The sequence below is a fragment of the Nocardia sp. NPDC058633 genome (genome assembly GCF_042717045.1).
Taxonomy (GTDB): domain Bacteria; phylum Actinomycetota; class Actinomycetes; order Mycobacteriales; family Mycobacteriaceae; genus Nocardia.
The window spans coordinates 57,178-287,863 of sequence record NZ_JBHXRA010000005.1 but is presented as its reverse complement, the minus strand read 5'-3'; the positions used below and the strand labels follow the sequence as shown (position 1 = coordinate 287,863).

At 68.0% G+C, this 230,686-nt stretch carries 170 protein-coding genes, 1 tRNA gene and 1 pseudogene (2 of these 172 running past the window's edge); 68 read left to right on the top strand and 104 right to left on the bottom strand.

Going from position 1 to position 230,686, the window contains the following annotated elements; all coding sequences use genetic code 11:
• Together mycP and eccD are read right to left on the bottom strand one after the other, a co-directional pair.
• A protein-coding gene (gene mycP, locus ACFWUR_RS08680) for a type VII secretion-associated serine protease mycosin (protein ID WP_378904045.1) crosses the window boundary here: on the bottom strand, positions 1-134 show its start. The gene continues 1,279 nt to the left of window position 1, outside the view; 134 of the gene's 1,413 nt are visible here — the first part of the coding sequence; the start codon lies at positions 132-134; its stop codon lies beyond the left edge, outside the window.
• On the bottom strand, positions 131-1,591 hold the full coding sequence (eccD, locus tag ACFWUR_RS08675) for a type VII secretion integral membrane protein EccD (protein ID WP_378904042.1): 1,461 nt from the start codon (positions 1,589-1,591) through the stop codon (positions 131-133). Before eccD ends, mycP begins: the two co-directional genes overlap by 4 nt.
• Before the next feature lie 158 nt (positions 1,592-1,749).
• On the opposite strand from eccD, the gene eccA reads away from it, so the two are divergent.
• The gene (gene eccA / locus ACFWUR_RS08670; protein ID WP_378904040.1) at positions 1,750-3,591 is read left to right on the top strand and encodes a type VII secretion AAA-ATPase EccA; all 1,842 of its coding nucleotides are present in this window, start codon (positions 1,750-1,752) and stop codon (positions 3,589-3,591) included.
• 54 nt (positions 3,592-3,645) lie between these two features.
• Here eccA and eccB read toward each other — a convergent pair whose 3' ends face one another.
• On the bottom strand, positions 3,646-5,154 hold the full coding sequence (gene eccB / locus ACFWUR_RS08665; protein ID WP_378904037.1) for a type VII secretion protein EccB: 1,509 nt from the start codon (positions 5,152-5,154) through the stop codon (positions 3,646-3,648).
• A 106-nt stretch (positions 5,155-5,260) separates the two neighbouring features.
• On the opposite strand from eccB, the gene eccE reads away from it, so the two are divergent.
• Positions 5,261-7,012 carry a type VII secretion protein EccE gene (gene eccE, locus ACFWUR_RS08660; RefSeq protein WP_378904034.1) on the top strand — a complete coding sequence of 584 codons (1,752 nt, stop codon included), beginning with the start codon at positions 5,261-5,263 and terminating at the stop codon, positions 7,010-7,012.
• 156 nt (positions 7,013-7,168) lie between these two features.
• Here eccE and ACFWUR_RS08655 read toward each other — a convergent pair whose 3' ends face one another.
• The 15 genes from ACFWUR_RS08655 to ACFWUR_RS08585 all read right to left on the bottom strand — a co-directional run bounded on the left by ACFWUR_RS08655 (position 7,169) and on the right by ACFWUR_RS08585 (position 37,871).
• Positions 7,169-7,462, bottom strand: coding sequence for a type VII secretion protein EsxR (locus tag ACFWUR_RS08655; RefSeq protein WP_378904031.1), 294 nt, complete (start codon positions 7,460-7,462; stop codon positions 7,169-7,171).
• A 32-nt stretch (positions 7,463-7,494) separates the two neighbouring features.
• On the bottom strand, positions 7,495-7,824 hold the full coding sequence (locus ACFWUR_RS08650) for a WXG100 family type VII secretion target (RefSeq protein ID WP_378904028.1): 330 nt from the start codon (positions 7,822-7,824) through the stop codon (positions 7,495-7,497).
• Positions 7,825-7,866: 42 nt separating this feature from the next.
• On the bottom strand, positions 7,867-8,658 hold the full coding sequence (locus ACFWUR_RS08645; protein WP_378904025.1) for an ESX secretion-associated protein EspG: 792 nt from the start codon (positions 8,656-8,658) through the stop codon (positions 7,867-7,869).
• The gene (locus ACFWUR_RS08640) at positions 8,655-9,638 is read right to left on the bottom strand and encodes a PPE domain-containing protein (protein ID WP_378904022.1); all 984 of its coding nucleotides are present in this window, start codon (positions 9,636-9,638) and stop codon (positions 8,655-8,657) included. The genes ACFWUR_RS08645 and ACFWUR_RS08640 overlap by 4 nt, the downstream gene beginning before the upstream one ends.
• Positions 9,635-9,940, bottom strand: a complete 306-nt coding sequence (locus ACFWUR_RS08635) for a PE family protein (RefSeq protein WP_062984142.1) — start codon at positions 9,938-9,940, stop codon at positions 9,635-9,637. The genes ACFWUR_RS08640 and ACFWUR_RS08635 overlap by 4 nt, the downstream gene beginning before the upstream one ends.
• 27 nt (positions 9,941-9,967) lie before the next feature.
• On the bottom strand, positions 9,968-11,329 hold the full coding sequence (locus tag ACFWUR_RS08630) for a hypothetical protein (protein WP_378904019.1): 1,362 nt from the start codon (positions 11,327-11,329) through the stop codon (positions 9,968-9,970).
• Between the two features lie 2 nt (positions 11,330-11,331).
• On the bottom strand, positions 11,332-11,643 hold the full coding sequence (locus tag ACFWUR_RS08625; RefSeq protein WP_378904016.1) for a type VII secretion target: 312 nt from the start codon (positions 11,641-11,643) through the stop codon (positions 11,332-11,334).
• Between the two features lie 100 nt (positions 11,644-11,743).
• On the bottom strand, positions 11,744-12,040 hold the full coding sequence (locus ACFWUR_RS08620; protein ID WP_378904013.1) for a YbaB/EbfC family nucleoid-associated protein: 297 nt from the start codon (positions 12,038-12,040) through the stop codon (positions 11,744-11,746).
• A 24-nt stretch (positions 12,041-12,064) separates the two neighbouring features.
• Positions 12,065-12,397: a hypothetical protein gene (locus tag ACFWUR_RS08615; protein WP_378904010.1), complete on the bottom strand. Its 333-nt coding sequence runs from the start codon at positions 12,395-12,397 to the stop codon at positions 12,065-12,067.
• 29 nt (positions 12,398-12,426) lie between these two features.
• The gene (locus ACFWUR_RS08610) at positions 12,427-13,209 is read right to left on the bottom strand and encodes an ESX secretion-associated protein EspG (RefSeq protein ID WP_378904007.1); all 783 of its coding nucleotides are present in this window, start codon (positions 13,207-13,209) and stop codon (positions 12,427-12,429) included.
• A complete protein-coding gene (locus ACFWUR_RS08605; protein ID WP_378904004.1) occupies positions 13,206-14,999 on the bottom strand; it encodes a hypothetical protein in 1,794 nt (597 codons plus the stop codon). The genes ACFWUR_RS08610 and ACFWUR_RS08605 overlap by 4 nt, the downstream gene beginning before the upstream one ends.
• 167 nt (positions 15,000-15,166) lie before the next feature.
• Positions 15,167-15,643 (bottom strand): YbaB/EbfC family nucleoid-associated protein, encoded by a 477-nt coding sequence (locus ACFWUR_RS08600; protein ID WP_378904001.1) that lies wholly within the window; start codon positions 15,641-15,643, stop codon positions 15,167-15,169.
• A gap of 97 nt (positions 15,644-15,740) precedes the next feature.
• Entirely contained in the window at positions 15,741-16,940 is a 1,200-nt protein-coding gene (locus ACFWUR_RS08595) for a hypothetical protein (protein WP_378903998.1), read from the bottom strand.
• A 15-nt stretch (positions 16,941-16,955) separates the two neighbouring features.
• Complete coding sequence (locus tag ACFWUR_RS08590; protein WP_378903995.1) at positions 16,956-17,705, bottom strand: hypothetical protein; 750 nt, start codon at positions 17,703-17,705, stop codon at positions 16,956-16,958.
• Positions 17,706-17,726: 21 nt separating this feature from the next.
• A complete protein-coding gene (locus tag ACFWUR_RS08585) occupies positions 17,727-37,871 on the bottom strand; it encodes a hypothetical protein (protein ID WP_378903992.1) in 20,145 nt (6,714 codons plus the stop codon).
• Between the two features lie 386 nt (positions 37,872-38,257).
• Between ACFWUR_RS08585 and ACFWUR_RS08580 the strand changes: the two genes are divergently transcribed.
• From ACFWUR_RS08580 to ACFWUR_RS08565, 4 genes are read left to right on the top strand one after another with little or no spacing between them, the layout of a single operon-like run.
• A complete protein-coding gene (locus ACFWUR_RS08580) occupies positions 38,258-38,641 on the top strand; it encodes a hypothetical protein (protein ID WP_378903989.1) in 384 nt (127 codons plus the stop codon).
• A gap of 28 nt (positions 38,642-38,669) precedes the next feature.
• Positions 38,670-39,809 (top strand): hypothetical protein, encoded by a 1,140-nt coding sequence (locus ACFWUR_RS08575; RefSeq protein WP_378903986.1) that lies wholly within the window; start codon positions 38,670-38,672, stop codon positions 39,807-39,809.
• Positions 39,806-40,291: a DUF6301 family protein gene (locus ACFWUR_RS08570; protein ID WP_378903983.1), complete on the top strand. Its 486-nt coding sequence runs from the start codon at positions 39,806-39,808 to the stop codon at positions 40,289-40,291. The genes ACFWUR_RS08575 and ACFWUR_RS08570 overlap by 4 nt, the downstream gene beginning before the upstream one ends.
• Positions 40,288-40,731, top strand: coding sequence for a hypothetical protein (locus tag ACFWUR_RS08565; RefSeq protein WP_378903980.1), 444 nt, complete (start codon positions 40,288-40,290; stop codon positions 40,729-40,731). The genes ACFWUR_RS08570 and ACFWUR_RS08565 overlap by 4 nt, the downstream gene beginning before the upstream one ends.
• A gap of 42 nt (positions 40,732-40,773) precedes the next feature.
• Here the strand turns inward: ACFWUR_RS08565 and ACFWUR_RS08560 are convergent, their stop codons facing one another.
• The 3 genes from ACFWUR_RS08560 to ACFWUR_RS08550 all read right to left on the bottom strand — a co-directional run bounded on the left by ACFWUR_RS08560 (position 40,774) and on the right by ACFWUR_RS08550 (position 43,903).
• On the bottom strand, positions 40,774-41,091 hold the full coding sequence (locus tag ACFWUR_RS08560) for a hypothetical protein (RefSeq protein WP_378903977.1): 318 nt from the start codon (positions 41,089-41,091) through the stop codon (positions 40,774-40,776).
• A gap of 116 nt (positions 41,092-41,207) precedes the next feature.
• Positions 41,208-42,002 carry an ESX secretion-associated protein EspG gene (locus tag ACFWUR_RS08555; RefSeq protein ID WP_378903974.1) on the bottom strand — a complete coding sequence of 265 codons (795 nt, stop codon included), beginning with the start codon at positions 42,000-42,002 and terminating at the stop codon, positions 41,208-41,210.
• Positions 41,999-43,903, bottom strand: a complete 1,905-nt coding sequence (locus tag ACFWUR_RS08550; RefSeq protein ID WP_378903971.1) for a hypothetical protein — start codon at positions 43,901-43,903, stop codon at positions 41,999-42,001. Before ACFWUR_RS08550 ends, ACFWUR_RS08555 begins: the two co-directional genes overlap by 4 nt.
• A gap of 257 nt (positions 43,904-44,160) precedes the next feature.
• Here ACFWUR_RS08550 and ACFWUR_RS08545 point away from each other — a divergent pair, with 257 nt between their 5' ends.
• Together ACFWUR_RS08545 and dtd are read left to right on the top strand one after the other, a co-directional pair.
• Entirely contained in the window at positions 44,161-45,660 is a 1,500-nt protein-coding gene (locus ACFWUR_RS08545) for a hypothetical protein (RefSeq protein WP_378903968.1), read from the top strand.
• Positions 45,661-45,799: 139 nt separating this feature from the next.
• Positions 45,800-46,243, top strand: a complete 444-nt coding sequence (gene dtd, locus ACFWUR_RS08540) for a D-aminoacyl-tRNA deacylase (RefSeq protein WP_378903965.1) — start codon at positions 45,800-45,802, stop codon at positions 46,241-46,243.
• Positions 46,244-46,249: 6 nt separating this feature from the next.
• Here the strand turns inward: dtd and ACFWUR_RS08535 are convergent, their stop codons facing one another.
• The 12 genes from ACFWUR_RS08535 to ACFWUR_RS08480 form a co-directional block, all read right to left on the bottom strand.
• Positions 46,250-46,594: a type II toxin-antitoxin system PemK/MazF family toxin gene (locus ACFWUR_RS08535; RefSeq protein WP_378904191.1), complete on the bottom strand. Its 345-nt coding sequence runs from the start codon at positions 46,592-46,594 to the stop codon at positions 46,250-46,252.
• The gene (locus ACFWUR_RS08530) at positions 46,591-46,809 is read right to left on the bottom strand and encodes a ribbon-helix-helix protein, CopG family (RefSeq protein ID WP_378903962.1); all 219 of its coding nucleotides are present in this window, start codon (positions 46,807-46,809) and stop codon (positions 46,591-46,593) included. The genes ACFWUR_RS08535 and ACFWUR_RS08530 overlap by 4 nt, the downstream gene beginning before the upstream one ends.
• A 66-nt stretch (positions 46,810-46,875) precedes the next feature.
• Complete coding sequence (gene map / locus ACFWUR_RS08525; RefSeq protein ID WP_378903959.1) at positions 46,876-47,673, bottom strand: type I methionyl aminopeptidase; 798 nt, start codon at positions 47,671-47,673, stop codon at positions 46,876-46,878.
• A gap of 26 nt (positions 47,674-47,699) precedes the next feature.
• The gene (locus tag ACFWUR_RS08520) at positions 47,700-48,245 is read right to left on the bottom strand and encodes an adenylate kinase (RefSeq protein ID WP_378903956.1); all 546 of its coding nucleotides are present in this window, start codon (positions 48,243-48,245) and stop codon (positions 47,700-47,702) included.
• The gene (gene secY / locus ACFWUR_RS08515) at positions 48,242-49,564 is read right to left on the bottom strand and encodes a preprotein translocase subunit SecY (RefSeq protein WP_378903953.1); all 1,323 of its coding nucleotides are present in this window, start codon (positions 49,562-49,564) and stop codon (positions 48,242-48,244) included. The genes ACFWUR_RS08520 and secY overlap by 4 nt, the downstream gene beginning before the upstream one ends.
• Before the next feature lie 164 nt (positions 49,565-49,728).
• On the bottom strand, positions 49,729-50,172 hold the full coding sequence (gene rplO / locus ACFWUR_RS08510; RefSeq protein ID WP_056818375.1) for a 50S ribosomal protein L15: 444 nt from the start codon (positions 50,170-50,172) through the stop codon (positions 49,729-49,731).
• A gap of 2 nt (positions 50,173-50,174) precedes the next feature.
• Positions 50,175-50,354 (bottom strand): 50S ribosomal protein L30, encoded by a 180-nt coding sequence (gene rpmD, locus ACFWUR_RS08505; RefSeq protein WP_071931163.1) that lies wholly within the window; start codon positions 50,352-50,354, stop codon positions 50,175-50,177.
• Position 50,355: 1 nt separating this feature from the next.
• On the bottom strand, positions 50,356-51,015 hold the full coding sequence (gene rpsE, locus ACFWUR_RS08500) for a 30S ribosomal protein S5 (RefSeq protein ID WP_056818377.1): 660 nt from the start codon (positions 51,013-51,015) through the stop codon (positions 50,356-50,358).
• Positions 51,016-51,046: 31 nt separating this feature from the next.
• The gene (gene rplR / locus ACFWUR_RS08495) at positions 51,047-51,454 is read right to left on the bottom strand and encodes a 50S ribosomal protein L18 (protein WP_378903950.1); all 408 of its coding nucleotides are present in this window, start codon (positions 51,452-51,454) and stop codon (positions 51,047-51,049) included.
• Between the two features lie 2 nt (positions 51,455-51,456).
• On the bottom strand, positions 51,457-51,996 hold the full coding sequence (rplF, locus tag ACFWUR_RS08490) for a 50S ribosomal protein L6 (protein ID WP_378903947.1): 540 nt from the start codon (positions 51,994-51,996) through the stop codon (positions 51,457-51,459).
• Between the two features lie 15 nt (positions 51,997-52,011).
• Positions 52,012-52,410, bottom strand: a complete 399-nt coding sequence (gene rpsH / locus ACFWUR_RS08485; protein ID WP_194825885.1) for a 30S ribosomal protein S8 — start codon at positions 52,408-52,410, stop codon at positions 52,012-52,014.
• Positions 52,411-52,674: 264 nt separating this feature from the next.
• Positions 52,675-53,325: a YoaK family protein gene (locus ACFWUR_RS08480; protein WP_378903942.1), complete on the bottom strand. Its 651-nt coding sequence runs from the start codon at positions 53,323-53,325 to the stop codon at positions 52,675-52,677.
• 465 nt (positions 53,326-53,790) lie between these two features.
• On the opposite strand from ACFWUR_RS08480, the gene ACFWUR_RS08475 reads away from it, so the two are divergent.
• Positions 53,791-55,350 (top strand): alpha/beta fold hydrolase, encoded by a 1,560-nt coding sequence (locus ACFWUR_RS08475; RefSeq protein WP_378903939.1) that lies wholly within the window; start codon positions 53,791-53,793, stop codon positions 55,348-55,350.
• Between the two features lie 23 nt (positions 55,351-55,373).
• Here ACFWUR_RS08475 and ACFWUR_RS08470 read toward each other — a convergent pair whose 3' ends face one another.
• From ACFWUR_RS08470 to rplN, 6 genes are all read right to left on the bottom strand, one after another.
• The gene (locus ACFWUR_RS08470; protein ID WP_378903936.1) at positions 55,374-57,389 is read right to left on the bottom strand and encodes a cutinase family protein; all 2,016 of its coding nucleotides are present in this window, start codon (positions 57,387-57,389) and stop codon (positions 55,374-55,376) included.
• An 83-nt stretch (positions 57,390-57,472) separates the two neighbouring features.
• Complete coding sequence (locus tag ACFWUR_RS08465; protein WP_378903933.1) at positions 57,473-57,703, bottom strand: hypothetical protein; 231 nt, start codon at positions 57,701-57,703, stop codon at positions 57,473-57,475.
• A 225-nt stretch (positions 57,704-57,928) separates the two neighbouring features.
• Positions 57,929-58,114, bottom strand: a complete 186-nt coding sequence (locus tag ACFWUR_RS08460; protein ID WP_056818387.1) for a type Z 30S ribosomal protein S14 — start codon at positions 58,112-58,114, stop codon at positions 57,929-57,931.
• A gap of 4 nt (positions 58,115-58,118) precedes the next feature.
• The gene (gene rplE, locus ACFWUR_RS08455) at positions 58,119-58,682 is read right to left on the bottom strand and encodes a 50S ribosomal protein L5 (protein ID WP_056818389.1); all 564 of its coding nucleotides are present in this window, start codon (positions 58,680-58,682) and stop codon (positions 58,119-58,121) included.
• Position 58,683: 1 nt separating this feature from the next.
• Entirely contained in the window at positions 58,684-59,001 is a 318-nt protein-coding gene (gene rplX, locus ACFWUR_RS08450; protein WP_056818391.1) for a 50S ribosomal protein L24, read from the bottom strand.
• 2 nt (positions 59,002-59,003) lie between these two features.
• The gene (rplN, locus tag ACFWUR_RS08445; RefSeq protein ID WP_056818394.1) at positions 59,004-59,372 is read right to left on the bottom strand and encodes a 50S ribosomal protein L14; all 369 of its coding nucleotides are present in this window, start codon (positions 59,370-59,372) and stop codon (positions 59,004-59,006) included.
• Positions 59,373-59,639: 267 nt separating this feature from the next.
• Here rplN and ACFWUR_RS08440 point away from each other — a divergent pair, with 267 nt between their 5' ends.
• The 17 genes and pseudogenes from ACFWUR_RS08440 to ACFWUR_RS08360 all read left to right on the top strand — a co-directional run bounded on the left by ACFWUR_RS08440 (position 59,640) and on the right by ACFWUR_RS08360 (position 81,744).
• Positions 59,640-60,083, top strand: a complete 444-nt coding sequence (locus ACFWUR_RS08440; RefSeq protein WP_378903930.1) for a hypothetical protein — start codon at positions 59,640-59,642, stop codon at positions 60,081-60,083.
• Between the two features lie 110 nt (positions 60,084-60,193).
• Positions 60,194-62,230, top strand: a complete 2,037-nt coding sequence (locus ACFWUR_RS08435; RefSeq protein ID WP_378903927.1) for a M13 family metallopeptidase — start codon at positions 60,194-60,196, stop codon at positions 62,228-62,230.
• Positions 62,231-62,335: 105 nt separating this feature from the next.
• Positions 62,336-63,313, top strand: a complete 978-nt coding sequence (locus tag ACFWUR_RS08430) for an ABC transporter substrate-binding protein (protein WP_378903925.1) — start codon at positions 62,336-62,338, stop codon at positions 63,311-63,313.
• 37 nt (positions 63,314-63,350) lie between these two features.
• Positions 63,351-64,700: a SagB family peptide dehydrogenase gene (locus tag ACFWUR_RS08425; RefSeq protein WP_378903922.1), complete on the top strand. Its 1,350-nt coding sequence runs from the start codon at positions 63,351-63,353 to the stop codon at positions 64,698-64,700.
• A 332-nt stretch (positions 64,701-65,032) separates the two neighbouring features.
• On the top strand, positions 65,033-65,539 hold the full coding sequence (locus ACFWUR_RS08420) for a YbaB/EbfC family DNA-binding protein (RefSeq protein ID WP_378903919.1): 507 nt from the start codon (positions 65,033-65,035) through the stop codon (positions 65,537-65,539).
• The gene (locus tag ACFWUR_RS08415) at positions 65,536-65,856 is read left to right on the top strand and encodes a WXG100 family type VII secretion target (protein ID WP_378903917.1); all 321 of its coding nucleotides are present in this window, start codon (positions 65,536-65,538) and stop codon (positions 65,854-65,856) included. The genes ACFWUR_RS08420 and ACFWUR_RS08415 overlap by 4 nt, the downstream gene beginning before the upstream one ends.
• On the top strand, positions 65,857-72,693 hold the full coding sequence (locus ACFWUR_RS08410; RefSeq protein ID WP_378903914.1) for a toxin glutamine deamidase domain-containing protein: 6,837 nt from the start codon (positions 65,857-65,859) through the stop codon (positions 72,691-72,693). It begins immediately after the preceding gene.
• A gap of 14 nt (positions 72,694-72,707) precedes the next feature.
• Entirely contained in the window at positions 72,708-73,805 is a 1,098-nt protein-coding gene (locus tag ACFWUR_RS08405) for a hypothetical protein (protein ID WP_378903911.1), read from the top strand.
• 324 nt (positions 73,806-74,129) lie between these two features.
• Complete coding sequence (locus tag ACFWUR_RS08400; protein WP_378903908.1) at positions 74,130-74,657, top strand: hypothetical protein; 528 nt, start codon at positions 74,130-74,132, stop codon at positions 74,655-74,657.
• 207 nt (positions 74,658-74,864) lie between these two features.
• Positions 74,865-75,395 (top strand): hypothetical protein, encoded by a 531-nt coding sequence (locus ACFWUR_RS08395; RefSeq protein ID WP_378903905.1) that lies wholly within the window; start codon positions 74,865-74,867, stop codon positions 75,393-75,395.
• Positions 75,396-76,614: 1,219 nt separating this feature from the next.
• Positions 76,615-77,091, top strand: coding sequence for an SUKH-3 domain-containing protein (locus ACFWUR_RS08390; protein WP_378903902.1), 477 nt, complete (start codon positions 76,615-76,617; stop codon positions 77,089-77,091).
• A 70-nt stretch (positions 77,092-77,161) separates the two neighbouring features.
• Positions 77,162-77,470: pseudogene (locus ACFWUR_RS08385) on the top strand (transposase); the annotation flags it as partial.
• A gap of 20 nt (positions 77,471-77,490) precedes the next feature.
• The gene (locus ACFWUR_RS08380; RefSeq protein WP_378903899.1) at positions 77,491-77,865 is read left to right on the top strand and encodes a hypothetical protein; all 375 of its coding nucleotides are present in this window, start codon (positions 77,491-77,493) and stop codon (positions 77,863-77,865) included.
• A gap of 725 nt (positions 77,866-78,590) precedes the next feature.
• Entirely contained in the window at positions 78,591-79,139 is a 549-nt protein-coding gene (locus ACFWUR_RS08375) for a DUF3558 domain-containing protein (RefSeq protein WP_378904188.1), read from the top strand.
• A 51-nt stretch (positions 79,140-79,190) separates the two neighbouring features.
• The gene (locus ACFWUR_RS08370; protein ID WP_378903896.1) at positions 79,191-79,550 is read left to right on the top strand and encodes a hypothetical protein; all 360 of its coding nucleotides are present in this window, start codon (positions 79,191-79,193) and stop codon (positions 79,548-79,550) included.
• Positions 79,550-80,953, top strand: a complete 1,404-nt coding sequence (locus ACFWUR_RS08365) for a hypothetical protein (protein WP_378903893.1) — start codon at positions 79,550-79,552, stop codon at positions 80,951-80,953. Before ACFWUR_RS08370 ends, ACFWUR_RS08365 begins: the two co-directional genes overlap by 1 nt.
• A complete protein-coding gene (locus tag ACFWUR_RS08360; protein WP_378903890.1) occupies positions 80,950-81,744 on the top strand; it encodes an ESX secretion-associated protein EspG in 795 nt (264 codons plus the stop codon). The genes ACFWUR_RS08365 and ACFWUR_RS08360 overlap by 4 nt, the downstream gene beginning before the upstream one ends.
• 69 nt (positions 81,745-81,813) lie before the next feature.
• Here the strand turns inward: ACFWUR_RS08360 and ACFWUR_RS08355 are convergent, their stop codons facing one another.
• The 5 genes from ACFWUR_RS08355 to ACFWUR_RS08335 are packed head-to-tail and all read right to left on the bottom strand — an operon-like array spanning position 81,814 to position 97,154.
• The gene (locus ACFWUR_RS08355) at positions 81,814-86,514 is read right to left on the bottom strand and encodes an amino acid adenylation domain-containing protein (RefSeq protein ID WP_378903887.1); all 4,701 of its coding nucleotides are present in this window, start codon (positions 86,512-86,514) and stop codon (positions 81,814-81,816) included.
• A 46-nt stretch (positions 86,515-86,560) separates the two neighbouring features.
• The gene (locus ACFWUR_RS08350; RefSeq protein WP_378903884.1) at positions 86,561-91,762 is read right to left on the bottom strand and encodes an amino acid adenylation domain-containing protein; all 5,202 of its coding nucleotides are present in this window, start codon (positions 91,760-91,762) and stop codon (positions 86,561-86,563) included.
• A gap of 13 nt (positions 91,763-91,775) precedes the next feature.
• Positions 91,776-95,099 carry a nocobactin polyketide synthase NbtC gene (gene nbtC / locus ACFWUR_RS08345; protein WP_378903881.1) on the bottom strand — a complete coding sequence of 1,108 codons (3,324 nt, stop codon included), beginning with the start codon at positions 95,097-95,099 and terminating at the stop codon, positions 91,776-91,778.
• Positions 95,092-96,405 (bottom strand): polyketide synthase, encoded by a 1,314-nt coding sequence (locus ACFWUR_RS08340; RefSeq protein ID WP_378903878.1) that lies wholly within the window; start codon positions 96,403-96,405, stop codon positions 95,092-95,094. The genes nbtC and ACFWUR_RS08340 overlap by 8 nt, the downstream gene beginning before the upstream one ends.
• Positions 96,402-97,154, bottom strand: coding sequence for a thioesterase II family protein (locus tag ACFWUR_RS08335; protein WP_378903876.1), 753 nt, complete (start codon positions 97,152-97,154; stop codon positions 96,402-96,404). Before ACFWUR_RS08335 ends, ACFWUR_RS08340 begins: the two co-directional genes overlap by 4 nt.
• A 254-nt stretch (positions 97,155-97,408) precedes the next feature.
• Between ACFWUR_RS08335 and ACFWUR_RS08330 the strand changes: the two genes are divergently transcribed.
• A complete protein-coding gene (locus ACFWUR_RS08330; RefSeq protein ID WP_378903873.1) occupies positions 97,409-98,071 on the top strand; it encodes a GNAT family N-acetyltransferase in 663 nt (220 codons plus the stop codon).
• A gap of 69 nt (positions 98,072-98,140) precedes the next feature.
• Here the strand turns inward: ACFWUR_RS08330 and ACFWUR_RS08325 are convergent, their stop codons facing one another.
• On the bottom strand, positions 98,141-99,412 hold the full coding sequence (locus tag ACFWUR_RS08325; protein WP_378904185.1) for a SidA/IucD/PvdA family monooxygenase: 1,272 nt from the start codon (positions 99,410-99,412) through the stop codon (positions 98,141-98,143).
• A gap of 104 nt (positions 99,413-99,516) precedes the next feature.
• On the opposite strand from ACFWUR_RS08325, the gene ACFWUR_RS08320 reads away from it, so the two are divergent.
• Positions 99,517-100,224: a siderophore-interacting protein gene (locus tag ACFWUR_RS08320; RefSeq protein ID WP_378903870.1), complete on the top strand. Its 708-nt coding sequence runs from the start codon at positions 99,517-99,519 to the stop codon at positions 100,222-100,224.
• A 191-nt stretch (positions 100,225-100,415) separates the two neighbouring features.
• The gene (locus tag ACFWUR_RS08315; RefSeq protein ID WP_378903867.1) at positions 100,416-101,627 is read left to right on the top strand and encodes a pyridoxal phosphate-dependent aminotransferase; all 1,212 of its coding nucleotides are present in this window, start codon (positions 100,416-100,418) and stop codon (positions 101,625-101,627) included.
• Between the two features lie 83 nt (positions 101,628-101,710).
• On the opposite strand, the gene ACFWUR_RS08310 is transcribed toward ACFWUR_RS08315, so the two are convergent.
• Positions 101,711-103,447, bottom strand: coding sequence for an ABC transporter ATP-binding protein (locus tag ACFWUR_RS08310; RefSeq protein WP_378903864.1), 1,737 nt, complete (start codon positions 103,445-103,447; stop codon positions 101,711-101,713).
• Positions 103,444-105,276, bottom strand: a complete 1,833-nt coding sequence (locus tag ACFWUR_RS08305) for an ABC transporter ATP-binding protein (protein WP_378903861.1) — start codon at positions 105,274-105,276, stop codon at positions 103,444-103,446. Before ACFWUR_RS08305 ends, ACFWUR_RS08310 begins: the two co-directional genes overlap by 4 nt.
• 181 nt (positions 105,277-105,457) lie before the next feature.
• On the opposite strand from ACFWUR_RS08305, the gene ACFWUR_RS08300 reads away from it, so the two are divergent.
• The 6 genes from ACFWUR_RS08300 (at position 105,458) to ACFWUR_RS08275 (ending at position 111,302) form a co-directional block, all read left to right on the top strand.
• A complete protein-coding gene (locus ACFWUR_RS08300; RefSeq protein WP_056818457.1) occupies positions 105,458-105,649 on the top strand; it encodes a hypothetical protein in 192 nt (63 codons plus the stop codon).
• Positions 105,650-105,684: 35 nt separating this feature from the next.
• Complete coding sequence (locus tag ACFWUR_RS08295) at positions 105,685-106,260, top strand: putative glycolipid-binding domain-containing protein (RefSeq protein ID WP_378903857.1); 576 nt, start codon at positions 105,685-105,687, stop codon at positions 106,258-106,260.
• Positions 106,261-106,354: 94 nt separating this feature from the next.
• Positions 106,355-107,296 carry an RluA family pseudouridine synthase gene (locus ACFWUR_RS08290; protein ID WP_378903854.1) on the top strand — a complete coding sequence of 314 codons (942 nt, stop codon included), beginning with the start codon at positions 106,355-106,357 and terminating at the stop codon, positions 107,294-107,296.
• Positions 107,297-107,423: 127 nt separating this feature from the next.
• A complete protein-coding gene (locus ACFWUR_RS08285; protein ID WP_378903851.1) occupies positions 107,424-108,158 on the top strand; it encodes a CPBP family intramembrane glutamic endopeptidase in 735 nt (244 codons plus the stop codon).
• A 192-nt stretch (positions 108,159-108,350) separates the two neighbouring features.
• Entirely contained in the window at positions 108,351-109,187 is an 837-nt protein-coding gene (locus tag ACFWUR_RS08280; RefSeq protein ID WP_378903848.1) for an SDR family oxidoreductase, read from the top strand.
• Positions 109,188-109,322: 135 nt separating this feature from the next.
• A complete protein-coding gene (locus ACFWUR_RS08275) occupies positions 109,323-111,302 on the top strand; it encodes a hypothetical protein (protein ID WP_378903845.1) in 1,980 nt (659 codons plus the stop codon).
• Between the two features lie 4 nt (positions 111,303-111,306).
• Here the strand turns inward: ACFWUR_RS08275 and ACFWUR_RS08270 are convergent, their stop codons facing one another.
• The 13 genes from ACFWUR_RS08270 to rpsJ form a co-directional block, all read right to left on the bottom strand.
• On the bottom strand, positions 111,307-111,744 hold the full coding sequence (locus tag ACFWUR_RS08270; RefSeq protein ID WP_378903842.1) for a type II toxin-antitoxin system VapC family toxin: 438 nt from the start codon (positions 111,742-111,744) through the stop codon (positions 111,307-111,309).
• Complete coding sequence (locus ACFWUR_RS08265) at positions 111,741-111,965, bottom strand: ribbon-helix-helix protein, CopG family (RefSeq protein WP_378903839.1); 225 nt, start codon at positions 111,963-111,965, stop codon at positions 111,741-111,743. Before ACFWUR_RS08265 ends, ACFWUR_RS08270 begins: the two co-directional genes overlap by 4 nt.
• A gap of 119 nt (positions 111,966-112,084) precedes the next feature.
• Positions 112,085-112,354 carry a 30S ribosomal protein S17 gene (gene rpsQ, locus ACFWUR_RS08260; RefSeq protein ID WP_056818470.1) on the bottom strand — a complete coding sequence of 90 codons (270 nt, stop codon included), beginning with the start codon at positions 112,352-112,354 and terminating at the stop codon, positions 112,085-112,087.
• A complete protein-coding gene (rpmC, locus tag ACFWUR_RS08255; protein ID WP_056818473.1) occupies positions 112,351-112,590 on the bottom strand; it encodes a 50S ribosomal protein L29 in 240 nt (79 codons plus the stop codon). Before rpmC ends, rpsQ begins: the two co-directional genes overlap by 4 nt.
• Entirely contained in the window at positions 112,590-113,006 is a 417-nt protein-coding gene (rplP, locus tag ACFWUR_RS08250; RefSeq protein ID WP_056818475.1) for a 50S ribosomal protein L16, read from the bottom strand. Before rplP ends, rpmC begins: the two co-directional genes overlap by 1 nt.
• Positions 113,007-113,009: 3 nt before the next feature.
• Positions 113,010-113,804 carry a 30S ribosomal protein S3 gene (gene rpsC / locus ACFWUR_RS08245; protein WP_062982459.1) on the bottom strand — a complete coding sequence of 265 codons (795 nt, stop codon included), beginning with the start codon at positions 113,802-113,804 and terminating at the stop codon, positions 113,010-113,012.
• Positions 113,805-114,218, bottom strand: a complete 414-nt coding sequence (gene rplV / locus ACFWUR_RS08240; RefSeq protein ID WP_378903835.1) for a 50S ribosomal protein L22 — start codon at positions 114,216-114,218, stop codon at positions 113,805-113,807.
• Entirely contained in the window at positions 114,215-114,496 is a 282-nt protein-coding gene (gene rpsS / locus ACFWUR_RS08235) for a 30S ribosomal protein S19 (protein ID WP_056818481.1), read from the bottom strand. Before rpsS ends, rplV begins: the two co-directional genes overlap by 4 nt.
• A gap of 14 nt (positions 114,497-114,510) precedes the next feature.
• Positions 114,511-115,347, bottom strand: coding sequence for a 50S ribosomal protein L2 (gene rplB, locus ACFWUR_RS08230; protein ID WP_056818484.1), 837 nt, complete (start codon positions 115,345-115,347; stop codon positions 114,511-114,513).
• A 32-nt stretch (positions 115,348-115,379) separates the two neighbouring features.
• Complete coding sequence (gene rplW / locus ACFWUR_RS08225) at positions 115,380-115,685, bottom strand: 50S ribosomal protein L23 (protein WP_056818486.1); 306 nt, start codon at positions 115,683-115,685, stop codon at positions 115,380-115,382.
• Positions 115,682-116,356 carry a 50S ribosomal protein L4 gene (rplD, locus tag ACFWUR_RS08220; RefSeq protein ID WP_378903832.1) on the bottom strand — a complete coding sequence of 225 codons (675 nt, stop codon included), beginning with the start codon at positions 116,354-116,356 and terminating at the stop codon, positions 115,682-115,684. Before rplD ends, rplW begins: the two co-directional genes overlap by 4 nt.
• Positions 116,353-117,018, bottom strand: a complete 666-nt coding sequence (gene rplC, locus ACFWUR_RS08215) for a 50S ribosomal protein L3 (RefSeq protein ID WP_266296847.1) — start codon at positions 117,016-117,018, stop codon at positions 116,353-116,355. Before rplC ends, rplD begins: the two co-directional genes overlap by 4 nt.
• A 14-nt stretch (positions 117,019-117,032) precedes the next feature.
• Positions 117,033-117,338 carry a 30S ribosomal protein S10 gene (gene rpsJ, locus ACFWUR_RS08210; RefSeq protein WP_040804197.1) on the bottom strand — a complete coding sequence of 102 codons (306 nt, stop codon included), beginning with the start codon at positions 117,336-117,338 and terminating at the stop codon, positions 117,033-117,035.
• A gap of 557 nt (positions 117,339-117,895) precedes the next feature.
• Here rpsJ and ACFWUR_RS08205 point away from each other — a divergent pair.
• The 4 genes from ACFWUR_RS08205 (at position 117,896) to ACFWUR_RS08190 (ending at position 121,732) form a co-directional block, all read left to right on the top strand.
• A complete protein-coding gene (locus ACFWUR_RS08205) occupies positions 117,896-118,372 on the top strand; it encodes a hotdog fold domain-containing protein (RefSeq protein WP_378903828.1) in 477 nt (158 codons plus the stop codon).
• Between the two features lie 65 nt (positions 118,373-118,437).
• The gene (locus ACFWUR_RS08200) at positions 118,438-119,316 is read left to right on the top strand and encodes an ABC transporter ATP-binding protein (RefSeq protein ID WP_378903825.1); all 879 of its coding nucleotides are present in this window, start codon (positions 118,438-118,440) and stop codon (positions 119,314-119,316) included.
• Entirely contained in the window at positions 119,313-120,494 is a 1,182-nt protein-coding gene (locus ACFWUR_RS08195; protein WP_378903823.1) for an ABC transporter permease, read from the top strand. The genes ACFWUR_RS08200 and ACFWUR_RS08195 overlap by 4 nt, the downstream gene beginning before the upstream one ends.
• Before the next feature lie 71 nt (positions 120,495-120,565).
• Positions 120,566-121,732: a lycopene cyclase family protein gene (locus ACFWUR_RS08190; protein WP_378903821.1), complete on the top strand. Its 1,167-nt coding sequence runs from the start codon at positions 120,566-120,568 to the stop codon at positions 121,730-121,732.
• 69 nt (positions 121,733-121,801) lie between these two features.
• Here ACFWUR_RS08190 and ACFWUR_RS08185 read toward each other — a convergent pair whose 3' ends face one another.
• Genes ACFWUR_RS08185 through ACFWUR_RS08175 form a run of 3 tightly spaced genes read right to left on the bottom strand, consistent with a single transcriptional unit; the run spans position 121,802 to position 124,454 of the window.
• Complete coding sequence (locus tag ACFWUR_RS08185) at positions 121,802-122,647, bottom strand: ABC transporter permease (protein ID WP_378903818.1); 846 nt, start codon at positions 122,645-122,647, stop codon at positions 121,802-121,804.
• Complete coding sequence (locus ACFWUR_RS08180; protein WP_378903815.1) at positions 122,644-123,453, bottom strand: ABC transporter permease; 810 nt, start codon at positions 123,451-123,453, stop codon at positions 122,644-122,646. Before ACFWUR_RS08180 ends, ACFWUR_RS08185 begins: the two co-directional genes overlap by 4 nt.
• Complete coding sequence (locus ACFWUR_RS08175) at positions 123,453-124,454, bottom strand: ATP-binding cassette domain-containing protein (RefSeq protein WP_378903812.1); 1,002 nt, start codon at positions 124,452-124,454, stop codon at positions 123,453-123,455. Before ACFWUR_RS08175 ends, ACFWUR_RS08180 begins: the two co-directional genes overlap by 1 nt.
• 315 nt (positions 124,455-124,769) lie before the next feature.
• Here ACFWUR_RS08175 and ACFWUR_RS08170 point away from each other — a divergent pair, with 315 nt between their 5' ends.
• Complete coding sequence (locus ACFWUR_RS08170; RefSeq protein WP_378903809.1) at positions 124,770-126,281, top strand: aldehyde dehydrogenase family protein; 1,512 nt, start codon at positions 124,770-124,772, stop codon at positions 126,279-126,281.
• Here ACFWUR_RS08170 and ACFWUR_RS08165 read toward each other — a convergent pair.
• The 7 genes from ACFWUR_RS08165 to ACFWUR_RS08135 form a co-directional block, all read right to left on the bottom strand.
• Positions 126,266-127,525: a TetR/AcrR family transcriptional regulator gene (locus ACFWUR_RS08165; RefSeq protein WP_378903806.1), complete on the bottom strand. Its 1,260-nt coding sequence runs from the start codon at positions 127,523-127,525 to the stop codon at positions 126,266-126,268. The genes ACFWUR_RS08170 and ACFWUR_RS08165 overlap by 16 nt on opposite strands.
• 147 nt (positions 127,526-127,672) lie before the next feature.
• Entirely contained in the window at positions 127,673-128,695 is a 1,023-nt protein-coding gene (locus ACFWUR_RS08160; protein ID WP_378904182.1) for an alpha/beta hydrolase, read from the bottom strand.
• Between the two features lie 205 nt (positions 128,696-128,900).
• On the bottom strand, positions 128,901-145,823 hold the full coding sequence (locus ACFWUR_RS08155; protein ID WP_378903803.1) for an amino acid adenylation domain-containing protein: 16,923 nt from the start codon (positions 145,821-145,823) through the stop codon (positions 128,901-128,903).
• A 50-nt stretch (positions 145,824-145,873) separates the two neighbouring features.
• Positions 145,874-153,403: an amino acid adenylation domain-containing protein gene (locus tag ACFWUR_RS08150; RefSeq protein WP_378903800.1), complete on the bottom strand. Its 7,530-nt coding sequence runs from the start codon at positions 153,401-153,403 to the stop codon at positions 145,874-145,876.
• Positions 153,404-153,601: 198 nt separating this feature from the next.
• Complete coding sequence (locus tag ACFWUR_RS08145) at positions 153,602-159,496, bottom strand: amino acid adenylation domain-containing protein (protein ID WP_378903797.1); 5,895 nt, start codon at positions 159,494-159,496, stop codon at positions 153,602-153,604.
• A 75-nt stretch (positions 159,497-159,571) separates the two neighbouring features.
• Positions 159,572-166,855 (bottom strand): amino acid adenylation domain-containing protein, encoded by a 7,284-nt coding sequence (locus tag ACFWUR_RS08140; RefSeq protein WP_378903794.1) that lies wholly within the window; start codon positions 166,853-166,855, stop codon positions 159,572-159,574.
• A gap of 238 nt (positions 166,856-167,093) precedes the next feature.
• Complete coding sequence (locus ACFWUR_RS08135) at positions 167,094-167,960, bottom strand: M23 family metallopeptidase (protein WP_378903791.1); 867 nt, start codon at positions 167,958-167,960, stop codon at positions 167,094-167,096.
• Between the two features lie 266 nt (positions 167,961-168,226).
• Between ACFWUR_RS08135 and ACFWUR_RS08130 the strand changes: the two genes are divergently transcribed.
• On the top strand, positions 168,227-169,273 hold the full coding sequence (locus ACFWUR_RS08130) for an NAD(P)H-dependent flavin oxidoreductase (RefSeq protein WP_378903788.1): 1,047 nt from the start codon (positions 168,227-168,229) through the stop codon (positions 169,271-169,273).
• A gap of 72 nt (positions 169,274-169,345) precedes the next feature.
• Positions 169,346-169,738, top strand: coding sequence for an SCO5389 family protein (locus ACFWUR_RS08125; protein WP_062982488.1), 393 nt, complete (start codon positions 169,346-169,348; stop codon positions 169,736-169,738).
• 181 nt (positions 169,739-169,919) lie between these two features.
• On the opposite strand, the gene ACFWUR_RS08120 is transcribed toward ACFWUR_RS08125, so the two are convergent.
• From ACFWUR_RS08120 to ACFWUR_RS08110, 3 genes are all read right to left on the bottom strand, one after another.
• Positions 169,920-171,554, bottom strand: coding sequence for a long-chain fatty acid--CoA ligase (locus ACFWUR_RS08120; protein ID WP_378903785.1), 1,635 nt, complete (start codon positions 171,552-171,554; stop codon positions 169,920-169,922).
• Positions 171,555-171,671: 117 nt separating this feature from the next.
• On the bottom strand, positions 171,672-172,046 hold the full coding sequence (locus tag ACFWUR_RS08115; protein WP_378903782.1) for an ArsR/SmtB family transcription factor: 375 nt from the start codon (positions 172,044-172,046) through the stop codon (positions 171,672-171,674).
• Positions 172,047-172,085: 39 nt separating this feature from the next.
• On the bottom strand, positions 172,086-173,504 hold the full coding sequence (locus tag ACFWUR_RS08110; protein ID WP_378903779.1) for a lipase family protein: 1,419 nt from the start codon (positions 173,502-173,504) through the stop codon (positions 172,086-172,088).
• A gap of 160 nt (positions 173,505-173,664) precedes the next feature.
• Here ACFWUR_RS08110 and ACFWUR_RS08105 point away from each other — a divergent pair, with 160 nt between their 5' ends.
• A complete protein-coding gene (locus ACFWUR_RS08105; protein WP_378903777.1) occupies positions 173,665-174,294 on the top strand; it encodes a TetR/AcrR family transcriptional regulator in 630 nt (209 codons plus the stop codon).
• Positions 174,295-174,364: 70 nt separating this feature from the next.
• Here the strand turns inward: ACFWUR_RS08105 and ACFWUR_RS08100 are convergent, their stop codons facing one another.
• The gene (locus ACFWUR_RS08100; protein ID WP_378903774.1) at positions 174,365-174,964 is read right to left on the bottom strand and encodes a TetR/AcrR family transcriptional regulator; all 600 of its coding nucleotides are present in this window, start codon (positions 174,962-174,964) and stop codon (positions 174,365-174,367) included.
• Positions 174,965-175,036: 72 nt separating this feature from the next.
• Between ACFWUR_RS08100 and ACFWUR_RS08095 the strand changes: the two genes are divergently transcribed.
• From ACFWUR_RS08095 to ACFWUR_RS08075, 5 genes are all read left to right on the top strand, one after another.
• Complete coding sequence (locus ACFWUR_RS08095) at positions 175,037-176,176, top strand: acyl-CoA dehydrogenase family protein (RefSeq protein WP_378903771.1); 1,140 nt, start codon at positions 175,037-175,039, stop codon at positions 176,174-176,176.
• Between the two features lie 142 nt (positions 176,177-176,318).
• Positions 176,319-177,089 (top strand): DUF1542 domain-containing protein, encoded by a 771-nt coding sequence (locus ACFWUR_RS08090; RefSeq protein ID WP_378903768.1) that lies wholly within the window; start codon positions 176,319-176,321, stop codon positions 177,087-177,089.
• Between the two features lie 74 nt (positions 177,090-177,163).
• Positions 177,164-177,239, top strand: a tRNA-Arg gene (locus ACFWUR_RS08085).
• Between the two features lie 201 nt (positions 177,240-177,440).
• Entirely contained in the window at positions 177,441-178,556 is a 1,116-nt protein-coding gene (locus ACFWUR_RS08080) for an AI-2E family transporter (protein ID WP_378903765.1), read from the top strand.
• A complete protein-coding gene (locus ACFWUR_RS08075) occupies positions 178,553-180,400 on the top strand; it encodes a glycoside hydrolase family 15 protein (RefSeq protein ID WP_378903762.1) in 1,848 nt (615 codons plus the stop codon). Before ACFWUR_RS08080 ends, ACFWUR_RS08075 begins: the two co-directional genes overlap by 4 nt.
• Before the next feature lie 27 nt (positions 180,401-180,427).
• Here ACFWUR_RS08075 and ACFWUR_RS08070 read toward each other — a convergent pair whose 3' ends face one another.
• Positions 180,428-181,606, bottom strand: a complete 1,179-nt coding sequence (locus tag ACFWUR_RS08070; protein ID WP_378903758.1) for a serine hydrolase domain-containing protein — start codon at positions 181,604-181,606, stop codon at positions 180,428-180,430.
• A 139-nt stretch (positions 181,607-181,745) separates the two neighbouring features.
• On the opposite strand from ACFWUR_RS08070, the gene ACFWUR_RS08065 reads away from it, so the two are divergent.
• The gene (locus ACFWUR_RS08065) at positions 181,746-182,456 is read left to right on the top strand and encodes a helix-turn-helix domain-containing protein (protein ID WP_378903755.1); all 711 of its coding nucleotides are present in this window, start codon (positions 181,746-181,748) and stop codon (positions 182,454-182,456) included.
• Here the strand turns inward: ACFWUR_RS08065 and ACFWUR_RS08060 are convergent.
• The 6 genes from ACFWUR_RS08060 to ACFWUR_RS08035 form a co-directional block, all read right to left on the bottom strand.
• Entirely contained in the window at positions 182,438-183,013 is a 576-nt protein-coding gene (locus ACFWUR_RS08060; RefSeq protein WP_378903752.1) for a dihydrofolate reductase family protein, read from the bottom strand. The genes ACFWUR_RS08065 and ACFWUR_RS08060 overlap by 19 nt on opposite strands.
• 174 nt (positions 183,014-183,187) lie before the next feature.
• A complete protein-coding gene (locus ACFWUR_RS08055) occupies positions 183,188-183,922 on the bottom strand; it encodes an ATP-binding cassette domain-containing protein (RefSeq protein WP_378903750.1) in 735 nt (244 codons plus the stop codon).
• A 51-nt stretch (positions 183,923-183,973) separates the two neighbouring features.
• The gene (locus ACFWUR_RS08050) at positions 183,974-184,141 is read right to left on the bottom strand and encodes a DUF4236 domain-containing protein (RefSeq protein WP_378903746.1); all 168 of its coding nucleotides are present in this window, start codon (positions 184,139-184,141) and stop codon (positions 183,974-183,976) included.
• 39 nt (positions 184,142-184,180) lie between these two features.
• Positions 184,181-184,492 carry a hypothetical protein gene (locus tag ACFWUR_RS08045; protein ID WP_378903744.1) on the bottom strand — a complete coding sequence of 104 codons (312 nt, stop codon included), beginning with the start codon at positions 184,490-184,492 and terminating at the stop codon, positions 184,181-184,183.
• Between the two features lie 123 nt (positions 184,493-184,615).
• On the bottom strand, positions 184,616-185,440 hold the full coding sequence (locus tag ACFWUR_RS08040) for a helix-turn-helix transcriptional regulator (protein WP_378903741.1): 825 nt from the start codon (positions 185,438-185,440) through the stop codon (positions 184,616-184,618).
• 113 nt (positions 185,441-185,553) lie between these two features.
• A complete protein-coding gene (locus ACFWUR_RS08035; protein ID WP_378903738.1) occupies positions 185,554-186,657 on the bottom strand; it encodes an NAD(P)-dependent oxidoreductase in 1,104 nt (367 codons plus the stop codon).
• A gap of 31 nt (positions 186,658-186,688) precedes the next feature.
• Here ACFWUR_RS08035 and ACFWUR_RS08030 point away from each other — a divergent pair, with 31 nt between their 5' ends.
• Entirely contained in the window at positions 186,689-187,675 is a 987-nt protein-coding gene (locus ACFWUR_RS08030) for an adenylate/guanylate cyclase domain-containing protein (RefSeq protein ID WP_378903735.1), read from the top strand.
• An 82-nt stretch (positions 187,676-187,757) separates the two neighbouring features.
• On the top strand, positions 187,758-188,525 hold the full coding sequence (locus ACFWUR_RS08025; RefSeq protein WP_378903732.1) for a pseudouridine synthase family protein: 768 nt from the start codon (positions 187,758-187,760) through the stop codon (positions 188,523-188,525).
• Between the two features lie 7 nt (positions 188,526-188,532).
• Here ACFWUR_RS08025 and ACFWUR_RS08020 read toward each other — a convergent pair whose 3' ends face one another.
• A complete protein-coding gene (locus ACFWUR_RS08020; RefSeq protein WP_378903729.1) occupies positions 188,533-189,138 on the bottom strand; it encodes a TIGR03086 family metal-binding protein in 606 nt (201 codons plus the stop codon).
• A 73-nt stretch (positions 189,139-189,211) separates the two neighbouring features.
• On the opposite strand from ACFWUR_RS08020, the gene ACFWUR_RS08015 reads away from it, so the two are divergent.
• Positions 189,212-189,655: a MarR family winged helix-turn-helix transcriptional regulator gene (locus tag ACFWUR_RS08015; RefSeq protein ID WP_378903726.1), complete on the top strand. Its 444-nt coding sequence runs from the start codon at positions 189,212-189,214 to the stop codon at positions 189,653-189,655.
• 151 nt (positions 189,656-189,806) lie between these two features.
• Positions 189,807-190,589: a metallophosphoesterase gene (locus ACFWUR_RS08010; RefSeq protein WP_378903723.1), complete on the top strand. Its 783-nt coding sequence runs from the start codon at positions 189,807-189,809 to the stop codon at positions 190,587-190,589.
• A 24-nt stretch (positions 190,590-190,613) separates the two neighbouring features.
• On the opposite strand, the gene ACFWUR_RS08005 is transcribed toward ACFWUR_RS08010, so the two are convergent.
• Together ACFWUR_RS08005 and ACFWUR_RS08000 are read right to left on the bottom strand one after the other, a co-directional pair.
• Positions 190,614-191,099, bottom strand: a complete 486-nt coding sequence (locus ACFWUR_RS08005; protein ID WP_378903720.1) for a nuclear transport factor 2 family protein — start codon at positions 191,097-191,099, stop codon at positions 190,614-190,616.
• Positions 191,089-191,832, bottom strand: a complete 744-nt coding sequence (locus ACFWUR_RS08000; RefSeq protein ID WP_378903717.1) for a PIG-L deacetylase family protein — start codon at positions 191,830-191,832, stop codon at positions 191,089-191,091. Before ACFWUR_RS08000 ends, ACFWUR_RS08005 begins: the two co-directional genes overlap by 11 nt.
• A 105-nt stretch (positions 191,833-191,937) precedes the next feature.
• Between ACFWUR_RS08000 and ACFWUR_RS07995 the strand changes: the two genes are divergently transcribed.
• On the top strand, positions 191,938-193,116 hold the full coding sequence (locus tag ACFWUR_RS07995) for an acyl-CoA dehydrogenase family protein (RefSeq protein ID WP_378903714.1): 1,179 nt from the start codon (positions 191,938-191,940) through the stop codon (positions 193,114-193,116).
• Positions 193,117-193,138: 22 nt separating this feature from the next.
• On the opposite strand, the gene ACFWUR_RS07990 is transcribed toward ACFWUR_RS07995, so the two are convergent.
• Both ACFWUR_RS07990 and ACFWUR_RS07985 read right to left on the bottom strand, forming a co-directional pair.
• Entirely contained in the window at positions 193,139-195,931 is a 2,793-nt protein-coding gene (locus ACFWUR_RS07990) for an ATP-binding protein (RefSeq protein ID WP_378904179.1), read from the bottom strand.
• A 29-nt stretch (positions 195,932-195,960) separates the two neighbouring features.
• A complete protein-coding gene (locus ACFWUR_RS07985; protein WP_378903711.1) occupies positions 195,961-196,944 on the bottom strand; it encodes a LysR family transcriptional regulator in 984 nt (327 codons plus the stop codon).
• Positions 196,945-197,028: 84 nt separating this feature from the next.
• On the opposite strand from ACFWUR_RS07985, the gene ACFWUR_RS07980 reads away from it, so the two are divergent.
• The 5 genes from ACFWUR_RS07980 (at position 197,029) to ACFWUR_RS07960 (ending at position 202,518) form a co-directional block, all read left to right on the top strand.
• Positions 197,029-197,976 carry a DMT family transporter gene (locus ACFWUR_RS07980; protein ID WP_378903708.1) on the top strand — a complete coding sequence of 316 codons (948 nt, stop codon included), beginning with the start codon at positions 197,029-197,031 and terminating at the stop codon, positions 197,974-197,976.
• A 63-nt stretch (positions 197,977-198,039) separates the two neighbouring features.
• Positions 198,040-200,169 (top strand): ATP-binding cassette domain-containing protein, encoded by a 2,130-nt coding sequence (locus ACFWUR_RS07975; RefSeq protein ID WP_378903705.1) that lies wholly within the window; start codon positions 198,040-198,042, stop codon positions 200,167-200,169.
• On the top strand, positions 200,166-200,906 hold the full coding sequence (locus tag ACFWUR_RS07970; protein WP_378903702.1) for an energy-coupling factor transporter transmembrane component T family protein: 741 nt from the start codon (positions 200,166-200,168) through the stop codon (positions 200,904-200,906). Before ACFWUR_RS07975 ends, ACFWUR_RS07970 begins: the two co-directional genes overlap by 4 nt.
• Positions 200,907-201,120: 214 nt before the next feature.
• The gene (locus ACFWUR_RS07965) at positions 201,121-201,768 is read left to right on the top strand and encodes an ammonium transporter (protein WP_378903699.1); all 648 of its coding nucleotides are present in this window, start codon (positions 201,121-201,123) and stop codon (positions 201,766-201,768) included.
• 108 nt (positions 201,769-201,876) lie between these two features.
• A complete protein-coding gene (locus ACFWUR_RS07960) occupies positions 201,877-202,518 on the top strand; it encodes a cysteine hydrolase family protein (protein ID WP_378903696.1) in 642 nt (213 codons plus the stop codon).
• 65 nt (positions 202,519-202,583) lie between these two features.
• Here ACFWUR_RS07960 and ACFWUR_RS07955 read toward each other — a convergent pair whose 3' ends face one another.
• From ACFWUR_RS07955 to ACFWUR_RS07935, 5 genes are all read right to left on the bottom strand, one after another.
• Complete coding sequence (locus ACFWUR_RS07955) at positions 202,584-202,763, bottom strand: antitoxin (protein WP_378903693.1); 180 nt, start codon at positions 202,761-202,763, stop codon at positions 202,584-202,586.
• A gap of 74 nt (positions 202,764-202,837) precedes the next feature.
• Positions 202,838-205,096, bottom strand: coding sequence for an ATP-dependent DNA ligase (locus ACFWUR_RS07950; protein WP_378903690.1), 2,259 nt, complete (start codon positions 205,094-205,096; stop codon positions 202,838-202,840).
• 44 nt (positions 205,097-205,140) lie between these two features.
• Positions 205,141-205,386, bottom strand: coding sequence for an antitoxin (locus ACFWUR_RS07945; RefSeq protein ID WP_301904870.1), 246 nt, complete (start codon positions 205,384-205,386; stop codon positions 205,141-205,143).
• 27 nt (positions 205,387-205,413) lie between these two features.
• Positions 205,414-206,547, bottom strand: coding sequence for an MBL fold metallo-hydrolase (locus ACFWUR_RS07940; protein WP_378903687.1), 1,134 nt, complete (start codon positions 206,545-206,547; stop codon positions 205,414-205,416).
• On the bottom strand, positions 206,547-207,275 hold the full coding sequence (locus tag ACFWUR_RS07935) for an enoyl-CoA hydratase (RefSeq protein WP_378903684.1): 729 nt from the start codon (positions 207,273-207,275) through the stop codon (positions 206,547-206,549). The genes ACFWUR_RS07940 and ACFWUR_RS07935 overlap by 1 nt, the downstream gene beginning before the upstream one ends.
• 148 nt (positions 207,276-207,423) lie before the next feature.
• On the opposite strand from ACFWUR_RS07935, the gene ACFWUR_RS07930 reads away from it, so the two are divergent.
• Positions 207,424-208,539: an NAD(P)-binding domain-containing protein gene (locus ACFWUR_RS07930; protein ID WP_378903681.1), complete on the top strand. Its 1,116-nt coding sequence runs from the start codon at positions 207,424-207,426 to the stop codon at positions 208,537-208,539.
• Here the strand turns inward: ACFWUR_RS07930 and ACFWUR_RS07925 are convergent.
• A complete protein-coding gene (locus tag ACFWUR_RS07925; RefSeq protein WP_378903678.1) occupies positions 208,520-209,374 on the bottom strand; it encodes an aldo/keto reductase in 855 nt (284 codons plus the stop codon). The two genes, ACFWUR_RS07930 and ACFWUR_RS07925, sit on opposite strands and share 20 nt — an antisense overlap.
• 101 nt (positions 209,375-209,475) lie before the next feature.
• Complete coding sequence (locus ACFWUR_RS07920) at positions 209,476-210,987, bottom strand: carboxyl transferase domain-containing protein (protein WP_378904176.1); 1,512 nt, start codon at positions 210,985-210,987, stop codon at positions 209,476-209,478.
• 106 nt (positions 210,988-211,093) lie between these two features.
• Here ACFWUR_RS07920 and ACFWUR_RS07915 point away from each other — a divergent pair, with 106 nt between their 5' ends.
• Positions 211,094-211,372 carry a helix-turn-helix transcriptional regulator gene (locus ACFWUR_RS07915; RefSeq protein ID WP_378903675.1) on the top strand — a complete coding sequence of 93 codons (279 nt, stop codon included), beginning with the start codon at positions 211,094-211,096 and terminating at the stop codon, positions 211,370-211,372.
• Positions 211,369-211,902, top strand: a complete 534-nt coding sequence (locus ACFWUR_RS07910; RefSeq protein WP_378903672.1) for a hypothetical protein — start codon at positions 211,369-211,371, stop codon at positions 211,900-211,902. The genes ACFWUR_RS07915 and ACFWUR_RS07910 overlap by 4 nt, the downstream gene beginning before the upstream one ends.
• 61 nt (positions 211,903-211,963) lie before the next feature.
• Here ACFWUR_RS07910 and ACFWUR_RS07905 read toward each other — a convergent pair whose 3' ends face one another.
• From ACFWUR_RS07905 to ACFWUR_RS07890, 4 genes are read right to left on the bottom strand one after another with little or no spacing between them, the layout of a single operon-like run.
• Positions 211,964-212,566 carry an ATP/GTP-binding protein gene (locus ACFWUR_RS07905; RefSeq protein WP_174551063.1) on the bottom strand — a complete coding sequence of 201 codons (603 nt, stop codon included), beginning with the start codon at positions 212,564-212,566 and terminating at the stop codon, positions 211,964-211,966.
• Positions 212,547-212,921: a DUF742 domain-containing protein gene (locus tag ACFWUR_RS07900; protein ID WP_056818578.1), complete on the bottom strand. Its 375-nt coding sequence runs from the start codon at positions 212,919-212,921 to the stop codon at positions 212,547-212,549. Before ACFWUR_RS07900 ends, ACFWUR_RS07905 begins: the two co-directional genes overlap by 20 nt.
• Positions 212,922-212,928: 7 nt before the next feature.
• Complete coding sequence (locus ACFWUR_RS07895) at positions 212,929-213,342, bottom strand: roadblock/LC7 domain-containing protein (RefSeq protein WP_011207200.1); 414 nt, start codon at positions 213,340-213,342, stop codon at positions 212,929-212,931.
• Complete coding sequence (locus ACFWUR_RS07890; RefSeq protein WP_378903669.1) at positions 213,339-217,193, bottom strand: ATP-binding protein; 3,855 nt, start codon at positions 217,191-217,193, stop codon at positions 213,339-213,341. Before ACFWUR_RS07890 ends, ACFWUR_RS07895 begins: the two co-directional genes overlap by 4 nt.
• 319 nt (positions 217,194-217,512) lie before the next feature.
• Between ACFWUR_RS07890 and ACFWUR_RS07885 the strand changes: the two genes are divergently transcribed.
• The 3 genes from ACFWUR_RS07885 (at position 217,513) to ACFWUR_RS07875 (ending at position 221,679) form a co-directional block, all read left to right on the top strand.
• Positions 217,513-219,540 (top strand): AMP-binding protein, encoded by a 2,028-nt coding sequence (locus ACFWUR_RS07885; RefSeq protein ID WP_378903666.1) that lies wholly within the window; start codon positions 217,513-217,515, stop codon positions 219,538-219,540.
• A gap of 79 nt (positions 219,541-219,619) precedes the next feature.
• Positions 219,620-220,315, top strand: coding sequence for a response regulator transcription factor (locus ACFWUR_RS07880; protein ID WP_378903663.1), 696 nt, complete (start codon positions 219,620-219,622; stop codon positions 220,313-220,315).
• The gene (locus ACFWUR_RS07875; protein ID WP_378903660.1) at positions 220,312-221,679 is read left to right on the top strand and encodes a sensor histidine kinase; all 1,368 of its coding nucleotides are present in this window, start codon (positions 220,312-220,314) and stop codon (positions 221,677-221,679) included. Before ACFWUR_RS07880 ends, ACFWUR_RS07875 begins: the two co-directional genes overlap by 4 nt.
• Before the next feature lie 54 nt (positions 221,680-221,733).
• On the opposite strand, the gene ACFWUR_RS07870 is transcribed toward ACFWUR_RS07875, so the two are convergent.
• Entirely contained in the window at positions 221,734-221,880 is a 147-nt protein-coding gene (locus ACFWUR_RS07870; protein WP_378903657.1) for a hypothetical protein, read from the bottom strand.
• 96 nt (positions 221,881-221,976) lie between these two features.
• Positions 221,977-222,639 (bottom strand): hypothetical protein, encoded by a 663-nt coding sequence (locus tag ACFWUR_RS07865; RefSeq protein WP_378903654.1) that lies wholly within the window; start codon positions 222,637-222,639, stop codon positions 221,977-221,979.
• Positions 222,640-222,918: 279 nt separating this feature from the next.
• Here ACFWUR_RS07865 and ACFWUR_RS07860 point away from each other — a divergent pair, with 279 nt between their 5' ends.
• Positions 222,919-224,076, top strand: a complete 1,158-nt coding sequence (locus tag ACFWUR_RS07860; protein ID WP_378903651.1) for a YhgE/Pip domain-containing protein — start codon at positions 222,919-222,921, stop codon at positions 224,074-224,076.
• A gap of 49 nt (positions 224,077-224,125) precedes the next feature.
• Here ACFWUR_RS07860 and ACFWUR_RS07855 read toward each other — a convergent pair whose 3' ends face one another.
• The 5 genes from ACFWUR_RS07855 to pdxH form a co-directional block, all read right to left on the bottom strand.
• Positions 224,126-224,752, bottom strand: a complete 627-nt coding sequence (locus tag ACFWUR_RS07855; RefSeq protein ID WP_378903648.1) for a hypothetical protein — start codon at positions 224,750-224,752, stop codon at positions 224,126-224,128.
• A gap of 222 nt (positions 224,753-224,974) precedes the next feature.
• Entirely contained in the window at positions 224,975-225,334 is a 360-nt protein-coding gene (locus ACFWUR_RS07850) for an FKBP-type peptidyl-prolyl cis-trans isomerase (RefSeq protein ID WP_378903645.1), read from the bottom strand.
• A 45-nt stretch (positions 225,335-225,379) separates the two neighbouring features.
• Complete coding sequence (locus tag ACFWUR_RS07845) at positions 225,380-226,693, bottom strand: citrate synthase (protein WP_378903642.1); 1,314 nt, start codon at positions 226,691-226,693, stop codon at positions 225,380-225,382.
• 258 nt (positions 226,694-226,951) lie between these two features.
• The gene (locus tag ACFWUR_RS07840; RefSeq protein ID WP_378903638.1) at positions 226,952-228,235 is read right to left on the bottom strand and encodes an MFS transporter; all 1,284 of its coding nucleotides are present in this window, start codon (positions 228,233-228,235) and stop codon (positions 226,952-226,954) included.
• 68 nt (positions 228,236-228,303) lie between these two features.
• Positions 228,304-229,008, bottom strand: coding sequence for a pyridoxamine 5'-phosphate oxidase (gene pdxH / locus ACFWUR_RS07835; RefSeq protein WP_378903635.1), 705 nt, complete (start codon positions 229,006-229,008; stop codon positions 228,304-228,306).
• Between the two features lie 75 nt (positions 229,009-229,083).
• On the opposite strand from pdxH, the gene ACFWUR_RS07830 reads away from it, so the two are divergent.
• Positions 229,084-230,208, top strand: a complete 1,125-nt coding sequence (locus ACFWUR_RS07830; RefSeq protein WP_378903632.1) for a citrate synthase 2 — start codon at positions 229,084-229,086, stop codon at positions 230,206-230,208.
• Between the two features lie 296 nt (positions 230,209-230,504).
• A protein-coding gene (locus ACFWUR_RS07825; RefSeq protein ID WP_378903629.1) for a polysaccharide deacetylase family protein crosses the window boundary here: on the top strand, positions 230,505-230,686 show its start. Its footprint extends 550 nt past the window's final position; the window shows 182 of its 732 coding nt (coding positions 1-182); its start codon is at positions 230,505-230,507; its stop codon lies off the right edge, out of view.

Here is a 230,686-nt window from a genome sequence, read left to right as displayed (position 1 = left end):
GCGTCGAGCGCGCCGGGATCGATCCGAGGCGGGGCGATCGCGCTCGCGGGCATCGGGAAACCCGCGACTGTGCCGAGCACGGTCGCCGCACAGGTGAGCCGCAGCAGCGCGCGCCGCATGGCTGCGCCGGTCATATGTTGCGAGCGGTCGAGTACACATCCATCACCCACAGTGCGAGCGGGATCATCGTGATGATCAACAGGTACTCGAAGATCTCGATCATCCGCCTCGTCACCGGGGTCACTTCGACATGTGGTCCGATGACGCCGAACCCCACGACACCACCCGCGGTCACCAACAACAGTGCTACCGCGAGGAATTCGAGCGATTCGTGGCCGAGGCCGAGGCCGGTCAGCAGTGCGAGCAGGGTGAGTGCGCCCGCGGAGATCAGCGTGGCCGCCTGCACCAGATCCGCGTAGGAGCGCCCCCGCAGGCACAGCACGATCGCCGCGACCGTCGCGAGAGCGACACCGCCGGAATGGAACGAGCCGAACGGGTCGGCCGCGCCGAGGGCGCCGATCAGCGCGGCGAGCGCGCAGGCCACAACGAGACCGGTCTGGATCTGATTCGCTACCCGAGCACGTTCGCCGAGCCCGGCCGCCGAGGGCAGCGCGATCGCACCGACAGCACCGACACCCTCGATGGTCGGCCGCTGTTCATGATCGGCGGGGTCGATCGCCGCGCCCGCGGTGGGCACCGGCGGAATCGGCAGCCTGGCCGTCACCGCGGCGAGCCGTGGCACCGACGACAGCAGTATGACGGCCGCCACGAGCACTCCGGCGAACAGCTTGGCCAGGCCCGGATGCCAGATCAGGTGGATCGCACCGGCCACCGCGCCGAACACGCTGACCGTGATCGCGGCAGCGAACAATCCGGCCCCTATCCCGGTAACCCGATACCCGACCACCGCGGCGACCAGCAGCACCACGCTACCGAGCAACAGGCTGCCCGCACCGAGCTGTCCCGGCACCACCAGTGCGCCACCGCCGAACAACAGCAGCAGCGCGTCGAGCGAAAGCCAGTTCGCGGTAATCGAATCCGTGAATTTGCGCGCGGCGATCCCGGCCGCGGCCGACGCGGCGATCCCGGTACCGAGCAGCGCGAACGCGGGGGCGAGCGGATCGGTGTCGACGCGCGAGACGACCAGCAGCGCGAGCGCCGCCATGATCGAGACGGTCGCCAGCACCAACCCGGTCCAGCGGGCCGCGGAGCCGGACCAACCGCGGAATTCGCCTGCGGTGAGCCGGGATACGGCATCGATGACATCGTCGAACAGCGCGGGCGACTCCTTGCGGGTCACCGGGCTCAGTACCAGCAGCTCACCGTCGTAGACCTCGGCCTCGGTGAGCGTGCGGCTCGGCGCCAGGGGGTCCTGGCCGAGTCGCGCCAGCGTCCAGTGCTGGGCGCGGACGGGGGCGGAGTCCTCGTCGCCTTCGGGCAATCGTGGATCCCGCGAGCGGATCAGCGCCACCAGATCACCGATGAATCCGGCGATCGGAACCGTGGCGGGCAAACCGATGTCGAGCTGCGTATCACCCCCGATCACTGAAACTCGGCATAGTTCGGGCTCATTGCCTAACAACGTCGACACCAGTGATGAACTCTCAGTCGTAGCTGACTACTTCCGTTGCGACCACACGGCAGCGTTACCTAATCTAACGGACATGGCAAACCGGCGCGATCGAAGTCGTGGGCGCCGGATTGAACACCAGCTGTCCATCAGAGGAAGATTTCGGGGTCCGACACCACATGCCAGACATTCGCCAGGCTCAGCGCGCCTTCGACGCGGGCGTCCTCTCGCTCGGTCTGTCCATCGACGGTCAGGAGTCCGCGCGTGACGAGGAGTACGCGAAGCTGGCTTTCCAGCGCGCGACGGAATGGGATTCGTCGATGTGCGACGCGTGGCTCGGCCGCGCCGCCGCCGGCGAGGTGACCAAGGAGGTGCTGTTCAATCTGCATCGCACCAGCCTTGATTCGCTCGGTCGCGAGCAGCGCCGGATCGGCCTCGCGCCGCGGGCCATGGCCGGGCGCTTCCTGCCCGGCCTCTACATCGACTACCCGCTGTCCGGGCTCACCGAGATCTGGCTGGCCTGGGCATCGCAGCTGATCGCCGACACCGACTACGACCAGGCCGAGCAGGTGCTCGACGAGCTGGCAACGCTGCGCGCGGGCCGCGCCGACGACCCCGACAAGCAGATCGACGATCGGATCAGCTCCTATATCCGCGGCATCCTGCACTACAACACGCAGCGCTGGTCGGAGGTGATGACCGTGCTGGCCGGTTCGGAAAGCTGGAAGGACCCGTACCTGGCCACCGGCGCGAACGTGATGGTCGGCACCGCGTGCGCGCAGCTCGGGTTGTTCGGGGAGGCCATCCGACGGATGGAACAGGCCGAGGCGGGCCCGATTCCGTCGGCCAAGTTCACCGCCATGTACAACCGCGGCCTGTGCCTGCGGGAATCGGGCGACGAGGCCGAGGCTCAGAAACTGTTCGAGCAGGTCTACTCGCAGCTGCCCGATTTCACCGCCAATACGACGGCGATGCGCGACCGTACCTTCCGGATCGTGGTCACCAGCCGCGAGGTGATCGACGCGCGGACCGACAAGTGGGATCCCGCCTCGGCGCCGACGTTGGCCTCGATGAACGAAGCCGCCGCCGAGGACCGCGCCAAAACCGTGCTCGCCGAGGCACGCGCGCAACTCGACAAGCAGGTCGGTCTCGCCTCGGTGAAGAACCAGGTGGCCAAATTGCAGTCCTCGGCGCAGCTGGCCAAGATCCGGGCGGGCAAGGGCCTGTCGAGTCAGTCCCGTGGCCAGCACCTGGCCTTCACCGGCCCGCCCGGTACCGGTAAGACGACCATCGCGCGGGTGGTCGCCAAGATCTATTGCGGTGTCGGATTGTTGAAGACCGACAAGGTGGTCGAGGCCAAGCGGGTCGACTTCGTGAGCCAGAACCTCGGCGGCACGGCGATCAAGTCCGAGAAGCTGATCGACAGCGCGATGGACGGCGTGCTGTTCATCGATGAGGCCTACACCCTGATCCAGACCGGACTTTCGGGCGGTGACGCGTTCGGCCGCGAGGCGGTGGACACGCTGCTGGCGCGGATGGAGAACGACCGCGATCGGCTGGTGGTGATCATCGCCGGATACGACGGCGAGATCGATCGGCTGCTCGCCGCCAACGACGGCTTGGCCTCCCGCTTCGCCAAGCGTCTGCAGTTCCCGTCCTACACCGCCGCCGAGCTCGGGCAGATCGGCGAAATCGTGGCCAACAGCCGGGATTCACAACTGTCCCCCGAATCGCTGGCCACCCTGATCGAGACCTGCGAGTACCTCTACAACCTCGAGAGCACCGATCAGAGCGGGCAGCCGCGTCGCGGTGTCGATCTGGCCGGTAACGGCCGCTTCATCCGCAACGTGATCGAATCGGCGGAGGAGGAACGCGAGTTCCGGCTCGCCAATACCGACGGGCTCGACCTGGCCGAGGTCGACGACGACGTGCTGATGCGCATCGAGGAGCCGGACATGCGGACCGCGCTCGCCGGGATCGTGGCCACCCTCAATATCGGACGGATCCCGAACCTGAGCTGAACGCCGACGGGCGGGGGTCCGGCGCGAATGTGCGCCCGACCTCGCCCGTTTCGGCTATTTACTGGCCGAGGGCAGCGAATCGTAGCTGGTCAATGCATCTTTCGCGGACAGCGTCGGACCGGGCACGAGCTTGCCGATGATCGACCACGGTGCGAGCCTGGGCTTGTCACCGAGGCCGAGCACCGCGGCGGTCGCGGGGTCGGGGATGCCGTAGCGAATCCCGTTGTCGGCCACATAGAACAGCGATTCGCGCCGTAGGCTACCGGGCTCGGCCCCGGTGACCTGGACGTATTCGCCGGTGCTCGGCGCCAGGTACACCGCGTCCATCCGGTCGCCCGAGCCGTCGGCGGTCGAGAGGGTCACCGGCTTGGCCGAATCGGCCAGCGGCAGTTTCGTTCCGGCGAGCAACGTCACCGTGGCGCGCTCTGCGGGCCCGTCCACCGACTTGCCCTGCGCGGTGGCCTCGCCGGGATCCTTGGCCCAGTTCACGCAGGCCACGGGGGCGTCCTCGGCGGACAGCAGGCTCGGCTTGTGTTCGGGGAAGCCATCGATCGGCAGGGTGTGCAGGATCGGCATCCGGTCGAGCACATCCGGTGCCAGCTCGGCGATCTCGCGCATGCCCCGCGAATCGGCGTTGCGCAACAGGCCGGCGGTGAACTCCGAGACGCGCTGAACGCCGTCGGCCAACACCACGTACATCGTTTCCTTGTCCGCCGCCTCGACGCCGGTCACCGCGATGATGCCACCGATCGGCACGTTCGACAGCTTGCCGGGGCCCGGTTCACCCGCGCGTTCGATGGCAGGCACGGTCAGCGGCGGGGCCTGGGTGGTCGCGCCGAGCACCGCGCTACCGATCGGGCGAACCTGCTGACCGGTCAGGCCGAGGGTACGGGCGAGCACCGAGTTGTTCGGGTCGACCTCGGCCCTGGTTCCGCGGTACACGAGGAAGGTCTTGTCGTCGTGGCGCATCAGCATCGCCTCGTCCGCGCCGACAGCACCGATTCGGTCACCGGTCTCGGGCTTGCCGATGATGGTGGTGGTGAGGCCGCCGCCTGCCCCGGACGCACTGCCCGCGGCCGACAGCGGGGTGGTCTCGCACAATGTCCAAGTCGAGCTCGACCCCTGCTTGGAACCCGGCATCGCCGCCGGGGCGCCGGGAATGCCGAGCAGCGGTCCGCGCGGCAGCGACCCGAGCTTGTCGTCCTTCACCGATTTCGGCGCCTGCGCGTCGCCGGCGATGAGCCGGGCCGAAGCCAGATTGAGCACCGGATGCAGGGTCTTCTCGCCCTCCTCGGCCTCGACGACCACATACATGGCGCCGCTCTGCTTGCCGGTGACGATCAGTGCGTCACCGATCGCGCCCTGCGGTTTGAGAACGCCGAGGATGGCCGCGCCTGCCACGATGATCAGCCCGAGGACCGCGCCGACCATCATCGACCGGCTCTGCGACTTCATCGGATCGTGCAGCATGCGCACATCACGGCGGACCAGTGCGTGGTCGAGCCTGCGTAGCAGAAAGCGATAACCATTGACCTGGGCTTTGGTTGTCAGCTGTGCCGGCACAGGTACTCCATTGCTGAGTCGATCACCATCTCGTCGGACACGGTACCGTAAATCCGGAACTTGTCCTTCACCACGATTCGACGTATGCCAAGCAGGGACAACGATTTTGAACAACGATGTGAACGCCGGGGAAACCGGCAGCGCACAGGTCTACGACACCTTGCGTGATCCGGAATTCTGGTTGTTCCGGATGTATCCGTTGCGTGCGTGTGTGCCCACCGCGGTACTCGCGGCGACCGTGGCCTGGATCGTGCTGGCGACGACGGATTCGGTCTACGGTGCGATCGGTGGCGCCGCGGCCGTGCTCTTGATCGGCCTCGTGCCGATCCGGCGAAGGCCACCGGCGGTGCGGATCGGTGACTGGTCGGCCCGCCGCCTGCACGGCCGCGCCGACACCCTCGACCGGGCACCCGCGTTCGACGTACCGCTGCCCGAGGGCGGCGGCTGCGGGGTGCGCTGGGACGGCGACCTGCTGCTCACCATGCTGCGGATCGATCCGCCGCCGGACGCCCTCACCCTGCTGCGCCGTGGCTCGCTCAGTGCCGACCAGTTGCTGCCGCTCACCGAGGTGGCGCGCTGCCTCGAGCAGTTCGATGTCGCGTTGGTGAGCATCGACGTGATCTCCACCGGCGCGCGCACCGCCGGCACCGGCGCCGCCGCCCACCTCTACAACCGGATTCTCGGCCCGCTGCCCGCCATCGCGCACCGCACCTGCTGGCTCGTGCTGCGCCTCGACCCCTTGGCCAACGCGACAGCGGTGGACAAGCGCGGTGGTGGTGCCACCGGTGCGCTACGCACCATGATCATCGCCACCCGCCGGGTCGCGAATCGACTGGCCACCCGTGGCATCGACGCCGCGGTACTGACCGCCACGGAGATGAACAGCGCATTGCGCGAACTGTCCTACGGCTTCGATCCGCTGCGGCTGACCGAGTCGGCGCACGGGCTCGAGTCCGAGTTCGGCAGGCACCTGACCCACTACCAGCTCACCGCGCCGATGATCGGCACCAACGGGCTGGCCGAGATCTGGTCGCTGCCGACGCTGTCGACCACCGTCACGGTGCGCCTGCACCCCGGCGCGGGCCGGATCGACCGCGCGGGCGACAAGGCGGGGACCGTGGTGCTCAACGCCGTGGTCCGCTTCGACTCGGCGCAGCCCTTCGAGAAGGCCCCGATCGACGGTCTGCGCGAGCTCCCCGGCAGCCAACGCCGAATCCTGCTCGACACCTTGCCCATCGGTGCCGCCGAGGCGCTCGGTGGCCGCGACGGCTACCGCGGCACCCTTACCGCACTCACCGACATCGCCGTGCCGACGACCGGCTGCGGCCAGCTGATCGGCGCCGACGAACGCGGCCAGGGCATCGCGGTCCCGCTGATCGGCGCGGGCACGCGCCATGTCGACGTGATCGGCAACCTCGACCTCGCACAGCAGGTGGTTCTGCGAGCCACCGCACTCGGCGCCCATGCCGTCGTCCACACCTCGCGCCCGCAGGCATGGCAGTCGATGGTCGCCAACCTCGCTACCCCCCAACTTCTTTCGATCGCACCACGCGCCGCAGGCGCGACCCCACCGACACCGCCCGGACCGCCCCCCGTGCCCGCGGCTCCGTATCCGACCACGACCGTCCTGGTGTTCGACGGCATCACCCCCACGACCCACCTCGGCGGCGCGACCTTCGTCGAAATCCGGTCCGCCGAACGTGATCCGGACGCGCTGCCACCCGACGTCACCCTCATCCAGGACCCCTCCGCCCCGAACCGGATCACGGTCCGAACCAGCACCGGCAGCGCCACGGTGTCGATGGTGACCACCCCGGACGAAATGCACTACATCGGCGAATCCCTCGCGGCTCGCTGAATTTCACAGCGTCACACCGAGTTCAGGGAAACCCGCGCGGCGGGCGTAGCGGCCCGGCAGACCGAAGAACGGGGCGGGACAAAGTGCCGAAGGCACGAGTCCCGCCCCGTTTTTCGGGTGGCCCCTCAGGGGCCGCGCTCGAGCGCTCCGGCGCTCCTAGAAATCAGCGAAACCGTCGCCGACCTTGCCGTCGGCCTCGAGCGCGCGGTTGAGCGCGGCTTCGACCTGAGCGGCGAGCCTGTCGAGCTTGTCGAGGGTGTCGGCCAGCTCGGTGGTGACGTTCTTGTGCGCGGTGTCGAAGGTCGAGATCGCCTGATCACCCTGCAGGTTGTTCCGGAAATCCGAAGCGGCGCCTTCGAGTTCGTCGATCTCGCCCTTCATCTTCCCGCCGTAGGTCTGCAGGTCGCTGAACAGCTCGTTCATCGCCGCGGGATCGTAAAGAATGGTCATGAGCTCAGTTCCTGTTCGTTTCTGATTCGCGGTCAGAGATTGGTGTAGCCGCCGCCACCGCCGGTGGAACCACCACCGGACAGGCCTTGGCCGTCCATGTTCACCAGGGTGGACTTACCGGTGCTGACCGCTTCGGTGAGCCGGTCGAACTTCTTGTTCAGTGCGTCGGACTCGTCGTGCCAGGCCTGGGCGACCTTCACGAACTCGGCGGAGGCGTCACCCTTCCAACCGCGCAGGACGGCCTGGGCCGCGTCGTCGATCTGGCCGACCGACGTGCGGAGGTTGCCGATGCTGCTTTCGAGCTTGGAGACGACGCCGTCTACGCCGCCGGCTTCTACGCCTACTGGTCCCTGAGGGGGCATGTGCCGAACCTTTCCTACTTGGTGATTGAAACGAGAGATGGCTTAATCTGGCCGCCACCCCCCACCGGGAAGCCCCTCGAGGAGCGCACCGATTGCCTGCGTGAGGCGGTGATCGGTGCCCGGCGTCATGGTCGACCACACCTGCCCGTCGGGCGCCGTCATCGGCGCTACGACGATCCGGCCGCGCGCGGTGTCGTACACCGCGACCGCGCCAGGGGCTCGGGTGGTCAGCCCGTCGTGGTGGACTACGGCAACGATCTCGATGTAGCCATGGCAGGTGCCGAAGGCCGCGCCGAGGACGGTCGCCTGGTGCGCGTCGATACCGAGCGCATACATCGCGTCCACGTACTGAGAGGTTGTTTCGGCGGCGTCGAGGCGCGCCGCGAGCTCGTCGGCCGAGACGCTGACCGCGGCTACCTCGGCGGGCGCGCAGGTCGGCAGCGCGGCGAGCAGCAGGCGGGCGAGTTCACGGGCCGATCCGTCGGTGGTGTCGGTGACGATCTCGAAGGTCGCACCGGTGCGCACCGCGCTGGCGTGGCCGGAACCGCGGCGGGCCAGACAGATTCGCCGCGGGCCGTCGTCGCCGTAGCCGCGGGCGACGAGTTCGGCGTCGGGTTGGGCCAGGGTGTGCAGCGCGCCGGCCAGGTTGGGCTCGACATCGCCGTAGGTGTCGAAGATGCCGGTGGCGGTGAGTTCGGCGACCGCGGTGTCGCGGGCCGCGCGCCAGGCCTCGAAGGTGTCCTGCTGCGGGCCCACGGCGAGCACCAGTGGCAGGGTCTGCACACCGAGCCGCTCGGCGACCGCGAGCAACGCGTCGTTGGTGAGCGTGGTCATGGCCGTCCCTCCGCGGGGGCGGTGCCGCCGGTCTGCGCAGCGGCGCGTTCGGCGACGCCGAGCACCGCGGGCGCGGCCTGGATCTCGCCTTCGGCGACCAGTTGGTCGGACTCCTCGTAGGCGAGGCCCGCGCGGGGGAAGCGGGCGGCGGAGTCCTGGCCCCCGCCTTGCGCCATCGCACCGGGCACGAGCGGCGTGGACTGCCCGGCGGGGGTGGTGGTGACCGGCGCCGACTGCGTCGTGGCACCCACCGCGGTGGCGGACTGCACGAACGTCGGTGCGCGATACGCCGTTTGAACCGGCGCAGGCATCGACGGCAGTGCGCCGAAGCCGATCGCGCCGATCCCCGGCATCGTTGCGGAAGCCGCGCTGAGCGACGTCGCGCTCTGGCCCGACTTCTCGCCGGTCAGCGCGGCTTCCGGGACGATCGGCGGAGGCGGCGCGTGCAGCCACGGCGTCGCCAGCGGTTCGGTGGCCGCCTCATAGCTGCGCATCACCCGGGAGGCAACGGCTTTGGCCACATCGGCGTCGGCATCGGTCTGCGCCGCGATCGCCTTGATCGGCGCGCCGAGGGCGGTGCCGACCTGTTCGAGCGCCTGCTGCATCGCCGTGATGGCGGCGATGTCGGCGGTATTGGGCATGGCGATGGCCGCCACCTCGTAGGCGAGGACCTGGGCCTGCATCCTGGCCGCGTTGGCGGTCGCGGCCGCCGCGGTCTCGAGCAACCACTCGCGCAGCGCCGAGATCCGTTCCCACACAAGCTCACTGCTCCCGGACTTCCAGGAACCACGCAAGGTCTGCAGCACCTGCTCGTAGTCGAGCACGGCCGCGCCGAAAGCCGCGGCGAGCCGCGTCCACGCGGCGGCCGCGTCGGCCATCGGCATCGGGCCGGCACCGGTGGTGAGGTCGGTGGCGAGCTTGTCCGGCTCGCGCGCCTCCCACACCACTCCGGTGAAGCCGGGCTGCGGTGGTTCGATCATTGTCCGTTGAAGCCGCTGGTGTTGTCGGTTTCCATCTGGTCGAACTCGCTGACCTGCGCGCGCAGGGTGGCGGCCAACTTGTTCATTTCGTGCGCGCCCGCCTCGGCGCCGGTGAGGTAGTCGTCGGCGACGCCGTTGGCCGTGTTCGCGGCGCGCACCGACACCTCCTCGGTGCCGGCCGGGGCAACGTGCAGCGCCGGGGCGACCGCCGTGAGCTCGGTGGTGAGCCGGTCGGCGATGCCGTCCAGCGCTGCCGCGGCTTTGCTCGCCGCAGCCGAATCGAATTCGAAGGTGTTACTCATTGCTACCCCTGTCGTGGTCGTACCGCGTCACAGTGAGAGTTCCTTGTCCGGTGGCCCGTCGGTGACCACCGGTTCGGCGGCGCCGACGACCGGGGTCGCCACCCCCGCGATCGGGCCGACGACTTCGTCGCCGTGATTTCCGGTGACCAGCTGCGAGTGCACGGCCTCGTTGCCGCCACCCTCCACCGCGCGCGCCATCGGCATGCCTGCACCGGCGCCACCCATCGGCATCATTCCCGGCGACGAACCGCCCGCCGATGCCGTGGTCGTGCTCGCGCCGCCGGAAGTGGTGCCGCCCGCGCCTGCCGCGCCGGTGGCGCCGACCGTGGAGAGGCCGCTGCTTCGACCGCCCTGCCACGGGCTCAGCGGCGACGATGCGGCGGCCGCGCCGCCGATCGCGCCGACCCCACCGATCGCACCGCCGCCACCGCCACCGCTCGCGGCGGCCAACTCCTCGGCGGATTCCTCGCCCGGCGCGGAGATCCCGGTTCCGGCGGTCGTCGAGTCACCGGTCGTGCTCGTCGACAGCGAACTCGCCTGTCCGGCAAGCGAACCGATCGAGGAAACCGCGGTGCTCGCCGTACTGATCAACGGCGTGATCAGGCTCATCAGCTGGCTCAGCGACTCACTGCTCGCGTCGACGCCGGTCGGCGCGTTGGTCACCGGGACCTTCTCACCCGCCTGCGCCATCTCGCCGCTGCGGGCCATCATCTCGGCCTTGGTCTCGGCCGTGATCGCCAAGCCCTCGGCCATCGCCTCCATGGTCGCCGCGATCAGCACCGCCTGACCACCTGGCGTCACCGCGTAGAGCGGAGCCAGCGCCAGGGTGGCCGAGTAGCGAGCGATCACCGCGGCCAGCTTGGCGCCACCGACGGCGACGTTGCCTGCCGCGTGGGCGAGCACGCCCTTCTCCTGGGTGCTCTGGGCGGCGAGCTTGGCACCATCGGCCTGTGCGGCGGTTGCCTTGGTCGTAGCCTCCGTCGCCGCGGAACTCTGCCACAGCTGCATCACCGTTTGCAGCGCGGTCGAGCCGAGCGACATCACCGTCTCCAGCACCGAGGTGATATTCGTCAGTGCCTCGGCGGGATTGGTCGATGTGCCGGTGTCCGACGTCGCGCTCGTGCCGCCGAGCGCACCGGTACCGAACGCGGAGGCGAGTTCGGTGAGTGGCTGCATCAGCGCCGTGAGGTCGATCGTCGGCAGCGCGGGCATTTCCGGCAACTGGATGAACTCGGGCAGCTGCGGCAACTGCGGCAACCCCATCGAGCTGAGCACCTGGCTCACCGGCTGGTCGAGCATCGGCGCCAGCGAACTGCCACGCAGCAGCTCGAGCACTGTCGGATCGACCGACGCCGCCGCGCCCGCCGAATCTCCCCCTGGATACGTCATTGCTACTGATCGACCGCCGAGAGGCCCAGCCTGGAGGCCCCGTCGGCGCCCTCATAGGTAGCGGCCGCCTGGGCAGAGGTCAGCGCGGTGCCCGCGTGCACCGCGGCCAGCTCGGCCATCGAGGTGAGATGGTTGGCCTGCGCGTAGGCGAACGACATCAGGAACTCCTGACCGATCAGGCCGAACACGGGCACCGCGGCGGCCATCGTGGCAGCCTGGTCGACCGCGCCCGCCTGGGCGACCCCTGCCGCCATCGTGGCCGAGGCACCCGCGTACGCACGCACCGCATCCGGAACTACCGCAACGTGATTCATGGCTATCGTCCAATCTCGAAACAGCCCAGGGTGTTTCGTTACTTTATCTACCCGTCGGAAACCGGCACCACACCAATCAACGGTGAAGATCAGTTGAATCTCATATGCCGGTTCGGTTGTAGGCCGTTACCAGCTCGGCTCGTTCACCGAACGCACGGTGCGCGGCGGTCTGTGCGGTCTGTGTCAGCGTCCGCTCGAAATCGGCCGGTGACAGCTTCGCGATCGCCCCGGTGAACGCCAAACCGACCAGGGCGCCCGCACCGTCGACGGTCACCGTCACCGCGCCGTCGGGCGAAGTCTCCTGCGCCCGGATGCCATTGGTCGCCTCGGTCAGGTCTTGGAGCCGATAGAGCTGGCCCCGCACCTTCGCGATCAGCTCGTCCATGGTCTCGACCATCGCCTTGCCCTCCGTATCCGCTCGCTAGACCGACCGCAGCCAGCTGTCCGGTTCGGTGTCGTATTCCTGTTCCTCGACGATCTCCGCCGCCGCGACCTCGGCTTCGGTCGGCAGTCCGGTAGCCGCCAGCAGCGCCGAGTCGAACCCGGCCTCCGCCAGCTGATTACGCCGCGCCAGGCCCGCCCGCTTGGCCGACTTCTGGCACAACCGCAGGATCTCGGCGGCCAGCTCATCCGGGTCGCGGCGCATCTGATCGCGATCCACGGTGATCCCCACCGGTAGGCCCTGCTCGGTGGTACGTACCACGATCGCCCCGGTCACCGATGCGGCACTGAACTCAGTCGGAAACTCGTCCACGACTCCCCTCCCCTCTGATGAGAACATCACTACGCCCGATCGTCCCTGATGGCTCTGACAACTTCGGCGATCTGGGTGTTGATCAGCGAAACCACCCGCCTGCGATCGGCGCCGACAGCCACCGGCGGCGTGCCGGGCACCACCACGTAGCGACCGTCGTCGGTCAGGTCGCGCCAGCCGAGTCGCAGGCGCACGATGCCGCGCGGACCGAATCGCGACCAGCCCTGCTCGATGTCGATGAAGCCGTCCCGGTCGAGCGGCGCCTGCTGAAAGGTCAACGTCCGCACCGAGGCATCGTCGTCGTAATGCTGAACCAGCGAGCGTCCGTACGAGTGATCGAGCTGGTCGTCGGCAGGTTCGTCGAGGCGGATCTCCTGGCCGCGGCCCGCGTCGGCCTGGGGCAACTGACCGGCGACGACGTCACCCAGGGACAGCGCATCGTGCCGGGAGATGACGAATCCCGCAGCGTGGTAGAGGGTTCGGCCGGGGAGCTGACGCACCAGATAGCCCACCTCGCCCTTGCGCACCGCGAGCATGCGCACCGAGAACGCGGGATCGGTGAGTCGCTCGCCGCCGCCGTACCCACGCACGATCACCCGGATATCGGGATGGGTGAGCACCTCGATGATGTCGTCGAGCTCGTGCCCCCAGCGCTGCTTGATCGTCATCCAGTCCCGCTTCAGCGCGAACTCCGCCGCGTCGGCGGTGCTCGGCTCGCTGCTGTGGATGAACGGGTCCGGCATGTACTCCTCGTCGATACCGGCCCACAGCGCGTCGAATTCGTCGCCGGTGAATTCCCAAGTGGCCGTCACTGTTCCACCACCGGCCTGGCGACGATGGGTGCGTCACCGAGCGCTTCGTCCAAGTGGCTGGTCGAGTCGAGGTAGTCGGCGCGCTTGTGCTCCTTCTGCTGGCCCTGACCACCGGCGCCCGCGCCCGCGCCGCCCATCGGCATACCGCCCATCGGCATACCACCCATCGGCGAACCGCCCGCCGACGAGGCGATGCCCGCGCGGAACCCTTCGACACCGGTGGTGGCCGAGGCGCGGGGGAACAGCTTGGATGCGCTGTCCAGACTCGGCGAGAGCGCGCCACCTCCCCCACCGGCGCCGCCGCCACCCGCGCCCGAACCACCGCCACCACCGCTGCCCTTGCCTGCCGCGCTGAGCGCCTTCTTGGCCTGGTCCTGTAGCGAACCGAGCGCCCCGGAGGTCGGAATACCCGCCAGCGAGCTCAGTTCCGCGGCGGAGGGCACCTGCCCCAAGGCCGACTGCGCCGCGGAACTCGCCTGCTCGAGCCCCGATTGCAAGGCCGAAGTCAGTTCACCCGCCCCCGACTGCAAAGCCGAGGTCGCCAGATCCGCCCCGCTCGACTGCGACGAGCCGGTGCCGGTCTGGTCCGCGCCTATCTGGCCCGCGCTGATCTGGCCTGGCTTCTGCCCCTGCAGTTCCGCCATTGCCTGCTTGAACCCGGCGGAGGTGTCGCCCGAACCCGAGCCGCTTCCCGAACCCGAGCCACTGCCGCCGCCGCTGCCCGAACCGCTTCCGGAGCCGTTCCCGTTCCCATTGCCATTTCCGTTGCCGTTCCCGTCGCCGGTTCCGTTCCCGGATGTCGGCGCGGTCGGTTCGGGCAGCGTGGGGATGTGGCTCGTAGTGCTGTTGAGACCGGGAACGTAGGTGTTCCACATGACTTGGCGGGCGTTCTTGGCGCAGGCCTCCTTGTCGGCCTGCGCTTGCGTGCCGTTGGGATCGGAGTAGCACCGGGGCAACATGAGCGCCGTCGCGAGCCCCTTGGAGGTGGCGTTGATCCAGCCGACGGTGTAATCGAGCGCGGCGGCAACCTGTTTGGTCTGATCGACCAGCAGTCCGTTGGCCTCGTGGTAGGCCGACATCGCCGACATGGCGCGCGCCGCGCCGCCCGGGCTGGTCCAGCTCTTCTTACTCGCCTCGACTTTGGCGTTCAGGTCGTCGAAACCTGTTTTGAGCCAACCCGCCAGATCACCCCAGTACAAAGAACTGTGGGCCAGGCTACTGGGAACCGTCGACAGGGAAGCCATGATCGCCTGGAGCTCGTTGTAGTTGTAGCCGCCGGGATTCTCCGCCTTCATTCCGGCCGGATCGAAGGTCTTGCCATCGGCCAGGATCTTCGGCAGGTTGACCGCGGTCGCCACCGCCGGATATTGGATGACGGTGGGTGGCAGGGGCGTCTTGCGCATGCCCGCGCTTCTGCCCTGCTCGATCTGGGTGCGTAGCGCGTCCAGATCGACCGTACTGCCGTCCTCGGCGCCCTTGTAGTGCCGGGCCGCGTCGAGAAAGGTGTTGGCGATATTGTCGAGCACCGTCTCGTGCTTGCCGAGCACGGTCGTCAGCTGACCGGCCTTGTCTTCGAACTGCTTCGACAGCTGCTTGCCGGACTCCAGCGAGGAGAACTCGGGCAGGTTCGCGACATTGGCTACGTTCGTTTTGACCGAGTTGACCCAGTAGCGGGCGTTGTTGGCGGCTTCGACCAGGTTCGGCAACGCCGACGGCTCGAGCATCAGCGATCCATCCGAGGCCGCCGAGCGCAACCCCGCCCATTGATCCTGCGCCGATGGTCCCGTCATGAAGTCGACCCTCCCTGTCCGTACCGGTGTCGCCTGGCGCCCCGCCCGGCACCGCTGTCACGAGACCGCCGATTCGCACGCACTTGCTAACGATTCTACGGTCTGACAGGTGAATTACGCATGTACAGCAGCGATCTCGCCGGTTGCGACGGCTCGACCATCTCCGATCACCAACCCGCGTCGGTCGCGGGTCGGGACGGGTCTCGGGATCCGTCCTCTTCGTCGGTGGAGAGTCGTTCCCGCTCAGGCGAATTAGGCGGCTCCAAGGAAGCTTCCACCGGCTGGGGGATGGCGAAACCGTCCATGTCGTCGACCAATTCGGTGATCTTCGGCAGGCGGGCGCGTTCGTTCTGGATCGGCGCCATCAGCGCCTGCGTCTTGCCCGCCACCTCGGTCGCGGCCTGCTGTGCGGCCTCGGTGACAGCCTTGGCGATCTCGGTGAAGGTGAGATCGCCGATGTCGGGGGTGAACTTCGTCTCGATGACCTTGTAGTCGGCGTTCACCGTCACCGTCACCCGTTTGCGCACCGTGGCGCTGGCGATGATCTTGGCGCGATCCTGCTGTACCTGCGCGATCGCCCGCATCTGGGTCTGCACAGTCTCGAGGATGTCTGCCATCTGTGCCTTGGCGTGCTCGTTGGCCATTCCCGATTCCCTCCGACCCGCGAGCCGTCGCGCCCAGCCCGTCGATCTGCGAGCACACCACAACTGGCACACCCGCGCAACACGACGACGCCGTTCGTCAGGTTGCCAGGCCGACGGTGTGGGTGCCGAGCAAACCGGCGAGATTCAGCTGGAACCAGGCGGAATCGACGTTGTAGACGTCGGCGGGAAAGACACGGGTGAACGCCTCCCTGGCAACGGCCGCGCGCTCGGCGGCGTCGACCAGACCGGGAATCGCTTCCTTCTGCGCTTGGCCCGCTTTCGCGCCGAGCAAGCCGGTCAGCACCTCGATCACGGTCCTGGTGTCCCACATGCCGGGGACGGCGGGAGCCAGCGCATCGGCACCGGCCGACGCGCCGCGATACCAGCGTCCGCCCTCCCACCAGTAGCAAAAGGTCAGCAGACCGTTCTCGGCGCGGCGGTTGATCACCGGCTCGGCGACCCAGTCGGGGGCACCCAGGTAGAACTGCGGCATCGGCAGGTCTTTGTTGTAGACGGCGTCGAGTTCCGGTGCGTCCCACACCCCGCCGGAGAGCACCGCGCGATCGCCCGGGAGCAGACACAGCGTGGAGCCGCTGTGTTTCGAGCCCTCGAAGACATGGAAGGCCGGCGTCACCCGCGGGCCCCACTTGGAACCGATCGCGACGAACGCGGCGGCGATCAGCGCCCACCGACGGGCCAGCAGATCGAGCGGCGGGAATTCCACGTCCGGCGCCGAACCGATGGCGTTGCGGCCCGCCGCGGTGTCGGCGCGCGCCTGCTCGGCCGCGGCCAGCGGACTGCGGATCTGCCGATTGCCGTGACCGACATAGGCGGCCAGCCAGATCGGCAGCCGTTCGCGCGGATAGATCTCGATGTCGGTGCGGTACACCGTCGGTGGGAAGAGCTGATCGTCCGGGAACGGGTCGTCGCCGTAGTCGAATTCGACGTTCATCCGGCCCGCGTTGCTCAGGGTGAGCAGGTAGCGCCACCACGGCCCGTCGCCCATCGAGGCGGAAAGGTGCCGGTGCTCACGCAGCAGATCGAGCAGTTCCGGACTCGGGAACACCCGGGCGAACCGATCCTGCTCGTCGTGGAACACGACCATCGACACCTCGGCCGCGGCCGTCATCGCGAACGACGCCTCGACCTTGGTCCAACCCGGCGGGCCCAGCGCCGCCAGCGTTTTCGCGATGCGATGGCTCAGCGCGGCGGCCCGCTCCGTGATCCCGTCGTCGTCGGCCACCACGGTGGTGAGGGTGAATCCGACATCGGGATCCCCGGCCAGCTCGTCAGCCACTGCGCACTCCTTTGCCTAGTCCCGGTTCTGGCCGTACCGCGCGGTCACGGCACCGGTCTCGTCCCATTCGGTCCGGGCGAGCAGCGCGCCGTCGGGAGCGAAAACGGTTTCTTCCTTGCGAATTCCGGTGGGGAACCATTCGCACCAGCGGCCCACCGCGTGCCGGTCTGCGTAGTCGCCGGTGTAGCGCGGGGTGCCGTCGAGGTACCAGCCGCGCGTCGGCCCGTCGGGGTAACCGTCGGTGTAAGTGGACAGATCGGTGATCGGGCTGCTCGGCGCCGGGCGAAGGAACTGCTGACCGGTGAACGGCTCGGCGCGGTAGTACATGCGGCCTTCCCCGTCGTCCCAGCGAAACTCGGGATCGTCGGCCGCGACAGCGTCGGCGGCGATGCCCTTGCGGGTGCGCTCGTCCTCGAATTCGACCAGCTCGCCCGCTTCGTTCCAGCGCGAGTGGGTGAGCAAGGTGCCCTCGATGTCGTAGACGTCCTCGAGGCGGCGGGAGCCGTCCGGGTACCACTCCTGCCAGGTGCCGACCGGCCGGTTGCGGTAGAACTCGCCGTTGTAGCGCATCGTGCCGTCGGGGTGCCAGCCCGTCCAGTCGCCGTCGCGGTCGCCCTCGTGGTAGCTCCAGTACTCCCGCCAGGTGCCGTCGGGGCGGGTCTGGGTCACCGCGCCGCTGTAGGGCTCACCCCGATACGACAGCCTGCCCGTCGCAGGATCGATCGTCACCTCCGGATCGCTGCGTTCGATCGGATCGTCACTCACCCGCACACCTCTCCGATCGCCTCAGACTCGGTCGCTGAAGATTGTCATCCGGCCCGCCGGATCGGCAACCACGTTACGGATCAGCAGGCCGAGGTCCAGTTCCGGAGGGAGCGAACGGTAGATCAGCTCGCCCATCGGCCTGCCGTGCACCGCGACCGTGAACCGTGTCATCCGCTGCCGCGAGCATTCCCAGCCCACGTGCGCGGCATCGGTGAGCTCGATCGGCTGATCGCCGACCTGCACTATCAGCCGGTCGGCGAGGCGATAGAAGATCACTGTCACCCCGCCGAGATCGGCGTACAAGCCGTCGGCACCGAGCTGCCCCGGCGCTGCGGGCCGCAACGAGCCCGACCGCGGATCGAACTCGGCCGGCACACCACTGCCGTACGGCCGCACGAGCAGCACGATTCGCTCGGTCGGCGATCGGTACTCCGGCCGATAAGGCCTGCGGTTGTCACCCCGCCCACCGGCAGGCGGCATCACCGGCGGCGGGTACATGGGAGCACCACCCTGCGGATTGCCGCTACCCGGCTGCTGGCGACCTGGCTGTCCATAATCCGGGCTTCCGTTACCCGGAGGGTAGGGCTGACCGCTGCCCGGAGGATACGGCTGACCGCTGCCGGGCGGATACGGCTGACCGTTCCCCGGAGGGTAGGGCTGACCATTGCCCGGCGGATACGGCTGACCGTTCCCGGGCGGATACGGCTGACCATTGCCCGGCGGATACGGCTGACCGTTCCCCGGCGGATACGGCTGACCATTGCCCGGCGGCTGGGTCACCCACGGCGGGAGTGGAGGCATGCCGGGTCCACCACCAGGCGGAGTCGGCGGAACCGGCCACGACGGCACCGTCGGCTCATTCGGTGGCGGATCCGTCGGCGACGGCTCGACAGGCGGCTCCGGCAGGCCCGGAGGCACGGGCGGGACCGGTATCTGCGGCGGCACAGGTGGTTCCGTCGGCACAGGCGGCAGTGGCGGATCCGCCGGTACGGGCGGCACCGGCTGTGGGGGCATCGGCGCGCACGGGGGTTCGGGGGCTTCGGGCGGACACGGCGGATCCTGCTGGTCCGGCGGGCACGGCTGCTCCGGTGGAAGCGGCGGCAGTGGCGGTCGCGCGGGCTCCGGTGGTTCCTGGGGGTCCGGCGTCGAACTCAGTGGCGGAACCGGCCATTCGACAGCGTCGAAGACCGGCACCTCGAGCTCTACCTCGTACTCGTGCGGCGGATGCGGAATATGCGACCGCAAGGCCGACCCCGGCAACTCCCGACGTGCGCCAGGCCGATCCCCGTCCGACGAGCGAGGCGGCAACCCCGGCTCGCCCGGATCGAATCCCTTGTCCGGATCCGCATCCGACCTGCTCGGATCGGCACCCGAATCCGGATCCGTGGAAGGACGCCTGCCCGACCCGTCACCAGGATTCGCCCCCGCGGGCTCGGACGAACCGGCGCCATCGGAATCGAGCTCGGCCCCAGGCCGGTCGACTACACGGCTCGGCCGCCGATCCGTCGCAATGCCGGGATCGCCCGGGTCCGTCACCGGGTCGAGCACCGGTGGTGCGGCCGGATCACGCGGGTGGGGCCGACTCTCGTCCGCTTCGTTCTCGGCCACAGGATCAATGGCGTGCCGCCGCGAGCCATCGCCGGGCTCTGCCGAACCCTCGGCCTCTGGCTCAGCCGTCGGGCGGTGTGCGCCCCGGCCCGGCTGCGGCTCCGTCGGCACGCCGGGATCACCCGGGTCGGTCACCGAGTCGAGAACCGGTGGGGTGAAAGGACTCTCGCCGGTCACGGCGGGTTCTTGGCCAGTGGCAGGTGGGCGGGGGCGACTCGCATCGCCGAGTTCAGCACTTTCCGCCGCGGGCAGGCCTGCGGAACGATCGACGGGCGGGGTTGCGGTGTCGCCGTTGGTCGCCGGACCGGCGGGCAAGCCGGGACGCAGCGGCGCGCCGGGCACAGCCGGGCCAGGCCTCGGCGAACCGTTCGGATCCGATGCAGGCACGCCCTCGGACGGCCCATCGCCCAGCGCGGGCGTTTCCGTACCCCCGATCCCGGGGTCGGTGCCGAACGGCTCGTCGAACAACGCGCGCAATCGGGCGATATCGGCTGACCGCCGACGGATCTCGTCGCGGATCTGCTCGTGCACCGCGGCGAGTTTGTCCAGGGTGAGCCGTTCGTGCTTGTCGATGCGGCCGTCGCGGAACCAGTCGTAGACCTTCGCGACCTTCGCGTCGTCGGCGTCGGTGAGGTCGGCGCCGAGCAGGCGGGCGTGATCGCGACTCGGGCCTGGGACGGCGTCCTCGGGCGCGGCAGGCAGCGGCGACCGGTCGCTGAGATCGTCGGCGCCCACTTCGCGCAGGAAGTCGAGGGCATCGCGATCGTGCACCGGCGGGTCGTCGCCGATCGCTCGCGGGTCGGTGTCCGGGTTGTAGACGAGGTTCTCGGCGTAGGGGTCGATCTCGGCCAGCGCCCGCACGTAATCGGCGAGCGGGGCGGTGAGATCGTCCAGATCGCCGCGCGCGGCCCGGTTCGACAACGCTTCGGCCAGCGCGGCGGCATCCAGCACCGGCCCACCACGCGGCAAGCCGAGGTGCGGCGCGAGTGCGTCGCGCGCGGCATCGACGGCGGCCGGGTCGAGCGCGTGCAGCAGCTTCGCGTACTCGGTGAGGTCGTTGGCACGCTGCCGGTGCAGTTCCACCCTGGTCGTGGGATCGGCGAGGCGACCGGCGACCGATTGCGGGCTGAGGTCGCCCGGGTCGACACCGAGCCGCAGCGCCAGCGCGCTGCGTGCGTTGTGTAGCGCGTTGAAGTTGTCGACCGCGTCGACGCTGAGCGCGTAGTCGACCAGGCCCTCGAGCTGCCTGGCCCGCACCTGGTTGGCCCGGTCCAGTTCGGTGAGCAGATCGTTCAACTGCTCGGGTGCGAGGTTCGACGGATCATCGATCCCGAGTCGGCGCGCCACGTCGGCGACCTCGGCGCGTACCTCCGCCAGCGAACGCGGCTCCTGGACAGCCTGATTCACCGCATCGGCGACAGCGGGCAGATTCGCCTCCGGCGCGGTGTGCCGGGCGGGCACCTCGACCATCCGCCACGGACCCGTGCCGTCGCGGACCATGGTCGCGTCGACGGTGCGACCGTCCAGCTCACCACGCAGGTGACGCACATCCGGCGCGTCGACTTCCATGACAAGCACGCGCCCCTGGTCATCGACCCCGACGATCCTGATCTGGATGTCGACCTCGCCACGGTTGAGCCGGTCGATGAAGTCCGCGTCGGCCTCGGCGAGCGCCCGCGCCAACGCGGCTTCGTGCCCGGCGCCCGTGTCGACGATCGCGATCTTGCCGTTCTCGGTGTCGACGACAAGCCGATCGCCGGTATCGCTGTCGTTGAAATCTGCTATCCGCCGGTCGAATTCATCGAACACCCCGACATCGCCGTCGAGCTGATCGCGCAGCTTCGCGATCTCGGCGTCGAGATTCTTGACCAGCGCCTCGAGATCAGCGCCCGCCAGATGCGCCCACGTGGACCGCTCGTCACGCAGCCCCGCCCGGCGTAGCGCGTCGTCGAAGATCTTGCGCGCGTCCTCGGCGTGGACGGTCGGTGAGCCACCGTCGTCGCTCAGATCGGGCCAGAGGTCGACCCATTCGCCGCCGTTGTTCACCCCGCGCCAGTTCAGCATGTCGAAGCTGAACTTCTCGCCCCTGGCGGCGACGACCTCCTTGAGGTAGGCGCCCAGCGGGTCCTTGCTGAAGAAGTTGGCGGGCCGGAACGGGATGTCGGCGTGTTCGGCGTTGAACAACCGCGCGGCGGCCGCCAGCGCCTGGATAACACCGTCGCGGCGCAGCAGCCGGTACTTCGCCTCGTCGAGTGCCCGGCGCAGCCCGTCTTCGCTGAAATCGGTGATCCGCATGCCGAGTTCACCGGCGAGCGCGTCGAGCACGGTGGCGTCGGCGATCCGCTGGTTGACCGCGTCGACCACGTCCCGCAACCACGGCGGCGGCGGTTCGGCCGGTTCGGGAGCCCGCTCAGGTTCGGTGCGAAGTTGGTGCTGGTCAACGGTTTCCGGCAGTTCAGCAGTCTGCCTGGCCGCCAGTTCCTCGGGCGTCAGACTTTCCGGTTCGAGCAAGTGCTCGAGCCCGGCATCGCGCAATTCCTGTTCGATCCGACGACGCAGCTCCGGATCGGCATCGGAGATCCACGGTTTGTACTCGGTGCCGTCGAGATTGCGCAGCGGCAGGAACTCGCCGGCCTGATCGGCGATCCGCGCGGACAGGTGCTTGAGGATCGGCACCAGCTCGCGCTTGCGCCACATCTCGATGCCCTCTTTGAGGATGCGCACCGGGTTGAACTTGACCTGCAGCTGGTCGTACTCGCCGCCGGGCGCGTTCGGCGTCGAATCCTTCACCGTGGTCAGCGGCAGCCCGGCGCTGTCGCCGAGCATCGACTGACCCGCGCTGTCGAGGGTGGAGCCCGACGGGTACTTCGGGTTCTCGCCGAGGAACGGCCGGTTGACGATCCGGCCCCAGAGCCTGCGCAGCCAGTTCTTCTTCGGTGTCTCGACCACCTTCTCGGTGGCCGGTGCTCGTGGCATCGGCTCGGGCGGTGCCACGGGTTCCAGATGCCAGGCGTCGGGCCCGTCCTCGACCCGCCGCAGCAGTGTCCGGTCCCCCTCGACGTCGACGGAGAGCATCCGGTCGTCGAGCTGAGTGCGTGCCAGCCGGTCCAGGTGCGCGAGGTCGGCGGCGTCGCGGGCCGCCGAGGCACGCAAGCGGGTGATGTCGTCGGCCGCGCGGACGAGACCCGGATCGCCGGGCAGACCCAGCCGGGCGGCCCATCGCCGCGCGACGGCCTCGCGCACCGCCCGCTGCTGCGGATCTGTGGCGACCTCCGCGTGCCGCACCGCCGAGGCGAACGCCTCGACCGCGCCCGCCCGCAACAACTGTCGGTAACGCGCCGCGTCGAGTGCACCCGGATCGGTCACGTCGACGCCGAACCTGGCGGCGAGCCGGTCGAGCGCCCGCTGCGCGGGTTCCATCCGCGGCCCACCCGGCTGCGCACCATCGTCGGGCGGCAGCACCGCGGACGGACGCAGCGGCTGCGGCTGCGGGGCCGGTTCCGGCTCGGCGCCGAGACCGGGACGCGAACCGTCGTCGAGCCCGGCCCGGCGCAGGTCGTCGGCGGTCTCCGCGAGCGCCTCGGGGTCGCCTTCGACCCGCCAGTGCTCGAGCCCGTCCTGCAGCTGGTCGAGATCGAGCGGGCCGTAGTCGTCGGGGTAGCGCATCGGCGCACCGAGTTCGGCATCGGGATCCAGTGCGTTGTCGAGGAATCCGCGAGCCCGCGCCATGTCGGCGATCTCGGCCACCGCGCCGAGCGGATCGCGCTGACCGGTGAGGGCTTCATCCAGACCGAACGCGTCGGCGAGCCTGCGCACCTGCTCGGCCTGCTCCGGGGTCAGTGGCGGCGCGTCGGCGTGGACCGAGGGCGGCAGATCGCTGAGATCCCGAAGGAATCGGCGCACGTCGTCGATCAGATCGCTGCGCTGCTCGGCGCGGGTCGGCGGGTCGGCGGGCGGGTCGCTGTCCGGCTGAACCAGGTCGGCGTCGCCGGGCACGGCGAGCTCGGCGGGCGGCTTCGGCAGACCGCTGTCGCGCGGCGACGAATTCTTCGACGGCTGTTCGGGTTCCGGACTCAGCGCGGTCGGCGGATGCGCCGGCGGCTTCGAGGGCGGGCCACCGGGCGCGGAAGTGGGAGTGGGCGGATCGCCGGATTCGTCGTCTCCCCGCGATCCGTCGCGCCTGTCGTCACCATCGCGCGATCCCTCGGCGCCACGTGATCCATCGCCGGTCGGCGGTGAGCTCGCCTGGTCGGCACCGTTCGCCGTGGAATCGAGGGCAGCGGGCGCCCCCGCATCCTCGCTGCGCGTACCAGGATCGGCGTTCTCCGACCGCGTGCGGTTCGTGTCGGCGGGCGGAGTTCCGTTGTCGCCGAAGGCTTCCGGACCAGCGGGCAAACCCGGCCGCACAGGCGCGCCCGGTACTGCCGGACCGGCTGTCGGCAGACCGGGAGTGCCAGGTGGCGACGACCCCGCGGACGGTCCATCGAGAGCGGCCGGGTCCGCACCACCGATCTCCGGATCGGTGACGAACGGCTCGTTGAGCAACTCGCGCAGCCTGGCGATATCGGCGGCCAGCTGCCGGATCTCGTTGCGGATCTCCTCGTGCACCTGCGCGAGCTGTTCGAGGGTGAGGCGTTCGTGCTTGTCGATGCGACCGTCGCGGAACCACTGGTAGACCTGGGCGACCCGCGGGTCGTCGGCGTCGGTCAGGTCGACGCCGAGCAGGCGGGCGTGATCGCGGCTCGGACCCGGGACCGCGTCCTCGGGCGCGGCAGGCAGCGGCGACCGGTCGCTGAGATCGTCGGCGCCCACTTCGCGCAGGAAGTCGAGGGCATCGCGGTCGTGCACCGGCGGGTCGTCGCCGATGGCGCGGGGGTCGGCTTCCGGGTTGTAGACCAGGTTCTCGGCATACGGATCGACCTCTGCCAGCGCGCGCACATAGTCGGCGAGCGGCCCGGTGAGATCGTCGAGCCGGCCGCGGGCGGCCCGGTTCGACAGGGCCTCGGCCAACGCGGCCGCGTCCAGCGGCAGCCCACCGCGTGGCAACCCCAGATGTGGGGCGAGCGCGTCGCGCGCGGCATCGACGGCGGTCGGGTCGAGCGCGCGCAGCAGCTTCGCGTACTCGGTGAGGTTCGTCGATCGCTGACGATGCAATTCCACCCGGGTCGCGGGATCGGCGAGCCCGCGGGCGATCACCTCCGGCGTGAGCGCGTCCGGGGTGACGCCGAATCGCAACGCCAGCGCACTGCGCACATTGTGCAGCGTGTTGAAGTTGTCGATCGCGTCGGCGCTGCGCGCGTAGTCGACCAGGCCCTCGACCTGCCTGGCCCGCACCTGATTGGCGCGCTCCTGCTCGGCGAGCAGCGCGTCGAGCCGCTGCGCGGACAGGTTCGACGGATCGTCGATGCCGAGCCGCTGCGCCACCTCGGCCAGATCGGCACGCACCTGTGCCAGCGAACGTGGTTCCGGGACAGGTTGATTCGTGTCGTCCGGCACGGCGGGCACGGAGGCGTCGGGCTCGGCTCCCTCTGTCGGCGGTTCGACCATCCGCCATGGACCGGAGCCGTCGCGCACCGTCGTCGCGTCCACCGTGTGCCCTCCGACCTCGGTGCGCAGGTGCCGCACCTCGGGCGCGTCGACCTCGAGCAGGTGCACGCGGCCGTTCGCGTCGATCCCGACCACCCGGATCTCGATGTCGACCTCGCCACGGTTGAGCCGGTCGATGAAGTCCGCGTCGGCCTCGGCGAGCGCACGGGCCAGGGCGGCTTCGTGCCCGGCGCCCGTGTCGACGATCGCGATCTTGCCGTTCTCGGTGTCGACGACGAGCCGATCGCCGGTATCACTGTCGGTGAAATCGGCTATCCGCCGGGCGAATTCATCGAACACCCCGACATTGCCGTCGAGCTGATTCCGCAGCTTCGCGATCTCGACGTCGAGATTCTTGACCAGCGCCTCGAGATCGGCGCCCGCCAGATGCGCCCACGTGGACCGCTCGTCACGCAGCCCCGCCCGACGCAGCGCGTCGTCGAAGATCTTGCGCGCGTCCTCGGCGAGAACGGTCGTGTCGTTGCCGTCGTCGGCGAGGTCGGTCCACAGGCTGGGCAGCTCGCCGCCGTTGTTCACCCCACGCCAGTTCAGCATCTGGAGGTCGAACTTCTCGCCCCTGGCCGCGACGACTTCCTTGAGGTAGGCGCCGAGCGGATCGTTGCTGTGGAAGTTGGCGGGCCGGAACGGGATCTGCGCGTGTTCGGCGTTGAAGAACCGCGCGGCCGCCTGCAGTGCCTGGATCACTCCGTCGCGACGCAACAGCCGGTATTCGGCCTCCGCGACCGCCTTGCGCAGCCCTTCCTCGCTGTAATCGGTGAGCCGCACCCCGAGTTCGTGGGCCAGCGCCTCGAGCACGGTGGCGTCGGCGATGCGTCCATTGACCGCGTCGACCACCTCCCGCAACCAGGACGGCAACGGCTCGGCAGTAGGGGCGACTTCCTCGCCCCTACTCGAAATCTGCACCGGCTCATCGGATTCGGGAAGTTGTCTCGACTCCGCCGCGGCCAGTTCCGCGGGCGTGAGGCTTTCCGGTTCGAGCAGATGCTCGAGCCCCGCATCCCGCAGATCCTGTTCGATCCGACGACGCAGCTCCGGGTCGGCATCGGAGATCCACGGCTTGTACTCGCTGCCGTCGAGATTGCGCAGCGGCAGGAACTCGCCGGCCTGATCGGCGATCCGCGACGACAGATGCTTGAGAATCGGCACCAGCTCGCGCTTCTGCCACATGAGCACACCCTCTTTGAGAATGCGTGCCGGGTTGAACTTGACCTGCAGCTGGTCGTACTCGCCGCCGGGTGCGTTGGGTGTCGAATCCTTCGCCGTGGTCAGCGGCAGCCCGGCGCCGTGGCCGAGCATCGACTGGCCGGCGCCATCGATACTCGATCCCGACGGATACTTCGGGTTCTCGCCGTAGTGGCCACGATTGACGAGCCGGTCCCAGAGCTTGCGCAGCCAGTTCTTCTTCGGCGGCACCTCGACCGCCTTGTTCGCGGTGGTCCCGAACGGCTTCGGTTCGATTCCCGCGAGTGGTTCGAGATGCCAGGCGTCGGGCCCGTCGGCCACCAGCCGCACCAGCATCTTCTCGCCCTCGACGTCCATCGACAGCACGCGGTCGTCGAGCTCGTTGCGCACCAGCTGATACAGATGCGCCATATCACCGGCCTCGCGCGTCACCCCCGACCGCAATCGGTTGATGTCGTCGGCGGCGCGGAGGAGACCGGGGTCGGCGGGCAGTCCGAGCCGGGCGGCCCAGCGCCGGGCGACGGCCTCGCGCAGCGCCCGCTGCTGTGGATCGGTGGCGGCCTCGGCATGCCGGACCGCGGCGGCGAACGCCTCGACCGCACCCGCCCGCAACAACTGGCGGTAGCGCGCGGCGTCGAGGGAACCCGAATCGGTGAGATCCACGCCGAACCTGGCGGCCAGGCGATCCAGCGCTTGCTGCGCGGGTTCGATCCGTGGGCTGCCAGGCCGGCGCGCACCGTCTTCCGGCTGCTGTATCGAGGACGGCATCAACGGCGTGGCCTGTGGGTTCGGCTCCGGTTCGGTGCCGAGCGAAGGGCGTGCGTTGTCGTCGAGTCCGGCCAGTCGCAGTTGCTCGGCCATCTCGGCCCGCACCTGTGGATCGCCCTCGACCCGCCAGTGGTCGAGGCCGTCCTGCAACTCGTCGACGTCGAGCGGTTCGTAATCGTCCGGATACCGCATGGGCTTGCCGAGTTCGGCGCCGGGATCCAGTGCGTTGTCGAGGAATCCGCGCGCCCGCGCCAGATCGGCGATCTCGGCGAGCGCCCCGAGCGGATCGCGCTGACCGGTGAGCGCATCACCGAGACCGAGGGCTTCGGCGAGCCTGCGCACCTGCTCGGCCTGCGCCGACGTGAGCGGCGGTGTGTCGGCGGTTGTCGAGGGCGGCAGATCGCTCAGTTCCTGCAGGAACTGGTGGACGTCGTTGAGGAGATCTCTGCGTTGGTACGCGCGTTCGGGTGCACCGCCGGTGTCGCCCTCGGTGACCGGGGGCGCCGACACGGCGTCGCCGGGCACGGCCAGTTCGGCGGGTGCCTTCGGCAGGCCGAAGTCGAGCGGCGACGAATTCTTCGACGGCTCTTCGGGTTGCGGGCTCGGCGCCGTCGGCGGATGTGACGGCGGCTTGGACGGAGGGCCGGCGGGAGCGGTGCCCGCCGTCGGCGGTTCGCCCGGGTCGTCGCCGTTGTCCCGCGCTCCGTCGTTGCCGGGCGAATCCTGCTCGCGAGAACCGTCCTCGCCGGGGGAATCTTTCTCGCGTGCCCCGGCCGCGCCGTCCCCGGTCGACCCCTCGCCGCCGCCCTGCCGTTCGACCGCCGCGGCGAACCTGGCTGCCATTTCCGCACGGGCGGCATCGAATTCCTGCTGCGCGCGCAGATACGACTCCAGTGCCTGCGCGTCGGCCAGTGCTTCGGCGTCGAGATCCTCGGCCCGCACCTGCGCGGCCTCGGCGATCTCGGCGCGCAGCGCGTCGAACTTCTGCTGCGCGGCGAGGAACGACTCGAGCGCGGCCAGGTCGGCGGCGCGCACGGCGAAATCCGCGTCGGAGTCGTTGCCCCGCTGCGCGGCGACCGCCGCGTCTCCAGCCGCCAGCTCCTCGAATCTGGAGGCGATCTCGGCCTGCGCTGCCTCGAAATCCCGCTGGGCGCGCAGGTACGACTCCAACGCGGCCACGTCCGCGTCGATGCCGTCGAGTTCACGCAGCGTGTCCTCCAGCGCGACATCTGCCTGGTCGGCGCGGCGCTCGTCGGCCTGGTCGTGCAGCCTGTTCTGCCGTTCGACGGCATCGCCGATCATCGCCAGCGGATCGACCGGCTCGCCAGGCCCGACCAGATCGTCCAGCGAGGGCATCGGTTCGGCCAACTCGTCGGCGACCTCGTCCAGCTTGCGCATGGTCTGGTCGAGCTTCGCATCGGCTCGATCGTCGAGGTCGGTACCGCGCTCGGGCGGCACCTGCCCATCGGGTCGGCCCGGATCCGGTTGCGAACCACGACGCGGCTCGCCGCCGGCCGGCCCGGCGGGCAACCCACGCCGCCCCTCGGGCAACTCGTCGGGCCGCGGGCCCGGGTGCTCCCTGGCCGGCGCGCCCTGCGCGGGCGGCACGTCCGCCACCGGCCGGTACAACTCGTCGGCGAGCGCCCTCAACTGCTCGAGCTGCTCGGTCCTGAGGCGGATCTCCGCGCGGATGGCGGCGATCTCGGCGGCCAGCTTCTCCGGGCTCAGGCCCTCGTGCTTCTCGATCTTGCCGTCGCGATAGGCCTCGTAGATCTCGACGAACTTCGCGTCGTCGGCGGTGGAGACATCCACCCCGACCAGTCGCGCCCAGTCGCGATTCGGCTGTGGCCGTGAATCATTCGGGTCGGCCGGCTCGTCCGAGCCATAGGAGCGCGCAACGTTGTCGGCGACCCGGGCGGCGAAATCGACCGGATTCGCACCGGGCTCGGCGGCGTCGACCACATCGCGCAGGCCGTGGATCGCGTCGTGGTCGTAGATGTGCGGGTCGCCGGTGGTGCGCGGATCGGGCGCTCTGGTGCCTGCGGGATGATCGGTGTAGGGGTCGATCCGCAGCAGCGCGTCGGCGTAGACGGCCAACGCCGCCCGCGCATGATCGCCCGCGCCGAGCCGATGCATCCGCGTGACGAGCTTGCGCAGCTTGGCGGGGTCGATGCCGGTGTCGGCCGGGCCCACCTTCGACCGGCCGGTGAGCGGGTCGGTCGTGCTGATCTTCGGGCGCAGCGCCTCCGGATTCCCTGGGCTCAGTGCCGTGATCAGCGCTTCCTGCGCCGCCTTGACCGCGGCCTCGTTGACGCTACGCAACTGCTGGGAGTACCCGGCGGTCTTGCTCGGGTCGCGCTGCTGCCCGTCGAGCAGATCCTCGAACTGCTGCTGGCGTGTGCCGCGCCGCTGCTTCGGGTCGGTCAGGGCCTCAGCGATCCGCCGCGGCGTGAGCTCGCCCTCCGCGATACCGAGCCGTGTCGCCAACTGACCGCGCGCGTCACCGACCAGGTTGAAGGTCTCGATGTCGGCCATGGTGCGGGCGTAGTCGGACAGTGCCTCGGCCTGCCCGGCGCGCACCGCGTTGTCCAGGTGCAGCGCGCGGATGGTGGCGTCGATATTGTCCGGGTGCAGCGCAGCAGGCCCGAGGTTCAGTTGCCGTGCCAGATCGACGATCTCGCGCACTGTGTCGGCGCGGTCGCGCGGGGCGGGTGGCGGTTCCGGCGTCGGCTGGACCGGCCGCCACTGGCCGTCCTCGCCGCGCATCATCGTCACCTGCAGTTCGGCGCCGTCCACGGTGCGTCGAATGTGCTGCACTTGCGGCGTCGCCACCGGGTCGAGGAACTGCCTGCCCGCGCCGTCGGCGTGCACGGCCCGGAAGTCCGGCCGCAGCACCCCGTTGTCGATGTCGATTGCCAGGTCAGGGTTGTCCCGCAGGGCGCGGGCCAGCGCCTCTTCTCGGTCGAGCGGACCGTCGACCACCAGCAGCCGGTCCGGCCCACCGTCCGCATCGGGCACCCGCGCGACCTGATCGCCGTAGGACTTGCCGACCGGTTCGGCGCCGTCACCCTGCAGGATCGGCTGCGCGGCGGCGATGAAATCGGCCAGGTTCTGCGCCCGCTGCCGTGCCGCGTCGCGCAGCTCGTTCAGCGTCGGATCCATCCGGTCGCCCGACAGATCGCTCAGGTCGCGGCCGAACATCGCTGCCCAGCCGGACAATTCGTCACGCAACTGATCGCGACGCAGCGCGTGTTCGAAGAACTCGCGGGCCCGCGCCTCGTCCCGTCCCGGTTCGCGGTCATCGGAGAAACTCGCCCATTCGGGCAGCCGGTCCGCGCCGTTGCCGACCCGGTCGTAGTCACGCAGCGAGGTGACACCTTCGAAGGCGACGATCAAGTCGCGCAGGAACCTACCCAGCGGGTCGTTGTCGAGGAAGCTGACTTCCTGTGAGAACGGCACCGGACGTGGGGCGCTGGTGTCACCCCAGTGGTTCCGTCGCGGCTCGGAGGCACCCGGTTCGTCGTCGAAGTCGTCGCGCGGTTCGTCGGAGTCGATCGCGCGCCGCTGGTCCGGTTCCGACAGTGTGCGCCCGTCGGGCGCCTGCGCCGGGTCGGCGGGATGATCCGCGCGCCGGTACGGGCGGGTCTGTTCCTCGTCGGCTCGCCGCGCCGCGTCGGCGAGGCCCTCGATCGCGCCGATCTCGCGCAACAGTCGGTGGCTCTGCCGGTCGATCGCCCGACGTATCTCCGCCGCCCCGTCACCACGGAGGTGGATGCCGAGACGGTCCGCCATCTGGGTCAGCGTCTCGCCCTCCGGCGGCGGCCCCGGCTGCTCCGCCCGCGGATCCGCGGGCGGGATCGGCGCGTCCTCCATCGCCCGTGCCTCGTCGGTGTCGATGAGGCCGTTCAATTCCAGATCGTCGATCAGATCCTGGCGCAGCTGCGGATCGCGGGCGTCGTCGAACAATTCCTTCAAGATGTCACGGACCTCGTCGGCGTCCATCCGGTTGGCCCGCAGCTCGCTGATCACGGTGTCGCGCACCGTGTTCGGGTCGGCATCGGAGATCCACGGCCGGTACTCGGTGCCGTCGGGGAAGTACACCGGTTGGTAATTGCCTGCCGAATCCGCCTCGCGCCCCAGCAATCCGCCGATGATCGGAATGTGCTCACGGTTGTGGTACCAGGTGAGGCCTTCGCGGCCGATCCGCGCCACATTCAGCGCGGGATCGGCGGGCCCCGGCGGCGGCGCACCCATCACCGGGCCGTCCACCGGCGGCGGTGCGGGCTGTGCCGGTGTCGGATCGGAGATCAGCTGCGCACCACCGGTCACACCGTCGCGCATCGCGGTCTGCCCGCGATGATCGATCCCAGACCCGGACGGGTACTTGAGATTCAGGCCTTGATAGCCGGCATTGAGATCATCGACCAGTTTCCGCAGGGCATTTCGGTTGTCGGTTTCGGCGATGCCCGCGTCGTTGCGCGCGGGCACATGCTGCGTGGCCGCATCGCCGTCGTTGCGCGCGAGGACCCACTGTCCATCGGCCAGCTGGACGTGCAGCGCGACGACTTCCCCGTTGTCCCCGAGCTCGATCCGCACTTCGCGCTGCGGAGTTTCGGGCTCCGGATCGGCGAAGTCCGGTGTGCGATGACGGTTTTCGCCGTCTTCGTCACCCATGAAGTCGGTATCGGTCGAGTCGTCGACACGTGGTGCGCCATCCCAGGTGACCAACCGTGGTTTGCGGGGCGTGCCATCGGGGTTCGTCCGGCCTTCGAGGTCGGCACGCCGCTCGTGCTTGCCGTCCTGCACCCCGGCGCCGGCCACGTGGTCGGTGTTATAGCCTTCCGCGCTCTCCGTACCGGCCACCATCCGCGTGCAGTTCGCACAGCAGGGCGCGCCCTTGCCGGTTTCGATGTTCTTCGGAGCGTGCACCAGCGAGTCCATCGCCGCGCGATCCGTGGGCTCACCCCGGCTCTCGCGATAATGGAGCGCAGCGTTTGTCGTCCGAACTTCGGCATGGCGCAGCGGTTCATCGCCGTGCGGGAAAGCACCCTCTTTTCGCTTACCTGCCCGGAGGTCATCGAGGCTCTGACCGGTGGCTGTGAGATTCTCCTTCAGCCTTTCGTGCAGGGCGTCCACCGATAGCGCGGAGTCCTTGGTCCCGTTCGCCGCTTCGTACACCATCCCGTTGACGCGATCGATGGTGACGGCGATAACCGGGCCGACCGGGTCCTTGCGCTGTTCGGCTCTGGTGAAGTCCGCCTTCGCCGTTTCTTGGCGCGCGTTCAATTCCTCGAGCTGCGACTGGATCGATTCGAGCCGGTTGCGCAGCGTCGTCTCTTCCTCCGGCGTCGCCGCTCTGATCTGACGCTTGATCTCCTTGCGTTCGTCCTGCAGCTCTGTCCTGAGTTCCTTGAGCACCTTCAGCGCAGCGCGGGCCTTGTCGACCTCGGCGGGTTTCGTGTCCTTGAAGTTGTCGACGACTTCCTGGTAGGCAGGCATCCGCTCGTGAGCGATTCTGGCCGCCAGGTCGTCGATGTATTCGCCGTCGACCTTGACGATGTTCCCATCGGCGTCCTTGACGATGTCGCCGGTGAGCCGGCCGAGCAGATGAGCGTTGGCCACGGGTCGATCATCGGATCCTGGAATGGCCTCGATCTTCGACATCGCCGGTCGCGTATCACCCACACCGTCGTGTGGTGGTTGCGTCGCCACCGCCGGCGGATCGGACTCGTCGGGTGATTCGGCGGGCGGCGGATCACCGGCGTCGTCATCGTCGCCCATGAAGTCCATCGTGTCGTCGTCCGCGCTCCGATCCAGCGAGTTCGGGTCGGTGCCGAATGGCAACGGTACGTCGGCGAGCACATCGACACCGTCGCGCCGCAGCAGTAGCTCGGTGACGGTTACGGTGCCGTCGGCCGCGGTGTGCACCAGGCGGTACTCCACCTGCAGGGTGCCGTCTTCCATCGCCGAACGCAGGTCGGCGACGGCGTCGGTGAGCGCGCGCCCCTCCGGGCTGTCGGGGTCGATGCCCCGCGCCGTCAACTGCTCGGGCGTCTCGTTGAGGATCCGCGCGAGATTTCGGTCCATGTCCAGGGTGCGCCGCAGGTATTCCGGCGAACCCTGTTCCGCCTGTGCGATTTTGGAGCCGCCGAGGACCGAGCCGACGCCCTTGGCTTCCACGACGACGAGCGTGGGCGCCGAGTCCGCGTCGGCGCGCGGGACGTATGCGGCGATATCGACGACGCCGGCGCCGTCGAAGGCCCCTTCGAACGGTGTCAGCAGCACAGCGCGTGGCCTGGCATCCGGGTCGAGCGCGAAATCGATCCCGGCCACTTCGCCGAGTTTCTTGGACACCTCGATCATCTCGCGACCGAGGTCGTTGTAGTCGGTCGCGGTGTCTTCCAGGTCACCGAGCAACTCGAGCCTGCTGGTCCGTTCGTCCGGGCTCAGCGAGGTGTCGGAGCGAATTTCCTGCCGCAGGTTCTGGATCGCCTCGGACAGGCGCTTGGGCGCGAGTTCTTTCGCTTCCTTGATATCGAACTCGGCCATGAGCTTCTTGAGCTCGTCGCGGACACCATCGCGTTCGGTCTGCAGTTCGAGGCGCCGTTCGGACGCGGCTTCCAGCTCAGCGCCCCTGTCGGAATCCTTGATCTCGTGCGGTTCCGAATCGCCCTTCATCGCGTCGTACAGGTAGTCGGCGCTGCTCAGGTGATCCTTGACGAACGCCCCGCCGGGCCCGTGCAGGCCGAAGTTGACATTGCGCTTGGTGCCCGCCGGATCGTCGACGTGATGCCAGGTCCCATCCGGGTCTCGATAGCTGTCGAGGCGATCACCGGGCCGGTGCAACAACCCGTCGTCCCCACGAACCATCCCCGGCGGGACCGAATCATCGGATCCACGATCCGGACCGGCGACATCGTCGTCGTCGCCCATGAAGTCGGTCTCCGGGTATTCGGGTGAGACCAACCGTGGTTCGGTGGGATTTCCGTCGCGCGCCGCCTGTTCGAGATCGGCATGGCGCAGCGGATCGACCCGGGGTTCGCCCTCGTCGATGATGTGGCCCGCGGTGCTCTCGGTGCCCTGCACCACCCGGGTGCAGTTGGCACAGCAGGGCGCTTCGGCGCCGCGGCTGGGAACGAAGGGCGAGTTGAGAATGCTGGCCAGGCCGTCGAAATCTGTCGGCAACTGGTCGTCGGGCCCGCGCCGCTGGTTGAGCAGTTCCCGGTCGTGCAGAGCGGCGTTGGTGCCGCGCACTTCCGCGTGACCCAGCGGGTTGTCCGTGTGCGGGAAATGGGCCGGGTCGCGCCCGTTGTGGTAGACGTCCTCGGGGTCCTGGTAGCGGGCGACGTTGTCGTGCAGCGTCGGGTGCAGCTCGCTGGGGTGGATGCGCTGCTCGGAGGTGCCGTTGGCGGCTTCGTAGACGCGACCGGTCAGGCGGTCGATGGTGATGGACGTGACGTAGCCCCGCCGCTTCGCCGGCAGCCGCTCGGCTTCGGCCTTCTCCAGGCGCTTGGCGGGCGAATCGCCTGCCTCGGTTTCGGCCGCGTCGGCGGCCAGGAAGTTGTCGAGGGCGGTCTTGGCCGCCGCGGCCTGCTCCTTGGCGTCCGCGACGCCGGCCTCCGCGCGCCGCACCCCGTCCGCGGCCTGCTCGGCGGCGCGGTCGAGCGCGTCGGCGTCCTCGGCGCCGCGGCTGCGTGCTTCCGCCGCGGCCTCGACAGCGCCGGTGTGTGCTGTCCGTGCTTCTTTGAGGGCCTTCGCGGCATCGCGCACCGCCCGGCCCTTGTCGGACTTCGCGGTTTCCAGTGCCTTCTGCTGGGCCTTGTGCTGCTCGTAGTCGGCGACCAGGGCCGCGTCCGGCGTGGACGCGTCGACGAACGCCTGGCCACGCTCGGCACTGAGCCGGTGGGAGAACTCGTCGATCGGTTCCCCGCCGACATGGGTGATCCGGGGCGGCTCGCCCGCGGTCCGCACCAGCGGGTCGTTCGGATCGAGCACGCCGAGCAGATGGGCGTCCACACCGGGTGTCCGGCTGAACGGTGCGTTGTCGGTCCCGGTTCCGGGTTCGAGGAACGACATCGCGGCCGGGCGGATCGGTGGGTCGTCCTGGTCGCTCATGAAGTCGACCAGTTCGCGGTCCCGTGGCGGACCGTCGCCGTCGAGAGTGTCGCGATCGCGAGTCTCGCTGGGATCGGAATCCGTTCTGGGCGAGGCTGTTTCGCTGGGTGGTGGGGTTTCGCTCGGCGTGGTCGCCGACTCCGGGCCGAACGTCCGCCACTGGCCACCGCGGTCGATCACGGGATCCGAGCCAGGCTCCCGCCGCACACCGACCCGGTCGGTCGGCGCGGTGACTTCGACACCGAGCTGGTCGGCGATGTACTGCGCCCAGCCCTTGCTGTTGCCCGCGTGACAGGCGAGCAACCGGATAGGCGTTCCTGGAACGTAATTCGGGTTGCTGCGGATCGCATCGACGATGTCGCGCGGGTGGACCGGGTCCCCGTTGCTCGGGGTCACCGAACCGTCGCGCCGCCCGTGCACGACCACGTCGTGGGAACCGTCGTTACGGACGTTCTCGCTCACCCGGTGGGTGCGGGCGTCCTCGCCGATGGCCGTGCCGGTCGGATGGTGCACGACGCCTTGGCCATTGGGCAGGCGGGTGTCGTAGACCGGGCCGCTGTCGTTGTCGTCGGGCTTGGGCTGCCTGCGATCGTTGCCGCCGTCTGCGCGATCACGTGGCCCGGCGGTGTCGTCGGTACCCGCTCGGCCCGGGCGGCTCGCTTCCGGTCCCGACCGCGCCGGGCCCGCTCCCGGATCGGCGCCGACGATCGGCACCACCGGCGGCATCTCGGCCAGCGGATCTGCTTCGGACCTGACTTCGGAATCGCGCGACCGCACCGGTTCGGCGGTGACCTCGGACTCGCCGGAGCGTACCGGCGGCGCTTCGCCGGGCGCGGCCCGCAATCCCTGCAAGGGGGTCTCCGCGAGGCCCGCTCCCCGCTGTTCGCCCACACCGGCGCGGCTTTCCCCGTCGGCACGACTCGTCGGCGCACCGGAATCCTCGGCGGTGCCCGTCGGATCGGCCACCCCGAACTCGTCTACTGCCGCGCTGTCGGCCCTGACTTCCGGTGCGCCGGAACGGATGTCGGATCCTGCCCGCACCCCGTCCGGTGCGCCGGACCGAACTTCCGGCGCACCGGGACGCGCCGCCGACTGCGACCCCTGGTTCGGCGTCGACTGCTGGCCCGGTGCCGACTGCTGCCCGGTACTCGATTGCGTTGGCGCAGTAGGTGATTGAGTCGGCGTCGCAGTGGGTTGACTGGTGGTCGGCGTCGCTGCCTGCCCGGTGACCGGTGCCTGCCCGGTCGCGCCGGGCGACGGTCCCGCCGTCGCCGCGGGCCCGACACCCGCCACGCCCGCGCCCACAGGCGTACCGGTCGCCTGCGTCGTCGTGTCCCGGTTGGTCGCCTGGGTGTCGCTGACCTGGGTGGCCGGCTGGCCACCCGACTGCGCGTCGGTGCGAGTCGCCTCGCCGACGCTCACATCATCGTTGTGTTCGGCCTCGCCCGCCCGCGACGTGTCCTGGCCGGAATCCGCCTGCACCGCAGGACTTTCCCCTTCGGCGCGGGCGCCGCCCTCCTGGCGACCGCCCTCACCGCCGTGCGATTCGCCGATCTGCACCTCGGGTTTGGCATCCTGGCGCCCCGCACCGGCGCCGCCACCGTCGGAGGTGGTCTGCCGATCGTCGCCGGACTGCTGATTCGCCTGTGCCCCATCGGAATTCGTCGGTCCCTGCGCTTCACCCTCCGGCGACTGAGCGCTGCCCGCGGGTCGCATCGACTGGCTGTCGTCGCCGACACCGGCCCGCGACTCGCCCGAACCCTCGTCGCCCATGGTGTCGTCGCCCGCACCCGCGCGCACGCCGTCGTCGCCTCCGGCACCGGTGGCCTCGTCGTCGGCGCCTGCCCGGTTCTCGCCCTCACCACCTGGCCGGTTGGACGACCCGTCACCACCTGCGCTCTCGCTCAGCCCGAATGTTCCGAGGTCGTAGCCGGGCCCCATGGCTTCGCGAATCTGCGAGCTGAAGCTGGGCCGGTCGAAGAGACCGGGCTTCATCGCCGACCACGCGGAATTCGCCCCGGCCTTGTTCAGGCCCGAGAGACCGCCGTTGCTGGCACCCGCACTCCACATGAGTGGGTCCGACGCCGCGGTTTTCAGGTTGTTCCAGGCCTGATCCCACCCCTGAGTGGCCCCCTCATAGCCGAACTGACCGAGCATGCCGCCGCCCGCGCCGACCAGGCCGGCACCGGTGCCGGTGATCGCGCCTTTGAGCCACGGCGCCATCCCGTCGCCGAGCTTCTTGCCGAGGAAGTTGCCGAACGGACCGGCCGCCAGACCACCGGCGGCGGAGGAGACGGCGGCCGCCTTGACCTGGTTCCAGTCGACCTCCTTGCGGTGGCCCTGATCCACCTGCCACTGCTGGACACCGAGTTCCTGCAGGGTGCCCAGCGCCGTGTCGATCGCCACGTGCTGGCCGACGAACTTCAGGACCCTGGTGATCGTCGCTTTCGCCCCGTGTCGCAGGATCGCCGCGAGCACGCGTCCGAAGATTCCCCGTGCGATGACGCGGGTCAAGCCCACCGCGGCCGCCTGCACGGCGGGCGCTGTCGGCGGAAATACCCACGCCGCAGCGATTTCCAGCGCCAGCAAGCCCAACGAGGACAGGAACATGATCTTGGTGTATTCGATCTCGGTGCCGGTCTGATAGACCGAGTCACCGAGGATGTCGAACAGTTCGGCCAGCTTGGTCACCGACTGATCGCCGCGGGCCATCCCCTCGAAGGCTTTGAGCATGTCCTCGACACCCTCGCCCTGCGGATATGCCTTGAACGCAGCATCTTTGGCGGCATCGACGTCGTCGACCAGACCGCGAAGACCGTCAGCGGCCGTGCGCCAGTCCTCGGCCATGGCCCACATCTCGTCTTCATTGCCCTCTGGCCACTCCATGCCGGCAAGAATCGAGAGCCAATGCAGCCCAGAAGGGAGATCGATCATGGAGCGCTACGTCACCAACTCGAGTCCGTGAACGTCGCCATCGCCCCTCATCCCTCAATAGTGATGCCCGGTCGAGCACACCACAACTCGTTCGCCGCCGCAACAACAGTGTCAGGCACCGGCGAAGCCGCGGTGACGACGGAATGAACGCCAGACGGCTGGAACGGAGCCCACGCAGCCCACCCCGACCTGCCCGCGTGGGCGACTTGACGACCAGCCGGTCCGGGCGAAGGATCGGGGTCGGCGGCGCGCCGAAGTGCAGGCGCGAGGCGGGCACCCGCGCCGACGAGCACGGAAGTCCGGCACAGACTCCAGGAATCGAGAACGGGACGCACGCAATGGAATTGAAGCCGGTGGCGATGTACCGCGAGATGTACGAGCGCGGGCACGACGAACTGCCCTCGGTATTCGACGCACCCACCGGCACCGTCGAGGGCGACCGCGGCCAGATTCTGGACTACATGCGCAAGGTCCGCGCCATCTTCGACGTCATGGGCGAATCCCCGGACCTGTTCACCAAAGACGTCGACATCGAGGGCGGCCCCTCCCTGTACTCCGACGGCGTCTGGATCTGGCGCGAGGACTCGCTGAAGTACCTCGCCGAACAGCCCCTCACCCTGCCCGCCGAGTTCGTCGAACGAGTGCGCTCCTTCGACTACGTCCCCCAGCAGTTCGACACCCGCGACCCCGACTTCGACGCGGCGTTCCTGTCGTACTTCTGAGTGCGGTTCAACCGGAAGGAACAGTCCCGTGCTCTTCATCGACAGCAGTGATCCCGACCTGACCGTGGACGACGGGCGCGCCTACTACAACGGAATGCCCTTCAGCGGACAGGTGTCAACGCTGCTTCCCGACCAGACCGAGATCGAATCCCTGACCTACGTCGACGGCTACCTCCACGGGCAAGCAGACGGCTGGCACCCGGACGACACCAAAAAGTACTCCGGCACCTACGACCACGGCCGCCGTGTACTCGACTGGGAATACTGGAACGAGAACGGCCGACTCGTCCAGCACGACACATTCGACTTCGCCGGCAATCTGCGTCATCGAAAGCGGTGGGACGAAGCAGGCACCCTGACCGACGATTTCGACGCGGCCGCGATCGCGAAACCGGTGATGGACGGCGCCGTCGAGCGGACGAATCCCGCCCTGTCCGAACACCATGGCGACGGTCGCTTGCTGTTCGAAGGCCGACCCTTCACCGGCCAAACAGTCGAGTACTTCTACGAGGGCGGGCCGGTCGTTGCCCTGGAGTGGTTCGCCGACGGCTACTCCCACGGCCCCGACCTCGCCTGGCACGGTGACGGCGCACGCCAATACGCAGGCACGACCGCTCACAACCAGCCGATCGGGCTGTGGCTGCATTGGCATCACAACGGAACCCTCGCACAGCAGAACGTGTTCTCCGGCGGGGGTCGTCAGATCCTGAAGCAGTCCTGGACCGATTCCGGCGAATCAGTCGTGGCTGCCGATACGCCCGACCGGCCCGCCGCGCATCTGCGATCCGACACCGCCCTCGATCGAACCACGCCCCACCTCCACGAGGGCCAGCCGTTCACCGGCGTACTCGAACATCATTCGGACGACACACTTCTCAGCGTCCAGGACTTTCGCGACGGCTACCCCGACGGCCTATACCTCGAGTACCGCGACGGACACCAGTTCCGCACAGGGGTCAACAGTGCGACCGGACCGGTCGGGTGCTGGTACGAGTTCTATCCCGACGGCAGAATCAGCCGAGAAGATTGCTACGACGCTGGGAGCACTCTGCTCCTGCGTCGTCGGTGGGACGAGGAAGGCGCACTCGCGGGGCCGATGGAAGGGCTGTTGATCCTGAACCCGCACACCGGCACACCGAACCATCACACAGGGAAGGCAAGCGAATGAGCGATTGGCGGACAATGCCGACCGACCAGGCAGCCGAGCTCGCAGGCAAGCTGTATGCCCTTGACTGGTCGTGGAACATGGACGACGCACCCGCGATCGTCGAACAATTCGGCTGGCACACCGTCTCCAGCCGCCCGCGCCGGATCATGCTCGACATCGGGTTCGGCCCTGACAGCGGCACCATCCAGGCCAAGAACGGCGAAGTGACCCGCATCGAACTGCAGCTCACCGACTACGCCGAGGCCGGCGAAAAGCCGGAAGTGAAGACAGCTTTCACCGATATCGCCCAGGCGATCGGCACGAAACTCGGTGCGCCGACCGCACGTGTCAAAGCACCGACCCCCCAATATCGGTGGGCGGGCGCCGATACCACTGTCGTACTCGTTCTCTCCGCTGCCTCGATCTGGCTACATCTGGTCACCAACGCGCGTCTCGCCGCCGACGACCGCAACCTGGAACTCGACAACCAGGGCCTGCTATGACCGACTGGGCACACTTCGCCCGCGTACTGGCCGACGAACTCGGCGCCGTGCCCGACACCGCGGTCCTGGTGATCGGCGAAGCAGCGCCGTCCGGATCTCGTCGCTTCGCGCAGTTCCGCAAGACCGGCGAAGCGGTCCTGGCCGAACTCACCGGCAACGAATGGCTCGACTCCACATCACGCCCCGACGACGCGGGTTGGCAAGCCATCACCCGAGCGGGCTGGCGCCGACCCGACCAGGATCACTGCGGCAACTGGTGGGCCGAATTCGCTTCACCTGTCGGCTCCGACCACTATCGGCGCATCGCGGCGATCACTGTCACGGGCCTGCGCGACGGCTTCGGCATCACTGCCCCGGCGGCGTTGTCCTATCAGGGCTGGGTCGAGAAGTCCGGCGACAACTTGCATCTGCCCGGCCTCGGAATCCCCGACGCCCGTTGACGGACACCCCGACCCCCACCCAGGTCGGCGAGCTGGGAGCGGCTACGTCAGGCCGTCGCGGTTGCCTTTTTCCATCTTGTCGATGTAATCGGCGCTCTCGGTCTGGCCGTCGGCGAAGTCGCCCATGGACTTGGCCATGGTCTTGACGTTGTCGCTGGTGTTGGTCCACGAGGAGTCGTAGCCGTCGTTGCCGCCGGGGCCGTCGTTGAAGCTCTGACCGAGTTTGTCGTTGCCCCAGACGTTTCCGCGGCCGTTGAGCGAGGCGTTCAGCGTGTTGATGATGCCGGTGAGTTGGTTGCCGACGTTGCGCGACTTGCCTGCCGCGGTCCGAAAGTCGTCGGCGTCGTATTCGAATGTCATCGCGCCCATCCCTCCACAAGTGGTGCCCGTCGAGCACATCACAACTCATGTGCGTGCGCAACAGCCTCCCACGTCGGTGCGAACCGCGGATGACCCCGCTGTGAACGGCGAGGTTCCTAAGCGCTTGCCTCCCAGTGAGATTCCACGCGCGACATCATGCGCTCGATGGAAGCATTGATCTTCTCGGTCAGGTCCGACCGTGACATCGGTATAGCGATGGGGTTCTCGCTGGGCAGCTCGATGCCGTAGCGCCCGTCGTCGGGTAGGTCGCGCCACACCACGATGTCGCGATGCATGCCGCGTGAGCCGAACATCGACTGATTCTGCAGGATATTGATGGTGCCGGTGCGATCGGCGGGACGGTCGAAGAACTCGGTGCTGCGCTCGACGATCGAGGTGTCGGCTGCTTCGAAGAACATCGAGGATCGCTGCCCGTACTCGTCGCCGGTGTCGGCGTCGGTGGAGAGCGGGATCATCCCGCCGACGCCGGCACCGGTATCCGGCATCAGGTCGACGATGGCGTCGGCCAGACCGTAGGGCCCGATGTCGAGCACCGTGTAACCACCACTGTGCGTAGGGGTTTCGCCCGGAAGCTGGTAGATCAGATAGCCGTTGGCGCCGGCCCTGGCCGCCCTGGCCTTGAGCCATTGCTCGGCGTCGTCACGCGCCCGGTCGCGCCAACCTCGCAGCCGCACATACACTTCCGGACGCTCCAAGACATCGAAGACCGAACGAAGCGTCGGGTCGACGCTGTGCTGCAGCCGCTGCCAGACCTGGTACTTCTCCTGCTCGTAGTCCTCGTGCAGGCGCGTCCTGGCTTGGAAAGTCAACGGGCGCGGCAGATCGGTGCCGACGAATCGCTGCCACAACACCCGGAATTCGATATCGGTGAGTTCCCACTTCTGTGTCACGCCCGCGCCTCCGGCCGCGCGTGCGCGAGCGAGTCGGTGCTGCCGACTTCCACGGACTCGACCGGGTCTTCGATGATCCGGGCAGGCGCCTCGGTCGCCAACGACTCGGCGAGCAGACCGGTGAGCGGGGTGACGACCTCGCCCAAGCCCGACAGATCGGAGAAGTCGGGCAGTGACGCTCGCGGGAACGCGTCAGCCTCCGGTGTCTCGGCGCTCTCCCCTGGCACGCTCGCCCCGTCGACGTCCGTGGTCGCGGTGTCGATACCGAGCAACTCCGCCAGCGGCGAGAGGGCGGGGTTGTCCGCGATCAACTGGTTGATCTCCGGCGACTGCGACAGCAGTTCGGCCAGGTCGGGGAATTGCCCGAACAGGTTGCCGAGCTGGGTGAAATCGGGCAGGCCCGGCGTGGCGCCGGTCGCGCTGGTGTCGGCGGATACCTGCTGCAACGCGGTGGCGAGCGACGGCAGTGCCTGGGTGAGCGAGGAGACCGCGGAGGTGACCGCCGACATCACCGAGGACAGGATGCTGGACATATCGCCCGAGCCGGAGCCACTCGACCCCGTCGAGGAGCCTGTCGACCCCGTCGATCCGGTCGATCCGGACGATCCCGGCGCGCCGGACGTCTGGCCGTTCGCGCCCTGCTGCGAACCGTTGGTGCCGTTCTGTTGGAGCGCCGCCGCCGCCTGCTGGGCGGCTTGCTGGGCGGCCTGCTGCTTGGCCACGTCGGGCGCCACTGCCTGCTGGCTGCCGCCTCCGGAATTGCCGCTACCTCCAGAATTCCCGCTACCTCCGGAATTCCCGGTGCCACCGTTGTTGTTATTTCCAGCATTGTTGTTGTTGTTATTGTTGTTGTTGTTCGCAGGTGGTGTCACCGGCCCCTTCGGCGCAGCAGGCTCCGCTGCGGCCGGGAACAGCTTCTCGGTGTTCGTCACTCCGGTGACGTAGTGGCGCTCATATCGATCACGATTCTCCTGCAGATCGTCATCGCACTTGTCCTCGGTCTCGATCGGCATCGACACCTTGGTCGCGTACAGCCAGTTCGCCGTGTACTCGAGATTCCGCTGCATCATCGTGAAGGAATCACTGGCCACCATCGCCGACTTGCCGAAGGTGGTGATCGCGGCCAAAGCGGCCTCGCCGCCCTGACTCTCCCACCGGTCGCCGGTGATCTCACCGAGTTTCTGCTCGAGGTTGTAGGCGGCGCCGTGCACGGCGTGGGCCATCGCCTCCCAGATCGGTGCGTCGTTGGCCACCTCCTGCCAGGAGATTCGCTGACCGAGGTCGTACATATCGCGCCAGGACATATTGTCCGCGGCGCGGACAGGTATCCGCACGCCGCCCGATTCCGCCGTCGCGGTGCCCACGTGCTTGGGCACGTTCGCGGTCTCGATGTCGTAGTTGTGCTTCTCCATCTTGATTTCCATGCCGGTGCCCTGCCGCACCTTGACATCGACTTCCCAGTGGGCAGGGTAATAGCCGCCTGCCTGGGAGACCTCCCCCTTCATATCCTTGGCGCCGGGCGAGGAATTCACATTCTTCAGATCACCCTTGAGCGCGGCGATGTTGTCGCCCGAGCCCTTGTCGGTCTCGGTGTACGACTCGCCCGCGGCCTTGAACATGGAGACAAGGTCTTCGAGCGAGTCGATATAGCGCCCGAGCAGGTCCTTGGCCTGGGTGGCCTCGGTGATGAACTTGGTCCGCAACGGCGGCCCGGCGTCGACCTGGCTGCCGCCCAGCTTGGACTCGTCGTAGTTGTTGAGATCGTGGTCGCGGAACAGATTCTGACAACCCTTGAACACCTCGATCGCCTGACTGCACGCCTTCGCGGCCTCGAGCGCGGCTCCCGTCTCGACCTTGACCTTCGCCTTGCCCGCCAACCCCTCGAAGGGAGAATCGCCCACGCCAACCGCTCCTCGCAGCACCCCACCGACGACCCTCGCGCTGTCGGCTCGATCGCCTCGCATTCTAGTGAGCTAGGCGAAATATGCACAGCGACACGGAAACACCGATCCTGTACCTGGATGAACATCCGGGTTCCGCCGACGATCACGCAGCCCCCGTCGATCTGTGACAAACTCGAACAACCACCAGCGGCCGCGCAGCAGCCGTGATCGAACGATGGATGAGGCCCAGGATTGACGTCGCGATGGAACCGCTCATGACCGACCTGAGCGACCTCGAACGGCGCGTCGCGGCCAATCGCGCCAACACCCGCAGCCAGCACTCCACCGACTACCTGCGCCTGGCCGGTTCCCTCACCGAACTCGCCCAGGGCCTGCTCGCCACCCGGGATGACCCATCGGGTCGCGATCGCACCGCCGAGGCGTTGGAGCCCGCCCAGGAGGCGGTGGCGATCCGTCTGCACTGGTTGGTCGAGGGGTTCGTCTCCTATGAGTACGCGGGTGCGTTGCAGGACGCGTTGCGACTGTTCGAGCAGGCGACGCGCTTGGTCGGGCATCGACAGCTCGCGACCAACACCATTCGCAGCGCCTGCTCGGCGTATCGACAGGTCGCGCAGGACTATCCCGATGTGTCGGCCATGTGCGCCGACGGACTGTCCAAATGTGGCGTGTGGTTGATGCGGCTCGATCACGACGCGGCGGTGGCGGCGAGCGAGTCGGCGGTGCGGATTCGGGCGGGGATGTACGCGCGCACGTCCGAGCAGCCCGGCAAGTATCTGGCGAGCCTGAGCACCTTGCTGCGCACCTTGATGGTCGGTCGGTCGCGCAAGCAAGCCATCGCGAGCTATCGCGCGCTGTATTCCGAGGTGACCACGCCGGCGAGTACCGCAAAACTGCGCGAAACTCGGGTCGAGGAACTCGATCTCACAGTCAAGACCACGCAGGCGGTGGTGAAGCTGGGCGCGCACACCCTCGAACGCGCGGGGCGGCTGACCCAGCAGCAGATCCTGTACCAGTCGGGTGGCGACCTGGCCACGATCGACGAGATCAACTGGCGATTGGCGCTGGTCGGCCTCAAACCCCTTGCGGCAGGAGCGATGCCGGAGCCGCCGTCGCGGCCGGTGGAGATCTCGGCGACCTACGGTGCGATCGCCGTGCGTTGTTCGGCGCCGGACGGGCTCGAGCAGGTGCGGGCCGCGATCGTCGCCGCGTTCGCCCAGGGCGGGGCCGAGCCGGTGGACGCGGGCAGGTTCGCCGGCGTGCACGAGAAGCACTGGGGCGTCAAAGAACCCAAGACCAACCTCGACACGCAGCTCGGTGCCGATGTCGTGCTGGTGGAAAAGTCTTCCGGCAGCTGGATTTCGGTGAAGAGCCTCAACTGGGAGATCGGCGCGCTCGGCAAGCACCCACTCGCCGTTGCTCTTTCGGCTAAGTGGCCGGTACTGACCGTCGCCACGATCGAGAAGATCTCCTACGAACTGTGCCTCTACGACAACGGCGTCGCCACCCAGTACGCCGCGCTCGGCAGACCGGCCGGGCAGGCGCCGCTGGAGACCCCGCTGGCCCCCCTGGATTTCGCGACGCTGGCCGACTACGGCGCCGACTACGCCTCCGAAACCCAGGTCAGAGCCGCCTTCGGCAACGCCGAGATGTTCGCCAAGGTCACCGAACTCCCCGGCGCGGGCATCCGCCAGGCCGCGGAGAAGGCCCCGCTCACCGACTACGGCCCGAATATCCTCTTCTTCGGCAAGAACTGACCGTCACCGCGAAAGCCGCTGTCTCCCCACCGGATGCAGCGGTTCTTCTGCCAGGCGCGACGCGTGTCCCGCTACCAGTGGGCGGAACGAGTCGACCCGGAATGCCGTCCAGCGCGGGCGACCGGCATGATCGGTGACTGTGCGAGTACTGCTGCAGCGTGTGACCAGTGCCCAGGTGAGCGTCGACGATCAAGTCGTCGGACGCATCGACCCGGCGGCCACCGGTGTCCCCCACGGCCTGCTCGCCTTCGTCGGAGCCACCCACACCGACACCGAAGCCATCGCGAAAGCCCTGGCCGACAAGGCATACCGCCTGCGGATCCTCGACGGCGAACGCTCCGCCGCCGACCTCGACGCCCCGATCCTGGTCGTCAGCCAGTTCACCCTGTACGCCAACACCGCCAAGGGCCGCCGCCCCTCCTGGAACGCCGCCGCTCCCGGCTCGGTAGCCGAGCCCCTGGTCGACACCTTCGCCGAAGCCCTGCGCGAACTGGGCGCCACCGTCGCCACCGGCAGATTCGGCGCCCACATGCAGATCGACCTCACCAACGACGGCCCGGTGACAGTTCTCCTCGAAGGCTGACCACGCTTACAGATTCAGGTGCAGCCGAAGCGCGCGATCAAGATCCGCGGCGAGCGTGGCGGTCAACCGCCCGACGACTCGGCCGACCCGATCGACCGACACCGATCGGACCTGCTCTGCCTGCGCTTTCGACACCACGCGCAATCCGACATCGTCGAGCAGGACCTGGAACGGGTACACCTGATCGACGTTGCTGGTAACGGGCACCACTGTGATCACGCCGCGGCCCAACTGGTCTGCCCGCCGATTCGCGCCGTCATTGCTGACTACCACGGCAGGACGAACCTTGTTGACTTCGTTCACGCGAACCGGATCGAAACTGACAAGCACGATATCGCCGCGGCGCATCAGGAGAGGCCGTCAGCGAGGGTCTCCGACCACGTCGCTTCCTCGCCCGCCGCATCCCACTCTTCCCATGCGGACTCGTAAGCATCTTCGAGCGCATGTGCGCGCAGCAACGCGATCGCCCGCTGGATGGCTGCCGAACGCCCAGGCAAGCCCGACCGGCAGACTTCCTGGTCGAGCACCTGCAGATCTTCCTCCGAAAGGCTCACGCTGAGCTTCATACCGCTAATGCTACCAGGGTAGGAACCCCGGTAGCACCCGCGCGAGACGCCGACCAAGTCGGGGAACTACTCCGGGCGCAGAGTGAGGATGCGCGGACCGTCTTCGGTGACAGCGACGCTGTGCTCCCAATGTGCCGCCCGCGACCCGTCGGTGGTGACCACGGTCCAGTCGTCATCGAGAGTCTTGGTGTCGGTGGTGCCGAGCGTCAGCATGGGCTCGATCGCCAGCACCGACCCGACCACCAGGCGCGGGCCCTTACCGGGCGCGCCCTCGTTGGGCAGGAACGGATCCATGTGCATCTCGCGACCGATGGCGTGGCCACCGTAACCGTCGACGATGCCGTACTGACGACCGTGTGCCTGCTCGGCCGCACGAGTGCCGAGCTCGATGGCGTGTGAGACATCGGTGAGCCGGTTGCCCGGCAGCATCGCCGCGATGCCGGTCTCCATCGAGAGCCTGGTCGCCTCGCTCAACAGCTGATCGGCCTCGATGATGTTGCCGATGCCGAAGGTCCACGCCGAATCGCCGTGCCACCCGTCGAGGATGGCACCGCAGTCGATGGAGACGAGATCGCCCTCGGTGAGAATGTCGTCGGCCGAGGGGATCCCGTGCACCACACGGTCGTTGACCGAAGAGCAGATCGAGCCGGGGAAGCCGTGATAACCCTTGAACGACGGGACAGCGCCCGCGTCACGGATCGTCGCCTCGGCGACCTCGTCGAGCTCCAGCGTCGAAACGCCGGGCTTGGCCGCCGCGCGAACGGCGACCAGCGTCCGCCCGACGATCGCGCCGGCGGCCTGCATGGCATCCAACTCGCCCGCCGAACGGAACGGCACGACCTTCTTCTTACGGTTGAAGACCATCCGGCCTCAGTACTCCGATCCGGTGATTACTGACCGAGCGCCGCGAGCGCCCGAGCGTTGACCTCATCGACCTCGCCGATGCCGTCGACGGTCACGACCAGACCGTCGTAGTACGCGAGCAGCGGCTCGGTCTCCTCACGGTAGACCCGCAGCCGGTTGCGAATGACGTCCTCGGTGTCGTCGGCGCGCCCACGGGAGAGCATGCGCTCGACCACGGTGTCCTCGGCGACCACGAAGCACAGCACGGCGTCGAGTGTGGAGCCGTTGTGCTCGAGGATCTTCTTCAGCGCGTCGGCCTGATCGACCGTGCGCGGGTAACCGTCGAGCACGAATCCGTTCGAGGCGTCGGGCTCGCCGACGCGGGCCTCGACCATGCGGTTGGTGACGTCGCTGGGAACCAGGTCGCCCGCATCCATGTACTTCTGTGCCTCACGACCGAGGGCGGTCTGCTGGCTGATGTTCGCGCGGAAGAGGTCTCCGGTGGAGATGTGCGGAACGCCCAGCTTCTCTGACAGCAGGACGGCCTGAGTACCTTTGCCGGCACCCGGCGGACCGAGCAGAACAACTCTCACTTGAGGAACCCTTCGTAATTTCGATTCATCAGCTGGCTCTCGATCTGCTTGACCGTGTCGAGACCCACGCTGACCATGATGAGCACCGCGGTACCGCCGAACGGAAGGCTCGCGACCGCACCCGAATTGCCCATGTCGAGGAACAGGTTCGGGAGCACTGCGACCAGACCGAGGTAGATCGAGCCAGGCAGGGTGATGCGGCTCAGGACGAAGTTCAGATAGTCGGCGGTCGGCTTACCGGGCCGGTAGCCCGGGATGAAGCCACCGAACTTCTTCATCTCGTCCGCGCGTTCCTCCGGGTTGAAGGTGATCGCGACGTAGAAGTAGGTGAAGAACACGATCAACCCGAAGTAGATCGCGATGTAGACCGGGTTGGACGGGTTCACCAGGTATTTCTGGATGATCTCCTGCCACCAGCTCGGCTCCGTCGCCGTGCTGGAGCCGGTCAGCTGCGCGATCAGGTTCGGCAGGTAGAGCAGCGAGGACGCGAAGATCACCGGGATGACACCGGCCTGGTTGACCTTCAACGGCAGGTACGTCGATGAACCGCCGTACATCTTGCGACCGACGACGCGCTTGGCGTACTGCACCGGAATCCGGCGCTGACCCTGCTCGACGAAGATCACGGCCACGATGATCGCCAGCACGGCGGCACACACCAGGCCGAAGACCAGCCCACCCCGGGTATCCAGGATGTTCTTGCCGTCGATCGGGATTCGCGCCGCGATACCGGCGAAGATGAGCAGCGACATGCCGTTACCGACACCGCGCTCGGTGATCTGCTCGCCGAACCACATGACCAGCGCGGCACCGGCGGTCATCACCAGCACGATGATGACCATGCCGAAGATGCTGGTGTCGGCGAGAATGTCCTGCTGGCAGCCTTGCAGTAGCTGACCGCGCGCGGCGAGCGCGACGAGACCGGTGGCCTGCAGGATCGCCAACGCGACCGACAGGTACCTGGTGTACTGCGTCATCTTGGTCTGGCCGGATTGGCCTTCCTTGCGCAGTTCCTCGAACCGCGGGATGACGACGGTCAGCAGCTGGATGATGATGCTCGCGGTGATGTACGGCATGATGCCGATCGCGAACACCGACAGCTGCAACAGCGCGCCACCGGAGAAAAGGTTGATGAGCTGGTAGATACCGGCGGATTCACCACCGGAGACCAGCTTGACGCAGTCTTGGACCGCGCGGTAGTCGACGCCGGGGGACGGCAGCGCGGCACCCAACCGGTACAGCGCGATCAACCCCAGCGTGAAGAGAATCTTCCGCCGTAAGTCCGGAGTCCGGAAGGCCGATACGAAGGCGGAAAGCACAAATCCTCCTGGCGAACGACATGGTCATGCCATGCGACTGAACCACTGGACAGCATGTGGAATCGTCAGCCGATGACGAGCTTTGGCAGACAACACTTGAACTCTAACAGTGACACCGGACGAGCTCGCGACTCGTCCGGTGTCAGCTGCTGACTACAGTACCGTCAGGCCAGTTCGGTGACAGTGCCACCGGCTGCGGTGATCTTCTCCTTGGCGGAGCCGGTCACCTTGTCGGCGGTCACCTGGATGGCGACACCGATCTCGCCGTCGCCGAGAACCTTGACGAGCTCGTTCTTGCGAACGGCGCCCGCCTCGACGAGTTCGGCCTTACCGATGGTGCCGCCCTGCGGGAACAGCTCGGCGATGCGGCCAACGTTGACGACCTGGTACTCGACCCGGAAGCGGTTGGTGAAGCCGCGAAGCTTCGGCAGACGCATGTGCAGCGGCATCTGGCCACCCTCGAACGCCGCGGGGACGTTCTTGCGTGCCTTGGTGCCCTTGGTACCGCGACCGGCGGTCTTACCCTTGGAACCCTCACCGCGACCCACACGGGTCTTTTCGGTCTTGGAGCCAGGGGCGGGACGCAGGTGGTGCAATTTGATGGTCATGTCTAGACCTCCTCAACTGTTACGAGGTGGCGCACGACATTGATCAGACCGCGGTTCTGAGCGTTGTCCTCACGAACCACCGACTGGCGGATCTTCCGCAGGCCGAGGGTCCGCAGGCTGTCGCGCTGGTTCGCCTTGGCGCCGATCGTGCTCTTGATCTGAGTTACCTTGAGATCAGCCATGTCAGGCTCCCTGTCCTGCACGCGCACGCAGCATGCCCGCCGGAGCGACATCCTCGATCGGCAGACCGCGACGCGCGGCAACCTCTTCGGGACGCTGGAGCATCTTGAGCGCGGCAACCGTCGCGTGAACGACGTTGATCGCATTGTCGCTACCGAGCGACTTCGACAGAATGTCGTGGATACCGGCACATTCGAGCACGGCACGGCACGCACCACCGGCGATCACACCGGTACCGGGCGAAGCCGGACGCAGCATGACCACACCGGCCGCCGCCTCACCCTGAACCGGGTGGACGATGGTCGAGCCGATCATCGGGACGCGGAAGAAACTCTTGCGAGCCTCCTCGACACCCTTCTGGATGGCCGCGGGAACTTCCTTGGCCTTGCCGTAGCCGACGCCGACCAGACCGTTGCCGTCACCGACGATCACGAGGGCGGTGAAGCTGAAGCGACGACCACCCTTCACGACCTTGGAGACACGGTTGATCGCGACGACACGCTCGAGCTGGTTCTTCTCGGCCGCGTTACCGCCACGGTCGTTACCACCGCGACGATCGCCACCACCACGACGGTTGCCCTCGGGGCCACCGGCGTTGCTGTTGTTGTTGCTGTTCGGTCCGGCGGGTCCGCCGCCGCCATCGCGCCGCTGACGTCCCGGCATCAGACGTTCCCTTCGTTCGCAAATTCAGTCATCAGAACTTCAGCCCACCTTCACGAGCGGCATCGGCCAGCGCCGCGATACGGCCGTGGTAGTCGTGACCACCACGGTCGAACACGACCGCCTCGATACCGGCAGCCTTGGCACGCTCGGCGATCAGCTGACCGACCTTCGCGCCCTTGGCGGACTTGTCACCTTCGAGCGCACGCACGTCGGCCTCGATCGAAGACGCGGCGGCAATGGTGCGGCCCACCGAATCGTCGATCAGCTGAGCGTGCAGGTGGCGCGCGGAGCGGTTGACCACCAGGCGCGGACGCACGGTGGTGCCTTCGACCTTCTTGCGAAGACGGAAGTGACGGCGGGTCTTCGACAGGCGACGCTTCGTGGAAGCGTCCTTGCCCAGCGGAATCCGCTTGGCCTTCTGGTTAGCAGTTTGCGCCATGATCACTTACCCGTCTTTCCGACCTTGCGGCGAACGACCTCGCCGGCGTAGCGGATGCCCTTGCCCTTGTACGGGTCGGGCTTACGCAGTCCGTGGATGACAGCGGAGATCTGACCGACCGCCTGCTTGTCGATGCCGGACACCGAGAACTTGGTGGGCGATTCCACCGCGAAGGTGATGCCTGCCGGGGCCGTGATCGGCACCGGGTGGCTGTAACCGAGGGCGAACTCGAGGTTCGAGCCCTTGGCCTGAACGCGGTAACCGACGCCGAAGATTTCCATCTTCTTCTCGTAGCCCTTGGTGACACCCTCGATCATGTTGGCGATCAGGGTGCGGGAAAGGCCGTGCAGCGAACGGTTCGCGCGCTCGTCGTTGGGACGAGCAACCTCGAGCTCATTACCTTCACCCTTGGTGACGATGATGGGCTCGGCCACGGTGTGCGACAGGGTGCCCTTGGGCCCCTTGACCGTGACAACCTGGCCGTCGATGTTGACGTCGACGCCGGCCGGAATCTCGATGGGCTTCTTACCAATACGCGACATTAGTCCTGACCTCCCTTACCAGACGTAGGCGAGGACTTCGCCCCCGACGCCCTGCTTGGATGCCTGACGGTCGGTGAGCAGACCGGTCGACGTGGAAATGATCGCCACGCCGAGGCCGCCGAGGACCTTGGGCAGGTTGGTGGACTTCGCGTACACACGCAGACCCGGCTTCGAGACGCGACGCAGGCCCTGCAGGCTGCGCTCACGGCTGGGGCCGTACTTCAGATCGACGACGATGGCCTTGCCAACGGTCGCGTCTTCGGTGCGGTAATCGGCGATGTAGCCCTCACGCTTGAGGATCTCGGCGATGTTCACCTTGATCTTCGAGTGGGGCGCCTTCACCTGATCGTGGTACGCCGAGTTGGCGTTGCGCAGACGCGTCAAGAAGTCTGCGATCGGATCAGTCATGGTCATGGTTAGACCTCGACACCTTTCTCGCTGCGGTTCCCATGCAACATCTCCGGCGCTTTCACGCAGGTGACCGTGGGCCTACAACAATTCGGCTGGTCCGGTCGGCACTTACCGACCGGATGAGTTCTCTTGCGAGCTCTCGGCGCCTGGGGGTCCACCCACGCCGAAGCGCGCAGCGGACACAGATCTGCCCAGGCAACCGCTCTAGTGTAGGCAATCGCGTGGTCAGGACCAAACCCGGGGGCCGACGAACCAGGGCGATCTCGGTCACGCGGCGGTGTGATCGGCCTTCGCGCCCGTCATGTAGGTGATCAGGATCGCCGAGGCCGAGACGCCGGCGGCGACGATCAACATCATCTCACCGCCCACCACGGTACTCATCAAGCCACCGAGCAGCGCACCGACGGCGAAAGCCGCGTATTGCAGGCCGTAGCCGAGCCAATCGCGCGAACTACCCCCGCTGACATGGCTTTCGATGCCCTGGCTCAGTTTCACGACCGTTCCGGTGGCATAACTGAGCGGCACGCTGGTTTCGCCGTTCTTGACGAACGCGGTGTTGAGCGCGCCCACCGCGAAGGCGACGAAGGCGATCGGGATGAACCCCACCTCCCGATCGCCGGTGCGGTCGAGGGCGTAGTCGACCACGGCGGCCACGGCGAGCGCCACGGTGGTCACCACGCACGCGCCGTAGTGACCGCTGCGCCACAGCCGCCGCCGCAGCATCGAAGCGACGAACACACCGAGCCCGAACGAGAAAAGCAGCGTAATTGCCCCGGTGGCAAGTAGCCGATCATTGTCGAACCAGCCGAGAACGGCGCGCTCGGTATTACCGGTCATAAATGTAACGAAATATCCGGCGGAGTGCGTATATGCGGCGGCACCGATAAATCCGGCCAAAATGGAAAGAAATGCGACCATCGGCATCGCACCTGCGGGAATCCCGCGTAGCGGCGCCCGGTGGGCTACGTCACGCAGCTTGTTTTCTGTACTCGGGGTCACAATCTCACATCCTCTGCATCAGCTGTAGCAAGGGATCGACATTGACTCCCGATCTGCACGCTGCATTGTTGCGCATCGATCCCGACAGTAGCCAGGCAATAAATTTCCGACCAGCGTGGAGATCACATTCTCGGGAAAGACACAGGATTATGAGGTGCCGGCAATGCTGCGTTAACCGAGAAATTCGAAACAGATTTCGACACCGCCGGACCTACTGCCCGCGCGAATACCTCCCACGACCTGCGGCGATGTCGCGCGAATAGTGAAAAATCCCGACTCGTAGCTCGAATTGTGTTCGATACCAACAGCTTTGCGTTCGTGAGCACCGCTCACGAGTGTGGTAACTTCGCGGGGTTCGTCGGATCTGCGCAGGAGGCTCGGCCGTTGTCTTCCCAGTGTGCACGCCGCCGGGGCTCGGCTTATCTGCTGGCCGTACTGCTCGGGATCGGCGCGCTCGTCGCGCCAGCGCGCGCTGGGGCCGATCCCGCTGCCGACCAGCTCGCCGACGCGGCCGCCACCCCGACGCTGGGGTGGCAGGGGTGCGCGGACGGATTCGAGTGCGCGTCGGCGCGGGTACCGCTCGACTACAACAGCCCGCACGGCGCGCAGATCGACCTGGCTGTCATCAGGTTGCCCGCCGCCGATCCCGCACGGCGCATCGGAACGTTGTTCGTCAACTTCGGCGGGCCTGGCCCGTCCGGCGTGGACCGACTCCGCGAACGAGCCCACTGGCCGTGGTTGTTCTCCGACGAACTGCGCGCCCGGTTCGATCTCGTCTCCTGGGATCCGCGCTCGGTCTCGCGCAGCGCGGGCACACAGTGTTTCTCCGGCCCCGACGAGCAGGCCGCCTACCTCGGTTCCTTCCCCGGCACCCCCACCGACCCGGGTGAGGAACCCGCGTTCTTCGCCGCCTCGGCCGATATCGCCGCTCGCTGCGCCGCGAACGCGGGCCCGATCCTGCACCACGCCTCCACCGCGAACACCGCCCGCGATATGGACCTGCTGCGCCGTGCGGTCGGTGATGAGGCGTTGACCTACCACGGCATTTCCTATGGCACCCAGGTCGGGGCGGTCTACGCCAACATGTTCCCCGGCCGGGTCCGCGCGATGGCGTTCGACGGTTCGCTCGACTTCGAGGGCAATGTCAACGGCCACGGCACCGACGGCGCGAACCTGCCCCTCGACACTCGCCAGGGCGTTGCCGTCGGCATCGCCGAAACGTTCGACACCTTCCTTCGCGAATGCTCCGCCGCCGGTCCGCGCTGCGCGTTCGCCGAGGGCGACCCGAAACTCAAGTGGATCGCGCTGGCCGAACGGGCCCGCCTCGCGCCGATCACGGTCGACGGCACCCCGTGGACCTTTTCCCGGGTGGTGAGCGCCGCGGGCAGCCTCTCCCGTCCCGAGACCTATCCCGACCTGGCGATTCTCCTGCAGAAACTGTTCGACGCGGCCACCGTCCTGCCCAGCCGCGTCCCCGACTCCCTCTTCGCCGAGAACCACCCGGCCAACCGCGTCGAGGCCTTCTACACCATCCAATGCTCCGACAGCACCGTCCCCACGGACCCCGCCGTGTACAGCCGAGTGGCCGCCGCCGAAGACGTCGGGTCGCGCTACTTCGGCCGAATCGCGGTGTTCAACGCCACCCCCTGCGCCTTCTGGCAGGCCGAGGACCGTGACCGCTACACCGGCCCGTGGAATCGCGAAACCGCCGCGCCGATCCTCGTCCTCAACAGCAGATACGACCCGGCCACTCCCCTACACGGCGCCAAAGCCGGTGCGGCCCAGCTGCACCGGGCCCAGGTCGTCGTCATCGAAGGCGCCGGACACAGCTCCATGTACGTGCGCAGCACCTGTGCCGAGCACCTCAAACGCGACTATCTGTTCACCGCCCAACTCCCACCCGACGGCATCAGTTGCGGGATCGATCAGTCGCCGTTCTCCTGATCATCGACGGGAGATCGCCTGACTCACTGTGAGGTTCGCTCGCTCAGGAAGTCCCGCAGGTGTTCGGCGCCGGGGCCGTAGTGCATGTGAACCCCCGAGGCGTAGAAGGTCGCCACGTCCACGCCCTGCCCGACGAGGTCGACGAGCTCGTCGAGTTGCGTGGAATCCACCAGGGCGACAACGGCCTCGACGACCGCGCGAACGTCACCGGACTCGAGCGCGTCGACGAGCGCGGCGCGTCGGGTATCGACCTGGTTCGGCACGCCGAGCAGCGAGGGATCGGTTTTCGGCACATCGGTGAACAACCCGGCCGCCGCCCCGGCGAGGTCGAGACCGATCGGAGCCAGGCCCGCCAGTTCGGCATTCGCCCCCGCGTGGTCGCCGTCGTTCAGCAATTCGAGAGCGCGCCAACCCACCTCCTGGATCAGACCGATGTCGTTGGCGATCCTGATCATGTCGAGCCGGGACAACAGCTCGGCGACCAGCGCTACCGCCATCGTCAGACCGCTGGGGTCGAGGATCGCCGCGGCGCCGAGAATGTCGGACACCAGGGCGAAGTCGGCTCGGGCGGCCATTCTGATCGCCGGGGCGAACAGGTTGTTGAGCTCACCGCTGAGCCTGTGCGCCGAGCGGATGTCGCCGGCCGTGATCGCGTCGGGTAGCTGGGTGAAACAGTCCATGATGCGGGGCATGGCGGCGGCGAGCTGCATCACGCCGGTGCCGATGTTGGTGATCTGGTCGATGATCACGTTCGGCTGGAGCAGTTTCAGGATCTGCGTTCCGGCCGAGAGGGTGGCCTCGTCGAGCCCGAGCAGCGGCGCGATCTTCGCGGCGAGCTGATGGGCCAGCGGCGCCAGCGCGTCCCGGAGTTCGGCGACCACGGTGTCCACCGCACCTTCTAGGCCGCCGTCGACGAATCGCTTCGCGGTAGCGATCAATTCAGTGGCCGCGGCGAGAGCCGCCTCGATGTCCATCTGTTCGAGCACGTCGAGGATCGCCAGCGCCGCCGACTCCGGCGAGCCCGCCGCGGCTGCCCGCAGCTTGTCGCGGGCGGCCGGAAACTTCTGCACGAAGGCGAGCAGTTCCCGCAGCGGGTGCAGAACACTGACGAGCGAGTTCGCCTCGTCGCCGATCTCGGCGGCCTCGGCGGTAGCGCTGACAGCGCTCGACGCCGATTCCCCCGACAACGACTCGGCGCTGTCGGTGAGCGCGGAGATCGTCGGGTTCACCCCGGCGAGCGCCCCGCTGGACAACCCGGAGACCAACGACCGGGAGAGCTCTCCGGCATACGCGGGCAGGTCGGCGTTGCCGGAGAAGATCTGGCCGATGGCGGCCAGGAATGGTTGCGCCCCTTCGCGAATCGAGCAGTACAGGTCGCCGTCCAGGCAGATCGTCCGCACCACCGAGGACAGCTGTCCGAAGCCACCGGGCCGGATGCCGGCGAGACCGCGCCCCGGCGCGTGCGGACCCAGCGCTGTGGTGGTGCTCGGATCGCGTTTGGGATCGGCCAACAGGCCAACCCCGATCACCCGCTGCGCGGCGATCGGGCCACGGCCGTTGCCGATGTCGGCCGCGATGTCGCCTGCTCCGTCGGCGCCCTGGCTGTACCCGGCGATCATGACCTTCGTCGAGGCACACAGCCCGCTCAACATCTCGCGCAGCGCGGTGAGCAGCGTGTCCTTGGACTGGCTGTAGGTCAGCCCCTGATCGAATGCCGATGCGGCGTAGGGCACGTATCGCACGTCGATGTCGTCGCCCAGCTCGGCCTCCAGACCGTTGCCGATGGGCGCGAGCATCCCGATCGCCGTGTCGGGATCGGCGGTCGCGGTCGTTTCCCAGGTACCCGGGGCCATCAACGCGGTGAACGGCGCGCACCGGGTCGGCTCCTGCGCCGAGGCCCGCCCGGCTTGCGCGCACATCGCCGCGCACAGCACGACCATGACAAGCGCGAGCGCCTCGGTGGCCGGTCGGAGCACGGATCGGTGCGCGCTGGAAGGGCGATCGCGGTCGGCGAAGATCGTCATACGGCGGTAGACCACGAATTGAAACAATACCATTTCACTTCTTGTCCGCAGCCCGACCGCCTCCTCCCGCGATACCCCCCCAGCCGCTACCTCGAAAACTAGGCCAGAAGGCAGAGCAGATCGTAGAGCGGGGGCTTCTCGACGCTTCCGGTGGCGAACAACAGTTGCGCGATCGGCGAGCAGATCAGCGCCGTGTCCGAGGAGCCGGAGCCGCCCTGCGAGGAGCCGGACTCCGCGATCGGCGCGGTCTGAACAGGAGCGGCGGAGGCGACAGCGGGCGCCCCGATGATCACGCAGGACATGGCTGCGACTGTGACGAGCTTCTTCATGCGCTCAGCGAACACCACCGCGCGGATCCGTGTAGTGAAATGCAAACATTTCATCCGATACTCGTGACAGCGCACAACTTCACGTAGCGAAAACCCGCCGACCTCACCCGAGGTTTCGCACCATCACCTGCGCCGTCGAAACGCGCAAAGGCACGGACTTCACTCGGAAGTCCGTGCCTTTGTTCGATATTCGCCTAGGCGGGTGCGCTCACAGGGAGCGCGAGCTCACCAGGAGCTCTTGTGCACGCCCGGGAGCTCACCGCGGTGCGCCATTTCGCGGACGCAGATACGGCACAGGCCGAACTTGCGGTAGACCGCGTGCGGGCGACCGCAACGCTGGCAGCGGGTGTAGGCGCGGACGGCGAACTTAGGCTTGGCCTCCGCCTTGATGCGCAGTGCTTTCTTAGCCATGTGCTCAGTTCTCCTTGAACGGGAAGCCGAGGTGCTTCAGCAGCGCGCGGCCTTCTTCGTTGTTGGTCGCGGTGGTGACCACGGTGATGTCCATACCGCGCGGGCGGTCGATGGAATCCACGTCGATCTCGTGGAACATCGACTGCTCGCTGAGGCCGAACGTGTAGTTGCCGTTGCCGTCGAACTGCTTCGGCGACAGGCCGCGGAAGTCGCGGATACGGGGCAGCGCGATGGACACGAGACGGTCCAGGAACTCCCACATACGGTCGCCACGAAGAGTGACCTTCGCGCCGATCGGCATGCCCTCACGCAGCTTGAACTGCGCGATCGACTTGGTGGCCTTACGGATTTCGGGCTTCTGGCCGGTGATCAGCTCGAGGTCCTTGACGGCACCGTTGATCAGCTTCGCGTCACGGGCGGCGTCGCCGACACCCATGTTCACGACGACCTTGACGACGCCAGGGATCTGCATCACATTGGCGTATTCGAACTCGCCGTTCAGCGCGTCCTTGATCTCGGCGCGGTAGCGCGCCTTCAGCCGGGGCTGAGTCTGCTCAGAGGTGGTCATGTCAGATGTCCTTCCCGTTTTTACGGGAGATCCGGACGCGCTTGCCGGACTCTTCGTCGGTGCGGTAGCCGACGCGAGTCGGGTTACCGTCGGAGTCGACGACCATCACGTTGGAAACCTGGATGGGAGCTTCCTGGGTGACGATGCCACCCGAGGACGCGCCACGCTGGTTCGCGGAATCCGCGACGTGCTTCTTGATGCGGTTCACGCCTTCGACGAGAACCTTGCCGGTCGCCGGGAAAGCCTGAATGACCTTGCCCTTGGCGCCCTTGTCCTTGCCCGAAATGACGAGCACGGTGTCACCCTTGTGCACCTTCATAGTCAGAGCACCTCCGGGGCCAGCGAAACGATCTTCATGAAGCGCTTGTCACGCAGCTCGCGGCCGACCGGGCCGAAGATGCGGGTGCCACGAGGATCGTTGTCCGGCTTGATCAGCACGGCAGCGTTCTCGTCGAACTTGATGTAGGAACCGTCCGGACGACGACGCTCCTTGGTCGTGCGAACGACGACAGCCTTGACGACGTCGCCCTTCTTCACGTTGGCGCCGGGGATGGCGTCCTTCACGGTGGCGACAATGATGTCACCGATACCGGCATAGCGACGCGACGAGCCACCGAGCACGCGGATGCAAAGGATTTCCTTCGCCCCGGTGTTGTCGGCGACGCGCAGTCGCGACTCCTGCTGAATCACTTCAGCACCTCCTGGACCTGGATGTATACGTACGCCGGATTGCCGACCCGACGCACATGGTCAGTCACCCTCCGGACGCGCGCCTGCCAGCGGAAATACCTTCCACTGGGGGTTCACTGCCGGATTGCGAGGGCATAGCTCCCGCAGGCAACCGTTCTAGTGTAGGTGAACCGCCGGCGCGAACCGAATCGGGGGCAACCGGTCACTTTGAAGTGAAGATGTTTCAAATTGCCTTCCGCGGGCGGCGGCCGTTGCTACGGTCCCGCCATGAACATCACCCTGCCGATGAAGCGCCGTCTCGCGACCACGGCGAGCGCGTTCGCCGCCGTCGTCACCATGGTGGCCCCACACGCCACCGCGGGCCCCATCATCGACATGCTCACCGACACGCTGACCGTCGGTTGCACCGCCAAGATCGACGTCGTCGGCCTCGACGACTATGTCGGCGCGCAGGTCGACTTCCTCGCCAACGGCAAGTTCTTCGCCAGCGACACCGTCGACCTCGAGGTGAACGTCGCGGGGGTCACTGTCGCCAAGGCCACGGCGTACTACCACGTCGAGACCGAGGTCGAAGTCCAGCTGTCGCTGCTGCTGCACGCCACCGGCGCCCCGCTGGTGACCAAGCGCGTGCCGACGGTCATGCGAATCCTGAACGCGGGCAGCGGCCTTGCCTGCGACCTGGCGACGGGCAGCTCCAGCCTGTCTTCCTAGCCACCACTGCCCCGAGACGGCGTCGCGCCGGTAGCCTGTGCGAGCTGGATCGCAATAACCTGGATCGCAAACAAGCAGGGTGCGGCTGCCGCATCGGGGAAGGAAGTCCCGTGACATCGTCCGGTCGTCCATCGGTGGTCGACCGCCGCGCATTCCTGATCGCCATGGGACTGGTGCCCGTGGCCGCCGCGCTGGCGTCGTGCTCGTCCGAACCCACCGAAGTGCAGCTCACCGGCGTCGACCTGGGCGGCGGCGACCCGGCCATCCGCCCGCAGGACGACCTGTACCGCCATGTCAACGGCACCTGGCTGGGCGAATACCAGCTCCCGCCCGACAAGGCCTCGGTCGGCGCGATCACCGATGCCAACGACCGGACGCTGGATCAGCTGCGCGCGATCATCGAAGGCATCTCCGATCCCGAGCACGGCTCGGAGGCGCAGCAGATCAAGGATCTCTACGACGCCCGCCTTGACCTCGACGAGCTCGAACGCCTCGGCATCACGCCGCTGGAGGGTCTGTTCGCCGCGATCGACAAGGCGCCGGGCAAACCCGAGCTGGCGAAGGTGATGGCCGAGGCGCCGATCGCCGGGCTGATCGGAATGGGCATCGGGATCGACCGCAAGAACTCCAAGGCCTATATCCCCAGCGTCGGCCAGTCCGGGCTCACGCTGGGCGAGCAGTATTACCGAAAGCCCGAGTTCGCCGCCCAGCTCGCGGGCTATCAGGTCTATCTCGAGCAGCTGGCCGCCGGCCTCGGCCTGGCCGACCCCGCCGGGGTGGCGCAGCGGACGATCGACCTGGAAAAGCGCATCGCCGCCGGGCACTGGGACAGCGTCCGCCTGCGCAATACCGACGCCACCTACAACCTGATGAGCTGGCAGGAGCTGACCGCGCTCGGCCCGCAGTTCGACTGGGATCCGTGGCTGGCGGGGATGACCGACCGGCCCAAGTCGCTGTTCGACAAGATGGTGGTCGGCCAGCCGTCGTTCGTCACCGCGGCCGCGCAGCTGTGGGGCGAGGTCGATATCGCCCAGTGGCGCGACTACCTCAAGCTGCACGTGGCCAACACCTACGCGCGCTTCCTGCCCAAGGCCATCGCCGACGCGCGCTTCGAGTTCGTCGGCCGGGTGCTCAGCGGTCTCGAGGAGAAGCCGGAGATGTGGCGCTCCGCGGTGGGCGTGGTCGACGACAATCTCGGCGAACCGCTGGGAAAGCTGTACGTGGACAAGCACTTTCCGCCCGCGGCCAAGGAACGCGCACTGGAGATGGTCGCCGATCTCACCGCCGCCTACCGCGACAACTTCGCCAACTCAACCTGGATGACCCAGCCGACGCGGGACGCCTCGATCGCCAAGCTGGACAAGATCGTGGCCCAGATCGGCTACCCCGACAAGTGGGTCGACTACTCGTCGGTGCAGGTCACGCGCGGCAAGCTGATCGAATCCCTGCTGGCCATCAACGCTTTCGAGTCCAAGCGCGCGTTCGCCCGGCTCGGCACCGAGGTGGACAAGTCGGAGTGGGGCATGTCGCCGCAGACGGTGAATGCCTACTACAGCCCGACCACCAACCAGATCGTCTTCCCCGCCGCCTACCTGCAGCCCCCGTTCTTCGACAAGGACGCTCAGGCCGCGGTCAACTACGGCGCGGTGGGTTCGACCATCGGCCACGAGATCGGTCACGGCTTCGACGATCAGGGCTCCAAGTACGACGGCGACGGCAACCGTCGTGACTGGTGGACGCCCGAGGACCTGGCGGCTTTCGACGCCAAGACCCAGCAGATCATCGCCCAGTACGACGTGCTCGTGCCCGAGGGCGCACCCGAGGGCCAGCACGTGAACGGCGCGCTGACCGTCGGCGAGAACCTGGCCGACCTGCGTGGCCTGCAGATCGCGCTGGCCGCCTATCAGAAGGTGGCCCAGCGCTCCGGCGAGCAGCCCGACTTCCGGTCGATGTTCCTGTCGTGGGCGCGGCAGTGGCGTGACAAGCAGACCGAGGAGGCCACCCTGCAGCAATTGCAGGACACCCACTCCCCCAACGAGTTCCGCTGCAACCAGGTGGTGCGCAATATCGGCGAGTTCTACACGACCTTCGAGGTGAAGGACGGCGACAAGCTGTTCATGGCACCGGACCAGCGCGTCACGCTGTAAGGGCCCAGCGCGTCACGCTGTTAGGGCACAGCTTCCCGCCGAAAAGTGACGTAGGTTAGCCTAGGCTGACTTACGCTGGAACTTGCTCTATCGGAGGGTGCACCCATGACGACTGTTCGGACTTCGCGCGGCTGGCGGCGCGCGGCGGTGGCCGCGCTCGCCGGTGCCCTCGCCTTCGGTGTCGTCGCCTGCGGCTCCACCGAGGACGAGGCCGCCTCGGGCGAAACGGTGACCATCACCCACGCCCGCGGCGAAACCACGGTCCCCGGCACGCCGAAGAAGATCGTCGCCCTGGGCAACCAGTGGCTCGACAGCTCCCTCGCGCTCGGCGTGGTGCCCGTCGGCTACATCGACAATGTCTCCGCCGTGTCCAAGAGCACCCCGCCGTGGGAGCCCGAGTCGCTGAAGTCGGCCACCGCGCTCAATACCACCGGCAGTATCGCCGAGCAGGTCGCGGCGCTCGAGCCGGACCTGATCCTGGCCGACCCGTTCATCGCCGACCAGAAGACCTACGACGATCTGTCCAAGGTCGCCCCGACCCTGCCCGCGCTGACCGAGGACGCGGTCACCCCCTGGCAGGACCAGGTCACCGCGCTGGGCAAGGTGCTGCACAAAGAGTCCGACGCGAGCGCGGTGATCAAGAAGGTCGACGACAAGGTCGCCGCCATCGCCGCCGCCAACCCCGGCCTGAAGGGCAAGACCTTCGCCAGCACCTGGCTCGCGAGCCCCGCGCAGCTGATGGTGCTCACCGACCCCAACGACGGTTCGGCCAAGGTGTTCACCGCACTCGGCATGGGCATCCCCGCCAACCTCACCGCCCTGCCCGCCAACCAGGGTCGCCTGGCGCTGTCGCCGGAGAAGGTCGACGAGCTCACCGCCGACCTGCTGCTGGCCGGCTACTCCCCTGGCCTCGACGAGAAGTACCGGCAGCTGCCGGGTTACACCGACCTGCCGTCGGTGCGCAAGGGTTCGGTCGTGTTCCTGACCACGCAGGAGATCAGCGCGATCAACCAGCCGACTGCCCTGTCGGTGCCGTACATGCTGGACAAGCTCGAGCCCGCGTTCGCCGCCGCCGCGAAATAGGCTCTGCCCCAGACCGGTTCTACCCCGAGGATTCGCCGTGCTCGCCTCCGCTTACCCCGCCCAGACCCGCTTCGCACTGCGCGCGGGCGTCACCTGCCTGACGACCCCCGCAGGCGCGGTGCTGCTGAACCCGCCGCGCAACGAGAAGCTGACCGGTCTGGGCGCGGGGGCGCTGCAGGCGCTGAAAACCCTGAACCAGGGCCCGGCGACCGCGGCGGAGATGGCCACCGCGGCCGCGGGCGACGACATCACCGCCCTAATGCGCAAGCTCACCGACGGTGGCTGGCTCTCGGTGACGGTGCGCGACGGCGGCCGCGACCTCTACAGCATCCGCCCCTTCGCCGACCCCGCTCCGCGCCCCGCGGTCGCCTTGCCCACCTGGTCGGCGACACTGTCGAAATTCGCTGTCCTGCACCGCGACAACCAGGGCTTCGTCCTCGAACACCCGCGAACGTGGTGCGACCTGCGCATCCACGACCCCCGCCTGCTAGCCCTGCTCGACGGCCCCCTCGCCGCCGACTCCCCGGTCCCCGCCGCCGTGAAAACCCAGTTCATGGCGGACCTGCAGTGGTGCGGTTTCCTGGTCGACGGCGACGAGGAGGAGCGCGAGTTCACCACCCGCTCCTGGAACACCCCCGACCTGTGGTTTCACCGGCGCAGCACCCTAGGCGCCCGCACGGTGACCTGGGACGACTTCGGCCCCACCCGCTGGGCCGACGGCCAGTTCCCCGAATTGCCTTTGCGCCGTGCGTCATTCGACAGCCAGCCCGTCGCCTTGGCGAAGCCCGACCTGGTGTCGCTGCGCGTCTCCGACCCGAGCCTGGCCGCCACCATCGAAGACCGCGTCTCCACCCGCGCCTTCGACGACGCCGCCCCCATCACCTCGGTGCAATTGGGCGAGTTGCTGTTCCGCACCGCCCGCACCCGCGACGACGGCTCCCGCCCCTACCCCTCCGGCGGCGGCGCCTACGAACTCGAGATCTACCCCGTGGTGCGCAACGTCGCAGGCCTGGAAAACGGCATGTACCACTACGATTCCGCCGACCACGCCCTCCGCCCGGTAGCCCCCACCGAGTCCCCCGCCGTCCAGAAGCTCCTGAAATCCACCTCCGCGACTCTGGCGGGCGGCGCACAACCGCAAGTCCTGCTACTGGTTTCGGCCCGCGCGGGCCGCGTCATGTGGAGCTACGAACAGGTCGCCTACGCCAACATCCTCAAACACGTCGGCGTCCTCATGCAGACCTTCTACCTCACCGCCACTGCCATGAACCTCGGCGTCGTCGCCCAAGGCTTCAGCGACACAACCGCTTTCGCCGCCGCCACCGGCCTCGACGAACTCGAAGAGTGCAACGTCGGCAGCATCATCGTCGGCTCACCTGCCCGCTGATACAGGCAACCGTGAATTCGCCCAGTCGCGCCGCTTCGGTGGCGCCATAGGCGTCGATCTCGCTCGCTACATCGAAGGGCTCCTCAGCGCTGGGAGCCCTTCCGCGTCGCTTGGTCAGCGGACCCTGGCACCCGGCCTCCCGCGAGCACCTTCGTGATACGCCGCGCACGTACGCGGCAGGCGGTTCGGGAGTGCACACCTTCCACCGGGTCGAACAATTCGGCTTCGTGAAGATCCCCAGCCCGGCAGGAGACGTGCGTCACATCATGCAACCTCCGGCGCCTCCCGCGCGTCCAATCTATCGACGTGCTTCCTGACAGATCGAGGGTCTCATGAACGACGACTGGTCGGCGCCGACGCGGGCGTCCAACGATGCGTTGCGCGCGCAGATCGATTCGATGCTGGATACCTTCAACGCCGAGAAGTCGGCCCTGCTGGACGCGCAGTCCCAGGCCGTGGCGCTGGTGAGTGTGTGGTCCGAGGACGGTCTGGTCCGCGCGTCGGGCACCATCGCGGGCGTTTCGGAGGTTCACATCGTGGCGGACGCGTTCAAGCGGGCGACGCCGGAGTCGCTGAGCCGGTCGGTGACCGAAGCGATCGCGGAGCTGGCGCGCCGAACCGCGCACACCCAGGAACAAGCACTGGCCCCACTCTCGGCGGCCATGCCGGAGCTGTCCGATCTCGTTCCCGGCGCTCCGAGCATGAAAGACCTGATCGCCCAGCTGACCCCACCACCGCCACCCATGCCCGAGCCGGTAGTGGAGGCGGCCCCCAGCCTTGTCGATGACACCGACGACGAAGAAGGCGACTACTTCCGCAATCGGAACTACCTGCGATGAGCACGCTGGATGTAGATCCCGACGGCCTACGCAACACCCAACCCGCATTCGCCTCGGTCGCTTCCACGATCACCACCGCCGCCCAGCAGTTGGCGGCGGTCATCTCCGCCGAGGGTGAATGCTGGGGCGGCGACGAGATCGGCGCCGCGTTCGCCCAGAACTACACACCCGGTGTCGATCCTGGCCAGAAGGCAGTAACCGGCTTGGCAACCACAATGACCCAGCTCGGCGAGAACATGGTCACCGTCGCCAACGCCTTCCAAGCCCAGGACACCACCAGGGCCGGCGAGATCGACCAAGTAGCGGGTTCGCTGTAAATGGGCATCGAGATACCCGATGAGCTGCAATGGGTCGCGAAATACATTCTCGGCGCAGGTGATTGGCCGGACGGCGATGAAACAGCGATGCGTCGAGTCGCCGACGGCTGGACCGCCATGGCGAACACTCTCAACACTGTCGACGACGACGCCGCCAAAGCCCTGAACATCGCCCTCGCCGCGATCTCCGAAGGTGAAACCCACACCTCGATCGCGACCTTCCGCGACAAGCTCTTGTCCGGCGATCAGGCCACTTTCGCCGCGGTGCGCAAGTGGTGTGAGACGCAAGCCGAGCTCCTGGACGACGGCGCCAACGACATCGAGCACACCAAGCTCGTGATCATCGGCACGATGATCGTGACCGCGGTCGAACTCACCGTCGCGGCGGTGACGTCGTGGACCGGCGTCGGCGCGGTCGTCGGTGTGGCCGCACGAGTCGCCGCGCAAGTCGCGATCCGTATGGCGATCAGACAACTCATCGCCCGCATGCTCACCCGCGGCGCCGCCAAGGCCGCAGCCCGACTGGCGTTGCGCGGCGCGGCTTTCGAAGCCCTGGAAGAAGGCGGTGTCGATCTCGCGGCCCGGATGATCCAGGTCTCCAACGGCGATCGCACCGCCGACAATTTCGGCTGGACCGACCTCGGGTTGGCGACCTTCGGCGGTGCGGTGGGCGGTGCGGTCGGCGGTGTGCTGGGCGGCGGGACCGGCGCGCTCGGCGATGTCGCTTCTTCGACGGCGGGCAAAGTCGCAGGCAAGGTAGTCGGTGGCACCGTCACCGAACTCGGTGCCGACCTGTCAGCCCAGGTCGCTGCCGCCGGAGTGGGAACGGCGTTCCTCGGCCGGGAATTCCAGCTCGATATCGGTGTCGACACGTTCACCAGCGCGGGAGCAGGGGGTGTCCAGACCGCACTGGAGTCGGGCCGCAACGGTGGAAATGCCGCCGCCCCAACAGTTCCCGAACTCGGCGCCCAAACACCCGGTGCGACAACACCCGCGGCGACCGACACACCGACCGAACCTGCCGATCCGGCTCCTGCCGGAACCGACACTGCGAGCCCGACCGACGACGCATCCCCCACCACTCCAGCCGGTACCGACAGCGCCAACCCGTCGAACAGCGCGCCCACTACGCCGGCCGGAACCGGCAGCGACTCTCCGACCGCCGCGGCATCCGCAGGCGACCAGGGCGCAGCCGGTAACGGGGCGCCTTCACCCCAGAACAACACGCCCGATGCCCCTACTGCGGGAGACAGTTCCCCAGAGACTCCGAACAGCAACGGCGCGAACGGAACGTCGCCCACCAACGACTCCGCGCCCTCGAACACCGACGCAAACGGGCCCACCGATTCCGCACCGCCTTCGACTCCGAACAGCCCCACAGCCCCGGAGAGCTCGTCCAGCGACACCGAGCCAGCCAGCCCCGACAGCCCTACCGAAACTCCGTCGACCGGCGACACGACCCAGACGAACCCGAACGCCGACGCGCCCGCCGAAAACCCCACCCCACCCACCAGCGACACATCCTCGACCAATCCCCCGAGCCCCACCGGATCATCGCTGAATCTCCCTTCCCAGGATGTCGGCAACCCGTCGAGCTCCCCCGCCGAGAGCTTGCCGACGAATTCACTTCCAACACAGCAGCATCCGGCTCCGCCGGCTGCCGAAAATGCCACACCCCCAGCAGCGCCCACGACGCCGGAGTCGACTCCACAGCAATCCCCGATCTCCACTCCTGCCGCGTCCACCACTCCTCAACCAGCAACCCAGACGAACAGCCCCGCCCACACGCCTTTCGACACCACCCGCCCGAGCACTTCGGACGCATCAACAGGCACAGCCACAACCACAACCGCTCCCCCAAGCCAAACCGCGAACCCGACGCCGACATCAACCCCCACATCAACCCCACCGCCTACTGCCACACCGACGTCCACGCCGACACCCGCGATCAGCCCGATCCCAACGCCGGCGCCATCATCGCCCAGATCGAACACACCCACGTCAACCCCCACACCACCCTCCGCTGCGACTCCGACACCGACGGTCACCTCGGCCCCCCGGACTGCGCCGCCGATCGGCCAGATCCCGTCCAGGCCAACAACCCCGTCAGTGGTGCCAGAAACGCTTGCGGCAACCAGCCCCGACAGCCATCCGGATTCAACCCCGATCACCAACCCCGCTCAGACAACACCGCAAACCCCCACCCCGTCGGCGACGCCGACAAACCAGCTACCCGACCCCGGTTACAGCCCAGACGCCCGTCCGCTGCGCGATGCACTGCGTAACCAACCGCCGCACGACGGCCGCACAACCACCGTCGACGCGAACCAGAACCCGTCCCAACCACGCCCCTCGTACCGAGTTCGCCGCTTCCAGGTCGGCAACCGCTGGGTCTCGGTAGCGACGATCCGCGCCCACATCCCGAACACACACCTGATGACACCAGCCGAACTGAACCTGGAGATCGAATATGCCCAGACCGCGGTTGATGCTGCTTTCAACCACGATCAGGATCTCCTCAGCCGCGCCCCGTCCGTCGGCGATCGCTTCGTGGTCGACCTCGAGTTCACCACCGACCCGAGCGCAGCCGATCTACGCCTGAACACCCAGCAACACCAATTCGATCTGGCCAACGATCTCCGCGCACACATGGGGCTGCCGCGAAGCACCCCGGACACCCCCCTGAGCCTCGACGACCTGCGCACGATCACCAACGACATCGCCCGAGCCAACACGCCGTCACCCCTCCCCGATATGCCGAGGACGCGCGTGTTCGCCCCTGGCTACCTGCGCGGCGTCGAAATTCCCACGCACCAGCACGCGGTCGAAGACGCTCTCCGCGACGGAAATCGATTCATCGTCGGTGCCGACCCGAGAACGAATCCCTATGGGGGGTTGATCAACGACGGCGGACCACATGTCACAGGCCGCAACATCAACTGCCTGGATGCTTCACTTGCCGCACTGGCATCGTTCAACGGCAGACCAGAAGTCTCCGCCCCCCGAACGGTCGATCTGGATCCCGACGGAACGCCCAGCCGACGAGGAGAACGGAACGGCCTCGGGCGAGCCGAAACATGGCTCGGTGGTCAATGGCAGACATTCGCAAGTCCCAGCCAATCCGTCCCTCAACAATTTCAGGCTCTCCACGACTGGATAAGCCAGATGGGGCCCGGTTCATCGGCACTGGTCGTCAACGCCTGGCAGGGCGGCGGCTCGCACGCAACCACTATCGTCTATCCGATCGGTGCCACCGGACCAGTCTGGTGGGATCCGCAGCAGGCGACATTCTCCGACACACCACCGGCGAGCCTGACGTCTCAGTCCAGCTCGTTCAGTTTCATGACGGTCGACCAGCAGGGAGCAGCGAATGGAGCCACCACAACTCCGAACAGCGGAACAACTGCGGGAGTATCTGGCTCGGGTCTTCCCGGCTCGGGAATTCAGCTTCATCCAGAGTCGCCACGCCTGGATCTGCCGCGAGATTCTGAACCCGGAGGAGACCGCGGAGGGAATGGGTCTAGGCCTGGCGAGCTACGCGGTCGACAAGGCGACGGGGGTGGTCACCACCCAGTCGAGCCTGTCGTTGGAGACGATCGGGGAAATGTACGACGCAGCGATCGAAACAGGGACCCCGATCCAAGCCGAACAGATCTACCCCCCACTGAATCGGCTGACGCTCCAACAGATCCGGCAAGACCCGGAGACGATCGAGTACCTGGTGACGGTCGAGTCGATAGCGACCACACCGCCGACGACAGAAGACCTGCATCTGACAATCAACAAGGCCAGCTTGGAAGCCACCCCGCACACACCACTGGCACCGATCGTGGCCGCGAGGGCGGCGTGGAGTCAGCAGCGCAACGGCGCGTGGCCGACAACGGAGACATTCGAGGTGTAGTCGCGCTGGACTTCAGTCCCGTCGACGCACTTGGAGACAGAGATGTTCAGCCGGACAACGGAAACCTGGCCGATGGAGGAATCCATCGAACGGTAACGAGCGTCTCGGGCAGCAACCCGACTGAGTCTTTGACCACCACCACGCCGCCGTCGTCTGCGCCGATCGATCACAGCCCAGCTGCGTCGCCTACCTCGACGCCGACCGCTGGCCCCACCCCGGCCTCAGATACCACTTCACGCGCAGAGCGATCACCTTATGTCGAGGCAGGGGGCGCCAGACGACCTCGCAATGCCTACGACACCGAGGCGCAGGATGCCTGGGCCAACAACGCTTACGATCACATACGCAGTACTGACAATGATATCGACGGAATGGTCGCAGCACTCGCAGATGTGCCACGACACGATGGCTCCGTGGGATTCGACCGGGCTGAGTTGGAGCGAATCAAGAACCATCTCTTCAGAGAAGAGCATCCGCTGAGCGTTATCGACGACAACGGTAATAACATAGGGATCGAATATCGGCGATACGACGCGTACGCCGATATCGCCGAAGCCTGGATGCGGATGACCCTCGGCCGGGCGACCCTCGACGATATCGTCCTGCTGGAACATGAGCTGGCCGAAGCGCAATATTATGAAAGCCATCCCGGAGCGCCGTATCAGGAAGCTCACCAGTTCGCCAATCAGAGCTTCAACTGGGAAGCAATGCAGCACTCTCGTACCGGCGAGAGCATCGATGAATGGAGTTCAGTCTATGGCGATGTATCTGGTATTCCGGCTGGAGTCGGAGACCGACCAGGAAGTGACCTACCGGTTCGGCGGGGCGGATCACAATCTCAATCGGTCCTTGACGATCAACAAGGCGGATTACTCGGTGAAGATCGCGGACGGGAAGGAGGACGCGATGGCCGTGAGAACAGCAGGCACAGCGATGACTCGTCACCGTCAGGACGGAGTCTGGATCAAGGCGGGCAACTTCCAAGCCTGAACGAGCCCTCGCCGCGCCAATCCGGTGGTCACAGCAGTGCAAGCAATCAATTTCCGATTTCCCCGTCGAGCGCCCCTGCCCTATCACCGGATCCGGCGCCACATCAGCGTCCAGCCGCGGTTCCGCCTGCTACCGACAGCACAGGTGCTACTGCGGCACAGCAGGGCCCACTGACGGCGGCGCCCCCCGCACAACAAACCGCGGTTCACCAACCCGTCGCCTCGCCCCAATCCTCTCCTACCGCAGGCCGGTCTGCCCCCTCCGCGCACCCGGTATCCAGCAATACCGCCACCGCGCCATCGGCAAATCCAGCAGTGCGGCCATCGACCGATACCAGCGCGGAGCAGTCTCCTCGACCGACACCGCAGACGTCACCGACACCGCAGCAAATACACGAAGCCAATCAATCGCGCGCAGCTCGCGACAAGTTGCGTCGCCAACGGCCCGATGGAGAAGTGCGGCCAGTCACTGACTCACGTGGCAACCGTCGCTTCACCCTGGGCAGATTCACTACCGCATTCAGTCAGCCAGTGTCGATGCTCCGGATCGGCCTACACATATCCGGCGGTGGCCGCCTCGATCCGGCAGTCGTCCAGGCGCTGATCGAACGTGCCCAGTTCACCCTCGACCTCCGCTTCAACCGAGGAAGTCGGCTCCCATCCGGCGATTGGATGATGTTCGACCTCGTCCCGGTCAGCGACCCCGCGGCCGCCGATATGAGCCTCGATCTCGACCCGGCGAATCCGCACAGCACGCCGACTGACGCCGACCTCGACGCCCTCACCACGTTGATACGAGAACAGCTCGGGTTGGATCCGGCAACTGCGAGCGAACTATCGACCAGCGATGTCCAACAGATCAGCAACGAACTCGACCGCGCCACACCCACCTCGCCGTCCACACAAGTAGCTGCCGGTCCTGTCACAACCAATTCATCCCTGGATCTTCCCGCCGTACCGGCCGCAACCACAAACCGTCCACATCCGACTACTGCTGCGCCCGTCGATCCACACTCTCCTCGAACAGAACCGCCGAGCCGGACCCGGCCACCGCATGCTTCGACGACACCGACCAACCGAAGCCAGGTACCTGCGCGGCCACCCAGTCACCGTGCACCTCAATCGTCAGCACCTCAGCTGCCCGACGCGGTCGTTGCCGCGGGGACCACGGCCTCTCGCGCCGACTCGAACGGCACTGATCTCACCCCACAAACTCCACAGTGGCATCAGTCGTGGGGAGTACCCAACCCTGATCACCAACGGCGTGAGCACAATCGCCCACCCCTTTGGCGGCGACTGCTCGGACTGCCTCGCTGGAACCCCGAACCGAGCCCTCAACCAGTCGCCGAGCCGACTGCACAACCGCCGGCACCCGCTATCCAGCGGGCCGACCCAAGCAACATCGCACCGCCATCAGGAGACGCAAACGAATTCGGAGCGACTCCCTACCGTCTGTCTCCGCCGTTCCGAACCCGACACATGCAAAACCGATATGACGGCGAGCATCTGCCGGGAAACAATATATGGAGAGGCGTCGGGTCCGGGCGGGTAGACTATTTCGACGAGACCGGGAGACAACAATTTCGTGTCCAGGTCCGAAATGGGCGACTGTACGACGCAAATGGTGAGCTATTGGATACCAGACGTGGTCGCACCACATGGGGCCAGTCCGGCCGGGCGGTCTTTGCGATGGATCAAGATGGAAATCTTTATGCATCCCTCTTTCATAGCGCGGGAATTTTTCATCACTCGAGCTTCCTCGCCGGTGCGCCCGTCGCCGCAGCAGGAGAACTTGTGGTTGTCGACGGAATTCTGCAACAGTTGACAGATTCCAGCGGCCATTACCAACCGGAGCGTGGCCACACATTGCAAGCAATTAATCATCTTCGAGCTCTCGGCATCCGGATCGACACCTCGCAAGTCCGACTGGAGGCACCTCCACAATGAATGGAGAAAGATGCATGGACGAGTGGAATGGTCTGATTTCACGACTCTTTTATGGGATCCAATTCGAGTCGGATCTCAGTGACGATCTCGCCGCCAGAATAGCTGGGGCGTTGATAGCGGAACCGATAGAAACCCTCACAGTCGACGAAGAGTACTCCATTCTCACCAACGGGATCCAACACAATTTTCCACTGCCGACCATCGTGGAAATGAAGCAAGGCTCCGCCGAGCTGTACGAATTTGTCCAACGCATTGTCGCCCAGATGGACGCGATGCGCCCGTGGGCAGAACCAGAGTACCTGCAGCTTTCAAGCGACTGGCTATCAGTATTTGAATCGTCGCAACCGATCGCGCGAATTACAATTCCCGTGCCAGGACTTGAAGGCCGATTGGCCAGGGGTTTCAATCGCAGTAGCGAAGACGGCCCATTCCTATTGTTACGGCTGCGATCAGGAGCAATCGTCGGGTTCTTCTCACCGGTCTGGGCCGGCAGTAACGATGTCATGCTCGTAGGTGCAGGAATTGACTACAAACCCGAGTCGATCCTGCGAGAACTGATCGACACCGGCCGCATCGAAGCTGACAGAATACTGCCTCTTACCGAGTCGGACCATCAGCACACCCAACCGTCGACACAGTATGAGACAACCCCCATTCAACCACCATTTTACGGCGAGAACCTACCAGGGAATAACCACTGGGGTGGTAAGCAAGTCAAATATCTGACAGAGGATGAACGTCGGGAATTTCTGCTCTCGGTACATGGCGGCCTTCTTTACGACAGCAGAGGGAACCTTTTCGACACCAGTTCGGCCCACACCTTGTGGACCCCGGCCGGTGGGCGCGCGATATTCGCAATGGATCAACTCGGAAACCTCTATTCGGCACCATTTCATATCCTGGGAGAATTCCATCACTCAAGCTTTTTGGCAGGTGAACCAGTCGCTGGCGCGGGTGAAATCGCGGCCAGTCAGGGAAGAGTTCTGTTGATCAGTGATCACAGCACCCACTACCGACCGGCACGGAGATACACCCGGCAGGTTACCGAGAATCTACGCCGACTCGGAGTGGATGTCGCCGACCACCAAATCGAGTACCACGCCGCAGAGTGAACGTCGGCTCGGGGTGAGGAGCAAAGCACAGAGGTCCGATGTTGGGGTCGCTTCTGGTCGGGCGCATCCGGGAACTCGGCGATCGACGGGGTGAAGAGTTACACCGATGAAGCCGCGAAGCTCCCCATCACATTTTAGATGGTCGCCAACGGAAGCGACTATATGGAAGGCGTTCTCGGACAGGCGAAAATCGCCATTCATGTGTATCCGGCCCAGTGTGGTTGGGACCCGCAATCAGGGCAGACTTTCGACGCTCTACCACCTACCTGACCGACAACTCGGCGTCCTCGTGCATACCCATCGACGCAAACGGAGGCTCGCCACATGGCGGGAGCAGTACCCACCCGGGAACAGGCCAGACATTTGCTGGCCGAAGTGTTCGGACCGGATCAGACGTACTCCATCCTGGAGGGCAAACACGGCTGGGTGTGCCAGCAGATGGTGACCCCTCAGGAACAGGCCCAGTGGGGAATGGGCCTGGGCAACTACGTGATCAACAAAGATACGGGGGTTATCACGACGCACTCGAGCATGGCGATGCCGGTGATCGCGGAGGAATTCGACGCGACGACGGAAGCGGGCCTGCCGCCCCAGGGCTACCAGGTGTATCCGAAACAACGCCGAATCCATCTGACCAAGACGTTCGAGGACCAGAACACGATCGGGTACCGAATACATCTGACCTTCCTCGAGATCCCGGACGGCCCGGGGATCACCCAGGACGTCGAGATCACCAAGAATCCGATCCGTCACCGTCCGACGGACCGAGTCTCGGCGGTCGCGACGTCGTGGGCGTACGCACAGAGCCGCAACACGGGGACTTGGCCGGCGGAATGGACGATCGAGCAGTAGGCGATCAGCCGAGCAACTCCGCTCCTTCGGGCGACCGCACCCCAAATCTCACCGGCCACTGGCTTGCCGAGCACCCCAGGAACCACACCCAGCAGGCAGACGGCACTATGGCGCCGACGTCGCAGAACTCGGATACGCCACCGCGCTACCTGACCAGCGAATCGGTCGAACTCTGGTCGATGCCCGTCGATACCCAAGGAGTAGCCAATGCCGGCTCCACCGCTGGTCACCAAGGAACAAGCTCAGGAATTCCTGGCGGAAGCGTTCCCGACCCAGACGTTCTCGGTGATCGAGTTCCGACACGGGTGGGTGTGCCGACCGGAGCTGAGCTCGGAACAGAAAGCAGCGGGCCAGGGACTCGGGCAGACGACCTACGTCCTCAACAAGCAGACCGGGACAGTGACGCCGCATCCCAGCTTGCACCCGTGGACGATCGGCGAGACGTACGACCGAGCGATCGAGACCGGCCAGCCGGTGAACGGGCGGCAGATCTATCCCAAGCGCCGACAGGCGACCTTCCAACTCCTGGCCGAGAACCCGGAAACGATCACGTACAAGGTGACAGTGACGGCGCTGGACAATCCGACGGCAACCCCCGAGATCTACCGATTGACGTTCGACAAACAAACCCTGAAACGGGACCAACGAGGGCCGATGGACTCCCTGGTGATCTCGAAAGCCCAGTGGCTCAGCCGCCGACAACAGAGTTGGCCGACGGACGGGACAATCGAGGACTAGCCGACCCGACTACACCGGATCAGCGAGGTCTCAACGATGGCACTACTGATGTTCTTCGACCGGATGCAGGAGACATCGACACAAGTCGCGCCCCGCTTCGGGAAGACAGCGACAGACCGCAATCGAATTCTGTTGCTAGACAAGCAGACTCGAGCGATTCACACGAGCAGCAGCTCGGTGTCAGGGATCGCGCAGGCAACAGCCGGACAGATTCTGCACAGAGCTCAGAAAGAACGAGCCCAGCCGAATGGCGAAACAATCCCGTCCTGAGCGCTGATTCGCCTAGCCGACAAACTAGCACGGACAACCCCAGCCGACACTGCACCGACTGCTACACCGGTGCCGGGCGTTCCGAATGAGAGCCGTTCAGCCGATGACCTCGAACGCGAGCCCAGGTTCAGCATGGTGGATGCATCAAGACTTGGACGAACGTAATGGCATGGGTTCGTGGTTCGAATGCTGCGCATCCTTCGGTACGTCGGGACCGGCAGTTCCCCGGCCGCGGTCAGCGGTTGCACAGGGTCGGAGTAGGCGCGGGCTGGAGAACGATCGACAGGTCGGTGGAACCCAATGGGGTTGGGGTGCGTCTAATTGAGTAGTGGCGGGTTGCTGCCTTGTCCGAACAGGTAGGAGGGCTGTGCGAAGCGTTGTGATGCGGGCTGTGGTCTGCGGTGTGGTCGGGGCGGCGGCGCTTGCGGGGTGCGGGGGGACTGAGGAGGGGTTTCTACATTCGTGAATATCTCTCGACCCTTCGACGGAATAGATGATGATGGCAGGCCGAGAGCGAGTTCAAGGCGAGTAGTTACAGACTCGGAAGAAAAGGAAAAGATCCTAACCTTTCTCAGAGGAGGGGCACTCATACGGGCAGCCAACGGAAAATCGAAGGATCAGGTCGACCCATCAAAAGGGAAAGTCGTTCCGCGCATCTTCAAAACCGATGGAACATGGATTTGGACCGGCGCATCGAGGTACTACTTGGAGCAGTATGGAATTGCCCCAGAGGAGAATTTTCTCTCACATATGAAATCGTGCGACTTCGAAGCTGCGGCAGCCGATGTCCAGACCAGAGAACGCGCCATACAAATTCTCGCGGCTAGCAGAAATAGCGAGTAAAAGCCCGAATGCCTGAAGATGGAGGGGGAAGCTCGGATTGCAATATCCGCTATTCGAGCTTGTCGCGTAAACCCTTCAAAAAATAGATCGGGATACGGTGGCAGTGATGACATATTTCGCATGGCCCTCGAACGAAACACAAGAGGCAGCAGCCAACGCTGGCTGGACCCCCGATCGAAGAGTCGACATTGGCAGTTGGGTCAGCGACCTTCAAGCCCAGGGTTATTCGTTTTTCGACGAGGCTGTCAGCGTTCTTTCCAGCATGGGTGGCCTGATAGTCAGGCCGCCACGGATTCCGGAAGCACTGTGGGGGTCCGGTAGCATTCGCTTCGATCCACTCCTCGCCGGGGACGGGATGCGCGAACGATACGCCGGGTTCGAACAGATTATCGGCCACACGATTTTACCTATCGCCGATTGGGGAGGCGAGTCGGCAATGCTTCTGCTGGACGACGGATCCGTGGTCGAGGATATAACCGGCGGTTTGCGATTCCTGGGCTCCAGTTTTCCGGATGCTCTCGATCTCGCGGTGCGGCGGTACCGAAAGCTCGACCTTATGCCCGAGTTTCGACAACGCCCGTAAGAGGATGTCTCATGTCGTAGGCAGTAGTCGCGGCATGGCCGGAATTGGCTGTCGTGCATGATGTTCGGTCGTGACCGACAAATTGTCGTTGCGTCTGGTGCCCGATGAGCTGTGGGAGCTGGTCGAGCCGTTGCTGCCGGTGTTCACCCCACGTCGCCAAGGCTGCGGCACTGCACCGACCGATGAGCGGGCCATGTTCGCCGCGGTCGTCTATGTGTTGACCAGCGGATGTGTGTGGCGGATGCTGCCGCCCTCGTTCGGGGTGACTGTCCCGACCGCGCACCGCCGGTTCACCGCCTGGACCGAGGCAGGTCTATGGCGGCGCCTACAGTGCGCCGTGCTCGACGAGCTCGGCAGCGAGGGGTTGCTCGACAGAACACCCGAAAATCGAGGAGACTCATGAAATTCGCACGACTGTTCTATGGATCCGATCCAGAGGGCAACCCCGAGTTCGGAGGTCGCAAGAATATCACCGACCCCTTGGAACGAGAAAGGATTGCGGCATTCCTGGATGGCGGACTGCTAGTAATCAGAACAACCGGTCTATCTGCGGACCAATTGAGCTCGAACGACGAACAGATCGTGCCCATGTCCTACGCCTCCGATGGGGCCTGGGTATGGCACTGCGGGGCCAGCTACTACCTCAAAAAATACGGAATAGGACCGCAACCCGAGTTCCTCCGACATATTGAGAATCGTGAGTATGTAGCCAATATTCCAAGCAAAGATGAACTAATTTCCGCAATGACCCTTTTCCAGCAGGAAATGCCGTAAAGTGGAATACTTTCAGTGCAACCACTAAATACAAAGGTGTCGTTTCCGTCGAAAAGATTGTCGCTGATCGCCTTCGAGGTCGGGCCGGTCTGCAGTTTCGTAAAAATACCCCCGACTCGGCGGCGATGGTGCCCGGTACTCGGAAATTTCTCTGGACGCGCGTACCAGGCCTTGCCAATTACATCGTCGGTCCCGGGCCTGATTCGACGATGCTGGATGCGCGAACGGTACGCCGGATTCGAACAGATTATCGGCCACGCGATTTTGCCTGTCGCCGATTGGTAAGGCGAGTCGGCAATGCTTCTGCTGGACAACGGATCCGTGGTCGAGGAAATTACCGGCGGTTTGCGATTTTTGGGTTTTAGTTTTCCGGATACGCTCGACCTCGTGGTGCGGCGGTACCGAAAGCTTGATCTCATGCCCGAGTTTCGGCTACGCACGTAGGGAACGGACCTCGTCTCGTCCTGCTCAGTCCGCCTTCATGCCCGCCACCGGGGTGGGGAACAGGTCTCCGGAGATTCAACGTTTGGATTCGGGGGTTGCTCGGTCGTTGGGGCCGGCGTTTCCCGGCGACGGTGGCGATTGCGTAGGGTCGGGGTGGGCGCGGGCTGGAGAGCTGTCGGCAGTTCGGGGGAACCGAATGGGGTCGGGGTGCGTCTAATCGAGTAGTGGCGGGTTGCTGCCTTGTCCGACCAGGTAGGAGTGCTGTGCGAAGCGTTGTGGTGATGCGGGCTGTGGTCTGTGGTGTGGTCGGGGCCGCTGTGCTTGCGGGGTGCGGGGGGACCGAGGAGGGGGCGGCTGGGCCTACGACTACGGTGCGGGATCCGGACAGCATCGAGGTGTTCAATCCGTGTCGGGGGGCTTTGTCGGATGAGGTGCTGCGGGGCGTGGGGCTCGATCCTGCGACGAAAACCATCACGACAGACCCGCCGACCGGAGTCTCCGCGTGGCGGGTATGCAGCTGGGCCCCGCTCGGTGATCAGTCGGATACCGGTAAGCGCCGGGTCGCTGTGCTCTCAACCAGCCACACGCTTGCCGAGGCACGTCAGAAGGCCGGCGTCATCAACGTGCGGGACACAGAGGTCAATGGGCGTCCGGGCTTGGTTTCCCAGGAGGAGAGCGACCCGGACAGCTGCTACGTGTCGTTCGGAGCGGAGCAGGGCATGTTCGAGGTAAAAGTAGGATGGCTCAGCACCGAGGGACCACGGGTAGGAAATACCTGCGAGATGGCGGCCGACTACGCAGCGGCGCTAGAGCCGAATCTTCCGAAGTAGGAAGTGGGGGGATCAGCGATGACTCAGGACCATGCCACGTATTGGCGAAGCATGAAGACTCAAGCGGTCAATGGTGAGTTCAAGATCGAGGAGGACCTCGGCCAAGCACTCGCCATCGTGATCAGCCAATACATCACCGACCTCGAAGCGCAGAAGTTCGAAGCGAACACTCTCAATCGCCTGACCGGCTGGGGCAGTCTCCCCTCAGCCGACGCGATCCGCCAAAAGATCGAAGCCAAAGCCGTCGCCGGAGGTGGCGGCGACGCCAACGACTCCGCGGTGAAACGCATCGACCAGCACATCGCCATCGCCCGCGACCAGCGCGACACCTTCCTCGCCGCGATCGGCAAACTGCAAGCCGTCGACCAGCAGACCGCGGGCGCTCTCGGCGCGACGGGGGCGAACATCTGATGGGCTTCTGGGGTGATGTCGGTGATGCCGGTGAGGCCGTCGGCGAATTCTTCGTCAGTGTGGGCACTCTGGGTGGCTTCAAGGTCTGGGACAACCACAACCGGTCCGACAACGCCGACAACGAACGCAGCACGCTCGACAACGACGGCAAGCAGGCGTGGGAGGGCGATCGCAGCATCATCGGCGGCGAAATGTCGAGGTTGCTGGCCGGCACAGCGGTAACCATGGAGGGAGAGAAAGTGTCCCCCGAGGCATTCAGTACGTGGTCGCATCAGCAGATCTGGGATGCGTTGCGCGGCAAGGATGGTCAGCCCGGTGTCGATGCCGGTCAGATCAATGCCAGCGCGGACGCTTGGCGGCGCCTGACTACGGGAACCGAGACCGCGGTCAACAACTACCGAACGAGCTTCGAGCGCGTGCTGTCCGAGAAGTGGGCGGGTGCATCCGGAAACTCGGCGATCGACGGGGTGAAGAGCTACACCGCCGAAGCCGCGAAACTGCCCGTCACATTCCAGATGGTCGCCAACGGCATCGACTATATGGAAGGCGTTCTCGGACAGGCGAAAATCGCCATTCCGAAGCCTGAGGAAGTCTCGACCTTCGACGAATTCATCGGTCATATCCCCGGCAATGGCGTGGTCAAAGCAGCAAAGCATCGCGCCAACGAGGCCGAGGAAGACGCCCGACTCTTCATGATCGGCACCTACCAGCCGGGCTCGATCACCGTCGACAAACAGACCCCGATTCTGCCCGTCCCCGTCAACAACATCGGCGACCCGGGCGGCGTGCCGGATACCGGAGGCAACGGCAACGACGGCGGCTCCAACAACGACAGTAACAACGGCAACAACAACAGCAACGGCGACAATTCGTCTACGGATCTCGCCGGCACACAAGAGGATCCGGCGACGACGGAGCCACAGTCGACCGATCCGGGCGACGATCAGAACGACGAGGGAGCCGGCGACGACTCCACCGAACCGAGCACCACCGACCCCTCCGCGACCACACCCGCGGCAACCACACCGGTCGGCACCGGTACCCCCACCACGCCCGGCGGCGGGGCGCCTGGTTCGGGTTCGCCGGGCTCTGGTTCGCCAGGGTCGGGTTCCCCGGGGTCCGGTGTTCCGAGCGGGGGTGCGGCAGGTGCCGCGGTGCCGGGCACTCCTGGCGGTGCGGCCGCGGCCGCAGGGTCAGGCAACCGTGCGGGTACGGCCACCGGCGCAGGCGGCAGGGGCATGAGCGGTATGCCCGGGATGATGGGTGGCGGCCGCGGCGGCGGTGGTAAAGGCGAGGACGACAGCGAGCACGCCATTCCGGACTACCTCATCCAGGATCGGGAAGACGAACTCATCGGGCTGCTTCCGCCGACCCTTCCGCCCGGTGGGGTAATCGGCGCGTGAGCTGGCCCCAAGCACCCGCCGACGACATGACGGATCGACGCTCGAGCTGGCATCTCGACCCGCACGCGTTCGCTGTCGGCGTGGAAGGCCATGGTCGCGACCGGCTTCCGTACCCGCTGACCTTCCGTCCCGAGTTCGCCGAAACCCACGAGATCCACCGGCAGCGGCGCGAAGCCGCCTTCGCCAGGCTGCGGCAGGTCTACGACGACGGCCTACACAAGGTGTTGCGTGCTCTGCTCGAACCCGAGGTTCGCGTCGAGATCGAGGGTTTGCACGGACCCGGTCAGTCCGAGGTGGTCCGCGTGTATGCCGGAATCATCGAGGGTCACGCGGCCTTGGCGGTCCAAGCATCAGGGCACACCCGCGACCACGGCGGGGATATCGCCTTGAGCATTGTGCCGTTGGCCGACTTGGCCGCCACGATAGTCGCGAAACTTCCCCGCGCACAAGGTGGTTCGACACCTCGCTTCGAATGCTGCCGCAGCGACCTGGACGCCGCCACCTACGCCCGGCATCCCACGCGCCTGTCCCCGGTCGAACAGACGCAACGATTCTTTCGCCGACCTCGAACCAGCACCGGCGAGATCACCGTCTACCCAAGCTTCCAGGTGGACTCGCGACCCACCACCGACGGCAAAGCCTTTCTCTGGCTGGACTATCCGAACGACGGCCGCTACCTCATCCAGCACCACGACGCCGACAACTTCACCGTCATCCCCGGCCCGCCGCCCGAACTCCAGCACCGCCTGGCCAACCACATCGCGATGTTCACCAATCGGCGGCAAGGTTGACACCCCTCAGGCGGGGGCGACCTCGAAGGGAGGGTCGGCGTCGCCGGTTGTGCGATCGGGCGGCGGGCGCTAGCCGTCCAGCACGTCGGCGAGAGTGGTGATCGCCAGCTCCCAGAGTTCGGCGAAACGTGCAGCCTGGGTTTCGGTGAACAGTGCGGAGCTCCAGCGGAAGTTGGTGGTGAGGGCCGCGCCTTCGGGGGTGGTGCCGATGCCCGCGATGACGTCCACCGCGTAGCGCAGGGGGAGGTCCGGTTCCGGATCGAGCGGGAGGGCGGTGTCGTGTTCGCCTACGAGAAGGGACCAGGGATCGGACTCGTTGCCGCTGAGGTCGATACGGCCGAGGTAGTTGAACTCGACCTGGGGTTCGGCGGCGGTGCGAAGCTCTGCTGCGCGGGTGACGTAGCGGAGGAGACCGTAATCGAGGCCCTGGTTGGGGATTTCGCGCAGGTGGGCGGCGACCGAGGTGAGCAAAGCGCGGGCAGCGGCTGGATCTGCTTGTGCGCGTGCCACATCCACAGCGTTGTCTCCGACGCCGAGGCGCACCGGGAAGACGCTGGTGAACCAGCCGAGGGTGTTGGCCGTGTCGGTGCCGAGGGTGGTGTCGGCGCGGCCGTGGCCTTCCATCGCGATCAATGCGCCTGCGGCGGGATCGTTTCCGTTGTCGGCGTGGAGCGAGGCCATGGTCATGGTGAGAGCCGTGAGCAAGAATTCGCGGACGCCCTCGTCCTTGCCGACACGGTCGAGCAGACGCTCGGTGACCGCCACGGGGGTGACGGCGGAGCTCACTCGTAGGCCGGCCCAGGTGTCGGTGGTCGGCGCGGGGTGTCGCGAACCCAGTGCGGCGTCGGGTTCGCGGACCTGGGCGGCCCAGTAGTCGCGTTGGGCCAGGACTTCCGGCTCGGCGGCACGCTGCCACATGGCTTCGGACCACTGCCGGTAGGAAGTGAACTCGGGCAGCATTTTCGGCGTCACGCCCGCCTGGATCTGCTGCCAGGCGGCAGCGAGAGCATCGAGCATGATGTGCCATGACACGACGTCGACTGCGAGGTGGTGCACGGCGAGTAGCAGGATGTCATCACCGGTGGCGGTATCACCGATCGAGCTGGGCACGTCCGGACCAGTCGGGGCTTCGGCACCCGGGAACCACACTGCGCGAACCATGTCACCGGTGCGCGGGTCGATCGCGTCATTGGCTGTGCGCGCGTATTCCGTGATGGTCGTGTGGAGTTCGGTGCCGCGGAGCCCTCGCGGTGCCTCGATGACGAGGTCGGCCGCGATCGTCGCACCGGGTGCGCGCGTGAGCATGCGCGGGCCGTCGGGCGTATCGGTGAGCACCGCACGCAGGGTGTCGTGCGCATCGAGCAGCGCTTGCAGCGTGGATTCCAGTGCGGCCCGGTCGATTCCGGTGGGCAGGCGCAGCAGTGCGGTCTGGGTGAAGCGGCGGTAGTTGCCGTATTCGTACATCCAGGAGACCACCGGCAACGGCGGCACCACGCCGTAGGCGTCGGCGCCGGACTGCGCGGCGGCGGCGGGAGCGTCGTCGACGGCTGCGGCGAGTTCACGAATGGTGGGACAGGCCAGCACCATTCGTGGGTTGAGCGCGAGACCGCGGCGGCGGGCCTTGTTGACGAGCGAGATCGCGACGATGCTGTCGACGCCCAGTTCGTAGAAGTCGGCGTCGATGCCGGGGGCGCGGCCGTCGAAGAGTTCGGCGAAGAGTTCGCTGAGCGCGATCTCCGTGGGGGTCTCGGCGGCGGCGTTGCTGTCGGCGGACGACAGCGACTGTTCGGCGAGCTCGTTCAGCGCGTGACTGTCGAGCTTTCCGTTGACGTTCACCGGCAACTGATCCAACACCACGATGCGCGCGGGAATCATGTACGCGGGCAAGCGTTGTGCGAGGTCGGTGCGCACCCGGCTGACGATCACGGCGCGACCGGCCTTGCCGACGACAAAGCCGACCAGTGATGCGCCGCCTGCCCGGCGCACCACGGTCACCGCGGCGGTGTCGATATCGGCGGAGCGACGCAGCGCGGTCTCGATCTCGCCGACCTCGATGCGATAGCCACGCACCTTCACCTGGGCGTCGGCGCGGCCCAGGTAGCCGAAACGGCCGCCGGGAAGCCTGCGTACGAGGTCGCCGGTGCGGTACATGCGCGTCCCGGGGCGGGTGGGGTCGGCGACGAAACGGTCCGCGGTGATGGCGGGTTTGCCGAGGTAGCCGCGGGCCAGCTGCACGCCGGACAGGTAGAGCTCGCCGACGATGCCCTGCGGGACCGGTCGCAGCCGGGAGTCCAGTACGTAGCCGACCATGCCGCCGTTGGCGGTGCCGATCGTGGGGATGTCCGAGGTGGCGACGGGTGCGACCACGGCTTCGACGGTTGTCTCGGTGGGGCCGTAGCAGTTGTACACAGCCGTCCCCGGCAGGGCGCGCAGTCGCGCCCACAGCGCGGTGTCGATGGCTTCGCCGCCGAGGGCGAGCACCGACAGTTCGCGGTCGAGCAGGCCCGCTGCCGCCAGCTGCGCGAGCATCGACGGGGTCGTGTCGATCATGTCGATGTCGAATTCGGCCATTCCGGCGACGATTCGGTGCGCGTCGCGCATCTCGTCGGCGTCGAACAGGTGCAGGGCCTGTCCGGCGAAGAAGCCGACCATCGGCTGCCAGGAGGCGTCGAAGCCGAGCGACCAGGCGTGGGCGATCCGCAGGGGTCGGCCGAGTTCGGCCATCGCCGGGCGGTAGAAGCGTTCCAGGTGGTCGGCGAAGTAGCCGGCCAGTGCGGCGTTCGTGCCGACGACGCCCTTGGGTTCGCCGGTCGAGCCGGAGGTGAAGATGATGTAGGCGCTGTGGTCGAGGTCGCGACGCACGGCGGGGGCTTGCGCGGGCCTGGCCGCGATCCGCGCGACGACCGCGGGCTCGTCGAGCGCCAACACGGGCACTCGATCGGCCGCGGCGTCGGCGAAAGCTGCCGGGTCGGCGGTGTTCTCCTGACGCACTGCGGTCTCGGGCTCGGCGGAGGTATCTTGCCCGGCGACCACATCGGCCGACTGCGCGTCGATCACGAATCCGTCGATCAGCCTGCGATCCTCGTCCAGGACGACGGCGAGAGCCGGGTTCGACTGGCGCAGAATCGATGCGATCCGCGCGGCGGGGAGCGTGATGTCGACCGGAACATAAGCGGCGCCCGCGGCGAACGTCGCCAGGATGGCGATGATCGAGCGGGGGCTACGCGGGAGCATCAGGGCGACAACGGTTTCCGGTCCCACGCCGTGGGCCACGAACTCACCGGCCATCCGGCAGGCCTCGTCGTGCAGCGCGCGGTAGGTGAAGACCGCGCCGTCGGTCGTGGTGAGCGCTATCGCGTTCGGGGCGGCTACGGCCTGCTGCTCGAACAGTTCCCATGGCGTGGCCGTCGGGGAGGTCGCGATATCCAGTGTGGCGCTGCGGAGTTCGGCGTGTTCGGCCTCGGTGAGCAGGTCGATCGCCTCGGTGGTCGCGCTCGCGTCGAGGGTCGACAGGGTGCGCAGCACGGTCACCATCCGCGCGCCGAGGTCGGCGGGGTCGAGGTGGCCGAGGAGGGCGGGGATCGCTTCGACGAGGACGAGGAGTTCGCCGTCGCTCAGGTGGGAGACGACCGTGAGCGGGTAGTGGGCGAGGCTTTCCATCTCGATCGGGCGGAACTGGGCGCCGTCGGGGGCGGTGACCGTCTGAATGGCGTCGTCGATGGGGGCGTTCTCGAAGACGAACAGGGTGTCGAACAGGGCGCCGTGGCCGGCCGCGCGCTGCAGGGTCGACAGGCTGAGGTAGCCGATGTCGCGCATTGTGGCCGAATCACGTTGCAGGCGCGCGCATTGCGCGACCACCGGCTCGGCGGGGTCTAGGCGGTGCACCACGGGGACGGTGTTGATGAACAGCCCGACCATGCCTTCGACACCGGCCAGCTTCTCGGGCCGACCGGAGATGGTGGTGCCGTAGACGACGTCGCGGCGGTCGGTGATGCGGCTCAACAGCAGCGTCCACGCGAACTGCACGGCGGTGTTCAGCGTCATGCCGTTGGCGCGCGCCCACTGCTGAAGCTGCTCGGTCTCCGTCGCCGACAACCGGAGTCGGGTGGTCTCCGGGACGGCGGAACCGCGATCACCGGTGCCGTCGGCCAGCACCAGCGGCGCGCTGACCTGCCCCAGGTACTCGGCCCAGCGGGCGGCGGCGGCGTCGTGGTCCTGGGCGCCGAGCCAGCCGATGTAGTCGCGGTACGGGCGCGGGGCGGGCAGTCCGTCGAGCACCCCACCGGCGCGGTAGACGGCGAGCAGTTCGGTGAAGAACACCGCGACCGCCCAGCCGTCCATCAGGATGTGGTGCGCGGTGAGGATCATCCGCCTGCGCGGCTGGGGGGCGTCGGTGACATCGAGCAGCAGCACACGCAGCGCGGGACCACGGCTCAGCACGAACGGCACGCGACGCTCGGATTCGGCGATCGAGTCGAATTCCGCCGAGCGCGCGCCACGTTCGGTCCACGGCAGCTCCGCGCGCGAGGGAATGATCTGCACCGGCTTGGGCACATCGGTGTCCCAGAACGCGGCACGCAGATTCGGATGACGATCCAGCATCGCCTGGGCACTGCGACGCAGGAGGTCGACGTCGAGCGGCCCGTCGATATCGACGACGAATTGCATCGTGTACAGGTCGATCTCGGTGCCCGCCAGCCGCGACAGCGAGAACAGACCCTCCTGCAGCGGGCTCAACGCGAGGACGTCTTCGATCTGCGGCGCACTCATGCTGCGTCCTCTCCTAGCCGGGTGGTGATGCGGTGACCGAGCCTGCTCATCCCTGAGCGGACCAGGCGGCCGTGAGCGCGGACAACGCGTCCGATTCCAGGCCCGAGGCGCTCATCGGCGCGTGCGAAACCTGTTCGGGTGCTTCGGCCCGCGTCGATTCGTCGGCGGCAGCGTCGACGGCCGCGGCCAGTTCGGTGATCGTGGCGCACTCGAACACCAACTGGGGAGTCAGGGCCAGGCCCAGTTCGGCGGCGCGGGCCGACCACTGGATCGAGATGACACTGTCTCCGCCGATGGCGAAGAAGTTGTCCTCGCCGGTGACATCGGTGGTCTCGAGCAGTTCCTCGATCAACGTGATGAGCGTGGCCTCGGTGTCGGAGTCGGCTGCCGCGCCGGGAGCGGCGGCGTTCACCGCGACCGGGGCCGGTTCGGCCAGCAGTCGTTCGAGGTCCGCGGCGGGGAGCACGCGCAGGTCGGCGACCGCCAGGTCCGGGGTTTCGGCGAAGGCGCGCAGCGTGGCGGCGAGCGCGTCGGCGATCAGCGCGGCGGTGGCGGGGTCGTAGAGGTCGGCGTTGACGACCACGCGCACGTCCATGCCGCCCTCGGCGGTCACATTCAGGCTGAGGTTCAGATCCAGGAACGAGACGTCGAAGTCGGCGGGCAGCACGGTGACCGTGCTCTGCCCCGAGGCCGCGAACGGGAGGGTGGTGGGTGCCCAGTCGGCGCCACGGAAGTGGATCATGCTCTGGAACAACGGGTTGCGCGAGCGCGAACGGCGCGGGTTGAGCGATTCGACCAGGCGCTCGATCGGGAGCTCCTGGTGGGTGTTGGCATCGAGCACCACATCGCGGGCTCGGATCACCGTCTCCCGCAAGGTCGGCGCGTTCGACAGGTCGTTGCGCAGCACCACCATGTTGGCGAACAGGCCGATCAGGTTCGTGGTCGCCGGATCGGTGCGCGCAGCGACGGGCGTGCCGAGAGTGATGTCGGTGCCACCGCCGAGGGTGTGCAGCAGTGTCGCGACGGCCGCCTGGCAGACCATGAATTCGGTAGCGCCACTGCGCATCGCCAGTGCTTCGAGCCCGGACCGGACGCTGGCGGGCAACGAGAACGTGACCACCTCACCGCGCTTGCCGAGCACCGGCGGACGCGGGCGGTCGTGGGCGACCGAGATCTCGTCGGGGGTGTCGGCGAGCTGCGTGCGCCAGTAGTCGAGCTGGGCCTGCGCGAATTCGCTCGGCGTCGCCTGGTCGAACAGCTCACGCTGCCACAGGGCGTAATCGGCGAACTGGATGGGCAGCGGACTCCAGTCCGGTGCGCCACCGTGTTCGCTGCGCGCGCGGTAGGCGGTGGTGAGGTCGTCGAGCAGCACGCCGAACGACGCGTGGTCGGCGACGATGTGGTGCACCAGCAGCGACAGCACGTGGGTGTTCGCGTCGAGCACGAGCAGTTCCGCGCGGATCAGCGGTTCACCGTCGAGGGCGAAGTGATAGTCGGCGATCATGGCCAGCTCGGCGTCGAGCCGGTCGGCGGTGACCTCGCGGACCGGGAGCACGACCGCGGTGGCGGGATGCACTACCTGGTAGGGCGAACCCGCGTGTTCGGGGAAAGTACTGCGCAGCGACTCGTGCCGGGCGACGACGTCGTCCAACGCCGCACGCAGTGCGACGATGTCGAGCGGGCCGTCGAAGCGCATGGCCAACGGCAGGTTGCCGACCGACCCCGCACCCTCCATGCGGTACTGGAACCACATCGCCAGCTGCGAATACGACAGCGGGACGCGCTCCGGGCGCGGACCCGCGGCGAGGACAGGGCGGTTCGACCCCGCGGCCGCGCGGACCTCGTCGCCGGCGAATCCGGCCACGGTGTCGGTGGTGGACGCCGTCGCGTCGGTGCCCGCCGTGTCGATCGCGACCACCGATTCCGCGGCGGGCGCGTCGTCGAAATCGTTGTCGACGGCGTCGAGGTCGATGTCGAACTCGGCCAGGAAGCGGGCGACCAGGTCGGCGGCCAGCGCGGCCGGGGTCGGACTGTCGAAAACGACGCGCACATCCAGCTCGACGCCGAATTCGGCGCGGACCTGGGCCACCAGGCGGGCTGCGAGCAGTGAGTGCCCGCCGAGTTCGAAGAAGGAGTCCTCGGCGCTGACCTCGTCGAGGCTGAACAGCGCGCCGAACAGGGCACACACCTTGCGCTCGGTGGACGTGGCCGGGGCGCGGTGGGTGCGCACCGCAGCGGGGGTCGCGGCGGGCAGGGCGCGCTTGTCGAGCTTGCCGTTGACGGTGAGCGGGATCTCGGGGATCACCGCGAACGCGCTGGGCACCATGTATTCCGGTAGCCCGCCTGCCGCGAAGGCCTGGACCTGTTCGAGGTCGACGGTCTCCTCGGCGGGCACCACATACGCGGCGAGCATCGCGCCGATGGCGGGGTCCTCGGTGACCACGACAACACAGTGGGCCACGGCGGGATGCGCGGCGATCGCGGCTTCGACCTCGCCGAGTTCGATGCGGAAGCCACGCACCTTCACCTGCTCGTCGGCGCGGCCGACGAATTCGAGCTCACCGAAGGTGTTGCGGCGCACCAGGTCACCGGAGCGGTACAGGCGAGCGCCGGCGGTGAACGGGTCGGCGACGAAACGTTGGGCGCTCAGGGCTGGGCGGTCGAGGTAGCCGCGGGCGAGCTGGTCGCCACCCAGGTAGAGCTCACCGACGACGCCGTCGGGCACCAGCTGCAGCGCCTCGTCGAGGACGTAGGTGTACACGTTGCGGTTGGGGATGCCGATCGGCACCACGCCGGTGCCCTGCGGACCCGCGACCGGCATATGGGTGGAGCACACGATCGCTTCGGTCGGTCCGTAGTGGTTGCGCAGTTCGGCGTCGAGGGTGTTGGCGAAGCGGTCGGCGACCTCGCCGGGCAATGCCTCACCACCGACGGGGATCTGCCGCAGCGACTGCCATTCACTGATCTCGGGCAGCAACAGGAACGTGCTCAGCATCGACGGCACCATGTGCAGCACGGTCACCCGGCGGCGGCTGATGAGGTCGGCGACGTAGCGGATATCGCGGAACGCGTGGGGCTTGGGCACGATCAGCTGCGCACCGACGGTCAGCGTGATCGCGATGTCGACCAGGGAGGCGTCGAAGCTCACCGACGAGGACTGCATCAGCCGGTCGGCCGAGGTCATGTTCCAGTCGGCGGTGAAACAGACGATGTGTTCGGCGATCGCGTTGTGCGGCACCGGAACACCCTTCGGCTTGCCGGTGGAGCCGGAGGTGTAGATGACGTAGGCGAGATTCGACGGACGTAGCGGGCGCAGACGCTCGGCATCGGTGGGCGCCGTCGTGGGCCGATCGGCGGCCGTCTCCTCCGCGGCAGCCAACTCGACTGCGCCGAGCAGTAATCGGGGATTCGCGTCTTCGACCAGGTATTCGATGCGGTCGTCCGGATAGGCCGGATCGATCGGTAGGTACGCGCCACCGGCCTTGAGCACGGCGAGCACGGCGACGATGAACTCGATCGAGGTGCCGAGGCGCAGGCCGACGAGGTCCTCGGTGCCGACGCCCTGCTCGATCAGCCAGTGCGCCAACCGATTCGCGCGCGCGTGCAGTGCGGCGTAGGTGAGCTCCGCGTCGTCGGAGACGAGGGCGAGCGCGTCGGGAGCGGCGGCGGCAGCCGATTCCAGCAGGGCGACAAGGGTTGTCGCTTGCTCGTCGACGAGCACGCCGTGCGAACGCTCGAGCAGCGCGGCACGGTCGGCGGCCCCGAGCATATCGAGATCAGCGAGCCTGCGCTTCGGGTCGCGCAGCGCGCTGTCGAGGAGGCGGCCGAAATGGACGAGCAACTGGTCGACGAGAGCATCGGCGAGCACGTCGGTCTGGTATTCGGCTTCCACCACCGCGGTGCCGTCGGCCTCGAGCACCACAGCGAAGGCCAGCGGCACCTGCGCGCTCGCCGCGCCCAGGTCGAGCTGGGTGGAGCTCACGCCGTCGATGGCGAAACCGTCGGCGCTCTTGCGCACACTGAAGCCGAGGCGGACCAGCTGATCCATGCCGTCGCGCCCGGCGACCCGGTCGGGGTTCGCTTCGCGGACCACCCGATCGATGCCCACTCCACGGCGCGCGAACGATCCGGTGCAGGTGTCGCGGACGCCGGCGACCAGGGTGGCGAAATCGTCGCGGTCACCGATGCCCGCGCGCAGCAGCAGGGTGTTGCCGAAGTAGCCGATGAGCTGTTCGGTGCCTGCGGGGCGGTCGGTGACCGGGATGGAGACGAGGAAATCGTCGGCGGCGGTGTAGCGGTGCACGAGGGCGTCGAAACCGGCCAGCAGCACCATGAACGGGGTGGCGGCCTGCTCGCGCGCGAACTGTTCGGTGCGGGTGACGAGGTCGGCCGGGAGGCGGTGGGTGCGGCGCTGGGCGCGCCTGCCCGGGTTCGCCGAGGTGGCGCCGGGGAGTTCGAGCGGTTCGGGCAGCGGGCGCAGCGCGTCACGCCAGTAGGCGACGTCGTCTTCGGCGGGCTCGGCGGTGGGCGCGATCGCCGCGAACTGCACCGTCTCCGACCGGGGGCGGGTGCCCGCCGGCGAGCGGTCGGCGGCATTCACCTCGTCGGGAGAGGGCGTGGGCGCAGCCTCGGTCTGTTCCGTCGCGAGCCGATAGGCGGCGTTGAGTTCGGTGAAGAAGATGGCCCAGGAGTCGTCGTCCCAGCAGATGTGGTGGATGGTGAACAGCACAACGTGCTCGTCGACGCCGATACGGATCAGCGTGGCGCGCAGCGGCAGTTCGGTGCCGAGGGCGAAGGGGCGGGCGAAATCGCGCTGCGCCAGCACCTCCACCCGCAGGTCGCGACCCGACTCCGCCAGCTCGGTGAGGTCGTGGGTCGACCACTCTGCCTTCGCGTCATCGGTGAACACCTGGAACGGCGTGCCGTCGGCGTCCGCGCCGTAGGTGGTGCGGAGGATGTCGTGGCGGGCCACCACCTGGTCGAACGCCGCGTGCAGGCGGTCGGCGTCGAGCGAACCGGTGAGGCGGTAGGCGACGCAGATATTGAGGGCCGTGTCGGCGGCGTCGCGGGTCTGCAGGAACCACATGCGGCGCTGGCCGGGGGTGAGCGGGCGCCGCTCCCCCGCGGGAATCCGCGGTACCGCAACAGGTTCGGCCGGCGCCGCCGACATACCGCGTTCGCGCAGTTTCTGCTGGAGCAGCAGTTTGCGGCGCTCGGCGACGGACAGGGTGGCTTCGGTGTCAGACATGTTCTTCGGCCCCTCAGCCCTGGTTGGTGTTCTGTGCCATGAGCAGCACGACATCGTCGAGCGATGCGCCGCCGAGAATCGCCGCGACCGGCAGATCGCGATCCAGCTCCGCCTTCACGCGTTTGCGGAAGTCCAGAGCCTGCAAGGAATCGAGACCGAGTGCCACCAACGGCATGGTGGCGTCGATGGATTCGGCGCTGTCACCGCCGATCACCTTGAGCAGTTCGGTGCGCATACGCAGGTCGAGTGGAACGCCGTGCTCTACGGCACCGGTGGCGACCAAGGTGCCCGAGTGCGTGTCGGGCAGGTCGGCGGCCACGGCACTGCCCGATCGGGTCGTGGTCGCTTCGGACGCACGCGCGGGCGTCGCGCGCGGATCCGCGCTGCCGGACTCGAGGCCGGCGAGCACGCTGGCCTGACCGAATGCCCCGAGCACTTCACGCAGGAAGTCCCAGTCGGCGGCGATGATCATGCCGTCGCGCACCGGCTCGGCGAGTCCGGCCTCGATCGCGTCGGCGGGCACCATTGGGAACACGCCCGCCTCTTCGACCCGGGCGAACCCGGCGTCGTCGAGCGGGCCTGCCACGCTCCACAGCCCCCACTGCAAACTCGCGGCGGCGATGCCACGGGCGCGCAGGCGCCGCGCCGCCACATCGAGCATGCGGTTGGTCACCGCGTAGAGAATCTGCCCCCGTCCGCCCAGCGTCGCGGCCATCGACGAGCAGAGCAGGACCCGGCAGTCCACGGTCAGCGCGAGCGCGTCCATCAGGTTGTCCAGGCCGGTCAGCTTCGCCGCGGCGGCGGTGCGCACGGCGTCGTCGGTGATCCGGTCGAGTTCGGCGTCGACATAGTTGACCGCGGCGTGGATCACCAGGTCGACCGGACGGTCGGTGCTCTCGGCGGCGAACGCCGCGACGGCATCGACGTCGCTGACATCGCAGGACCGCACCACGACCTCGGTCGCGCCGAGACCGCGCAGCCGAGCCAGCTCCGGTGCCAGCGCACTGGTCTCGCCGCTGCGACTGAGCAAGGTGACCCGGCCCGTCCCCGTGTGCGCCAGGTGATCGGCGAACCGCAGACCGAGCTGACCGGTACCGCCGACGATCAGCACGTGATCGAGATCCGTTCCGAGCGAACCCGTTTCGACGGTGGTGTCGACAACCAGTCGTTTCACGAACAGCTTGCCCGCCCGCAACGCCAACTCGGCCTCACCGCTGGAGTGCACCGCACCCACGATCTTCGCCGCCTGGGCAGGGGCGGATTCATCCGCCGCGAGGTCGAGATGGCGGAAGTGCACGCCCATGTATTCGACACCGGCACTGCGGAATCCGGCGGCGACGCCCGCGTGGAACAGTCCGGGAATCGGATCACCGTCGTGCACGGCCTCGCCGCCGACGGTCAACAGCCAGCACTCGCCACCGGGGCGCAGTGCGGACAGTGCCGGGGCCCACGCACGTCCGGCGTAGAACTCGGCCAACGCATCGATCGCGTCGGCATCGTGGCCCGGAGGAATCAGGACGACGACGGAATCGACGGTCGCGTGTTCTGTCGGTCCGGTGGCAGCGATGTCCTGTTCTCGTGCACCGACGACCCGCAGGCGAGGCGCCGGACCCGAGCCCTGCTGGGGCACCTCGTTGCTCGGGTCAGCGAGTTCGGCCGGGCCGACGACGCGCGCATCGGCACCGTGCCGGTCGGCAGCGACGACGAGGGCGGCGGCCAACTCGGCGCACTCACCCGTGTGGTCGACGATGAGCAGGCTGCGCGGCGCGGTCAAGGACCGACGCTGCACCGGGGTCCACTGTTCCACCAGCCGTTGCGGTTTCGGAGTGGTCACCGCGAGTTCGGCGGGCGTTTCGTGGGCGCCGAGAGGTGCCCAGAGACGCTTGGGGGCGGTGACGGTGTGCGGGAAGTCGCGCAGCGGGAGGGCGACGGTGTCGGCGACTCGCAGCGCGTCCCAACGGAAGCCGATGTCGAGAACGGCGACCTGGGCGAGATTGCGGGTGAACTCGGACAGGCCCTCCGCGGTGCGCAGCGAGGTGCCGAGCACCCGGAAATCGCGCGTGGGCAGGCCGGGACGGTTCGGAACCAGGCCGAGATTTTCCTGGATGGCCAGCTGCAGCACGGGATGTTCGGCGACCTCGATCAGCAGGTCGACGCCGTCACTGCCCGCGCTGACCACCGCCCGGTCGAACCGGACGCGGTTGCGCAGGTTCCAGAACCAGTACTCCTCCTGCTTGAGGTCGGGCGTGATCATTTCACCGAGAGTCGCGCCGTAACAGGCGATCTCGGATGCCGTGAAGTTCGGCGTGCTCATCTCGTCGCCGAGGAAGCCTTCGAAATCGGCGCGCACCTCGGCGACGATGGAGGTGTGTGCCGGGAAGGCGACCCGGATCTCCCTCGCGAACTGGCCGCGCGCGGTGGCCGCGGCCACCAGATCCACCACGGCGCCGCGTTCGCCGGAGATGGCGATGATGTGCGGCGAGTTGACGACCGCGAGTTCGGCCCATCCCGAGTGCCGCGCCATCAACGCTTCCACGCTCTCGCGATCCATTCCGAAGACCGCCATCGAATAGCCGCGCGGGGACAGCCGGTCGGCGAGCAGGGCGCGATGGGTCACCGCGAGCACCGAATCCCGCAGCGTCATCACACCGGAGACCGCGCCCGCGGCGAGCTCGCCCTGGCTGTGTCCGATGGTCGCGTGCGGGTCCACACCCGCCGCTTGCCACAGCGCGGCCAGACCTGTCATGTGGAACATCAACGCGGGCTGCACTTCCCACACCGTGTCCTCGTACTGCCCCTCGTGGCCGAGCAGATAGTGCAGCGGCTGGGAATGCCCGAACCGTTCGGCATGGATGGCGGCGCACTCGTCGACCACCGCCCGGTAGGCCTGCGACTGCGCGTAGAAGACCGCGCCCATCCCGGGGCGCTGACTGCCCTGACCAGGGAAGACGAATCCGATCCGCCGCGCGCTCGCCGCGACGTCACCGTGCACGACGAGCGGGTGATCGGAACCGGACGCGACAGCGTCGAGAGCGGACAGCAGCTCCTCGACCGCCGACACGCCGGATTCCGCATCGGCCGCGGCCGTTCCGGTCCCCGCGTCGTCGCCGGAGTGAGCCGTGGCCACCCGCGCGCCGGTCGAAGACGCCAGGATCAACGCGCGCCGACGGCGGGGCGACCGGGTGCGAAACAGCATGGCCGCCAGCAGCTCCGGGGTCACCTGGGGATGCGCGGCAACGTAGTCACGCACTGCGGCGGCCTCGGCGCGCAGTCCATCGACACTGTCGGAGGACAGCAGTACGGGCACGCGGCCGTCCGGCAAGCGGTACTCAGCCATGGTTGGTCTCCTCCAGCACCGGCAGGCCGACGATGGCGTGCGCGTTGGTTCCCGCGACGCCGAACGAGGAGACCGCGGCGTAGCGCAGGCCGTCCGCGCGTGGCGCCCAGTCGGTGAGTTCGGCTGCCAGCCGCAAGCTTGTCGCGTCCCAGTCGATATCGGTGGTCGGGGCGTCGGCCCACAGGCTCGGGGCGATCGCGCCGTGCGCGCCGCACAACAGCACCTTGATCAGTCCGAGCATCCCCGACGCCGCCTGGGCATGGCCGGTGTTGGACTTCACCGACCCGAGCAGCGGGCCTTCGGTGCGGTCGGGGTTGCCGTACGTCGCTGCCAGTGCGGTCAATTCGAGGGGATCGCCGACGGCGGTGCCGGTGCCGTGCCCTTCGATCAGGCCGATGTCGTCGGCACTGATCCCGGCCGCGGCGACAGTGTCCTCGATCAGCCGCTGCTGAGCGCTCGCACTGGGTACCGCGAGCGGTGCGCCCGCGCCGTTGTGGTTGACCCGCGACCCGAGCAGTTGCCCGTAGATCCGATGACCGAGTGCCTTCGCCCGCGATTCCCGTTCCAGCACGATGACTCCCGCGCCTTCGGCCCACAGGGTGCCGGTCGGGTCGGCGGCGTAGGAACGGCAGTGGCCGTCGGTGGCGAGCGCGTTGTTCTTGGAGAACTCGTAGAACGCGCCGGGCGAGGCCATCACGCACACCCCGCCTGCCAGCGCCCAGTCGCACTCGTCCGCGCGCAGCGCCGAGGCCGCCTGGTGCACGGCGGTCAGCGACGACGCGCAGGCGGTGTCCACGCTGATCGAAGGACCGACCAGGCCGAGCCCATGTGAGATGCGCCCGGCCACCGCACCGAGCGCGGTGCCGGTCGCGCGATAGCCGCTGTACTCGTTCACCGAGCACACCCGCGGCCCGTACTCGATCGCCGAAACACCCATCCAGACACCGGCCGAATCACCGTCGAGCGCCCCGGGATTGATGCCCGCGTGCTCGAGCGCACGCCAGGCCACCCGCAAGGCCACCCGCTGCTGCGGATCCATCGCCACCGCTTCGCGCGGCGTGATGCCGAAGAACTGCGCGTCGAACTCGGTCGCGCCGTCGAGGAAGCCGCCCGCGTCGCGGACCGGTGCCCAGCCCTCGAGCCTGCCGAGAGCGAGCAGTTCGTCGAGTGGCCAGTCACGATCGCGCGGGAACGGGCCGATCAGTTCACGGCCGGCCGCGAGGGCCGACCAGAAATCGGGCAGGGTGTCGATGCCGCCGGGCGCTTCGACACCCATCCCGACGATCACGATGGGATCGGAGTTCATCGCGCGAGCGCCTGACCGACGAGCGCCTCGGCGATGGCCTCGATGTTCTCGTCGAGGTAGAAGTGACCACCGGCGAACAGGTTGACCTCGATCTCGGCGGTGGTGCTGTGCTCCCAGCCGTAGAGGTCGCGCGGGCCGACGAACGGGTCGTCGTCGCCACCGAGAACCAGCACGGGCGTCGCGACGGACACCTCGGGGCCGCACGAATAGGCGTCGAAGGCACGGTAATCGGCCTTCAGGACCGGCAGCGCCATCCGCATCACCTCACGGCTGGCCATCACGTCGGCGCCGGTGCCGTTGAGCGCGGCCATGTGGTCGAGCAATTCGTCGTCCTCGGTGGGATGGCCGGGCAGCTCGGCGATCCGGTGCGGTGCGGCGGCCGCCGAGACCACCAGCAAACGCACGGGCAACCCCGCGGCCTCGGCCAGGCGGACGAACTCGAACGCGACGATGGAGCCCATGCTGTGGCCGAATACGGTGACCGGCGCACCGGTGTTGTGGGCGGAGTCACGGAAGGCATCGAAGGCACCGGCGGCCAACTCGGGCAGCGTCTCGGCGGCGGCTTCGCGCGCACGATCCTGGCGACCCGGGTACTGCACGATCATGGTGTCGAAGTCGGCGGCCATACGCTTGGCGAACACCCGATAGGCCGAGGCGCCCGCTCCCGCGTGCGGGAAGACGATCAGCGGCGGTAGGGAATCGGTCCTGGGGGCCTGAAACTGCCTGATCCAGCCGAGTTCTCTTGCCATGTCGCTCTCCCTCACCGGCCACGCAAAGCTGCGCGGCCGTTTCGCACTGTCCAACGCCGCGCTCACGCACGGGCCCGCCCGGCGCAGTCGTCCGGGGTCGGGGCGAATTCTGTTGCCTCCGAATCCGACCCGAATCGGGACGGCCCGGCTATTACCGGGCGATCGGTCGGGCAACAGTAACACCCGGCCATTAGTATAGGCTAGCCTTACCAGTTGAGGTGACCAAGGTTACGATTGAACGGAGCACCGAGCAGATGAACCCCGCCGGGACCCCCGCCGCGCTGCCCCGCGAGCAGACCGATCTGCCCGCCGAGGTGGCCGCAACCCCCGCGCCCGTGCTGCCCGTCTTCGCGGCGCCGTTCAGCCTGCGCCTGGCCGATCCCGACGGCACCGACCCCGAACTGCTCGCCGAATGGATGGCCCGCCCGCACCTGCTCGAGTCGTGGGAACAGGACTGGGACGCCGAGCGCCGCCGCGAGAACTTCCGCGCCCAGCTGGCCGGAACCTATTCCCGCCCTTGCATTCTCAGCCTGGACTTCACCGTGCTCGGCGAGCCCGAACTGGGCGTGCGCGATATCGCCTACCTGGAGTTCTACCGCGCGGCCAAGGATGAGATCGGCCGCTTCTACGACAGCGATCCCGGCGACATCGGCTTCCACATCGCCACCGCCGACACCGCGGTGATCGGCAAGGGGATCATGTCGGCCTGGATCTCCACCATGACCAGCGCCGTCTTCGCGGCCGACCCGAATTGCCGCCGCGTCCTGGGCGATCCCGACCACAGCAATGTGGCGATCGCGCGCAGCCTGGCCAAGGCCGGATTCCAGTTGATCGGCGAGATCGATGTGCGGCCCGATCGGCGGATTGCTTTGCAGTACGTTGCTCGCACTCCAGGGGATGCTGTCAGGCTGCGCTGAGCGCACACGAAAAGCCCCTTCTGGTCGAGAATTCGACGAGAAGGGGCTTTTGTGTGCGCTCAGCGCGGTTCAGCGGGCTGCGGCGACAGCCCGCGCCCGCGCGGGCTGTCGCTGCAACACCCGATCCGACAATTCCCCAAGGCAACTGAGATTCGGAAACCCCGGCCCCTGCGCCATCGCGGCCATATTGGGCAGGTAGAGCTTTCCCGCGAGCCCCGCGACGGCCAGGTCGTAGCCGATCGACGATTCGATCCGCGGCTGTGTCAACGCTCCGCCCACGGCCAGCTCGAGCTGGTCGGCGGTCCGCTGATCGAACAGTTCGAGGAACCACAGCGGCTGACCGCCGGTGGCGTCGACCACCAGATCGAAATTGTGCACCTGATCGGCACGCAACTCGTTGCTCAGCGTCAAGGCCAGCGACTCCCCCTGCGGCGCGATCTTGGTGACCCGGCCCTGCAGGTGATGAACCCGATTGTCGCCCAACAGGCTTTCCTGGACTCGCACCGAGAACACCCCGCGGTCGGTGCGCCGGATCACGTCACGGCGTTCCTGAAGGCTCAGTGCCGCCCACTTCACCGGATCGCTGAACAGCGAGTTCTCGAAGAAGCTCTCGCCACGGGTGTAGAGGGTGGCCAGCGGGGAGATCACCGAGATGGTGAGCATTTCGTGGCGAACGAGCTCGTCCAGCGCCGAGCCGCCGGTCTCGCCACCACCGATCACCGCGGCCCGGGAGGCGGCGGGCAGCGTGCGCTTGCCCGCCCGGTCCCAGAATTCGGCGATGCTGAGCACGCGCGGATGGTCGAGGAGGGCGCGGGTGCTGCGGCCGGGGCCGGTGATCATCAGGCCGTCGGCGGTGAGCTCGCTGCGAGCCCCGTCGGCGTCGACCACGTCGACCTGCCACTGCTCACCGTCGCCGTGACTGATGCGCTCCACCCGCCCGAGCACCAGCTCGAGGTCGATCGACTTCGCGACCCACTGCAGGTATTTGGCCCACACATGATGTTGCGGGCTCGGCCTGCCGCGGTCGATCCACTCGGCGTAGGTGCCGTGTTCGATCAGGAACGTGGTCCAGCTGAAGGCGGCCATCGCGTGGTCGATGTCGCGGTTGCGGCCGCGCGCCCAGGTGGAGTGGTACGGGAAGCCGATGTCCTTCTCGGGGCTGGTACCGAGACGGTGCTGTCCGTCGGTCCAGCCGCCGGTGGGCAGCCAGTTCCCGCCGACGGCATGCGCCTCGACCACGACAACGCGTGGAGCGGGCATCCCGAGTGAGCGCAGAACGTGCGATTTAGCCGCCACGGCAAGGGCTTTCGGCCCCGCGCCGACTACCAGGAGGGTTTCCACCGGTTCGTACTCCACTCTCTCACACACAGCCCCATATTTGCATAGGCTTACCTTATTCAACCACCGGAGCAGACAAACAAGTGTCGTTAGGCTAACCTAACGACATGGGTAAGGGATTGAACGGTCTGATAACCAAGGCCTGGGGTGGCACCGACTACCGCCTGACAGTGACGTCCAACGAGCAGGTCACCGACAAGTTCGTCCGCATCGGCTTCACCGCGGGCGGCCTGCTCGCCGACCACCCGGTGCACCCCACTCAGTGGATCCGCCTGTGGATTCCCGACGCGACCAGCGACAAGCTGCACCACCGCGGCTACACCCTGGTCGACCAGAATCCCGCCGCAGACACCATGAGCATCGACTTCGCCCTGCACGACGGGCCGGCGGCCGACTGGGCCCGCCGCGCGAAGCCGGGCGACCCCCTCGATGCCACCGTGCTCGGTTCGGACTTCCAGCTCCCCGAGCAGGCACCCAGCGAATACGTCATCTTCGGCGACACCGCCTCCCTGCCCGCCATCAACTCGCTGCTCGACGCCATCGGCGACACCCCCGCGCGAGTCTGGCTGGAATGGCAGTACGAGTCCGACCGGACCATCCCGGTCAACAACAAGCCCCACCACACCCTCACCTGGCTCCAGCGCGTCGACGACGGCCGTCTGCTGCGCGAGGCCGCGCAGGAAATCACCTGCCCCGCCGATGCTTTCGCCTGGGTGGCCTGCTGCGGAAACACCACCCGCTCGATCGTGAAAACCCTCAAGACCCAGCACGCGCTGCCCAAGACCGCGATCAAGGCGCAGGCCTACTGGAAGTGAGGTCGTCCTCGCGGGTGATCTGAACTCGGTCGGACTTTCTCGAGGCACGCAGGCGGGACAAGGCGGCGATTCCGCAGTCGGCGCGGTGGCGATCCGCGGCATCCCGGATCGCCTGTGCGGCTGCTGAACTGCCCCCGCGCTGCGGCGAGTACTGTGGCGAGCTCCGTCCGTATCACGGTGGGGAGCCGACATTGCAGTTCAAACAGTCGAGCAAGCTCGCGAACGTTTCCTATGAAATCCGCGGTCCGATCGCCGAGCACGCCGCTCGGCTCGAGGTCGAGGGACACCGGGTGGTCAAGCTCAACACCGGTAACCCACTGCAGTTCGGCTTCGACGCACCGTCGGAGTTGCTGCACGACATCATCGCCAACCTGCCGCTGTCGGCGGGCTACGTGACCTCGAAGGGGTTGCTTCCCGCCCGGCGCGCGGTGGTGCAGTACTACGAGGGCCGTGGCGTGGACGACCTCGATATCGAGAACGTCTTCCTCGGCAACGGCGCCTCCGAGCTCATCATGATGGCGATGACCGCGCTCATCGAGAACGGTGACGAAGTCCTCGTCCCCGCACCGGACTTCCCGCTGTGGACCGCGGCGGTGCATCTCAACGGCGGCAAAGCGGTGCACTACCTGTGTGACGAGGGTGCCGACTGGTATCCCGACATCGCCGACATCGCCGACAAGATCACCGACCGCACGCGGGCCATCGTGATCATCAACCCGAACAATCCGACGGGCGCGGTGTATCCCACCGAGGTGCTAGAGCAGATGCTGGAACTCGCCCGCCAGCACAACCTGATCGTGTGCTCCGACGAGATCTACGACAAGATCCTCTACGACGACGTGGCCCACACTGTCACCGCCTCGCTCGCACCCGACCTGCTGTGTTTGACGTTCAACGGATTGTCCAAGGCCTACCGGCTCGCCGGATTCCGCTCCGGCTGGCTCACCGTGTCCGGGCCGACCCGCCACGCCGAGAGCTATCTCGAAGGCCTGACGATGCTGGCCGGCTTGCGCCTGTGCGCGAATGTGCCTGCGCAGCAAGCTGTTCAGGCGGCACTGGGTGGTCACCAGAGCATCCACGAACTCACCCTGCCCGGTGGGCGACTGGTGGAGCAGCGTGATCGCGCGTGGTCGGCGCTCAATGCGATCGAGGGGGTGTCGTGTGTGAAGCCCAAGGGCGCGCTGTATGCCTTCCCCAAGCTCGACCGCACGATCCACCGGATCGACAACGACGAGAAATTCGTCCTCGATCTGTTGCTGGCCACCAAGATTCACGTCGTGCAGGGCACCGGCTTCAACTGGCCCTCGCCCGACCACTTCCGCATCGTCACCCTGCCGCACGCCGACGAACTAGAGCAGATCATCGGCCGGATCGGTGAATTCCTCGCCACCTACCGGCAGTGATATCGGCGGCCGGCGCCGCGGTTCTCGGCGCTTGACTCCGAGAACACCTCGGCGATCCAACGAGACCGCCGAGGCATACCCGGTCAGGCAGAGACGGGTTCCAGGCGCCAGCCTGTTGCTCGTTCACGCTCGTTCCAGAAGGCGGCGTAGCGGCCGTTCAGGGCGAGAAGTTCGGCGTGCGTGCCGCGTTCGGCGATGCGGCCCTTGTCCAGGAACAGGATCTGGTCGGCATGGGCGATCGTCGAGAGACGATGCGCGACGACGAGAACCGTCTTGTCCCTGGTGAGTTCGTGGATGCCACGGACCACCACGGCTTCACTGTGCGGGTCCAGCGCGCTGGTCGCCTCGTCGAGCAGCACGATCGGGGCGTCCTTGAGCAGGGCGCGGGCGATCGAGACCCGTTGACGCTCACCGCCGGACAGCGAGGTACCGCCTTCGCCGACGGTGGTGTCGAAACCGTCGGGCAGCCGCTCGACGATCTCGTCGACCCTGGCGGCGACCGCCGCGCGGCGCAGCTCGTCCTCGGTGGCGTCGGGCTTGCCGATGCGGATGTTGTCGGCGACCGAGCGGTTGAACAGGTAGACGTTCTGGAAGACCAACGCGAGCTGGTCGAGCAGGGTGTCCGACGGCTGACGGCGCACATCGTGTTCGCCCACCGAGACCACGCCGGAGTCGACGTCGTAGAAGCGGGCGGCAAGTCGGAGCAGGGTGGTCTTGCCCGAACCGCTGGGTCCGACGATGGCGGTGGTGGTGCCCGCGGGGACGGTGAAGGTCAGATCCGACAGAACCGGCTCGCCGGGGCGGTAGCCGAAGCTCACCTCGTCGAAGACCACCGCGGGTGCTCCGGGGGTGACCGGTTCGGCCGCGGCGGGCAGGGGCGATTCGGCGAGCAGGTCGGTGATGCGGTCGGCGGCCGCGGCGGCCGAGCGCAGCGCCGTACCCAACTGGGCGGCCTGGTTCACCGGCTCGATGAAGCGCGCGCTCACCGCGATCAGCGCGATCGCCGCGGCGACCGAGACGGAGCCGTCGGTCACCTGCACGACCGCGATGTAGGCCAGCACCAGGAACACGGCCTGGACGAACAGCGCGAACACGATCAAGCCCGGAACTGTCGCGACCATCATCTTCAGCACGGCCGAACGCTGCCGCACGAGTGCGGACTCCAGCTTCTTGTTCCCGGCCCCGACCGCGCCGAAGGCCCGCAGCACCGGCTGTGCCTGCGCGAATTCGACGACTCGCGAATCGGCTTCGGCCGCGGCGGCGTGCAGGCGCGCGTCGGCGCCGGTGTATGCACGGTTGGCGAGCGTGTTGACCAGGTAGAGCACGGGCGCGGCGAGCAGCATCGCCACACCGATCCGCCAGTCGATGAACAGCATGCCGATCGCGACGACCAGCGGCACGATGATGCCGGTGAGTACCTTGGCGAGCAGGTAGGCGATCAGGCCCTGCGTCTCGCGCACCTGCTCGACCATCACCCGCGAGAGCGGGCCGGCGTCGCGATCTTCGAACCAGCCGAGCGGCAACGCGTTCAGCTGATCGCCGAGGCGGGTCTGCAGGCCGCGCTGCATGCCGAGACCGATCCGCAGCCCGATCACAGCCTGCCCGAACCCGAACACGACCACGCCCGCTACCGCGGCGGTCATCCCCAGCGCCCACAGCCAGGCGCCGTTCAGGTCGTCGGCGAACAGCGCCTCCAGCACGGGCACCAGCAGCAGGTAGGCGATCGCCTGGAACAGCGCCTGGAGCACGATGACAGTGAGCAGGCGCGGGATCAGCGGCGCGAACTCGTCGGGGACGAGGCGGAAAACCTTGCGAATCATCGTGTTTCCTCCACCAGGGCGAGCGTGCCGAGCGCGGCTTCGTTGATCTCCCACAGCTGCTGGTACAGCCCGCCGGCGGCGCGCAACTCGGGGTGGGTGCCCTGTTCGACGATGGCGCCGTTGTCCAGCACCAGGATTCGGTCCACACCGGTGATGGTGTGCAGGCGGTGCGCGATCACCAGCACCGTGCGTCCGGCGACCAGAGCGGCCAGTGCGTCCTGGACGGCGGCTTCGGATTCGGGATCTGCGAAAGCGGTGGCCTCGTCGAGGACGAGCACCGGGGTGTCGGCCAGTAGGGCCCGCGCGATCGAAAGACGCTGCGCCTCACCGCCGGACAGGGTGGCATCGACACCGATCTCGGAGTCGTAACCGCGCGGGAGCGCCAGGATGCGATCGTGGATCTGGGCAGCCCGGGTCGCGCGCTCGATGGCTTCGTCATCGGCGGCGGGACTGGCCAGCAGCAGGTTCTCGCGGATCGTGCCACGGATCAGGCGGACATCCTGGAAGACGAAACCGACCGTGCGATACAGCTCTTCGCTGGTGAACTCGCGGATATCGCGGCCGTCGATGGTGATGCGTCCCGCGCCGACGTCGTAGAAGCGGGGCAGTAGTTTCGCCAGGGTCGACTTACCGGAACCGCTCGGGCCGACCAACGCGGTGATCGTGCCGGGAGTCAGTTCGAGGTCGATGCCGCGCAGCACGTCATGGCCGGTGCGGTAGGCGAACTCGACACCGTCGAAGACGACGATGCCGGTCTGAGTGGTCGCCGGCGTCGCGGCGGTTTCCAGTTCCGGCGTCTGCATCAGTTCGTGCAGGCGCAGGGCCGCGGCACCACCGGCACGCAGGGCCTGCGAACCGTAGCCGAGACCGAGCAGAGAACTGCCGATACCCAGCCCGACCAGCAGGAACGGCAACATGTCCAGGGGATCCACCCAGCCGAGGCCGACCCCGGCCAGCCCGCCGAGGACCACCGCCAGCATGACGAACACCGGCATCACCACGATGTCGGAAGCCGACTGCACCCGGATGATCGGCATCTTCATCCGGTGCGCCGCCTCGACCTGTCCGTCGACCGCGTCCTGGAACTCCTTGTGCGCCTTGCCCGCTTGGCCGAAGGCTCGCACCACCTGGATACCGTCGACGAACTCGATGGTCGCCTCCGCGGTGCGGCGCTCCCAGCGGGTGTAGACCGCGAGCCGGTCGCGGCCGTCGCGGTCCATGATCTTGCCGAACAGGACGAAGTAGGCGATCAGCGGAATCAGCAGCACCAGCGTGAGCCGCCAGTCGACGGTGAACAGGTAGCCGAGCGTGACCAGCGGGACCACCAGCGCGCCGACGAACTCGAGCCGCGCGTGCGCGACCAGGTAATGCAGGGCTTCGACATCGTCGCGCAGGTAGTTCTTGACCTCGCCGGAGCTGCGCTCACCGAACCAGCCCAGCGGCACGCGCGTGAGCTTGCCCGCGAGCAGTCGGCGCAGGGTGAGCTGGTAACCGGCGTCGACGGCGTGCGACCACGTGAGCGCGACGGCCTGCAGCAGCGCCCGCGCCACGAGCACGACCACGGCCGCGCCGAACAGCCACCACACACGGTCGGTGTCGACCGGGGTGTTCAGCAGTTCACGACAGGCCGCGACGATCAGCAGGAACGGGACCACCGAGCAGACCGACGCGACGGCAACGATCAGACTCGCCACCGTGAGCATGCCCGACACCGGCGCCAGAATCTCCTTGCGCGCCAGCGCTTCCCGCTGCTTCTGCGCTTTCGCTGCCGCCTTGGGCAGCCGGTTCCCCGACTCCACCCCCGGCGGCGGCGCTACCTGCACCGTCATATCGTTCTCGCCTCTCGACCTGTTCGCGGCAACTCCGCCGAAGGTAGGTTAGCCTAAGTTGAGCGCTTGTGGCCGACCGGGGAAGGTTGTGTGAACTGCCAGTCAACCCGTCGGCATTTCGTGATTTCGCGCGTAATTTTCTCCGTACTTCTTGATCTCGGGTAGCGGTGGGAGAACGAAAATGTTTGTCACGTCAATTATTTCAGCGATTGCCGATTGCCATTCCGATCCCGGAAAGCTGTCGCCCGAACAGGCACATCGGGCGATGCAGATACACCTCGAATGCAGCGTCGACCTGTGCCGGGTGCGGCGTCGTGCGCGTCAGGTTCTTGTCGAAGCGAAACTGATGGTGCTCGACCAGCGGGCAGGCTGACGATTGATCGGAAGAATTGCGGGAATGCGTTTCGCATGTTCACTCCCCTGCCATCTTCGGCCGCCTGGGCGCATCGCGACGCGCGCACCGGATTCGAAGTGACCTATTTCCGTGGCGATGCGCGCGGAATACTCGTCGAGGGATGCGCGACGGCGGTCGAGGACGGCACCGTGTGGGCGATCGACTACCGGCTGCGGCTCGACGGGAGTTGGCATACCCGGTCGGCACAGATCGTCGGCCGGTATCCCGACGGCAGGCGGTCGGTACTCGTGCAGTCCGATGGATTGGGCCGCTGGCAGGTCGACGGGACGCCCGCGCCCGAGCTCGACGGGTGTCTCGACATCGATCTCGAGGCGTCGGCGTTCACCAATGCCTTGCCGGTGCATCGCCTCGGGCTCGCCGTCGGTGACGCCGCCGACGCGCCCGCGGTCTATGTGCGGGCCGCGAGCCTCACGGCGGCGCGGTTGCCGCAGCACTACCGCCGGGTCGTCGACGGGGTAGGTCACCGCTACGACTACCGCGCTCCCGACTTCGACTACCGCGCCACGCTGGACTACGACGAGTCGGGCCTGATCCTCGACTACCCCGGGCTGGCCACGCGCTGCGCCTGAATCACGATGCGCGTGGGGCAGGCGTCGCGCCGGAGCGAGGGGTTGTGAGGGGCCGCCAGCACGCGGCGCCACCGGCTCGACAACACTTCTCACCATGCGACGTAGGCAGCAGCCGCCGCTGCCGAAACGGCACGGCCTCGATCCCGCTCGACTCCGGCTCCCCGAGGACGGGCACTGGGCGACCGTGCGCGACCACCTCGTCGATCGGCTGCCTCGGGTGGACCCGGCCAGAATCGACGCGATGCTGGTGGCGGGCGAGATCGTGGACCTGGAAGGTCCGCTGGCACCGGACGCGCCGTTCGTGCCGGGCGGTGCGGTGTGGTTCCATCGCGACCTGCCGGTCGAGGCCGCCGTGCCGTTCGAGATCGGCATCATCCATCGCGACGACGACATCCTCGTGATCGACAAACCGCACTTCCTGGCGACCATCCCGCGCGGCAAGCACATCCTGCAGACCGCGCTGGTGCGGCTGCGCAACGACCTCGACCTGCCCGACCTGATCCCGGCGCATCGACTGGACCGCGTCACCGCGGGCCTGCTGCTGTTCGTGGTGAATCCGGCCCGGCGCGGGGCCTACCAGACGATGTTCCACCGCAAGACCGTGCGCAAGGAATACGAGGCGATCGCACCCTACGATCCCGCGCTCGAGCTGCCACGTACGGTGCGCAGCCGGATCATCAAGGAGAAGCAGGTGCTCGCCGCGCAAGAGGTGGACGGTGAGCCCAACGCGGAGACCGAGGTGGAGTTGGTCGAGCACCGTGACGGGCTCGGCCGTTACCGCCTTCGGCCGCACACCGGGCGAACCCATCAGTTGCGCCTGCATATGAACGGGCTCGGCGTGCCGATTCTCGGCGACGATTTCTACCCCGTGATCACCGACAAGCCGGTCGACGATTACACCCGGCCGTTGCAATTGCTGGCGGCTTCGCTCGAATTCACCGACCCGATCAGCGCGGTGCCCCGTCGGTTCGAGACGCGGCGCACGCTGCAGGCGTGGACCGATATGGCCGGATGGTCCGGATCAGCTGTCGAATAGCTCACAGCACGGCCGATGCTGTCGATCTCGAAGGGTGCACCCCGGGCCGCTCGATGCCGGGATCGACGGGTCACCCCGCATTCACCGGGCCGTTTTCGATTCGTGATATTTCCGTACACTCGATCGGGTGTCCCTCCCCGCCGTCGCCGAGTCCCGGCCGAAGCTGCACGCCTACCTCGATATCGCGGTGGTCGTCGTCGTGCTGGCAGGCACGAATCTGATCGCGCACTTCACGACGGCCTGGGCCAATATCGTCACCGTGCCCATCGCGGCGGTCGCGCTACTGGCGCTGATGCGCAAGCGGGGGCTCGGCTGGTACGAACTCGGACTCTCGCCCAGACACTGGAAGCGCGGGACGGTGTACGCGCTCGGCGCGGTCGCGATCGTGCTGACCGCGGTCGCGGTCGGCGCGCTGTTGCCGGTCACCAGGCCGTTCTTCCTCGCCGACCGCTACGCCACGATCTCCGGCGCCCTGATCGCGTCGATGATCGTCATCCCGTTGCAGACGGTGATCCCCGAGGAGCTCGCGTTCCGTGGCGTGCTGCACGGCACGCTCGATCGGGTACTCGGCGTGCGCGGACTCTTCGCGGCCGGGTCGCTGATGTTCGGCCTCTGGCACATCGCGTCGTCGTTCGGCCTCACCGCCGGGAACAAGGGACTGGCCGACATCGTCGGCGGCGGTGTCCTCGGCCAGGCGGTCGGGATCGCACTCGCGGTGGCCGCCACCGCCGCCGCGGGTGTGGTGTTCACCTGGCTGCGCCGGCGTAGCGGCAGCCTGCTCGCCCCCATCGCCCTGCACTGGTCACTCAACGGAGCCGGTGCGCTCGCGGCAGCCCTCGTCTGGCACACCGCCCTGCGCTGAACCGGGTCGTTCTGTCACCGGTCCGCGGTCGAAAGTTGTGCGATAGGCGAATACGCCCCGTGGTCGGTGATCGAGTGTCCAGAGGTCGGCGCCGAGCCTATCGCCGCGTCGCGATCGCGTGGGATACTGGCGACAATTTCTGACATGACAACAAGTCAGATGTAGCGGTTTCCACCGAGGGGACAATTCGCGATGAAGCGTACGCACACCGGACGGGTGGTCGCGATCACCGGCGGTGCCGCCGGAATCGGTCGGGAGATCGCCCGCCAATTCGCGGTGGCGGGCGCTCGGGTATGCCTCGGCGATCTGTCGGGAAACGCGGCACGCGAAGCCGCGGCCGCATTGCCGGGAACGGTGCACGGGTGCGAACTCGATGTGACCGACGAGCGGTCGTTTCATGATTTCCTCGCCGTCACCGAGGCGATACTCGGACCGGTCGATGTGCTCGTCAACAATGCCGGGGTGATGTGGGTCGGGTCGTTCGACGACGAACCCGACACGGCGACGGCCCGGATGCTCGCGGTGAACCTGCACGGGGTGATCCGTGGGGTGCGACTGGCGGCGCCTGCCATGCGGACACGCGGACGCGGGCACATCGTCACCATCGCCTCGATCGCGTCCAAGGTCTCCCCCGCCGGTGAGGCGACCTACGCCGCGACCAAACACGGCGTACTGGGCTATCTGGCCGGGGTCCGCGAGGAACTGCGTGGTAGCGGCGTACACCTGACCGCGATCATGCCGGGCGTGGTCGACACCGAATTGGCGGCCGGAACCGCAACGGGCGCAGCGCGATTGCTGCATCCCAGCGATGTTGCCGCGGCGGTGCTCGACGTGGTCTCGCGGCCCCGTTTCGAAGTGACGCTGCCCGCACATCTCGGACCGGTGCTCGGACTGACCGGGGCGCTGCCACAGTGGTTGCGCGACATCGTGTTGCGCCGAACCGTGCCGAATCAGGTTGTGGCGGTGGCAGGCTCCTCCCGCCGCGCTTCCTACGAGAAACGGCTGTTGCGCGGCGAACCCGATTCCTGAATTCCGGCGTGTCGCTGCCGGGGATTCGGCGGAATCGACTCGTTGTCGTTGACCGGGACACGGTCGGCGTTTACGCTCTCTGGCAATCACACATATGTTCGATAGTCCATATGTTCGAGTGACGGAAGGCGCGAGATGTCCGACGATCGGTTGAGCGAGAATGCCGCGATCGCGCCGAACACCGAGATCACGGCGCTCGCCCAGCAGGTCGCGACGGCCCGCGACAAGCTGCCCCTCCAGCACGACACCGCCCTCTACGACGCACTCTCCGACGACGAGATACGCGCCGAACGCGAACTGGCCGAATGGATTCGTGCCCAACGCCGCAAACAGCGACGCCGCGCCATCGTCGACGAGCTCGCCGCCGACCGACGCGACCGGCGCACGGGCACCCTCATCCGCCGCACCGACGAAGCCGACGCACGCTGGCATCGCCAGGCCTTGGCCGCCCGACGGCGCGTTTCCAGCGCCGACGCGCGGCTCGCACAGCTGTATCGGCGGGCGGAGTGGTCCTCGCGGGCGCTGATCGGCGTCGTCATCCTCGGGATGGTGTGGGCGGGGGTCAACGTGCAGCACAACCTCGTGCCGAGCGGTGACATGAGCGACCCGCTCTACTGGCTCAGCTTCGGCATCGAGGCGATGATCTCGATCCCGATCATCGTCATCATGATCGCCGCCACCACCGCCGCCCGCTGGGGCCGCGAACTCGATCGCGGCAAGGTACTGCTGTTCGAACTCGCCCTCCTCGGCACCACCGTCGCCCTCAACGCGGGCCCCCACCTGGCCTCCGGATCCTTCGGCCGCGCAGCCGAATTCGCCATCGCCCCGGTGATGGTGGGCGTGGTGATCTGGTTGCACGCCTGGGTGTCGGCGCGGTACGCGATGTTGATCGAGAGCGCCGCCGTCGAACTGCCAGGAGACACCGGGTATGCCCCTGCCGAACGGATCACTGCGACCGCGTTTGCGCAGCAGGCGACCGGCTCGCTGGGTGACGACCGGCAAGCGCTCGCGCACACAGTGATGAACGGCATTGCGCCAGAGCTCCGATCGCCGTTGCGCGATATGGCTGTCGCCGGCTCGACCGCTCCGCATGCCGCCGAGGCGCACGACACCCAGTCCTGCGCGATGGCCGACAAGGATCGCCTCGCAGCCGAAACGAATCACGAGACCATCGCGTCGTCCGAGCAGCCGATCACCGCGGATCGCGAGGCGGTCGAATCGTCTGTCCAGCCGGTCGTCCCGGAATCAGTGGTCCGCGATACCCCGGCGCCGAGCGCTGAACCTCTCGTCGCCGAAGCCGAAACCATCGCGGCGACGGCCGCCGAACGCGCCTACCCGCACAGCTTGCGCCGCCCCTCCACCGACAAGCCGAACGCCCCCGGCACCCTCGAGCTGATCCACAAGGCCGCGGCCGACCAGCGCCGCAACGGCATCGAGCACTCGACCCGGTCCAACGGCGCCACCTCCACCTTGCGCCGAATACCGGTCACCACCGTCGCCCACGCCACCGCGGGCGACGCCACCGGTACCGACCCGGTTCCCGAGGCGACGATGCACGCCGGCACCGTCGCCCGTGACCCTGATGGCGACACCTCGGCACCCACCGATCCGGTAGCGGTGCACAACTATCCACAGCCTCCCGCCGCGGAGCCGGAGCAGCTGACCCTCACCGCCGAACCTGCCGAGCAACCGATCTCGCAACCAGAACGCTCACAGCGTGAACCGGCTGCACCCGCGCAGACCTCCGAGCAGACCGCGCCCGAGCCCACAGAACCCGCTCCAGCCACCAGCCCCGAGCCGGTCCTGGTCGCCGCCGATACCATCCCGGCAGACTCCACGGAGCCGGTCGACGTGGACCTCGACGAAGAAGACCTCCCGGCCTTGGACGATCTCGACTTCGACGAAGATACCGAGGTCCGCGCCCTTGCCCGGCGCATCGCCCACCGCAGTCCTCTGCGCTTGACCCTCGACCAGATCGAAGAGATCCTCGAGCTCACCGACCAGTCCTGGTCGGCCCGCAGCATCGGCAGCGAAGTCGGCGTCCCGAGCAGCACCGTCACCAACATCGTCGAATTCGCCCACAAGATCCGCCAGCCCTACGCCTTCACCGGCTGAGGCGTCAGTCGGCGTCGTCGGGAAACAACCGGAACGCCGGGTATCCGTTCAGCGGACGGAGCACACGGAAGTCGCGGCGATCAAGCGTCAATATTGCATCGGTGTCGAATTCGGCCGCCAACGCTACGCAGACGGCGTCGACCAGGTCGAGGTCCAACCCGTCGTATGTCGCTCGGACCGAAAGCGCTACCTCGAGCTGGGCAGCGTCCGGCGGGGCGAGGACCACGCGAGTGGACGCGATGCGTTCGGCCAACAGCCCGAGGATCCGGTCGGCGACTTTTCTACCACCGCGAACGCTCGCAACACGGTGAACCTCGGTCAATGCCATTGGGCTCACAACCAATGCGCTGGCCGAATCTGCTGCTCGCCGTACCGCAAAGTGCTCCGGTTCCGCGCGGTTGAACATCGCGAGCAGACCCGAAGTGTCGGCGACGACGATCATGCGGATCGGTTCATAGCGTCTCGAATATCGTCCTTGCTGATCGGCCCGCCGAGATCAAAGGTCTCGTCATCGTCCAGTAGCGGAGTCTCCCACTGCCGGTTCCGTAGCAGGTAGGCCCGCAAAGCATCGCGCATGATCTCGTTCTTGGACCTGCGCTCGCCGTCAGCTTGGGCTGCCAGTGCCGCCTCTTCGTCATCCGTCAATCGCATCGTCCATGCCATGGAACTAATGGTATCAAGGATGAAACCACTGAGGACCGTCCACGAAACGACGAAAGCCCGCTTCCTTGTGGAAGCGGGCCTTCGTACTGCGACGATCTCGATGGATCGAGGAGGGAGGCTTACTTGGCCTTCTCCAGGACCTCGACCAGACGCCAGCGCTTGGTGGCCGACAGCGGACGGGTCTCCATCAGCTGAACGTGGTCGCCGACGTGGGCGATCTCGTTCTCGTCATGCGCCTTCACCTTGGAGGTGGTGCGAATGATCTTGCCGTAGAGCTTGTGCCGGTGACGGTCTTCCAGCTCGACGACGATCGTCTTGTTCATCTTGTCGGAGACAACATAGCCGCTGCGTACCTTGCGGCTGTTGCGCTCTTCGGTGTTCTCGCTCATGCCGCATCTCCCTTGCCAGCGGGTGCCGTGGCCAGGCCGAGCTCGCGCTCGCGCATGACCGTGTAGATGCGCGCGATCTCGTGGCGGACGACGCGCAGACGACGGTTGTTGTCGAGCTGACCCGTTGCCATCTGGAAGCGCAGATTGAACAGCTCTTCCTTCGACTCACGCAGGCGGGCGACGAGCTCCTCTTCGTTGAGCTCGCGGAGCTCTGCGGCCGGTGTTTCGGTAGCCATCAGAACTGCTCCTCCCTGGTCACGATCCTGCATTTCATTGGGAGCTTGTGCATCGCGCGGCGCAGGGCCTCACGAGCGGTCTCCTCGTTGGGGTAAGACATCTCGAACATGACCCGACCGGGCTTCACGTTCGCGACCCACCACTCCGGCGAACCCTTACCGGAACCCATGCGGGTTTCGGCCGGCTTCTTCGTGAGCGGACGGTCGGGGTAGATGTTGATCCAGATCTTGCCGCCACGCTTGATGTGGCGGGTCATCGCAATACGTGCCGACTCGATCTGACGGTTGGTGACGTAGGCGGGCTCGAGAGCCTGGATGCCGTACTCACCGAAGGCCACCGCGGTGCCGCCCTTGGCCATGCCAGAGCGACCGGGGTGGTGCTGCTTGCGGTGCTTGACCCTACGGGGCATCAGCATGCGTCAGCCCTCCTTGTTCTCTGCCGGAGCCTCCGCCACTGCAGTGGCGGCGCGACCGACCTCGGTGCTGGTCGCAGTGGTGCCAGTGGCACCGGACCGACGAGGACGGCTCGGACGCTCGCGACGCTGGCGATCCGGAGCAGCGGCGGCGGCGGTCACTTCACGACGACCACCGACGATGTCGCCCTTGTAGATCCAGACCTTGACGCCGATGCGACCGAAGGTGGTCTTGGCCTCGTAGAGGCCGTAGTCGATGTCCGCACGCAGCGTGTGCAGCGGAACACGACCTTCACGGTAGAACTCCGAGCGCGACATTTCGGCACCACCGAGGCGGCCCGAGCACTGCACACGGATGCCCTTGACGTTCGGCGAACGCATGGCCGACTGAATGGCCTTACGCATCGCACGACGGAACGCCACACGGTTGGACAGCTGCTCGGCCACACCCTGAGCAACCAGCTGCGCATCCGACTCGGGGTTCTTGACCTCGAGGATGTTCAGCTGAACCTGCTTCTTGGTGAGCTTCTCCAGCTCGGAGCGGATGCGATCGGCTTCCGCTCCACGACGACCGATCACGATGCCGGGACGCGCGGTGAAGATATCCACACGGACGCGATCACGGGTGCGCTCGATCTCGACCTTCGAGATACCTGCACGCTCCATGCCTGTGGCGAGGAGCTTGCGGATCTGAACGTCTTCCTTCACGTATTCCGCGTACTGCTTGTCCGCGTACCAACGCGACTTCCAGTCGGTGGTGATACCGAGGCGGAAGCCATGGGGGTTAATTTTCTGTCCCATTTACTTTGCCCCTCCCTTCCGGCGGCTACGAGTGGCAGCGCCGGTGGTGGGCACGCTCTCGACCTCGATGGTGATGTGGCTGGTGCGCTTGCGAATCCGGAACGCACGGCCCTGGGCCCGCGGCTGGAAACGCTTCATGGTGGCGCCCTCGTCGACAAAAGCAGTCGAGATGACCAGGGTGGCCGGGTTGAGGCCGAGGTTGTTCTCGGCGTTCGCCGCGGCCGAAGCCACGACCTTGGCCACGGGCTCGCTGGCAGCCTGCGGTGCGAACCGCAGGATGGCCAGCGCGTCCTCGACGCGCTTGCCGCGGACCAGGTCCACGACGCGACGGGCCTTCATCGGGGTGACCCGAACGTGCTTGGCAGTAGCGCGTGCAGTCGGGTTCTGAACCGTATCTGTATTGGTTTCAGTCATCGCCGCTTGCTCTTCCGGTCGTCCTTGACGTGGCTCTTGAACGTCCTGGTCGGCGCGAATTCACCGAGCTTGTGGCCGACCATGTTGTCCGAGATGAACACCGGGACGTGCTTGCGACCGTCGTGGACGGCGAAAGTGTGTCCGATGAAATCGGGGATGATGGTCGAGCGACGCGACCAGGTCTTGATGACCTGCTTCGTGCCCTTTTCGTTCTGCACGTCCACCTTCGCGAGGAGGTGGTCGTCGACGAACGGGCCCTTCTTGAGGCTGCGTGGCATTTCTTACCTCCTCCTTAGCGCTTCTTGCCGGTCTTACGACGGCGAACGATGAGCTTGTCACTCGGGCGGTTGGGCTTGCGGGTACGGCCTTCAGGCTGACCCCACGGGGAGACCGGGTGGCGACCACCGGAGGTCTTACCCTCACCACCACCGTGCGGGTGGTCGACCGGGTTCATGACGACACCACGGACGGTGGGACGACGGCCCTTCCAGCGCATACGGCCGGCCTTGCCCCAGTTGATGTTCGACTGCTCGGCGTTGCCGACCTCGCCGACGGTGGCGCGGCAGCGCACGTCGACACGGCGGATTTCACCCGAAGGCATGCGAAGGGTCGCGTACGGCCCTTCCTTGCCCAGCAGCTGAATGCTCATTCCAGCGGAACGAGCCATCTTGGCGCCGCCGCCCGGACGCAGCTCCACGTTGTGGATCGTGGTACCGGTCGGGATGTTGCGCAGCGGCAGGTTGTTACCCGGCTTGATGTCGGCCGTGGGGCCGGACTCGATCGGGCTGCCCTGCTTGATGCCCTTCGGCGCGATGATGTAGCGCTTCTCGCCGTCGGCAAAGTGCAGCAGTGCGATGTTGGCGGTGCGGTTGGGGTCGTACTCGATGTGAGCGACCTTGGCCGGGATGCCGTCCTTGTCCAGCCGACGGAAGTCGATCAGACGGTAGGCACGCTTGTGACCGCCACCGCGGTGACGCGTGGTGATGCGACCGTGCGCGTTACGACCACCGGACTTGGTGAGCGGGCGCAGCAGCGACTTCTCCGGCGTCGACCGGGTGATCTCGGCGAAGTCCGAGACGCTGGAGCCACGACGGCCCGGCGTTGTCGGCTTGTATTTACGGATTGCCATGAGTTCTTCTCGCTTTCTGGAGTCCCAGGCGCTTACGCGACCGGTCCTCCGAAGATCTCGATGGGCTTGCTATCGGCCGAGAGGGTCACGAGTGCGCGCTTGGTGTCCTTGCGCTTTCCGTAACCGAATTTGGTCCGCTTGCGCTTGCCCTGACGGTTGGCGGTATTGACGCTGGTGACCGTGACGCCGAAAACCTTCTCGACGGCGATCTTGATCTGCGTCTTGTTCGAGTCCGGGTGCACCAGGAAGGTGTAAGTGCCTTCCTCGATCAGCCCGTAGGACTTCTCCGAGATGACCGGTGCGAGCAGGATGTCGCGGGGGTCGGCGATGGTGCTCACTTGCTCTCCTCCTGGGCCGCCTCGGCGGGACCGTGAACGAAAGCGTTCAGGGCCTCGACGCTGAACACCACGTCGTCGCTGTTGAGCACGTCGTAGGTGTTGAGCTGATCCGGGGCGATCGGCAGCACGTTCTGCAGGTTCGCCACGCTCTTCCACGCGGCGACGTCCTCGCGGCCGACGACGACCAGGAACTTCTTGCGGCCCGAGAGCTCGGCCAGGAAGTCCTTGGCGATCTTGGTCGAGGGGTTCTGACCCGAGACCAGTTCGGTGATCACGTGGATGCGCTCGTTGCGGGCCCGATCGGAGAGGGCACCGCGCAGGGCGGCTGCCTTCATCTTCTTGGGGGTCCGCTGGCTGTAGTCACGCGGCTGCGGGCCGTGGACGGTGCCACCGCCGGCGAACTGCGGCGCACGGGTCGAGCCCTGACGGGCGCGGCCGGTGCCCTTCTGGCGGTACGGCTTCTTGCCACCACCGCGCACCTCGCCACGAGTCTTCGTGGAGTGGGTGCCCTGGCGAGCGGCGGCCAGCTGCGCGATAACGACCTGGTGCATCAGCGCGACGTTGGCGGTCACGTCGAAGATCTCCGAGGGGAGCTCGACGGTGCCTTCGGTCTTGCCGCCTGCGGCCTTGACGGTCAGCGTCAGGTTGGCCTTCTTTTCGAGGCTGGTCATGCGTGCGCACCACCCTTCACGGCGCTCTTGACGATCACGATGTTGCCCTTGCGGCCGGGGATAGCACCCTTGACCAGGAGCAAACCGTTCTCGGCGTCGACCTTGTGAACCGAGAGGTTCTGCGTGGTGACGCGGTCGTTACCCATACGACCCGACATGCGCATGCCCTTGAACACGCGGCCGGGAGTGGCACAGCCACCGATGGAACCCGGGCGACGGTGCACAGCCTGCGCACCGTGCGAGGCGCCCTGGCCCTTGAAGCCGTGACGCTTCATGGTGCCGGCGAAGCCCTTGCCCTTGCTGATTCCGGTCACGTCGACGTAGGTGCCCTCTTCGAAGACATCAGCCGAGAGTTCCTGGCCGATCTCGAAGGTGGAGGCATCCGCGACGCGGATCTCGGTGACGTGGCGGCGCGGGGTGACACCGGCCTTGGCGAACTGGCCGGAAGTCGGCTTGTTCACCTTGCGCGGGTCGATGGCGCCGAAAGCGATCTGCACGGCCGAATAGCCGTCGCGCTCCACGGTACGAATCTGGGTGACCACGTTCGGGCCCGCCTTGATGACGGTGACCGGGACTACGCGGTTCTTCTCGTCGAAGACCTGGGTCATGCCGAGCTTGGTGCCCAGGATTCCGGCCTGGGGCCGATTCTTGTTGTCAGTCATGTCTCGAGTCCCCGTCACTGAATGTTGACGTCGACGCTGGCCGGCAGGTCGATGCGCATCAGCGCGTCAACCGTCTTCGGCGTCGGGTCGAGGATGTCGATGAGGCGTTTGTGCGTGCGCATCTCGAAGTGTTCGCGCGAGTCCTTGTACTTGTGCGGCGAACGGATGACGCAGTAGATGTTCTTCTCGGTCGGCAACGGCACAGGCCCGACCACACGGGCGCCGGTGCGGGTCACCGTTTCCACGATCTTGCGCGCTGACGCGTCGATCGCCTCGTGGTCATAGGCCTTGAGCCTGATGCGGATCTTTTGTCCCGCCACGCTAAGTGTCCTTTTCTCCGCTTTCCTTCGTGGTCACAGGAGCTGACTCCCGCACCACCCTCAATTTGCACAGCCCGAACACAAGAAAGACGCCTCAGCGTGGTTTCCCACTAAAGACCCGCAACCAGGGCGCACCAAAAGGCACTACCTAGTCCTCGCCGCTGTTCATCTGTCATGGTTCTCCGGTCCACGCGGTCGGGCGTGTCGCCCTAACTCTTAATCTCCGACCCCGGTCGATTGCTCACCATGGGTCGGAAGTGCGTGATTCCGAACGTATCCACACCGGCGAACCGGCGAGATACAAACTACTGCTCCCCTTGTTCAGGCATCCGCTCCGAAGAGTCGAACTATCCTGCGCAAGGCAACCCGAACAGTATGCACCATGCCGACGACGGTCTTCAAATCGGGGGCCATGAGGTATCGATCACGCCCACACGAGGGCTTCTACCTGGTCCGCACCGCCGGCTGGGCTGTACCGGGCAATGGTAGCTGGCGAGACGCCCGACCTGGTCACCGGAGGGTTCCCGGATAACTTACTTTTGAGTAAGATAGTGGACATGACACAGGAAACCGCGACCTACCGCGGCTGGAAGAAGCTGCCCGACAACCGCATCGGGCACGCGCTGTTCTCGCTCGGCATGGTCGCTCGGGTCCCCTACTTCGGCACCGTGCTCCCCCAGGTGGTTCGCCTGGAACCCGGCGTCTGCGAGGTGACCTCCCCGAAGTGGTTCGGCATCCACAACCACCTCGGCACCTTCCACGCGATCGCCGCCTGCAACCTCGCCGAGGTGGCGATGGGCATGCTCAGTGAGGCCACCGTCCCCACCACCCACCGCTGGATCCCCAAGTCGATGAACGTGCAGTACCTGGCCAAGGCGGAATCCGGCCTGCGCGCGGTGGCCGAGCTCGCCGAGATCCCCGACTTCGACACGATCACCAAGGGCCAGGAACTGACGGTGCCCGTCTCGATCTTCGACAAGGACGGCGTCGAGGTCGTCCACGCCGACATCACCACCTGGGTGTCACCGCGCTGATCCCGGCCACGTCGACCATCGCATCGGTACGGTTGGGGCTCAGGCAACGACAGACGGGGAGTCCGATGTTGGAAGTCGCCCATGTGACGCGCCGGTTCGGTGACAACGTCGCGGTCGACGATGTGTCGTTCGCGGTGCCGCCCGGCGCGCTGACCGGCTTCGTCGGCGGCAACGGGGCAGGCAAGACCACCACGATGCGTATGATCATGGGCGTCTTGGCCGTCCAATCCGGCGAGATCCGATGGGACGGGCGGCCGGTGACCGAGCTGGACCGGCGCTCGTTCGGGTACATGCCCGAGGAGCGGGGGCTCTATCCCAAGCAACCGGTCGCCGACCAGCTCGTGTACCTGGCCCGCTTGCGTGGGCTGCCCGCCGACGAGGCGAAGGCTCGCACCGAAAGCCTGCTGGAGCGTTTCGATCTGGGCACGCGCGGCAAGGACAAACTCGAATCGTTGTCGCTGGGCAACCAGCAGCGCGTGCAGATCGCGGCGGCGGTGATCGCGCAGCCGTCGGCGCTGATCCTGGACGAACCCTTCTCCGGCCTCGACCCCCTCGCGGTGGATTCGATGGTGGAGTTGCTGCGCGAGTACGCCGATCAGGGTGTGCCGGTGCTGTTCTCCTCGCATCAGCTGGATCTGGTGGAGCGGCTGTGCGACCAGCTGGTCGTGCTCGCCGCGGGCCGGGTGGTCGGACAGGGCTCGGTCGACGAGCTGCGGTCCACCGGTGACTCGCGCTATCGACTGGTCCTCGACGGCGAGTGGGGGTGGCTGCGGGAGTACCCCGGCGTTCGCGTGGTCGACAGTGCCGGTCCGGGCGTGTTGTTCGAGGTCGACGGTGGGGGCACCGACGGCGTGTTGAAGGAGGCGCTCTCGCGTGGGTCGGTGCGCGAGTTCACCGAGGTGCGACCGACCGTCGCCCAGATCTACCGAAAGGTGACCACGTGAACGGGGCCTCGCACAGCGTGTGGCGGATCGTCACCGCCAGGGAGATCGTGGTGAAGCTGCGTGACCGCAACTTCGTCATCTCGACGGTGGTGACGATCGTGGCGATCGTCGCGTCGCTGGCCGTCAGCGGATTCCTCAGCAGCAGGCCCGACAAGGTCGAGGTGGCGATCGCGGGCTCGGACACCTCGGTCGTGCTCGACACGGCCAACGGCCTGGCCGCGAACGCGGGCACCGACACCACCTTCACCGCGCGTCCGGTCGCCGACCGGGCCGCGGTCGAGCAGTTGGTACGCGACGACGAGGCCGAGGTTGGCCTGGTGCCCGCCGAACCCAGCGGATGGCAGCTGATCGGGAAGACCGCCGAGGACGACAACGCCACCACCTACATCACCGCCGCCGCGCAGCAGATCGCGTTGCAGCGCAATGCCGCCGCCGCGGGCGTTTCGCTCGAGGAGCTCGGACGAGGCGCGACAGTGCGGTACGACCTGCTCGAGAAGGGGGCGGTCGACCCCGGCCTGAGCAAGATCGTGTCGTTCGTCTTCGCCTTCCTCTTCTATCTGGCCTCGGTGCTGTTCGGCATGTCGATCGCGCAGAGCGTGGTCGAGGAGAAGCAGAACCGGATCGTGGAGATTCTGGCCAGTGCGATGCCGTTGCGGCAGTTGCTGATCGGCAAGGTCGCGGGCAACGCGATGCTCGCGTTCGCGCAGTTGGCCTTGTTCGTCGGGGCGGGGCTGGCGGGGTTGGCGGTGACCGGCAAGGGCGCTCAGCTCGGCCAGATCGCCGGGGCCGCGGGCTGGTTCATCGTCTTCTTCCTCGTCGGCTTCCTCGCCCTGGCCAGCCTCTGGGCCGTCGCCGGCTCGCTGGCCACCCGCAGCGAAGACCTCCAGTCCACCGCCACTCCCCTGTCGATGCTCATCATGATCGTGCTGTTCGCCGGCATCTTCCTCACCGGCACCGCCCGGGTGATCGCCTCCTACGTTCCGATCATGTCCATCGTCGCCATGCCGGGTCGCCTGGCCGAAGGCACCGCGGCCTGGTGGGAACCCTTCCTCGCCCTCGCCCTGATGGCCGTTGCCACCTACGGCATCGTCGTCATAGCCGAGAAGATCTACCGTCGCTCCCTCATGCAGACCCAGGGCCGGCTGACGATGCGCCAGGCACTGGCCCTGGAGGACTAGCGACACCGACGAAGTGACTACCGGATCACAGGGTGCTTGCGTGACCCGGGTGCTGCCGATTGAATGCGGACGTGAGCGTTGCGCGGGAATTCGATATCTGTGTGGTCGGGCTCGGACCGGCTGGGCGGGGTTTGGCGCATCGGGCGACAGCGGCCGGGTTGCGGGTCGCGGCGGTGGATCCTCGGCCCGAGCGCTTGTTCCCGCCGACCTTTTCCTGCTGGGTGGACGAGCTGCCGACATGGTTGCCCGAGAGCGCCATCGCACAGCGGATCGCGGCGCCGACGGTATGGACCAAGAGCGAGCATCGGATCGAGCGGCCCTACTGCGTGTTGTCGAAGGCCGGGTTCCACGCGGCGCTGGCGCTGGATGACGCGACCGTTTTCGCCGACCGCGCCCGGCGCGTGGACGCGCACGAGGTGGAGCTCGCCGACGGTACGGTGATCGCCGCGAACACAGTGTTCGATACGCGGGGCCTGCCGACGCTGGGCCGGCGCAGGGCCGCTTCCGCGCACGGCATCTTCGTCGATGCCGAGACCGCGGCGCCCATGGTGGCCGACGGCGAAGGGCTGCTGCTGGATTGGCGGCCCGAGAACGGAGCGGGCCCCGACGAGCCGCCGTCGTTCCTCTACGCGGTGCCGCTCGGAGACGGGACGGTGATCTTCGAGGAGACCAGTCTCGGCTTACGTGGCGGGATGCCGCAGCACGAGTTACGCAAGCGCACGCTGCACAGGCTCGCGGCCCACGGCATCCGGCTCACCGGCGACGAACCGCACGAGGTCGCCCACTATCCCCTGGATCAGCCGCCCCCGAGGAAGGGCACCGCCGTCGCGGTGCCGTTCGGCTCGCGCGGCGGCATGATGCACCCCTGCACCGGCTACAGCGTGGCCGATTCACTCGCGCTGGCCGACACCGCGGTGGCCGCGCTCCAGCGCGGCGAAAGCCCGATCGAAGCCCTGTGGCCTTGGCAGGCCCGCGCGGTGTACTGGATGCGCATGCGCGGCCTCTGGGGTCTGGGCCGGCTCACCACCGATCAGTCCATCGCCATGTTCGACGCCTTCTTCACCGAGTCCGACCGGCGCCAACGGGCCCTGCTCTCCGCCCACGACGACTACACCGCGCTGGGCGCCGCCCTGTTCAACACCGTCGCCCACACCTGGCCGTTCCGCTGGCGCTACGACCTGGTCGGGTGGAGGAATCGGAATCGGTGGGTGGACTACCCGTTCGGGGAACCGAGCTGATCACACACAAATCGCCTCCCCGGTCGAGATTTCGACCGGAAAGGCGATTTGTGAACGCTGAGCGCGGCCCTAGGAGGACTCCGCCGCCTTCTTGTACCCAGCAATCGCGGGGTAGGCGAACACCGCGATCATCACGACCGTCCACGCGACGGTCTTGAGCAGCGGTTCGGCGACCGGCCCACCGTAGGACAGGCCCTTCATCGCATCGATCGCACAGCTCATCGGCTGATTGGCGACGACGTCCTGCAGCCAGGTCGGGTAGGCGAAGACCGGGACGAAGCCGGTGTTGAAGAACATCAGCAGCGTGTTGAGGATGCCGATGAGGCTGATCAGCATCACGCCCTCGGTGATCGTGGCCAGCGCCGTGACCATCACCGCGAACCCGATGCCGAACAGCACGGGAACCAGGACCAGCGCGACGTTGGCGAGCGGGTCCTCCATGAACAGGAACCCCAGCGGCACCGCGACGAGCAGCACGATCAGGGTGGTGATCAGAATGCGCAGCATCTCGGCCAGCAGCCGCCCGGTCAGCAGCGAAGCCTTGTTCAGTGGCATCGTGTAGAACCGGCTGAGCAGCCCCGAGGCCTTCTCCCGCTTGAACCCGAGCGCACTCACCACCGCGCCGGTCATGGCCGCGACCAGCGTCAGCAGCGCGGCCTGGCCGTAGATGCTGGGAGCGCCCGTGGCCGCGGTGATGGAGTCACCGAGCACGATGCGAAACATCAGCAGGGTCACCGCCGGGTAGGCGATGGTCTGGATGGTCGTCGACGGGTCACGCAGCCACACCATCAGCAGGCGCTTGGTCTGGATGAGGCTGTGGGCGAACCACACCGACAGCGAACTCTCCGGCTTGGTCCGCACCACGGGCAGATCGGCCGCGGCCTCCTCTACAGAGGCCTTCTCGATGGTTGTCATGATCGCCTCACACTCGCCCACACCGCCAGTGGGAGGAAGAAAACAGCCAGGCCGCCCAGCCACACCAGCGACACCCACGTCCCGGCCCAGCTCAGATGCCCGGCGGCCATATCGCTGAGCGTCTGGGCGAACTGCGAGATCGGCTGGTTGCGCGCGAACGGCCGCACCCACTCCGGGAAGCTGGCCTCCGGCACGAACCCGGTCGACATCATGCCGAAGATCAGGATCGGCAGGGTGAGGGCCTGGCTGAGCGCCTCGGGGTTCTTGGTGAGGCTGCCGAGCGCATCGGCGCCGAGCGTGAGAACAACGCCGACGGTGAGCGCGAATCCGCAGAACGCGAGCGCCTGCAACCAGCCGCCGGTGAACCGGAAACCGATCACATAGCCGTAGCCGACGGTCGCGATCAACGAGACCACCGAGCGCACCAGACCCGCGCAGACGCGCGACATGAGCGGAACGAGTGAACCGATCGGCATGGTCTGGAGTCGAGTGCTCAACCCGGTGAGCGCTTCGAACGCCGCGAGCTGCGCGTTCGACATCATCGTCATGGCCATGGTCTGCAGCACGACGATCGGCATCACGTACTGCGCGTAGTCGATGCCCTGGAACTTCATCACGTACCGCAGCGGCAGGTAGAAGGCCACGGTGACCACGAGCGGGGTGAGCACCGCGACGATCAGCTCGCCCTTGGTGACCATGGTGTGCACGATGCGCCCGGTCAGCGCGCGCCACTGCGCGAAACTGCTCGGGTGCACAGCGAGGAACTCGGCGAACAGCGTGTTCGCCGCGGGGGTGGACACGCTCACTAGTGGCCGCCCGAGTGACCGGTGATCGACAGGAACACGTCGTCGAGCGAGGGGCGGCGCAGGGCGATGTCGGCCAGGTCGATGCCCGCGTTGTCGAGCCTGCGCAGTGCTTCGGCGAGGGTGGCGGCGCCGTCGGGGGCCGGGATGGACAGCTTGTCGGCGCCGTCGATGTCGGCGGCGACGGCGGCCGGGACCAGGTCGCCGAGGGCCTGCACGGTGGCCGGGATGCGGCTCAGGTCCAGGGGGACGATCTCGCAGTAGCTGCCGCCGGTCTTGGCCTTGAGCTGGTCGGCGGTGCCTTCCGCGATAACGGTGCCCTTGTCGATGACGATGATGTTGTCGCTGAGCACGTCGGCTTCTTCGAGGTACTGCGTGGTGAGCAGCACGGTGATGCCCTGGTTCTTGAGCGCGGTCACCAGATCCCACACGCCCTGTCGGCTTCGTGGGTCCAGGCCCGTGGTCGGTTCGTCGAGGAACACCACTTCCGGACGCACGACCAGCCCGCAGGCGATGTCGACGCGACGACGCATGCCGCCGGAGTAGTTGCGCACGGCCCGTTTACCAGCACTGACCAGGTCGAACTCCTCGAGCAGCACCTCGGCGCGCTTGCGGGCGGCCGACTTGGTCAGGCCCATCAGGCGACCGAACAGCTCGAGGTTCTCCCGGCCGGTCAGGTTTTCGTCGAGCGCGGCGTACTGGCCGGTCATCATGATCGAACGGCGCACGTCGGCGGCATCGGTGAGCACGTCGTGCCCGGCGACCACGGCGGTGCCGGAGTCGGGGCGCAGCAGCGTCGACAAGACCTTGACCATGGTGGTCTTGCCCGCGCCGTTGGGCCCGAGGATGCCGAGCACACTGGCCTTCTCTGCCTGGAAACTGATGCCCTGCAAAGCGTGCACGTCGCCGAACGACTTGCGCACATCGGACACCAGCACCGCGGGTTCACTGTCGCGTGACACGACGCCACCTGCGGGCGCATCCCCTGAGATCGAACTCGGCATCAACTCTCCACCATCGGCCGGGTGCGCACGGCCCACAACGAGACGAGCGCACGCGGAAAAAGTCTTCCCGGTAAGTGATCCATACCGTTCGGCGCGATGTTACCGGTCCGGCGGTTCTCCCGGCCCGGTCTCCGGTGACGCGCCCGGTTTGCCGGGCCACTTCGTCGACCGCTGTGGTGTTACTCATCTCACGAGGGCAGTGCAAGGGCAGTGCGCTGACCTTGTCGTCCGGGCCGCACGCCCATACGCTGACAGCGGGGAAACACTCGTCTCACCGGCCCGCGTGCGGGCGTGTTCGATCTTGGGGAGGTGACCATGGTCGAGTCGGCTTTCACCGCCGCCGCGCCTACCGGTCGATCCGATGTACTCACGTCGTTCGATCCGCGCACCGGCGAACAGCTCGCGCAATACCCCGTGCAGGGGGCGGCCGAGGTCACCCGTGCGGTACGCACCGCACGCGCCACCCAGAACTGGTGGGGCGAACTGGGTTTCGGTGAGCGCAAGCGCTGGCTGCTCGACTGGCGGCGCCAGATCGCCCGCGATGCCGGCGAACTGGTGGAGATTCTGCGCAGCGAAACCGGCAAACCGGAGGCAGACGCCACCCTGGAGGTGATGCTGGCGGTGGAGAACCTGGATTGGGCCGCCCGCAACGCCGAGCGCACACTGGGCCGGCGACGCCTGTCCACCGGTTGGTTCACCCGCAATCAGCACGCCTCCGTCGGCTATCTGCCATTGGGCGTGGTCGGGGTGCTCGGCGCATGGAACAACCCGATCTTCACGCCGATGGGTTCGATCGCGTACGCCATGGCCGCCGGTAACGCGGTGGTGTTCAATCCGCACGAACTCAGCACCGGCGTCGGTACCTGGCTGGCCGACAGCTGGGCGGCGGTGGCGCCCGAGCAGCCGGTGTTGCAAGCGGTCACCGGGAATTCGCGGACCGCGACCGCCTTGTGCAAGGCGCAGGTGGACAAGATCGCCTACGCCGGACCGGAGGCGGACGGACGCGAGGTGATCGCGTTGTGCGCCCAGACGCTGACACCGGTGGTGGTGGAGAACAGCGGCAAGGGCAGCATGATCGTGCACGTCGACGCGGTGCTCGACGCGGCGGCGGAGGCGGCGGTGTTCGGCGCGATGGCCAATGGCGGGCAGAACTCCTCGGGCATCCAGCGCTGTTATGTGGCCGATTCGGTGTTCGACGATTTCCTGGCGAAAGTGGCCGAGCGGGCGGCGAAGCTGCGGCCCGGCGCGGACAACCGCGCCTCCTACGGGCCGATGATCAATGCCACCCAGGTCGACGTGGTGCGCAGGCAGGTCCGCGACGCGCTCGCCCGCGGCGGGCACGCGGTGCTGGGCGGACTCGATTCGTTCCGCGACCCGTATGTGGAGCCGATCGTGCTGGCCGAGGTCCCCGAGGACAGCATCGCGATCACCGGCGAGGGCATCGGCCCGGTGCTCGTGGTGAATCGGGTCGCCGACCTCGCCGACGCGGTCACCCGGGTCAACGCGGCGGGCAACGGCATCGCCGTCACCATTTTCACCCTCGACATCCCCAGCGCGGAGCTCATCGCCGAACAGCTGAAAGTCGGGGTGGTGACGGTGAATTCGTCGACCGCGTTCACCGGCATCCCGGCCCTGCCGTTCGGCGGCGTCGGCGAATACGGCCAGGGACACAGCCACGGACAGCAGGGACTGTACGAGTACAGCCGCACGATGTCGATCGCCCGCAGGCGCTACCGAGCCCCGATTCGGCTGTCCACTTTCGACCGCCGCCCCGGGCATCTACAGACGGCGAAGGCGGTGTTCCGCCTGCGTCACGGTCGCGGCTGAGCCGCTGGTGATCCGTCCGCCGAGCCGCTGCCGAGTAGCACCGCGCCGGTCAGCGCGGCGAGGCGGTCCAGTTGTTCGGGGCGCGAGTCGAAGCGCAGCAACCGCCCGACGTCGATGATCTGGCCGACGGCGGCGTGCACGCGGAACCGGGCTTCGATCGGGTCACCGTCGAGCAGGTTGGCCCATTCGAGAATGTTCTGCCGCTGGATGGCGCGCAACCGGTGCTGCTCGGCCTGTGGGAGGTTGCTGAACTCCGCGTAGTAGACCGGCATGATCTCGGGCGTCGCGAAGGTGAGGCGAGCGTGCTGGTGGGCGATGCGGCGGGCGGCGTCGGCTCGGTCTTCGCCTTCGGCCAGCGCCTCACCGATCGCGACCGCGAGCCGGTCGGCGGTGCGATGGAAGGCGGCCGCGAGCAGGTCGGCCTTGCTGTCGAAGTGGCGGTACACGCTCGATGCGTTGATGCCGACGGCGGCGCCGATCTCCTCGATGCCCGATTCGTGATAGCCGTTGCGACCGAAGATCCGGATCGCCTCGGTGAGCAGCTGTTCACGTTTCGCGGTGACCGGCAGGCCACGGGTCTGCTTGTCGGGTTCGGCCTCGGGCGGCGCGGGCGGCACGTCGGCGCGCACGATCGCCCAGGCCATCTCGAGCTGCACCGCGAGCATGCGCGCGTGCGAGAGGGTGGTGCGGTGCGCGGCGATACTGGCCAGCGAGCTCAGCGCGCCGACCGCGAGCAGGGTGACGTTGTCCGCGCTCGCCTCCGGCCGCACCTCGGCGATCCGCGCGGCGACGTTGGCCTCGAGTTCGCGATAGAACGCGCGAATGCGCACCCGGTCCTCGCGCTCGAGATAGCGGCGTTCCCAGCGGTAGAGCCCGGCCTCGCGGCGGATGTCGATATTGCGTTCGGCGACGGCGGTGAGCAGCGCGTCGAGCCTGGCCTCCGGGCTCAGCGACGGGTCGTCGGCCGCGGCGGCCACATCGCGCAAACCCCGAGCGCCCTCCTCGGCGGCGGCGACGAGCAGCGCGTACTTGTTGGCGAAATGGCGATACAGCGCGGGCCCGGAGATGCCGACCTCGGCGGCGATCTCGTCGACGCCGACCGGGTAGTAGCCGCGCGCGCTGAAGGCACGGGCGGCGGCCCGCATGATCTGCATCTTGCGGTCCTTCGGCCTGCGGCGCACGACGCGGGCAGGTGTGGTCGTCTGCTCGCCGGCCTGTTCGGCCTCATTGCGATCGGCGACCATGCACTCACTTTCCGTTCCGCGAACCGGGCTGGACCAGTCAACCTAAGTTAACCACAATTCGCAAACGTCGAGGGCACGTCGAGGAAATGGAACCGCCTCGGCAGCGAGGTGCTCGCTACCGAGGCGGTTCGGAAGAAACCGAGGGGTCTACAGGCCGAGCCCGCGAGCCAGGGTGGGCCACGACAGCTTCAACTCGTCCTTCCAGTAGCCCCAGGAGTGGGTGCCGCTGGGACGGAAGTTGAAGGTCGCCGGGATACCCAGCTCGTTGAGCCGGTTGGCCAGGTTGTGCGTGCAGTAGTTGGTGCCCGCCTCGATGACGCCACCGATGACGATCTGGTTGGCCAGGCCGTAGGCGCCCGGCAGCGCGTACGGGCCGTCGAGGGTGTCGTACGGGCCGGGCAGGCCGTTGCCGGTGGAGACGTAGAGGTCGACGCCGCGCAAACCCTCGGCGTTGACGTACGGATCGTTCTCGACCCATTCCGCCGAGCCCTGCGGACCCCACATGTTCATGGTGTCGCCGCCGCCCCAGGTCTCGACGGTGAGCTTCACGAATTCCGAACCGACGGGGTCGGAGGTCTGCGCGCAACCGCTGTAGGCCGCGGCGGCCTTGTACAGGCCGGGCTTGGCGATCGGCAGCGCGAGCACGGTGGTGCCCGAGGTGGACAGGCCCGCGATCGCGTTCACGCCGTTGGTGCCGAGTGCGCCGTCCACCAGCGGGGGCAACTCCTCGGTGAAGAAGGTCTTCCACTTGTTGCGCCCGAGGACCGGGTCGTCGGCGATCCAGTCGGTGTAGTAGCTCCAGGCGCCACCGATCGGCTGGATGACGTTGACGTTCTTGTCGCCGAGGAACTCGAGCGCATCGGTCTTGGCCACCCACGACGCCGAATCCTCGCCGCCGCCCGCACCGTTGAGCAGGTACAGGGTGGGACGCGGGACCGAGGCGTCGGCCGGACGCTGCACGTCGACGATGATGTTCTGGTCCATGGCCGCGGAGAACACGTGCAACCGCAGGCTGCGCGAGTCCTTCACTTCGGCCTTGACGATCTTGGAACCGTTCTCGGAGACCGGGTTGGCGAGCAGGCTCTTGGAATCGATGATCGGGTCAGCCGATGCCGGGCTCGTGCCGATGCCGGACATCAGTCCCGCCGCCACTGCCGTTGCCGCGATCATCGCCGCGGCACGGGAGCCACGACGCCGGGTGTGCCGACGCATCAATTTCGCACCTTCGCTTCGTCTCGAAATTCCGACTCGGTCCGTGCACCCCAACAGGGCACGAAGTTGCAACACGCCAGACCCTACGGGTTATCCGGTGGTTACAACAGGGGTAATCGTTACAACAGCGCGGTCACATCATGCCTCACCGACACCGCTGATGTCATCGCGCCCCGGCCGCACGGTCACCGGCGTCGAGCAGCTCCGCCAGCCGCGGCCCGATCTCGGCCAGCGCTTGCGGCGAGGTCATCTGATCATGCACCACCGCGACCGGCCGATCGCGCACCTCGCCCTCGACATACCGGGCCCAATTCGCCGACGCCGCCTCGTGTCCGAGCGCGCTGAAGTACTCGAGCCTGCCGCGGAACACAGCGGGCTGGTGCTCGGCGATCAGCTCGGCCGAGCGCACCGCGCTGCGATAGATCCGGCGCAACCGTTCCGGGGTGAGTACGGCCATGTTGTCCGGGATGATCGCGTGGAGCGCGGCCAGTGCCTCGTCGCTGAGTTCGCGCACGCCCGCGGCGGGCAGCGCCGCACTGATGTCGACGCCGAGTTCGGCGAGTCCGTCGCGGATCGCGGTGTGGAAGTCGGGGACATCGATGTCGGGGTGCGAATCCAGCATCACCAGCAGCGATATCTGCTCGCCCGCCTGCTGGAATTCGGTGGCCACGGCATGGGCGAGCACGCCGCCGAGCGACCAGCCGAGCAGCCGGTAGGGGCCGTGCGGCTGCACGGCCCTGATCTCGTCGACATAGCGGCGTGCCATGTCGGCGAGCGTGCCCGGCAGGTACCCCGCCTCGCTGAGCGCGGGCGACTGCAGGCCGAAGATCGGCCGCCGCGTCGGAATATATTGCGCCAGACCGGCATAGCACCAGGACAACCCGTACATCGGGTGGATGCAGAACAGCGTGCCGCCCGCCTCGGTGCCGTGCGGGACCCGGTTGCGGATGGTCAGCAGGACCCCGAGGGCGTCGTCGGATTCGAGGTCGGAGGTGAGGTCGTAGTCGCCCGCGGCGGACTGGGAGGCATCGATGCGGTCGGCCAGCGCGGCGACGGTGGCGTCGGTGAAGAACCACTGCACCCGCACCTCGGCGCCGACCCTGGTGCGCAAGCGGCTGATCGCCTTGGTCGCGACCAGGGAGTTGCCGCCGAGTTCGAAGAAGTCGTCGTCGAGGCCGACCTTGCCCGCGCCGAGCACCTCCGCGTAGACCTCGGCGACAGCTCGCTGCAACGGCGTGGTCGGCGGCCGGTAGGCGCGGGTGGTGAAAGCGGGGACGGGCAGGGCCTTGCGGTCGAGCTTGCCGCTGGCGTTGAGCGGCAACGATGTCAACGTCACCAGGGTCGCGGGCACCATGTAGGACGGGAGCGCGGCCCTGGCATGGGCGAGCACGGCGGTTTGATCGAAACCGGCAGCCGCGGTGCCGCTTTCGATCGAATAGCCCTGCGGCCGAACCGACGCGCCCGCTTCCGCCCGCTGGGCCTCGGCGGGCACCACGTAGCCGACCAGGCGATCACCCGTCGGGCCGTGGACGAGCGCGACGGCAGCGTGGCGGACACTGTGATGGTCGCGCAGGACGGCTTCGACCTCGCCGAGCTCGATGCGCTGGCCGCGCAGCTTCACCTGGAAGTCACTGCGGCCCAGGTATTCCAGGCTCTCGTCGGCCGTCCAGCGCACGACGTCGCCGGTGCGGTAGAGCCTGCCGCCGCCGGGATGGGCCACGAAGCGTTCGGCGGTGAGCGCGGGAGCTCCGAGGTAGCCGCGGGCCAGCTGCACGCCTTCCAGGTACAGCTCCCCCACGGTGCCGGGCGGGACCGGTCGCAGGTGACGGTCGAGCACGTGGACACGGGTGTTGGCGACCGGCGTGCCGATCGGAATACCCACGGCGGACACGGCTTCGACGTCTGCCGCGGTCACCACGGTCGCCTCGGCGGGTCCGTACCAGTTGATCAGCGTCGCCGCGGGGAGCGCCTGCGCGAACCGGTGCGCGGTCGAGGACGACAGCGCCTCGCCCGCCGCGAATACCCTTCGCAGTGCCGGGAATTCGCCGATGGCCGGGTCGGCGAGGAAGGCGTCGAGCATCGACGGTACGAAATGCACGGTGGTGACGCCGCGTTCGGCGATCACCTCGGCCAAGTAGGCCGGGTCACGATGGCCGTCGGGGGCGGCGATCACCACGGTTGCACCGGTGTGCAACGGCCACAACAGCTCCCAGGTGGAGATGTCGAAGGTGACCGGGGTCTTGTGCAGGACCACGTCGCCGGGGCCGTGCGGGTAGGCGCGCTGCGCCCACCGGAACTGATTGACCAGCTGCCGGTGGGTCAGCATGACGCCCTTGGGTGTTCCGGTGGTCCCGGACGTGTGGATCACGTAGGCGAGATTGTCCGCCTTCGGCATCGCGAGGTCCACCGCTTCGGCGCGGACAGCGGCGGGGTCGAGGACCGGGATCTCGGAGGCGGTGGTGAATCCGGTGGGGGCGAGCACACAGATCGGCGCGGCCGCGGCCAGCACCCGCTCGGTCCGTTCGACCGGGTGGTCCGGGTCGACCGGCACATAGGCCGCGCCGGTCCGCAGCACCGCGTAGATCGCGGTCACCAGGTCGATTCCGCGCCGCATCGCTACCGCGACGAGCGTTTCCGGCCCCGCACCTCGTGTCCGGAGACCGGCGGCGAGCTCGCGCACACGTTCGTCGAATTGCGCGTAGGTGTAGGTGTCGGCACCGTCGATCAGCGCGGTCGCCTGCGGTGTGCGCTTGACCTGGGCGTCGAACAACGACAGCAGGGTGGCCTCGTCGAGCAGTTCGGGCGCGTCGGTGGCGTTGACGGCCGACAGGGTCGCGCGCTCCTCGGCGAGTAGCACATCGATCTCGGCGATCCGGGCCCGCGGGCTCGTGGTGAATCTCGCGAGCAGCATCGAAAAACGTTGTGCCAGCGCGTTAACCGTGTCCTCACCGAACACATCGCGCAGGTACTTCACCGAGACCCGCAGCTGCCCGTCGGCGACCACCTGCACGGTCAGCGGGTAGTGGGTGCCGTTGGCGGCGTCCATGCCGGTGACGGCGGCCGAGCCGGACGCCGCCCGAGCGAGCCCCTCGCGGTCGACCGGGAACGACTCGAACACCACGAGCGAGTCGAACAGCGCGTCGATGCCCGCGATCTCCTGGATCTCACCGAGACCCAGGTAGTGGTGATCGAGCAGCGCGGCCTGATCGTCCTGCAACCGGCGCAGCAACTCGGCGACGGTATCGCCGGGACGCAACCGAACCCGGACGGGGATGGCGTTGAGGAACAGCCCGACCATCCGCTCCACACCGTCGAGCTCGGCGGGCCTGCCGGAGACGGTGGCGCCGAACACCACGTCGTCGCGGTCGACCAGCCGCGCGATGAGCAGACCCCACGCCGCCTGGATCACGGTGTTCACCGTGACGCCGAGACTCGCCGCGAGCTCGCTCAGCGCGCTGGTATCCGCAGTCGAGAGCACGAAGCCGGTTTCGCCTGTGCCCGTGGCGATCTCGCGACCCTGATCGACCGGCGCGAGCGGAGTGGGCTCGGCCAAGCCGGTGAGCGCGGTGCGCCAGGCGGTTCTGGCGGCTTCGGGATCCTGCCCGACGAGCCAGGCCAGGTAGTCGCGATAGGGCGCGACTTTCTGCAGCCGCCTGCTACGCCCGCCGACCACGTAGGCGGTGAGCAGTTCCTGCAGCAGCAGCGGTGTCGACCAGCCGTCGATCAGGATGTGATGGCTGGTGACGAGCAGGTGCGCGGTCTCGGCGGTGCGCACCAGGGTGAACCGCAGCAGTGGCGCGGCGGCCATGTCGAAGTGCGTGGCCAGGTCGGCCGCGCGAATGCGCTGGTAGGCGACGTCGTCGGCGTCGATGACCCGCCACGGCACGTCGATGTCGTCGAGCACCACCTGCAACGGGGTGCCCGCGGCGTCGGTGGCGAAGGCCACGCGCAGGTTGTCGTGCCGGTCGAGCACGGTCTGCGCGGCCGAGTGCAGTCGCTCGGTGTCCACCGACAGGTCGAGGTCGAGGACGAACTGCGTGATGTAGGGGTCGACCGAGTTCTCCGCCAGCAGCGCGTGGAACAGCATTCCCGACTGCAGCGGGGTGACCGGCCAGACATCGCTGAGCAGCGGGTAGCGGCGGACCAGGCGTGTCAGTTCGGTCTGGCCGATGCGCACCAACGGGAAATCCGACGGCGTGAATCCGCCCGCACCCGGACGCAATCCGTGTTCGGCGAGGCCGCCGAGCGCGCGGATCCAGTGTTCGGCGAAGACTTTCACGGCGTCGGCGGTGAGTACGGCGGTGGCGTAGTCGAATCGGGCGACCAGGCCGTCATCGGTCGCGTCCACGGTGAGTACCAGGGCGAGGTCGTCGCCTGCCACATCGGTGTGCACGCGCGCCGGGCGCAGGTCGCGCAGGCGTACCGCGAATCGGCCGCGGTCGAGTGTGCGGACGCTGTCGGAGGTTTCCTCGTCGAGGTAGCGCAGCAGGCCGAAACCGGCGCCGTGGGCGGGGACCGCGCGGCGCAGTTCCTTGATCTGGGCCAGTGCCGTCCCGGCGGCGGGACCGCCGACCAGCGCGTCGGCCACGTCGATGCCGTCCAGTCGCAGCGCGAGCGGGTAGTCGGTGGTGAACCCGCCGACCACGTTCTCGGCGTCGGGTCGACCGAGCAGGCGCTGGTCGGCGCGCAGCCGCACCACCGTGCCGATCGCCCGGGCGACGGCGGTGTCGGAGGCGGTGTGCAGGGCCAGCGCGGCGGCGGTGAGCAGTACCTCGTCGACGGTGGCGCGATAGGCCTCGGCGACGGTCCGCACCGCGGTGGTGCCCTCGCCGGTGATGCTCAGCGAGACCCGGTTGCGCAGATGCAGATCGACGGATTCGCCCGCCCTGGAACGGATCGCGCGGTGCCAGTACTCGCGTTCGGCCCGCGCCGCGGCGGTGGCCGGGTACTCGGCGAGCCTGCGGACCAGGTCGTCGAGTCCGGCGTCGGGTGCGGCGGGTGCGGCGTGGCGGCCGCGACTCCATGCCGAGGTCAGCTGGTCGACCACCGCGCGCCACGAGTTCTCGTCCAGGACGAGGGCATTCGCGACGACGATCAGGGTGGTCGCGCCCGCGGCCTCACCGGTGAGCACGAAGTGGATGTTGCGACCCTCGTCCGGGTCGAGTGCGGCGGCAGCCGCGGCGACGATGTCGTCGATGGGCAGCAGAGCCTCACCGTCTTCGGTGTCGAGCCTGCGGAAGGCGCCGCCGGTGCGTTCCTCGGGCGGCGGGATGCGCAGCACCGGGGTATCGCCGGTGCGGTCGAGCAGCACCCACAGCATCGGATGCTGGTTCATCACCGCGGCCGCGACGGCCGCCACGGCCGAGTCCGGGCAGTCGGCCGGGACCTCGAGCAGCACCGCGCGCGGTTCGACGGCGGTCTCGCGCGCTTCGATGAGCTGGGCGGCGGTGGCGGTGAGCGGGAGCGCGGCCTCCAGGGCACCCGATTCGACGGTGACTTCGGCGCGCCCGGCGAGGGCTGCGACGGTACGCGCGTCGAACAGGTCACGCGGTCGCAGGACCACGCCGGCCGCGGTGGCACGCGACACCACCTGGATGGCGGTGATGCTGTCGCCGCCGAGGGCGAAGAAGTCGTCGTCGAGACCGACCCGGTCGTGGCCGAGGACCTCGGCGATCACCCGGGCGATGGTCTTCTCGGCGGCGGTGCGCGGTGGCCGGTATTCGCCGCGGACGGCTGCCGGGTCCGGCAGCGCGCGCCGATCCAGCTTGCCGACGGGGGTCAGCGGAATCTCGTCGAGGACGACGATCGCGGCGGGCACCATGTAGTCGGGCAGCACCTGCGCGGCGAGCGCGGTGAGCTCGGCGGTGTCGAGTGACATGCCCTGATCGGCCAGGACATAGGACACCAGCATGGTCGAGCCGCTGCCGTTGTCACGGCCGAGCGTGGTGACCCAGGAGACGCCCGGTGCCGCGGCGAGCACGGCGTCGATCTCGCCGAGCTCGATGCGCAGCCCACGAATCTTGACCTGGAAGTCGTTGCGGCCCATGAACTCCAGCACGTCGCCGCGACGGCGCACGAGGTCGCCGGTGCGGTAGAGACGGGCACCCGCCTGCCCCGAGGCCGGCGCGGTCAGCGACCCGGCGACAGCGCCGAAGGGGTCCGCGATGAACCGCGACGCTGTCAGGGCGGGGCGCCGGTGGTAACCGCGGGCGAGTTGGATACCGCCGAGATAGAGCTCGCCGGTGACGCCTTCGGGAACCGGACGTAGCCGTTCGTCGAGGACCAGGGCACGGACGCCGCGGATCGGTCCGCCCATGTGGACGGCGTCGCCGGGGTGCAACGGGTCGCTGATGGCGGTCATCACGGTGGTTTCGGTGGGTCCGTAACCATTGTGGAAGTGCCGCTGGGGCAACGTGTTCCAGCGCGCGGCCAGATCGGCGGGTACGTGTTCGCCGCCGACGATCAGGGCGCGCAGACCGGGGACGCCGTCGGGGTCGAGGGTGGCCAGCACCGAGGGGGTCAGGAAGGTGTGGGTGACGCCCTCGGTGCGGATCAGCTCGGCGAGTTCGGTGCCGCCGACCGAGCCGGCGGGGGCGACCACGAGAGTGCCCGCGCCACCGAGGGCGAGCAGCAGTTCCAGCATCGACGCATCGAACGACGGTGACGCGAAAGCCAGTGCGCGCGTCGTGGAGTCGAGGCTGTAGCGCTGCTTCTGCTCGGCGCAGAAGTTGGCGAGTCCGGCGTGGGTGACCACGACACCCTTGGGCAGGCCGGTCGAGCCGGAGGTGTAGATCATGTACGCGGCGTTGGCGGTGCTCGGCGGGGCGAGCAGTTCGATTTCGCGCAGGCCGACAGTCGCGCAGCCGGCGATCTCGGCGGTGAACACCCGATCGTCGAGCACGACCCAGCCGCCGTCGCCGGACAGCGCGGGCAACCCGGCGAGTTCGGCGGCGAGGGTGATGCCGAAGACGGCGCCCGAGTCGGTGATCATGTGGCTGATCCGCTCGGCGGGGTAGCCGGGGTCGATCGGCACGATCACCGCGCCGGTGCGCGCGATCGCCCACACGGCGAGCACGGATTCTACCGAGCGCCGAATAGCCACGGCGACAGCAATTTCCGGTCCGGCACCGCGTGCGATGAGACCGCGGGCCAGCTGATTGGCGGCGGCATCGAGTTCGGTGTAGGTGAATCCGCGACCGTCACCGCGCAGGGCGATCCCGGTCGGATTCGCGCGCACCGCGTCGTCCATCAGCTGCGCGAGGGTGCGGGCAGGCTCGGCCGCCGGGCCCGCGAACGTGGTGTGCGCACGGAATTCGGCGGGGTCGAGCAGGTCGATATCGCCGACGGCGAGCCCGGGGTCGGCGGTCACGCCGGTGAGCAGCCGCACGAAGCGCCGACCGAAGTCGTCCACGGTGGCCGCGTCGAACAAGTCTGTCGCGTAGCCGAATTCGGCGTGCATACCGCCGTTGTCCGGTTGCTCGCGCACGGTGAGCAACAGGTCGAACTTGGCCTCGGCGGTGCGGGCATCCAGCGCACCCACCGTGATCCCTGGCAGTTCGAAGGCGACCGGGGCGAGATTCTCGAACGACAATGCCACCTGGAACAGCGGATGCCTGCCCGCCGATCTGGCGGGCTGGATCGCGTCGACCACCCGCTCGAACGGCACGTCGGCGTGGGCGAAGGCCCGCAGATCGGTGTCGCGGGTCTGGCTCAGCAGCGCGGCGAACGGGTCGCTGTCGACGATCCGGCTGCGCAGCACCAGGGTGTTGACGAACATGCCGACCAGATCGTCGAGCTCACGGGCGCCGCGGCCCGCGATCGGGGTGCCGATGGCGACGTCGTCGGTGCCGCTGAGCCTGGCGAGCAGCACCGCGAGCGCGGCCTGCACGACCATGAACACCGTGACGCCGTGCGCCCGAGCCAGCGCCGCGAGCTCGGCGTGCAGTGCGGCGTCGATCTCGAAGGTGCTGGTGGCGCCGGCGAACGACTGCACCGGCGGACGCGGGCGGTCGGCGGGCAGCGCGATCTCCTCGGGCAGCCCGGCGAGCTCGGCGTGCCAGTAGGCCAGCTGGGCGGCGGCCGTGGAGGTGGGGTCGGCTTCGTCACCGAGTGAGTGACGTTGCCACACCGCGTAATCGGCGTACTGCAGCGGCAGTGGCGACCAGGCGGGCGGCGATCCTGCCGTGCGCGCGGTGTAGGCAAGGACCAGGTCGCGGGTGAGCGGGCCCATGGAGAAGCCGTCCGCGCTGATGTGGTGGGCGACGAACACCAGCACGTGATCGTCGGCGCCGAGGCGCAGCAGCCGCAACCGGACCGGCGGGGCGACGGTGACGTCGAATCCGGCGGCGACGGTCCCCCGCACCTCGTCGGCGAGGGTGTCGGGGGTGACCTCGACCGGTGTCAGGTCGATACGCACCGCGTCGGGCGCGAGCACATCCTGGACCGCGACGTCCTCGCGCGCCGGATAGCGGGTGCGCAGGACCTCGTGTCGGGCGAACAGGTCGGCGACGGCGAGGCCGAGAGCGGGCAGGTCGAGGGCGCCGGTGAGGCGGATCGCGGCCGGGATGTTGTAGACGGTCGCGTCGGGATCGAGGCGATTGAGCAACCACATCCGCTGTTGTGCCAGCGACAACGGCACCCGCTGCGGGCGCGGCCCGGCGAGCAGTGCCGGGGTGGCGGCCTCGTCCGAACGGTGCACGCGCAGCGCGAGGTCGCCCACTGTCGGCGCCTCGAACAGCAAGCGGACGCCGACCGCCCGATCGAGCGCCGCGCCGATCCGGGCGGCGGCCCTGGTGGCGAGCAGCGAGTTGCCGCCGAGGGCGAAGAAGTCGTCGTCGGCGCCGACGGAAGACACGCCGAGGATGTCGCCGAAGACCTCCGCGACCACCTGCTCCGTCGGCGTCGCGGGCGCGCGGAAAGTCGTGGTCTCGAAGACCGGCGCGGGCAACGCCTTGCGATCCAGTTTGCCGTTGACGGTGTACGGCAGTTGCGCGAGTACCACCACGGCGTCGGGCACGAGGTAGGTGGGTAGTTTGTCGCGCAGCGCGGACTTCACCTGTGCGACATCGAGTTCGGTGCCGACGACGTAGGCGACCAGCCGGTCACCGAAGTGCGCGTCGGTGCGGGCCAGCACCGCGGCCTGGGTCACCTCGGGCAGTCCGAGCAGGACAGCTTCCACCTCGCCGGGCTCGACCCGGAATCCACGGACCTTCACCTGGAAGTCGCTGCGTCCCAGATAGATCAGCTCACCCGCGCGCGCGCCAGTGGTGCGAGCGACCAGGTCTCCGGTGCGGTACATCCGCGCGCCGGGTTCGAAGGGGTCGGCGACGAAACGTTCGGCGGTCAGGGCCGCCTTGCGCAGGTAGCCGCGAGCCAGCTGCACGCCGCCGAGGTACAGCTCGCCCCTGATGCCGGGCGCGACGGGGCGAAGGCGCTCGTCGAGGACGTAGACCCGGCTGTTCCACTCGGGGGCGCCGATCGGGACGGTCGAGACGTCGTCGGTGGTGACGCGGTGATCGGTGATGGAAACGGCCGCTTCGGTGGGGCCGTACAGGTTGTCGATCCTGGTGTCGGGCAATACCTTCAGCAGACGCTGGGCCAAGGCGGCGGGCAGGGTTTCACCGATCGCGAGGATGCGCGCCAACGCGACGACGCGACCCGAACCGGCCGGTGCGGTGCGGTTCTCGTCGTGCGAGCGCGACTCCCAGTACCCCGACAACGCGTCGAGTAGGGACGGCACCGCGGTCAGTGTGGTGACGTCGGCGTCGGCGATCAGGGCGTCGAGGTAGGCGGGGTCGCGGTGACCGTCGGGGGCGGCGATCACCAGCCGCCCACCGCAGACGGCAGCGGACCAGAACTCCCACACCGACAGATCGAAGGTGGCCGGGGTCTTGAGCAGGAACACATCGGTGGCATCGGTGCCGAATTCGCCACGGAGCCATTGCAACTGGTTGAACACCGCCGCGTGCGGCACCGCCACGCCCTTGGGGCGACCGGTGGAGCCGGAGGTGAAGATGACGTAGGCGGTGTGCTCCGGATGCAGCGGTGCGCGTCGGTCGGCGTCGGTGATCGGGCCGGGATCGGCGGCCGCGATCACCGGATGGTCGACCCGCACCACGGGCGCGGCGTCGGTGCGGAAGCCGTTGCTGAGCACACAGATCGGGGCAGCGGTGTGGAGGATGTAGTCGGTGCGATCGGCGGGCTGATCGGGGTCGATGGGCACATACGCGCCGCCGGACCGGCTCACCGCGTACATGGCCACCACCAGATCGATCGACCGTGGCAGGGCGAGCGCGACCAGCGACTCCGGGCCGACGCCGAGCGAGATCAGGTGGCGGGCGAGCTTGTTCACCCGGGAGTCGAACTCGGCGTAGGTGAGCTCGAGACGGCCCTCGGGCAGATCGGCGACGAGCGCGACGGCTTCGGGGCGGGCGATCAGCGGCAGGTCGGCGAGTGTTCCACCGGGCACCGCGAGATCCGCCGCGCCGCTCACGATTTCACGGGTCCGCTCGGTGTCGGTACGCAGGTCGACATCGCCGACCACCACGGCGGGCTCGCGCACCACCGCGTCGAGCAGCAACGTCAGCCGATCGGCGAAACCCGCCACCGTCGCGGCATCGAAAAGGTCGGTGGCGTAGGTGAAGAAGCCCTCGATGCCGGTGGGGGTGCCGTCCGCGTCGTAGCCGTCGCCGACGATCAGGTGCAGATCGAATTGCGACACCGCGAGTTCGGCGGAAACCGGCGCGATCCGCAAGCCGGGTAGTTCCAGTTCGGCCCGGGACACGTTCTGGAACGACAGGCCCACCTGGAACAGCGGATGACGTGCGGTCGAGCGCGGCGGATCGAGCACCTCGACCAGCCGCTCGAACGGGATGTCGGCGGCGGCGAACGCCGCCAGGTCGCTCCGACGCTGCGCGGCGAGCAGATCGGCGAACGTGGCGCCGCCGTCGTAGCGGGTGCGCAGGACGACGGTGTTGACGAACATGCCGATCAGATCGTCGAGTTCACGCTCACCGCGCCCGGCGACGGGGGTGCCCACCGCCACGTCGGCGGCACCCGAGAGCCGTGCCAGCAGCACGGCGAAAGCGGTGTGCAACACCATGAACACCGTCGCGCCGCCGTCGCGCGCGATCCGGGCGAGCGCGGCGTGGGTGTCGGCACCGATGCGCACCGGCACCCGCCCGCCGGCGAGCGAGGCGACAGCGGGGCGCGGGTAGTCGGCGGGCAGTTCCAGCAGATCCGGCAGATCGGCGAGCTCGCAGCGCCAGAACGAGAGCTGCTCGGCCGCGGCCGAATCCGAGTCGTCGTCGGCGCCGAGCCGGTCCAGCTGCCACAGCGCGTAGTCGGCGTACTGCACCGGCAGGGCCACCCAGTCCGGGGCGTGCCCGGCGGCCCTGGCGAGATAGGCGGTGGTCACATCGCGCACCAACGGCACCATCGAGGAGGCGTCCGCGGCGATGTGGTGGACCACCACGGCGAGCACGTGTTCGGTGGGCGCGTCGGGCCCGGTCCCGGTGATGTCGAGCAGCCGGACCCGCAGCGGAACCTCGGTCGTCACGTCGAACGCGGTCGAGGCGAGCGCGGCCACTTCGGCGATCAGCGCGGACTCCGGCACCGCTTCCCCGTCCGCGCCGATCCGGCGCACAGTGACCTCGAGGTCCACCTGGTCGACCGGCAGGATCTGCTGGATCGGACCGGCGGCGGTGTCGGGGTAGATCGTGCGCAGCACCTCGTGGCGGGCGAGCACGTCGCGCAGGGCGGTGGTGAGAGCGGGCACGTCGAGCGCGCCGGTCAGGCGCAGCGCGAAGGGAAGGTTGTAGGCGGCGGCTCCGTCGTCGACGCCCTGGTCGAAGCGGTTGAGGAACCACATGCGGCGCTGGGCGGGCGAGAGGGGTAGCTCGTCGGGACGGGGCAGGGTGCCGAGGCCGCCGGCCGGTTCCACCACGGCATCGGGGTCGAGGACGGCGGCGAGTCCCGCGACGGTCGAGGCTTCGAACAGGGTGCGCACGGCGATCCGGCCACCGGTGGCGGCACCGAGGCGGGCCACCAGGCGGGTGGCGATCAGGGAGTTGCCGCCGAGGGCGAAGAAGTCGTCGTCGGCGCCGATGTCGCTGCGGCCGAGCACTTCCCCGAACAGACCGGCGACGAGCCGTTCTTGGGCGGTGCTCGGCGCGCGGTACGTCCGCGCGGTGAAGTTCGGCGCGGGCAGGGCCTTGCGGTCGAGTTTGCCGCTGGGGTTGAGCGGCAACTCGTCGAGCACGGTGATCGAGGCCGGAACCATATACGCCGGAAGGGTTTTGGCGGAGAACGCTTGCAATCGGTCGGGCTGTGCGGCGTATCCGGGAGCGGGCACCACGTAGGCGACCAGCTGGTCGCCCAGCTCGGTCGACGCCACCAATGCCACGGCCTGGCTGACGGTTTCGTGGCCCAACAACGCCGTCTCGATCTCGCCGAGCTCGATCCGCTGACCACGGAACTTCACTTGGAAGTCGATCCGCCCCAGGTAGTCCAGTCGGTGGGGGGCGTTCGAGGTGGGCCTGCGCCACACCACGAGGTCACCGGTGCGGTACATGCGAGCACCTGTCGCGAGCCCGGAACCCCGGTGCGGCCCCATCACCGATCCGCTGCCGGACGCCGAGGCGACGAAGGGATCGGCGACGAACCGATCGGCGGTCAGGCCGGGTCGCGCGAGGTAACCACGCGCGAGCTGATCTCCCGCGAGATAGAGCTCGCCCGCGATCCCGGGTGGCACCGGTCGCAACCGCTCGTCGAGTACGTAAACCCGAGAGTTCCACTGCGGCAAGCCGATCGGGACCGAACGCTCGCCCGGGCGAGCGGGCCAGTAGGTCACCGAGACAGCGGCTTCGGTCGGGCCGTACAGGTTGTGCAACCTGGCGGAGCCGACCGCGGCCATGGCATCGACGGTCTCCGCTGGCAGTGCCTCGCCGATGACGAAGATCTCGCGCAGGGACGCCAGGTCCGCCACCATCGCGGACTGATCCCGGGGCCCGGACGCTGTGTCGGCGGCAGCAGCCTGCGCCGCGAAGATCGTGAGCATCGACGGGACGAAGTCGGTGACGGTGACCCTGTGCTTGCCGATCAGCTCGATCAGGTAGGCGGGGTCGCGGTGTCCGTCCGGGGTGGCCAGCACGAGTTTCGCGCCGACGCGCAGCGGCATGAAGTAGCCCCACAGCGACACGTCGAAGGTGGTCGCGGTCTTCTGCAGGTACACATCACCCAGTGCGAGCGGGTACTTCGCCAGCATCCACACCAGCTGGTTGTGGATGGCGGCGTGCGAGATCGCGACGCCCTTGGGCTTGCCGGTGGAGCCCGAGGTGAAGATGACGTAGGCGGGATGCTCGGGGTGCAGCGGCGCGCGCAGCTCCGAGGCAACGACCGGATCACCCGGCACGCCGGCGACATCGAGCTCGTCGAGCAACAGCAACGACGTGCCGGGCGCGACGTCGACGGCGTCGACGCGGGTGCTCAGCACGCAGGCGGGCCGGGCGGTGTCGAGGATGTAGGCGATCCGCTCGGCCGGATGCTCGGGGTCCAGCGGCAGGTAGGCGCCGCCCGCGGTGAGCACCGCGTACATGCCGATCACCAGCTCGGGCGAGCGCCGGATCGCCAGGCCGACAAGGCTTTCCGGGCCCACTCCCTGTTCGATCAGCACCCGCGCGAGACTGTTCACGCGCGCGTCGAACTGCCGATAGGTCAGCTCGGTGTCCTCGAACACGAGCGCGGTGGCGTCCGGATGCATCTGCACCGCACGGCGATACGCGTCGAGCATCGACTCCGGCGCCACCGGATGACGGGTGTCGTTCCAGCTCACGAGGGCTTGTTCGCGCTCGACGTCGGTGAGCAGATCGATATCGGCGATCGCGATGTCGGGGTCGGCGGTGACCGCGTCGAGCAGATGGGTGAGCCGGGCCGCCAACGTTTCGATGGTGTCGGCGTCGAACAGATCGGTGGCGTAGTTGAACGACGCCGCCATCGGCGCGTCGGGGTCGGTGCCGGGCACGATGGTGAGTTGCAGGTCGAAACGCGCCACCGCACCGCCGAATTCGACCGGGGTGGCGTCGAGACCGGGCAGGCGCAGGTTCGGCAGGTCCAGGTTCTGGAAGAACAGGGCCACCTGGAACAGCGGGTGATGGGCCTGCGAGCGGACCGGGTCGAGGAGTTCGACCAGCCGCTCGAACGGCAGGTCCGCGTTGGCGAAGGCGGCGAGGTCGGCGCGTTTGGTCGCGCGCAGCAGTTCGGCGAAGCTCGCGCGCGGGTCCAGGTGCGAGCGCAGGACCAGCGTGTTGACGAACATGCCGATCAGGTCGTCGAGTTCACGGGCACCACGCCCGGCCACCGGGGTGCCGATGGCGATGTCGTCGGAGTGGGCGAGCCGACCGAGCAGCACCGCGAAAGCCGCGTGGACGACCATGAATTCGGAGGCACCGCTGCGCTGGGCGAGTGCGGCGATCGCGGTGTGCACCGGCGCGGGAATCCGGAAATCCAGTTCCGCCCCGCGGCCGCTGAAGACGGGCGGGCGCGGGCGATCGGTCGGCAGATCGAGCCGGTCGGGCAGTCCGGCCAGCACCGAGCGCCAGTGCGCGAGCTGCGCGGCGGCCACCGAATCGGGGTCGTCCTCGGCGCCGATCAGTTCGCGATGCCACAGCGTGTAGTCGGCGTACTGCACCGGCAGCGGCTGCCAGTTCGGCCGCGACCGGTTGCGGCGCGCGAGATAAGCGCCGAGCAGGTCGCGCAGCAGCGGTGCGACGGAGGCGCCGTCGGCGGTGATGTGGTGCAGCGCGACGGCGAGCACGTGGTCGCGCGGGCCGAGTTCGGCCAGCGCCACTCGCAGCGGCACCCCGGCGGCGACGTCGAAGCCGGTCGTGGCGAATTCGCCGAGCCACAGCGGCAATTCGTCCTCGGTGAGCGTGTCGAAGAGCACATCGGGCACCGCGTCGGTGATCGGCAGCACCACCTGGTGGCCCACGCCGTCGACCACCGAGTCCGACCGCTCGAGGCCATCGGAGGCAGTGGCGTCGAAGATCGGGTAGTAGGTGCGCAGCGACTCGTGCCGGTGCACCAGGTCGGTCAGCGCGGCGTGCAGGGCGCGCGCGTCGAACGGGCCCGACAGCCGCAGCGCGAACGGGATGGTCTCGGCGGTGGAGTTCGGGTCGAACTGGTTGAGAAACCACATCCGTTGCTGCGCGGGCGAGAGCGGGATCAGCGCCGGGCGTTCCCTGCGGGTGAGCGGAGCGTCGCCACCGGCACCTTTGAGCGGTTCGAGCAGCGCGGCGAGCCCCGCGACGGTGGGGCTTTCGAACACATGCCCGGCGGGCACCCGGGCGGACAGTTCGGTGCCGAGCCGGGCCGCGGCCTGGGTGGCCAGCAGGGAGTTGCCGCCGAGGGCGAAGAAGTCGTCGTCCGCGCCGAGCGGCTCCGCCGGGCGCAGCAGCTCGGTGAAGATCTGGGCGACCAACTCCTCCGTCGCTCCCGAGGGGGCGCGGTACTCCTGCGCGCGCAGCGTCGGCGCGGGCAGCGCGGCGCGGTCGAGTTTGCCGACCGGGGTCAGCGGGATGGTGTCGAGCACCGTCAGCGCGGTCGGCACCATGTGCGCGGGTAGGCCCGCTTTAGCGCGCGCGATCAGCTCGTCGAGGTCGATGCGCGCACCGGGAGCCGCGTGCACGTAGGCGGCGAGAATGGTGGTGCCGTTGTCGAGTTCGTGGCCGACGGTGACCGCGAAGTCGACGCTGTCGGATTCGGTGAGGACCGCGTCGATCTCGCCGAGCTCGATCCGGAAGCCACGGACCTTCACCTGGAAGTCGTTGCGGCCGACGAACTCGACCGTGCCGTCGGCGCGTCTGCGCACGAGGTCGCCGGTGCGGTACATGCGCCCGCCCGCCGGATCGAACGGATCGGTGACGAAGCGCGACGCGGTGAGCGCCGGTCGCCGGTGATACGCGCGTGCCAGTCCGTTGCCCGCGAGGTAGAGCTCGCCGATGATCCCGTCGGGCACCCGCACCAGGCGCTCGTCGAGCACGTACTCGGTGACGTTGCGGATCGGCGGACCGATCGTCACCACGTGTCCGGGCACCAAGGGCGCGCTGAAATTGGTGCCCATGGTGGCCTCGGTGGGGCCGTAACCGTTGTACAGCTCGCGCGTGCCGCCACCGGCGAGCGGAAGCACCCAGCGCCGCACCAACTCCGGCGGGCACGCCTCGCCGCCCGCGACCACGACCCGGAAGTCGTCGAGGCCCCGTGGATCCACCGACGACAACGCGGTCGGCGTGACGAATCCGTGGGTAACCCGTTCCCGACGCAGCAACTCGGCCAGGTCGGCGCCGCCGTACACGGTCGGCGGAACCACCACCAGGGTCGCCGCACCGCACAGCGCCATCAACACCTCGAACACCGAGGCGTCGAACGACGGTGACGCCAGATGCAGGACCCGCGACTCGGTGCTGAGCCGGTAGTGCTCGCGCTGGTACTCGTAGACGTTGGCCAGGCCGCTGTGGGTCACCACCACGCCTCGGGGCAGGCCCGTGGAGCCGGAGGTGTAGACGACGTAGGCGGGGTGCGGCAGACGCAGTGGACGGATCCGGTCGTCGCGGGTCACCGGGTCGCTCGACTGTTCTTCGGTGGCCCGGCGCACGGTGTCGTGATCGAGGCACAGCCACTCGATGGTGGCGGGCAGCCGGTCCATCGCGGCATCGACCGCGACACCGAGGACCGCGCCCGCGTCGCCGAGCATGTGGGTGAGCCTGGCGGGCGGATAGTTCGGGTCGACGGGCAGGAACGCGGCACCGGTCTTGGTCACCGCCCACAGGGCGAGCACCGATTCCGGGGAGCGCGGGATGCCGACGGCGACGATGTCCTCGGGGCCGACTCCGCGCGCGATCAACAGCCTGGCCAGCCGGTTGGCGCGTTCGTCGAGCTCGGCATAGGTCCACCGCACCGGCGCACGCACACCGTCGGACCAGGACAGCGCGATGCCGTCCGGGTTGGACTCCACCGCGACGGACAGCAGTTGCGGCAGCGACTTGCCGCGCTGCATGGCACGGGCACCCGGCACCCGAGACATCCGGGTCACAACAGTCCCCTCCGTTCGACGGAGCCGACTAGCTGCTGCCCGGTCATGCACTAACCACCTGTTCCATCCATCCCGACCGCCGCGTGACGCTGCTGCGGCTGTCCGGCGCTGCCGATCATCTCACTGAGCGCGACGATCGTCGCGCCGGCACCCGCACCCGGGGCCGCGACCGCCACGGCCGACTCGGTGAACACGTGGCTCACTTCATCGGCGCCGTCGTCGGGCCCCATCACCAGCGTCGAGCCGACGATGCCGGCCGCGACGATCTCCAGCACACCGGCCACCGAATCCGGCCGCCCGGCCGCCCTCGTGCGTGATTCGAAGCTGAGCCCGGTCTGCTGGGCCACCCGTTCGGCGGCACCGGCCAGCTCGTCGTAGCTCAGCGTGCGGCCACCGCCGACAAAGGCCACATCGTCGCCGCGCAGCGCACGGGTGCGGTGCGCGTATCCGATGGGGCGCGGTGACTCCGCGGCCAGCTCCGCTTTCAACGCGGGGTCGGCCAGGTCGTACCAGTCCAGGCCGTCCGGCGGGTCGAGGATGTCCAGGGCCATGCCCAGCTTCACCTCGAGCCGGGCGGGCAGCTCGGCGTCCATCGACAGCAGCGGCACCACCGCGGCGCCCGCCTTGAGCACCGCCCAGGTGGCGATCGCCGAGTTCACCCCGCGATCGAGGCGCACCGCCACCCCGGAGCCGGGACCGGCTCCGCGCGCGATCAGCGAGCGCGCCAATTGTGAGGAGCGGGCGTCGAACTGGTTATAGGACAGCGCGTGCTCGCCCAGGTCGATCGCGGGCGCGTCCGGGTCCTCTTCGACCGCGGCCGCCAGTTCTTGCGCCAGTGCGGCGCCGTTGGCCGACGGCACCGACGCGTAGGCGGCCGCGGTCAGTTCGCGTTCGCGTTCCCTGGCGTCGCGCAGGTCGATGTCGCCGACCCGGACCGTCGGGTCAGCGGCCACCGCGGTGACGATCTCGGTGAGGCCGCGCACGAAGGTCTCCACGGTGTGCTCGTCGAAGAGATCGGTGGCGTAGGTGAAGACGAAACCGAGCTCGTCGGGCTCCCCGGTCGGAGTGAGGCGGGGCGCCACATTGACCTGCAGGTCGACCTTGGCCGAGCGAGCGGCCGGATCCACCGCCTCGATGGTGAGTCCGGGCAGGCGAAGCACGGGTGTCTCGTTGTTGTGGAACGACAGCACCACCTGGAACAGGGGGTTGTGCGAGATGGTGCCGGTCGGCGCCAGCTCCTCGACGACCCGCTCGAAGGGCAGGTCGGCATGCGCGAAGGCGGCGAGGCCGACTTCGCGTGCGGCGCTGACCAATTCATCGAAGCCGCGGCGCGGATCGACTTCGGTGCGCAGCGTCAGCGTGTTGACGAACATGCCGACCAGGTCGTCGAGTTCGGGTTCGCCCCGACCGGCGATGGGGGTACCGATCGCGATGTCGGTGCTGCCGGAGATCCGCGCGAGCAGCACGGCCAGCGCCGCGTGCACGACCATGAACAGCGAGGCGTTGTGGCTGCGCGCGATCTCCACCAGTCGCACGTGGACGTCGGCGGGCAGGGTGGTGCTCACGTCGGCACCGCGCAGCGAGGCGTGCGGTGGGCGCGGATGATCGTAGGGCAGCTCGACCGTGCCGGACTGGCCGGCCAGAGTGTGGCGCCAGAAGTTCAGCTGCCGTGTAGCGGTGGAGGTTTCGTCGTCCTCGGAGCCCAGCAGTATGCGCTGCCAGAGCGCGTAGTCGGCGTACTGCACCGGCAGCGGCGGCCAACTGGGTGAGCGGCCTTCCACGCGGGCCCGATAGGCGATCGCGAGGTCGCGGGCCAGCGGGGCGAGGGAGGCGCCGTCGGCGATGATGTGCTGCACCACCACGGCGAGCACATGATCTTCCTCGGCCAGCGGGTCGTCGGAGGGCACCGTGAACAGCCCGGCGCGCAACGGAACTCGTTCGGCGACGTCGAAACCGCCTGCGAGCAGACGCATCACCCGGTCGAGCGGATCGTCGCATTCCTCGATGGGCAGCCCGGTCGGCAGGACCGCGCTGACGGGCAGGATCTCCTGGTAGGGAACGGCTTCGGGACCGTCGGCCGGGAAGCGGGTGCGCAGCGCCTCGTGCCGTTCGAGCACATCGGCGACCGCGTAGCGCAGGGCCGAGGTGTCGAGAGCGCCGCGCAGGCGAAGGACCAGCGGGATGTTGTAGGCCGGTGAGTCCGGATCGATGCGGTTGAGCAACCACATCCGCTGCTGCGCGGGCGAGAGCGGTACCACGCCACGGTCCTGCGCCGGAATCAGCGGCGGTCGTGGCGCGGCCACCGAACCGGGGCGAACGCGGGCCGCGAGCGAGCCGACGGTCGGCGCCTCGAACAGGTCACGCACCACCAGATCGGTGCTCAACGCCTGGTCGATGCGGGCGATGGCCCTGGTGGCCAGCAGCGAGTTGCCGCCGCGGTCGAAGAAGTTGTCGTCGAGCCCGATCTCGGACACACCGAGCAGGGTCGCGAACACCTCGGCGACGCTGAGTTCGATGGGGGTGGTCGGCGGGCGGAAGGTGGCGGCGGCGGTGAACTCCGGTGCCGGTAGCGCGGCCCGGTCGAGCTTGCCGTTGGTGGTCATCGGCAGTTCCGGTACCACCACGACAGCGTCGGGAACCATGTAGCCGGTGAGGAATTCGGCCACGCCGGCGCGAACTTCCACCGGGTCGAGGGCAGTGACCACACGCCCCTCGGCAGGACCGACCTGCTCGTCGACGGACCCCGGCCCGCCGTCTGGACGACCGAAGCGTGCCCCGACCGGGCCCTTCGGAGCGGTGACCTCGGGTGCGACCACACCGCTCGCCGGGACGACGTAGGCGATCAAGCGGTCGCCGGCGAGCTCGTCGGCGCGCACGATCACCGCGGACTGACCGACGCCGGGTACGCGGAGCAACGCGGCCTCGATCTCGCCCGGTTCGACCCGGAAGCCGCGCAATTGGACCTGCTGGTCGCCGCGTCCGCCGTACTCGAGGGTGGGGGTGCCGCGGAAACCGATCCAGCGGCCGAGGTCGCCGGAGCGATAGCGGCGAGCGCCCGGTTCGCCGAACGGGTCGGCGACGAAGCGGGTGGCGGTGAGCCCCGGCTTGCCGAGGTAACCGCGTGAGAGTTGCTTGCCCGCGATGTAGAGCTCGCCCGCGACGCCGAACGGTACCGGTCGCAACCGGTCGTCGAGGACGACCACCGACAGACCGGGCAGTGCGCGGCCGATGAGGCTGCCGGGCAGCTCGGCGGCGGTGTCGTGCCGCCCGGCCGTCTCCGCTCCCCCGGCGTGCTCGGAATCCGATCCGGCCCGGTCGGCCACGATGTCGGCCGTGCGCGAGGTCAGGATCTGGTGGGAGACGTGCACAGTCGTCTCGGTGATGCCGTACATGTTGACGAGTTCCGGTGCGTCCGCGCCGTTTCCGTAGCGGTCGTACCAGCGGTTGAGCTTACGGGGGTCCAGGGCCTCGCCGCCGAAGACCACATAGCGCAGCGGCAGCGGGGCGGCCCCCGCGGCCTGCGCGGCGCGGTCGGCTTCGTCGAGTTGGGCGAAGGCAGTGGGGGTTTGGCTCAGGACCGTTACGTGCTCACGGGCCAGCAGTGCGCGGAATTCGTTCGGCGAACGCGAAGTCAGGTGGTCGACGACGACGACCGAGGAGCCGCCTGCCAGCGCACACCACAGCTCCCACACGGAGAAGTCGAAGGCGAAGGAGTGGAACACCGTCCACACGTCGTCGGTGTCGAAGGCGAACAGCAACTGGGCGTTGGCGAACAGCTCGAGCACATTGCGATGGGTCACGCCGACGCCCTTGGGCAGGCCGGTGGAGCCCGAGGTGTAGATCACGTACGCCAGGTGATCCGGTCGCAGCGGGGCGCGGCGTTCGGTCGACCGCAGCGGCGCGGCGGAGAAGGCGGCCTCGTCGCCGAGCAGCACCACCGGCAGGTCGGCGAACGATGTTCCCAGCGGCACCGTGGAGAGGGGATCGCGATCGGTCGCCGAAGTGAGCAGATCGACTTCGCCCGAAGTCGTCAGCAGCACAGTCGGTTTCGCGTCGGAGACCACGTATTCCAGGCGCTGCGCGGGATAGCCGGAATCGATCGGGAGATAGCCGGCGCCGGAGAGCAGCACGGCCAGTAAAGCGACCGGGAGCTCCGCGGTGCGCGCAACCGCGACGGCCACCAGGGTTTCCGGGCCCGCGCCCTTCGCGATGAGCGCACGGGCCAGGGCGGAGGAACGGCCGAGCAGGTCGGCGAAGGTGAGCGAGTCCTCCCCCGCCCTGACCGCGATCGCATCCGGACGCTGCTGCGCCTGGGCGCTGATCAGGTCGGCGAGGGTGACCTCGGGCACCGGCACCCCGGGCGACGCTCCCTCGCGCAGAACGAGTTCGCGTTCACCGGGCGCGAGCACATCGATATCGCCGACGGGCTTGGCCGGATCGGCGACCACCGCAGCGAGCAGCCGGGTCCAGCGATCGGCGAAATCGGCGACCGTGGCACGGTCGAAAAGGTCGGTGGCGTAGACGAAGGTGGCCGCCATGCCCTGCGGCGCGCCGTCGACGCCGATGTGTTCGGCGAGCTCCACCTGCAGATCGAACTTCGCCAGCGGCACCGTGAAATCGGCGGCGGAGACGGCGAGGCCGGGGAGCGCGAGGTCGGTGCGGGCCAGGTTCTGGAAGGTCAGCATCACCTGGAACAGCGGATGCCTGGCGGTGGAGCGCACCGGCTCCAACAGGTCGACCAGCCGCTCGAACGGCACGTCGGCGTGCCCGAAGGCGGCGAGATCGCGCGCTCTGACCTCGGTGAGCAGGTCGGCGAAGTTCGCCGCCGGATTCACCTCGGTGCGCAGGACCAGCGTGTTGACGAACATGCCGATCAGCTCGTCGAGCGCCTGCTCGCCGCGACCGGCGACCGGGGTGCCGATCGCGATGTCGCGGGTGCCCGAGAGCCGGGCCAGCAGCATCGCCAGCGCGGTGTGCACCACCATGAACAGCGTGGCGTTGTGCTCGCGGGCCAGTGCCGACAGGCCGGCGTGGACCGAGGCCGGTACCTGGATGCTCAGCGAACCGCCCGCCCGGCTCGACACGGCGGGACGTGGCCGGTCGGTGGGCAGTTCGAGCTGTTCGGGCAGGCCCGACAGGGTCGTGCGCCAGAAGGCCAACTGCGCGGCGAGCAGCGAATCCGGATCGTCCTCGGTACCGAGCAGTTCGCGCTGCCACAGCGTGTAGTCCACGTACTGCACCGGCAGCGGCGGCCACTGCGGCGCACCGCCGCCGCGCCGTTCGGCGTACGCGGTGAGCAGGTCCCTGGTCAGCGGCGCGAAGGAGAATCCGTCGGCGGCGATGTGGTGCACCACGCAGACGATGACGTGCTCGGTGTCGGAGATCGCGAGCACCCGCACCCGCACCGGCGGCCCGGCGCTCACGTCGAAGCCCGTCAGCGCCGCGGCCCCGATCGCCTCGGTCAGCTCGTCCTCGGCCACCTCGACGACGTCGAACTCGGGCGCCGCGGCGGGGTCGCCCGCCGCCAGCACCAGCTGGTGGCCTTCACCGTCGAGCACAGTGCCGGGTCCCGCGGCACCGCTGCCGTCGGATGCCGGGTACACAGTGCGAAGTACTTCGTGGCGCGCGATCAGGTCGGCGACCGCGGCGCGCAGGGCGGGCAGGTCGAGGCGGCCGGAGAGGCGGACCGCGACCGGGATGTTGTCCACCGCCGACGTGGGATCGAAGCGGTTGAGGAACCACATCCGCTGCTGGGCGTAGGACAGCGGCACCAGATCGGGGCGCGCACGCGGCGTCAGCGGGAGCGCGTGTGCCGTAAGCCGTTGCTGCTCGGCACGGTTGGCCAGCGCGGCGACCGTCGGCGCCTCGAACACCGCCTGCACCGGCACCCGCACGTCCAGCGCGGCGCCGATGCGGGCCACGGCCTGCGCGGCGAGCAGCGAATCGCCACCCAGTTCGAAGAAGTCGTCGTCGGCGCCGACCCGGCCCGCGCCGTCACGCAGCAACAACGCGGCGAACACGTCGGCGACCACCTGTTCGGCCGGGGTGGCGGGCGCACGGAAGCCGCGCACAGTGAACACCGGCGTCGGCAGCGCGCCACGATCGAGTTTGCCGACCGGGGTCAGCGGCAGTTCGTCGAGGACCATGATCACCGACGGAATCATGTACGCGGGCAACGATTCCGCGAGGAAATCGGCGAGCGCACCGGTGTCGACCGCGTGCCCGACGCGGGGCAGCACATAGGCGACCAGCGCCGTCGCGCCCGACGGCATCGTCTTGCCCAGCGTCACCGCGTAGTCGAGGTCGGGGTGAGCGGTGAGCGCGTTGTCGATCTCGCCGAGCTCGATCCGGAAACCGCGCACCTTCACCTGGAAGTCGGTGCGGCCCAGGTATTCCAGCGTGCCGTCGTGCTCGAATCTGCGCACCAGGTCACCGGTGCGGTACAGCCTGCCCGGCCCGAACGGCGAGGCGACGAAACGTTGCGCGGTGAGCCCCGACCTGCCCAGATACCCCTGCGCGAGCGCGGGACCGGACAGATACAGCTCACCGACCACCCCCGCGGGCACCGGCCGCAGCCGGGCGTCGAGCACGTACAGCCCCATACCGGGCACCGCGGAGCCGATGGTGATCGGCGCGTGCGCCTGGAGTTTTCCGGTGCTGGTGGCCAGGATCGTCGCCTCGGTCGGTCCGTACCCGTTGTAGAACGCGCGCCCGCCGGTCGCCCAGCGGCCGACCAGTTCCGGACCGAACCGATCGCCCGCGACGACCACGGTGGTCAGATCCGGCAGCCCGGCCGGGTCGACGGACTCGAGCGCACCCGGGGTGATCAGCAGGTGGGTGACGCGCTCACGGCGCAGCAGGTCCGACAGTTCGAAACCACCGAACACCCGCGGCGGCGAGATCACCAGCGTCGCACCGACACCGAACGGCAGCAGCAGCTCGAGCACCGACACGTCGAAGTTCGGTGAGCAAACATGCAGCACCCGCGAATCCGGTTGCACGCCAAAGTGTTCGCGCTCGGCTGCGACCAGGGAAGCCAGCCCGGCATGGGTGACCACGACGCCCTTGGGCTTGCCGGTGGAGCCGGAGGTGTAGATGACATAGGCGGGGTGGCGCTCGTCGATCGGGCGGACCCGGTCGGTATAGCTCACCGCGTGCGCGGGCCGCACGGCGATGCGTTCGGCGACCACCGGGTCGTCGAGTTCGATCCAGTATGCGGTGGTACCGAGGCGGGCGCGATGCGCCGCGGTGGTCAGGCCGATGCTCGCGCCGGAGTCGGCGACGATGTGGGCGATCCGATCGGCCGGGTAGGCCGGGTCGACCGGCACGTACGCGGCGCCGGTCTTCGCGATGGCCCACACCGCGAGCACCGACTCGATCGAGCGGGCGATGGCGATCGCGACGACGTCGCCCGCACCCATGCCCCGGTCGATGAGTTCCCGTGCCAAGCGCGAGGATTGCTCGTCCAGCTCGCGATAAGTGAGGTGCCGTTCCGCGCCGGGCATACCGGTGGGGTTGTATCGCAACGCGATCGAATCGGCCGCGGACTCGACGGCGGCCGTAAGCAGTTGACCGAACAACGGTGCACCGGTTGCGCGTCGGCGGCCGGCACGGCCCGTGCGGCGGGGGGTTTCCACAGACCAATACACCTCTCGCGTCCGGCGGCCGAGTCGGACACAGCATAGCCACACCTACATAGCTATCGCCGACCGTCGCCGAGGTGTGCGCCACGACACACCCACTCTATCGATACGGAATCGTAATACCGGTGGAGGGCGTTACGGGCACGTATCGCCGGACTGGTCCGCACCCGCGACGACCTGCGCAATCACCGGTCCCGACGTGGCTACCGCCGCACTCGCGAGCATGTCCTGGTGAGTGGCGTCGACCGGGTGGTCAGCAATGATTCCGCTGACGTAGCGCCGCCATCGGGAAGCACCGTGCCCCAGCTTTTCGGGGCTCCGCAATGCGGTGAAATAGGTGAGATCACCGTCGAACCGAGTCGGTTCCAGGTCGGCGAGCAGTGCCACCGCGTGCAACGCGCCACGGTACATCCCGACGAACTGGGCGCGCGAGATCGGCGAATCGGCGGCCAAAGCCGCGTGCAGCGACTCGAGTGCCTCGTCACCGAGTTCGGCGAGCTGGTCGGGTAATTGCGTCTCGGGAATGCCGAGTTCGACGAGCACCTGCCGTAACTCGGCACCGAAATCGGCCAGTGCGGCGCCGGGCAGGCTGTCGAGCATCGTCAGCGATGCCACTGTTTCGCCCTCGGCTTGCAGGCGGGTGGCGACGGCCTGGGCCAGCACCCCGCCCAGCGACCAGCCGAGCAGCTGGTAGGGCCCGTGCGGTTGCACACCGCGAACTTCGGCCACATAGCGGTCGATCAGCTCGTCGGCTGACGCGGGCCGGAAGTCCGGGTCGCTCAGTGCGGGCGACTGGATACCGACGACGGGCCGGTCGTCGGGCAGATGCGGCACGAGGCCCGCGTAGGCCCACGCCAGGCCGGAGACCGGGTGCACGCAGATCAGCGGTGCGCGAGTGCCGCGACGGCCGAGCGGGAGGACGACCGCGAGGGCGGCCTCGAGGTCGGCGGCCGTGGCCGGACCGTCGCCGAGACGGGCGGCGAGGCCGGACACGGTCGGATCGGCGAAGAAGGCGGCGACCGTGAGTTCGACTCCGGTGTGTTCGCGCAGGTGGTGCACGACGCGGGTGGCGAGCAGGGAGTTGCCGCCGAGGGCGAAGAAGTCGTCGTCGAGGCCGGGCATTCGCGCACCGAGGACCTCGGTGAACACGGCGGCTACGGCGAACTCGTGATCGGTCTCGGGCGCACGGTAGCGGCGGGGTTCGAGAACCGGTTCGGGCAGCGCCGCTCGATCGAGTTTGCCGTTCGCGTTCAGCGGGAGGTGGTCGAGCACGACGAAGGCCGAGGGAATCATGTACGACGGCAGTACCTGCGCGACCACAGATTTGGCGTCGCCTGTGGTGAGTGTGCGCCCGGGCGTGGGTACGACGTAGGCGACGAGCCGATCGCCGAGCTGCGGATCGGTCATGGCAAGGACCGCCGCCTGGGCGACCTGTGGTGCGGCGAGCAGGGCGGACTCGATGTCGCCGAGTTCGATCCGGAAGCCGCGAATCTTCACCTGGAAGTCGGTGCGGCCGCGGTAGTCGAGCTCACCGTCAGCGTTCCACGCGACGAGGTCGCCGGTGCGATACATGCGCGCGCCACCGACTTGCGCGGTCGGCTCCTCACCCGGAGCACCACCATCGAATCCTGCGAACGGATCGGCGACGAAGCGGTCGGCGGTGAGGTCGGGGCGGGCGTGGTAACCACGGGCCAGTTGTGCGCCCGCGAGGTACAACTCGCCCGCGACACCGACCGGGACCGGGCGCAGGCGGGCGTCGAGGACGTACACGCGGCTGTTCCATTCGGGTCGGCCGATCGGGACCGTGGTGTGGTCCGCGGTGGTGACACGGTGGTCGGTGACCGAGACCGCGGCCTCGGTGGGGCCGTACAGGTTGTGCAGATCCGCGGCGGTGCTCGCGAGGAAGCGCTGGGCGGTGGCGGCGGGAAGGGCCTCCCCGATGGCCAGCACGCGGCGCAGCGAATCCGCGAGGGTGCCGGCGGATTCGGTGAGCAGGGCATCGAGCATCGAGGGCACTACGTGCAGGGTTGTCACCGAGTGCTCGGCGAGTACGCGGAGCAGGTAAGCGGGGTCGCGGTGCCCCTCGGGGGTGGCGATCACCAGTCGGCCGCCGCAGACCGCGGCCGACCAGAACTCCCAGACCGAGAGGTCGAAGGTGGCGGCGGTCTTCAACAGCACCGAGTCTTCGGGACCGAGGCCGAAAGCGGCTGTCTTCCACAGCAACTGGTTGACCACTGCGCCGTGCGAGACGGCGACACCCTTCGGCTTGCCGGTCGAACCGGAGGTGAAGATGACGTAGGCCGTGTTCGCCGGGCGCAGCACGCCGATGCGCTCGCTCGCCGCGATCGGAGCGGGCGAGACCGCGGACAGGTCGATCGCGTCGACGGCGATCACCGGCGAGGACGCACCGGTGAAACCCTCTCGTGTGGTGGTCATTACGCATGCCGGCGCCGCCGTCCCGAGGACGTGCTCGATGCGGTCCGCGGGTTGATCCGGGTCCACCGGGACATACGCGGCCCCGGCCTGGATCACCGCGTACATGGCCACGACCAGGTCGGCGGATCGGCGCATCGCCAGCGCGACCCGGTCCTCGACGCGCACACCCTGCGTGACCAGGTGCCGCGCGAGCTGATTCACTCGCGCGGCGAATTCGCCGTACGTGAGCTGTGTGCCGTCGGCATCGACGAGCGCCACTCGATCGGCGTTGTCCGCGGCGGTCTCGGCGAACAGCGCGGCGAGTGTGGTGGGCGGGCAGGCCGTCTCGGTCGCGTTCCAGCCGTGCAGGATTCGTTCCCGCTCGGCGGTGGAGAGCAGTTCGAGCTCGTCGACGGGGCGTTCCGGGGCGGTCGCGATCGCGGTGAGAACGCGCGCGAAACGATCCGCGTAGGTCTGCGCGGTCGACGCGTCGAAAAGATCGGTGGCGTAGGTGAATACGCCACCGATGCCCTGCGCGACACCCGCGCTGTCGTAGGTGTCGGTCACGACGGCGTGCAGATCGAACTGCGACACCGCGAGGTCCACGTCGACGCTCTCGACCGCGGTCTCACCGAGCTCGAGACCGGTGCGGCTGAGGTTCTGGAAGGACAGCCCGACCTGGAACAGTGGATGGCGGGCGGTGGAGCGGGCCGGGTTGATCGCCTCGACGAGGCGTTCGAACGGGAGGTCGGCGTTCGCGAACACCTGCAGATCGGTGTCGCGTTGGCGGGCCAGAAGTTCGGTGAAGGTCTCGCCGGGGGCGAGAGTGGTGCGAAAGACCAGGGTGTTGACGAACATCCCGATCAGGTCGTCGAGCGCGGCCTCGCCACGGCCGGCGATGGGGGTACCGATCGCCAGGTCGTCGGTACCCGCCAGCCGAGCCAAGGTCACGGCGAGGGCGGTGTGCACCACCATGAACAGGGTCGCGCCGTGCTCGCGCGCCAAAGCCAGCAGGGCGCGGTGGGTTTCGGCGTCGACCTCGATCCCGACGCGACCGCCGGCGAAGGACTGCACCGCGGGACGCGGCCGGTCGGCGGGCAGGTCGAGCTGGTCGGGCAGGCCGGCCAGCGCCCCACGCCAGTAGGCGAGCTGGGCCGAGGCCAGCGACTGCGGGTCCTCCTCGCTACCGAGCAGACTCCGCTGCCACAGCGCGTAGTCGGCGTACTGCACGGCCAGCGGCGCCCACTCCGGCGCGCTGCCCGCCGAGCGCGCCGCGTAGGCGAGCATGAGGTCTCTGGTCAGCGGTGTGAGCGAGGAGCCGTCACCGGCGATATGGTGCACGACCACCGCGAGCACCGCTTCGTCGGTACCGAGCTCGAACAGCGCGACCCGCAACGGCACCTGGCTGCGCACATCGAAACCCGACGAACCGAACTCGTGCACGGCGGCGGTGAGCTGGTCGGGTGCGATCGAGCGCACCTCGAGCCGCGGCGTCGCGTCGGTCTCGGCCAGGATCTGCTGGACCGGCCCGTCGTCGGTCTCGGGGTAGATCGTGCGCAGGGTTTCGTGCCTGGCGACGAGGTCGGCCACGGCAGCGCGCAGCGCCTCGGCATCGATGGCACCGTGCAGACGCACCGCCATCGGGATGTTGTAGGCGACCGACCCGGGGTCGAATTGGTTGAGGAACCACATCCGCTGCTGGGCCAGCGACAGTGGGATCAGCGCGGGCCGCTCCCCCGCCGTCAGCGCGGGACGTGCACCGGCGCCGGCGGTTTCGGCGAGACGGCGCGCCAGCGACTCCACCGTCGAGGCCTCGAACAGCAGCCGCACCGGAAAATCGGTGTCCAACGCGGCGCCGAGGCGGGCGGCGATCTGGGTGGCCATCAGCGAGTTGCCGCCGAGCGCGAAGAAGTCGTCGTCGAGGCCGAGCGCGGCGTCACCGAGGTCGAGTACCTGCGCGAACGTCCCCGCGACGATCTGCTCGACCGGCGTTGCGGGAGCGCGGAATTCGGCGTGTTCGAGGATCGGCGCCGGTAGTGCGCCGCGATCGAGTTTGCCGACCGGGGTGAGCGGGATGGTGTCGATCTCCATCAGGACGGTCGGCACCATGTGCGCGGGCAGGGCGCGCTCGGCGAACTCGGTGAGCGCGGCAGTATCGATGCCCGCGCCGGGCGCGGCGTGCACGTAGGACACCAGAATGGTGGCGCCACTGTCGAGTTCGTGGCCCACGGTGGCAGCGAAGTCGAGACTCGGGTGCGCCGAGAGTACGGCGTCGATCTCACCGAGTTCGATCCGAAAGCCGCGAATCTTCACCTGGAAGTCGTTGCGGCCCACGTAGTCCAGCGCGCCTTCGGCGGTCCAGCGCACGAGATCGCCGGTGCGATAGAGGCGAGAACCGGCCGGGTCGAACGGATTCGCGACGAAGCGCGCCGCGGTGAGACCGGGGCGGGCGTGGTAGCCACGGGTCAGCTGGGCGCCGGTGATGTAGAGCTCGCCGGTGACACCCGGCGGGACCGGACCGAGCCGGTCGTCGAGAACATATTCGGCCACACCGTGGACAGGGCCACCGATGGTCATCGGGTCGCCGGGTTTCAGCGGCACACTGATGTTGGTGACGATGGTCGTCTCGGTGGGGCCGTACACATTGTGGAACTCGCGCAGTGTGCCATCCGCGAGCGGAACCGCCCAGCGCCGCAGCAGTTCCGGCGCGACGGTCTCGCCGCCCACGGCCACCACCCGGAAGTCGTCGAGCCCGTCCGGGTCGATCGAGGCCAGCGCGGCCGGGGTGATGAACGCGTGGCTCACCCGCTCGCGACGGAGCAGGGCGGCCAGGTCGTCGCCGCCGTACACACTGGGGTCGACGATCACCATCGTGGCACCCGCCCCGATCGCCAGCAGCAGCTCGAGCAGCGAGGCATCGAACGACGGCGAGGCGAAATGCAGGGTACGCGAGAAGTATTCGACACCGTAGTGCCTCCGCTGTTCCGCGCAGAACCCAGCGAGCCCGGCCTGGGTCACCGCGACGCCCTTGGGCAGACCGGTGGAGCCGGAGGTGTAGATGAGGTAGGCGAGGTCCTCGGCCCGGACCGGACGCAGCCGGTCGGCAGAGGTGATCGCCTCGCCGGAGATATTGTCCAACAGCGGGCTCTCGGTGAGATCGCCGCCCGCCCCGGTCGAATCGCTGTCGAGTGCGAGCCATTCCACCTGCGCGGGTAGCCGGGCGCTCACGGCGGCGACGGTCAGGCCGAAGACCGCGCCGGAGTCGGTGACCATGTGAGCGACACGGTCCGACGGGTAGTTCGGATCGACCGGGACGAAGCCCGCGCCGGTTTTGGTGACCGCCCAGACCGCGAGTACCGACTCGATGGAACGGGGGATTCCGATGGCTACCAGGTCGCCCGCGCCGATGCCGCGGCCGATCAGCAGCCGGGCGATGCGGTTGGAGCGCTCGTCGAGTTCGGCGTAGGTGAGGCTGCCGAGGGTGTGGGTGGCGTCGGCGAGGACGACCGCGAGACCGTCGGGGTTGGTCTCGACCGCGGTGGCCAGCAGCTGTGCCAACGCGGTGACGCGCGGGCGGCGCGTGCGCACCGGTCGGGTTCGTGCCGGTCGTGTCATAGCTGTTCCACCTCACCCATCACCGAAACTTGTTGTCTCGCACCGACTACCGGCTCGTCGGCGCGGCAGCCGGGCTCATGCCACCGGTGCGCGCAGATCCCCGAGCACCAGCACCACATCGGCCGAACCCGGATTGCCCGGAGCGGCATCGTCGGCGACCAACGCCTGCAGCTCGCTGAGCTCGGCGGTGTCGAGCGCCTCGATTCCCGCCCGATCACCGAACAGGTGGGTCACCCACTCCTCGGCCAGCGCCGCCGACAACTCGCCCGCGGCATCGGGCGTCGCCGCCGCGGGCACGACCACCATCGAGGCACCGGCCACACCCGCGGCCACCGGTTCGACCAGCGCGGCGAAGCTGTCCGCGGCGCCGGAGCCGAAGGTCCGCGCTTCGAAGGTCAGGCCGGCATCGGCGCGCACCCGCGCACCGGCCGTGGCGAGTTCGTCGTAGCTGCGAGTGCCGCCCGCCCCGACGAAGGCCGGGTCGCCGCCGCGCAGGGCTCGGGTGCGGTCGGCGTAGGTGACCGGGCGGGCGGACTGGGTGGACAGTTCGGTCTTGATCGCCGGGTCGTCGAGAGAGATCCAGTCGATGCCGCGGGTTTCGCCGACGGTGAGCCCGAGTTTGGCGACGGGCTCGGTGTGCGGCTCGGTGCCGGTCACCGGAACCACGGCCGCGCCCGCCTTGAGGATCGACCAGACCGCGACAGCCCAGTCGACACCGCGCGCGAGATCGACGGCCACACCGTCTCCGGGACCGAAGCCACGGCCGATCAGCAGCCGAGCCAGTCGCGACGAGCGGGCGTCGAGCTGATCGAAGGTCAGCGCGTCGTCGCCCCAGACGAGGGCCGGGCCGTCGGGATCGTCCTCGGCCGCGGCGGTGAAGGCCTGGGCGAGGGTGGTGCCACCCGACGGTGCGCTCGGCGCGGGAGCCTGTGCCGCGCCGGCGAGCAGCCGAGCGCGTTCGGACTCGTCGAGGATGTCGATGTCGCCGATGCGGATCTGCGGGTCGGCGGCGACGGCGGTCAGGATCCGGGCGAAGCGGGCGCCGATGCTGCGCACCGTGGACTCGTCGAACAGATCGGTGGCGTAGTTGAACAGGGTGACCAGTTCGTCGGGTTCGCCCGCGGCGGTGAAGCGCGGTTCGACGTCGACCTGCAGGTCGAACTTGGCCGCGACCGCGGTTTCCAGCGCGTTCACGGTGAGACCGGGGAGTTCGAGCGCGGCGGCCTCGTTGTTGCTGAAGGTGAGCGCCACCTGGAACAGCGGACTCTGCGCGCCGCCCCGACCCGGCGCGACGACCTCGGCGACCCGCTCGAACGGCAGGTCGGCGTTGGCGAACGCGCCGAGGTCGGTCTCGCGAGCGACGTCGACGGCTTCGTCGAACGAACCGGCCGGGTCGAGCCTGGTGCGCAGGGTCAGGGTGTTGACGAACATGCCGACCAGCTCGTCGAGCGCCCGCTCGCCGCGCCCGGCGACCGCGGTGCCGATGGCGATATCCGAGGTACCCGACAACCGGCCGAGCAGCACGGCCAGCGCGGCGTGCACGACCATGAACAGCGACGACTTGTGTTCACGCGCAAGGTGGTTCAGAGCCTCGTGCACCTCGGCGGGCAGGCGCAGCTCGGAGGTGGCGCCGCGCAGGGTCGGCACCGACGGACGCGGGCGGTCCTGCGGCAGCTCCAACAGCGGGGGCACGCCGGCCAATTGAGCGCGCCAGTAGTCGAGCTGGGCGGCGGCCGGGGAGTCGGGCTGATCGTCGTCGCCGACGACCGCGCGCTGCCACAGCGCGAAGTCCGCGTACTGGACTTCCAGAGGCGCCCACCCCGGGCTCTGCCCGGCGGCACGCGCGACATACGCGGTCATCAGGTCGCGAGCGAGCGGCGCCAGCGACGCACCGTCAGCCGAGATGTGGTGCACCACGACGACCAGCAGCCAGTCGGCCGAGGCACCGTCGGTGAGCAACCGCACGCGCAGCGGCACCTCGCGCGTCACCTCGAACCCGGCTTGGGCGAGTTCGGCTGCGCGAGTGAGGATCTCGGTGGTCGTCTCGACCTCGAGGCCGTCGGGCAGTACGTCGGCCACCTCGACAATCTCTTGCACGGGGTTGCCGTCGACCGTGGGGAAGAAGGTGCGCAGCGATTCGTGCCTGCCGACCACGTCGGTGACCGCGGCATCGAGCGCGGCCACGTCGAGCTCGCCGGTGAGTCGGATGGCGAAGGGGATGTTGTACGAGCCCGAAGCGGGATCGAGCTGGTTGAGCACCCACATGCGCTGCTGCGCCAACGACAGCGGAATACGTTGCGGCCGTTCGGCAGCCACCAGGGCAGGACGGGCACCGGCACCGCTCGCCCCGCCGATGCGCGCCGACAGCGCCGACACCGTCGGCGTCTCGAACAGGTCGCGGATGGTGAGATGGGCGTCGAGGGCCTCGTTGATGCGAGCGGTCGCGCGGGTGACCAGCAGCGAGTTGCCGCCGAGTGCGAAGAAGTCGTCGTCGGCGCCGACCCGGGCCATGCCGAGCAGGTCGGCGTAGATCCCGGCGATGATCTCTTCGGCCGGCGTGGCCGGCGCGCGGAACTCACCCGCGGTGAAGGTCGGCGCGGGCAGTGCCTTGCGGTCGAGCTTGCCACTCGGGTTGAGCGGGAACTCCGCCAATTCGACGAGCACGGCGGGAATCATGTACGCGGGCAACGATTCCCCGATGGTGGCGAGCAACGAAGCCTGCTCGACCCGCTCCCCCGGCTTGGGCACCACATAGGCGACCAACTGCTCACCACCCGGCGAGTCGGCCACGAGCGCGACGGCCTGGCTGATCGCGGACTGCGCCAGCAGCGCGGTCTCGATCTCGCCCAGCTCGATCCGCTGACCACGGAACTTCACCTGGAAATCGGTGCGCCCCAGGTACTCCAGCGTGGGCGCGTCGTCCACGGTGCGCCAGACGACGAGGTCACCGGTGCGATACATCCGCACACCGGACTCGAAGGGGTTGGCCACGAACCGATCCGCGGTCAGATCAGGGCGCGCCACATAGCCGCGGGCGAGCTGATCGCCCGCGAGGTACAGCTCGCCGACCACCCCGGCGGGCACCGGCCGCAACCGCGAATCCAGCACGTACACACGGGTATTCCACTGCGGAACGCCGATCGGCACCGAACCGCGATCGGTCTCGCTCGCGGGCCGATAGGTCACCGAGACCGCGGCCTCGGTCGGGCCGTACAGGTTGTGCACCTGTGCGGTCGACACGGCGCGCATCGCCGAGACCGTCTCCGGCGGCAGCGCCTCGCCGATCGCGAAGACCTCGCGCAGCGTCGGGATCGAGCCCGGCGCGGTATGCGCGGCGAACACCGTCAGCATCGACGGCACGAAGTCCGTCACTGTGACACTCTGCGCCGCAATGGTTTCCGCGATATAGGCCGGATCACGGTGTCCGTCGTGGGTCGCCACGAGCAGCTTCGCGCCGCTGCGCAGCGGCATGAAATAGCCCCACAGCGACACGTCGAAGGTGGTCGCGGTCTTCTGCAGGTACACATCGCCGGGACCGAGTGGGTACTCGGCCAGCATCCACGCGATCTGGTTGTCGATCGCCGCATGCGACACCGCGACGCCCTTGGGACGGCCGGTCGAACCCGAAGTGAAGATGACGTAGGCAGGGTGCTGCGGCAACACCGGACGGATCAGCTCGGCGGCAGCCAGCGGCGCGCCCGAGAAGCCGGCCAGCGCCACGGTGTCCATCGTGATCACCGGCGTACCGGCGGGCACATCGACCGCATCGGTGCTGGTGGTGAGCACACACACCGGCTGCGCGGTGTCGAGGACGTGGGCGATACGCTCGGCCGGGTGGTCCGGGTCCAGCGGCACATACGCGCCGCCGGCGGTGACGATCGCGTACATGCCGACCACCAGGTCCAGCGAACGCCGCACAGCCAGGCCGACCAGCGACTCGGCACCGACCCCCTGCCGCACCAGCAACCGGGCCAACCGGTTCACGCGCTCGTCGAACTCACGGTAGGTCAGCTCGGTGCCCTCATAAGCCAGCGCGACGGTGTCGGGATGCGCCTCGACCGCGCGACGGTAACCGTCGAGCAGCAACGCGGGTGCGAGCTCGTGGCGAGTGTCGTTCCACCGCAGCAGGATTCGTTCGCGCTCGACGGGCTCGAGCAGCTCGATCGCACCCACCGGCCGAGCCGGATCAGCCACGACCTCACCCAGCAGACGCACCAGGCGCTCAGCGAATCCCGCGATCGTGGCCTCGTCGAACAAGTCGGTGGCGTAGGTGAACGCGGCCGAGACGCCGCCGGCGACGCCGTCGCTCTCCAGCGGAACGACGGTGAGCTCGAGGTCGAACTTCGCGAACGGCACGGCCAGGTCGACACCGGCCACGGTGAGGCCGGGCAGCTCCAGCTCGGAACTGGCCAGGTTCTGGAAGGTGAGCATCACCTGGAACAGCGGATGGCGCGCCATCGACCGAGCCGGGTCGAGCAACTCGACGAGGCGCTCGAACGGCACATCGGCATGCCCGAAGGCGGCCACGTCGGCCTTGCGGACGCCGCCGAGCAGTTCGTCGAAGCTGCGGGCGGGATCCACCTCGGTGCGCAGCACGAGGGTGTTGACGAACATGCCGATCACGTCGTCGAGCATCGCTTCACCGCGACCGGCGACGGGGGTGCCGACGGCGATGTCGGTGGTGCCCGACAGGCGGGCGAGCAGCACGGCGAGCGCGGTGTGCACCACCATGAACAGCGTCGAATTGTGTTCGCGGGACAGCCGATCCAGCGCGGCGTGAGTGGCGGCGTCGATCCGGAAATCGAAGCTGGCGCCCTGGTTGGTCATCGCGGCGGGGCGGGGCCGGTCGGCGGGAAGGTCCAATTGCTCGGGCAGCCCGGCCAATTCGTCGCGCCAGTAGGCGATCTGCTGGGCCAGCAGCGAATCCGGATCCGTTTCGGCACCGAGCATCGCACGCTGCCAGAGGGTGAAGTCGGCGTACTGGACCGGCAGCTCACGCCACTGCGGCGCCGAATCGCGCAGTCGGTAGGAGTAGGCCGAGATCAGGTCGCGGGTCAGCGGCGCCATCGAGAAGCCGTCCGCGGCGATGTGGTGCACCACGCAGAGCAGCACGTGTTCCTCGGCGCCGAGGCGGAACAACCGCACCCGCACCGGCGGCGCCACCGCGACGTCGAAACCGGCCACCGCCTGCTCGGTGATCAGGCGCGGCAACTGCTCGGCAGTCGCGTCCACCACCTCGAGCGGCGGCACCGCCCTCGGGTCGCTTTCCGGCAGGACCAACTGCACGGCGTAGCCGTCGACCTCGGGGTAGATCGTGCGCAGCACCTCGTGGCGGCCGACCAGATCGGCCACCGCCGCGCGCATCGCGGCGACATCGAGGTGCCCGGTCAGGCGCACCGGCAGCGGAATGTTGTTGGCGCCGCTGCTCGCGTCGAACCGATTGAGGAACCACATCCGCTGCTGCGCGTACGACAGCGGAATCTGCTCGGGACGCACCTGTGCGGTCAGCGGATTACCGGTGCCGTCGCCGACATGTGACTCGACCCGGGCGGCCAGCGCCGACACCGTCGAGGCTTCGAACACCAGCTGCACCGGCACCCGCGCGTCGAGCGCGGAACCGATCCGTGCCACGGCCTGCGCGGCCAGCAGCGAGTTGCCACCGAGTTCGAAGAAGTCGTCGTCGGCGCCGACCCTGGTGCCGTCGGTGTCGACCCCGAGCAGTTCGGCGAAGACCCGCGCGATGATCTCCTCGATCGGCGTGCTCGGCGCACGGAACTCGCGGACGGTGAACAGGGGTTCCGGCAAGGCTTTTCGGTCGAGCTTGCCGGTCGGGGTCAGCGGGATCTCGTCGAGCAACATGACCGCGGCGGGCACCATGTACGCGGGCAGCAGCGCCGACAGGTGGTGGGTCAGTTCGGCCGGGGTCACCGTGGCGCCGGCACGAGGCAGCACGTAGGAGACGAGCGAGGTGGCGCCACTGGGCAGGGTTCGGCCGAGCGTGGCCGCGAAGTCGACGTCGGATCGGGTGGTGAGCGCGTTGTCGATCTCGCCGAGCTCGATCCGCAGACCACGGATCTTGACCTGGAAGTCCGAGCGGCCCAGGTACTCGAACTCCCCGGCAGCGTTGCGGCGCACCAGATCACCGGTGCGGTAGAGGCGTCCACCCGGGGCGCCCGCGTCGGTGCCGAACGGGTTGGCCACGAACCGTTCCACGGTGAGTTCCGGGCGATCCAGGTAGCCCTGCGCCAGCGCCGGACCGGCCAGGTACAGCTCGCCGACCACGCCGGTCGGCACCGGACGCAGGCGCGCGTCCAGGACGAAGGCCGCGACGCCCGGGATCACCGAACCCAGCGTCACCGCCTGACCGGCGGTCATCTCGCCGGTGGTCACCATGACGGTGGCCTCGGTGGGTCCGTAGGCGTTGAACACCGAACGGCCATGGGCCGCCCAGCGACTCACCAGTTCGGGGCTCAGCTTGTCGCCACCGGTGACGACCACTCGCACACTGTCGACCTGTGTGCAATCCACCGACTCGAGCGCGCCGGGGGTGATCAATAGGTGCGAAACCTGTTCGCGGTCGAGCAGATCGGCGAGTTCGTCACCACCGAACACTGTCGGCGGCACCACGACCAGGGTGGCGCCCGCCGTGAAGGTGAACAGCATCTCCATCAGCGAGAAGTCGAAGCTGGGCGAGCTCAGGTGGGTCACCCGCGAAGTCGCGTCGATCCGGTACTGCGCACCCACCGCCGCCATCGTCGACAGGCCGGTCTGGGTCACCACCACGCCCTTGGGCAGACCGGTGGAACCGGAGGTGTAGATGACGTAGGCCGGGTGGCGCTCGTCGAGCGTGCGCACCCTGTCGCTGTAGGAGATGGCGTGCGCGGGCTGCGCGGCGATCCGGGCCACCACCTGCGGGTCGTCGAGTTCGAGCCAGCTCGTCGAGTCGCCGAGACCGGGCCGGTGCGCGGCGGTGGTCACGCCGAGCACTGCCCGGGCGTCGGTGACGATGTGGGCGATGCGGTCGGCCGGGTAGGCCGGGTCGACCGGCACGTAGGCCGCGCCGGTCTTCGCCACCGCCCACACGCTGAGCACGGATTCGATCGAGCGGGTGATCGCGACGGCGACGATGTCGCCGGGACCCACGCCGCGGGTGATCAGTTCCCTTGCCAGCTGGGAGGACTGCTCGTCGAGCTCACGATAGGTGAGCTCACGCTGGTCAGCGGGGTCACCGGTGGGGTTGAAACGAATGGCGATCGACTCGGCAGCCGATTCGACGGCGACCGTCAACAGCTGCCCGAATGCCGGACTGCTCGACCGGCGACGGCGGTTACCGCGGGCAGAACGACGGGCAGTTTCCATTCGAGTTCATTCACCTCTCATCGAGCCTGAACGCGCGGCGATCCCGCACAGTGCAGATCGAGCCATCATATCGACCGGCGAACTACCGTCGGAGTCAGCGCCGGATGCCCCCAACACTCGGGCCCAAAGGAGTATCGGCTCGACAACACAACGTGTTGCCGCTTCAACAGCAAAGTGACGGGGCTCATACGAACCACCGTCACTGCCTGTGCGGAGAAAAGCTCCGCTCCTACACCACTCAGTGCGCGGATGGGCCCCACTCCAGCGGCACACCCTTGGCGGCGAGGTACGGAATCGGGTCCATCTTGCCGCCGCCCTGATCCCAGATCTCGAGGTGCAGGTGCGGGCCGGTGGACTGGCCGCGGTTGCCGACGGTCGCGATGACCTGGCCGGCGTTGACGCGCTGGCCTTCGCTGACCAGCATTTCGTTGACGTGGCCGTAGACCCCGGTGGTGCCGTCGTCGTGCAGCACGCGCACCCACAGGCCGAAGCCCGACGCCGGGCCCGCTTCGATGACGGTGCCGTTGGACACGGACTTGATCGGGGCGCCGATGGAGTCGGCGAAGTCGATGCCGTAGTGCATGGCGCCCCAGCGGGCGCCGTAGCCGGAGCTGATCGGGCCCGCGACCGGACGCGCGGCCTGCGGCGGCGCGACCTGGTGCTGGATGCCCTGCAGGATGTCCTCGACCTGCGACAGCGGGCCGGAGATCTCGGGGGGCAGGTTGCCGATACCGAAGGGCGCGGCCACGGGGGCGGCGATCGGCGCGGCGACCGCGTTCACCGGCGCGGGCGTCTCGACGTGCGCGGAGACCTCCTGCGCGGCGACGAGGTCGACGTCTTGCCGTGCCGACTCGGGGGCGACCGATTCCTCGACACTGTCGTTGTGGGTCGGCAGCAGCGGCGCGGCGAAGGCCAGCGCCGGAGCGATCTGGGCGGTGACGCCGACGAGCGCGCCCGCGGCGACCGCGGCGCTGGCGGCGACCCGCACCCGATCGGTCCGCGACGCCTCGGCGCGATGCCTGCTCCTGCTCGGGCTCCGGCCATCCGCGTGCGCAAGCAGGGCCTGCACGGAGATGGATTCGGGACCCACACGGTGCTGCGACAAGATCTCGTCCTAGCGTCCGACAACAAGGAAACGAAACCGGTCGGCGACCGGCCCGGAGACCACCTGGGTGTTCTCCACTGCCGAACTATGTGTAACGGTTCGGCATACGTTGTGACGGGAACTCTACTCGGCCGTGACCATTCCGCAACCTTCTGTCATAAAATCCCAGGTAGATGGTGTGCCACACGGTAACGATCACGGCTTTCGAGCCCGTCACCCGTGTTGTCACGGGGGCTGAACACGCGCCGACCGACCAGACTCGACCCATGGTGATCGAGAGCTTGACCGTCCCCATCGTCGCCGCGCCCATGGCGGGCGGCCCGTCCACACCCGAGTTGGTGGTCGCCGTCGCGGCCGCGGGCGGGTTGGGCCAGCTAGCGGCCGGATACCTCGACACCGAGGCGGTGGCAGCGCAGGTCGAGGCGACGAGGGCCGCCACCGCGGCGCCGTTCGGCGTGAACCTGTTCGCGCCGGGAGCGGTGGCCGATCCGGCCGCCTATGCCACCTACCTCGCCGAACTCGGCGCCGAATTCCCGCTCGGCACCCCCGAGCACGACACCGACGGGTGGGCCGAGAAGCTCGATCTACTGGTCGCCGACCCGGTCGCGGTGGTGTCGACGACCTTCGGCTGCCCCACCGCGGTGGAAGTGGATCGACTGCACGCGGTCGGCTCGGAGGTCTGGGTGACGGTCACCTCACCGGCCGAGGCCCTGATCGCCGTCGACGCGGGCGCCGACGTGCTGATCGCCCAGGGCGCCGAGGCGGGCGGTCACCGCGCGAACTTCCTCGACGACCCCGCCGACGACCCGACCGACCCACCCGGCCTGCTCACGCTGATCCAGTTGCTCACCGCCGTCACCTCCCGCCCGCTCGTGGCGGCGGGCGGGATCGCCACGGGTGCCGCAGTGGCAGGCGTGCTGGCGGCCGGTGCGGCGGCGGCGCAGATCGGCACCGCGCTGCTGCGCTGCCCGGAAGCAGGCACCAACGCCGTGCATCGCGGTGCGATCGGGACCTCGGAGCCGACGATGTTGACGCGCGCGTTCACCGGACGCCGCGCCCGCGGGATCCGCAACCGTTTCCTCGTCGAACACACCGCCGCCGCCCCCGCCGCCTACCCCGAAATTCATTACGCCACCGCACCGTTGCGGGCTGCCGCCCGGGCCGCCGGCAACGCCGACGATGTGAATCTGTGGGCGGGACAAGCTCATTCGCTGAGCACCGGGCAACCGGCGGGCGAACTGGTCACCGACTTGGCCGCCGACGCGAAAAACGCACTCCGAAAAGCGCTTTCGGAGCGAATCGGTGGTTATTGACAACGGCTTTCGTTTAGACTCTGATCCGGCATCGCATCCCGCCGACCATCCCCCAAGCAGGAGGAGAGCGCCATGTCTCTCGATGTTCCCGCCGCATTACTAGAACGCGCCGAGCAGGGCGATATCGACGACGCCGAATTCGTCGAATGTGTCCGCACCTCACTGCCTTACGCCTGGGAGGTGGTGAGCCGAGTCGCCGACGACCTGCGCACCGGCACCGACGAATACGCCGACAACCGCGTTCCGCCGCCGGACGAGGTGGCCCGCGGTCAGCTGCTGCGCGCCCTGGCCTCCGACGCCATCCGCGGTGGCCTGGAACGGCATTTCGGCGTGAAGCTGGCCTTCCAGAACTGCCATCGGGTCGCGGCATTCCCGCTGTCGGCCGTCGGCGGGGAGACCTACACCCGCTACATCAGCCCCCGCGCCCAGCTCCTGAACCAGAGCCCCGAGCTGCGCAACTGCTGATTTTTTGGCGGCTGGTACTGCAGCACAAGGCGGGCGTGGAAGCGATTCCACGCCCGCCTTTTTGCTACTCGTCGCGGCCCGCCCGATTCTGGACTGAGTGGAGGGTGCGACGAAGGAGTACCCGGAGGGAGGGAAGAATCGGGGCCCGAAGGGCCGCGACTCGAGCGCTCCAGCGCTCCAGCTACACCGTGACGACCTCGAGTTCGCCCTCCGCGTACTGCGCGCGCAGGCGCTTCTTGTCGAACTTGCCGACGCTGGTCTTGGGCACCTCGGCGATGAAGGTCCAGCGCTCGGGCAGCTGCCACTTGGCGAACTTGTCGGCCAGGTAGTCGCGCAGCTCGGCGGCCTCGGCGGCAGCGCCTTCGGCGAGCACGATGGCGACCAGCGGGCGCTCGTCCCACTTCTCGTCGGGCACGCCGATGACGGCGGCCTCGGCGACGGCCGGGTGGCCCATCACCGAGTTCTCCAGGTCCACCGAGGAAATCCACTCGCCACCGGACTTGATGACGTCCTTGGAGCGGTCGACCAGGGTGAGGTAGCCGTTGGCGCTGATCTTGCCCACATCGCCGGTGCGCAGCCAGCCGTCGTCGAACTTGTCCGGGTCGATCTCCGCGCCGGTGGGCGAGTAGTAGGAGCCGGTGATCCACGCGCCGCGGACCTCGAGCTCACCGAGGGACTCGCCGTCGTTCGGCACGACCTTGCCGTCGTCGCCGACCAGCCGGGCCTCGACGTTGGCCGGGAAGCGGCCCTGGGTGTAGCGGTACTCCCAGGCTTCGTCGTCGCTGACGCCGGCGGGCGCGTGCGCGACACTGCCGAGCGGGGAGGTCTCGGTCATGCCCCACGCGTGCAGAATGCGCACGCCGTGCTTCTCCTCGAACGCGCGCATCATCGCGGGCGGCACCGCGGAACCACCGACAACGGCGGTGCGCAGGTGCGAGATGTCCTGCGGCGCTGCGGCGAGCGCGGCGAGCACGCCACCCCAGATGGTGGGCACCGCGGCGGCGAAGGTCGGCTTCTCGACCGCCATCATCTCCAGCAGCGGGCCGGGCTGCAGGAAGCGGTCCGGCATCAGGATGTTGGCGCCCGACATCAGCGCCGCGTACGGCAGGCCCCACGCGTTGGCGTGGAACAGCGGCACGATGGCCAGCACGTAGTCCGAACCCTGGAAGCCCATGCCGTTGGGCGAGTTCACCTGCATGGCGTGCAGCCAGTTGGACCGGTGCGAGTAGACGACGCCCTTGGGGTCGCCGGTGGTGCCGGAGGTGTAACACATCGCGGCGGCCGAACGCTCGTCGACGACCGGGAAGTCGAAGTCGGCGGACTGGGCGTCGAGCAGCTCACGGTAGGAGTGCACGGTGACACCCTCGGGCGCGGTGAGCGCGGCGGGATCACCGTTGACGACGATCACGTGCCGCACGGTCTTCAGGTTCGGTAGGTACTGCGCGAACAGCGGCACCAGCGTGCCGTCGACGAGCACGACCTTGTCCTCGGCGTGGTTGGCGACGAACACCAACTGCTCGGGGAACAGGCGGATGTTGAGCGCGTGCAGCACCGAGCCCATCGCGGGCACCGCGATGTAGGCGACCATGTGCTCGTTGTTGTTCCACATGAAGGTGCCGACCCGGTCGCCCTCATCGATACCGAGACCACGCAGCGCGTTGGCCAACCGGGCCGATTCGGCGCCGAGTTCGCGGTAGGTCATGGTGCGAACACCGTCACCGGTCCAGGTGGACACGGTCGAATCGCCCTGGAAAGTTGCGGCATAGTTGAGCAGTTTGGCCAGCGAGAGCTGGTCGTCCTGCATGGTGCTCAGCATCAATGCTCCTTCAAGTCCCTGCCGTGGCATGAGCCACGTCACACCGGATGTTACCGAAAGGTTTGAACCTCGCAATCGTTTCCTCCGACAACATTCCTGCAGGTCGGCTCGTCATCTTCAACCGGGCGGCGACTCATGGGGCGGCTGACCATCTGGGCCGCTATGGTGCGACGGCACGCCGGGGCCGGCGTGTTCGGCGTTGTGCACAGCGTCGACGACCAGCCTGCGGACGTGATCGTTGTCGAGGCTGTAGTAGATGGTGGTGCCGTCTCGGCGGGTTCGTACGAGTCGAGCCATGCGCAGTTTCGCCAGGTGCTGGGACACCGAGGGGCCCGGCTTGCCCACCCGGTTCGCCAGTTCGTTCACCGAGAGTTCATGGTCGGCCAGGGCCCACAAAACCTGCACCCGGGTCGGGTCGGCCAGCATTCGGAACACCTCGACCACCAAACCCACCTGATCCTCGGCCAGCGGCGAACGGGCATCTGCATTCATGCGCAGATAATAGTTCGCCGCCGGCGATCCGGACCTACGTCAGACCGGCATGCCCAGTGCCGAGGCGAGCGTCTGGCCGAGTGCGCCGACGAACGCGTCGAACGCACCGGGATCGAGGATCTGGCTGTACACATCGCGGCTGTGGCAGCCCGCGGGTGCAGGCACGCCGTTGAGCCGGTCGTTGAGCCAGAGGGCGACCGAGCCCGCACCGGAGACGGCCGCGATGCCGTGTTCGCTGAACAGGTCGCGGGTGTAGGAGACCGTGGCGGCCGGATCCTGGCAATAGGTGTCGTAGAGCTTGTTGACGGCGTTGATCGGCATCGCCTCGTCCAGCGGCGCCTGGTAGATGTAGAGCGGGGCGGTCGGGGTGCCACGATTCCCGAGAGTCAGTTCGTCGAGCACCGCCTGCATTTCGGGCGCGCGCATCGGGTCGCCGGGATAGTCGAACAGGCCCTTGATGTTCACGAACGGGAACGCCGCGAATTGCACCGCGACACATTGCTCTTCGTGCACGAGTCGCAGGCCCTTGCCCAGCGGGTTCATGTACCGCTCGATGAATCGGTCGACTTCGGGATATTCACGGGCGACACCGAACAGTCCGCCGAGCACGGCGCCGCCGAAGGTCGACGTCGCGTTGTTGTAGTCCACGGCCGCCCGGATATCGGCGAGCAGGCCACCGGCCGCCGAGCCGACCAGGTTCAGTTCGGGCGCGTACTGCGGCTGCAGTTCGGCGGCGTGCGCGGTGGGAATCGCACCGCCCGAGTATCCCCACATCGCGGTGCGGGTCGCCGCGCCGGACAACTCCGCCTGGTCGAAGTTCTGCGCGGCGCGAATTCCGTCGAGGGTGATCCGACCGCCGAGTGGCCCGACGGCATAGGCCGCGTCGGGGCCCTGATGATCGGGTACCACGACCGCGTGCCCGAGTTGCAGCATCGACTGCACCTCGATGAATTCCAGCCCGATCACGCTGTTGAGCGGGTTCGGCAGCGATCCCATCTGCAGGGCGTAGGACGGCGCGCAGTTCTGCGACAACGAGTCCTCGGCGAACTGGAACGAGACCAGACTGCGCTCCCCCGTCGGCGCTGGCCGATGCGGCACGATCACCGTCGCGACGGCGGGAATCGCCTCGCCGCGGGTATTGGTGCTGCGGTAGGACAACTGCCAGGCGCGCACGTTGAGCGGTATCAGCCAGAAGTTGGCCAGGTTCACCTGTCGCGCGGACAGGATCTCGCCGGGCGCGGCCGCGGCCACCCGGGCCGGGTCCGGGTTGTAGAAGGCGGGGTCGAGGAACGGCGGTGCGGGTGGCACCGGGAACGGCAGCGGCGGGGCCACCGGCACCGGATCGGCCACCGCCGGACTCGCCACGACAGGGCAGGTCGCGACCGTGAGCCCCGCGATCACCGCCAGACACGCCCGCGCGAGCACCCTGCCGGTGCTGCCTGTGGTGGCGATCTTCATATTCGGCTCCTCGAATCCCCAGGTGGCGACGCACGCCAACCATAAAAGAGAGTGATTGTTTCCTAAAGTGTGACGACTGTAGGACGCGCCGAGCCACTGTGTCAACGATCACGTCCCCCGAGGATCGACGGCGGCTGCCGGAACGGCAGGATGATCGGCCATGACCGCCCCGAGCCCCAGCCCACGCCGCACTCAGCAGCAACGCCGTGCCGCGACGGTGGCCAAACTCGTCGACGCGACGATCGCGGCAATCGGGGAGCTGGGATACCAGCGCACCACCGTCCAGGAAATCTGCGGCCGTGCCGGACTGTCCGTCGGCGCGATGTTCCGCCAGTTCGACAGCAGGCTGGACCTGATCGTGCGGACCGCCGACGAGGTCTTCGCTCGACAACTCGCCGCATTCCGAGCGCTGATGCAACACCTGGACGCACAGCAGGATTCGCTCGACACCGCCCTGCGATTCCTGCGCGAGGCCCAGTCCTCCACCATCACCCACGCGCTGCGCGAGATCTACCTCGCCGCCCGCTCCGATGCCGAATTGCGGGCCCGCATCGAACCGACGGTAGCGAGCTACTACGCCGCGATGGTCGAGGGCGTGGAGCAGACCGGCGTGCTGAGCCAGTTCCCCGACAAGCTTCGAGAATCCGTCTTCTTCCTGCTCCTGCACCTGTTTTCAGGCGAGGCGATCGTCCGCCCCGTCTACGCCCGCCCGGACCTGGATGCCTCGATCCTCACCCTGATCGAAGACATGCTCAGGACCTACGCCGAATCCCTGCCCGCCGGCGACTGAAGCCCTCCGTGGTTCGGTCCTATCGCGCCACGGAGGCGGCGCACCGAACCTCCACGGGTCGGAATTCAGCTCAACGCAGCGCGATCTCGGCGAGTGCGGTCCAGTCGGCCAGCACCTGCTTGCGACGGACTCGATCACGACCGACCATCTCGTCGAGGGTGGCGCCGCGGACCAGATTGACGGTGAGCCAGAAGGTGCTCTCCAGGCGCTCGCGTGCGATGTCGTGATCGATCAGCCCGGCACACCGGTCGAGCAGTTCGACGGTGAGTTCGTGCTGCACCCGCAGCATTTCGCGGCGCAGCGCCGCGTCGTTGGCGATTCCCACATACAGCTCCACCGCGGCACGCCCGAGCTTGCCCGCGAAGGTAGCGGTTACCAACTCCACCAGTACCGCGCCCGCCGAGCTGCCGTCCGGGACCGCTTTCGCCTTGCACGACATGGCTTCTCGCTGACGATCGGTGAGATGGCCGATGGTCTGCGCGAAAAGTTCACCGCGCGTGTGGAACTGATGCAGCTGCGCGCCCCGCGTCACCCCGGCCCTGGCCGTGATGTCGGCGATGGAGGCACCCGCGTAGCCGGCCTCGGCCAGGCTGTCGATGGCGGCATCGAGCAGCAGAGTTCGGGTCCGCAGACTCTTCTCCTGGTGCTTGTTCGGTGGAAGCGCAGGCATAACTCCAGTATAGGGCTACGAAATTCCATGCCGCATTGCACGTAATTCAATGCTCAACGTACTGTGATGAGCATGGCTGTAGACCGGATGTTGCCCACCGACGAGGCACGCGAGCTGATCGAACTCACCCGCGACATCGCCGACAAGGTGCTCGAGCCGCGCGTCGCCGAGAGCGAGAAGACCGGCACCTTCCCCGAGGGCGTGTTCCCCGCACTCGGCACGGCCGGGCTGCTGAGCCTGCCGTATCCGGAGGAGTTCGGCGGCGGCGCGCAGCCCTACGAGGTGTACCTACAGGTCCTCGAGGAACTGGCGAGCCGCTGGGCGGCGGTCGCGGTCGCGGTGAGCGTGCACGGCCTGTCGTGCCATCCCCTGTTCACCTACGGCACCGACGACCAGAAACAGCGGTGGCTGGCCCGCATGCTCTCGGGCGAAACCGTCGGCGCGTACAGCCTTTCCGAGGCACACGCGGGCTCCGACGCCGCCGCCCTGCGCTGCCGCGCGACCCCGGTCGACGGCGGCTACCAACTCAACGGCACCAAGTCCTGGATCACCAACGGTGGCCGCGCCGACTTCTACACCCTGTTCGCCCGCACCGGCGAGGGTTCGCGCGGCATCTCCTGCTTCCTCGTCCCCGCCGACACCGAGGGCCTGAGCTTCGGCAAGCCGGAAGAGAAGATGGGCCTACGCGGCATCCCCACCACCACCGCCGCCTACGACGACGCCTTCCTGCCCACCGAGCGTCGCATCGGCGAACAGGGACAGGGACTTTCGATCGCGTTCAGTGCCCTCGACGCGGGCCGCCTCGGCATCGCCGCCGTGGCCACCGGCGTCGCCCAGCGCGCCCTGGACGAGGCAGTCGCCTACGCCAAGGAACGAGAAGCCTTCGGCCGCAAGATCATCGACCACCAGGGCCTCGGTTTCGTGCTCGCCGACATGGCCGCCGCCGTCGACACCGCCCGCGCCACCTACCTCGACGCCGCCCGCCGCCGCGACGCCGGACTGCCGTATTCGCGCCAGGCCTCGGTCGCCAAACTCGTCGCCACCGACGCGGCCATGAAGGTGACCACCGACGCCGTCCAGGTCTTCGGCGGCTACGGCTACACCCAGGACTTCCCCGTCGAGCGCTACATGCGCGAAGCCAAGGTCATGCAGATCTTCGAGGGAACCAACCAGATCCAGCGCCTCGTCATCGCCCGCCATCTGGCCGGATAACCCCCTCCTCCGGGCCCAATTCAACTACCCAGCACCCCCAACAGCTATCCCGCAACGCGCTGATAAAAACCCATCAACCAGTTCCGGCAAACGATCAGTAAACTGGAAAGCATCTCGACACCTCGACGAAATGAGGCGCGCGATGCTGTGGTGGCTGACCCTGATCCTGCTCGTGTCGGTAGGCGCTCTGCTGTACCTGCGCGCCGACCAGAACCGGCGCAACGCGCGCGAACTCGAGGAGGCCCAGGCCGACGCCAGGGTGACGATCGAGCGGCTCGGCGGCCAGGTCTACCAACTGTCTCCCCGCAACGAAGCCGCCCGCCAGGCACTGGCCGACGCCTCCGAGCGCTACAACGCCGCGGGCGGCCAGATCGACCGCGCGGGCTCCCCCGCTCGAGCCCGCCTGGCCAAGCAATCCGCTGTGGAAGGCCTCTACTACATCCGCGCCGCCCGCACCGCGATGAACATGGACCCCGGCCCCCCGATTCCGGCCATCGACGGCCAGGACATCGCCGGTCAGGTCGACGAAAAGCGCACCATCGCCCACAACGGCCGCACGGTCACCGCTTCGCCCACCCCCTCCGCGGGCACCCCCAACTACTTCCCCGGCGGTCGCGTGGCAGGTCGCCCCGTCCCCGCCGGGTGGTACTCCGAGCCGTGGTGGAAACCCGCGCTGATCGCGGGAGCCTGGGGTGCGGGATCGGTTCTGCTGTTCACGACGTTGTTCGCCGGAATGGGCGGTGTCGGCTACGACGCGCAGGCGTTCGAAGACGGCAGCGGCGAAGCGGCCATCGACCAGAATCTCGCCGACGACCAGGGCGGATACGACGCCGATCCCGGTTTCGACAACAACGGCGGATACGAGCACGGCAGCGGTTTCGACAGCGGCGGTGGCGGATTCGACGCCTTCTGAGCCCCGCCCAACGGGCCTACGCCACCGAATCGACCCCCACGCTATACTCAGCTCGGCCAGCCGAGGCTGACCGCGCCTTCGTAGCTCAGGGGATAGAGCAACCCTCTCCTAAAGGGTAGGTCGCAGGTTCGAATCCTGCCGAGGGCACCACAAACGATCGAGGCCCCACCCTGCCGAGGGCACCGCAACGATCGCTCCAGCGTTGCCGCGCGTTCGCTCTGATCGATCGTGTCGACGACGAGCTTCCTCGAAACAGCCCGCTCGATCTCACCCATAACGGGGGATCCGAGCGGTGTTCGAGGTCCCTACCCTCGATTCGCAGGTGTCAGTCCTTCGTTGCGAGGAGCTGCTATGCGGGTACCGGCTTCAGCGACCGCGGCCCCGGGCGGGCAGGGTTGGTCGATCCCGCGTGGTCTCGTCGTGCTGTTGTCGCTGGCATCCGCGGTGGTCATCATTGCCGGATTGACCGCGTTTTCCGGGGTGATCGGTCCGACTTTCCTGGCCTTGATCCTGACGGTGGCGGTGCAGCCGGTTCAGAGCTGGACGCGGCAGCGCGGCTGGCCTGCTTGGTTGGGGATGCTCACCGCGTTCGTGACGGTGATGCTCATCCTCGTCGCACTCGTCGGTGCGCTGGCGCTGTCGGTGGCGCAACTGGCTTCGCAGCTACCCCAGTACACCGACCGGCTCGACGCCCTGCTCGACCATGCGCGCGGCTGGCTCGACGCCGCGGGGGTCAGCAGCGACCAGATCCAGAAGGCGCTGCACGGTATCGATGTCGGCAAAGTCGTCGGGCTGCTCGACGACCTGCTGGGTGGTGTCGTCGGAATGTTGTCGAACCTGGTCTTCATCGTCGCGCTGTTGCTCTTCATGGCAGTCGACGGGATGAGCATCGGTCAGCGGATGGCGGTGGTGGCGGCCGATCGGCCCGCGATCGCCCAGGCGTTGACCGACTTCGCCTACGGCACCCGGAAATACCTGCTGGTCTCCACGGTGTTCGGTGCGATCGTCGCGGTGATCGACGGCGGTGCGCTCTGGTTGATGGGGGTTCCGCTGCCGCTGCTGTGGGCGTTGCTGTCGTTCATCACCAACTACATCCCCAACGTCGGGTTCATCATCGGGGTGATCCCACCCGCGCTGCTGGCGCTGCTCGACAGCGGACCGGTGCTGATGGTGTGGGTGATCGTCGTCTACAGCGTGATCAACTTCGTGATCCAGTCGATCATCCAGCCGAAGTTCGTCGGTGACGCGGTCGGTTTGAGCGTGACCATCACCTTCCTGTCGCTGGTCTTCTGGTCCTGGGTCCTCGGCGGACTCGGTGCCGTTCTCGCGGTGCCGCTGACCCTGCTCGTCAAGGCCCTGCTGCTCGACATCGACCCCTCGACCCGGTGGGCCGACGTGCTGATCGGCGCGCCGCTGCCCGACAGGGAACCGCCCGAGCGCGACCCCGACGAGGAGGAGGATTCGTGACCGCGTACCCGCCGATCGACGAGCACGGCATCGTCGGTGACCTCCAGACCGCGGCGCTGGTGTCGGCCGCCGGAACGATCGACTGGTGGTGTGCTCCCCGATTCGACTCACCGAGCGTGTTCGCGTCGCTGCTCGACAGCGAGAAGGGCGGACATTGTTCGCTCGCCGTCGAAACCAGCGACAGCGCGGTGACGGTCCGGCAGCTGTACCTGCCGGATACGGCCGTGCTGTTGACGCGGTTCTCCGGGCCCGACGGCGTGGGCGAGGTCGCCGATTTCATGGAACCGATTCGCGGCACCGAACCGGCTGCCCGGCACCGGCTGGTGCGGGTCGCGCGGGTGGTGCGCGGGAGTCTGACGTTCACCCTGGCGTGTCGACCCCGCTTCGACTACGCGCGCACCGCCCACACCCTCGATCGCGTCGACGAACGCACTGCCGTGTTCCGTTGCCCCACCGCCGAACTCCACCTGCAGTCCACCGACCCGATCGCCCTGCATCCCGACGGCGCCGACATCACCGCGCGGTTCACGCTGTCCGCCGGTGAACGCGCCGCGATCGTGCTGACCACCACGCCCGCCGGCGCGGATGTCTCGTCCGCGCCGGTGTGGTCGTCGATCGCCCACGAATTCGACCGGTGCCGTCACTTCTGGCAGACCTGGTTGCGTTCGTCCACCTACCGCGGGCGCTGGCGTGACATGGTCAACCGTTCCGCGATCACGCTCAAGCTGCTCACCTATGCTCCCACCGGTGCGCCGATCGCCGCGGCCACCATGGGTTTGCCCGAACAGATCGGGGGCGAACGCAATTGGGACTACCGCTACACCTGGATCCGGGATGCTTCGCTGTCGGTGCGGGCACTGATCGACCTCGGTTTCACCGAGGAGGCCTATGCCTTCCGTCGCTGGCTGCGCGAGCGGGTCGAAGCAGGGGGCACCGCCTCCGGCGAACCCTTGCAGATCATGTACCGCGTCGACGGCGACCCCCACCTGGACGAAGTGAGCCTGCCCCATCTGGCGGGATATCAGGGTTCGGCGCCGGTGCGGGTCGGCAACGGGGCAGCTGACCAGATCCAACTCGATATCTACGGCGAGGCAGTCGACGCGCTGGCCCAGGCTTCCGATATGGCCGCCATCACCGGTTGGCGCACGTTCACCGGCCTCATCGACTGGCTCGCCGACCACTGGGACCGTCCGGACGAGGGGATCTGGGAAACCCGCGGCGGCCGCCAGGAATTCACCTACAGCCGGCTGATGACCTGGGTGGCCTTCGACCGCAGTATCCGCATGGCGACCGAGCACGCCAGGCCCGCCGACGTGACCCGTTGGACGGCCGAACGCGATGCGGTCTTCCGCCAGATCGTCGACCGGGGCTGGAGCGAGAAGCGCCGAGCCTTCGTGCAGCACTTCGCCACCGACGTGCTGGATGCCTCGCTGCTGCTCATGCCTCGGATGGGCTTCTTGTCCCCGACCGACCCGATGTGGCGGAGCACGCTCGATGCGATGGACAAAGAGCTGGTGAGCGATAGTCTGGTCTACCGATACGACCCTGAGGCCTCACCCGACGGCCTGCGCGGCACCGAGGGCACTTTCACCTTGTGCAGCTTCCTCTACGTCGAGGCTCTCGCCCGGACCGGGCGCCTGGCACAGGCTCGCTACGCCTTCGACAAGATGCTCACCTATGCCAATCACGTGGGACTGTTCGCCGAGGAGATCGGTCCCTCCGGCGAGCAACTGGGCAATTTCCCGCAAGCCTTCACCCATCTGGCCCTGATCACCGCCGCCCTCGCGCTCGACGAGGAACTCGATCGCGCCGAGGCCCAGCCACACCGGACCGAGGCCGAGTAGGCCTGGAGCGCCGATCATCGCGGTAGCTCAGCGGCGATTTCCGCAGAGCGCGTGGTCCATCAGCTCGGTGACCGCGCGCATTTGCGCGAATCCCCTACTGTGCGCGCCCTCTTCACCGACCGCGAGCGTGGCCGACAGCGAGACGACGGCGCTGCGGTTGCCGTCCTCGGTCACCCCGGCGTTGGTGAGGAATCCTGTCTGGCCGCCGTTGTGCATCCAATAGGTGCCGCCGCAGGACAACGGGACCGAGAACAGGCCGAGACCGTAGGCCGCACCCGGCCAGACCTGCTCGATCACCCCGCCGACCGGCACCGTGGTGCGCATCTGTGCCAGCTGCTCTGGTCCTGACAACGCGCCGCCGAGCAGGCTCCGGTAGAACGCGCCCACGTCGGCGGTGGTGGAGAGGTAGCCCGCGGAGGCGTCGGCGTCCACCAGTTCGGTGACATCGATCAGCGGCCCGTCGACCTCGAACTGCTGATACCCCCGCGCGTGCGGGGTGGGGAGGGTGGGCGTTTCGCCGGGCCAATGGGTATCACGCAGGCCGAGCGGTTCGAGGATGCGCGCGCGGACCTCGTCGTGCCAGGGGCGGTGGGCCACCTGCTCGATGATCATGCCCAACAGGACGTAGCCGACGTTGGAATAGGCCCATCCGGTGCCCGGTGCGAAATCGGGTGCGTGCCGCATGGCCGCCGCCACGGTGTCGCGCGGATCGCGCACCTGGTAGCGAAGCCGGTAATAGTCATCGGCAGTTGCCATTGCGGGCGGACTCTCGTGAATGCCACTGGTGTGCTGGAGAAGGTGGCGGACCGTGATGCCGGCTCCGTCGTTTCCGCTGCCGTGCATCATGTCCGGAACCCACTGCCGCACGGTGTCGTCGAGAGCGAGATGTCCTTCACCGACCAGCAGCAGGACCACGGTCGCGACCATCGTCTTGGTCAGACTTCCGATCCGGAAATGTCCCTCAGGTGAAACCTGTTCCGGGGCAGAGATATCCGCGCTTCCCGCCACCCTCGACTGGTCGATACCCGTGGCGACGTCCACGATCCTGGCCTGCACTCCGGTGGTGCCCAGTGCCGCGATCGCCTCGACGTCGCGCTGCAAGGTGTCGGGGTGCAGCGTGTCGGGGTGCAGCGTGTCGGGTTCGGCGCCACAGCCACCGACCGTCAAGGCCACCGCCAGCACTACAGCCACCATCATGGATCGCATCGGGCCCCCCTTTCGCATCAGGGGGAACCTATCGACGGCCCGTGCTGCGCGACATCACCCCGCGGTACGGCATCGCCGGCGCCGCGATACCGACATTCACCCCTGGGTATCGGGTCCAGCGACGATTAGGATCGTTGCGGTGGGATTGGTGTTCGAGACCCGGATGTCGGATTCGCCGTGGGTGGACTCGGTCTGGACGTGCCGCAGTGAGCAGGTCGCCGAGATGACCTCCGTGGCGACCGAGACTTGGGGAATGGTGTTCTGGGAGCAGCGGGGGGTGCCCTGCGCGGCGGTCACCGGGCCGGAAGTCCGCACCGGCACCGCACCCGTTCCCGAGGGGGCCGACTTCGTCGGCATCCAGTTCGCGGTCGGCACCTCGCTGCGTGCGGTCGCCGCCACGAGCCTGGTCGACAGCGGGATCGTCCTGCCCGACGTGACCGACCGCAGTTTCTGGCTGGACGGCGCTCGATGGGAGACCCCGCGCGCCGACGACGTGGAGGCCCTGGTCGAGCGGCTTGTCGGCCAGGGCGTCGTCGTGCGCGACGCACTGGTCGCCGACACGCTGCGTGGCGTGCCGCCCGCGATCACCGAGCGCACCCTCGAACGTCGATTCCGGGCCGCGACGGGCCTCACCCGAGGCGCGGTGCGCCAGATCGAACGCGCGCGCACCGCGGCGCTGCTCTTGGGCGCGGGTGCGGCGGCGAGCGATGTCATCGACAAGCTCGGCTACTACGACGAGCCCCACCTCGCCCGCGCGCTGCGCCGATTCGTCGGCCGGACCGCGCGGGAACTGCGCGAGGGCAGCAGCGGTGCGATCGCGCTGAATCTGGATCAGCGAATCACGTCGTAGACCAGCTTCGCGACACCGTTGGAGTAGGTGGCCGAGTCACGCAGGCGCAGTTGCTGTTTGGGACGATCGGCCCGGCCGAACAGGCTCTTGCCCGCGCCGAGCAGCACCGGGAAGACCAGCAGGTTGTAGCGATCGATCAGGTCGGCGTCGGCAAGGCGCTGGGCCAGTTCGGCACTGCCGTGAATGTAGATCGGGCCACCCTCGGTCTGCTTCAACTTCTCGATGTCCTCGGTGGAGCGCAGAATGGTGATCTCGCCCCATCCCTCGATGAGCGCGTCGCCGGTCAGCGACGAGGAAACCACGTACTTGGGCAGCTCCTTGTAGGCGGCATGGTCCTCGGATTCGCGCCAGATCGGAGCGAACGCCTCATAGCTGCGACGGCCGAACATCAGCGCGGTGGTGTCGGCGAGCTCCTCCCCCTTGAGCGAAAACGCCTCCGGCACGAACTCGGTCTCCATCACCCACCCACCACTGCGGTGCCCCTCAGCTGTCCCACCGGGCGAGTCCACCACACCGTCGAGCGACATGAATCCGGTGTAAACCAGTTCGCGTGCCATCACAATCCTCCTGAGTACCAGCGTCGAAAACAGGCTGCGGTCAGCCTAGGGAACGCTCCCCCGCCCTGTCTTGGACGAAACCGACACGACCGTTCCGGGCCGAGAACAGCGACGTGGTCACGGACCATCGCGCTGGATCGACACCGCGAGTTGATGTCGACTGCTGGTGCAGTTCTAGAAACCTGTGGTGAAGAAACCCTGTACGTAGGGATCGGCGTCGACGAACAATTGCGCCGGTGTTCCCGCGGCAACGATGCGGCCGCCACGCATCATCACCATGCGGTCAGCGAAGCCGGTAGCGGTGAGCAGCTGCACACCATGGGTGACAACGAGGACGGCAGCGCCGAAGTTCGCGTATTCGCGCAGTGTTCTCCACACCCCGTACGCCGTTTCCGTGTCGAGCGAGGCGGTCGGTTCGTCGACGATCAGTACGCGGGGTGCCGGAACCAAAGCCGCCGCGAGCGCCGCGCGTTGAATCTGGCCTCCCGAGTGCTCACGCGGGAGCAGGTCCAGCGCATCAGCCGGATAGTGCGCGGCTGCGCAGGCTCGATCAATGCTCCACCCGCGGTGCCCCCCTTCGAGCTTTCGCAGTTGCGCACCGACGGTGTCCTCCCCCGCGAACGCCGTCACCCCCTCCTGCGGGACGTAGCCGACAGTGCGGCCACGCAGCATCGACCACTCCTCGCTCGGCACAACCTCACCGTCGATGAGAACCTCACCATCAGCACGGGCCGTCGGGGGCAAGCGTCCGGCGAGTGAGGCGGCCAGCATCGACTTTCCGCATCCTGATTCGCCGAGAAGAGCAGTGATCTGGGCAGGGGGGACTACCAGATCCACTGCGCTGAGCACGGTCTCGCGCCACCTGCCGGTGTCGACATGGACGGTCAGGTCTCGGAGCTCCGCGGTCACCGGGGGATTGTTCCCCTCGGGGTCGCGGTGAAGGTCACCGGCTGTGCCGGATCAGCGTTGGCGCCAGCTCAGGGGGCCGGGGAGGTCGACGCTGTTCTTTTTGGTGCGCGAGTTCCAGGACCATGGGCCGATCTTGATGCCCCAGGAGGACATTCCCGATTGGGTGAAGTTGAATTTCAGCGGTCCGAAGGACTTGCGCTGGCGGAACCTGATGGGCATGAGTGGCCTCCCTGATCACCATCAGGGTAACCGATCCGGTTATGCCCCACCGGGTTCCGCGGGGCCCCTCGACGAACCGGCCTGTTCCGCGGCGCGGCGACGGCGAGCGATGGCGAACAGGGTGAGGCCCGCGGCGACGGCCAGGGTGACGGCGAGGGTCAGCAGGATCAGCGGGGCGGTGGCCACGGCGGCTGTTCGGCCCGAGCCACTGCGGCGGATCAGCAGGGCCGCGGCCAGGGGGCCGGCCATTCCCAGCGCCGCGGTGATCAACAGCAATCCGCCGGTGATCAATTCGACGGTACCGATCCTGACACCGGAAAACGAACGCATCGGCCTGACATGTGCTGACACGACCTCCCCTTTCGTTGGTATCTGAAAGGTACCGCGCCGAATCGAATAACCCCTACAAGAATCCCCGGCCGTCGCGAACCTGACATCAGCAAACCGAGAGCGACCGCAAGCTGGTCCGAGCGATCAGTGAACGCCGGCCAGTTCGCGCCCACGCAACGCGTCGAGCGCGTCGCTCGACGCCGATTGCGGATTCACCGTGTAGACCACCAGCAGCTGGTCCCGATCACCGGGCAAATCCAATGTCTCGTAGCCGAATTCGATCCGTCCGACCACAGGATGGTGAATCGACCTTGTGCCGTGCGGGTCGATCGTCGGCGGCTGAACCGACCAGATGCGGTGGAACACCGGGTTCTCGGCGGTGAGTTCGGCGACGAGCGAGGCCAGTCGGCGATCCCGCGGACAGCGGGCCACCTGGCGACGAAGGTAGGCGGCGGTCTCCGCGGCCACCGGTTCCCAGTCGGGATAGAAGACGCCCGCGGCGGGGTGCACAACCGTGTAGCGCGCCAGATTGCGCTCGGATTCGGCGGCTGACGCGAAGCCGAACACCTTGTCGCCCATGGAATTCCAGGCCAGCGCTTCCATATGCCTGCCGAGCACGAACGCGGGTGTCGCGATCGAGTCGAGCAGCAGCCGGGTGCCGGAGCGGATTGTCGGGCTGTAGCTGTCGTCGGGGTCGGCGGGACGGACCAGCGCGTAGAAGTGTTCGCGCTCGGCAGCGTCCAGGCGCAGGGCGCGGGCGACGGAGTCGAGCACCGAATCGGGGAATTTCTCACCGCCGCCCCGCTCCAGCCGCGTGTAGTAGTCAACGCTCATTCCGGCCAGCTGGGCGACTTCCTCGCGGCGCAATCCGACCATCCTGCGACGGCCGTATTCGCTCAGCCCGACGGCGGCGGGCTGGATGCGGGCGCGCCGGGTACGAAGGAACTCGCCGAGAGCGGGTGACGACATGGCAGCCAGCGTAGAAGGTGAATGTCGGTTCGTTTGCATCGCATCGTGCGAAGGGAAATCGGGCGGTGGGTAGACACGGTGTGTGGGCGCGGTGAACTACCGGTACGACACACCTACAGCGCGCTGCGCTGACCCGTTCTCATGAGCTCGATCACCGCGGTGATGCTGTGCGCACCGTGCCCGGCGGTCACCGCACGGCCGAGCAGCTCGTGCATCGGCGCGTGCCAGGACAGGTCGACGCCGGTTTCGGCGCCGAGCTGCGCGTCGTCGGCGACGGCTGTGTGGAACAGCTCGACCGAGGAACCGAGCCGGGTGTAGTCCTTGTCGTCGATCTCACCCGCCAGGACCGGCAGCAGCGACTCGATCATCCGCAGCCACTTCACCGAATAGGGCACCATCGTCGACGCGGGCAGGCCGCGCGAGGCCAATACCGCCGCGCCTTCGAAGAAGCCGAGCAGCGCCGGGAGCAGGGTCGCACCGACGGCGGATTCGTAGAGAGCGGCCAGATCTGTTTCGACGCCGAGGAATTCGAGCTCCCCGCCCAGCACGCGCAGGGCATCGGCACGGCTGTCGAAGACCTCGCGATCTCCGCCGAAGTACAGCAGCGTGTTCGCGTCCCCCACGGCCGCGGGAACATTCTTGATCGCCCCGCCGAGGTAGCGGGCGCCCGCGCAGTGCGCGAACTGGGCGAACTCCCTGGCTTGGGCGGGTGTTCCGCTGTTGAGGGTGATGAGATCGCGGCCCGCCAGGTCGTCGACGCCGAGCAAGCTCTCGCGGGTGGCGGCGAAGGTGGTGAGGCACGAGATGATCACCGGGCTCGCGGCGATGGCCTCGGCGACGTCGGGGTGCGCTGTCGCGCCCGCGTCCACCAGGGCCGCCGTTTTCTCGTGGCTGCGGTTCCAGACCTGGGTGCGGTAACCCGCGGCCAGGAACGCACCGGCCAGCGCGCTGCCCATCGACCCGGTGCCGAGCACCGTCACCGCTTGCTCGCTCATCTCGACTCCTTCCCTGTAGGCGGCCGGTCGGCCTCCAGAGATCGAGTGTCGGATCGGGCTCTGGCTCGGACAAGTACGCACTTTCGCCGCCGGTTGCCCCACCGGCAGGTAAGCGACCAGGTCACGGTTACCAGGCGCGACAGCGCTGTGCCAGGTGTCACCGTCGGGGGAAGCGATGCCCGGATTTATGAACGTTGCCAATCCGGAGACGAGGATGCTCATCGCTTGCACGACACAGTCGTACAGTTTGGGTATGTCGGACCCCGAGATGACCGAGTTGGTGCAGCGCAGTGTCGAAGAGGCCCTGCTCGGCGGGCCGCGGCGGTATACGCGCACGCAGGTGGCCGAGCAGTCGGGGGTGCCGGAGGCGGAGTCGCGGCGGCTGTGGACGGCGCTGGGGTTTCCGGCCAACGAGGACGACCAGGTCGACTTCACGCAGATCGACATCACCTCGGTGACCAATTTTCGCAGCATGACCGTCGTCGCCGCATCCGATATCCGGCAGCAGGCCGCGGCCGCGCGCACGATCGGTCAGGGCATGGCGCGGCTGGCGGAGTGGCAGGCCGATCTGGTGCTGGCCGAGATCAAGGCGCGCGCCGCCGCGGCCGATCCCGCGGTTGACCTGGAGGAACGAATCAGGGCCGCAACGGAATCCACGATGGCCAGCATCGACCAGTTGCAGTCGTATGTGTGGCGCAGACATCTGGCGGCCGCGGTCGCCCGGTCGAGCGGGGCACAGGGCGAAGGTTCGATGCGCACGCTGGCGGTGGGATTCGCCGACATGGTCGGCTTCACCCGGCTCACCAGGCATCTGCATCCCGACGAACTGTCCACGCTCCTGGAAGCTTTCGAGTCGACCACCACCTCGGCGATCACCGACAACGGTGGCTGGGTGATCAAGAACGTCGGCGACGAGGTGATGTTCGCCGCCGAGACCGCCTCCGCCGCCGCCCGCATCGCGTTGGCCATCCAGGAGTCGACCATGCTGGTCGGGGGCACCCCGGAACTGCGCGTGGCCTTCGCCTACGGCGAGGTGCTGCAACGCTTCGGCGACGTCTACGGTTCGGTGGTCAACATCGCCGCCCGCCTCACCGGCGTCGCCCGGCCCGGCAACATCCTCATCGACGACGCGGCGGCGGACGCCCTCGAAGACAACCCCGATTTCGCCATCCGTCACCTGCGCAGCGTCCGCGTGCGCGGTTTCAACCGCTTACGCCCCCACCGCCTGCGACAGGCATGATCGCGACGTGCGAGGGTGCGCCGAGTCGGGCCGCTGACCAGCCGTCGAGCGCAGCGGGCGGCCCGTTGCCTAGGGTGTCGTAGTGGATTTGGATTGGCGCAGCGTGCGCGAGGACTACACCGTGTTCGCCGATGCCGCGGTACTGGCGTTGAACAAGCCGTCGGGGATCTCGGTGACCGGCGAGCGCCACGACACCGACCTGGTGGAGTTGGCGCAGGCGGCGGGCACGCAGCTGTATCCGGTGCACCGGATCGACAAGGTGACCTCGGGGCTGGTGCTGCTGGCTCTCGATCTGGCCGCGCACGGGCCGTTGACCAGGCAGTTCAACAATCAGACCGCGCGTAAGGCGTATCTGGCGATCGTGTCGGGCGCCGACCTGCCCGATCACGGCGAGATCGATCTGCCGTTGAGTGTGGGGCGCAAGAACCGGGTGCGCATCGCGGCGCCGCGGGAGGCGATCACGCGCGAGGGCGATCGCTGGTTCGTCGACGAGGCGGATCTGCTGCCGGTGAAGAACTATCCGTCGCGGACCTTGTTCAGTACCGTCGCCCGGCACGGCGATCAGGCGCTGCTCGCCCTGCGCCCGGTGACCGGGCGTCGCCATCAGATTCGCGTGCAGCTGGCCTGGATCGGCCATCCGATCCTGGGCGACCCGCTGTTCGACCGCACCGCCGCGTTTGCCCGCACCCACCTGCACTCCTGGCGGCTCGGTCTCGACGCCGCCTGGCTGACCCCACCGGTCCTCGACCTCGAGGCCACCCCGGGACCCGATTTCTGGGAGCCGTTCACCAGCGACCCGGACGAGAGTGCGCGACTTCTCCACACCGCCGCCCAGCTGATGTCGGCCTGAGCACGTCTTACGCGCTCGGTAGCCACTCGGGTGAGCGACCGAGAAGTCGCAGGATGTGGTCCAGGGTCGCCGTGGTGTCCGCGACCTCGAGCGCGGGACCGAAAGCGGCACCGGGGCGATGGCGAGCAGTGCCGGTGGGGACCGCTTCGGCGATGCGCAGGACGGTGGGAGCCAGGTCGGAATCCAAGTCGATGACGTGGCCGACCGATCTCGCGACGTCCCAGGCGTGCACGACGCTGTCGATGAGGTGGAAGCCGACGGCGATCGCGGCAGGAAAGTGACCCGGCGGGATTTCGGGGAGCACCAGGGTGCGGGCCTCGGACGTGGCGAAGGCTTCGACGACTTCGTGGGCGGACCGTAGATAGTCGCCGACTGGATCCACGGAACGGTGCACCACCCACACTTCTGGGTCGTTCGCACCGCGAGCGGCTGCGGCGAAACCGCGATTCTGGGTGCTCATGTGCTCGAGCAGATCGCGCAGATCCCAACCTGCACAGGGGGTTTCGAGGTTCAGTGGTGCGCGGGACGCCGCCTCGACCGCGTCGACACTCAGCCGCACCGCACGCTCGTGCCGGGCGAGAAGTAGTCGATCGGTTTTCAAAATAGTATGCATACGCAGACCATACGCTCGTGCTTATAATCTGCCAAGGGTGATCGACCGAGCTGCCCGGCGGTAGATTCCGACCATGCCGAAAGCGACCCGCCCGGATCTCGCGGCCATGCTCGTCCCCCTCGGCCGCGCGCTGACCGAGGCCGAACGGCCCGTCCTCGACCGGCACGGGCTCACCATGTGGGCCTACGCGGTACTGCTCGGACTCGACGAGCAGCCGGTGCACACCCAATCCGCGCTCGCCAAGGCGATCCGGGCGGACAAGACCCGGATCATCCCCGTTCTCGACGACCTCCAGCAGCGCGGGCTGATTCTGCGCGAGCCCGACCCGGCCGATCGACGCGTGAACCTGATCCGGCTCACCGCCGACGGCGCGAGCCTGCGCGACCGAGCTCAGCACGAGATCCAGGAGCAGGAGAAGCGGCTACTGGCCGACCTCCCCGCCGCCGATCGCGACGCCTTCCTGCGAGTACTACAACTGCTCGCCGACCGCACCGGAATCGCCACATCCGAGGGGTGAGTGGTGACACAGACCACTTCGTGGGTTTCGGCCCGTGGTACGGCTCATGAAGACGAATAAACGCAGGTCATCTAGCCTGGAGAGGTGCCGATGAGCGATACCGGCACACTCTGACGCAACGGAGCGATCCCAGAGAAGAAAGCGACTGCCGATGATCCTGGCGGCTCAGCTCAGCGATACCCACTTCGACCTCAGCGCGCGCAACACCGAACGGGTGGAGGCGGTGATGGGCTATCTGGCGGAACTGCCACGCAGGCCCGACGTCATCCTCGTGACCGGCGATATCACCGATTCCGGCAAGCCGGAGCAGTACGCGCAAGCACGCCTGGCCCTGCAAGCCGACATCCCCGTGTACCTGCTGCCCGGCAATCACGACGACCGCGCCAACTTTCGCACCACGCTGCTGGGCGAGCCCGCCTCGACCACCCCCATCAACAGTGTCCACCGCGTCGGCGCGCTCACCGTCGTCATGCTCGACTCGAGCATCCCCGGTGAACCGGCCGGACTGCTGGGCGAGGACACCTTCGACTGGCTGCGCGCGACGCTGGCCGACGCGCCGGCCCACGGGCCGATTCTCGTTGCGCTGCACCACCCCCCGAAACGAGTCTTCAGTCCCGTCGTCGACGTCATCGCCCTGGCCGACCCCGGCAGGCTGGCCGCCGTCGTCGCGGGCGACCCGCGCATCGTCGGCATCCTCACCGGCCACGCTCACTCCCCCATCGCCACGACCTTCGCGGGCAAGCCGATGATCACCGGCCCCAGCACCGCCTCGGTTCTCGGCGGCGAATGGGAGGTGACGCCACCCCACCGCGTCATGGACTACGCCCCCGACCCCGCCATCGCCCTGCATGTGATCGACGAGAACTTCGGGCTCACAACCCATTTCCGCACCGTGGCGATGGGCGGCTGGCTGGCCGAGCCCCCGCCCGCCTGAGCGGCGGCGGTCTCGGGCGCGGTTCTATCGGGCACCGAGACGCACCCTGCCGCGCCGCACAGGCGGATCCTCGGGGGCGGATCCGAGTTCGCCGCGGTCGACCGTTCGTTCGATGATCAGGCCGTCGGCGAGTCGGAACCAGTAGGTGTGCAGCACGGTGAAGGTCGCACCGCTGGCGGGAACGGTCTGGCGCGGTCGGCCGTCGGCGCCGTAGAGGACCAGGTCGTGGGAATGGGTTCCGCTCATCGCGGCGTGCACGGCGACCCCGTGCTCATCGGCGACGAGGCGGTGGATCACCCAGTCGAGAGCGGTGAAGCTCGCGCGCAGCCACACGGAGGTGGCGTGGATCGCCGACGGTCCGCGCGCCCGGCAATCCGGTGGCACGTAGGGGCCTGCGTGGTTGAGCGCGAGGGGGTGGAAGACGGCGGCGAAATCGTCCGGGGTGCCGTGATCGAGCAGTTTCACGGCGAGAATGCCGAGAGTGCGCGCACGGGCGAGGTCAGCGACCATGGGCCACCGCCACGGGTTCACGCACGTCGGCGGCGATGACGAAGGTCTCCTCGGCGACCAACTCGTGCAGCAACGCTTCGTCGACCGCGGCGGTGAGCGCGCCGGTCTGGGTGGACATCGCCCGCAGGGCGGCGATCTTGCGATCGAGCGCGGCGCCGCTCAGCGTGTGGTTCAGCGGGATCTCGTCCCGGGGCACGCCGACCGGGCGAAGCGGGCTCATGTACATGTTCCACTCCTCGTAGAGCGGCATGAAGCGTGCGAGTTTCTCGGCGGACGGCACCGCGTACAGCAGCCGGCCGGGGCGCCCCGCGGATTGCCAGGCGCGGGTCACCCAGCGGTGGACGGCGATGTGGTCGAGATGGAAGGTCATGCCCTCCGGGCCGAACGTGAGAACGGTGTCAGGCCGGACTTCGGCGAGAAGGTCTGCGGCCCAGGCATTTCCAGCCAGATCGTGCAGCGCGAACTCGCCGTCGGGGAAGTCGTCGACGCGGTGTTCGGTGACGCCGAGAACCGCCATCGCGGCAGCGGCTTCCCAGCGGCGGACCCGGCCGAGGCGCTGCGGTGGCCAGTTCACCGAGTCCTCGGTGCCCATCTCGCCGGCCGACGCGGTGGCGCACACCACTCGTTGACCGTTGTCGCGCGCGGCCGCCATGATTCCGGCGGCCAGGTAGGTTTCGTCGTCGGGATGGGCCCAGATCGACAGGATCGTGCCCAGTTCTTCGATTGCGATCATGGGTTCAGCGTGCGAGAACGCCCTGTCAGCGGGCTGTCAGGCGCCGCGAGGTCTGTGACAGCGCACGACAGCCGCGTGACAGCACACCACCGAACAGTGGCTCCCATGACTCAGACGCTCATCGAATCCCGCGCCATCCCGACCGACATGCTGCGACGGTTCCGGTCTCGCGCGGCCGTCCACGACCGTGACAACACCTACTTCGCCGACGACCTCGCCGAGCTGCGCGGCATCGGCTACCTCGCCGCGGCGGTTCCCGCCGAGCGTGGCGGCTGGGGTCTCGACCTGGCCCAGCTCGCCGCGAGTCAGCGCCGCCTGGCCGCCTACGCCCCCGCCACCGCGCTGGCGATGTCGATGCATTCGTACTGGATCGGCATCGCCAACGAAATGGCGCGGGCCGGTGACGATTCGCTCGACTGGATCTACGACGAGGCGCTGGCGGGCGAGGTCTTCGCGGCAGGCCATGCCGAGCCGGGCAACGACATCCCGGTACTGCTGTCGACCTGCCGGGCCGATCGCGTCGACGGCGGGTACCGGCTCACCGGACGCAAGCAGTTCGGGTCCAACGGGCCCGCGTGGAAGTGGTTGGGCGCGCACGCTCTCGACGCCGACGCCGAGGGCGGCCCGAAGGTGGTGCACGCCTTCGTGAAGCGCGGATCCGAGGGTGCGACGGTGGTCGAGAACTGGGACACGCTCGGCATGCGTCCGACCCAGAGTCACGACACCCAGCTCACCGACGTCTTCGTGCCCGACGTCCGAATCGGCTGCGTGATGCCTGCCGGTGATGCCGAGCATCCGTTCCTGATGGGGATGACGATGTGGCCGCTGTCGCTGATCGGGGCGGTCTACCTCGGAATCGGCGACCGGGCACTGGAATTGGCGGCCGAGAACGCACGGCGCAAGAAGTCGATGGCGATCGAACGTGGCGCGTACGCCTACAACCCGTTCGTGCAGCACCAGATCGCGTCGATGTATCTGGAGCTCGACGCCGCCGACGCGGTGCTGACCAAGTTCACCACGGACTGGGTGACCGGTGCCGATCACGGGGCCGACTGGGCGCCGAAGGTGTACTCGATGAAATGGCGGGCCGTGGAAGCCGCCAAGCGGGTGGTCGATACCGCACTCGATGTGGTGGGCGGGGCGGCGATGCTCTCCGGCAACGAGCTCGAGCGCCTCTACCGCGATGTGCGGTGCGGCGGTTTCCATCCCGGCAACGACGCGCTGACCCATGAGATGGTCGGCAAGGCGGTGCTCGGCATTCTGGGTGAGCAGCCGCGCTGGTGACACCGTGGGCCCGCAGGCTGATTCACGCCTGCGGGCCGAGGGCGGTGAGGGTGTAGTCGAGGAGCTCGTCGTTGTCGAGGGCGGCGCCGCGGCGCCGTGCGCGATCGAAGGCGTCGGCGCCCAAAGTTGTTCGCACGCGGTGCGACAACTGGTCGAGAACCTCGCGATCGGACCCGAGGAGCTGATCGGCGGTGGCGGCGCGGATGGCGCCGTCCAGGACCGCCGCCTGTTCCGCCCGGCCCAGCTGGTCGAACAGCAGCGCGATCGAACGCAGCATCACCCACTGGGTGGACCACATTCCGGCGCGTTGCCAGCCGCGGATCAGCGCGGGATAGGCCGCCGCGGCCTCGGCCGTCCGGCCCGAACGCACATCCAGGGAGGCGCGCGAGGCCCCGGCGACACCGGTCACGAAGGTGGTGCCGGTGGTTTCGGCCATCCGCAGTGCCCGGTCGAGCAGTTCACGCGCCCGGTCCTGGTCGATGCCCAAAACGGCTTCGCCCGCGCAATAGAGCACGTACGCCGCGTAAGGGGAAGTGACGGAGCCGATTTCGGCGACCAACTCGGCCGAGCGTCGTTGCGCTGTCGGATCGCCCGCGTAGCCGAGCAGCATGATCCAGGTCGCCATATCCATGTTCGGCGAGGGCCGATCCGGGATGACCCCGGCGCGGCGATACCAGTCGGCGGATTCGTCGAAGCGGCCCGCGAACAGGTCACAGACGCCATAGGCGCCGTAGGCGTTGTAGGGCGGATCGTCGCAGACGGTGAGCGCGTGACCGGCCCGGTCATAGGCGCCCGCCAGATCGCCCGCCATCCAAAGCGCGTACGAGGCCGCCGCCGAGATCTCGGCGGCGAGGCGGCCGGTGGCGTCGGGATCGGCCGCCATCACGAGTTCGGCCCAGCCGAGGACATCGGGACGAAGTCGGAGCAGGCCGTAGTCCATCAGGGCGGCGACGAGACGGGCGGCGTTCGCGGTGTCGCCGTGGTCGAGTAGCCAGTGCAGGGCGCGCTGGAGTTCGATGATCGTGTCGTCGATCCGGGAGATGACGGTGGCCGAACGGGCGAGTTCGTGGGCGGTGCGCTCGGCCCAGTCGACGAAGTAGTGGGCGTGGCGGGCACCAGCGTGATCATCGGCGGTCGCACGTTCGGTGCGGCCGAAAGTGCGCAGAGTTTCGAGCAGAACGTAGCGGCGGCCGGGCGCGCGCGAGACCAGCGATCGTTCGGTGAGTTCGGTCAGGCGGTCGGCGGTCGGACCCGGTGCGGTGCCGCAGACCGCGGCCGCGGCGGCGACATCGAAGGGCCCGGAGAATACCGACAGGCTCGTAAAGGCTTCCCGCAGCGGCGGGTCGAGCAGATCCACCGACCACGCCACGGCAGCGGCGAGCGAACCGTGTCGGGTCGCGGTGCGATAACCGGCCGACAGGAAGTCGAATTGACGGTCCAGTCCTGCCGCGATCTCGTCCACTTCGTGCGAATACATCCGTGCCGCGGCCAGTTCGATGGCGAGCGGCAGTCCGTCCAGCCGGGAGACGATCGCGCGGATCTGGTCGACAGCAGCGGGGTCGGGTGCGAGTTCGCCGGTCACCGATGCGGCGCGCTCGAGGAAGAGTTCGACCGCGGGGGACCTGTCGCCGCCGACGCGGAGCGGGGGCACGCGGCGCACTTGTTCGCCGGCTACGCGCAGGCGTTCGCGGCTGGTAGCGGCGACCCGCAGCCGTGGGCAGCGGCTCAGCAGCAGGTCGACGAGGGCGGCGATCGGTTCGACGACGTGCTCGCAATTGTCCAGGAGCACCAGCGTTTCCGTGCTGCCGATGACGCCTGCGATGCGCTCGTCGAGTGGGATCGCGGGGCGTACGTCGATGGCGAGTGCGGCCGCGACCGCTCCGACCGCCCCGTCGGCATCGGTCCCGGCCAGTTCACACCAGACCACCGAGGTTTCGGTGTGCCGACGTCCGAGTTCGAGCATCATCCGGGTCTTGCCGACCCCGCCGGGACCGACGAGGGTCACCAGGCGGGCGTCGGTGAGCAGGACCTCGATTTCGGCGAGCAGGTCGTTGCGCCCGACCAAGGAGGTCACCGACATCGGAAGTCGCTGGGCCGCTTGGGTGTCCCGGTCGCCGGTGAGCAACTGCTGGTAGCGCTGCTGGAGTGGTTCCGAGGGGTCGGTGCCGAGTTCGTCGGCGAGAAGCCTGCGGAACTCGTCGTAGACGCGGAGCGCGTCGGCCGTGCGGCCCGTCGCGACCAACGCCTCGATCAGCAATGCGCGCGGGTGCTCTCGCAACGGATATTCGTCGACCACCGCGCGCAACTGGGCGGCCAACCCGTCGGTCCGACCGTCGGCGAGCCGCTGAGCCGCCTCGGCCAGCCCCGCCCTGACCCGAAGTTCTTCCAGCCGTGCCGATTCCGCCCGCGCCTCGTCCACCATGTCGAGTTCCGGATACGCCGGTCCGACCCAGCGCCGCAGGATCGCCACGGGCGACCCGCCCCCGTCGAGAATCTCCCCCAACTCGTCGGCGTCGACGACGATCCGTTCCGGATCCAGCCGGTACCCGTTGCCCGCCGACTCGATCGCCGCCGGCATCACCCGACGCAGTCGCGACAGATGACTGTGCAGCGCCGCCGCAGGATTGTTCGGCCCGTCTTCGGGCCACAGCAACTCGATCGCCGCGTCCACCGACACCACCGCCCCACGCCGCAACACCAACAGCGAGAGCAACCGCCGAGGCAACACCCCGCTGGGCGTCACCTCGCCGCCGTCGGGACCCCACACCCGCAACGGCCCGAGAACAGCGCACCGATATCGCTCGCGGCGATCCATATCGGGCACTGTTTCACCTTTCCGCGATCTCAGCGCGTCGCCCGGGAGCTCGACCGTGTGCCCTCGGCCGCGCGGCGCGGCGGGGAGTCGCTCCTGTCGGCCGACGTTGTCACGAGGCCGCCGTGCGGTCGAGCAGCCAGTTCATCGAGCAACTCCATCGTTCGGACGACGACTGGATTGTAGGACTCGGAGTCCTTGATGTGCGCGCAGACGGTGCGCCGTGGCGTCGGATTGGTGAGTTCCAGCGCGCAGGCGCCGGGCGGCAACTCGGTGGCGCCGAGGCGAGGGATCACCGTGATGCCGATCCCGCGAGCCACGAAGCGCAACGCCGAGGGATAGTCGGTGGTTTCCACCTCGAACCGTGGCGTGAAACCCGCTGCCACGCAAGCGTTCAGCATCGCCTGCCGGCAAGGCCCGCGACTGATGTCGCTGTCGATCCACCGATAGCGCTCCAGCTCGGCCACGTCCACCGTGGCGCGCCCCGCGAGTTCGTGACCGGCAGGCACCACCGCGACGTAGGGCTCGGTCATCAGGTCGTGGTGGGTATAGCCGGCGACCTGGGTGGGTTTGTCGAGTCGCACCGTGAGCGCGATGTCGGGTCGGTTGACCGACACCTCGGCCAACTCGTCGACGATCCGGAGCCGAACTCGGGTGTCGGGGAATTCGTGGGTGAGCGTGGCCACCACGTCGGGCATCCAGTTGGTACCCGCCGAGCTGAACGTGTTGATGGTGATCCGGCCCGCCTTGCCCGCCCGCAGGTCCGACACCGTCGACCCGAGCGCGGTCAGTTCGTCGAGCACCTTGGCCGCCTCGCCCGCGATCACCCGCCCCGCCGGAGTCGGCTCCACCCCGCGGCCCACCCGCTCGAGCAGCTGCAAGCCGGTTTCGCGTTGGAGCGCGGCGAGGTGCTGGGAGATCGCCGACGGTGAGTAGCCGAGGGTCGCCGCCGCCGCGGCCACCGAGCCGGTCGCGACCACGGAGCGGAAGATCATCAAGCGGTGCGTGTCGATCATGCGAACTCCTCAATTCAGTATTACTGAATATTAGACGGCAAATAACCGCTTGTGCTTACCTCTTTCCCGGGCCACCGTTGAGGTATGAAGTCGCGCCTTCCCGCTCTCGCCCTGGTCGCCGTGATGCTGGCCTGGGCATCGTCGTTCGTGATCATCCGCGGCATCGCGCCCTACGTCTCGCCCGCGGCGATGGCGTCGGGGCGAATACTCGTCGGCGCGATCGTGCTGGGGGTGGTGCTCGCTCTCCGCGGTGGGCGGATGCCACGCGGCCTGGCGCTGTGGCTGACCCTGGCGTACGGCGCACTGTGGTTCGGGCTGTACACCGTGCTCGTGAACGCCGCCGAGCATCATCTCGACGCGGGGACAACGGCGCTGCTGGTGAACATCGCCCCCATCGTGGTCGCGGTAATGGCCGGACTGTTCCTGAACGAGGGGTTCCCACCGCTGCTCGTCGTGGGAATCGCTGTCAGCTTCAGCGGCGCGGCCGTCATCGCGTTCACCGGACCGGGTCACCGCGACCGTGTCGGTGTACTGCTCGCGGTGGCCGCCGCCCTGCTCTACGGGGTCAGCGTGGTGGCACAGAAACTCGTCCTGCGAACGACCGACCCGGTGACAACGACAGCGCTGGGCGCGATCGCCGGGGCAGTCGTCCTGCTGCCGTGGGCGCCGCGAATGGCACACGAACTCGCCGAGGCGCCCCTGTCGGCCACCGTCGGCGTCGTCTATCTGGGCCTGGTGCCGACCGGACTGGCATTCCTGCTGTGGGCCTACGCCCTGTCCCACACCCCCGCCGGTGTCACAGCCTCGTCGAGCTACGCCGTGCCCGCCCTGGCCATCGCCATGTCCTGGATCTTCCTCGCCGAGGTACCCACCCCCACCGCTCTTGTCGGCGGTGCCCTGTGCCTGACCGGCGTAGCGATAGCCCGCCTGAATCCGACCGTGTTCCATCGCACGCCCCGATCCCGCCACGAGCCCACACCCCGCCTCCGAGACCACCCGCGGCGCACCCCCAGCCCCACCGTCCACCACTGAATCCACCAACACCTACACATCAGCCACACACCCCCGATCCACACCCCCTGGCAGACTGGACACGTGAGAGACAAGCCCGTGGGTCTGCCCAGCGGCCCCCTGCGCCCGATCGAACTGGCAAGCGGCGCGGTGATGGCCGGTCTCACCGTCGGCCTGATCACCGTCGGCTCACTGGTTCCCATGGCCGCCGCCCTCCAGCTCGTCGCCGCGGTCCCGCTGGGCCTGCTCGCCCAGCGGTATCGGTTCCGGTCGCTGGTCACCGCCACGATCGCGGCAACGTTGGTCACTTTCGTGGCGGCGGGCGTGATGCCCGCACTCGGCGTGATGGGCGCGGCCACGCTGGCGGGGATCATCGGGACGGTGAAACGCCGGGGCGGCGGTCTCCCCGCGGTGCTCGCCCTCGGACTGGTCGCCAGCGCGGGCTGGGGGCTGTTCTCCGTTGGCAGCCTGCTGCTCTTCTCGCGAACCAGAGAACTGTTCTTCGCCGCGTTCCGCAACACCGCCAAGGGCATCGAGAATCTCGCGGGCCGGGTGCCCGCGCTGGAGCCGCTCGGCCGGACGGCCGCCGACACCGTGGAGGTGGTGCTGCGCTGGTGGTGGATCTACATCGGCGCCACGGTGGCACTCGGAGTGCTGGTCAGCACGGTCATCTCGTGGTTCGTCCTCGGCGCGGTGCTGGATCGACTGGCCTGGCTGCCGGGCAGCGACCGACTCGACGCGCCGCTCGATGATCGTCCGGTCGGTCCGCTGCCGGTATCGCTGCACGGGGTCGGCTACCGATACGAGGGCACCGACGTGGACGCGCTCGCCGACATCGATCTCACCATCCGGCCGGGTGAGTTCGTCGCGGTCGTCGGCCACAACGGTTCCGGCAAGTCGACCTTGACCAGGGTTCTGGCAGGCAGGCCGCCGACCGCGGGTGCGGTGGATCGTCCGGGCTCGGCGGGCTTGGGCGCGATCGGCGGAACCGCGCTGGTGCTGCAACGCCCCGAGAGTCAAACCCTCGGCGTCTCGGTCGCCGACGACGTCGTGTGGGGCCTGTCGGCGGAGTCGGCCACCGAGGTCGACGTCGACGCGCTCCTGGCCGAGGTCGGCCTCGCCGGTATGGGCCCCCGCGAGACCGCCACCCTGTCCGGCGGCCAGCAACAGCGCCTGGCCGTGGCGGCCGCGCTCGCCCGACGCCCGGCCCTGCTCATCGCCGACGAAGCCACCTCCATGATCGATCCCGACGGCCGCCGCGAACTCGTGGCCCTGCTGGCCGAACTCCCGCGCAGGCACGGCACCGCCGTGGTCCTGGTGACCCACCACGAGGCCGACGCGATCGCCGCCGACCGGGTGATCCACCTCGCGAACGGCCGCGCGGTCGACCACCTCGCGAGCTGGCCCCACCCCGCCCGCGATCAGCGCCGCAAGCCGATGGGCGCCCCCGTTCTCGAGCTCGCCGACGTGCACCACACCTACAACCGCGGCACCCCGTGGGAGGCTCCCGCCCTGCACGGCGTCGACCTGTCGGTCCGCAAGGGCGAGGCGCTGCTGATCGTCGGCGGCAACGGGTCGGGCAAGTCGACCCTCGCCTGGATCATCGCGGGGCTGATCGCACCGAGCTCGGGACGCTGTGAACTGCGCGGCACCGCGGTCGACAAGCAGGTCGGCGGGGTCGCGCTGGCCTTCCAGCATTCCCGGCTGCAGTTGCAGAAGCAGACCGTCGGTGCCGAGATCGCCGACTGGGGTGGGCGGGCGACCGGTTCCGGCGCGGTCGGGCAGGCACTGGACGCGGTGGGCTTGGATCGCCGCCTCGCCGCGCGCTCGGTCGAGGAACTCAGCGGCGGGCAAGCCAAGCGGGTGGTCCTCGCCGCCATGGTGGCCAGTCACCCGCAGGTGGTCGTCCTCGACGAACCACTGGCGGGCCTGGATCCACGCGGTCGCGCCGAGATCGTGGAACTGCTTGCCCGGCTGCGGGATTCGGGGCTGACCCTGATCATCATCTCCCACGATGTCGCCGAGATGACGATGGTGTGCGACCGCACGGTGCACCTGGACGGCGGCATGGTGGTCTCGGCCGACGGCCATCCGATCCCCCGAACCGAACGCACTCCCGAGAAGTCGCCCTTCGTGGCCGGTCTGCCCTTGGGCCGCCGCGGCGACGAAGGCGCGACGGCACACACCAGCGCACCGGAAGGTACGATCCCATGAGCACAGTGCTGCTGCGTGAAGTACCGGTCGACAGCGTCGTGCACCGCCTGTGGGCGGGCACGAAGATGATCGCCGCGTTCCTGTTGAGCCTGCTGCTCATGTTCTTGCCGTCGTGGCCGGTACTCGGCCTGATCACGGCCTTCCTGGTGCTGATCTGGGTGCTCGCGCGGCTACCGCTCGGCGCGATCCCCCGCCTGCCGTTGTGGTTCTGGGGACTGGTCGTGCTCGGTGGTCTGATCAACGCGCCGATCGGGCTGAAGGCCGTGCTCGGCTACGCGCAGATCTTCGTGTTCGGCCTGGTGTTGGTGGCCGCCTCGTTCCTGATCGCCTTCACCACCCCGATGGGCGAGATCGCCCCCGCACTCGCGAAACTCGGTGCGCCGCTGCGCAAGCTGCGTGTGCCGGTCGACGAGTGGGCCGTGGTCGTGGCGCTCACGCTGCGCGGCCTCCCGCTGCTGTTCGACGAGATCCGGGTGCTGCGCGCCGCACGCAAACTGCGCCCCAAGGACAAGCTGCTGCACCGCGCCGCCGACAATCCGCTCATCGATATCCTCACCGCGTGCATGGCGGTGTCGTCGCGGCGTGCGGGCGAGCTCGGCGAGGCGATCACCGCGCGGGGTGGCACCGGGATGCTGACCGCGCACCCCAGCGCACCGCACCGTCGCGACGCGGTCGCCTTGGCGATCGTGGTGGTGGTCTGCGCGGGCGCCGTGGTGTTGAGCAACCTCATCGGCTGACCCCACAGCCTCCCACGCTGTCGTGATCGCCGGCTTGTATCAACATTCTGAACTGGGCGCAATACCCTGAATTCACTGTCCCGAAACCCTCCGGCAAGCTATGGTTCGTCACGGAAATCGAGCTAGGCAGCTTCACGCGCCGGTCACGAACTTTCTCGGGGGAAGTCCATTACCGCGGCGCTTGTTCGAGCACGTCACACCTGATGGAATCCAGATGGGAAACGTTCATATGATCATCCGCAAAATCGCCGCGGCCGCGATTCCGGCTCTCGCGGCAGCGCTGGTGGGGACCGGAGTGGCCGGCGCCGATCCGGTGACGCCGAATGTCGAGTACCACACCGAACTCGTCGGCAACACCGTTGTCACCACCCTCACCCACGGCACCTTCGCGATCAACGGCGGCGCGGTCGACGTCCGCGACGAGGCAGGCGCGACCCTGATCTCGCTGCCCCTCTCGGTCCGCGAGGGCAATCTCGAGTACCCGCTGCCGCACGCGCTCCGCGAGGACAGTCGAGTGCTCGAGCTGACCGCGGTCAAGGATGTCGCGGCGGCCAGGCCCAACCTCAGCCCGGTCGCCTCACCCGCGGAAAACTATGCCGCACAGGCGAACTTCGCCTCCACCTTCGGCCTTGCCACCGCTATCGGCAGCTTCGTCGGGATGGCCATCGGTGCCGCGATCGGCTTCGTGGTCGGCTTGCCCGCCGGCGGGGTCGGCGCGATTCCCGGTCTCATCACCGGCGCCACCATCGGCGGGATCATCGGCACCCTCGTTGTCGGTGGGCCGACGCTGCTCATCGCGGGCATCGACCTGATAAGCACTCTGGCCGCCCCGGCGGGGACCACCCAGTGGGCCACGAAATAGTCTGCACCGCAGTGTGATCGACCGAGTCGCACCGACACCGACACCGGTGGCGGTGCGACTCTTTTCAGATGCTCGACATCCCCGCGCGCCTCAGCGATACTGGCGCCGGTGCGACAAGGTAACGGACTCGACATTCCCGACACTCTCGGCGATCTCTGTGCGCCCGACCGGATGGCGCTGATCGTCTACGACATGCAGGTGGGTGTCCTCGGACAGCTGCCCGACGGTCAGGAGATCACCGACCGCGTCGTGCGAGTGGTCGAAGCGGCCCGGCGCGGCGGGTATCCGGTGATCTTCCTGCGGCACTTCTTCCCGCCGCGGCGACTGACCGGCGTGTACGGGATGCGGCTGCTGATGAGCTGGCAGAACGCCGAATCCGTCGACGACGTGGCCTTCGTCCTGCAACGCGATACGCCCGCCTTCGAGCTGGTACCGGAGCTCGTCCCACGCGAGGACGAGCTGGTCTTCGACAAGATGTCGATGTCGGCGTTCGAGGGCACACCCCTGGCTACCCTGCTGCGCGATCTGCGGATCGGCTCCTACGCCATCGCCGGTGTCGCGCTCGAGATCGGCATCGCGCCCACCGTCACCCACTCGACCGACCTGGGTTTCGTTCCCGTGGTGATCGCTGACGCCTGCGGCGGTCGCGACGCCGAAGCGATCGCGCGGGCCTACGACGACGTCGCGTTCCAGGGTAATGCGCTGGTCACCGATGTCGAGACGATCTCCGGCCTCATGGCGGGGAACTGACAGCACGGCGAACACGCAGCGTGGCCAGCTCGGCGGACCGATGATCGTCGGCCCGCCGAAACAGCTCAGGCCTGATTACGCAGCGCGTTCTTGGCCGCGTCCTGCGCGGAATCCACCTGACCGCTGAACTTGCCACCGGTCTTGTCGTCGACCACGTCACCTGCCTTGTCGATGACGCTGTCGACCTTGTCCGCATGCTGGGCAGCCATGTCCATCGCCTTGCCCGCCAGGTTCTTGAAATCCACCGCGTACTCCTCGTTGATTCGACACCGGGTACAACCCGATTACCGTAGCAACATCGCAGCTTTCGCGGTGGGCATCATCGCGGCGAACTCGTCACACCGTCCCACACGGGATGCCAGAGCCGTCCGGTGTCGGTCCACGCCTGGAAACGGACAGTACCGGTGAGCTCGGGGTCGACCCATTGCGCGTCGCGGCGTTCGTCGGCGGTCATCTCGTTGACGAACGGAGCGGTCGCGCGGCGCAACCCGGCCAGTTCGGCGGCGATCCGACGCGACTGCTCGTCACCGAATCCGGTACCAACCCGGCCGACGTAGACGAGGCCGTCCTCGTGCGGCACACCGAGCAGCAGGGACTTGAACGGCCGTTTGTCGCTGCGCCGCCACCCGCCGACCACCACCTCCTTGGAACGCCAATTGCGCTGCTTGAGCCAGGTCTGGCTGCGTTTGCCCGGCTGGTACACCGAACTCAGCCGCTTGGCGACCACCCCCTCCTGCCCCTGCTCTCGACTGGCCTTCATCGCCTCGGCACCCGAACCATCCAGCAGCGCACCGACATTCATCGACGGCGACAGCCTGCCCAACGCCTCGAGCACGGCGCGACGGTCGGTATATTTCTTGCGCAGCAGGGAGGTGCCGTCGAGGTAGAGCACGTCGAAGGCGACGAACACCGCGCGGGCCGAATCCGCTTGCAGTGCAGAGATATCCGAAAGCCCGGCGGCATCGAGCACCACCGCTTCACCATCCAGGACCACCCGGTGCCCGGCCAACTCCTCACCGAGGGCGGCCAAGCGCGGATACCGCGCGGTCACCGTGTTGCCCGCGCGGCTGCGGACAGTGACCGTACCGTCGTCGACCTCGACGATCACCCGGAAGCCGTCCCACTTGGTCTCGAAGGCCCAGTCCGCGGGTGTCAGCGATTCGACATCACCCGCGGTGGCCAACATGGGTGCCAGTCCGCGCGGGAAACCGTTGTCCGTCACCGGCTCTCGACGGGACTGATCACGCATCCGATGCATCAGCCACTGGTCGCCCTTGGTCTGGATGAAGGCGTAGCGGCCGGACACCCGCTCCCCGTCGAGTTCGACGATCACCTCGTCGGCGCGCCACTTCTCGGTGACGTAGGTGCCCGAATCCCAGATCGTCATCTGTCCCGCACCGTACTCGCCCTGGGGGATGGTGCCGTGGAAGTGCAGGTATTCGAGGGGGTGGTCCTCGGTGCGCACGGCCAGCCGATTGTGTTTCGGCTCGGTCGGCGGCCCCTTGGGCACTGCCCAGGAAGCCAGGACACCGTCGTGTTCGAGGCGCACATCCCAGTGCAGGCGGCGGGCGTGATGCTCCTGGATGACGAAGCGGTCGCCGGGCCCCGGTTCGGGCGTGACCTCGGGGACGGGCTCGGGCGTGCGCCGCGGGTCGCGCATGCTGCGGTACTTGGCGAGGGAGTCGGGGCGGGTGGGCAGCGGCGGATCGAGGTCGGCCAGCAGATCGCCGTCGGCTTTCCACCGGGCCAGCACCTCGTCGAAACGCAACTGGCGCAACGCTTGCGCGTCTTCTATCTCGGCCCAGGTGCGCGGGGCGGCAGCGTTGGGTTCGGTGCGACCGCGCAGCGAGTAGGGGGCGATGGTGGTCTTGGCGGCGTTGTTCTGGCTCCAGTCCAAGAACACCTTGCCCTTGCGGGCCACCTTCGCCATGGTCGCCGTCACCAGATCCGGGTGCAGCGCTTCGAGATTGGCGGCCACCTGCTTGGCGACGGTGGACGCGCCACGCGAACTCACCGGCCGCTCCAGCGGCACATAGACGTGAATCCCCTTGCTACCACTGGTCACCGGGAAAGCCCGCATACCGATATCGGCGACCATGTCACGCACGGCCAGCGCCACCCGCGCGCATTCGGCCAACCCCGCGCCCGCTCCAGGGTCGAGATCGAACACGATCCTGGTGGCCGGACCGCGCGCGTCCGCGTCGAAACGCCACTGCGGCACATGGATTTCCAGCGCGGCCTGCTGTGCGAGCCAGGCCATCCCGGCCTCGGAATCGATCAGCGGGTACGCCACCCGGCGGCTGGAATGTTCGATCGCGGCGCGGTGGATCCACGCGGGCGCGTGCTCGGGAAGGTTCTTCTCGAAGAAGTCGGCGTGGTCGACCCCGTTCGGCCACCGTTTCCTGGTCACCGGCCGCCCCACCAGATGGGGCAGTGCCGCCTCGCTGATCGCCGAATAGTAGGCGATCACCTCGCCTTTGGTGGTGCCGGTCTGCGGGTACAGCACCTTGTCGAGGTTGCTGAGCTCAACCTCGATGTCCGGTTCACCCGGCGCGCCCCGAAATTCCCGGCGGACCATCGACGCGATCGAAGCGGGGACCGTCTACCGGTCCCCGCGCCGAATCAGGCCTTGGGTCCCGGATCTGTCGGAGCGGGGCCGCCGGGGGCAGTGCCGGGGCCTGCCTGCGGGGGCACGACCTTCTTGGCCGCGTCCTTGCCCTTCTCGATCTTGTCGCTGTACTTGCCCTTGGTCTTGTCATCGATGAAGGTGCCGGCCTTGTCGACCGCTTCATTGATCTTGTCGGCGTTCTGTTCGACCGCTACCTTGCCCTTACCGAGCAAGCCCTTCAAGGTATCCACGAGACTCATCTGCCGATGTTCCTTTCGCGAGGAGGGTCACTCCACATATTCCCACCACGAATCCCGTGGTGGGAGGTCATTCGGAACCACCCTCTGGCCCGGCTTGGGCACTACCACCGGGGTACCCGCTTTCTCGGCGGCCGACACCAGTCTGCGGACGGGTTCGGACCAGCCGTGGAAGGCCAGATTGAAGGTGGCCCAGTGGATCGGGACCAGCAGTCCGTACCCGGCGTCGCCGAGGCACAGGTCGGCGTGCGCGCGCACCGCCTCTTCGGGATTCATGTGCACATCGGTCCAGCGCTCGTCGTAGGCGCCGATGGGCAGCAGTGTGAGATCGAAGGGGCCCAGCACCGCGCCCGCCTGGGAGAAGGCCTTCGTGTAGCCGGTGTCGCCACCGAAGTAGACCCGCTTGGTCGGACCCGACAGCGCCCACGACGCCCACAGTGTGGTGTTGCGGACCAGCCCGCGGCCGGAGAAATGCCTGGCCTCGGCGCAGGTGATGGTGAGACCCCGATCGTCGGCGCCGCGCCCCAGCGAGACCGAACCACCCCAGTCCAGCTCGATGATCCGGTACTCGGGCACGCCCCACTGCCGCAGGTGCGCGCCGATACCGGTCGGCACGACGAACGGCGCGAGCTGGGTGCGGACGAGCTCGTCGATGGTGGCTTTGTCGAGATGGTCGTAATGGTCGTGGGAGATGATCACGGCGTCGACGACCGGCACCTGCGACAGCTCGCCGGGGACCGGGTGGAGCCGGGCCGGGCCGAGGACCGGGGACGGGGAGACCCGTTCGCTCCACACCGGATCGGCCAGTACCCGGTAGCCGTCGATCTCGACCAGTGCGCTGGCATGCCCGTACCAGGTCACCGCGAGCTCGGCGGCCTGCTCCGGGGCCGCGGGGGTGACTAGCGGGACGGGGTTGCGCGGGCGACCGACCCGCCCCTTGGTGATCCCCGACCAGATCAGCGACGGTGCGGCTCCGGCGGCGAGCATGGAGCTGGGCTCGGTGTTGTGGAAACGGCCGTCGCGGTAGGAGGACTTGCCGACCGCGGTCGGCGCGATCGCCGACGGGCCCGCGCCGAGCGAGGTGGGCAGCCCCCACACCGCGCGCGCCATCCAGGCGAGACCGAAGGTGCTCGCCATCGAACCCGCCAGGCGCGTGATCCGCATCAGCGGCCCACGAACTTCGCCGGACGCTTCTCCTGCCGGGCCAGGCGGCCCTCTTTCGCGTCGTCGCTGCTCCACGCGGCTTCCAGCGCGGCCCGCTGCTGCGCGCTCGCCGGATCGCCGGTGCCGTCGTCGTTGAGCATCAGTTTCATGGCCCGCAGCGACAGCGGCGCCAGCGCGGCGATCGACTTCGCCCAGTCCTGCGCGTCGGCGAGGGTGCCGAGCTTGTTGGCGAAACCGTAGGCGTAGGCGTCCGCGGCGGAGACCGATTCCGCGCCGAGCAGGATCGTTCGGGCGGGGCCGCCGCCGATCAGGGCCGCCAGCCGCGACACCGTCCAGCGATCCACCGAGATGCCGAGCTTGGCGGCGGGCACCGCGATGTAGGCATCGGGCTCGATCACCCGCAGGTCCGAAGCCAGCGCCAGTTGCACCCCCGCGCCGAGCGCGCCGCCGTTGATCGCCGAGATCACCGGCACCGGGACGGATTCGATGGTGTGCAGCATGTCGAGCAGGCCGCCGAGGAACGACTCGGAATACACCCCCGACAGGTCGGCACCCGCACTGAAGATCGGCCCACGGCCGGTGAGCACGATGGCGCGCGCACCGTGGGCCACCGCGTCGAGTACCGCTGCGCGCAGCTGCCCGACCAGGTCCTCGTTGAGCGCGTTGCGCCGTTCCTCGCGCTGCAATTCGATGGTGATCACATCACCATCGCGGGTCACGCCGAGCATTCATCCTCCCCAGAATCAGCGGTTTCGTGAATGTTCACACTCTGCCACAGGCGACCGACAACGCCCGGTAGGCGATAGCATCGACCGCTGTGGTTCCTCTTCGTTCGGCCCCAGACGCACCGAGCCACCGCGGCGTGCAGGCTCTCCGGTGACGGATTTCGACATCCTCGTGGTCGGCGCGGGCCAGGCCGGGCTCTCCGCCGGCTACCACCTGCGCCGGCTCGGCTTGGTGCCCGAACGGGATTTCCGCATCGTCGACCACGCGCCCGGTCCCGGTGGCGCCTGGCAGTTCCGATGGCCTTCGCTGACCCTGACCACGGTGAACCGCGTGCACGATCTGCCGGGGATGTCTTTCGCCGAGACGCTGCCTGCGGGGTCGGAGTCGGCGCGCGCGGCCACGGCGGTGCCGCACTATTACGAGCTCTACGAAAAGCGCTTCGACCTGCGAGTTCAGCGGCAGGTGACGGTGCAGGTGGTCTGTGATCGGACCGCCGACGGACACAGCTGCGCCGGCCGCGGCGAGATATTGCAGGTCGAGACCGAGGGCGCGGGCACCTTGCGCGTACGGGGGCTGATCAACGGCACCGGCACCTGGGAGCACCCGTTCATCCCCCGCTATCCGGGCGCCGACACCTTCGCCGGACGCCAATTGCACACCCGCGACTACCGAACCGCCGACGAGTTCGTGGGCAAGCACGTGGTCGTCGTGGGTGGGGGAATCTCGGCGGTGCAGTTGCTCGACGAAATCTCGCGCGTGACCTCCACCACATGGGTCACCCGGTCGCAGCCGCGGTGGCGGGAGACGCCGTTCGCCGAGCAGGACGGGCGCGACGCGGTGGCACTGGTCGAAGACCGCGTGCGCGCCGGCCTGCCGCCGGGGTCGGTGGTGTCGGTGACGGGTCTGTTGCTCGACGATCGGGTGCGGGCCGCGCGCGAACGGGGTGCGCTGCGGCGGTTGCCGATGTTCGAGCGGATCGAACCCGCCGGGGTGCGCTGGGCAGACGGCGGTTTCCAGGCCGCCGACGTGATCTTGTGGGCGACCGGTTTCCGCAGCTCCCTGGACCACTTGGCCCCGCTGCGGCTGCGCGAACCCGGCGGCGGGATCACCATGACCGGGCGATTGGCGACCCAGGTGGCCGTCGACCCGCGCGTGCATCTCATCGGCTACGGGCCCTCGGCCAGCACGATCGGCGCCAACCGCGCGGGCCGGGCAGCCGCGCGCGAACTGACCGACTACCTCGGGGTCATTCCAGCCCCGCGCTGAACGTCGCCGGATCGCCGCCGACTCGTTTGCCCACGTCGAGGCGGTTGATCGACTCCATCGCCGCGGCATCGAGCTCGAAGGTGAACACGTCGAAGTTCTCGGCGATCCGCGAGGGCGTGACCGACTTCGGGATGACGATATTGCCCAACTGCAGGTGCCACCGGATGATGACCTGCGCGGGCGTGCGACCGAGTGCGGTCGCGATGGCGGCGATGGTCGGATCGTCGAGCAAAGTGCCCTGCCCGAGTGGGCTCCACGCCTCGGTGGCGATCGCGTGATTGGCATGGTATTGGCGCAGGTCACGCTGGGAAAGCGTGGGATGCAACTCGATCTGGTTCACCGTGGGGATCTCACCCGTCTCGGCGATCACGGTCTCCAGATCGATCACCCGGAAGTTGGAGACACCGATCGAACCGATTCGGCCCTGCGACTTCAGCGCCTGGAACGCGCGGAACGTGTCGACGAAGCGACCGGCCGACGGGACGGGCCAGTGGATCAGGTACAGGTCGAGATAGTCCAGGCCGAGCCGCTGCATGCTGGCGTCGAAGGCGCGCAGGGTGCTGTCGTAGCCCTGCTCGGAGTTCCACAGCTTGGTGGTGACGAAGAGTTCGTCGCGAGCAATCCCCGATTCACGGAGGGCGCGGCCTACGCCTTCCTCGTTTCCGTAGACCGCGGCCGTGTCGATACTGCGGTAGCCGACCTTCAACGCCTCGGCCACCACCCCGGTGACGTCTTCCGCGGGTACCTGGAACACACCGAAGCCGAGCTGTGGGATCACGTTCCCGTCATTGAGCACGATGGTGGGGACAGGGCTGCTCTCACTACGGAAGGTCACCCACTCGAAGGTAGAAGTGGTTCGGTGCGGCGTCAACGACGGCGCGTCGCGTGTTTCCCCCTGGCACAAAACGGGGCGCTGGTCAGGGAATTGCCCAGAGCTCAGTATCCGGCTCCGGCCAGCCCGATTCGCCGGTACCGGGTCTGCCTCATCGCTCGCAGTTGTGTGGGTTCGCAGGCGCGCAGCGCTGCCAGCTCGGCGGCGATCGCGAGGACGGTGCGGCGAGCGAAGGCGACCGGTTCGTCGGCGGCGTCGGGGTACTCCTCGACGATCCGGTCCACCACACCGTCTCCGAGCAGATCGGCCGATCTGATGCCTTGCGCCGCAGCCAATTCCGGTGCGTGCGCGGTATCACGGAACACGATGGCGCTCGCCCCTTCCGGTGGCAGCGGGGCGAGCCAGCCGTGCCGGGCGGCGAGTACCCGGTCGGCGGGCAGCAGCGCGAGCGCGCCGCCGCCGGTGCCCTGGCCGAGCAGCACGGAGACGGTCGGGGTGTCGAGAGTGACGAGATCGGCCAGACAGCGCGCGATTTCGGGGGCCAGCCCGCGCTCCTCGGCCTCCTTGGACAGGGCGGCACCGACGGTGTCGATGACGAGCACCAGCGGCAGACGCAGTTCGCGCGCGAGGACCATCGCCCGTCGCGCCTCGCGCAGGGCGGCCGGGCCCATGGTGTGCTCGCCCTCCTGACCGGATCGATCGTGTCCGAACACGACGCACGGTTGCCCGGCGAAGCGAGCGAGGGCGAGCAGCACGGTGCGATCGGAATCACCTCGGCCGGTACCGCTGAGTGGAACCCGTTGCGTCGTATGGCGAAGCAGATCGCGAATACCCGGTCGGCCGGGCCTGCGCGAACTGAGCACCGAATCCCAGGCGCTCGCAGTCGGATTCGCCGCGGTCGCCGGACTACGCACCGGCGCGGCCCAACCCGGTTCGGTCGTCACCGCGACCACGTCCCCGCCTGCCACGCTCATCGCCCGATGCGCGATGCGGCGGAACACCTCCACCGTCACCACACCGTCGATCACGCCGTTGCGGTAGAGGTTCTCCGCGGTCTGCACATCCGGCGGAAAAGGCCTGCCGTACAGGGCTTCGTACACGCGGGGCCCGAGAAACCCGATGAGCGCACCGGGCTCGGCAAAGGTGATGTGCCCCAACGACCCCCATGAGGCGAACACCCCGCCCATCGTAGGATCGCGCAGGTACACCAGATACGGGTGTCCCGCCGTCTTGTGCACGGCCACCGCGCCCGCGATCTTCACCATCTGCACGAAAGCGATTGTCCCCTCCTGCATCCGAGTGCCACCGGAGGTGGGCGAGGCGATCAACGGCAGCCCGAGTTCGGTAGCGCGCTCGACCGCGCGCACGATCCGCTCGGCCGCGGCCACCCCGATCGACCCGGCCAGAAACGCGAACTCACAGGCGATCACCGCCACCCGGCGGCCGCGCAACAACCCCTCCCCCGTCAACACCGACTCATCGGTGCCCGCTCGATCGGCCGCGGCGATGAGCTCCTGCCGATAGCGAGGCGACACCGCGGGCTCGATCGGCGCGCGATCCCAACTCACGAAAGAACCCGCGTCGAGTAACTGGCCGAGCAGCTCTTCCGCCGACATGTGCACGTGGTGAGCGTAGCCGGACCCTGTTCAGGTGGGTCACGACATCGCGACGCTGTGTTAGAACATCTTGACTTTCTATTGTGTTTTTACAACACTATGTTAGGTGAGCCCAGTCAGACGAGGGGAAACCCTGCCGATCTTCAATCGCATCGCGGTGTTGCGGGCGGAGCATCGGATGAGCCGGGCGGCGCTTGCCGAGGCCGTCAATGTCAATGTCCAGACGATCGGCGCGCTCGAGCGCGGCGATCACTATCCGAGCCTCGACCTGGCCATGCGCATCTGCGATGTGTTCGCGCTGCCGGTCGAAGTCGTGTTCTCCCGCAAGGAATTGGGGCCGTTGTCGGCCGAGCTCTACCCACGTACGAAAGGCGAAATGCCATGACCAGCACGCTCATCGACCGCTACCAGAACTACCGGGTCCGGCGCTGGCTCGTGCAGGAGCAGCGGACCTCGGGAATGCTCACGAGCTGGCGATCGCGTCGGCGGCGGCGAATTCTCGTGGTCCTCGTGACGATCGCCCTGGTCGGGATCGCGGTCGCCGGAGTGATGCGCGCGTTGAACCTGTTCGGGGCGCCAGGGGTCGCGGTCGTCTCGGCGCTGCTGTTCCTGCCGAGCTGGACCATGCTGCGGATCGCCTCGGGCGGCCAGGATCACGCACCCGACCAGATGCTCGACGAACTGGAGGTCGCCGAGCGCAACAAGGCGCGCTCGGCGGGGCTCGCGCTCACGCAATCCCTGACCATGCCGCCACTGGCGTACCTGATCTTCGGCAGCGCGTTCTCGCCGCACGCCGATGCCTACCGCATCGCCTACGCGGGCGGACTGATGATGCTGGCCACGATCATGGCCGGCGGCTGTGCGCCTGCCATGATCCTCGGCTGGACCCGGCCCGATCCCGAACCCGAGTCGTGAACGAACGCGGGCGGGGCTGCGGCCTTCATCGCAGCAGCCCCGTCTCCGTCCGGAAACCGGTTCAGTAGCCCTGCATGACCTTGCGCAGCGCGTACTCGGTCAAGGCGACCAGGGCCTGCTTGGCCGGTTCCCGGCGACGGGCGTCGATCGACATGATCGGCACGTCGGCGGGAACCGCCAAGGCCTGGCGGATGTCCTCGAGCGGGTACTTCGGCGCGTCGTCGAACTCGTTGAGCGCCACCAGGAACGGCAGCCCGCGGGCCTCGAAGTAGTCGACAGCGGCGAAGCTGTCTTCGAGCCTGCGGGTGTCGACCAACACCACGGCGCCGATGGCGCCGCGGATCAGGTCGTCCCACATGAACCAGAACCGGTACTGGCCCGGCGTACCGAACAGGTACAGGACCAGGTCGTCGGCGAGGCTGATGCGGCCGAAGTCCATCGCCACCGTGGTGGTCGACTTCTGCGGAATACCGGTCAGGTTGTCGATTCCGGTACTGGCGTTGGTGACCAACGCCTCGGTGCGCAGCGGAACGATCTCCGACACCGCGCCGACCATCGTGGTCTTACCCACGCCGAAGCCGCCGGCGACCACAATCTTCGCCGAAGTCGGCTTGGCCGTGCGGGTATCGACCTGCGCCGTCGAATCAAATACGCCGGAGTCCACTGAGAACCCTTTCGATCAGCTCGCGACGTTCATCGTCGCTGGAATCGTCTTTCAAAGTTGCCGAAACCCGGACGTGACCGGCCTCGATCAGATCGGCTACGAGTACCCGGGCCACCCCGATCGGGATGTACAGCTGGGCAGCTATCTCGGCAACGGACGGCGATTGCCTGCACAACTCCACGATGGACGTTTCGAGGTTGTTCAGTTCGTACTGCCGCTCCATGGCGACCGGATGCGATGCGACGAGTGCCTCCAACGCCAACTCGACCGCCGGCCTGGTGCGGCCGGCAGTCAAGGAGTACGGGCGAACGAGGCTGGGCTCGGCGCTCCCCATGCGGTGATCGTCTATGTCCATCCCACCATCAGGAACCCATCGTGACGCGAGGCGTGGCTTGGACCGTCTGGCCAACGCGCTCGACCAGAAGTGCCATTTCGTAGCCGACCTGACCGATATCACACGAGGTGTTGGTCAGGACTGCGAGATACGAGCCGTCGCCGACTGCCATGAGCAGCAGGTAACCGTGCTCCATCTCGACGACGGACTGGAGTACCGTACCGCCTTCGAACAGATTCGACACGCCGACGGAAAGGCTGGCCAGTCCGGCGGTCACGGCAGAGAGCTGCTCGGCGCGGTCGACCGGGAGCTGAGCGCTCGCGGCCATCAAGAGTCCGTCAGCCGAGACCAGCACGGCATGGGCTACGCCAGGAACCTCGTTGGCGAAGTTCGAAACCAGCCAATCCAGCTGACGGTTCGTACCACCTAGATCGGGGTTCATCGGTCTCCTTTATCTCCGGTTAGGTTCATTGCCTTCATTGCGCGGCCATCCCGGACGCCCTGCTGGTGACGACTCAGGCTGTTGCGGATCGTGGCGGGATCGCGTTGGGGTTGGGTGCGATCGGCGGCGCCGCTCACACCACCGGGCACGAGCCTTCCGCCCGGACTGCGCTGAGGCAAGCCGGCGGCGGTTCGCACCTCGGACTGGGCTTCGCTGGCCGCCCGAGCTGCCTGCCATCCCTCGTCACCCGGTGATTCGAAAGCGGCAGCCATTTGGTTCCGGTCGGAGTTCTCGTCCGTGAGCCACGCCGACATCATCTCGGCGAAGATCGGCGTTCCGCCCATCACGGAATCACCCTCCGGTGCCGGCTGCAACCTGGTCTGGAAGAACGACGCAGCCTTGACCGGGTTGGACCGGAAGCTGTGCCGACCCGGATCACGCCCTGCCGACGCAGCGTTTTCCGGCCCCGCAGGGTCCCGATCCCGTTGCGGCAGAGCCACTCCTGGCCCGGCGGTCGCCTGCGGTACAACACTAGCCCCGGGATCGCGCTGCGGCAGCCCATTCGGCGCAGCGGCTCGTTGGTGCAGTCCGTTGGACGCGGCCGGCTGCGGTTGACCAGCGGCCGGGGCGCGCTGCGGCAGACCGTTGTCGGCCGGATCCTGCTGCGGCGCAGGGGTCGCGCGCTGCGGCAGGCCGTTGGCCGGACGAGCGGGCTGGGCACGCTGCGGGAGTCCGTTGGCCGGATCACGTTGCGGCAGACCACCGGACTGCTCACGCTGCGGCAGGCCGGTCGACGGATCACGCTGGGGCAGACCACCGGACTGCTCACGCTGCGGCAGACCAGTGGACGGGTCGCGTTGGGGCAGACCGCCCGTCTGCTCACGCTGCGGCAGGCCGGTCGACGGATCACGCTGGGGCAGACCACCGGACTGCTCGCGCTGGGGCAGACCACCGGTCTGATCGAGCCTCGGCAGACCGCCGGACTGATCCCGATGCGGCAGACGTGGCGCTGGATCGCGCTGCGGCAGACCACCGGCGGCATTGCCCCGCTGCGGAAGTCCGGACGACGGATCACGCGGCGCCGAATCACGCTGCGGCGCAGCGCTTCCCTGGCCACGCTGCGGCAGACCGCCCGACTGCGCCGAATCACGCTGCGCACTCGCGGCGTCGCGCTGCGGCAGACCCGCTGCCGGATCACGCTGCGGCAGACCACCGGACTGCTCACGCTGCGGCAGACCACCGGACTGTTCACGCTGGGGCAGACCGGTCGACGGGTCACGCTGGGGCAAGCCACCGGCCTGATCCCGCTGCGGTAGACGCGGCGACGGATCACGCTGGGGTAGGCCGACCGACGGGTCACGCTGCGGAGCGCCGTTGGCGCCCGGAGAACGCTGGGGCAGACCACCGGGGGTGCTCCCCCGCTGCGGCGGTGCCGAATCACGCGGCGGCTGGGCGGGCGGCTGCGCGGAATCCCGCGACGGCGCACCGTTGGCACCCGGCTGACGCTGCGGCAACCCACCACCGGCCTGCGGCGGCCCACCGGGCTTCTGCTCGCCTTGTCCCTGCGGACCCTGTCCCTGCGGACCCTGGCCCTGCGGCCCCGGCCCGGCGGGTGGACGCGGCGGCCCGCCCGGCGACACACTGCGCTTGGGCAGGCTCGCCGCGGCGAGCTTGCCGCGCTGCGGCACGTTGCCCTGACCCGGCGCGGGCGGACGCAGAGACGGCGACGACTGCTCGGTCGCGTCCTGAGCCATGCCCGAAGCCATCGAGTTACCCGGTTGACGCTGCGGCAACCCACCACCGGCACCCGCCGGGGTCGGCCCGCTGACGCCGGGATCCACCGTGACCATCACGTTGCCGCCCGGAGTACGGGTGATCGCGCGGGTCTGCATGGTGCTCGGCTGCGGTTGCGGCTGCTGCTGTGGTGCGGGCTGCTGCTTCTGCAACTGCTGCGGCGGGATCACGGTCCCGCCTGCCACCGCGACGATCAGACCGACCGGCACGTGCACGGTGACGGTGACGCCGGGATCGCGGGCGGTATCGAAGGTCGGGCGCAGACGCACGGTGAGACCGTGGCGTTCGGCCAGTCGGCCGACCACGAACAGGCCCATGTGGCGGGCGGTGTCGGGGCCGGGCTCTGCGGTCTGCTCGAGCCTGTGGTTGATCTCCGACATCTCCGCGGGCGGCATACCGATGCCGCGGTCGGCGACCTCGATCAGCAGGCCCTGGTCGTGCGCCTGGGCGAAGGTGAACTTGACGTCGGTCTCCGGCGGGGAGGCCCGCAGGGCGTTGTCGAGCAGCTCGGCGAACAGGTGCGCCATATCGGAGGCGGCAGGCTCGACCAGCGAGCCGCGCGGCGTGGCGCCGAGCTTGACCCGCTCGTAGTCCTCGACCTCGGAGATCGCGGCGCGCAGCACGTCGGCGATCTCGACCGGGGCCGACTTGGTGCGGCGCTGCTTCGTACCGGCGAGAATCAGCAGGTTGTCACCGTTACGGCGCATGCGCGCCGCGAGGTGGTCCAAGCGGAAGAGGTTCTCGAGCAGGCGCGGGTCCTTCTCGTCGTATTCCATCGCCTCGATGAGGGTGAGCTGATGGTCGACGAGCGACTTGGAACGACGGGCCAGCGTCTCGAACATGTCGTTGACCTGCGAACGCATCTGCGCCTGATCACTCGCCAGGCGCAGCGCCTGACCGTGGATATCGTCGACGGCGCGGGCCAGCTGGCCGATCTCCTCGTCGGAGCGCACCGGCATCGGCTCCAGCGGCACGTCCTCGGGCGCGGCGCCGTTGCGGAGCTGGGCGACCTCGTGCGGCAGATCGGATTCGGCCACGCGCAGCGCGGCCAGGCGAAGGCGGTGCAGCGGCACGATCATCGAGCGGGCGACGAACACGGCCAGCAGCAGCGCGGCCAGGATCGTCGCGATGACGACCGCGGTGTATGTCCAGGCGCCGGTGGCGGCGGCGCTGGTGAGATCGTTCATCGAGACCTCGATGGCCTTGGTGGCCTCGTTCACGACGCCTTCGTAGGCGACGAGGCTCGTGTAGAGCGAGGTACGCATGTCCCCGACGGGCAGCTTGCCCGCCGCCACCTCGGGACCGCTGATCAGACCCTGCCGGACATCGGCCTGGGCCTTGAGGTCGGCGATCACCTGATCGCCGTCGGCGAAGCGGTTGGACAGCACGTCGAGCAGATGGCGCTCGGTCGCGACACCGGTGAGGAAGTTCTGCGTTCCCGTGTCGAGGCCACGCAGCAGTTCGGAGAGACCCGCGAGCTCGTCGACGAGCACCGAACGCGTGTTGAGCGAGTCGACCAGACGCAGCTTGGCCGTGTCCATCACCGGATCGCTCACCTGAGCGATGGTGGTTTCCACGATGCTGACGCTGTCCTGGGTCATCTGCTCGACCCCGGCCAGCACCGGCTCGGCGGACGACGACAGCGCCTTGCCCTGCGCGCGCACGTTCTTGGCCTGCTTGACCATCCGTTCGAGCGCGACATGCGCGGTCTGCAGATCGGTCAACCGCCCGAGCGATCCTTCGGCCACGGCGACCGCGGCGTCCAGATCGGAGAGGTCCTTGTCGGTGACCAGGGTGACCCCCGGACCGGCGGGCACCAGCTGGCTGCCGGCCACCTTCGCCGTGGCAGCGCTCAGCGCGGTGACCGACGGGATCGTGTCGACCTGCTCTTGGATACTGGAGAGCCGGTTGGCCTCCGAGAACTCGGAGGTAATTCTCGACACGCCGAGCCCGACCGCGACCGCGAGTGGCACGGCAAGCACGGCCGTAACCTTCCAACGCAGGTCCCAGTTGCCGAGCGCCCAGCGTTTGCTGCCGGACCTAGCGGCGTCACGCATCTCCCACTCACTTTCCAAACTGGCCTCGTACCGTGCACCTGAGGCGAACCTCCACAGGCGCGATGGTGGCTCGCCAGTGGCTGCTGGCCGAGAACTACGGCTGGCCGAGAAATTGCGTCTACGACTGCCCGAATAAGTGACATCGGATTCTAACGGATCAATAACTTCTTGGCTGACTCCCGGTCGAGGTCCGCTCCATGACCAGCCTGTTGTAGGCAAAACCAAAGGTCGCGGCACCCCCTCGGGTGTCGCGTGAAGTCTGCCACAATCATCTGGATCTATCGAGCGGGCATCGAAGCGAGGCTAGGGAGTCACGGGGTTGGACACCGAACACGAGTACCGGCCGGTCTATCAGACCAGCCTGGTCGACCCAGCCGACTTCTGGTCCGCCGCAGCTCAGAGCATCGAGTGGGATGTCGAACCGCAGCAGATCGTCGATGCCGCCGACAAGCGGTCGGCCCGGTGGTTCCCCGATGCCCGACTCAATACCTGTGTGAACGCCCTCGATCGGCACGTTCGGGCCGGAACCGTCGACCAGGGTGGACACGCCGATCAACCCGCCCTCATATATGTCTCCGCTATGACGGACACCACCACGATTTATACCTACGCCGAATTGCTCGACAAAGTGGCCGAGTTCGCCGGTGCCATGCGCGATCTGGGCGTGGTGGCCGGTGATCGGGTGGTGATCTATCTGCCGATGATCCCCGAAGCGGTGATCTCGATGCTGGCGTGCGCCCGCATCGGCGCGGTGCACTCGGTGGTGTTCGGCGGGTTCGCCGCGCCCGAACTGGCCGCCCGGATCGACGACGCCGAACCGGTCCTGATCGTGACGGCCTCGGGCGGGCTCGAACCCCACCGCCGCGTCGACTACCCGCCGATCGTGATGGCCGCGCTCGATCTCGCCGAGACCGCGTCGGTGCGTACGGTGATCGTCAAGCAGCGACCCGAGTTCACCACGATCGAGTTCCCCGCCGCCCTGCCCGCCACCGATGTGCTGCCGTCCTCGGAGCAGACAGTCGCCGCCCGCTGGGTCGATTGGGATGCCTGCGTCGACGGTGTGGCGCCCGCCGATCCGGTCTCGGTGGCCGCCACCGATCCGCTCTATATCCTCTACACCTCCGGCACCACCGGAAAGCCGAAGGGCGTGGTGCGCGACAACGGCGGACACGCGGTCGCGCTGGCCTGGTCGATGCGCAATATCTACGACGTCGGCCCCGGACAGGTGTTCTGGGCCGCCTCCGATGTGGGCTGGGTCGTCGGCCACTCCTACATCGTCTACGCGCCCCTGCTGGTCGGCGCGACGACCGTGCTCTACGAGGGCAAACCCGTCGGCACCCCGGACGCGGGCGCGTTCTGGCGGATCGTCGACGAGCACGACGTGCGGGTGCTGTTCACCGCGCCGACCGCCTTGCGCGCGATCCGCCGCGCCGACCCCGACGCCACCGCGGCCCGGCGCCACGACCTGTCCCGGTTGCGGGCGCTGTTCTGCGCGGGCGAGCGCCTCGATCCGGCCACCTTCGACTGGGCGACGAACACCCTGCTCGCCGACCACCCCGACACCCCGGTGGTCGACCACTGGTGGCAGACCGAGACCGGCTGGCCGATCTGCGCCGACCCGCTCGGCCTGCAGCAACTGCCCGTCAAACCCGGTTCGGCGAGTGTGCCCGTGCCCGGCTACCGGTTGCGCGTGCTCGACGCGAACGGCAACGCGGTGCCCGCCGGGACCGAGGGCAACATCGTCATCGGGCTGCCGCTGCCGCCCGGCTGCCTGACCGGGCTGTGGCGCGACCGGGACCGCTTCGTCCGCTCGTACCTGTCGGCCTTCCCCGGCCACTACCTCACCGGCGACTCCGGCTACTTCGACGAGGACGGCTACCTCTACGTCCTCGGCCGCAGCGACGACGTGATCAATATCGCCGGTCACCGCCTGTCGGCGGGCAGCATCGAGGCCGCCATCGCCGGGCACGAGGCCGTGGCCGAGTGCGCGGTGATCGGCATGCCCGACGAGCTCAAGGGCAGCCTCCCGCTGGCGTATGTCGTGCTCAAGCAGGGTGTCGACATCGATCAGCAGCAGTTGCGCGCCGAACTCGACGCCCGGGTGCGCGCCCAGATCGGCGCGATCGCCACCCTGCACGATTCGATCATCGTCACCGGTCTGCCCAAGACCCGCTCCGGCAAGATCCTGCGCAAGACGATCCGCCAGCTCACCGCCGGTGAACACGTGGAAACCCCCGCCACCATCGAGGACCCCCACGTCCTCACCGCCCTCGCCGACCGCATCCTGGCCAACCCGCCGCTGGGCAACCAGACCCCCGACAGCGACCAGGTCTCCCCCACCCCGTGACCGCGGGACGTCGCTGCCCCGCAGGCCGACAGGCCGAGACCACGCGGCCCCCGGGTCGCCGGAATATAGGCTCACGGGTGTGACTCCCTCTACCGTCCTGGTCGTCGATGACGACGAGGATGTCCTCGCCTCCGTCGAACGGGGCCTTCGGCTGTCCGGGTTCCGGGTGCTGGTCGCACGCGACGGCGGGGCCGCGCTGCGGGCCGTCACCGAGCATGCCCCCGACGCGGTGGTCCTCGACATGAACATGCCGGTGCTCGACGGCGCGGGCGTGGTCACCGCCCTGCGCGCGATGGGCAACGACGTGCCCATCTGCGTGCTCAGCGCCCGGGCGTCGGTGGACGACCGGATCGCGGGCCTCGAGTCGGGCGCCGACGACTATCTGGTGAAGCCCTTCGAGTTGGCGGAGCTGGTGGCCAGGATCAAGGCCCTGCTGCGCCGTCGCACCGACACGCCCGACCCCGTGGCACCCGGTGCGCTGACCGTCGGTCCACTGCTGGTCGATGTCGCGGGCTATCGCGCACTCCTGCACGGGCGCGAAATCGAGCTCACCAAAAGGGAATTCGAATTGCTGTCCACGCTGGCCAGGAATGCCGGTGTGGTGTTGACGCGCGAACGCCTGCTGGAATTGGTGTGGGGTTACGATTTCATAGCCGATACGAATGTGGTCGACGTATTCGTCGGATACCTGCGCAGAAAACTCGAAATAGATGACACGCCAAGGATTTTGCACACGATTCGCGGGGTGGGGTTCGTCCTCCGGGAATCGAAATGATCTCCGGTCCACCGAAACGTCGTCGCAGACAATCCTTTTCGCTGCGAACAAGAGTCGCGGGAGCGGCTGCGGCGGGTGCGGTCGTCATCGTCACGATCGCCGCTTTCGTCGGTTTTCAGGCAATCGAACGCAATAATGTCACCCAAACCGATCAACAACTGGAAATCGCTTCGCGCATCGTGCTGATCGAACCGGTACTCGCCACCGGATTCGTGAATCTGACCGGCTTGCAGAACACCATGGCGCTCACCGTGCGCGACGACGGCCAGGTGACCGCGTCGAGCTCGACCCAGCTGCCTGACCTGCCGCCGGGCTCGCAGACCGTCGTGCTGGACGAGCAGCCCTACCGGGTACTCACCACCACCGAGAACCAGCCCGCCGGCCGCACCGTCTCCCTCGCGATTCCCACCACCGAGGCGACCAAGGCGACCGACGACCAGCAACGCTGGGTACTCGCGGGTGCGGCGATCGCGGTGGCGGCCGCGGCGGCGCTGGGCTGGTTGCTCGCCGGGCGCGCCGTCGGCCCGATCGTGAAGCTGACCAGGCAGGTGTCGGCCCGCAGCGCCGTCGGCGAGCCGGACGCGCACGACCGACCGGTCGACGGTTCCGGGGTCGACGAGGCGGTGAAGCTGGCCGAGGCGGTGAACACCATGCTGGCCCGCGTCGACCAGGCCCAGGCCGAGACCGCGGCCGCCCTGGAGACGGCCCGCGATTTCGCCGCCGTCTCCGCACACGAACTGCGCACCCCGCTCACCGCGATCCGCACCGACCTCGAGGTCCTGCGCACCCTCGACCTCACCGACGAACAGCGCCGCGAGATCCTCGACGACCTCGCCCGCAACGAGACCCGGGTGGAAACCACCCTGTCCGCGCTGGAACGGCTCGCCCGCGGCGACCTCACCGCCGAAACCGACCACGTGCCCACCGATGTCGCCGATCTGTGCGACCAGGCCGCCCACGACGCCATGCGCCACAATCCCGGACTGACGGTGCGCATCGAGACCGACGCCGAACTGGTGACCCGCGGCCTGCCCGCGGGTCTGCGCCTGGCCGTCGACAACGCGCTCACCAATTCGGTGAAGCACGGCGGCGCCACCGCCGCCGTGGTCTCGGCGCACCGCACCGCGCACGGTCGGATCGTCATCGCCGTCGACGACAACGGCACCGGGGTCACGCCAGGCGAACGCGAGGCGGTGTTCGCGCGGTTCGCGCGTGGCACCAACGCCGCCAAGGGCGGTTCGGGTCTCGGCCTCGCGCTGGTCGCCCAGCAGGCGCAGTTGCACGGTGGGCTGGCGTACTTCGAGGACAGTCCGCTCGGCGGCGCCCGCCTCGTGATCGACCTGCCCGCTCGCCCGGCCTGGTAGGAACACGAAAGCCCCGCACCCATCCCGATGGTGGGTGCGGGGCCGAGCTCGCTACTACTTGTCGCTGTTGAAAGCGCCCTTCACTCTGCCCGCCGCGCGCTCGGCAGCTTCCTTCACGGTGGCCGCTGCCTTCTTCGCTTCCGCCTCGATCTTCTCGCCCTCGGCCTTGGCCTTGGCTTTGACATCGTCGGTGTCGGACATCGAACCTCCACTCTCGTGAGTTCCGCGCCTGACCGGCACGGGTGAAGATACTCGCGAGACTACCGCACAGTTAACGCGCAGCGACTGAAGCTGTTATCAGGGCAGAACCTGCGGGATCGACTCCGGGATGACCAGGCCGATGACCGCACCGAGCACCGCGCCGGTGATCGCGAACGAGACGCCCGAGGTGAACGCGCAGAAGAAGTAGCCGACGATGAACGCGGCCAGGGCGGGGATGCACAGGATCGCCGCGGTCAGGAAGCCGATGGTGGCACCGGCGGCCGCACCGTTCTGGACGGGGTCGTGGTTGCCGGCCGCGGGGTTGGTGGCGATGCTCTTCAGCTCGTCGGTGGTGGCGGCGGACAGCTGCGGGGCGATCTGCAGGGTGCGACCGTCCTCGGAGATGACCGAAGCCAGCACGACGTTGTTGCCGCCGGTGGTGGCCAGCGTCAGCGGAAGCTCGCTGACCTTGGCGCCCGTGGCGGAGACGACGGCGACGTTGGTGGAGTCGGGCGAGAGCACGAAGGTGCCGTTGTCGACGGTCGCGGAGATGCTGCGCAGGTCCGGCGAGACGACGGTCTTGTAGCCGACGCCCTCGGAAACGCCTTCGCTACCGAGCGCGGTGGCGATCTCGCCCTGACGCTCGGCGGTGACGTCGGCGGCCGCGGTGCCCGTGGTGACGAGCGAGGCGGCGACGGCCAGCGGCAGTACGGCGAAGACGGCGCGGCGACCCGCGCGAGTGATGGTGTGGTTGAACATATTCGGTTCTCCCTCCCGATGCTTCCGAAGAATCCCCGAACCCCCCGGACGAATCGAAAAAATCTCGATGTCGATTGACTCGAGAGTTGTACCGAACCACCACCGTGTTGCGTAACCTGTTGTGACACAAGGCATAGTTTGATATTTCGGCTATCGATCGGCGATCGAGGGCGCGGCCGCTTCGGCACACCGGCAGCTATCGGCACACCGGCCCTTCCTCAACGAACTCTCAGAGTCCTCCCACCGCCGACAGCGAAGTCCGGGGATACCGTCGCCGATGTGATCGACAAACGCGCCCGCCTGCTCTGCCTCGCCACTGCCCTCGCCATCGCGGGCGGTGCTGTCGCCTGCACGGGCAAGGACACAGCACCGACCGGGATCGCGCTCGTCAACGCGGATTCCGGCCCCACCGGTGAGCGCGTGGCCAAGGCTGTCCAGGACGCGGGCGGCTACGAGTGGACCGTCGCCGAGCCCGGTGAGATCGATGAAGGCGACTACGCCGCCGTGATCACCCTGCCCGCCGATCTCACCGCGTCGATGGCCACCCTCGCCACCCCGGATCCCCAGCGCGCCAAGGTCACCGTCACCACCCACGACGACGCCGACGCCGACACCGTGAACGGCGCGGTCGACGTGGTGACCCATCGGATCGGCGCGTCCGGGGTGGACGCCGCCCTGGCCGCGGTCTCGCAGGCACGCAACCAGATGACCTCGGTCCAGTTCACCGCCCAGCTGCTCAGCGCGGGTGTGAACGCCGCCGCCGACGGTGCGAACCAGTTCAGCGGCGGCGCCGAACAGATGCTCGGCTTCCTCGATTACGCGAAAGAGGGCGCCGGCCAGCTCACTTCGGCCATCGAGTTGTTGAATCAAACCGTCGACGGCGCCGCGAAGCAGGCCACCCAACTGGCCGACGCCCTGGGCGCTACCGGTATCACCATCGCCGGCGTCCAGGCCGGCGCGACCGCCGTGGGCTCGGGCCTCGACCAGATCCTGCCGCTGCTGAAGGCCCTGCCCTTCGCGGGTGACCCCCAGCTCGCCGACATCATCACCAAGCTGGAAGCACTTCGCGGCGTGTCGAACCAAGCAGGCACCCAGCTCGCGGGACTCGGCGAATTGACCGGCGCCGCAGTCGATCCCAACACCGACCTCGGCACACTCCTGCGCACCGTCGTGGCCCGCCTCAACAGCGCCCGTGACCAGCTCACCCAGGGCGCCGAACTCGCCGAAGGCCTGCCCACCCTCGCCGAACAGGGCGGCGCCCAGCTGGTTTCCGCCATCGAACAACTCACCGGCGGCGTCGGTGCCATGCAGAACATCGTCGGCAATCTCAACAACCAGACCGCCAAGGCCCTCGAAGCACTGCCTCCACGCGGCCAGTCCCAGCAGTCCGCGCTCGCGCTGGCTCTCACCGACCCGGTGGAGGTCGTTCGCGAGTGAACGAACTACGGCCCGGTCGATATCGACCGGGCCGCAACTTTTTTCACGCTCAGGGCAGGACCTGCGGGATGATGTCCGGCGCAGCCACCCCCACCACCGCACCGATCAACGCGCCGATCAACGCGTTCGGCAGACCCACCAGGCCGACGCACGGCAGGTAGAGGATCATCGTGGTGATCATCGGGATACACACGACGGCCGCGATGAGCGCCCCGACGCCGGCGCCGATGGCGGCGGCGTTGTGGACCGGGTCGGGGAATTGCGCGGTGGGCGTGGTCGCGATGGTCTTCAGTTCGGCGCTCGCCGCTTCCGAGGGTCGCGGTGTCACCGTCATGCTTCGCCCATCGGCGGCGATCTCGGTGGCCATGGCGATCACATTGCCGCTGACCGTGGTGAACGAGGTGGGGATCTCCCCGATCGGATCGCCGGTCGCCGACTCCACGACCACCCGGCCCAGGTCGGGTGCGAGCAAGAATCGGCCCTCGTCGACCGAGGCGGAAACGGTGCGCAGATCCGGCGCGACGGCGGTGCGATATCCCTGCCCGGTACTCGACAGTCCTGCCGCGTACTGGGTCTGCTGATCGGCCTCCGCCGACGAAACCCCGGCCAGGCTCACCGCCACCGCAACGGGCAACGCCACGGCCAGCGCACGGCGAACAACCTTGTGTTGGAACATGATCGAGAATCTCCCTCCCGAAACTCCCGAAGAACCCGGCCCCGGGCGAATCGAACAAGTCACTGTCATGGACAACGCATTGGAAACGAATCACACGGGAGCCATCGGGGCTCCGTCATACGCGGGGCACATTACCCGGCGGCCCGATGGCTCCGAGCCCGTACCCCTGAAACAGCAACGGCCCGCGCCTCCCTCAGGGAAGCACGGGCCGGGAAAGCTGGATCAGCGCGCGTCGAGCAGGTCGATCACGAAGACCAGGGTCTTGCCCGACAGCGCGTGGCCACCACCGGCCGCGCCGTAGGCGAGCTCCGGCGGGATGACCAGCTGACGACGGCCGCCGACCTTCATGCCGGGGATGCCGTCCTGCCAGCCCTGGATCAGGCCGCGCAGCGGGAAGGTGATGGATTCGCCGCGGTCCCAGGAGGAGTCGAACTGCTCACCGTTGTCGAACTCGACGCCGACGTAGTGCACCTCGACGGTGCCACCGGCCACCGCTTCCTTGCCTTCGCCCTCGATGAGGTCGGTAATAACGAGCTCGGTGGGCGCGGGGCCCTCCTGAAAATCGATCTCCGGCTTGGTCATGCGGGCTATCCCCTTCGATAGATTGCGTTGTCCAACAGACAATGACTAACGGTTGTCGATCGCACGGTAGTCGCGTTCACCGTAGCCGGTGTAGATCTGGCGCGGACGGCCGATCTTCAGCGGCTCGGAGTGCATCTCACGCCAGTGCGCGATCCAGCCCGGCAGTCGGCCCATCGCGAACAGCACGGTGAACATACGAGTCGGGAAGCCCATGGCGCGGTAGATCACGCCGGTGTAGAAGTCGACGTTCGGGTACAGGCGACGCGACACGAAGTAGTCGTCGGTGAGGGCGGCCTCTTCGAGCTGCTTGGCGATGTCGAGCAGCTGGTCGTCGCCACCGATCTTCGACAGGATCTTGTCGGCGGCCTGCTTGACCAGCGTCGCGCGCGGGTCGTAGTTGCGGTAGACGCGGTGCCCGAAGCCCATGAGCTTCACGCCGTCTTCCTTGTTCTTGACCTTGCGGATGAATTCCTTGACGTCGCCGCCGTTGGCCTTGATCTCGTCGAGCATCTCGAGCACGGCCTGGTTGGCGCCGCCGTGCAGCGGGCCCCACAGCGCGTTGATGCCACCGGAGACCGAGGTGAACAGGTTGGCGTCGGAGGAACCGACGAGGCGCACGGTCGAGGTGGAGCAGTTCTGCTCGTGGTCGGCGTGCAGGATCAGCAGCATGTCGAGCGCGGCGGCGACCTCGGGGTCGACCTCGTAGGGCTCGGCCGGGAACCCGAAGGTCATCCGCAGGAAGTTCTCGACCAGCGACAGCGAGTTGTCGGGGTAGAGGAACGGCTGACCGACCGACTTCTTGTACGAGTACGCCGCGATGGTCGGCAGCTTCGCCAGCAGGCGGATGGTCGACAGCTCGACCTGCTCGGGATCGCGCGGGTCGAGGGAGTCCTGGTAGTACGCCGACAGCGCGTTCACCGCCGACGACAGCACCGGCATGGGGTGCGCGTTGCGCGGGAAGCCGTCGAAGAACCGCTTGAGGTCCTCGTGCAGCAGGGTGTGGCGACGGATGCGATCGGTGAAGTCGTCGAGCTGGGCCTGGGTCGGCAGCTCACCGTAGATGAGCAGGTAGCTGACCTCGATGAAGGTCGAGCGGCCCGCCAGCTGGTCGATCGGGTAACCGCGGTAGCGCAGGATGCCCGCTTCACCGTCGATGTAGGTGATGGCCGACTTGGTCGACGCGGTGTTCATGAAACCGGGGTCGTAGGTGACGTAACCGGTGCTGGCCAGCAGCTTGCCCAAGTCGAGCCCGTCGTTACCCTCCGCGGCCTTGGTGACCGAGATCGGGAACTCGCCACCGGGGTAATACAGCCCCGCTTTGGCGTCTTCGGTGACGTTGGTGATGTTCTCAGCGGGCACGGAAGGATCCCTCTCAGGCTAGAACCGTAGGCACCGATGCGGTCGGCACAGGTGCACTTGCGCTAACGCTAGCTGTTGTTCGGTCAGGGCAAGCAATCAGGGTTGCCCTGTCCGGTTCTCACACCGACGGCGTTCGACGGTGAGGTCGGCACGAGGCCGGGGACCTGCGCCGATCACCTTTTTCGCACCTACACTCCGACGGTTGAGGGCAATCGTGCGACAAACGGATGCGTCAATCGAATCCGGTTGCCGCACAGGTCAATTCACCATCGCGGCGGAGTGCGCGCGAACTACCCGGTAGCGCACGAAGGCGGGGAAGGCGAGTGCGGCCACCGCCACGCCGATCACCACCAGCACGCCGCCACCGGCAGCAGCCACAGCGGTACCCATGCTCGCCGCCGCGAAACCGTGGGCAACATCACCGATTCGCGGCCCACCTGCGACAACCACGATGAACACGCCCTGCAACCGCCCGCGCATCTCGTCGGTCGAGACATTGAGCAGCATGGCGGTACGGAACGCCGCCGACACCATATCCACCGCGCCGCCCAGCGCCAGGAACGCCACCGCGATCCACAGCCACACACCCAGACCGAACAGGCGCCCGGCCAACCCGACCGCGAGCCCGAACCCGACCATCGCCACACCCCACAGCGCGATGCACACGATCACCGCCAGCCCCTGCCTGCGCACCCGCGGTATCCACCCGGAGAACACCCCACCCAGCACCGACCCCGCCGCGATGGCCGCGAACAGCAGGCCCAACGCCACCCCGCCCTCGGCCGGATCATGGAAGGTCTCGTGCGCGATCTGCGGGAACAGCGCGCGCGGCATGCCGAACACCATGGCGACGAGGTCGACGACGAACGAGGCGAGCAGGATGCGCTGCCCCGCGAGATAGCGGAAGCCGTCGAGCACGGTCCGCAGGGTGGCCCGCCGCTGCGCACCGGTCGGCGGGAAGGCGGGCAGCCGCCACACCGCCCACAGCGTCGCGAGCAGGGCGACCGAGTCGATCAGGTACAGCATCGACAGGCCGATCACCGGGATGAGCAGTCCGGCCAGCACCGGTCCCGCGATCATGCCCACGTTCTGCACGGTCATGCTCAGCGAACTGGCGGAGGCCATCTGTTCCGGCGGCAGCAACCGGGCGATCAGGGCGCTGCGGGTGGGCTGGTTGACCGCGAAGAACGCCTGCTGGGTGGCGAACAGCCCGAGCACCAGCCACACATTGTTCAAGCCGAGAGCGGCCTGCGCCCAGAACGCCACCGCGGTCAGACCCGTACCGGCTGTGGTGATGACGAGCAGAGTGCGCCGGTCCATCACATCGGCGAGCGCGCCACCCCAGAGCCCGAACACCACCAGGGGTACCAGGCCGAACAAGCCGGCCAGGCCCACATAGCCGGAGCTGCCGGTGATCTGGAAGATCTGCTGCGGTACCGCGACCACCGAGAGCTGCGCGCCGATGACGGTGACGATATTGGTCGTCCACAGCCTGCGATAGTCGCGATTACGCAGCGGTTCGGTGTCGGCGAGCAGCTTCACTCAGCGCAGATTAGCCACCGTCACGCGTTCATCCCATGTTTGCGATCGGTGACTTGGCCCACCGTCCGCTACGGCTGCAACCGTTCCACCGCTGTGCGCTGCCCGTCGATGCGCACCACGATCCGGTTGTGCAGCCTGCCGTGCCTGCCCTGCCAGAACTCCACCTCGTCGGGGCGCAGCAGGTAACCGCCCCAGAACGGCGGCACCGGGATGTCGTCGACATCGGCGAACCGTGCCGTCGTCTCGGCCAGCGCGCGATCGAGGTCGGCGCGCGAGGACACCGGCCGCGACTGCTGCGAGGCCCACGCACCCAGGCGCGACTCCCGCGGCCGCGACGCCCAGTAGGCCGCGGTCACCTCGGCGGACACCCGCTCGGTCACGCCGCGCACGTGCACCTGCCTGGCGAGCGCGGGCCAGACGAAACTCGCCGCCGCGTACGGGTCGGCCGCGAGTTGGGCGCCCTTGGCCGAGTCGTAGTTCGTGTAGAAGGTGACGCCTTCGGGCGAGAGCCCTTTGCACAGCACCGTGCGCGCGACCGGTCGCGGCGCGGGGCCGGTCAGCGAGACCGTGGCCAGCACCATCGCGTTGGGCTCGGCGACTCCGGCACCTCTGGCCTGCTCGATCCAGCTGCGCAGCAACGGTTCCCAGCCACCGGACACCCAGGTCTCGTCGAGATCGGTGTCGTCGACCGCGACGATCAGGGGATTGCCGTAGTCGACACGCATCGCGGCGAGGTCGGGCGCGGCAGTCGAGGCGGGGTCCAGGTCACGCATAGGGGCGAGATTACTCCGCGGTATGTCCGGGTCTAGGGTTCAGAAATATCGCATGCCCCTGCAAGGAGAGTCACCATGACTACCAGCTCGGTACCACAGGATTTCGTCAGCGGATTGGAAGGCGTGGTGGCCTTCACCACCGACATCGCCGAGCCGGACAAGGACGGTGGCGCCCTGCGATATCGGGGCGTCGATATTCAGGATCTGGTCGCCGACCGGGTGACCTTCGGTGACGTGTGGGCCCTGCTGGTCGACGGTGAGTTCGGTCGCGGCCTGCCGCCCGCCGAGCCGTTCCCGCTGCCGGTGCACACCGGCGACGTGCGCGTCGACGTGCAGGCCGGCCTGGCCATGCTCGCCCCGATCTGGGGCTACGAGCCGCTGCTCGACATCGACGACGAGACCGCCCGCGAGAACCTCGCCCGCGCCTCGGTGATGGCGTTGTCGTATGTGGCGCAGTCCGCGCGCGGCATCTATCAGCCCGCCGTTCCGCAGCGCGAGATCGACGAGTGCGACACCGTCACCGAGCGGTTCATGACCCGCTGGAAGGGTGACCCTGAACCGCGCCACACCGAGGCGATCGACGCCTACTGGGTGTCGGCGGCCGAGCACGGCATGAACGCCTCCACCTTCACCGCCCGCGTGATCGCCTCCACCGGCGCCGACGTGGCGGCGTCGCTGTCGGGTGCGATCGGCGCCATGTCCGGCCCGCTGCACGGTGGCGCCCCCGCGCGCGTGCTGCCGATGATCGAGGCCGTCGAGAAGTCCGGCGACGCGCGTGCGCTGGTCAAGGGCATCCTGGACCGCAAAGAGAAGCTGATGGGCTTCGGCCACCGCGTGTACCGCGCAGAGGACCCGCGCGCCCGCGTGCTTCGCGCCACCGCCCAGCGCCTCGACGCCCCGCGCTTCGAGGTGGCCGCCGCGCTGGAGCAGGCCGCACTGGCCGAACTGCGCGAGCGTCGCCCCGACCGCGCCATCGAAACCAACGTCGAGTTCTGGGCCGCGGTCATCCTCGACTTCGCCGAGGTCCCGGCCCACATGATGCCCGCGATGTTCACCTGTGGTCGCACCGCCGGTTGGTGCGCCCACATCCTCGAGCAGAAGCAGCTGGGCAAGCTCGTCCGCCCCGCCGCCATCTACACCGGCCCCGGCCCGCGCACCCCGAACGAAGTTCCGGGCTGGTCCACCATCTCGCAGCACTGAGTCGTCGAACCGGGCGCCGGATCTCCGGCGCCCGGTTCACTCTCAGCTACTCGCCGTCCCTCGGGACCGACCTGCGCGCCTGTGTCCGGCGTGCGCCGGGATCGAATCGGCGATAACATCTCAGCGAACAGGTTCGTCGGGGGTGGGTTGTGGACAGCAATCGTTTGTCGCGGCGTCGACTGTTCGGTGCGGGCGCCGCTCTCGCGGCCGGATTCGCCACGGGATGTGCTGCCGCACAGGGTGATTCGATAGCACGGGATGCGACGGGCCACGCACCCGCGGAACCGGCGACGTCAGTGACCGCACAACCGATCGCCACCCCACAGGCCGCGCCTCCCCTCTCCCCCACCCAGGTGGCGGCCCGGCACGCAGGCGCGATCCCACATCGGTGGGGCGTCGACCTGCCCGGCATCGCCAGCAGCTTCCCCACCGGCGGCACACAGTTCGCGCTCACCTTCGATGCGTGCGGTGGGCCCGG

Coding starts and splice junctions, on each gene's coding strand:
- eccA (WP_378904040.1), top strand. CDS start 1,750: ATGCCAGACATTCGCCAGGCTCAGCGCGCCTTCGACGCGGGCGTCCTC.
- ACFWUR_RS08655 (WP_378904031.1), bottom strand. CDS start 7,462: ATGACCATTCTTTACGATCCCGCGGCGATGAACGAGCTGTTCAGCGAC.
- ACFWUR_RS08650 (WP_378904028.1), bottom strand. CDS start 7,824: ATGCCCCCTCAGGGACCAGTAGGCGTAGAAGCCGGCGGCGTAGACGGC.
- ACFWUR_RS08645 (WP_378904025.1), bottom strand. CDS start 8,658: ATGACCACGCTCACCAACGACGCGTTGCTCGCGGTCGCCGAGCGGCTC.
- ACFWUR_RS08640 (WP_378904022.1), bottom strand. CDS start 9,638: ATGATCGAACCACCGCAGCCCGGCTTCACCGGAGTGGTGTGGGAGGCG.
- ACFWUR_RS08635 (WP_062984142.1), bottom strand. CDS start 9,940: ATGAGTAACACCTTCGAATTCGATTCGGCTGCGGCGAGCAAAGCCGCG.
- ACFWUR_RS08630 (WP_378904019.1), bottom strand. CDS start 11,329: ATGACGTATCCAGGGGGAGATTCGGCGGGCGCGGCGGCGTCGGTCGAT.
- ACFWUR_RS08625 (WP_378904016.1), bottom strand. CDS start 11,643: ATGAATCACGTTGCGGTAGTTCCGGATGCGGTGCGTGCGTACGCGGGT.
- ACFWUR_RS08620 (WP_378904013.1), bottom strand. CDS start 12,040: ATGGTCGAGACCATGGACGAGCTGATCGCGAAGGTGCGGGGCCAGCTC.
- ACFWUR_RS08605 (WP_378904004.1), bottom strand. CDS start 14,999: ATGACGGGACCATCGGCGCAGGATCAATGGGCGGGGTTGCGCTCGGCG.
- ACFWUR_RS08600 (WP_378904001.1), bottom strand. CDS start 15,643: ATGGCCAACGAGCACGCCAAGGCACAGATGGCAGACATCCTCGAGACT.
- ACFWUR_RS08585 (WP_378903992.1), bottom strand. CDS start 37,871: ATGGAGTGGCCAGAGGGCAATGAAGACGAGATGTGGGCCATGGCCGAG.
- ACFWUR_RS08580 (WP_378903989.1), top strand. CDS start 38,258: ATGGAATTGAAGCCGGTGGCGATGTACCGCGAGATGTACGAGCGCGGG.
- ACFWUR_RS08570 (WP_378903983.1), top strand. CDS start 39,806: ATGAGCGATTGGCGGACAATGCCGACCGACCAGGCAGCCGAGCTCGCA.
- ACFWUR_RS08565 (WP_378903980.1), top strand. CDS start 40,288: ATGACCGACTGGGCACACTTCGCCCGCGTACTGGCCGACGAACTCGGC.
- ACFWUR_RS08560 (WP_378903977.1), bottom strand. CDS start 41,091: ATGACATTCGAATACGACGCCGACGACTTTCGGACCGCGGCAGGCAAG.
- ACFWUR_RS08545 (WP_378903968.1), top strand. CDS start 44,161: ATGACCGACCTGAGCGACCTCGAACGGCGCGTCGCGGCCAATCGCGCC.
- ACFWUR_RS08530 (WP_378903962.1), bottom strand. CDS start 46,809: ATGAAGCTCAGCGTGAGCCTTTCGGAGGAAGATCTGCAGGTGCTCGAC.
- map (WP_378903959.1), bottom strand. CDS start 47,673: ATGGTCTTCAACCGTAAGAAGAAGGTCGTGCCGTTCCGTTCGGCGGGC.
- rplO (WP_056818375.1), bottom strand. CDS start 50,172: ATGACCATCAAATTGCACCACCTGCGTCCCGCCCCTGGCTCCAAGACC.
- rpmD (WP_071931163.1), bottom strand. CDS start 50,354: ATGGCTGATCTCAAGGTAACTCAGATCAAGAGCACGATCGGCGCCAAG.
- rpsE (WP_056818377.1), bottom strand. CDS start 51,015: ATGCCGGGACGTCAGCGGCGCGATGGCGGCGGCGGACCCGCCGGACCG.
- rplR (WP_378903950.1), bottom strand. CDS start 51,454: ATGGCGCAAACTGCTAACCAGAAGGCCAAGCGGATTCCGCTGGGCAAG.
- rplF (WP_378903947.1), bottom strand. CDS start 51,996: ATGTCGCGTATTGGTAAGAAGCCCATCGAGATTCCGGCCGGCGTCGAC.
- rpsH (WP_194825885.1), bottom strand. CDS start 52,410: ATGACCATGACTGATCCGATCGCAGACTTCTTGACGCGTCTGCGCAAC.
- ACFWUR_RS08480 (WP_378903942.1), bottom strand. CDS start 53,325: ATGGTCGCATTTCTTTCCATTTTGGCCGGATTTATCGGTGCCGCCGCA.
- ACFWUR_RS08465 (WP_378903933.1), bottom strand. CDS start 57,703: ATGAAGAAGCTCGTCACAGTCGCAGCCATGTCCTGCGTGATCATCGGG.
- ACFWUR_RS08460 (WP_056818387.1), bottom strand. CDS start 58,114: ATGGCTAAGAAAGCACTGCGCATCAAGGCGGAGGCCAAGCCTAAGTTC.
- rplE (WP_056818389.1), bottom strand. CDS start 58,682: ATGACCACCTCTGAGCAGACTCAGCCCCGGCTGAAGGCGCGCTACCGC.
- rplX (WP_056818391.1), bottom strand. CDS start 59,001: ATGAAGGTGCACAAGGGTGACACCGTGCTCGTCATTTCGGGCAAGGAC.
- ACFWUR_RS08440 (WP_378903930.1), top strand. CDS start 59,640: ATGAACATCACCCTGCCGATGAAGCGCCGTCTCGCGACCACGGCGAGC.
- ACFWUR_RS08430 (WP_378903925.1), top strand. CDS start 62,336: ATGACGACTGTTCGGACTTCGCGCGGCTGGCGGCGCGCGGCGGTGGCC.
- ACFWUR_RS08420 (WP_378903919.1), top strand. CDS start 65,033: ATGAACGACGACTGGTCGGCGCCGACGCGGGCGTCCAACGATGCGTTG.
- ACFWUR_RS08415 (WP_378903917.1), top strand. CDS start 65,536: ATGAGCACGCTGGATGTAGATCCCGACGGCCTACGCAACACCCAACCC.
- ACFWUR_RS08410 (WP_378903914.1), top strand. CDS start 65,857: ATGGGCATCGAGATACCCGATGAGCTGCAATGGGTCGCGAAATACATT.
- ACFWUR_RS08405 (WP_378903911.1), top strand. CDS start 72,708: ATGGACGAGTGGAATGGTCTGATTTCACGACTCTTTTATGGGATCCAA.
- ACFWUR_RS08400 (WP_378903908.1), top strand. CDS start 74,130: ATGGCGGGAGCAGTACCCACCCGGGAACAGGCCAGACATTTGCTGGCC.
- ACFWUR_RS08395 (WP_378903905.1), top strand. CDS start 74,865: ATGCCGGCTCCACCGCTGGTCACCAAGGAACAAGCTCAGGAATTCCTG.
- ACFWUR_RS08390 (WP_378903902.1), top strand. CDS start 76,615: ATGACATATTTCGCATGGCCCTCGAACGAAACACAAGAGGCAGCAGCC.
- ACFWUR_RS08380 (WP_378903899.1), top strand. CDS start 77,491: ATGAAATTCGCACGACTGTTCTATGGATCCGATCCAGAGGGCAACCCC.
- ACFWUR_RS08375 (WP_378904188.1), top strand. CDS start 78,591: ATGCGGGCTGTGGTCTGTGGTGTGGTCGGGGCCGCTGTGCTTGCGGGG.
- ACFWUR_RS08370 (WP_378903896.1), top strand. CDS start 79,191: ATGAAGACTCAAGCGGTCAATGGTGAGTTCAAGATCGAGGAGGACCTC.
- ACFWUR_RS08365 (WP_378903893.1), top strand. CDS start 79,550: ATGGGCTTCTGGGGTGATGTCGGTGATGCCGGTGAGGCCGTCGGCGAA.
- ACFWUR_RS08355 (WP_378903887.1), bottom strand. CDS start 86,514: ATGAGTGCGCCGCAGATCGAAGACGTCCTCGCGTTGAGCCCGCTGCAG.
- ACFWUR_RS08350 (WP_378903884.1), bottom strand. CDS start 91,762: ATGTCTGACACCGAAGCCACCCTGTCCGTCGCCGAGCGCCGCAAACTG.
- nbtC (WP_378903881.1), bottom strand. CDS start 95,099: ATGGCTGAGTACCGCTTGCCGGACGGCCGCGTGCCCGTACTGCTGTCC.
- ACFWUR_RS08340 (WP_378903878.1), bottom strand. CDS start 96,405: ATGAACTCCGATCCCATCGTGATCGTCGGGATGGGTGTCGAAGCGCCC.
- ACFWUR_RS08335 (WP_378903876.1), bottom strand. CDS start 97,154: ATGGCAAGAGAACTCGGCTGGATCAGGCAGTTTCAGGCCCCCAGGACC.
- ACFWUR_RS08330 (WP_378903873.1), top strand. CDS start 97,409: ATGAACCCCGCCGGGACCCCCGCCGCGCTGCCCCGCGAGCAGACCGAT.
- ACFWUR_RS08320 (WP_378903870.1), top strand. CDS start 99,517: ATGGGTAAGGGATTGAACGGTCTGATAACCAAGGCCTGGGGTGGCACC.
- ACFWUR_RS08310 (WP_378903864.1), bottom strand. CDS start 103,447: ATGATTCGCAAGGTTTTCCGCCTCGTCCCCGACGAGTTCGCGCCGCTG.
- ACFWUR_RS08305 (WP_378903861.1), bottom strand. CDS start 105,276: ATGACGGTGCAGGTAGCGCCGCCGCCGGGGGTGGAGTCGGGGAACCGG.
- ACFWUR_RS08300 (WP_056818457.1), top strand. CDS start 105,458: ATGTTTGTCACGTCAATTATTTCAGCGATTGCCGATTGCCATTCCGAT.
- ACFWUR_RS08295 (WP_378903857.1), top strand. CDS start 105,685: ATGTTCACTCCCCTGCCATCTTCGGCCGCCTGGGCGCATCGCGACGCG.
- ACFWUR_RS08290 (WP_378903854.1), top strand. CDS start 106,355: ATGCGACGTAGGCAGCAGCCGCCGCTGCCGAAACGGCACGGCCTCGAT.
- ACFWUR_RS08280 (WP_378903848.1), top strand. CDS start 108,351: ATGAAGCGTACGCACACCGGACGGGTGGTCGCGATCACCGGCGGTGCC.
- ACFWUR_RS08275 (WP_378903845.1), top strand. CDS start 109,323: ATGTCCGACGATCGGTTGAGCGAGAATGCCGCGATCGCGCCGAACACC.
- ACFWUR_RS08270 (WP_378903842.1), bottom strand. CDS start 111,744: ATGATCGTCGTCGCCGACACTTCGGGTCTGCTCGCGATGTTCAACCGC.
- ACFWUR_RS08265 (WP_378903839.1), bottom strand. CDS start 111,965: ATGGCATGGACGATGCGATTGACGGATGACGAAGAGGCGGCACTGGCA.
- rpsQ (WP_056818470.1), bottom strand. CDS start 112,354: ATGAGCGAGAACACCGAAGAGCGCAACAGCCGCAAGGTACGCAGCGGC.
- rpmC (WP_056818473.1), bottom strand. CDS start 112,590: ATGGCTACCGAAACACCGGCCGCAGAGCTCCGCGAGCTCAACGAAGAG.
- rplP (WP_056818475.1), bottom strand. CDS start 113,006: ATGCTGATGCCCCGTAGGGTCAAGCACCGCAAGCAGCACCACCCCGGT.
- rpsC (WP_062982459.1), bottom strand. CDS start 113,804: ATGGGACAGAAAATTAACCCCCATGGCTTCCGCCTCGGTATCACCACC.
- rplV (WP_378903835.1), bottom strand. CDS start 114,218: ATGACTGAAACCAATACAGATACGGTTCAGAACCCGACTGCACGCGCT.
- rpsS (WP_056818481.1), bottom strand. CDS start 114,496: ATGCCACGCAGCCTCAAGAAGGGCCCGTTCGTCGACGACCACCTCCTC.
- rplB (WP_056818484.1), bottom strand. CDS start 115,347: ATGGCAATCCGTAAATACAAGCCGACAACGCCGGGCCGTCGTGGCTCC.
- rplD (WP_378903832.1), bottom strand. CDS start 116,356: ATGACCAGCCTCGAAAAGAAGGCCAACCTGACGCTGACCGTCAAGGCC.
- rplC (WP_266296847.1), bottom strand. CDS start 117,018: ATGACTGACAACAAGAATCGGCCCCAGGCCGGAATCCTGGGCACCAAG.
- ACFWUR_RS08205 (WP_378903828.1), top strand. CDS start 117,896: ATGACACAGGAAACCGCGACCTACCGCGGCTGGAAGAAGCTGCCCGAC.
- ACFWUR_RS08200 (WP_378903825.1), top strand. CDS start 118,438: ATGTTGGAAGTCGCCCATGTGACGCGCCGGTTCGGTGACAACGTCGCG.
- ACFWUR_RS08185 (WP_378903818.1), bottom strand. CDS start 122,647: ATGACAACCATCGAGAAGGCCTCTGTAGAGGAGGCCGCGGCCGATCTG.
- ACFWUR_RS08175 (WP_378903812.1), bottom strand. CDS start 124,454: ATGCCGAGTTCGATCTCAGGGGATGCGCCCGCAGGTGGCGTCGTGTCA.
- ACFWUR_RS08170 (WP_378903809.1), top strand. CDS start 124,770: ATGGTCGAGTCGGCTTTCACCGCCGCCGCGCCTACCGGTCGATCCGAT.
- ACFWUR_RS08165 (WP_378903806.1), bottom strand. CDS start 127,525: ATGGTCGCCGATCGCAATGAGGCCGAACAGGCCGGCGAGCAGACGACC.
- ACFWUR_RS08160 (WP_378904182.1), bottom strand. CDS start 128,695: ATGATCGCGGCAACGGCAGTGGCGGCGGGACTGATGTCCGGCATCGGC.
- ACFWUR_RS08145 (WP_378903797.1), bottom strand. CDS start 159,496: ATGACACGACCGGCACGAACCCGACCGGTGCGCACGCGCCGCCCGCGC.
- ACFWUR_RS08140 (WP_378903794.1), bottom strand. CDS start 166,855: ATGGAAACTGCCCGTCGTTCTGCCCGCGGTAACCGCCGTCGCCGGTCG.
- ACFWUR_RS08130 (WP_378903788.1), top strand. CDS start 168,227: ATGGTGATCGAGAGCTTGACCGTCCCCATCGTCGCCGCGCCCATGGCG.
- ACFWUR_RS08125 (WP_062982488.1), top strand. CDS start 169,346: ATGTCTCTCGATGTTCCCGCCGCATTACTAGAACGCGCCGAGCAGGGC.
- ACFWUR_RS08120 (WP_378903785.1), bottom strand. CDS start 171,554: ATGCTGAGCACCATGCAGGACGACCAGCTCTCGCTGGCCAAACTGCTC.
- ACFWUR_RS08115 (WP_378903782.1), bottom strand. CDS start 172,046: ATGAATGCAGATGCCCGTTCGCCGCTGGCCGAGGATCAGGTGGGTTTG.
- ACFWUR_RS08110 (WP_378903779.1), bottom strand. CDS start 173,504: ATGAAGATCGCCACCACAGGCAGCACCGGCAGGGTGCTCGCGCGGGCG.
- ACFWUR_RS08105 (WP_378903777.1), top strand. CDS start 173,665: ATGACCGCCCCGAGCCCCAGCCCACGCCGCACTCAGCAGCAACGCCGT.
- ACFWUR_RS08100 (WP_378903774.1), bottom strand. CDS start 174,964: ATGCCTGCGCTTCCACCGAACAAGCACCAGGAGAAGAGTCTGCGGACC.
- ACFWUR_RS08095 (WP_378903771.1), top strand. CDS start 175,037: ATGGCTGTAGACCGGATGTTGCCCACCGACGAGGCACGCGAGCTGATC.
- ACFWUR_RS08090 (WP_378903768.1), top strand. CDS start 176,319: ATGCTGTGGTGGCTGACCCTGATCCTGCTCGTGTCGGTAGGCGCTCTG.
- ACFWUR_RS08080 (WP_378903765.1), top strand. CDS start 177,441: ATGCGGGTACCGGCTTCAGCGACCGCGGCCCCGGGCGGGCAGGGTTGG.
- ACFWUR_RS08070 (WP_378903758.1), bottom strand. CDS start 181,606: ATGCGATCCATGATGGTGGCTGTAGTGCTGGCGGTGGCCTTGACGGTC.
- ACFWUR_RS08060 (WP_378903752.1), bottom strand. CDS start 183,013: ATGGCACGCGAACTGGTTTACACCGGATTCATGTCGCTCGACGGTGTG.
- ACFWUR_RS08050 (WP_378903746.1), bottom strand. CDS start 184,141: ATGCCCATCAGGTTCCGCCAGCGCAAGTCCTTCGGACCGCTGAAATTC.
- ACFWUR_RS08040 (WP_378903741.1), bottom strand. CDS start 185,440: ATGTCGTCACCCGCTCTCGGCGAGTTCCTTCGTACCCGGCGCGCCCGC.
- ACFWUR_RS08035 (WP_378903738.1), bottom strand. CDS start 186,657: ATGAGCATCCTCGTCTCCGGATTGGCAACGTTCATAAATCCGGGCATC.
- ACFWUR_RS08030 (WP_378903735.1), top strand. CDS start 186,689: ATGTCGGACCCCGAGATGACCGAGTTGGTGCAGCGCAGTGTCGAAGAG.
- ACFWUR_RS08020 (WP_378903729.1), bottom strand. CDS start 189,138: ATGCATACTATTTTGAAAACCGATCGACTACTTCTCGCCCGGCACGAG.
- ACFWUR_RS08015 (WP_378903726.1), top strand. CDS start 189,212: ATGCCGAAAGCGACCCGCCCGGATCTCGCGGCCATGCTCGTCCCCCTC.
- ACFWUR_RS08010 (WP_378903723.1), top strand. CDS start 189,807: ATGATCCTGGCGGCTCAGCTCAGCGATACCCACTTCGACCTCAGCGCG.
- ACFWUR_RS08005 (WP_378903720.1), bottom strand. CDS start 191,099: ATGGTCGCTGACCTCGCCCGTGCGCGCACTCTCGGCATTCTCGCCGTG.
- ACFWUR_RS08000 (WP_378903717.1), bottom strand. CDS start 191,832: ATGATCGCAATCGAAGAACTGGGCACGATCCTGTCGATCTGGGCCCAT.
- ACFWUR_RS07995 (WP_378903714.1), top strand. CDS start 191,938: ATGACTCAGACGCTCATCGAATCCCGCGCCATCCCGACCGACATGCTG.
- ACFWUR_RS07990 (WP_378904179.1), bottom strand. CDS start 195,931: ATGGATCGCCGCGAGCGATATCGGTGCGCTGTTCTCGGGCCGTTGCGG.
- ACFWUR_RS07985 (WP_378903711.1), bottom strand. CDS start 196,944: ATGATCGACACGCACCGCTTGATGATCTTCCGCTCCGTGGTCGCGACC.
- ACFWUR_RS07980 (WP_378903708.1), top strand. CDS start 197,029: ATGAAGTCGCGCCTTCCCGCTCTCGCCCTGGTCGCCGTGATGCTGGCC.
- ACFWUR_RS07970 (WP_378903702.1), top strand. CDS start 200,166: ATGAGCACAGTGCTGCTGCGTGAAGTACCGGTCGACAGCGTCGTGCAC.
- ACFWUR_RS07965 (WP_378903699.1), top strand. CDS start 201,121: ATGGGAAACGTTCATATGATCATCCGCAAAATCGCCGCGGCCGCGATT.
- ACFWUR_RS07950 (WP_378903690.1), bottom strand. CDS start 205,096: ATGGTCCGCCGGGAATTTCGGGGCGCGCCGGGTGAACCGGACATCGAG.
- ACFWUR_RS07945 (WP_301904870.1), bottom strand. CDS start 205,386: ATGAGTCTCGTGGATACCTTGAAGGGCTTGCTCGGTAAGGGCAAGGTA.
- ACFWUR_RS07940 (WP_378903687.1), bottom strand. CDS start 206,547: ATGCGGATCACGCGCCTGGCGGGTTCGATGGCGAGCACCTTCGGTCTC.
- ACFWUR_RS07935 (WP_378903684.1), bottom strand. CDS start 207,275: ATGCTCGGCGTGACCCGCGATGGTGATGTGATCACCATCGAATTGCAG.
- ACFWUR_RS07920 (WP_378904176.1), bottom strand. CDS start 210,987: ATGTCGGCGGAAGAGCTGCTCGGCCAGTTACTCGACGCGGGTTCTTTC.
- ACFWUR_RS07910 (WP_378903672.1), top strand. CDS start 211,369: ATGACCAGCACGCTCATCGACCGCTACCAGAACTACCGGGTCCGGCGC.
- ACFWUR_RS07900 (WP_056818578.1), bottom strand. CDS start 212,921: ATGGACATAGACGATCACCGCATGGGGAGCGCCGAGCCCAGCCTCGTT.
- ACFWUR_RS07895 (WP_011207200.1), bottom strand. CDS start 213,342: ATGAACCCCGATCTAGGTGGTACGAACCGTCAGCTGGATTGGCTGGTT.
- ACFWUR_RS07890 (WP_378903669.1), bottom strand. CDS start 217,193: ATGCGTGACGCCGCTAGGTCCGGCAGCAAACGCTGGGCGCTCGGCAAC.
- ACFWUR_RS07875 (WP_378903660.1), top strand. CDS start 220,312: ATGATCTCCGGTCCACCGAAACGTCGTCGCAGACAATCCTTTTCGCTG.
- ACFWUR_RS07870 (WP_378903657.1), bottom strand. CDS start 221,880: ATGTCCGACACCGACGATGTCAAAGCCAAGGCCAAGGCCGAGGGCGAG.
- ACFWUR_RS07865 (WP_378903654.1), bottom strand. CDS start 222,639: ATGTTCAACCACACCATCACTCGCGCGGGTCGCCGCGCCGTCTTCGCC.
- ACFWUR_RS07855 (WP_378903648.1), bottom strand. CDS start 224,752: ATGTTCCAACACAAGGTTGTTCGCCGTGCGCTGGCCGTGGCGTTGCCC.
- ACFWUR_RS07850 (WP_378903645.1), bottom strand. CDS start 225,334: ATGACCAAGCCGGAGATCGATTTTCAGGAGGGCCCCGCGCCCACCGAG.
- pdxH (WP_378903635.1), bottom strand. CDS start 229,008: ATGCGTGACCTGGACCCCGCCTCGACTGCCGCGCCCGACCTCGCCGCG.
- ACFWUR_RS07830 (WP_378903632.1), top strand. CDS start 229,084: ATGACTACCAGCTCGGTACCACAGGATTTCGTCAGCGGATTGGAAGGC.